This is a genomic window from Stenotrophomonas sp. YJH_SMC_64, assembly GCF_059371375.1.
Map to the genome: position 1 here is coordinate 1 of NZ_JCAFUN010000004.1, position 222,287 is coordinate 222,287.

Sequence of the window (222,287 nt, forward strand, 5' to 3'; positions counted from 1 at the left end):
CGAGTACGCTTCGTCAGAGCAACGTGATGCCGTGCTGCCTGAATGGCTGCATTACTACAACTGGCACCGACCCCACATGGGGATCGGCAGCCAACCGCCTATTTCCAGAATCCCGCTGAACAACGTGGTGGGTTTACACAGCTAGCAGGCGTGCCAGCGCTTCCGCTTCGTCGGGTGAAAGGCTGTCGCGATAGGCCTGGTCGGCGATCTCGCGCTCGTCGCGCCCGTCACCGCCCTGGATGCTCAGGAAATCGGTGACCAGTGCTACCGGAATGCCGGACGTATCCAGCGCCCAGTAGCTCGGATAGACGCCGTCGCCCCAGCCGCTGGTGAATACGACCAGGCCGTGTGGCGAGTCCTCGCCCCAAGGGCGGTACTCGGCGCCTTCATCCAGGCCGTCGTGGTCGATCAGGGCATCCGACCACGCATTGTCTTCGTCGCCATCGGCCTGTTCGATCAGGGCCAGCAGTGCCTGCTGGGTGTCGGTGTCCATGAAACAGCCGATGCCGGCGTCGACCGGATAGCCGATGAAGCTGTCCTCATCCAGGCCGGTCAGGTCCTGCGTGGTCCAGCGCGCCATCTGCCAATGCAGGGCAGACGCAGTGAGGGCTTCGCGGGGCTTGAACCAGACCACGGCCAGTGCCGGGCGGCCGCTGTGCACGATGATCTCGACCGGATGCCGACCCACCGGAGCGGTGTAGTCGGCCAGCGCGGGCGCCTCGGACTGGACCAGCGGATCGCAGACCACCAGATGCCCGCTGCTGACCGGCAGGTGGCCGGCGAAGGTGCGGTGCAGGGCCACTGCGGCCAGCTGGGTGTCGTCCAGCAGGGTGGTGCGCAGGTTGGCCAGATCGAGGTGGGCCATGGGGGATCCGATTGCAGTGGAGGCCCCACCGTGCCGGATGCGAAGGGCGGGAGCAAGGGTGGTCTTGGGCAAATGGCCTTCACGTGCGAGAATACGGCGCTGCCCGGGCGACCGGGACCCGATTGGAGAGATGGCCGAGCGGTTTAAGGCACCGGTCTTGAAAACCGGCGAAGGGTCAAACCTTCCGTGGGTTCGAATCCCACTCTCTCCGCCAAGGTAATTCCTAAGCCCCTGTTTTCAGGGGCTTTTTTCGTTTCTAGGCCGCGCGTCCCATACTTTGACCCACATTCTGTGGATTCGTGATCGAAGCGATGAAACGGTCGATCTCCTCTTTCAACCATACCGCACGTGCGCCGATCTTATACGGCTTCGGGAACGTGCCTTCCTTCACCCGGCGATAGATCGACGAGTGGCCCAAGCTGGTGCGCACTGCGACGACTTCGATTGGTTGCAGGTCGGCATGCAGTTCCGCAACAGTGATCTCGCGCGTCTTGTTCGTAGCCATGTTGTCCTCCTTCAGTTCGTGGCCAGCGCAGCGCGCAGCTGCTCGGTGGCGGTGTTCATGCGATTGCTTCCAGCGGCAGCCCGTGCTGGTGGCCAGAATCCTGGGCTGCGGGGGAAATCCATAGACATTCAGTGCGGGTCGCCCCGCCACGTCCCGCGCAAATGCGCGCCGTTGTCTCGACCCGTTGCCATCCGGCCAATGTGTCGTCGTACAGCTCCGTTCGATATCCACTGACGACAACCATTCCACGCAGTGCGAGCAGCGCAGCCAGCAGCTCCTGGTGATCCTCGAAGGCCATTTCGTGCTTGTAGTAGCCAGCCTTCCCGGCCTGCATCACCCGGGTGCTGTGCACGTAGGGTGGGTCGACGTAATGGAGCGTCTGCGGTGTGTCGTGCTGCCGCATGACCTCGATCGCCGGCCGGTTCTCGATAAGGACGCCGCTGAAGCGCTCCGCGATCGCGGCCAAACCATCGGGGAACTTCAACCAGTGATGCTGCGCGGTGCCATAGGCACGTTGCGAGTCGATGCGGAACCCGGTCTTCCCCTTCGTCGCGCCAGCAGAACCAAAACCCATCTGCGCACGCACTACCAAGCGGCGGGCGCGCTCCACTGGATCTGTAGTCGGCTCCCACGCCTGGTCGAACTCGGCGCGGGCATAGGGCGTCAGCCGGCAGGCTTCTACCAGTGATTCGCGCTGTGCTATGTCCTGCAGGACGCGGAAGAAGTTCACCACATCCCCGTCGAGGTCGTTGTAGACCTCGGCATAGCTGCGAGCCTTCGTGAGTAGCACACCTGCGGCACCTCCGAAGGGCTCCACGTAGGTGCGGTGCGCTGGCAGATGCTGGTGAACCCACCCGGAAATGCGGAACTTCGCACCGTGATATCGGAATGCGGGAGCGGCGATCATCGGAACATCTCCAGTTGCCGAGGCACGGTCGGACGACGAATGGCGTAGGGGCTGGGATCTCGCTCGTTGAGCAGGTCCTGGGCGATATGGAAGTGATAGCCGCGGCCGTTCATGTCGGTGATGCAGACCATCGGGAAGTAGCAGACCGCGATGGCCCCGGAGCAGAACAGGTAGTAGCCGCGACCACACGGCGCGCGGCCGGCCTCGGTGCTGCTCACCAGCATGTCGCGCGTCCAGCCGGCGGCGATCCGGACGGCTACCGCGTTCGATGCGATCTCCCATGCTTCATCTCGGTCCATGATCCGCGAGGACGCCATGCCTATGGTTCGCAGTGCGGCGTCCATGTCGCCGGCAGCGAGCGCCTGAAGCGCGTGGCCGCAGGCCTCCCACAGACGAGCGTCCTGGGGGGCGATCGAGTCGAGCCCGATCCCGGACATGCTGGCCAGCTGCCGGCCGACCTCGCGGTGGTCGATTGCCTCAGCCATGAGCGCACCTCCGCCAGCACCAGCGCAGCCCATTGCGCGCGGCGCGGCATGCGCGGCTGATCGCCAACAGGGTGGCGCTGCCGGCCGCAAACCCGGCGAGGGCGAACACGTGGACCACCGGGGTCGCGAACAGCCGGCTAGTCCGGGCAGGTCTGCATACGCATGCAGCGCGTGGCAGAATCGGCTCCAACAGGGAGGGGTTATGGCTTTCGAGATATGCCCGCAGGCTGCGGACTGGGGAAACTGGGCTGATTGGGCTGCCGTTGCAGTCGGGGCAGTGGCCGCATTGGCCACTCTTCTGTCCGTCGTCGTAGGTGGGTTGGCAGCAGCGGCGACAGTGGCAGCCGTCGTCGTTGCAGTCAGAACCAGCCGTACAGCAATCGACGAGGCCAGGAGGATGCGCGGCGAAGACCGGGCTCATCAAGCAGAGGCCGAGCGTCGTCGTGCGGTTGCGCTCGCGCTCACCTTTGACCACGAGTTCTACTCGCTTGGCGGCTTGCTCAAGGCGATCGTTGATGAGCTCGATCCACAGGAGTTCACGCAGCAGCCGCAAGAGGCACTTAAATGGTTGGTTTCCCAGATGCCCACTGACCCTGTCCCGCTTCTGACTAGGTTTGCGGGCGACCTGGATGCCTTTGGGCCAAAAGATGCAGGCGCGCTGCTCGGGGTGCTGAACGGTTGGCATGCAATGGAGCTGTCCTTGGACGATGAGGAGATTCGCTCGTATGAAAAGCTCCAGCTGCATAGACTCCTCCATGCAATGCGTGACGGACTGCTGACTCTCTTGGACCAACTCCGCGATGCTCGTGAGGTCACCATTCGCTGGATGGCTGAGGTGAGAAGTGATCCGCCCGCCACTGATTGGTAGCGGTGATGGGGTCGTCAGCTCTGCCAAGGCCTGGCCGGTAAGGTCTTCGGGGCAAAATCTGAGGCTCGGGCAGTAGGAGCCGTCAGCCATGTGCTGCCTCCCAGGCGACAAGCGCCTCAGCTGCAAGCGGCCGCACGAACCATGCCGCTGGGCCATCTTCGGTATCACCCAGCCAGACCAAGCGCCAATCTGCGCCGGGGCCAGTGGGCCGCCACGCGCGCATCTCATCCCAGTAGCGCTGGTCCCCGGTCTCCACGGCTTCTTCGGTAAAGTCGCCAAACGTAACCTGCAGGTCGAAACCCTGCGCAAGCAACAACGGTCGCAGCGATACCTCGCGACCGTCGGCCCACGCCGGCACGTCCGGATGGCACGGGATCTCGCCCTCGGCATTGCGCGCCGGGAGTCGACTCGGGTGATACAGGCCGCGCCATGGGTCCGCCGGATCGACGACGGTCCGAGTCTGGTTCCTGACCAGCTCCAGCAGCTCGGTCGCTTGCGCCAGCCTGGCTCGGGTGGTGTCGCAGAGCGGTGTGTCGCCGTCCTGCATGCTGCTGCGCAGAGTCGACAGATAGGCGGTTACGGCGGCTTCGAACACGCGCAGATCCTGCAGGCGCGGTAGGCGGTGGTGCAGATCCCTCAGCGCGGTCTGGGCCTGGCCGAGCGTGATGGCCTTTGCCTGGTTGGGCAGCCACACAGCCTCGACAGCGATCGCGCTGATCGTTTCGAACGCGTCGCGCAGAACGGGGCAGTTCGTGGGGAGAGTGGCAAGTTTCTCGGTCATCGGCGGGCCTGCTCGAATTGGGTGTCGGTGTTGACGAACGCGCCAGCGAGCGGCGCTACCTGAGACGCCTGCTCGGCGCCAGCGGGGCGAAGGGGGAAGGGCGGGGCGTGGCGATAGCGGCGGTTGGGGTCCGATGCGAACTTGCCGCCTTCGATGCGAATTACCTGGTACTCAGGGAACGCCTCATCGGGCAATGCTTCGCGTGCCTCCTCCATCAGAGCGACAAGGCGCGCCTGCCATTCGACCGGCATCGACTGCAGGGTGCGTCGCGGCACCACGTGATAGGCGGCGCGACTGAGGCCGAAGGCATGCCATGCCGGGCCATCGGAATAGGTGCTACCGGGCCTGCCGGGCTCCGTGACGGTAGCTGCGTGCGATTCACTGCTCATGCGGGCCTCAGTCGATGTCATGGGCTGCCATACGCTCTGCATAGCTGCCGTGGTTGGCGGCGTGACGGCTCATCAGTGGGCGAAGTGGGGTGTGCCCCAGCACCTCGATGTGCCCGCCTGCTGCGAGGAAAGCGTCCAGGTCCTCGGCCAGCTGCTGCCGGTCGAGTTCGCGGTATCGGATCGTGGTCGCCGCGTCACTGACCCCTGTAAGCGGACTAGGCGTGCAGGCCGGCTGCACCCGGACAGGAGCAGCGCGCAGCGGGGCGATCGCATGTTGCGTGTGGCTGGAGAGGCGCCAGCTTCCTCGCACGCCGGAACGGTGGCAGATGGCCTGGCCGCTGCGCGCCAGCCCCTTCAGCGTGTAGCCGATGGCCTGGTGGGTGCCGTTGATACGGCCAGCGGTCTTGATCTGCGCGACCGTGGCGCCTTGCGGGAACATGGACAGGACCCTGCGCACTTCGGCAGCGCGGCCGGTTTCCTGTGGACGAGCGCTCATGCGCGGGCCTCCGCAAGCAGTTCGCGCATGGCCCAGCCGTGATGCATTACCCTGGATGAGCTGTCGGCGACAGCATCGGGGTTCTCGGTCAGGACCAGTGTGTTATCCAGCGGATAGGTGCTATGCCCATCCCAGTCCTCGATCACGGCCTGTAGGCCGAAGTGTTCTCGCAGCTCCTGCGCGTTGGCGTTTTTTCCGCACAGGTGCGGCCCATAGATCACAACAGAACGGCTCATGCCTGGATTCCTCGCGTGCGGCGCGTAGCGCGGTTGATGGGGGAGGTCGACCGAACCCGCACACCCTGGCGGTTGAGCCAGCGGTGTGCGGCCTGTGCGGCCAGTCGGTTGAGGGAAAACGTGACGCCGCCGAGGGTGAGCGAGTGGTGCGATACCCCCACGCTCCGGCTGGCGCTGGCGGCGACCTTGAGGAGCGACTCGCGGGGCGCGGCGGTGTAAAGACCTGCCCATAGCCAGCCCTGGCACACCATTAGGACAAGCAACTCGCCTTGATGGTCGGTGGCGAATTGCTGCTCCACAGGCAGAGCGGTCTGCATGCTCATGCCGTGAGTGCCAGGTCGCGTGCCTTGGCTATCTCGGCCTCGGCGGCAGCGATACCAGTGGCGGTCAAGGTGGCCTTGCGCGGCAGCTGCGGGTCGTCGTACCTGATCAGCAGGCGCTCATCCAGCCAGTTCATAACGCGGCGCGTGAACAGCTTCTCGGGGCGGTTGCGGGGCGCGAACCCGTTGGCGGTGCGGTGGAGGGTGAGGTCGGAAGCGCCATGCGCTGCGAGCAACGCGGCTTTTTCCTTCGGCTTCAGTGGAGCGGCCATGGGCAGTTCTCCTGGTCAGGCAGCGATTGGCGTGGAAGGGGACTGGGCGGCGATCTCGGCCAGGACCTCGCCGCGATGGCGGGCAAGTAGGGAGATCGGAATGCGTAGGTGGGTAAGGCTCGCGTCGGTCCAGCGCAGCTCGGCCAATGCGGCTTTTTCCTTCGGTACTGGGCGGGTCGCCAGGCCACAGCGATGGCATTCGATGTGCAGCAGCGGCGGGCAGGGGGCGCCTAGGCGGTGGCCTGTCGGGGCGCCTTCGGTCACGACGATTTGCGGTCGGTGGCCGGGCGCACACAGGGGCACTGAGTCGGGGAGCGGACGAGCGGTCTGTCGCATGGTTAACCCCTCACCGAGGTGGTGAGGGCCCAGCGCGCCTTGGCCGCATTGCGGTCTGAGTGCGCCTGGTGGATTTCAGAGATGCGCAGCGGCACGACAACCGCGGCCACCAGCACAACAGCTGCCCAAGCGAGGCGGAGGCGCCGGCTCATGCTGCACCACCGATGGTCTCTTGCCGCAATGCCCGCAGGCTTTGGACCGGATGCGCTTCATCCAGCAGTTCGGCACAGTCGGCGCACGCGTACTGCGCCCCGCCGCAGCCGTCGATATCGATCCCAAGTACCCAGCCCTCGCGCCCTGCAAGGTCCTCGCAGTCGTCCGTGGTCGCGGCGCCCGGACTGTTGTCATCACAGCTGAAGCACCACAGATAGTGGTTCTTCGCTGCGAGCGCGGTCATGCCCGCACCTCCGCAGACATATCGCGCGAGCAGGCTTCCAGGCGGAGGCTGGCGACGCCCATCCGCCGGGAGCGGCGCAGCTGGTTGCGGTTGTGTTCGCCCTTGCTACGGACCCACAGGGTCCGAGCGGTGCTGTGATCGCGTGCTGCCACTGCCCGGAGGGCCTTCACGGCCAAAAACGGCAGCAGGCAGGGGCTTGGATCGGCGTAGCGATGAGACATGGCGCGCTCCTGTTCGAAGGAGGGCGCCGGCGGGTCACTGGCCGAGGGGGCGGCTACTGTCGGTCAGGGGAAGGGCCGGCAGGTTGGCGACCCGCCGGTCGCCCGCCAGCTGCACAGCTGGCAGGGCGGACTCTACAAACAAACTTGCGTCATCGTCAACAAGCAAACTTGCGTCGGGACGGGATTTCGCCCTGAACCCCCAACTTTCGGGCTCCTTGGGCCGAAGCCGAATGGGGTAACGGGTGCTAACCTCCCGACCTTCTAAGGAGGGAGGGGAGGTGTATGGAAGTGTTCTTCAGCACGCTGGGTGCTCTGGGTGTGTGGCTCGTGGCGCTGGCCGTGCTTGCTTTGGCCGTCATGGGGCTGCTTATGCCCTTGGCCGTGTTCGGCATCAAACCTCTTTTGCGGGTGCTCATTGAGGAGCAGCGCAGGAACAACCGATTGCTCGCGAGGCAGCTTCTGCGAGATCAGGGCATTCAACCGGAGGACGTGGCAGGGGTAGCCACGTCCAGAGATGATGGTGAGCCGCAGACGCTGCAGGACTTCATTCGCGAGCGTGACGGGCTTAAGCCGTAAGAGCAGCAATCAAGGGCGCGGCAAAACTGCGGCCATATTCTTGATGAGCCCGGTTTGTTCGAGTGGGAAGCCCTCCATGATGGCTTCCCTTGCTTCTTCCATTTCGCAGAGCAAGGCGCGCAGCTCTGTCGTTGATAGGTCGCTAAGACGCTGTCTCAGAACCAGGTGCTGATCAACAAGCCAGGCGAGCTGGAATGCGTCGCACAGCATGCGAATCCGTCGAATGTATGCCAGGGCCGTAGCGTCGCTTGGCTCATTTGCGTGGCACTGGCGCAGGCAGCTTGCGTCGGGCGGCCGTGCTTGCTGCCGGACCTTGTTAGCGAGTGCCTGCGCGAGAGCTTCCAGTGCTGCCGCTTCCTTCATGATCAACCCCCTTTGAAATCTGGCGCTTCCGCAGGTGCGCGGTAAAGTCGACCACGTTGTCCGGCGTGACTGTCTTCTCCTGACGGGCGGTCAGATAGCTGTGAGCCAAGATGACAATCGAGGCGTCGCTGGCATCCTCTGGATCGAACGGCGATCCAAGAGCGAGACAGGCCAAGCGGACAAGTTGGTACGACGCAGCAAGCGTAGGGGCGTCGAGTTGCACGGTTTGAGACTGCGCAGCTCGGGGTGTTGAGAGCGCATTCAGAGGCTCATCCTTGTGCCAGCCAAGGAACTGCTCGACCGACATGCCGAACGCGCGTGCCAGCTCCACCATGTACCTGGGGCGGCGTGTCGGAGTGTCTAGCAGCTGCTGGATATGCTGGTACTTCACGTTGGGCGCGCCCGCAGCGCGAACGCGGGCTGCCAGAGCCTCAACGCCAAGCCCGTGGGCCTCCATGAGGCCCCGTGTGATTTCACCGATCAACATGCAAGCAATCTTGCACTGTTGATTCGCAAGAAAGATTGCGCTAATTTATCGCAAGAATTCTTGTGAACGGGCATTTCATGACCCCTCTGCAACGGGCTATCGCGATCTGTGGGACCCAGAGCGACCTGGCGCGGCGTGTGACCGGCAAGCCTGCGACTGGCTACGTCTATCACTGGCGAAAGAACGGTGTGACCGAGGAGGTGGCGATTGCCATCGAGAGGGCGGTCGCTTCGGCGATGGCCGAGAACGAGGACGCCGCGAAGCGAGCCGATGCCCTTGGAGGCAAAGTGACTGCCGACGAGCTGATACCGGACGTGCGCTGGGAGCGTGACGCTCGTGGCGCCATCGTCGGCTATTTCAAGAGCGTCAGCGGCTCGCCGGGGGTGACCAGTGCCAGCCCGTGACCCAGCGCTAGTCCTCTCCATAGCTCGCTATGGCTGGGTGCGCGGCCACCAGCGCTATCGCCTGTTCCGGACCCGGCAGCAGATCCGCAAGAGCGGGGTGATGGTGGTCCTCTTGGCGATGATTGCCGTTCTTGCGCTGGGAGTGCAGCGGCGCCCACAGGATGGCAACAACCCCGCCTGCCCCGGTGCGAACGTCGAAGGATCGGATGGCCTGAAAGCGCATGCGCTGAGGGAACGTGATGATCTCTGGCATGGCAGCAATGTTGATCGCCGCACTGCCCAGCGCGGAACGATGAAATGCGCGGCATTTCAGGGGGAGAGCGCATGACCTGCCTTCGCTCTGATCTTCACTGGCGCGATGCTTTGAACAATGCGGTCTCGGGCGCGCCAGGTGGAGTGCAAGACGCGGCTGCACACATAAGCAAACGCCGTGGAAAGTCCATCAGCACTGAGACGCTTCGGAAGAAGCTGCGAGGAATCGAGGGCGAGTCCGTCTCGATGGAGATGGCCGAGATCCTAACCGAGTACCTGCAGCGATTCGTGGGGACCCAGGCAATGGCTACCGACTGGGTCTGCTCACTGGCCGCTCAGTTCGGCCTGATGGTCGACTATGTGCCCGCACCACCTCTCGCTGGTTGGCCGGACGAGTTGGCCGCAATCCAAGCGAAGCTGCTGGAACTGCACAAGCTGACAGGGCAATTGGCTGGCGCCGGTATTGATGCGCTCGCAGATCGACGCCTGACCGTCCCCGAAGCTGATCGTATCCAAGACCTCTCCCGGGAAGTCCGCACCCTCTGTTTCCGACTGGAGCGGAACGCGTGCCGCGCTGCCGGCCTGCAAGGAACTGAGGACTGACGTGGCAATTCACCACGCCCCCCGATCCAAGTATCGGCGGCGTGGCCGAGCCAGCGCTTCTGCGCGGCAAGCGATGGAGCTGGCCGCGCTTGCGTTGACTGACGCAGTGCCGGGGCTAGTGGGAGATGAAGCATTGGCAGAGCGCGAGCGAATTCGCCAAGAAACCGAACGCAGAGATAGCGCCCAGCGCCAGCTGGATGAAGGAGGTATCCGTTGGGTGTAAACAGATGTCTGCACCAGGCCCTGCTGATCGCACGTCAGCCGCGTACAGAATGGCGCACACAGATCGATCAGATTGCGGAAGCCTGCCAAGCGCCCGGCGTTTGCACTGGTGGCGTCGGATGCCGGCAGCGAATTGCCGAGTACCTGCGATTGCAGTGGTGGATGATCGAGCGCCGCGAATCCAAAGGCGGGGGGCGACGCTGATGGCGAACAGCCAGGTAGACACCGATGCAATCCGCCAATCCGCAGACATCGCAGATGTTATCGGACGCTACGTCAAGCTCAGGCCAGCCGGCCGGGGGGAGTACAGCGGGCTATGTCCCTTCCACGATGAGTCGTCGGCGAGCTTTACCGTCAACGAAGTCAAAGGCTTCTATCACTGCTTCGGCTGCGGTGCGCACGGTGATGTGATCGGTTTCCTGGTGAAGCACCTACAGGTCGGATTTCTTGATGCATGCGCGCAGCTCACCGGTGGTCAGCTGGGAGTTGCGGCTGAGCGAGAGAAGCTGCCAAGCCAAGATTCGTTGCGGGTGAAATGGGTGCCGATCCTGCCGGTGCCAGATGACGCCCCGGCGTTGCTGACCGACAGCGGCTGGACGGTGCCGATCTGGAATGCCAAGCGCGACAAGCTCCGCAGAATGAAGCCGGTCAGGGTGTTTCCCTACCGCAACGCTGAAGCGCAGATACTTGGGTACGTGTTGCGTTGCGAGTTCATTGATCGCGACAGCCGCAAGCTGAAGAAGTGGACGCCTCAGGTGACCTGGTGCGTTGGGCCGGATGGGCAGAAGCAATGGTGCCTGGAGAGCTTCCCCGGCGCGCGGCCGCTGTACGGGCTGGACGCCCTGGCTGCGAAACCCAACGCACCGGTGCTGATTCCGGAGGGCGAAAAATGTCGGGACGTGGGGGCACGTGCGTTCCCTGGCTATGCGGCAATCAGCTGGTCGGGCGGCGGAAAAGCCGTCACAAAAGCTGATTGGTCGCCACTGGCCGGCCGAGACTGCGTCCTCTGGCCCGATGCCGACGCTCCGGGACAGCAGGCAATGCTTGGGTGGAGGAACGATGCCAATCAGTTCAAGCCAGGGGTCGCCCAGCTCTTGAAGCGGGCAGGCGCCAGATCGATCCGATTCGTAGATGTGACGGGCCAGCCTGACGGTTGGGACATTGCAGATGCACTGGAACGCGATGGCTGGTCGCCTCGGCAGCTCGCGGCTTGGGCTGCCAATCGCGTGGTTGAGGTCGACGTGGTGGCTGCCAATGGCGCATGACAGGAGGCTGGAAGAACGTCTGCTGCACTCCAACGCGAAGCTTGCTAGCGCCTACCGAATTGCTGCGCAGGCCGCACTAGATAACCCATATGAGCACTCTCGGCGCTTGCGCCGGGAGCGGGCAAGAGAATACCTGCGCCTGGCGCGGGGCTACGAAAAGGCAATGCGGCAATGAGTGTGGGAACAAGGCGCAAGATGACAGTGATCGATGGTGGTGGTGCGCCGCCGCCAGGCGGTGGCGGGGTAGATCCCAACTCCTGGAAAGAGCACCTCACCAGAAATCGCGATGGCAATGTAGAGGGGACACTGCACAACTTGATTCTGATCATGGAGAACGATGATCGGCTTAAAGGGCTGTGGTGGCTTAACGACTCCAGCAATCAGGTCAAGCTGCACCGAGATCCACCGTGGACCGGCGGCAGCAGGGACGAGTTCATTGACTCGGATGCCTACGAGTTGGCAGCTTGGTTACAGCACCCGGAGCGCTACTGGATGAAGTGCAGCGATGACCTGGTGTTGAAGGCCGTCATCGCTGTGGCGCGCCGCCACCGGCGTCATCCGATCAAGGACTACCTCGGTGCCTTGCAATGGGATGGAGTTCCCCGTGTCGAGCGCATGCTCGTTGAGCTGTTCGGCGCGGCGGACAATGCCTACAGCCTGCGCGCAGCGCAGTGCTTCATGGTAAGTGCCGTGGCTCGCATCCTGTGGGTAGACGCCAAGCAGCCCAGCGTGGGCGCGCAGGTGGACTTCATGCTGGTCTTGGAAGGTGAGCAGGGCAAGCGTAAGTCGAGCGCCCTACGTGCGATCTTCGGCAGCGAATGGTTTGTCGAGACCAGTGAATCCCCCAGTGGTAAGGACTTCTACCAGGTCATCCAAGGGGCTTGGGGCGTCGAGATCGGCGAGATGGACTCGTTCTCGAAGGCTGACGTGACAAGCGTAAAGACGGCTATCACCAGGCGAGTGGACAAGTTCCGCGCTCCCTACGAGCGCGTGCCTCGATCCTACCGCCGCGAATGCGTGTTCGCGGGCACCACGAACGAGCATCAGTATCTACGCGACCCCACCGGTGGGCGGCGCTTCCTCCCTGTGCGAACTGACGGCGACGTGCAGATCGCCCAGATCGCGACGTTGCGCGACCAGCTGTGGGCCGAGGCAGTGACCATGTTCGACGCTGGGTTCGAGTGGTGGGAGCTGCCAGCGGACGCGAAGGAAGAGCAGGCCAGCAGGTACGTGGGCGACAGCTGGGAGGGGCGAGTCGAGCAGTGGCTCGACCTTCGGATGGAGCCGAGCAAGTACCCAACGCGACTGGCGATGGCGTCGCAGATTGACTGGGCGACCACCGACAACCTCCTCACGTACGCCATCGGCTTGGACCCAGGCAAGCACGGCAAGCCCGAGCAGATGCGGGTCGCCTCGATCATGAAGACGCTGGGTTGGGAGCAGCAGCGCAGGCGTTGGCCGGATGACGGCAGCCGGGAGCCCCGGTGGTTCAGGCCTGGCCTCGCAATCGATGACTGGCTGGCAACCGTACAGCGGTCAACGCGGGAGGTGTCCAGTGGACCTGACTTCTGACCAGACCTCTCCAGCTTCGTCCACACCCGTCCGAACCACTGACCAGACCTGCCGCCTACTGCGGCGGCGCTGTCCTGACCGTCCACACCATTTCTCGCGCGCGTACATGTACCAACACACCGCTCCAGTTCTCAATTACTCAAATCAAAAGAATAGGTATGGACGGTATGGACAGTGTGGACAGCCTACTAACGGCGCGGGTTCAGGGCGTCCAGACCTTGCCTTGATGGTTTGGACGGTGCGGACGGGTGGCATGTTCCACGCGAATCATCGAGCGGTTGGTCGGTCGGGAGGGGCAGGGGGGAGAGGGCAGGCCGATGGGTCCTCCCCGGCCTCAGATTCCACGGGTATTCGGTCGCGCAATTTCTCGCTAGTCATGAAGCATTTCCAAGGGGGTTGTAGTGGTTTCTGATCTGAGCAGCCCGATGAAACAGGGCGCGTTTGGGGATCTGGTGGGCATTTCCCAGCAGGCGGTCAGCGACCTGGTGCGTCGTGGCATCCTCGCTGACGGTGCTGCAGGTGATGAGTGGTTGCTTGCCTACTGCGATCACCTGCGCGAGGTTGCTGCTGGCCGGGGCGGGGAGGCAGGCAAGGATCTGACTGCCGAGCGTGCCCGGCTGGCGCGAGAGCAGGCTGACCGCTTGGCAATGCAGAACGCCGTGACCCGGGGCGAGCTGGCGCCGGCACATCTCATGGAACAGGTATTGTCGAAAGTCGGCGCGCGAGCGGGTCGCATCCTTGAGACGATCCCGGGCACGCTGCGGCGCCGGCTTCCACAGCTGAAGGCGGCGGATGTCGAGGTCGTGGCTCAGATTGTCGCCAAGGCACGAAACCTTGCCGCGTCGATGCGCCTGGCCGACGTTGACGCTGACGATGACACCGATGAAGGCGCGTCCACGGCGGTGCCGGTTGATGCCGAGGACCAATGCGAATGACGCTTCTTCGTGGAATCGATGCAAGCCAGCTGCAGGCCGTGGAGCGCCATCTGCAGCGCGGGCTCGCGTCCTGGGCGGTGCAGGAGCCGATCACGCTGGAAGCCTGGGCCCGGGAACACTTCTACCTTTCTGCCGAATCGAGCTACGTCGAGCAGAAGTGGACCCCGTGGCCGTTCCAGCGCGGGATGATGGCAGTGATCAGTAACGACGACGTGGCCGAGGTCTCGGTGAAGAAGTCGGCGCGTGTTGGATACACCAAGATCCTGCTCGCTTTCCTTGGCTACAACGCAGAGCACCGACGTAGGAACCAATGCATCTGGCAGCCGACCGACGACGACTCCGATGACTTCGTCAAGTCGGAGCTAGAGCCCATGCTGCGTGACGTGGAGTGCATGCGGGCCGTGTTCCCGGCCTATCTCGCCCGCCACAAGGACAATACGCTGCAGCAGAAGAAGTTCATCGGATCGCTGCTGCGCGTGCGCGGCGGTAAGGCCGCGAAGAACTATCGTCGCATCTCCGTGGACGTAGCGTTGCTCGATGAGCTTGATGCCTTCGACAACGACATCGAGAAGGAGGGCGCGCCGGACTCACTGGCGGCCAAGCGCCTGGAAGGTGCGACCTTTCCCAAACTTGTGGCTGGCAGCACCCCGAAGCTCAAGGGCTTTAGCCTGGTGGACACTCGCTACTCGCAAGCGGACGAACGATTCACCTACCAGGTGCGTTGCCCCCAGTGTGATGACTTCCATGCGCTGACCTGGGGTGGGAAGGACGAATCGCACGGGTTCAAGTTCGAACGTGACGCCGATGGCGACGTTGTCCACGTCTACCACCTCTGCCCGCACTGCACCTACCCCATGACGCAAGGCGAGTACCTGCAGGCCGCAGAGCTGGGTGAATGGGTGAACTCGCGCGGTGACCTCTGGCTCCGCCCAGATGGTCGCTTCACGACTCCGGATGACCAGGTCGTCCCGGCGCCGCGTCATGTGGCACTTCACATCTGGACCGCATACAGCCCGGCGGTCGCTTGGCAGCAGATTGTCCGCGAGTTCCTGGAGGCGTTCACAAAGCACCAGGAAGGCGACGACAGTAAGTTGAAGGCGTGGACCAACACAACTCTCGGTGAGACTTGGGAAGGTGAGGTCGAGCGGACGGATGCAGATGAGCTGGTCAACAGGGCGGAGCCGTTCCCCCTGAAGATTATGCCTCGCGACTGCTTGTTGCTCCTGTGTGGCATGGACACGCAGGACAACAGACTTGAGGCCGGCATCTGGGGTGTTGGCAGAGGCGGTCAGATGTGGACTATCGATCACCGGGTGTTCTTTGGTAACCCAGCACAAATGGAGGTGTGGTCCGAGGCGGAGGCATTCCTGCGTGAACAGGAGTACACCCACGTCAGTGGCCGGGCCCAGCGAATCTATGCGACCGCCATCGACTCGGGTGGTCACCATGCCGATGCGGTGTATGCCTTCGCGCACAGGCTGAAGGCACTCCGCGTGCATGCCGTCAAGGGCGCCAGCGGGCAGGAGCGGTCTATCGAGAACGGAAACAGCCGCGTGAGCTACCGGTTCAACGGTCGTATCGAGAAGCATGGCCCCGTGCTGTGGCACGTAGGTACCAATCTAGCCAAGGACCGTTTCCAGGCGCGGTTGGATGTTGCTGTGCCGGGGCCTGGCTACGTTCACCTGTCGGACCAGCTCTCGCCCGAATGGTTCAAGCAGCTGGCGGGCGAGATCCGCGCCACGCGGCGGATGAAGGGTGGGTCCGAATCCAGGTGGACCGCGACGCGGAAGCGAATCGAGGTCAAGGACTGCCTGACGTACGAAATATGGCTGGAAGAGCGCCTCGACCTGTGGGGACCCAAGAAAGCGAAGTGGTGGGATCAGTTGGAGGAACAAGTGCAGCCCGAGAACGATCTGTTCAGTCTTCCGGCCGTAACAGCACTGTCGGCGGATGGCGCTGCCGCTACAGCGCCGGCTTCGCACGTGCCTGCGGTCGAGAAGAAGCCCACGCCGAGGACTGTGCAGGTAGCACGCGATTCCCGTGAAACGTCGCGCGATGGTTTCGGGTCGAGCGGTTGGAGCAGCCGCCTATGAGCACTTCTCGTGACATTGACGCTGCGGAACACCTGCGTCGCCTGGTGGTTCGGGGCATTGTCGAGCAGACAGGCTTGAACGAGGAACACGCGATGCCCTACGCCACGGCGGTGATGACAGTTCTGCAGACCGAGTACGGCGGCGAGCGCCTGCACATCCCCAAAGCAGCTGGGCAGGACAAGCTCTGCTCGCGCGTGGAGGTGATCCGCGCCGAGCTGGCTGAAGGGCAGGACTGGCGATTGGTCTGCCGCCGGCACGGCGTATCGAGAGCGGCACTGTATCGAATGTTCCCGGGTGGATTGCCCAAGCCATCCCGAGCTGGATGAAGATGCCAGCGACCGTCTCACCCTCTGGCAAAGATTGAGACGGTCGCTTCGTAAGTGACTGATTTGATATGGGACGAAATTGAGATCGTCTCATGCGGCTGGTAACGGTTGAGACGGCCCAGTCTCCAAACTGTTCCCATGCCAACACCCGCCCAAACCATGCTGGAAATGTACCTGGCCGCAGAGGCTGCGGTGCTGCAGGGGCAATCGTTCCGTATGGGGGAGCGGCAGTTGAACCGCGCCGACCTAGCTGAGATTCGCGCCGGCCGGCGCGAATGGGAAGCCAAGGTGAACATGCAGGCAAGGGGCGGTAGCCGCGTGTCCGTGTCTCTTGCTGATTTCAGGGAGCGCGAGTGAACCGCCTTGACCGCGCTATCGCCGCTGTGGCCCCCGGCTGGGGGGCGAAGCGCGCCATGGCGCGTGCACGCATCGCGGCCTACAGCAGTGCCTACGATGGGGCCACGCCCAGCCGCCTGCGAGAGGCTGCGCGCGAGTTTGGATCAGGCAACACGGCGGTTGCCAGCGGCGCGACCCGAATTCGGACCCAGGCGCGGCACCTCGACCGGAACCACGACATCGTGGTGAACGGCTTCAACCAGATGGTGCAGAACGTGATCGGGCGGGATGGCATCGGCATCGAGCCGCAGCCGCGCGACGTGAACGGCAACATCGTGGAATCCCTGGTTGATCAGATCACCCCCCTGTTGCGGGACTTCTGGAAGCGCCCGGAGGTGACCTGGTGCCATGACTTTGGCGCGGCACAGCGCCTGATGACCCGGACCCTATTCCGCGACGGGGAATGCCTCTACCAAGACCTGATCGGTCCGGTGCCGTATCTCGACCACGGCACCGTTGTCCCCTACAGCATCGAGATGATGGAGCCCGATCTTCTGCCGATGGATTTGAACGATCCCGGCCGGAACATCATGCAGGGCGTCGAGCGGAATGCATGGAACCGCCCCATTGCGTATCACCTGTACAAGCAGCACCCCGGCGACCCCAATGCAGTGATGCCCGAAGTAAAGCGCGTGAGCGCTGACTTCGTTCACCACGCCAAGATGGTTGATCGTATCGGCCAGGTGCGCGGCGTGAGCCTGCTGGCATCGGTCCTTACCCGCCTGGACGACCTCAAGGACTATGAGGAATCCGAACGCGTGGCCGCCAAGATCGCGGCCAGCATGGCTGCCTTCATCATCAAGGGTGATCCCCAGAGCTACGGCGAGAACGAGACGGTTCCGGAACGCAGGAGCATGCGGTTCCAGCCCGGCATGGTGTTCGATGACCTGGTGAAGGGCGAGAGCGTTGGCACCGTCGACACCAACCGCCCCAACCCCAACTTGGAGAGCTACAGAAACGGACAGCTACGTGCTGTGGCCGGTGGTATGCGAGTTTCGTTCTCGTCCCTGTCGAAAAACTACAACGGCACCTATTCGGCTCAGCGGCAGGAGTTGGTCGAGCAGTACGGCGCGTACGGCGTTCTCGCCTATGAGGTGATCTCGCAGATTGTCCGACCGATCTACGAGCGCTTCATCCAGGCTGCGATTGCCTCCGGCGAGCTGATCGTCCCGCGCGGTGTCTCGATGACTACGGTGACCGATGCGATGTACATGCCCCCGGTGATGCCGTGGATCAACCCGGTCCATGAGGCGACCGGCCTTCGCATGATGATCCGCGCTGGCATCCGTTCGCTCACCTCGGTCATCAGCGAACGCGGCGGGCGCATGTACGACACGCTGGAAGAGATCCGCAACGAACGTAAGTGGGCGAGTGACCTCGGAATCACATTGGACAGCGACCCGGGCCAGGTGAGTGACGCAGGCGTGGCTCAGGCGAGCGCCGATGCCAGTTCTATTTCAACCCCATCTGAGGATGTGCAATGAACCACCTCACCCGCAATGGCATTGCAGCCGCGCTTGGCGCTGTGTTGGCCGCGACCTTTGCATTCGACACAAGCGACATCGAGGCGCTGCAGCCAGAGGCCAAGGGAAAATCGGTCCTCGCACTGAACACTACCAGCGGCGGCGAGGCCGAGCTGCTGATTTACGGCCCGATCGGCGACTACTTCTGGGGCGAGGGCGTCACCGCCGCCAGCGTGGTCGAGCAACTGGCCGGCACCACCGCGAGCGTGATCAACGTGCGCATCAACTCCGACGGCGGCGTCGTCACCGACGGGTTGGCCATCTACAACGCGCTGAAGCAGCACCCGGCCACGATCAACATGACCGTGGATGGCGTTGCCGCCAGCATCGCCAGCCTGATTCTGATGGCCGGAAGCACCCGTCGCATGCACGAGAACACCATGCTGATGTTGCATGGCCCTCAAGGCGGTGGCTGGGGCTTTGCGGGCGACCTGCGCGAGCGGGCCGATCAGATCGACGTGTATGGGCGCCAGATGCTGGTGACGTACTCGGGCCGTGCCAAGAACCCGGCCGACATCGAGACGATGCTGACCGATCGCAAGGACCACTGGCTGACCGCGTCCGAAGCGCTGGCGCTGGGCCTGGTTAACGAGGTCATTCCCGACGTGCAGCCCGAGCCTGCGGACTCAGTCGCCGCAGCAGCGCTGCTGTCCTATGTGAGTGCGATCTCCGGCACCGAGGGCGCCGTGCACGCCTTGCTGCGCAAGCACATCCAGGCAACCACTACCGCTTCAGCCTTCGCCTCGCTCCGCGAGGTTCACCAGCGGGCCGTTGTGGCCCACCTTGAGGAAACCAGCATGAAACAGCAGTGCCAACTGATCATGGCGCAGGCGGGCACCGCTCCGGCTGCATCGACCCCCGCAGCCCCGGCATCGCCCGCACCCGCCACTCCGGTACCGCCGGTCGCAGCCGCTCCTGGCGCGGCCGCGCCCTCGGCGCCGGCTGCAACGGTCGAGCAGGTGATGGCGGCAATCTCGGCCCGCAACGCAGCCATTCGTACCGTCTTCGCCGGATTCCGCGAGGTCAGCGGCGTCCAGGCGCTGGAGGCGGAGTGCCTGGCTGATGCTGCGATCACCGAAGACGTGGCGCGCGGCAAGCTGCTGGCGAAGCTGGCTGCGAGCGGACAGCCGCTGGCCGGCGGCTTCAGCATCACGGATGTAGTGCCGGAGGAGGACAATCAGCGTCGCGCCAAGGTCAATGCGCTTCTGGCTCGTGCCGGCGTGCTGACCGGTGCGGACGCCGAATCCGCCCGCAATGGTAATCCCTACGCGCACACCACCCTGCTGGCGCTCGCCGAGCGCTCCCTGATCCAGGCCGGCGTGAACACCCGTGGCATGGACCGTGAGCAGATCGCACGCGGTGTTCTGGCAGTGCAGACCACCAGCGACTTCCCGGTCCTGCTGGAGAACGTGCTGCACCGCGTTCTGGTCGGAGCATACAACCTGCAGCAGTTCACCTGGACCCGATTCTGCGCAACCGGCACGCTGTCCGACTACCGTCCGCACAGCCGCTTCCACCTTTCTTCGTTCTCCGACCTGAAGCCGGTCAATGAAGCGGGCGAGTACGAGAACGGCGTGCTGGGCGATGGCGAGGTAGAGACCATCAAGGGCGCTCGTAAGGGACGCATTCTGCAGATCACCCCGGAAGTGCTGGTGAATGACGACCTGGGTGCGTTCGTGCGCATCACCACGGCGCTGGGCCAGGCCGCAGGCCGCACCATCGAAAAGGACGTCTACGACGTGCTCAAGCAGAACGGCGGTCTGGGGCCGGTCATGAAGGACGGCCACACGCTGTTCCATGCGGAGCACGGCAACATCGCCGCTGGCGCCGCCGTGTCGGTCGATTCCTTCGACGCGATGCGCCAGATGATGGCGCTCCAGATGGACCCGGGCGGCAACGACTACCTCGATATCTCGCTGTCTCGCTTCCTGGGCACGGTCGCCATGCACGGCCGCGCGACTCTGGTGAACAACAGCGAGTACAACCCGGACGTGACCGGTAAGTTCCAGGTGAACAACACCTCGCGCGCCACCTTCAGCGACATCATCACCTCACCGCGCCTGGGTACCGGCAAGGGCTGGTACGGCTTCGCCGACCCGAATGTGGAGCCGGTGATCGAAGTCGCCTTCCTCAATGGCGTGCAGACCCCGGTCCTGGAGCAGGAAACCAACTTCCGCACCGACGGCCTCAGCTGGAAGGTCGTCCACAAGTATGGCGTGGGCGCGGTGGGCTGGCGCGGCGCTGCCTTCAACCCGGGCGAGTAACCAACGATCCGGCTGCGGCATTCCTGCCGCAGCCGTTGTCTCCCCCTCCATTCATGCAAGACGCCAACTGAGGACCATCGTCATGGCGAAGAACTACAAATTCCCGGGAGCGGTGATTGACATCGTCGCGGCATCCGCTCTGGTCAGCGGGCAGGCATCCATTGTCGGCCAGCTGTTGGCCGTAGCGCTGGTGGACATCCCCGCTGGCACCAAGGGCAGCGCCCAGATCGAGGGCGTGTTCGAACTGCCGAAGCTTCCCAGCGCCACCATTTCTGCAGGTGCCGGTCTGACCTGGGATTCCCAGGGCGGGCAGGTGATCGTCACCGGCGCCGATGCAGGCGACCTGGAGCACTGCGCGGTCGCCATCGCAGCCGCTGGCGCTGGTAGTGCGACCGTGCTCGCAAAGCTGACGCCGGGCTCCGGCTCGTTGAAGTCGGCGTAAGTCTTGGCCGGCATCGCTCACATGTGCCTGGGTGGCGTGAGCGGTGCCGGTTCTTCCACAGCGGCAACGGGGAATCGCATGGGCACCACCAGCACGCCGCGCGGCGTACGCAACAACAATCCTGGCAACATCGACCGCACCAGCACGCCGTGGCAGGGTGAGGATCGGTCCGCCGCCGCCATCGCGCGCGAGCAGCGCTTCTGCGTGTTCCTGACGCCGCAGGCCGGGTTCCGAGCCTTGGCAAAGACCCTGCTCACCTACCAGCGCAAGCACGGCTTGCGTACGGTGAAGGAGATCATCGGCCGCTGGGCGCCGCCAGTGGAGAACAACACGTCGGCTTACGTCCAGGAAGTTGCCAAGGCGGCCGGGGTAAGCCCGAGCGAGATCATCAGGCTGGACAACCCCGTGACGTTGGAAAGGCTGGCTACCGCGATCGCCAAACACGAGAACGGCGGACTGTTCTGGCGACGCGAGGTGATCGCGGCCGGCGTCGCTGAGGCGCTCTCGTAATGGTCGGGGGCGAGGTTAATGCGCACGCACCTTGGTGGGCCGCTGGCAGTGTAGTGGCCCTCTGGCTCTTGCGAGAGACCTGGACGGTGCTGCTCTCGCGCCGGAAGGAGCGTACAGAGACTGACGCCAACGTTGAACTTCTGAACGGGCTTGTCCGCCGTGTGGACTCGCTGGAGAGCTCCCTCACCGCAACCACAGAGAAGCTCATGGAAGAGATCAAGCTGCGCATGGCGGCTCAGGAGGAGGCGCACAGGCTGCGTCTGCGCATTATGTCCTTGGAAGCGGCGATGCGAAGCGTGGGTGCGATTATCCCTCCCGAAAGTCCGGTGGTGTCGGCATGATCCGCGCCCTCATCATCGCCGTCCTTCTGCTGCTGGGCGTCGTCGTCTGGCAGCGTGGCTCGGTGTCCATCGCTCACCGGGCGGCCGACAAAGCTGTATCGAGCCGTGACGCCATGAAGAGGGAGCGAGACGCTGCCCGAGCTGAGGCCGATGCCGCCAACGAAACCCTCAAGGTCGAGCGTGGCAGTGCCGTCGCCGCAAGCAACCTGGCGTCCAAGTACGAAAAGGAAAAGAACGATGCACAGAAGGCATCTGATCGCCTCATCGCTGATCTTCGCGCTGGCAACCAGCGCCTGCACCAGCGTTGGCAAGCGTCCGTCGCAACTGCAGAACTGTCCGCGACCGCCGCTGCCGGCAGCCAGCTTGATGGTCGAACCGTCGACCGAATTGAGAGTGCGGGCAGAGCTATTGGCGCCGCAGCCCAGTGCGACGCACAGGTGAGAGCGCTGCAGGCATATGCGCTGCTCTGCTCGGGAGGTTCAAAGTGAGCGAAGCCGAGTTCCTGCGGGATCTGGATGCTTCCCTGCACGCAGCATTCGCCGTCGCTGGTATGGCGTCGGTCGGCACGCATACGGCGAAGAAGGGCGGTGCGGTGACCGCAAACGTGCGCGTGTACATCGACCGTGACGTTGAGACCATCGGAGAGCTTCGTCAGTTCGTTGCCGGTCGGGTCGAGATCGCTTACCTGCGTGCTGACGTTGAACCAGAGCAGGGCGACCGCCTGGAAGTTGGAGTCGCAGGGAGCGGCCTCGGCGTGGAAGTGTTCGTGAACAGTAAGAAGCTCAGCGACGACGGCTCCCGCAGCCGGTGGCTGGTGAACCGTGGTTGACCTGGCCGAGCCTTTGTCCTGGCAGTTGGTGGAGTTCCTGCGCGGTCGCGTGGAGCTGATCCAGAAAAGTGCTGGCTTCCGCACCGACATCGGCACCGGTCAGATCGTCGTTGACGACAGCGAAGTTGATGAAGACTTTGAGGGCCCGGCCACATTGATCTCTGTCAGGCAACTGTCCCGTAGTGGTGGGGGAAGCGCGCAGGTTACCTCGGATGCAGCGATCACCATCGAGTTCGAGGTCCCGCGCACCAGCAACCTCGCGAATCCGCGGCTGCTTGTACACCGTGCCAGGCACGACTTGATTCGGGCGCTCACGTTCAACGTGAAGACGCTGCCCAAGGGCATTACCAGTTTCGATCTGCTTGAAACCCAGATGGCATCCCTGGAAGACGACGCAGGGCATTCCGCTGTCGTCGCTCAGATCACCGCGCGGGCTGGTCTGACCGAGACCTTTGAGCCCGTCCCCAACCCGTAGGAGAAGCACCACCATGGCACAGCCCAAGGTCCGTAAATTCGCAGGCGATCTGCGCTTCTGGGAGCACGGCGCGAACGGCGCCAGGATTCCCGTCATCCCTGAGCCTGCCGACAAGTTCGGCAATCAGCCCCTGGAGCAGTCGTCGCTGACGTTCAGCTACGAAGCCGGTGACTCGGTGGAGATCAAGAGCAAGCGCCGTGACGCGCGCTATCAGCAGATCATCCACAAGGATTCCAACCCCGGCGTCACCAGCGTTTCGATCACAGCGTTGGAAGTGCCGACGGCCATCTTGGCTCGCATGTTGTACGGCACGTTGGTGTCCACCCAGGTTGCCGCCGGCACCGCCACCGACGTTTCCGTGACCGTGGGTAGCGTGGACACGCCGGTGAAGCTGCCGCACAACTTCCTTCTGGCCGACACCGAGCCGACTTTCAAGAAGGGGGCCGTCGACTTGGTCAAGGGCACCGATTACACCCTCGATCCGGCGCACGGCCTGCTGATTCCGAAGTCCGGCGGCCAGTTGCAAGCGGGCGATACCGTTCTGGCGAACTACAAGTACGACGCGTACCTGGAAACCGCCATCAGCGGCGGCACCACGCCGAGCAAATCCTTCCAGATCCTGGGCGACATGCAGGACCGCATCAGCGGTGACGAGGGCCTGCTGACCATCCCGAACGTCGACCTGACCGTGGACGGTGACGTGGACTGGTTCAGTGATGAGCCCATCCAGGTGACCCTGACCGGCCCGGTGATCTTCCAGGCCGGTGAGAGCGACCTGTACACCTTCAAGATCGCGGCGCAGGTAGCCGGCTGATCGCCGGGTTGACTCCAGCATGAGGAGGGCGCCAGCACGGCGCCCTCCCGATTCGAACCAGGAAGGGTGCCATGGCGTCCAATCGCAACAACAACCTGCTCAAGTTTTTCGTCAGCGGGCGCCGTGCGAAGGGCCTCCATGGCTTGACCAATCTTGCTGGCGACGTTCTCAATCGCTACGACCTGTCAGTGCAAAGGGCCTTCATCGGTCTGCAGCGACGGGCAGGCCCTGCGACCACGCAAGAGGTGCGGGGGTCCTACAACATCCGCGCGGCCGCGCTGAGGGGGAAGTACCGCGTGGAGACCGGTGAGCGCGGCTACTCAACGGGCAAGCGCGGCAGGGACGACTTCCTTTCGATCTGGGCGAGCACCCGGCAAATCTCACTTCTCGAATTCGGTGGCCGTTGGGCTGGCAGGCGATCGGTCGGCGCAACGGCCAGCATCGGTCTCGGCGAGACCAGAACTTATGACGGAGCGTTCATCGCCACAATCAAGGGCCGAAGGGCCATTCGAGTGCGAAGTTGGGACCGCGCGACCCAGAAGCGGGCGGGGCGAGGCCCTGTTCGAATTCTTCGGGGCCCAAGCCCCTTCGAGATGCTTTCAGGCGCTGACGGCAACAGCCGGGCTCTCGCAGCGCGCCGCCGCTTGATCGAACGTTTTCACACCACGTACCTGACTGAGTTGCGCCGCCAGTGGCGCGTTAATGGAAAGAGCAATGGCTGACCGGCTGGAAGAAGCAATCAGGGTTGTCATTGAAACCCAGGGGCGCGAAGGTGTGGATGGCCTGCGCTCGGCATTTGGCGAGCTGGGTGATGTCTCGGTCGAGACGGCGGGGAAGACTTCTAAGCTGCTCGATTCCCTGATGGGCTTGACCTCGGCGGCGGCAAAGGCCGACGCATTTGAGGCGATGCTGGACCAGTTGGGCGAGCTGGAGCGGGAGTTCAACGCCAACCAGCGGGCAGCGCTTGAGCTGAGCCTCAGCATCGGTGAGATGGAGAAGCCGTCGCGCGAGGTGTTGGCGTCGCAGCGCGACCTGCGCAAGGAGGGGGAGCGCCTGAAGAGGGCGCTGAACGAGCAGTGGGCCGAAGTTAGCAAGGCAGATTCGGAGTTGGCGGCGCTGGGGGTCAGCACAGCCGACCTGGCCGGCAGCCAGCAGCGCCTGCGGTCTGAGGCAGCGCGGACCACTGCGGCGCTGAGCGCGCAGGCAAAGGCAGTCAGCGATGAGGCGACCGCCAACCGCCGTCGCACGCAGCAACTCGCGGAAGGCGACGCCGCGATGCGCAAGCAAGCGGAGACGACGCGCGCAGCGCAGAGGGCCCTGGCGGAGTACCGTGAGCGTGCTGACGATGCTGCTGCCGGGAGCGCGAACCTGGCCGGGGCAACTGAAGGCGCGGCAGGCTGGCTGGGTAAGCTGAAGGGCCTTGCCGCCGGCGCGATCGCGTTCGTCGGCTTGAACCGAGTGGTTGACGGCATCAAGTCGATCATCAAGGAAGGAAGTGACGCGGAGCAGGAGGTCAACCAGCTCGATGCCGCCATCCAGGCGGCTGGCCGTAGCAGTGAGTTCACTGCTGAGAAGCTGCTGCAGCTGGGTAAGCAACTGCAGACCGGCCTTTTCGATGGAGGGCAGGTTAACAGCGCGATGGTGCGCATGTTGTCCTATACCAACATCGTCGGCGATCAGTTCCCCGCCGCGATGCAGATCACCATTGACCAGGCCCAACGTCTTGGCTTGTCGCTGGAGTCGTCGGCGGAGATCGTAGGCAAGGCACTGCAGACGCCATCGAAGGCGATGGAGAGTCTTAGCAAGCAAGGCTTCACCCTGTCCGACAGCCAGAAGGAGTTGATCAAGAACCTCGAGGCAACCGGTCGCGTTGCAGAGGCGCAATCCATCATCCTCGACCTTCTCACCGAGTCCTACGGTGGCGCAGCGGCGGCAGCCAAGGTCGGAACGATCGCGGGCCTCTGGAAGGAGGCGACCGATCGCTTCAAGGACTGGAAGCAGGAAGTCGCGGATCAGGGGGTGCTGGCCTACTTCAAGGATCAGCTGACGACGCTTCTGGCGACGCTGGATCGATTGGCGCAGGATGGGAGCCTTACCCGCTGGGCCAAGCAGACCTCGCAGGCCATTATCGGGATGGCGGAGGCGGTCAAGGGCGCTACGCGATGGGTGGCTGACCATGCGCGTGTAATTGGCCTCATGGCTGCGGCCTATGCTCAGTTCAAGGTCGTAGGCGCGCTGCTTCAGCTGAACGCGTGGAGGGCGGCGTTGCTTGCGACCACGCGCGCGCAACTGGCAAACAACGCTGCAGTCGCCGCCGGCAGTTCTGGCATCGGACGCTTTGGGCTGTTGCTCAGGGGCCTACCGAAGGCGGTTCCGATCGCGGTATCGGTGCTGGGGCTGGAGGCCGCGATGGGCGGCCTCGGCGTGCTCAAGACGGTTGCCCAGGACATCTGGAAGCAGCACGATCCTGCCCTGAAGCGAGCCGGCGAGGCGCAGCGTGCGTACATCAGCCAGGTTCGGGACTCCGCCTTGGAGCTTCGCCGCCAGGCCGTCTCATTCATTGAGTACCGCGACGTGGTGGTTAAGACCACTGAGGAAGTCGCTCGAATGGGGCAGGCTGAGCGGGAAGCCTATGCACAGCGCCTGGCAGGGCTTGAGCAGTACCTGACAGCCCAGGAGGGATTCCTGCTGATGCAGCAAAAGGCCGGCGTTGCTACGGCCGCTCAGCTGCAGGAGCTTGGCCTTGTGACGCAGCAGCTGCTGGTCGTGTCTACAGGGTACGCAGGACTCTCCAAGGCAGTGAACATCGCTGCGGATGCCATGAAGAGTGGTATCGGGGGCGCGGCACAGCTGGTGGTTGAACAGCTTCAGGGCGTGCAGAGCAATGCGCGCCTGGCCACCGATTCGATCAGCAAGATGATGGCGGGGCTAAATTTTGCTGATACGAGTAGTTTGGCCGCCGTTGGCACGGCGCTGGGCTATGTGGCATCGCAGGGCGCTGCGGCGGAGCGCAATGTTCGGGATGGGCTGCTGGAATCACTGCGAAGGCTCTCCGGTGAGGAGTTGGCGAGATTCCAGGCTGCATCCCAGGCGGCATTTGAGGCGCTGCCTCAAAGTGCTGCCAATGCAGCCGCAGTGCTGCAGACGACGTTGCTTGCCGCGATGGAGAAGCTGGGCGTCTCCGCGTCCAGGTTGGGTGTGCAGTTCACCGGAGCCGGCCGGGACGCGATCGCCGCGTTTGGTGCCGTAACCGAGAGCGCTGTTGCCACCGGCGTTCAGATCGAAGAGGCGTTCAAGGCAGCTCTTGGGAAGGTCGCTACGCTGGACGAGGCGAGGGCCTTGGGCGCCTTGCTCGAAGCAGCGGGAACGCAGGGCAAAATCGGGTTCGACGCGGCGGCGCGTTCTGCAGCGGCACTCAACGTGCGAATTCGTGACATCCAGGCATCGGTGAACCCTCTGGCCGATGAGTTCGCCCGCCTCGGCATCCAGTCGCAAGAATCCCTGAACAATGCCCGTGATTCTGCGAAGGCAGCGTTTGAGGCGATCCAACGGGGCGCTTCGCAGGGCAAGGCCAGCATTGAGGATGTCCGCCGAGCATTCGAGGCCTATGCGAGCACTGCTCGCGCAGCGGTGGCCGATAGTGATAGCTGGCGCCGGGGCCAGGTGGAGTCACAGCTCGAGGTGCAGGGGAAGATCCTTCAGACCGGGCAGCACCTGAAGGAGATGGGCGGAAGCGGAAAATCTGCAATGCAGCAGGTTCAGGCCGGCGCGCAGGAAGGTAAGCAGGCCGTGGGGCAGTTGGCGCAGGAAACGTCCCAAGCCGGCAATCAGATGGAAAACCTCGGCAATCGAGCGGAGAAGTCTGGACAGCAGATGGGCAGCGCTGGAAAAGCGGCCCAGAGCATGGCGTTCAGCATCGGCGAGGTTTCCGATGCAGCGCTCAAGGCGATGCGCAACCTGAGTGGTCCGAATCCGCTTCAACAGTTCGCGAATGCCCTCAATAGGGTCACCGCCCAGCGCAAGCAGCTGGCGGAGTACAAGAAGGAGCTTCAGGGATTGGCGGAGACCGAGGACGAGTTTGCCTCCTCCGCCAAGAGCCGATTGGAGTATCAGTACGACTTTCTCGGCAAGCAGGAGGTTGCCGAGGTCGCGGCGCTGGAAGCCCAGGTGCAAAGAAAGCGCGCCGAGCAGGATCGTGCGGCCGCCGATGCGATGAAGGAGCGGCGCAGGGCCGCTCAGGCCGAGGCAGATGCTCAGGCGAAGCTCGATGCGGGGCGGATACAGGCAGGCGCCGACAAGGAACAAGTGCTGATCATCGACTGGAAAGTGCCCAGCAAAGAAGTGGTGGCCGGAGCGACCGCCCAAGAGCTCCAGCAGGCCCAGAGGATCGCGAACCTGGTGACGCCGCTGGTGCTGACTGCTGTCCAGAAAAGCCGCTCGGTTTCGGTCAGGGGGCGTCGCTGATGACCCGCATTCTGCTCGCTGGGATTGAGCTGCCGGCCGATCTCCAGTGGACCGATGAGTTCACAGCATGGAGGGTGGGGCAGCAGGTTCGAAACAGCCTCAATGGGGCAATGATCGTGCAGGAGTCCGCGCGGCAGGCCGGTCGCCCCATCACGCTGCAGACAACCCGCGACGGCACTGCGTACGTCGGCGTGGTCGCCTTGCCCATCGTCCGCGCTCTTCAGGCCAGTGAGAGCGAGGCGCGCCTGTCGCCTCTGGAGTTGGTCATGCCTGCCCATAACGGCGGCGATCGCACCTTCCAGGTTCGGTGGCGTCGTGTCGATGGCCCAGCTATCGAGGTCGAGCCCACTCGGTTCGCCGTTCCCGCGCTGGATTCTGACCTTTTCTCAATCACTCTTCGCCTCATGACGGTGTAATCAATGCCCATTTCCGCAACCGACATTAAGCTCCGCCAGTCGCAGCGCCTCACAGACAATCCGGATGGTGGTGGCCGGATGATCCAGGCAGAGGTTCAGGACGGCGCCATGAACAATCTTTTCCCGGACATCGGCGATGAAGAGCGGACGACTGGCCGCGCCACGCTGCGCAAGATGTTCGTGCACGTGGACACTTCGAACGTTGATGTGCTGAAGGATGCTATCGGCGTCCTCATTGAACCACCCTCTGACCCGAGGGTGACGGTGAGCATGTTCGCAACGGGGTCCTACAGTGACGTGCGTCTGGACGCCAAGAACAGGGTTGAGAGCTACATCACCCGTGGAACCGAGTCGCGATTCATCCTGATGGGGAACCACTTCATCGGCCAGATGACGCTGCTGGTGTACACAACCGCAGACGCGCCGAGCCCTGACATCAATGACAACCTGTCGCTGCTGACGCCCGCCAGCTCGGGGCACGATGAGGGAGAGCAGTACGTGCGGGTGAAGTCGGTGCTTTCGCGCACGACCCGAACCTTCACAGACGATCAGGGTGCTTTCGAGCGGGATGTTCTTGTCATTGAACTGGTGAATGCCCTGCTGCGGAATTTCTACGGCCAGGAAGTCGTCCGCTACACCGCAAGCAAGCCGGCCACCCGTGTCTACGATACGAACGTGGTGGATGCCAACAGCTATCACAGCGTGAAGCGCCTTACTGCTGCTGGCAAGCCCGGCGATCTCTCCGTGTTGGTGGATACGCCGTACGTGCCAATCGTACCCACGTCTACCGCTGAAACCCCGGTGAGCGACGTGCTTGCCGGTCTGGGCATGATGAGTTTCGTTCCTTCCGGCGCGGCGGGAAGCCTGGCGCTCAACTTTGCGTCCAGCTTCCAGGCAGGCGTACCGGTCACCCGCTACCTGGGCACAGGAATGGCCGTCGGCAGCGTGAAGGTGGTCGCCGGGAGCGTGGAGCTGGCCGACGATGGTTCCGGATCGTTGACCTCGGTGGCGGTCACGCCCTGGGGTGGAACGGTCGACTATCAGGCGGGCGTGATCTCCGTCACCCATGCTTCTGGTGCGAGCGCCACCTCTATCAGTGTCACGGCAACCCCGGCCGGCGCGATCCCCATGCAGGGCTTTACCGATGAGATCGCGGTGACTCAGAACAATCAGGGCATGGTGTGGCTGATCCAAGCGACGCCATTGCCCGCACCTGGAACGGTGATCGTCGACTACCGTGCACTCGGTCGCTGGATACGCCTGACGGACAATGGACGGGGGCAGCTTGTTGGCAAGCCGGGGCAGGGTAGTGGCACGGTCAATTATTCGACTGGGTCCATCGTGCTCACCGCCGGTGCGTTGCCTGATCTGAAAAGCAGCATCATCGCCGCGTGGGGCACGCCTGTGATCGCTGAATCCCGTGTGGGGGATGCGGCCATCCAGCCGCCGGCATTGCACTTCGTTCTGGGCGAGGGCTCGGCTGTCCCGGGCACCGTCAGCATGACCCTGCGGATCGGTGGTGCAGACGTCGCGGTCACCGACAATGGGGTGGGCGGCATGCTGATCGGCGGTCAGGTGCGCGGGTCAATCGCGTACTCGACGGGTGAGGTATCGCTGCGGCCTGGCACCCTGCCGGATGCCGACAGTCGCCTGGCAATTACCTACGATTGGGGGCAGCCGCTACATGCTGCTCCGCAGCCGGTACCGGACGCGTCAGGCATCGTCTCCTTCACCTTGCCGCAGGGGCCGGTGCGCGCCGGCTCCGTTCTTCTCGATTGGTTGGTCAGCGTTACCCGTGATCGGGACGACCTGACCTCTGCTCCTCAGCCGATGCGCGTTGTTGCCAAGGACGATGGGAACGGCAACATCGTGGCCGTATCAGTGGGCGACACCGCATCCACGACGGTGCTCGGGTCCGTGAACTACAGCACCGGCGCGGTGTCGGTGCAGGCCGGAAAGTTCATGGTGCGCCAGGTTTCCTATCCGCAGTACGAGAACAGGTCCGGGAGGCTCAGAGTTGTAGGGTACGGCCGACTGGACGTGCTTTCACAGTTCTCGGCAGGCACGATCATGTCTGCGGCGTGGCTGCTTGCAGGGGAGAGTTCGCAGCAGGCGCAGGAATCGTTGCCGCTGCCCGCCATGCAGCTGCAGCTGACACCTACTATCAGCGACAGTGTTGTGCCCGGCAGCGTGCGCTTTGGCTTCCGTGGCAGGACCTACATCGACCGGAGCGGTGGGCTGTACCACAGCATCGACCCACAGACTGGTGCCGGTGTCTACGCCGGCACTGTGGACTACACGTCGGGTATCGTGAACCTCACTCAGTGGCAGCCCGGTGGCGGCAACACCGTACAGGTGCTTTCGCTGCTGACCCGGATCGCTGACCCGGGCGTGGCGTACTCCTTCTTCCGCGCGCCAGGCTCACCACTTCGTCCGGGTATGTTCACGCTGCGTGCCAACAGACTGGACGGCGAGCTGCTGACGGCGACAGCTGACATCAACGGTGACATCACCAGCGCCCAGATCCGGGGCCACGTGGATTGGGAAAGCGGCGTTGCGAAGGTGAAGTTCGGTCAGCTGGTGCCGGTCGCCGGTAATGAAGGCCAACCGTGGTTCGATCCCGGCCAAGTGGAAGGCGATCAGGTCTGGCGCCCGGCTCTAGTGCTAGCCGGCTCAATCTACATGGGAGCGGTGGTTTACCGGTCCATTCCGCTCTCCGAGGTGGTAATCGGCCTGTCGTCGGTCCGCTTGCCCAGTGATGGACGTGTGCCGGCATTCAAGCCCGGCCAAACGGTGCTGATTCATCACACCGCCAAGCACAGCGTCACGTCGCCGCAGGCGGGCCAGGTCGTGCCTTTCGGCCGCATGCGAATCGCCGGTGTCGAGGTCAGGGACTCCAAGGGGGCTCCGGTCGACAGTGCTTGGTATGCAGTGGATCCCGCGTTGGGTCGGCTGACCTTCAGCGACCCCCTGAATTTGTCCGCCTATACCCTGCCCATCGTGATCAGCGAGCGGGTCGAGGACCGCCGGCTCGTGGTGCAGCCTCAGATCACGGGTGAGATCGAGATCAATAGTGGGCTTACGCATGACTTCCCTGCAGGTGAGGCGATGATCAGTGCTGCGCTACGGCTTGGCGAGGCCAACGGATCACTCGATCTGCAGGCACGCACGGTGAACCTGTTCGATCAAGCGGCCTGGACTGGTGTTTGGAGCGATCTGCTGATCGGCAGCGCCGCACCTGGCACGTTCAACGACACCGACTATCCGCTGGTTGTGACCAATGCGGATGCCATTACCGAACGGTGGGCGATTCGCTTCAACAGCTCCACGACGTTCGAGGTGATGGGGGAGACGGTCGGCACCATCACGGCGGGGGCGGTGACCGCCGATTGCGCACCTGTCAATCCGCGCACGGGGCGTCCCTACTTCACGATCCCTCGGGCTGGCTGGGGCTCCGGGTGGTCTACCAACAATGTGGTTCGCTTCAACACAGTAGGCGGCTTGGCGCCGATCTGGATGGTGCGGACCACGCTCCCAGGTACGCCTGAAAGCGTCGTGGATTCGACTCGCTTCCAGGTCATCGGCAATGTCGCAGGAGTTCAAGCATGAGTCTCGTTCCAACTATTTATCGAAGCACCGATCCAGGTGCTCCGCTGCTTTCAGGTGTGCCGGGCGCACTGATCGCGCTGCTCGATGCCGTCCTGGTCGATGGCTATGGCGTCGGCGCGGGAAGAAAGGACGGCCTCGGGTGGAAGAAGGGATTCGGTGGGGTAAATATTCGTGCCTATCAGAACTCCCAGTCGTTCGGCACTGGTTACTTTCTGAGGGTGGATGACACCGCAGCAAGATCGGCGTTGCTGCGTGGGTACTCGTCCATGAGCGACTTGAACACGGGGGAGGATGCGACCCCCTCGCCTGCCCTCAAAGCGAATGGATCAATGTGGGAGAAGTCCAACGTCGCGAGCGGCGCGCTCCGGCACTGGATCGCGATCGGTACGGAGCGGTTCTTCTACCTGTTCGTTGACACTGGCGGCAACTACGGAACGCAAGGGTACTCAGGCACGCACGGCCACTATGCTGGTGACATCACGTCGATGAAGCCAGGAGATAGGCATCACTTCACTGTTTCCTACAAAGGAAGCGATAGCGAAGCAAGTAGCACGGTTGGCTACGGGTTCAGAGCGCGAGCATGGAGTGATTTTGGAAGCGCGGACACGCAGACATCCGCCTTCATTGGTCGGTCGATGTCCGGAGTTCCTGGGTCTACCCGCGCGTTTGTCTCGGCGTCAGCTGCCACTACCAACGGTGTTGCACTGGGTAGCCAGTCGAATTACCCGACATATCCGTATGCAGGCAACGGTGGGCTACTGTATTCGCCCGTCGATGTTCTTGAGAATGCAATGCAGCCACGCGGCTTTTTGCCTGGTGCTTTTGCTCCCATCCATCGCCGGCCCTTCCCTGAGATGACCGTTGTTACCGATGTGGATGGGTTGCCAGCTGGTACCCAGCTTCTGGCGAAGTGCGTGACGGTCGATAGTTTCGCGGGTGGCTTCAGCGAAACGTACACCGGCCAGATCCTGATCGATATCACTAACGCGTGGGCTTAGTCATGGCTATTGCTTCAGCGCGATACGGCGTGAGGTGGGCGCGGGTTACCTGGAACGTACCCCGTGCTGCGGTACTGCTTGGATGCCGAAGTTCCTCTGGACAAGCGTGGGCAGGGCCCGGCTATCTCGCCGGTGAGGCGCCGAAAACGAGCGATCCAGCTGAGCCAGACGGTAGGCTGCGCATTCTGAACCAGCCCGCTCAGGGCCGGATCATGGTCTTTGAGCGCGGCAGCGGCATTTGCGTGGCGTCCACGATGAGCCGCGCGGACGGCACTTGGAGAGTAGATCGTCTCCATCCGGCATTCCGTTTCACGGTCATCGGCTTCGATGACCTCGGTCGGCAGAATGCCGCAATCCAGGACTGGATTGCGCCGGCGGCGCGCGAGTAGCGAATGGACCAGCTGGGCAACAGGGTAGTGCTGAACCTGGGCCCGCTCGCTGCGGCGGGCGGTGCCCTGGTCGGCCTGAACCTGGGCGTCGACTGGTGGACGGAGGAGCCGCCGGAACCCGAGCGCGCCTACCTTCGGACGAATTCCTCGCTCTCATGGTCGGTGGCTCGCCCGCACGCAGCCATGATTCTGGTTGGTTGGGGAGGCACGGGTAGTGCATCGATTGTGGCCTCTTCCGGTTGGCGGGGCGCGCCGTGCCTGCAGGGGAGAGCCACAGCAATGGGGTGGGGTCTTACTCCATTGTTGAGCCGTGGAGGCACCCTGCGGTGGCGGACTTCGCAGGGCATTCTTCGGAGGTCAAATGCCCAGCCGTGGCGGTCCATGGACTTCGAGAGCGTGTTGCTGCTGTCCCGATGGGGCACGCCAGGCATCCTCGAGGTGGGCGGCGCTTTGCGCTGGTCTTCGCAGGGGCAGGTGACCGCGTCGACAGAGGCGCGTTGGCTTTCAAGCAACTCAGCGCGAAACCAATGGCAGGGGACCTGGGGGTGTGGCGATCGTTTGCCCCGCTCTTGGCGGTTGCGCTGGGGTAGTGCAGCCAAACTTCCGTGGATCGTGCGGCCTCCAGTTCCGCCCGATCCTGATCCCGAGCCTGGTTGGCCGGCCGGAAACGTGGTCGGTCTGAATCTTGGATGCCCTGTGGTTGGTGGGTTCGGGATAGTTCCACTCAATCTCGGCGTTGTCGCGTGCTACGCGGTACGCCCTCAACGAAGGACGTATGTCGTGATCAACACCGTGTCATTCGTACGGCTGCCGGACCGAATGCCGATCGAAGTAACAAGAATCACCCTGGAATCGGGCCGTAGCGCGTGGGGCTGGACGTTTGACTTTGAGCTTGCCGATCCGGCGCAGCTGGATCTCCTGAAACCCACAGCGGCGGGCCCGCGCCAGTTCGAAGTTGTGCTCAACGGCCATGCTTGGACTGGGATCGTGGAGAGCTATCAGAAGCAGCGGGAGTTCGCGGATGGGGCGGTACGCCTCAGTGGCCGGTCGCGCACTGCGCTTCTCGCTGCGCCTTACGCGCCAGCTCGGGTGAAGGTCAACGGCGATGATCGGAGCGTGTCGCAGCTGGTGGCGGAGGAGCTCGCCGATACGGGGTTCACAAGCCAGTACGGAACGGTCGACTGGATTGTTCCTGCGGGTGCGTGGTTCTACGACGCTAACACGCCTCTCGATGCCATCAGTGGCTTGGCCGAGGCAAGTGGCGCAGTGGTGCAGTCCGACCCAGCGCAGCCGGTGTTGCGGGTCAGGGCCAGCTATCCAGTCAGCCCGTGGCATTGGCGGGAATCACCTCCTGACCATGTTGTGCAGGAGGACATCGTCCTTACTGAGAGCCTCCAGATGCGCAGCGCGCCGCTGTACGATGCGGTGGTGGTCACCGGTGAGCTGCCGGGGAAGGGCATCACCTGCAAAGTGCGCAAGGACGGCGAGGCAGGTCAGCTGTTCGCGCAACAGGTCAGCAGCCCGCTGATCAATGTTGCTGCCGCCGGCGCCGAGCGTGGTCGGAACATCCTCAGCGATCGCGGTGAGCAAGCCGCTGTCGACCTCACCATGCCGCTGTTTCCCAAGCCACTTAGACCAGGTGAGGTCGGTCCTATCATGCCGTTGGACTTGGTGGAGGTCGTTGGCGCTGCGGGGAGATGGCATGGGCAGTGCGAGTCGCTGCGCGTTGATGTTGTGATCGATCAGCAGGCAGTGGTGATCGAGCAGACCGTAACCCTTGAGAGGCACTACAGCGATGCGGACTGATCTTTGGGATCAATTCGGCGAACTGGTCAGCAGCAGCCCTCGACTGCTGGCGACCGTCACCGCGCACAACAGTGATGGCACCAGCACGCTGACGACGTATGACGGTGTACAGATGCGGGCGTTTGGCCAGCTGCAGCAGGCCATCCCATACAACGTCTGGGTTCGCGGTGGTCGCTTGGTCGAGGCGGCTCCCAACCTTCCGGTGATGGAAGTCACCATCTAGCAAGACAGGGCGCTGCCCAGATGCCTGCAAGCATCCAGACAGCGCCGCAACACAGGTGGTCTCAGCACCTGGCATTGGCCGTGGCCCCGTCGCCCTCGCGAGAGCGGCGGGATTGTCGGCTTCCTCCATCGCAAATACTGAGAAACCATGCCCAAGCCCATCATTTCCTGGCCGGGCGGCAAGCGCCGCCTGCTGAAGCACCTGTATCCCCACTTCCCGATCCACGATTGCTACGTCGAGGCGTTTGCTGGTGGCGCCGCCTCACTGCTGATGCGGCCGTATCCAGCCCAGATGGAAGTGCTCAACGACATCAATGGTGAGCTGGTCTCCCTGTACCGCTGCGTGCGGCATCACCTGGACGAGTTCGTACGCATGTTCCGCTGGTCTCTGGTATCGCGGCAGATGTTTGAGTGGGCGCAGATGGAGCGGCCGGAGACGTTGACCGACATTCAGCGTGCTGCGCGCTTCTACTATCTGCAGAAGCTGGCCTTTGGAGGGAAGGTGCAGGGTCAATCGTTCGGTGTGGTCACGGCTGGAGGTCCGCGACTGAACCTCCTGCGCATCGAGGAAGAGCTGAGCGCGGTGCACCTGCGTCTGTCGAACACGGTGATCGAGTGCCTCCCGTGGCAGGAGTGCGTGCGGCGCTACGATCGGCAGGGGACGCTGTTTTACCTCGATCCTCCTTACTGGGAAACCGAGGGTTATGGCGTCGAGTTTCCCTTCGCGGAATACGAAGCCATGGCCGAACTGATGCGCACCTCGGCTGGGCGATTTGTGGTCTCTATCAATGATCACCCGCAGATCCGAGAGGTGTTCTCCGGCTTCGACCTGGTGCCGCTGCAGCTGGATTACACGATTGGCGGCGGCCAGGGGAGGGGAAAGAAGTTCGGGGAGCTGATCATCAAGAGCTGGGACGACAGCCAGGCATCCCTGCTGTAGGCATCACGCAACTTGCTGGAGCAGGTCTTCGTGGTTGTTCCGTGGTGTGTTGACCGCGCGGCTGACCCTATACGCCTCCATGAACGGAGGCGAGCTTGCCAGCAGCATCGCCATGGCATCGTCGGGGCTGGCGGCCATCCACTCATCGATCTGGCCGGCCTGCAGCCACACGGGCATGCGGTCGTGAATGTCGGCTGAGACGCCGCTGCTGTCGCCGGTGATGATCGTGAAGGTGCCCAGGTTGCCGTCGGGCAACAGTGGGCTGCTGTCCTCCCACAGGCCAGCGGCCAGCAGCGGCCCGGTGGCGTGGATGAACCAGGGGTCTTTCTTCCCGTCCTCGGGGCTCACCGACCACTCGTAGTAGCCGGCCATGGGGATGACGCATCGGCGCTTCTTGAACGCCGACCGGAAGGCGGGCTTGGTGGCCACGGTCTCGATGCGGGCATTGATGGTCGAGCCTTGCAGGCCCTTGGCCTTGGCCCAGAACGGCAGCAGGCCCCAAGCCAGTCGAGTGACTTGCCTGCCCTCGCCACGGTCCAGGATCACCGATGCTCGCTGGGTCGGCGCCAGGTTGTAGCTGGGCTGGATCTCGGCCAGGCCGGGGGCAAGGTCAGCCAGCCCCGGCTGGCCGAAGTCGATCACGGGGAGCTGGACGAATCGGCCGCACATGCGCGGGTCAGGCTGGTAGCGCGAGGGGTAACGTATACCCCAGCACGTGGTCGCATTCGACTAGGCGGGCGTTGCTGACGGCCTGGCGCTCGCCGCATCCTGCGCACGCGAGTAGGGTGCCGCCTGCCATGGTCTCTAGTTCAGGCGCCTTGGCATGGGTGATGTGCTTGCAGTGGTTGCAGCGGACGCTGATCGCGGTCACGCGTTCAAGGTTGCCAGCGCGGTCACGCACTGCATCAAGATCTAGAACGTAGAAAAGGCCTGTATCGGGCATTGCGGAATACCGAGAATTTTCGGGCATGCTGCCTTGGTCGCTGCCTCCATCTTGTGACGATCGTCCGCATTCAGCATCACGGTTTCCTGAATCGTTGTGCAAGTCGCCGCTACCTCACGTAAACGTTCTCATACCTCTGCTAGGGTCGTGCCTCATCAAGGAGGTGCGCCATGCCCATCAGGGCGGTTGTATACATGAGCAGCGCCGGCGAGGAAATTGCTGGCGACAAGCTGGGCCTGTCCAACGGAAAGCTGGATCAGATTGTGGACGACGCGGCCCGGTTCAACCGTAATGCTGGAGTTACGGGGGTGCTCCTCTTCGATGGCGAACGCTTCCTCCAATACCTGGAGGGGCCGGAAGACGGATTGTCGGTGGCGTACTCGAGAGTGCTGGGCGCGAGCAGCCACAACGGAATCGTGGAACTGCAGCGGGGCCGGGTGGGGCAACGCCGCCTGCCGTTCTGGCCGATGAGGTGGCTGCCGGTTGAGCGGCAAGAGTTGCGGAGATTGGCCCAAGCGGACTGGACCAAGTTCAACCAGCGCGGTGACGCGGAGGACGCAAATCGAACTGCGATGGACCTGTTGGCCGGTCTTGTCGAACCTTACGCGGTGGCTGCCTGACTCCGTGGCAGCGCCGTCGTGGGTGATCGTTAGTAATCGGGTTCTCGCACAGGGAAGCCTTGGGATCGCGCGAAATCAAGCCCGCCATCGCTTAGTCGGAACTCGCGGCCGCTGAGGGTGCCCCATAAATCTGCCGCCCAGCCAGCAGTGACAAGACCGGCCAGGGCTTGCTCCACATCGGAGCGCGGCTGTCGAGGCAATAGACGCCGCGCGACTTCACCCGCTGAGAGCCATTCGTCGTCCTCCCAGCGAAGAGCCTTGATGCACTGTACTTGCAGGGGCGAGGGCGCGAACGGCTCCTGCACTTTAGGGCGGCCGGATGTACCCCCCGGAAGCCGGGGCGCAGGTTCAGCGGGCGGTGTGAGCGCGGGCTTCTGAGGCGCCTTCGTTTTAGTGAGCTCCTGCCATGCCTTCGCTATGCCAAAACCGATGCCTAGGCCCATTGTGAAGATCGTCAGCGCTTCCCATGGGTTCGCTGAGATGAAGGGCCAAACTGCCTGCAAATCGTTGACGGTTGGCAAGGTCAAGCCTGAGTGATTGGGGTGACCGCCGGGAGCATACGCCAAACCTTAACTGGTCAGCGTTGAGCGCCGTTTAATCTCAGCGCATGCGACGTCGGGCCGTATCCTTCCGGCCATGCAGTCTTCCCACGGCTTCCGCACCGCCCCGATCCCCGCTGGCTGGGTCCAGACGGGTGAACGCTGGGCGCTCTGGTACAGCGGCCGGGAGACGGCCGGCGTCGAACTCGATGGCGGCCCTGGGGTGCGCCTATGGCTGGAAGGCCACAAGTTTTGGGAAGTGAAGGAAGTTCGCGCGGCCAACGTCCGACAGGCGAAGCGCTACGCCGAGCGCTGGTGCGCAGCACGTCTGTATCCCGAGCTGCCTCTGCGTGAGGCCGTCGCCCGGCTGACCGATAGCACGCCGATCCAGTTGCCACCGCTGCTGCCCGGTCTACCGCCGACCCGCGAGCAGCAGCAACAGGCTCGACGCCTGGCCGAGGCCGGAGCGAAGGAGGTCGAGCGGATCAAGGCAGCACTCGAACCGCGCAAGCCGCCGGCAGAAACGAAGCCCCGAGCGAGGGACATCCGCAGCAAGGCATGGGTGAGGGCAGGGCTTCGCGATCTACGCGGTTGGTGACGGGGAAGACTCCCGAATACACCACGCCTGCCCCTTGCGGGAGTAGGCGCTTTCCCAATGGCCTCCTGAATTGAACTCAATCTAAGTTGTTGACTACAATGCACAGTCCGCCAGCCTTCTAAGCTGCTATTCATTCAGGCAAACTCTCAGTCTGTATCCCCTGCTGAGAGACAAGGAATGGCGAGCGACATCGTTGACGAAGATTGGAACGAAGATCTGGCGGGTGAGGTTACCGCTGAGGGTGTTGGCTCTTTGGTAGTTTATTCCCGCGATTGGACTGTGGAGACTATTCTTCGCCAAGTCGAGCAGGGAAACATTGATCTAAATCCTAAATTTCAACGCCGGAATGCTTGGAACGACGTTAAGCGAAGTAAGCTTGTCGAATCTTTGATCATCGGTGTTCCTGTTCCGGAAATTGTTCTGGCGGAAGATGTAAATAAAAAGAAATCATTCATCGTCATTGATGGCAAGCAGCGTCTCCTTGCGCTCGCTGGTTTTGCGGAGCCTGCGAAGTATCGAAGCTGGGATCGCCCTTTGCTGCGTGGCCTTCAGGCGCGGCCTGATCTGAATGATGATGACGTCGCTTCGCTGCAGGCGAAGCCGGATGACTATCGCCAGCTGATGAATGCTGATATTCGTTGTACTGTGATTTCTAACTATCAGTCTTCCGACGTTCTGTATGACATCTTCTATCGCTTGAATACGGGGTCAGTTCCTCTAAGTTCGCAGGAGCTTCGCCAGGTCTTGAAGAAGGGGCCGTTCTCTGATTTTCTTATTTCGGTCACTGACAATGTGCTGCCTCTACATGATGTTATGCGGCTTGGTGGGCCCGATAATCGGCTAAGGGATGCTGAAATTGTGCTGAGGTACATTGCGATATCGATGAATGGAATGCAATATCGCGGTAGCCTGACGCCATTCCTCGATGACTCGATGGAGATGATTAATTCGCACTGGGCTCAGCTTAAAGGTCCAGTCGAGGCGCTCTTCCATGAGTTGAATGACGCTACGCTGAAGCTGATAGATAAGTTTGGCAAGAAGGTCGGGCGAAAGGTGGTTGAGGGGAAATACGAGAGTAGGTTCAATAGGGCGTTGTTTGAGGTTCAAACATATTACTTTGGGAAGATTCCGGATCATTTGCTGGCGGGCGTGCCGGCCCCGGATGTAGTAAATGCGTTTGCCGATTTCTGTTCGAATTCGGCGGAGTTTCTGGACTCCATCGAAACGACTACCAAGAATCTTCGCCGCTATCGAGCTAGATTTGACCTTTTCCGGGGCTTCGTGAACCAGCTGTTCGGGACGAATATCACTGATGTTCCCGTGCCTTGAGGGGGCCTCAGAATGACGACCGTCAGCCAGTTCCGGACCGATCTTGGCCTCGAAATTGATTCGCTTCGTGATCGTTTCATCTCGCCGTGGATGCAGGTGGTGGTGCCGGGCCATACGCCGGACCAATTTCAGCACGACGTGAAGGCGTTTTGTGTGCTCGCCCATGCGGCATTTGAAGAGTACGCGGAGCAGCTATCGTTGCTGGCCATGCACTCCGCGCGGGATGCTTGGCTTAATAAGAGATTCAGCTTTAGTACGATAGCCCTGCTATGCAGCTACGGTGTTTCCATCAAATCTGAAGATAACGATGGCAAAGAGCAGAGCAGGTTCTACGACCAGGTGCGAGATGGTTTCGTAGACGTTCTTAAATCGCATAGTAATGTGGTCTCTAATAATCACGGTTTCTCGCGGCCGTACCTTAGATCTCTCTTTACCCCAGTTGGCGTTGACATCCCTGAGGACGATTTGCTGCTGCAGTCGCTTCGTGAGCTGGCGGAGGCGAGGGGATCTTTTGCCCATTCCAGAGCAGCTGCGGCAAACTACGGGCGGCAGCGGTCGGCCATGCGACCGATGACCCCCGAGAAAGCAAACACTGCGGTGCAGGCGTGTTTGTCTATTTGCGATGAGCTCGGCAAGCGAGTCGAGCAGGTCTTGGGTCTGCCAGAGAAGTTGGCGCCGACGCTTCATGTACTGCCCACGCCAAGCGAGGTGCCGTGTGGGGCGGCTTCCGACGCACTCACATGTCAGTCGACGGAGGCCGAGCGAGCCCCCCCTTCTTCGCCTGGCTCAGACATTGCGGGAGACGTTCGCGCTCACTCGGAACGCTCTGAGGGCTAATGTTTGGGTGTCGTCGCAGTTGGCGGGTCACAGTAAGTATTTGAATTTGCGTGGTTTGGGTAGGATTGCAAAGCCGTTTGCGGCGGTTCGATCCTGTTGATGCCGCCAGTGGAATAGCCCTGACTCCGGTCAGGGCTATTCTGTTTGGAAACATTGCGTCGGAGCGGCACGCGATCCCGATCTGCGAGGCGTGGGTGAGGATAGGGCCCCAGCAGCTACGCCACGCGGTCTGAGCTGAGGCCAAGATACGTGGCCCACTCCTCCATGAGGAGGCGTCGCTTGTCCAGAAGCTGCCCACGGCGGTAGGCCGCCTCTGCCTTGTTTTTGATGGCGTGTGCCATCGCCATCTCCACAACCTCGTTTGCATAGTCAGTCGTCTCGGCCGCCCAGTCTCGGAAGCTTGATCGGAAGCCATGGACGGTGAACGGCAGACCCAAGCCTTTCGGTGCGGGCTTCTGCACCAGGTAGAGCATCGCGTTCTCGGACAACGCGAAGGGTGGCTCCTTGCGGGACAGTGGTTCCAGGATCGCCAACGCAGCGTTGGTCAGTGGCACGATGTGTTCCCGGCCGCCCTTCATCCTGCTGGCCGGAATGGTCCACAGTCGGTGTTCTAGGTCAAATTCTGGCCAATCCGCGCCAGTTACCTCGGCCGTCCTGGCTGCGGTCAGGATGACGAACTGCAGCGCCCGTCGGCTGCGCGCCTCTCGCGCGCCAAGAGTGGCCATGAAGGCAGGCACATCCGCGTAAGGCATCGCGTCATGGTGCTTGGGCTTGGTCACCTTGGTGGGCTTGGGAAGCAGGTTCTCCAGGTGGCCGCGCCAACGCGCCGGGTTGTCTCCGTCGCGGTGCCCGTGGACCTTCGCCCAGTCAAGCACGCGCTCGATACGTCCGCGCACGCGCGTGGCTGTCACCGTCTTTTCGGTCCAGATGGGGCGCAGGCATGCCATGACCAGGGGAGTATCTACGTTCCCGACTGGCGTATCTCGCGCCGGTCCGTAGGTCCGTAAAGACTGCTCCCACTGCTCGGCCTGGGCCTCGTTCTTCCAGCCGGCGCGGTGGGAGGCGATATAGGCATCTGCCGCATCACCAAAGGTGGTGCCGGCTGACCGGCTCATTCGGCGGGCCTCAATCGGGTCATCTCCCGCGAGCAGCTGGCGGCGGTGCTGGAGGGCTGATGCACGAGCCTCCTGCAGGCTTACCAGCTGCGTGGGCCCCAGCCCCATCTCCCGGCGCCTGCCGGCGCGCTGGTAGCGCAGCACCCAGGACTTTGAACCGGTTGGTCCGACCAGCAAGTACAGGCCGCCGCCATCTGCGTGATAGCCTGCCTTCGTCGTGGTCTGCACGGCGCGCGCGCTAAGTCGATTGGTCGGTCTTGCCATCAATGGTGCCCCACAGTTCGCCCCATGTTTGGGATCCGGATTCCGCGAGACTCGATGGTATGGGTGTGGAGTCTCAGGCGTTGATACGCCTAGGTTTCTGGACTCCCTGAGAGATTGTGAGAGTGTCAAATCGGCCACTCTCTCCGCCAGTAGAAAACAAGCACTTTGCGTAGTTCAGCGGGCACGCAAAGCGCTTGCAAAAGAGAACGAGAAGCCCTTCAAGTCGGGGCTTTCTTGTTAGTGACGATTTTGCGGCCCATAAGCACGCCGTAACTGACAGCGGGTACCTTCGTTTCTCGTAACCCATTGAAATTTGATCATGTATCCCCGTGTAAACTCGGATTACATGGGAGAAACGCAGACTCAACTGGGGGAAGGAATGCATCAGGCGCTAACAACAATCAAGCAGCACTTGGAGAAGGTCATTGCCCAAGTGCAATCTGTCGTTCCGAACGATGAACCGTTTGGGAATGCGCATAACAACTGGAGCTTTCCCGGTCTCACACGAGCCGAGCTAATTGAAGAGACCCAATCCATTGTTGACCTGATCGAGGATCAAGGCGGCGACGAAGTTGGTGACCACGAAGCACGGCTACAGGACTACGCTCGCCGACTTCAACACCTCCAGCAACATACTGTGGCCCAGCTTTGGGGAAACGCTGGGCAAGCCGTGCCAGCGTATCTTTTCACCCTTCAAGGGCTTCGCAAGGCACTGACGCCTGTACTGACCAATGACGGTCATGCCGACGCTGTGGTCAAGTTGAAGAAGTTGGCCAGCCAGCTTCGCAGCATGGAGGCACGACTCAATGGGCTGGAGCCTCGTACCGCTTCGCTCAATACAATGGTCGAACGTATCGAGCAGGCGTACAACGCGGCGGATCAACTGCCTACAGACCTAGAGTCATTGTCTGAGGCAAGGCAGAAAATCGCTGACCTCGCCAAGGATGCGACGAGGGATCAAGGTGATGTATCCCGTATCCGCGAAGCGGCCAATGAGCTTGATAAACAACTGAAAAAGAGCGCTGACGACGCGAAGGCAGTGCTTGAGCGTTGCGAAACTGCTTACTCCGCTGCAACCAGCGTTGGACTCGCTGCGGCGTTCAGTGAGCGGTCAAACGCGCTATCAAAATCCATGTGGTTCTGGGTTGCCGGACTAGTCGGGGCCTTGGCTGCTGGCAGCTATTTCGGCTCAGGTCAACTGCATACCCTTTCAGAACTCTTCAAGGTTCCGAGTGCATCCACTTCTGTGATCGTTCTCAACCTGCTGCTATCTGTGTTGTCGGTAGCCGCTCCCGTGTGGTTTGCGTGGCTCGCAACTAAGCAGATCGGGCAGCGTTTTCGGCTTGCCGAAGACTACGCATTCAAAGCATCAATCTCGCGCGCCTATGAAGGGTTCCGCCGTGAGGCGGCGCGATTCGACAAGGACATGGAGGCCAAGCTGCTTACGTCCGCACTGACACGGCTTGACGAACTGCCACTCCGTTTGGTGGAGACAGATAGTCACGGAAGCCCTTGGCATGAATTGGCCTCATCGGATGTGGTAAAGCAGGCTATGAAAGCCGTGCCCGGCTTCGCGGAGCAGGTGAAGGACTTGGCAAGCAAGGCAATTGTTGCTGTCACTCCTGCAAAAGCTCAATCGAAGTCCAAGCCAAAGGTAGATCCTGAGCAGGACGAGTAAGCAGCCCAGGATTGCGCTGGGCTTGTACTTTTCGGGTGCTGCCGACCTAACCACAGAAGCGCCAAGTCCTTAGCGAGCAAGCACGAATAACTCTGTGTCTGGAGTTCGGCGCGTAGGCGCTGGTGCTGCGGAAAGTCTGCGCCTCCATGAACTGGAAAATCTTGGAGCGCAGATATCGGATGGGCGCAGAATTGGTATGCCCGAGCTTCACGAACTCCGGGCCTTTGCTCTTCGTACGCCAGATTTCGAGAGTGTTCGGTAAATGGCGTAAAGGTCGGTCACGGGAAATTTGAAAGCCGCCGATTCGCAAGCATCCGCGGGTTCGAATCCCGCCCCTTCCGCCATAAGTCTCGCCGCCTGTGTGACTTTCATTCTGGTGCCCCTTCGTCGTCGGTGAGGCGCAACAACACTTCGATACAAAGTGTGCCAGCAGCAAGTGCCATGTTAGCTCTCTCCATAAGATAGTAGTCGAACGCCATCATTGGGGTGGTTGTGGTGCCTCGCTTGGCGATTATTTCGGCAGCTTGCACAACGCGAAGCAACTCTGAAATATCCAGTAGGTGCGGAATGGCCCCCGTGGCGCCCATGAAATCGCGTATGAACTCGATGCCGTAGGCTGGGTGATCCGCGACTAGTTCCAAATCGGGGATGAGGACGATAGCGTGAGCAGGTTTCTCTCTCTCGATCGTCAGCGTATCGCCTTTCGGGCTTGTCGCCGGGACGCCGGATTTAAGTGCCCGTATGGCGCCACGCAATTGAGCGAATGCCTTGCCGATATGGGCGGAAATATCGCGCTTTAGCTTTGCCCTGTCCGGTAGACGTTCGCGTGCTAAAACGGAAAGCGTCTTGGATTCGATCAAGACTGCGCCAAATTCATGGCTAAACAGTATGTCTGTCAATTCGCGCGTTCCGCTCCCCTTGGGAATTTGTGGGCTATAATGGATGCCCAAAGGGTGAAGATTGTCGGTAAGCCAGATTCCAAGTTGCTCTTGCTGATTTCCTTCGTTTTCGTCGAACAGATCAATTAGGCTGGATGCAGCGTCCGCAGTGATGAAGTGATTATCGAGGGCATTCCAACCGGATTCTCCGCCAATCTCTAACAGCAGCCACTCGCCGTTGCTTAGGTCAGATTGATGAAGTCGGTCTATCAACGGTTCTATCGTAGACTTCATCATCGCATGGTCAACCTGGCCCAGTTCGGCGCTATCTGCCCACATTGAAAGACGATCCAACGCGCCGGGTGTAGGAAGACTTTTCCAAGCAACGTTCACAGCAAGTTCGTTGAACAGAAATGCCACCAATGGCTCGCCGCGTGCCAAGCCACGAATCCCATTCAATTCCTCGGTACGCTCCATAACCGACCAAAGAATGCCTCCACTGTCACCGTCGTCGCATACCCTCAATGCATAAAGAAGACGGTCGCCGTGCATGGCGAAGGCAAGCTGCATAGGTACACCAAGTACTATGTACTTTAGAAGGAGAGTGCTGCCCTTGATGAGAAAGGTGGGCTCGAATTTCTCGTCTCCCTTGGCGTACTCGAAACGAACTAGCTGTGGGCATGCTAGGAATTCGGAGCGATTGTGTGATGAGAGTAGGTGCATAAGTTATTCTGCTGATAGGAAATAATCTATACAGAAGCGACTGGACCGATGTCCCCTCGTCCCGAGTAGTGGGCGGGTTTAGAGTCCGGTGCTGATCTTATCCTTCTTGCCAGCCAACTGGGCGGCGTACTGGGCGGGCGTCAGTCCACCAAGTGCTCGTTTAGGCCTTTCGTCGTTGTAGTCACGCTGCCAGCTTTCGATACTGGTCCTGGCATGGAGCAACGTCGGGAACCAATGCTCGTTCAGACATTCATCGCGCAGCCGTCCGTTGAAGAACTCAACGTAAGCGTTTTGGTTCGGCTTGCCCGGCTCGATCAGGCGCAGGGAAATTCCCTTCTCGTGAGCCCATGCCACCATCGCTTTACCGCAAAACTTCCTGCCGTTGTCGGTCCTGATCACTCGCGGCAAGCCGCGCTGAACGGCCAATCTATCCAGCACTCTGGCAATGCCCTGCCCAGAAATGGCCCGTTCCACCTCGATGGCCACGGCCTTGGGGGGGGCATCGTCAACGATAGTCAGGCACTTGATTGCTCGGCCTTCCGGAGTGCGGTCGAACACAAAATCCATCGACCACACCTGATTGGCGGCGGACGGGCGCGGCAAGGGCTGACGCTGACCGACAGGCACCTTCTTGCGCTTCCTGCGACGCACCTGCCGACCCGCTTCCTGATACGGGCGCTCCACGCGCTTGTAGTTCACAATAAGCCCCTTCTGTCGCAATTTCAGATGGATCATGCCCACGCCGTAACGTCGAGGCCGGTGTGCCAGTGCAGCGATCTGCTCGCGCAGTTCAACGTTGTGGACCGGCCTGGGTTCGTAACACAGCGCGCTGGCGCTCATGCGTGCAACCACCAACGCGCGCCTCTCGCTCAGCCCTTTCTCGACCATGCTCCGCACGAGTAACCTGCGCGCCAGTGCGGTCATCACTTCTTCGTAACGCATCCTTGATGACGTGTTTTTCGAACACTGCTTACACCATATGCGGCGCAAGGCTCGCTTGTGCGAGGTTGCTCGCATTCTGTGAAATTGGTTTGCATTTAACTTTCCCGCGCTGGCCGTAATCTTCGCTGGGTCGTGCCTATATTCTTGGCTCTAGTTTCATAGCGATACTGGGAGACAGTCGGTTGAGTGCGGTCACTTTTCTCCCCATGCGCGAATACCCAGGAAGAGGTGTTCGGGAGAGGTCACGTGCTCACCCACGTCGCCCCCCCTTAGGCTTGTTGTGGCACAGCGGATAACTGGAGCACGATCTGAAAGCCCCGTGCGGCCCATTGCGGTCCACAAACACGCCCACCTTGCATACCGGGCAACGTTCTTCGTTGATGGCCACGCCAGACAGGCTCGTCACTACCACCGTGTCGTCCTTCACCAGCTCATCCAGGAACGGCGAGTGCTTGCCCTGCAGCGTGAACATCGCAACCGACCGTCGCGCACGCGTTAGCGCCACATAGAACAACCGCCGCTCTTCGCTCAGTGGATAGGTATCGCCCTCCGGCATCGCCAGGGAAAGCACAGGATCATCCGATCGCAGGCTAGGGAAGCCGCGATTCACCATTCCGGGCAGAATCACGTAGTCCGCCTCGCGCCCCTTCGAGCGATGAGCCGTAAGAAACTCCACCTCCATCGTGCTGCCGAACGCCGTCTCCCAGTCGGAAGGCACCGTGCTGCGATCCGCGCGGTAGCGGCCCAGGATGAACACCGTCACGCGTCCATTGCGTCCCTGCGGCACCGCTCCGGACATCAGTTGCTGATGCAGCCTGGCGAGGTACTGGCGAACACCATCCTGCATTTCCTCGCGCCGCGTCATCTGGAACGCCTGCAACACCGGACCCAGCGCCGGTGCAGCCGAATGAACCGCCTTGGTAATCTGCGCCGGATTCCTGCTGATGAAGCGGCTGGACGCATCACAGAGCGTCTGCGGGCAGCGGAATGTCTGCTCCAGTTTCAGCACCTGGCCCTGTCCCATCCACTCGCGGAATCCGGTCATCACTGAAACGTCGGCGCCGGCGAAGCGATTGATCGACTGCCAGTCATCGCCTACCGCAAACAGGTAGCGCCCTGGTTTGCTGACCAATGCTCGGCAGAGCCGGGCACGGGCGCGCGAGGCATCCTGGAATTCGTCGGCCATCACCAGTTCGTAGGGCGATTCATAGCGGCCCTGTTCCAGCAGTCCGGCCGCCATGTTGAGCATGTCTTCGAAATCGATGCCGTGCTCGTCAGCCAGTGCGTTGTCCCAAGCCTGGAAAACAGGGCTGGCAATCTCCAGGAAGCGCCGATGCCGTTCCTTGAACTGATCTTCGGGCATCTGCCGCAGGCGCTCGGCCATGTCATCCAGCGTCAGGCAATTGCTCTTTGCGTGGGCAATGAATGTGCGCATCAGCCCGATCAGGTCCGCGTCCGGCATGGGCTTTGCGCCCTGCTCGGGTAGCTCGCGGTCGGGGTTGGGGTCGAGTTCGACACCGGACCCGTCAAGCCTCTCCGCAAGATCCTGCAGGGCATGTCCACTGCGAAGACCGAACGAGGTGGTCTCGACAAGGGCGGTGCCGCGTGCCGCGTGCTGCTGGCGCTTCCTGTGCATACCTTCGGCGTAATGGGCGAAGTGCGCCGGCGGTTGGCCATCGGCATCCAGCGCAAAGTGTTCGTGATACAGCCCGGCATCCGGGTAATAGAATTTGGGGCGATACTGGCGATGGGTGTCGGTGGCCGTATCGAATTCGTAGCGCCGCTCGTAGTCGTACGTCACGCCGTTGTAGAAGAGCCAGTCGGCGATGACGCACTCTTCCAGGCTCTTCACCCGCTCACCCTGCAGGGCGCGGATGTAGGGCGTGCCATCGCGGTCGTAGCCGTCGGCCTCCATTTCCGCACCGAATGGCGGCAGGTCGCGCCCGAACACCAGGCGGAACATGTCCCATTGGGTGCGGAAGTGGGTCGAGCGGTCCTTCAGGTCGTCCACCAGTTCGGCCAGCTTGTTGAAGCCCAGCGTGGCGTCAATGGCCCATTCGGGGATGTCGGGCTTGCGGCCGGTGGCCTTGGCGATGATGGCCAGGCCCAGGGCGTGGAAGGTCCGGGCCTCAACCACGGTGTTGCCCATGCCGAGTCGATCGAAGGTTCGCTGCGCACGCTCCTCCAGTTCCTTGGCAGCATCCTTGTTGAAGGCGAGCATCACGATGCGTTCGGGCTCGACAAAGCCGCGGTCAATGGCATAAGCGGCCTTGGCGACCATCGTGGAGGTCTTGCCGGAGCCGGCCGCGGCCACGACCTGCACCCGATTGTCGAAGCAGATGACGGCGCGGGCCTGTTCCTCGGTCAGCGGCTTGCTCTCGACCCGGCCCAGGAAGTCCCTGGCCAACACCAGCTCGCGCAGGGTCATGGCCTCATTGGCTTCGGCCCAGGCAGCGGGCCAATCCAGGTTCCAGTCGCGCAGGGCGTCCAGCGCTGCGCGATGGCTGTCCGCATGCAGATCTTCATGCACGTCTTCATCGCGGAACAGCTGCTCCAGCTCAGGCGGCTGCAGGGGCAGGTCTGAGCGCTTCGCCAGCAGCGCCTGCTGCTGCTCATGGGTGATCCAGCGGCGGCCGGCACTGCCACGATCAATGAGGGCATCCGCGTCGCTCAACCACGACTGGATCTGCTCCAGAATCGTGTCGAACAGGGCCTTGCGCCCACGCGCAGTGCGCGCAAAGAGCAGGTGCTGCAGGGCCGCAGCAAGCCGGGATGCTTGTCCGTTGGGGAGCCCGTCGACGCACAGCCCGGCGGCATCGCCGGTCTGCAGCTCGACCCGTGACCAGAAGACCCCTGGATGGATCTGCACCTGCTGGTCATCATCCACGCGCAGCCGGTACTGCTGGCCGGAGACACTGAGTTCAACGCACTCGCCATCAAGTCGCAGCGACCAATGGGGCGAACGGGTCACGCGTCGGCCCCAGCCCGAGGGGCACCATTCCATAGACATCCAGATACTGCCTTGCAAGCGTCAATAGGGCTTATTGAGCCCCTAAGCCCACATGATAAGGGGCTTGGAAGCCGCCTGTGGTCATCAGCTCGCGGATTGACCTCGGTAAGGGCTTCGCATACGCAGGAAGTGGTCTGTGGAGTCGCGGGGTGTCGCGCTTATCGCGTGCGTCCCGGATGTGCGCTCCGTACGTGCCACTATGCACCTGTGCAGTGGTGTGCCACCATCCGGCGGCTCACTGCATGTTGAGTGGAAGCGGTGCTTGGAGAGAGGCTTGGGAGGGAATGCCCCCGATGAATGCAGTGGATCCGGAATTGAAGAAGTTGCTGGCAAGGTTCGATGAGTGCCACACCTTCGAAGGCTGCCAGTTGACCAGTCCGGAAAGCCATGGGATCGACGACGATACGCCACTGCATATAGCGGCGTTCAATAACGAAGTGGATCTACTCAAAGAGTTGATGCCGTTCGTCACCAATATCGACGTACTCGGGGATATTGGATTGACCCCGATGGCGAACGCGGTGATTAGTGAAAGCCTCGAGGCCGTTGTCTACCTTCTCTCCTGTGGTGCGGACCCCATGATCCTGGATGAAGTGGGCGATTCGGTGCTGGAGATCATGAAGAGGAGACCCGTCTTCAATCAGTTGGTTGAGCAGATCGAGAGCGAGCTCCCGGGGGCGGTTTGAGGCGGGCGAGGTGTGGGCGTTGGAGCGCGCTCGTGGCTCCGCAACCTGGGGCAGGCCGAGAAGATCACGGTGCTAGGATCGCGTGCCATCACTCGTAGGCGCGATCCTGCTTCGTCGGCGGGACTTCCACCACATCACCGCGCCGGATCAGCTCATCCAGATTCACCGCCGAAGCGGCCAGGGCATCCTGCGCATCGAAATCCCACTTGTCCTTGTACTCGCGTGCCAGCAGGTCGCAGACCGCCTTGGCGCGCGAATAGGCATCATCCTTGCCCTCGTTCTGCTTCAGCGCATCGCGATGGATCTGGCACAGCGTGAGCTGGTGCGCATCCTCGGCGCGCTCGCGCTCCCAGGTGATGTCGGGCAGGCCCGAAAGCGCAGCGGCAAGTGCGAGTGCGGTCATTGGCATGTCAGGTGTCCAGGCGGCGATGGGAACCCGAGCGTATGCGAGCGGCGTTGGCTTGAGGCCACCGCCGCCCGCGTCGTTTCACCGCATGTTCACCATTCGCCACAGCATGGGAGCTGCTTCAGCGGCAGTTGATCCTGATGATCCGCTCACGCATTCACATCCACGACAATGCGTCCACGCACCTTGCCGGGAATGATCTGGTCATAGACCTTCAGCACATCGGCAAGCCCGATCAGCTGCACGGTGCTTTCCAGCTTCTGCGGGTCCAGGTCGGCGGCAAGCCGGTCCCATGCACGCTGGCGGACGGCCTGCGGCGCATTCACCGAATCCACGCCGGCAAGCGTCACGTTGCGGAGAATGAAGGGCAGCACCGAGCCATGCAGCTCATCACTCTGAGCCAGCCCGCAGGCGGCCACGGCGCCGCGGTATTTCGTCTCGGCAATGGCGTTGACGAGGGTGGGACCGCCCGCCACATCGACCACGCCGGCCCAGCGTTCGGCACTCACCGGCCGCTCACGCGGTTCTGAAAGCTGCGCGCGGTCGATGATCTCGGCGGCGCCCAGGCTGTGCAGATACCCGGCGTGTTCAGGTCGCCCGGTGGCGGCCACCACGCGATAGCCAAGCTTGGACAGGATCGCCACCGCAATCGAGCCGACGCCGCCGTTGGCGCCGGTGACCAGTACATCGCCCTTCCCGGGCGTTAGGCCGGCATCTTCCAATGCCAGCACGCACAGCATTGCGGTATAGCCGGCGGTGCCGATGGCCATGGCATCGCGGGTGCTCAGGTTGCCGGGAATCCTGTTGAGCCATTCACCGCGAACACGGGCGCGCTGAGCGAGGCCGCCGTGGTGGCCCATGCTGAGATCCCAGCCATTGAGCACAACGCGGTCGCCGGGCTTGAAGTCGACGCTGCTGGAGTCCAGCACCACGCCAGCCAGGTCGATGCCAGGGATCAACGGGAACTTCCGGATCACCGGGCGCGTGCCGGTGAGGGCCAGCGCGTCCTTGTAGTTCAGCGTGGAGTACTCGACCTGCACCAGCACGTCGCCATCCGTCAGGTTGGCCTCGTCGAAATCGACCAGCTCCGTGGAAACGCCGTCGTTGGTCTTGCGGGTCAGCAGTGCTTTGAAGCTCATGGTGCGGTCTCACGTTCAGTGGATGAGCCCATGCTAGGCTCGCACCGTTATCGCAACAAGAACGATGAATTTCCGTAGGTACTATGGTTTTCCGGAGTATGCATGCGTAGCAGGCGTTGGGACGGCAAGAGCGGTTGTGCGGTGGAAGTCACGCTGTCGGTGATGGGCGGCGTGTGGAAGCCGATCATTCTGTTTCACCTGATGACAGGCAAGCGACGCTTCATGGAGCTGACGCGGCGTGTGCCCAACGCCACCCAGTCCATGCTGACCAGCCAGCTGCGGGAACTGGAGGCTGACGGGGTGGTGATCCGCCATGTCTATCCCGAGGTGCCACCGAAGGTGGAATACGAGCTTTCCGAATTCGGGCGCACGCTGGTGCCGGTGCTGCTTGCCATGCGCGAGTGGGGTGAAACCTATCGCGGCCATAAAGGCACGGACAGCGACGGCTGAGGCGTGAAGCGGCGAACCGAGCGTCGTCGCCATGGCTCTTGAACCCCTGCAGCATTCCGGAGGCCGCGGCAATAGCCGCAGTACTGCAGGCAGCGGATGTGGAGCGCTGCCTCGCTCCGTGAAGGGCGGTGATGCGGTTCCTGTTCCGTTGACGCCCGGTTCCCTATAGTGGCCCCGGAACCCTGCAATGGAATGCCCATGCACGTGATGTCCCCCAGCCGTTGCCTGACGCTTGCACTTGCCGTCGCAGTGAGTGCCAGCGCGTGTGCACGGCCGCCGTCCACCGAACACGAAAGGAATCCCGCCATGTCCGGCGCAACCCAGACCGGCCGCACGATCAACGGCCACACCTATACCGATGCGCCCGTGGACGTGAGGCTCGGGCCGAACACTTTCCGCATTCCGGCCAACTACCTGGACAGCCAGATCGCACCGTGGCCGGGCGAGGGCGTGACGCTGGTCATCGAGTGGCCGGACATGACGCCGACGCCGCCGGGTGCCCGCGCCAATCCGCGCACGAATGATTTCCGGAAGGAGATTCCCATTCGGATCAACTACGTTGATCGCGTTCCCGTCGAAACACTGCTCTCAAGGCTGTCGTCAAATGAAGCCATCACGGAGGAGGGTTCTGTGGAAAGGGAGGATCCCAGGGACCGTCTCGATCAACGCGTTGCAAAGCCGCAGACCTTGGGCCTGACGCCCTATGCAATCGATGAAGCGAAGATGGTGGTGTACGCGAAGAAGTATGAGGCGCGGTACGGGAAGCCGCCTGTCCGCAATCCCGCCTACGAGAGAGACTGGTACATCGCACGCCAGGGCGATGGTCGGATCAGCTCGTTCATCAAATGTGACGGCGAGGAATTCCGACGCGACGGCGTGCGGCTGGAGGGGCGCGAGGTGATCAGTGAGCCAGGGGAAGTGGCAGCGGGCTGCGTTCATTATTTCGTGGACATCGACAACAAGCTGTCCGTCAGTCTGGACTACAAGAGAGCGTTTCTGAAGGACTGGAAGCGCATGGAAGAGGCCGTCAAGGACGTCATCGCGCGCACCCGGTCCAAGTGATCGGTGATTCAAGGAAGAGGAGAGGAAGGGTATGAGTGGATTGACCGAGCACGATCTCAGCATCCTTGGCAGCTATGCCAGAGACGGCAACCGCGAGCTTTACTGGAACTACTTGTCGCAACTGCCGGGAGCCGATGGGTATGGGACACTGGCACTGGGTGTTGTACGCAATGACAGCCTGCCGGGACGCGTCGCGAACACCTATGCACAGGACTACGCGAAGAGCCAGCAGGAAGAGGGATCCCGGTTTCCAAATGCACAGTTGACCGAACGGCAATGGGAGTCCTTTGGGCAGACGCTGCTAGAAAGAGATCTTGAGTTGCGGCAGCAGTGGATGAACGAGCGCCGCCCAGACCTGGCACTGAATCTTCCCGGCAAGGATGTAATGCTGGCTCACGACCGTGCATTTGAACGGCATGAACTCGATCCCAGCTGCTGGACGCCGCGCGTGTTGCTGCAGGCGGCTGAGCAGAAGAGCGGCCCCGAGAAGCTGGAACAGATCTGGACCAACATGCTCAACAATGACTACGCCGGAGGCCCGCGCGTAGGCAACACCAGCGTCGATGCCATCAGCCAGATGGGATGGACGAAAGGCGGCCAGTACCTCACCCGGTTGAGCGTGCTGGAAGCCACCCAGGCCCTGGAAGGGCGCTCGACGGTCGATCCGAACGTCATCGGTGGCAACAGCTACTACGCGATGTACTTCGAGGCGGACAGGAAATGGGCCAGCATCAGTGCGGGCGGCGGTCACATGTCGCTGCGCGAGATCACCGATCCCTCACGTATCGCCGAACTCAACGACGCGCGCGAGGTTCGTCTGGAGCGCCTGGAGAAGCGAACCCAGTTCCACCCGGACGACCCATATCGGACCATTACCCGCAGCCCGCTTACCGCAGCGGTGGACGACGTGCCGGATCCCTCACAGGCGCCGACCCGTCTGGCCGACATTGGTCCTGGCCACCGTGAGTACACATTGCTGCAGCAGGTGCGCGAAGGCGTGGCCGCGATCGATGCCAGCGCGGGACGTACCCACGATGAGAACAGCGAGCGTCTTGTGGCGAGCGTGATGGCCTTGGCCCGCCGCAACCAGCTTGAACGCGCCGATCACGCGCTGCTGAGCGCCCAGACGGCCGACGCTGCCGCAGGGCGGAACGTGTTCGTGGTGCAGGGCGAGATGACCGACCCCGCCCACCTGCGCGTTTCAATGCCCACGGATATAGCAGTACAGACGCCGGTTGCGCAGTCGTTGCAGCAGATGAATGCGATCGACCTGGATCGCCAGCAGACTGCCGGGCAACGCCAGCAGGAAATTGATGTGCAGGCGCGCGAGAACCATGCGATGCGGATGGGATGAAATCACACCGCCAGTCGCGTATGGAACCTTTTCAGTAGTAAGGCGCAGCGCCTGCCAGCCAATGCCAGCCCCCGAAATGGGGGCCGGCACGCATCACGGCAGTGCGTGACTTACGGGATGGTGCAGCCGCTGTTCCGCAGGCAACGTGCAAACGCCGGGTAGCAGACGTTCTCACCATTGCCCGCCGCCAGACAAGCATCGTAGGCGGTGTAGCACGGGGTACAGCGGGACTGCGCGGAGGCACTGCCGATTCCCAGGGTCAGTGCAGCAGCCGCAATAGCAACAGACAGCTTGAATCCAATCTTCATGCTTCACTCCGTTGATAGCCCTCCTTGGGCAACGGCAACGCTACAGGCGGAGGTGATCGTGCACAAGTGACTGGAAGTGCCGATGGTTTCGGACACGCGTGAACCAGTGCCAGGCAACGATCTGCTTGCCGACAGTGGATTCAGCGCTACAAATGCTTCCGGTCAGAAGCTGTAGGCCGCCTGCACATACACCCGTCGTGGCTCGCCGGGGAAATGCCCGTTGCGTTCGATGAAGCCACTGGCCGCATACACCTTGTCGAACAGGTTCTTCACGTTGGCCTGGAACTGCCACTGCTTCCACGTCGTCTTCCAGCTCATGTCGAACACCGTGTAGGCCTTCACCGTCTGCCCATCCAGGCTGACACGCTCGCCAACATGGTCTGCCCCGAAGCCGATGGCGGAGTTGATTGCCGGCAGGTCGTAGCGGGTCCACAGGCCCAGCTTGTTGCGGGGCGCATTCGCGAAGCGGTCGCCGGAGGCGTTGGTGATGCCGTTCGGGCCGGCGTCCTTCACCCGCGCATCGTTGTAGGCGTAGGTCAGGTTCAGCACCCAGCGCTCGGTAAGGTCGGCCAACAGGTCCAGCTCCATCCCGGTACTGCGCACCAGGCCCAGCGCGGCCAGCTGGTTCACGCCACCGATCACTTCGCCGGTGGCCTGCACGATGTTGCTGCGGTCAATCCGGTAGGCCGCCATGTTCAACGTCACGCGCTCGGCCAGCAGGGACTTCATGCCCACTTCCCACTGCTTGCTGCGCTCGGCATCGAACGGTCCGCCAGCGGCCGGATTCTGGTTCGCCGCACTCTGCGGCACGAAACCACTGGCGACGTTGGCGTAGACGTTCAGGCCCTCGCGCACGGTGAACGTGCTGCCCAGCCGCCAGCTGAGATCGCTGCCATCGACACTGCTGCCGGCGATGCGATCCTCATCCTTGAAACCATCCCAGCGCAGCCCGGCCAGCACATGCCAGCGCGGGCCCAGTGCCAGCTCATCCTGCAGGTAACCGCCATAGCGTTTGCTGCGGGTGGACGTGCTGCGCCAGGGCAGGGCGCCCAGGTTGTAGTCATGCCAGGTGCTGGCGCCGTACACCGGATTGAACAGGTCGATGCCGCGCACCGGTCCCGCACCGCGCGCAAGGTCAGCGCTGTTGGCGGTCTGTGCAGTGAAATCCGCATCCAGCTGGTACACGTCCGCACCGAACAGCACCTTGTGCGCCACCGCGCCGGTGGTCACCCGCCAGACTGCATTGCCGTTGGCAGTGAAGGCCTCGTTGTCACGGATCTGGTTGCGCAGCTGGCGGGTCATCCATTCGGCCACGCCATCGCGGTCGCGATCGATCAGGCCCATCGGCTCGTGGTACATCTGGTGTTCGGTGTTGCTGAACCAGCGAGCGGCGAAGTCCACGTCCAGGGTATCGAGCGGCGCGAAGCGATACTGTGCCAGTGCCACCTTGGCGCGCATGTCGAGAAAGTCGCTGGCCTCGTTGTGGTTCCAGCGGCGGTTGGTCAGGAACGTACCTGCATCGTTGACCGGCACGCCACGCAGGCGGTTGCCGCCAAGGTTCTGGGTGATGTCGGTGAACTGCAGCACCAGCTCGCCGGTCTGGCCAACGTCGAAGGCCAGCGAGGCATCGCCGATAACGCTCTCGCTGTTGGTGTTCCAGCGCACGCCCTTTTCATTGTCGGCATAGAGCCCGGCGCGATAGCGCACGCTGCCGGCGGCATTCAACGGCCCGGTACCCTCGATCGATCCGGCACGGAAGTCCTTGTCGCCCAGCTGGACCTCGATGCGGCGCTCGGCAGCGGCTTGGGGCTTGCGGGTCACGTAGTTGATGACACCGCCCGCATCACCCCCGCCATACAGCGCGCCTGCCGGCCCCTTCAGCACTTCCACGCGCTCGATGTTGAACAGCTGCGGCACCGAAAATCCTGCGTACGGGTCGCCGCGCAGGCCGTCATACAGCACGTTCTCCTGGCGGAAGCCGCGCAGGGTCACTCCGGCATAGCTGAAATAGCTGATGCCGCTGATGCTGCGATAGAGGTCGGTCACCTGGCGCGCGGCCTGGTCGTCGATCAGTTCACGCGGGATGACCTGGATCGACTGTGGGACCAGCTCCAGGGGCGTATCGGTGCGGGTGCCGACCGCGGCATCGTCTACCCGATACAGTGTCTGTGCGCGTCCGCGGACTTCGACCTTGTCCAGATCCTTGGGTGCGGCAGCGGAGGACTCAGCTGCATGCGCAAGGGTCGCCACGTGCAGGGTCAGTGCCAGGCACAGGGTGCGTTGCAGGGGCATGGGCAGGGACATTGGGGAGGGTTACGTGTTTGCAAATGAGAAAGATTAGCATTTGCGATACTTCGATGCCTATCCCCGGATGCGCTATGGACGCGCGCCGGGGTCCGTATACGGGGTGCCCGCCAAGGCCACCAGTACCCCGGTGGCACCGCGCACGATCAGCTGCCGCATGGCCTCACGCGGGTCCTCGCCCTGCAGCTGGCTTGCCAGTCCTTTCTCATAGGCCGCCACCATCGACGCCAGCAGCATGGCCGCGCCCAGTCGCGCTTCGGCGTCATGTTCGGGCCGGCCGACAGCGTGGGCCATCAATCGCGCCAGATCGTCAGTCAACTGCGCCTGCAGCCGTCGCGCGTGCGCGACCAGTACCGGGCTCTCCGCCACGGTGCCCCAGAAGGCGACAGCGCCGGCATTGATGCGCAGCAGCGGATGGCCAGCCTCCAGCAGCTCACGAACGAGCGACTGGAAGGCCGCGAGCGGGGTCAGGCCGCTGCGCGCCATCATGCCCTCGCGCAGCAGCGTGCGCGCCTCCTCATCCCGGTCGAACACCAGGTCTTCCTTGCTGGCGAAGTAGTTGAAGACCGTCTTGCGTGAGACGCCCGCGGCTTCGGCGATCTCGGACATGGAGACGGCCTCGAAGCCGCGCCGGATGATCAGCTCGGTGGCGACGTCCGAAATCGTTTGTCGAGTCACGGCCTTGCGTTGTTCGCGGCGGCCAGGAGGCGGGGTCATGGGCGGTTCACTTGTGAAAACGTACACCGAGTGTAACATTTGATCCGCCAGAGCGCCGACCCGGCGCTCACAAGGAATCTCGATGCTGTACGACGTTGTCATTGCCGGTGCTGGCCCGGTTGGCTTGTTCCTGTCCTGCGAACTGGCCCAGGCCGGGTGTTCGGTGCTGGTTCTGGAACAGGCCGGGTCCGCCGGTTCGCCGTTGAAGCGCCTGCCATTCGGGCTGCGCGGCCTCAACGCCCCCACGCTGGAGGCACTGGATCGGCGCGGCCTGTTGGACGCGGTCGCCGCGACGCAGGTGCTCAAGCCCGACAAGGGTGCGCCGCCGCCCGGCACCGCCCATTGGCTGGCGCAGCCGCGTGCGCTGGGTGGGCACTTCGCGGGTATTCCATTTGCACTGGACGATGTGGACCAGGCGCGCTGGAGCTGGCGCCTGCCGACACCGGTGGGCACCCAGATGGCGGTGGAGTTGCAGGCCCTGGAAGCGGTGTTTGCCGAACGTGCGGCTGCGCTGGGCGTGCGCATCGAACGCGGGCGTGCGGTACAGGCGGTGGATGCGCACGAGGCGCAGGTTGCCGTGCACACCGGCTCCGGCAGGGTCCACGGCCGCTGGCTGGTCGGTTGTGATGGGGCCCGCAGCACGGTACGCAAACAATCGGGCTTCCTCTTCGCTGGAACCGGGCCAGAGTTCACCGGTTACACGCTGCTGGTCGAACTGGCAGATGGGTGTGTACTCACACCAGGCCGACAGTTCACCGATCACGGGATGTGCAATTTCAACCCGCCAGGCATGCTGGCGCTGGCCGATTTCGATGGTGGCGCCGGCCATCGCACGCCACTGGACCGGCACACCGCGCAAGCGTTGCTGCGGCGGGTGTCTGGCTGCGAGGCAACGATCACTGCATTGCACCTGGCCACGACATGGACCGATGCTGCGCGCCAGGCGACGGCCTATCGCAGCGGACGTGTGATGTTGGCAGGTGATGCCGCGCACATGCATTCGCCGTTGGGCGGCCAGGGACTGAACCTCGGCATCGGCGATGCGATGAACCTCGGTTGGAAGCTGGCCGCCGTGGCGCGGGGCAAGGCCGATGAGGCGCTGCTGGACAGCTATCAGGCTGAGCGCCATCCGGTGGGCGCCAAGGTGCTGGACTGGTCGCGCGCGCAGGTTGCGCTGATGCGACCCGGGGCCGGTTCGCGCGCACTGGCAGCGATCATGGCCGACCTGGCCGGCACCCGCGATGGGGCCACGTATCTGGCCGAGCGGATCTGGGGTGTTTCGCAGCAGCTGGATCTTGACGGGGACCACCCGCTGGTCGGCAGGAGCGCGCCGGACTTCCGGTTGGTCGATGGCCGCCGCCTGGGCGAACTGCTGAGAGCGGGGCAGGGGGCGCTGCTTGTTTTCGACCCGGCGTCTTCGCCGCCGCAGCATGGCCAACGCTGGCAGCCTTCCATCGCCTGCGCCGCAGATACCGGGGATGTGGCGTCGGGCCTGGGGGCGGTGCTGGTGCGCCCGGATGGCATCGTTGCCTGGGCCTGTGGCACACGGGGGGATATGTCCGGCCTCGATTCAGCGCTTGCTTCCTGGACCGGTCCGACCCGGTGATCTGCCCGCTAATGCGCAGTCACCATCGTCTGCGAGCGACAGCTGGCCTCGGTCATCACCAAGGCCAGCTGCTTCAGTGAGTAGGGCTTGCGCAGCAGCGTGAAACCGTGGCCTGGATCGCGGGCCAGCAGTTCGCTGTAGCCACTGGTGAGGATGATCGGAAGATCGGGCAGGCGGCTGCGGATGGTGCGGGCCAGATCCAGCCCATTGGTCCCGGGCATGACCACGTCGCTGAACACCACGTGGAAACGCGCAGCGTCGCGCTCGAGCTCCGCCAGTGCTTCGTCGGCATTGCGCGCGAGTACGACGTTGTACTCAAGCTCGCGCAGCGCACCGACTGCAAATTCGGCCACATCCACATTGTCTTCCACCACCAGCACGCACAATCCGTGACCATGCAGCAATCCCGGTTGCGCGGTCGGCAGCTCGATGGAGGCGTTTGCCTGCGCCAGGGGCAGATACAGCGTGAAGCGCGTACCGACACCGGCCTGGCTCTGTACGTCCACTTCGCCCTCGGACTGCTTGACGAAGCCGAAAACCTGGCTGAGGCCAAGCCCGGTGCCCGCGCCCACTCCCTTGGTGGTGAAGAATGGCTCGAAGATCCGGTCCACCACGGACGGATCGATACCGGCACCGGTGTCGCTGACGCTGATCGCAGCGAAGTTGCCTTTCATCGGCGCCGCGAACCGTACGGAAGGCACCGATGTCAGCTGTTCCACATCGATCGTCACCTTGCCGTGGCCGTCAATGGCGTCGCGCGCGTTCACCGCGATGTTGATCAGTGCGGTGTCGAGCTGGGTCCGGTCCAGCAGCACCGGCAACGGGGCGTCGGGCAGGTTCACCGACACGGAGATGCGTGCACCCAGCACTGTGGTGATGATGTCTGAAAGCGCGCGTACGCTCTCGCAAAGGTCGAATACCTGCGGCGACAGGCTCTGCCTGCGCGAGAACGCCAGAAGCTGGGCGGTCAGGCGAGTGGCGCGGTCAGCGGCGGTTTCGATCGCCTGTACATAGCGCAGGCGCGCATCTTCGGCCGGCCAGGTATGCAGCAGCATGTCCACGGAACCGGTGATGACCTGCAGCAGATTGTTGAAGTCGTGGGCAACGCCGCCGGTCAGCTGGCCGATGGCCTCCAGCTTCTGCGACTGCCGCAGCTGTTCGCGGGCGCGTACCAGTTCAAGATGGGCCTCGCGTGCCTGCTCGGTGATGGCCGCCACCTGGCGGGTGTGCCGGTCGCGTTCGATCACCCGCTCGGTCTGCTCGCTGACCATGCAGATGATGCCGGCCACGCCTCCGCAACCGGCACGCAGCGGCGAGTAGGAGAACGTCCAGAATGTCTCGCGCAACGTGCCATCACGGTCCATCATCAACGGCATGTTCTTGAAACTGCGGCTTGTACCGCCGAAGGCGTCGTTGACAGCATCGACGACGTCGGCCCAGACGTCCGCCCAGACGTCTTCCAATCGGCTGCCCATGGCGCCGTGCAGCTTGCCGCCCAGCATCGGCAGGTAGGCATCGTTGAAGAAGAACGCCTTGTTGTCGTGGCCCCATGCGATCCACAGAGGCTCCGGAGAATCCAGGATCATCGCCAGCAGAGCGCGAAGTTCGGGAGGAGCGTTGATCGCGTCGGTGGAACGGGCCCAGTCGCTGTCCTGCAGCAGTCGGTAGGCGAGTTGATCGGGTGCCGAGACAGGAAGGGGGAAGGGATGCATGGCCGTGCGCGAAGAAAGGTGCCGCAGCTTAGCCGAGGTGATGTCATTGCGCCCTGCACAGCTCCTTTGCCCTGGCTGTCATCGGCCCTGCGCGGCGCACGAGGTGACTCACGGGGCGCCCTCTGACTGCACCATCATCCCTGCGCCAACAGCCTGCGTCGTGGCACCGTCGTATTGCAGCCTCAGACACCCAGAAGCGAATTCACCTGCCAATCGGCAACCCGCGCATGGCTCACCGCCTGATGACTGCCGCATCCGTCGCAGCGGAACAAGGCGCCGCCCGGCAGCTGGACCAGATTGTCTTCGCTGGCCGAGCGGGTTTCAGAGCAATGCCGGCAGATGACAGTGAGCGCCGTAATGCGCTCCACCCCGCCAGACAGGTCGAACACAGCTTCAAAGGCATGGATGACAGGGTGACCAGTGGCCGGCATCGGGAAAGTCGTCGTGATGGGGAGGCCTTATCCTGCCCCCCCCGATCGTGACGGGCTGGTCATCCGCATGCATTGGAACGATCAAGATGCCCGGCGGATCAGAGATCCTTCTTCTTGCCGCTCAGGTCGATCGGCCTGTCACTGCCCTTGCGCTCGCTCGACCACACTTCCATGCTCTTGTTGCAGCGGCTCTCGCGGGCAGCCACTTCGGGCGGCAGGTCCTTCAGATGCGGCGACTCCTGGCAGGCCTGGTGCATGTTGCTGTCGTCATACGTGGCACAGGCGCTGAGCGTGGCCAGGGCAAAGGCGGTGAGGGAGGCGCGAAGCAGGGGCTGCAGGATCATGGGGAGTCTCGGGTGGTGCCGGGCTGGCCATGGAATTCAAATCCGTGACCCCGGGCACGAGCAATCCGTCCAACCGCACTTGTTATTCTGTAACAGATGCGCGATAGTCCGGCGCCTGCTGCTGTCAGGCGACGCAGATCATCAGGATCATGCTCAGCGCCAGCATCAGCACGAATACGCGCCGGCTCAGCGCAAGGCAGGCCAGGCAGGCGGCCAGTGCCCAGGCAGCCAGCAGCGCGCAGGCCAGCAGCCACAGCCCGATCACGATCAAGGATCCGGTCGCCAGCGCCGACAACGCGATGGCCTTGTACAGAGCCACGCCCAACACGCTGCCGAGCACGCCCGCCTGCAGGGCGATGGCATCGTGATGTGCGGGGGCAGGCGCGTGGAGCATGGTGGCTGGATGGTTCCAAGCGTGAGCGGCGCGCGTACTGTGCCCGAACATACATCCACGCCATGTGTACTTCGCCGACGGCGCGATCAGTGACGGCGGCGCGACAGCAATAGCCCAATGCCCACCACGGGCGCGATCCCAAGGATCGGTGCTTTGTACAACGGCCAGCCATGCAGTACGCCCGTGATCACCAGTGCCGCCGTCGCCAGCAACAGGCCCGCACCCCAAACGCGTGCGGGCCAGGCACCGAAGAAGTGGCGACGTTGCGGAGCCGCGGCAGCGTTGGCGGGCCGATCTGCGAGCGCCTCTGCCAGTGCGTCCCGGAAGGTTGGGAAATCATGCATCGATGCCCGCGTGCGCTGCAGCAGCACGCTCGGTCCATCGATCAGGATCAGATCGACATGATCGTCCAGGTTGTAGGACCGGATCTGCTTGAACGGGAGAGGAGGACGGTGCTGGAATACCAGACGATCCTGTTCCAGTACCACCCGGTCCCGTTGTGGGGAATAGACAACGAAGCCGAGAATCAGCGGCGACAGCGTGAAAATCGCTGCCGCGCCCAGTGCCGGAAGCGGCCCAAGTTCGGGTGCGACGGCAAACAGGAGTATTGCCAGTGGTCCGGCTCCGGCGGCAACGATGGCGTACTGGTGATAGCGCCTGAAGATGCGTACTTCGCTGCCGATTTTCCGCGGCCGGGCGGGGAGACGGGAGCGGGCGGTGGGTGACTTCATGGACTGCGTTCGATCACGGCTTTCCGGCAAGAAAGCGTGGCGTCGCGTTGCAATGAAGTCCATACAACTATTTCGAATCCACCCTTGCTGGACCCCTGTGTGAGTCCTCGTGCGCCTTCGCCCACGCATCTGCTCAGTCGAACTCGCCCTCGGCCGATTCCAACCGCTGCCGGTACGCCGCCCGATGCTGGTACAGGCGCTGGCACTCGGCGGACCGGTGGATCCGGCTGGCCGGTTCGTTGGCCACGGCGTCGCACATCCTTGCGATGTGGTTGTTGGACGCCAGTTCTGTCACGAAGAACACGGCGGTGATGCCGGTACCCAGCAGCACGACATAGAGCAGGCGGCTGAGCCAGCGCGTGCGCTTGCGCTCGAAGTGCTGCTGGAGGGTCAGGTCGAAGCGGATGATGCTGAGCACGATCCAGATGATCGCGACCAGGAAGCAGAGCGTGGGCAGCAGGCCTCGCCAGAGTCCTGCTTCGTACACCGACTCGCTGTAGTGAACTGCTGCCCCGGCACCTGCGATGGCGATCGCCAGCGCCCAGTTACGTCCCAGCGAGAGCAGGTCATCGAGCAGCTTCTCCCGGTTCCTGGTCGATCCTGCTGCCACGTGGGTTCCGTCTCCATGCTGTGACCGGCGGCGGAACTGCCGCCGATCCTGCAGATGGTGGAGCATCGCTGCGGCGATGAGAAGACCGCGCGGCTCAGTGTGCGAGGGCGCGGGCGCCGATCCAGCGCCGGTAGCGGCGGGTCCGACACTTTGCGGCCGCCTGTGCCAGCAGCAGGGCCCATACTGGTGAAACGGTGGGTGCGGTGGGGCGGCGCCGGCTCAACCGGCCCAGCTGATACTTCACTGCGGCCATGTGCGCACTGGCCGCCAGCGGCTTGCTGCGCCAGTTGATGTCGCGCAGTGTCGGCACCGGATCGCGGCCCTGCTGCCAGTGCTGCGGCAGATCCGGCTCGATCGCCAGCGCGGTGGCGATGCCGACCATGGCCACGCCGCTGGCCAGCACCTGCTCTGCCACTTCGCGGCGGCGGATGCCGCCGGTGACCATCAGCGGCATCCTTGCCACCGTGGCGATCTCGCGCGCGAATTCGAGGAAGTACGCCTCGCGGGCCACGCTGCGCTGGTCGCGTGCGGCGCCGGTCATGGCCGGTGCTTCATAGCTGCCGCCGGACAGTTCGACCAGATCCACGCCGAGGGGCGCCAGCATCTCGACCACGTCGCGCGCGTCCTCGGGCGAGAAGCCGCCGCGCTGGAAATCGGCGGAGTTGAGCTTCACCGCCACCACGAACGTGGGCGCCACCGTCGCGCGCACACCCTGCACGATCTCCAGCAGCAGGCGCGCACGGTTCTGCAGGCTGCCACCCCAGCGGTCATCGCGGCGGTTCGACAGCGGCGACAGGAACTGGCTGAGCAGGTAGCCGTGCGCGGCATGGATCTCCACGCCGCTGAAACCGGCGCGCTCGGCCAGCTCGGCACTGCGGATGAAGCGGGCGATCACGTCTTCAATATCCGCCTCGGTCATCGCCCGCGGCGGCGCGAACTGTTTGGACAGTGCGCCCATGTCCAAGGGGACCGCCGAAGGCGCCAATGCCGGCTGGCCGAGCGCGGCCGGCATCTGCCGCCCGGGGTGGTTGATCTGCATCCACATCTGCACCCCGCGCGAGCGCGCGGTGTCGGCCCAGGCGATGAAACGCTCCAGGTGGCGATCGTCCTCCAGCACCACGCCGCCGGGGCCGGTCATGGCGCGGCTATCAACCATCACGTTGCCGGTGATGATCAGTCCGGCGCCGCCGTCGGCCCAGCGCTGGTACAACTGCAGCAGCGCTTCGGAGGGGGCGTGGTCGGCGTCGGCCATGTTCTCCTCCATCGCCGCCTTGGCGATGCGGTTGCGGATGAGGGCGCCGGAAGGCAGCGCCAGGGGCGAGAACAGCGACATGGGACAGCTCCAGGACAGGGGAATGGCGCTACGCTAACCTTCAAGTTTTATTGAAGGTCAATGGGTTCCGATGTCGAGGATTCAGGCAGATGAAGATCGGTGAGCTGGCCCGCCGCACGGGCCTGGCGGCGTCACGCATCCGCTTCTATGAGGAGGCAGGGTTGCTGGTCGTCCAGCGGCAGGCCAACGGCTACCGCGACTACCCGGAGCAGGCGGTGCTGCTGCTGGAGCTGATTACCGGTGCGCAGCGCGCCGGCTTCAGCCTGGAGGAGATACGCGCCTTGCTGCCACCGGACATGGGCCAGTGGCAGCACGACGCATTGATCTCGATGCTGCAGCAGAAGGTGGCCGACATCGAGGCGCTGCAGTTGCGGCTGGCAGAGAGCCGGGCGCACCTGCTGGCCCTGATCGAGGACATCCAGGCGCGGCCGGAGGGCATCGACTGCGCGGCCAACTCGCGGCGGGTGCTGGAGCGCGTCAAGCGCGGTGAGCTGGCGCGCCCGACACTTGCGGCCGGCGATACGGCGTTGCTGCGGCCGGATCGCCGCCGCCGCGCGGGCAGCAGCTGACAATCCGGCGCGAAGGTCAGTGACTGCCCACGCCGGCTGTCTTGCGCTTCCTGTCCAGCATCACCGCCACGCACCACAGCAGCAGGCCGCCGATGGCGGTGGCGGCACCGACATAGCCAGTGCTGGCCGGGCTGAAGCCGGCACTGATCGCCATGCCACCCAGCCACGGGCCGAGTGCATTGGCGGTATTGAAGGCGGCATGGTTGGAGGCGGCGGCCAGGGTCTGTGCTTCGCCGGCCACGTCCATCAGGCGCGTCTGCAATACTGCGGCCAGCGCGCCCATGGTGCCGACGGTAATGATCATCGGGCCGATGGTCCACACCGACTGCGCGGCCAGCGGATACAGCAGCAGCATCACGATCGACCACAGCAGCACCACGGCGGCGGCCTTGAAGTGGAACTTGTCCACCAGCCAGCCACCGGCGATGTTGCCGATGATCGCGCCGATGCCGAACACGCCCACCGCCAGCGGCATCCACGATTCGGCCACGCCGGTGACCTGCACCAGGGTCGGTGCCAGGTAGGTGAACACGCAGAACATGCCGGCGAAGCCAACGGCGCCGATCGCCAGCGCCAGCCACACCTGGGTGGTGTTGAAGGCGCGCAGTTCGCGCATCGGCGAGGTACGGACCTCGTCCGGGTCCGGCAGCAGGAAGCGCGCGATCATCGCCACGGTGGCGATGGCCAGCACGCTGACCAGGGCAAAGGCGGTGCGCCAGCTCAGCTGCTGGCCCAGCCAGGTGGTCAGCGGATTGCCGACCAGGATCGCGATCGACAGGCCCAGCAACACGCGCGACATCGCCTGGCCGCGCTGGCCGGCCGGGCTGATCGCGGCGGCAACCAGCATCGCCACGCCGAAGTAGGCGCCATGCGGCAGGCCGGCGACGAAACGCGCAATGAGCATCGTGCCGTAGTTCGGCGCCAGTGCGCTGGCCAGGTTGCCGACGGCATAGAAGCCCATCAGTGCCAGCAGCAGCTTGCGGCGAGGGAAGCTGGCGCCGACGAAGGCGAGGATCGGGGCGCCGACGACCACGCCGATGGCGTAGGCGCTGATCAGGTGGCCGACCTGGGTTTCGGAAATCGACAGGCCGCGGCTGATCTCCAGCATCAGGCCCATGCTGGCGAATTCACTGGTGCCGATGGCGAAGCCGCCCAGCGACAAGGCAAGGATGATCAGGGTGCGCTGACGGGGCGTCAGCCGCGCAGCCAGGGAAGAGTTGGGGCTCATGCGGGGCGCGATGGGGGCGGGGAGCCGGTCATTGTACTGCTGCACCGCAACAAGGGCAGCAGCACTCAGGGTAAATCAGCGTTTGATCGGTGACACGTTCGCCCACCCGCCATCGCGCGGCGCGATCAGATGCCCAGCGCTGCCCGGGCGTGCGCATACTTGCCGCGCAGGCGCCCGGCCGTCGCCGCGTCGAGCATCGCCAGGCGCTGCGGATCGGCGTTGTCATCCAGATCGGCCTGCTTCACCTTCAGTGCCAGCGGGTGGGCGGCAATGCGCGCGTAGTAGCTGTCCGCGTCGGGGGCCGCGTCGCGGTTGAGCAGGTGGACCGCCTCGCGCAGCGGGGCGGGAAAGACCTCGATCCGTGCGGCAAACGCCGGGCAGTCTTCGGCTACGTCATGCAGCCAGGCCACCACTTCGGCGTCATCGTCGCCGCGCACCGCGGCCGCCACCCGCGCCACATGGCAGATGTAAGGCTGGCCGGCCTTGTCCGTCTGGCCCGTGTGGGCCTCGGTGGCCAGCGTGCGTGCAAGTGCTACCCAGTCCATTGCAATCTCCTTGGATATCCGCAGACAGTTTCGCGCAGAAGCCGTAGCGCTTGTGCATACGCCGATGACACTGCGATGGGCATCATGGCGGGGCAGGGGACGCAGTGTTGCCCCGACAAGGAGGAATGCGATGCAGGAATTCAGGCATGTGCTGGAAACCCGTGGCCGCTATCAGCTGGTAGCAGTGTCCTACGAGCCGGTGTACGCTCCGGGCGATGTGGTCGGCCATGCGGTCGTCGCCGACGATGGGGATCGTCTGACCGACCTGGTATCACTGGCCGAAGCGCGCCAACTGCTGTTGCAGCGGGTGCGTGAAGAGGGCGAAGAGCCCGGGCTGGAGAACGAAAACAACCTGCGGAAGAAGGCGTCGCGCTGGCGCCGCCGCTAGGCCGTCGCGCCCTCGTGCGCATCATGGAGGATTCGGGTGTTGCCCAGTAAGAAGTATCTGCTCATCGCCATCGTCACGCTGGCGACCCTGCTGCTTGGTTTCGTGTTTTCCGGCTACCTGACCCTGTTGTTCCTGGGGTTGGACACCAAGCTGTTCACCTGGAACACGTACTACCAGTACTACCACGCCATCGGCCAGCCGCAGGTTGCGCCGTTCGTGGGCAAGATCAAGTGGGCCGGCTACGTGGGCTTCGGCCTGCCGCTGCTGGTCCTGCTGGTGACCGGTCTGGTGCTGCTGCTGAAGAAGGACAAGCGCTCGCTGCATGGCGACGCGCGCTTCGCCACCGGCGCCGACCTGTCCAGGCATGGCATGTTCAAGAAGACCGGCCAGAGCATCGTGGTCGGCAGCCATGGCGGCAAACTGGTGCGGCTGGATGGCCAGCAGTTCGTGATTCTTGCGGCACCCACCCGTTCAGGCAAGGGCGTGGGCGTGGTCATCCCGAACCTGCTGGAATACGGCGAATCGCTGGTGGTGCTGGACATCAAGCAGGAGAACTTCGACCTGACCAGCGGCTGGCGCGCCAGCCAGGGCCAGGAGATCTACCTGTTCAATCCCTTCGCCGAGGATCGGCGCACGCACCGCTGGAACCCGCTCAGCTATGTCTCCGATGATCCGGCATTCCGGGTGTCGGACCTGATGAGCATCGCCGCGATGCTGTATCCGGACGGCGCCGAGGACCAGAAGTTCTGGGTCAGCCAGGCGCGCAACGCGTTCATGGCCTTCACCCTGTATCTGTTCGAAAACTGGGACGACGAGCGCAGCAGTGGCTTCCCGGGCGGCTCGGGCACGCCGACGCTGGGTTCTGTCTACCGGTTGTCATCCGGCGATGGCACCGATCTGAAGAAGTACCTCAAGGCCTTGTCGGAGCGTTCGTTCCTCAGTGGCAACGCGCGTTCGGCGTTCGCCAACATGCTGTCCCAGGCCGACGAGACGTTCGCCTCGATCCTGGGCACCTTCAAGGAACCGCTCAATCCCTGGATCAACCCGGTGCTGGACAAGGCCACCAGCAGCAACGACTTCCTGCTGACCGACGTGCGCAAGAAGAAGATGACCATCTACATCGGCATCCAGCCGAACAAGCTGGCCGAGAGCCGGCTGATCATCAACCTGTTCTTCAGCCAGCTGATCAACCTCAACACCAAGGAACTGCCCAAGTCCAACCCGGACCTGAAGTACCAGTGCCTGCTGCTGATGGACGAATTCACCTCGATCGGCAAGGTCGAGATCATCGCCTCGGCGGTGTCCTACATGGCCGGTTACAACATCCGCCTGCTGCCGATCATCCAGAGCATGTCCCAGCTCGATGCCACCTACGGCCGGGAAGTCTCGCGCACGATCATCACCAACCACGCGCTGCAGATCCTGTACGCGCCGCGCGAGCAGCAGGACGCCAACGACTATTCGGACATGCTGGGCTACACCACCATCCGCAAGAAGAACGTCACGCACGCCCGCGAGAAGACCCACAGCTTCACCGAGGAGCGGCGGGCACTGATGCTGCCGCAGGAGCTGAAGGCGATGGGGCCGGACAAGGAAGTGTTCCTGTACGAGGGCATACCGCATCCGGTGAAGTGCGACAAGATCCGCTACTACAAGGATCGCTACTTCACCTCGCGGCTGCTGCCGAAAGTCGACGTTCCAATGCTTAACGTCTAATTCACGTCGTTAAATTTGTGACGTAGATTCATATTCACTGACGTGAAAACGTGAGTTGAGTCAAGAATTCGGCATTTGTTCATAGATTTTCAGACTTGTCTGACATGGAATTGACGCGTGGTTGTGCGACCCTGTGCATGCCGTTCAGAAATGTGTGATGGATGGCAGATGTTGTAGAGCAGGGTGGCCAGGAGTTTGTGCCATGAAACATGGATGGTTTCGACGTTGGTGAGGTATGCGGGTGTGTCGCCGGGAGTGTCTGGCGGCCCCGCGACTTGGTTGGCAGCCGTTGGCTGCAGGGGAGCCGGAGTGGGTGTGCTGCCAGTCAGTGCGTCGCTCCGATTCCGGCGTGCGCGACGCAGCGCCGGACGACCAGGGGACCAATGCTCGGGACTGCTTTTTCGTACGTCAAAGTGAAGCCCGTATGAATCAGGCGTTTATCGCGAAAATGTCCATCGCCGCAGTGGCGGCGTTGATGGTGGCCGGTTGCGCCACCAAGTCCGCTCCCGATTTCGGAGGCCGCTGGAAGCCGGTGAACCGCTTTGCTGCGGCAACCACCGAGATCCCGCTGTACTCCAGCTACGTCTACCAAGCCTCGCCGATGGATGGCACGCTCAAAGCCATGCTCGAGCGCTGGGCCAAGGATTCCGGACGCACGCTGGATTACCGCCTGAGCTCGGACTTCACCCTGTACGGCGCGGTTTCCAACATCGACACCACCAACGCTCAGCAGGCCGTGATCGATCTGACGGCGGCCTATGCAGCGCAGGGCATCTCCGTCTCCATCGTTGGCAACCAGATCGTTGTGCAGAGCGCTGGCTCGACGCCGACCGCGTCGGCACAGGGCGCTGATTCCAACAGCGGCACCTGAGTCCACCTCGAAATCATCGAACGTGCCGCTCCCCGCGCCTGTCGCAGGGGTGCCACGCCCATTGATGTTTCAGCAGTACGGAAGAATCCATGTTCCGCAAGAAGGATCCCGGCAATAGTCCCAAGGTCGAGCAGTCGGTCGCCAAGGCGGTCAGCTACGAGATCACCGTGGCCGACATGGCGCGTCGCAGTGAGCGCCGTGCCTGGTGGGTCGCCACCGGCTCATTGCTGATGTCGCTGGCACTGGCTGGCGGCTACTACTACATGCTGCCGCTGAAGGAGAAGGTGCCGTTCCTGGTGATGGCTGATGCCTACACGGGTACCGCCACGGTGGCGCGCCTGAGGGGCACGTTCCAGGGCGAGACGATCACCACCAATGAAGCGGTCAACCGCAGCAATGTCGCCCAGTACGTGCTGGCGCGCGAGTCGTACGACTCCGCGGTGATGGGGTTGCGCGACTGGGAGCTGGTGTTCGTCATGTCCAGTGATGCCGTGGCCGCAAGCATGAAGCAGCGCTATGCCAGCAATAATCCGCAGAATCCGTTCGTGATGTACGGCCGGGGCAAGGCGATCAGGGTCAAGATCCTCAGCATCACCCCGCTGGGCGTGCAGGCGAACGGCAGCTTCCGTGGCGCGTCGGTGCGCATCCAGCGCAGCCTGCTCGACAAGCGCAGCGGTGCATCGACCTATCTGGACAACCAGTTGGTCACCATGCGCTTCCAGTACAACCAGAATCTGGCGCTCTCCGAACAGGACCGCGTGCTCAACCCATTGGCGTTCCAGGTCACGGAGTACCGTGTCGACAACGACTATGCGCGCGGCGTGCCCGTGCCGGATGACGGTGCCATGCAGCAGCAGGCCCAGGATGCCGCGCAACAGGCACAGCTCGCCGCACAGCAGGCGCAGGGCATGTACGTTCCGAACAATCCGGCCGCTGCCACCATGATCGATCCCGCCACCGGTCAGCCCGTCGCAGTGCCGGCCAATGGGCAGATGCAGCCGATGCAGGGTGCGCCCATGCAGGGGCAGCCGGTCCAGGGGCAGCCGATGCCGGGGCAGGGCGCGCCGGGACAGCCGGCAATGATGCCGGCACCGAACCATTCCACCGGAAATGCTGATGGAGCAAGCAACCGATGAGTAGTCGAAAAATCAGGGGAAGCGCGTGGGCGCTGCTGTCGTTGCTGTCGCTGGTGTTTTCCAGCGCGGCGATGGCACAGGCAGTTGACCACTACGAGTATGAGAAGGACCGCATCTACCCGGTTCGCACCGGCCTGGGCCTCACCACCCAGATCGAGCTGAGCCCGAACGAGAAGATCCTCGACTACAGCACCGGCTTCAGCAGCGGCTGGGAACTCACCCGTCGCGAGAACGTGTTCTATCTCAAGCCGAAGAACGTCGACGTCGACACCAACATGATGGTGCGTACCGAGACCCATTCGTACATTTTCGAGCTGAAGGTCGTTGCCACCGACTGGCGCCAGCTTGAGCAGGCCCGTCGCGCCGGCGTGCAGTACAAGATCGCATTCGTCTATCCGAATGACACTGTGTTTGGCCCTGCCCAGTCGGCGGTCGAGGAGGAGGCGCAGCCGCTGCTCAGTACCGAGCTGGCCAAGGATCGCCAATACAACTTCAACTACTCCTATTCGACCAGCAAGGCCAAGAAGATGGGATGGCTGGTCCCGGTCAACGCCTACGACGATGGCCGTTTCACCTATCTGAAACTGCCCAACTCGCCCGAGTACAAGACCGGTATCTTCCCGGCCGTATTCGGTCGCGAGAAGGAGTATGGCGAGGATTTCGTGGTCAACACCACGGTTGAGGGCAATACGCTGATCGTGCACGGGACGTACCCGTACCTGGTCATCCGCCACGGCGACTTCGTCGTCGGCCTGCGAAGGAACGTGAAGAAATGAGCCAGCAGAACACTCCCGAAAACGATCCGAATCCGTCTCCGTACGGACAGGGGCCTGCGGCTCAGGAGCCATCGGCGAACCCTTACTACGGGCACGCGCAGACAGAGGCGGCGCCGGATCTGGATGCCAGTGCCCCACAGCTTCGCTCTGCGGAAGAGCAGCGCTTGAACCGCAAGGCGCTGTTGTTCCTCGGCGGCATCCTGGTGTTGTTGCTGGCCATGGGCTTCCTGCTGCTGCGCAAGGGCAAGGAAGACGCTGAAGAAGCCAAGGCGCCGCCGCAGGTTGCACGTTCGAGCACCCCCGACCTGCCGATCATTGCACCCTCCGCGATTCGCGAGGCTGCCCGGGAAGCCGCCGAGCCCATTCCGATGCTGCCGCCACCGCCGCAGGAAACGATGGGCCCGACGTTCATTCCTCGTGCCGAACCCGAGCGCGAGGTCGAGCGTGGCCCGAGTCTGCTGGATCGCCGCATTGCCGGTAGTGGTGGCGCAGGCGTGGGCACGGGCGACGCTGGCGGCCAGGCCGCAGCAGGGGACAACGACGATCCCTACATGCAGGCCACGTTGGCTGCGCTGCAGGCGCAGAACGGCAATGCTCCGCCGGCCAAGGTGCGCCGCGGGCCTGATGTGGAGGATGTGTCCAATGCTTCCTACATCCGGAGCCCCGACGCGCTGCTGGTGCGTGGCACCTATCTGCGTTGTGTACTCGAGACCCGCATCATCACCGATCTTGCAGGTTATACGTCGTGCCTGTTGACCGAGCCGGTCTACTCGATCAACGGCCGCAGCCTGCTGCTGCCCAAGGGGTCCAAGATCTATGGTGCGTACGGTGGCGGTCCCAAGGGCAAGCGCGTGGAAGTGATCTGGGATCGCATCACCACGCCCAATGGCATCGACGTGGCCATGTCCAGCCCGGGCGTGGATCAGCTGGGTGGTGCCGGTCATCCTGGCCAGTACAGCGCGCACTGGGGTAGTCGCATTGCGTCGGCGTTGATGATCAGCCTGATCGCCGACGCCTTCAAGTACGCCGCAGCCGAACATGGCCCAGAGTCGACGACGGTTTCCAGCAATGGTTTCGCCGTTCGTTCGCCCTATGAAAGCGCCACCGCGCGCACGATGGAGCGTCTCGCCAACGAAGCCCTCACCAGTTCGAATCGCCCGCCGACTGTCACCATCAACCAGGGCACCATCGTGAACGTCTACGTCGCCAAGGACGTTGACTTCACCAACGTGCTCAACCCGCGCCGGTAACCCGAAGAACAACCATGGACGCCGAAGTGTCACCCCTCGCCCTCGTTTCCAGCGATTTCCTGCGCTATCAGTACGAAGTGCTGGGCATCGCCGAGTACATGACATCCCCGGAAGTGACGGAAATCTGCATCAACCGTCCCGGTGAGCTGTACCTGGAAACCCGGGCCGGGTGGCAGCGGGTGGACGTGCCGGGCCTGACCTTCGAGCGGGCCCGGCAGTTCTGCACCGCCGTAGTGAACGAAAGCAACACCGGCCAGCGCATCACCGATGCCGATCCGGTGGTGTCGCTCACGTTCCCCACCGGCCAGCGTGCGCAGTTCGTGATTCCACCTGCCTGTGATGCCGGCAAGGTTTCGATCACGATCCGCCTGCCGTCCAAGCACACCAAGTCGCTCACCCAGTACCACGAGGATGGTTTCTTCAACCAGATCCTGGAACAGGATGGCAGTCTGAGCGAGCAGGACCGCGAGCTGCTGGAACTGCGCCAGCAGCGCGAGTACGCAGAATTCTTCCGTCGTGCGGTGATGTACCGCAAGAACATCGTGGTCTCCGGTGCGACCGGTAGCGGCAAGACCACCTTCATGAAAGCGCTGGTCAATCATATCCCGGACAACGAGCGCCTGGTCACGATCGAGGACGCACGCGAGCTGTTTCTGACCCAACCCAATGTGGTGCACCTGCTGTACTCCAAGGGCGGGCAGAGCACCAGCAATGTCAGCGCAAAGAGTTGCATGGAAGCCTGCCTGCGCATGAAGCCAGAACGCATCATCCTGGCCGAGCTGCGCGGTGACGAGGCGTTCTACTTCATCCGCAACTGCGCATCGGGCCACCCGGGCTCGATCACCAGTTGCCATGCCGGTAGCCCGGAGCAGACCTGGGATCAGCTGGCGCTGATGGTGAAGGCCTCGGCCGAGGGTTCGGGCCTGGAGTTCAACGTGATCAAGCGACTGTTGATGATGACCATCGACATCGTCGTGCATATCAAGGCGCATGCCGGCTCGCGCTACATCACCGGCATCGACTTCAATCCTGGGCGTGCCCAGGGGCAGGAGGGCTGACCAATGCTGCCAGGACTGGAAATGATGGCGTGCCCGGAAATGGCCGTCTCGATGGACGTGATGCAGCACGTCATCAACGTGGAATCGTCGCGCAACCCCTATGCCATCGGCGTGGTCGGCGGCGCCCTGGTGCGCCAGCCCAAGGCCCTCGACGAGGCGCTGGCCACCGTTCGCATGCTGGAGGAGAAGGGCTACAACTTCTCCATTGGCCTGGCCCAGGTCAACCGTTACAACCTGGGCAAGTACGGGCTGGATTCCTACGAGAAGGCCTTCCAGCAGTGCCCGAACCTGCAGGCTGGTTCGCGCATCCTCGCCGATTGCTACAAGCGCTCCGGTGGTGACTGGGGCAAGTCGTTCAGCTGCTACTACTCGGGCAACTTCGAGACCGGCTTCCGTCACGGGTACGTGCAGAAGATCTATGACTCGATCCGCCGCGGTCAGCAGGTCGCAAGCAACGGCGTCGCGCCGATTGACGTGGTCAGCCGCGGCGAGCGTCGGGTGGTCAGGGTCGAACATCATCCGCAGACGGCCTCGCCGGCCCAGGCACGCATCGTCGCCCAGGCCAGTGCGCCGGTGTACGTGCCGTCCAATGACCCGGCCCGGGCCTACACCGTTTACCCATCCACCGGTGCGATGGCCCGCGGCAGCCTGCTGAACATCGCCGACCAGGCGGTATCGCGCGTGGTGCTGGGCTCGGTCGATCGAATGATGCAGCCACAGGCACAGGGTGGAAACGACATGCCGCAGCAGGCTCCACAGCCGTATCAGCAGCCTGGTGCGGCGCAGGGCGGGGCCGCCATGCCGCAACAGCTTCCCGGGATGGCTGCCGGGGCGAACGCGCCGGTGATGCTGCGCCCGTGGAATGAGCGTAACGCGCCGGCAGCGGACACCCAGAATTTCTACAACGCACCGGCGCCCCGTGCGCCGGTGCAGCAGATTCCCGCAGGGGATGCGGCCTTCGTGTTCTGACGAAGTCGTGGTGCGACCGGTCCCCCGGCTGGTCGATTCAGTTGTGTTAGTCCATCAACAAGGAAATCAATCCATGAAGCGATTCAATCTCGACCTCGTCCAGGCCCAGCGCACGCTGAAGACCATGCTGATGGCCGTCGCATTCGCCGGTGCTGTGTTCGCTCCGCAGGCCCTGGCCGGCACTGACTTCGGTGGCACCGATGGCAAGGTCTGCGGCTTCTTCTCCAACATCAACGGTCTGCTGAACATGGCCTCGATCGCCGTGGTCACGATCGCCGTGATCTTCGCCGGTTACCAGATTGCGTTTGCCCACAAGCGCATCGGTGACGTGGCCCCGATCCTCATCGGCGGTGTGCTGATCGGCGCGGCAGGCCAGATCGCGCGCATGCTGCTCGGCAAGGAGGCTGGCAGCTGCGAAAAGGTCGGTGGTGGCGACGGCGCTGGCATGGCGTTTGAAATGATCAAGCACGCCGTCCAGTACTACAGTGCATAAGAACGTCCTGTTCCGGGGATGCACGCGCCCAGCGATGTTCCTGGGCGTTCCCTACCTGCCATTTTTCATGGTGGCGGGTGGGTTGTTGCTGCTGAGCATGTACACGAACTTCTGGTTTCTGCTGACCATCCCGGTGGCCATCTTCATCATGCGGCAGATGGCCAAGCGTGACGAGATGATCTTCCGCCTGCTGGGCCTGCGCCTGATGTTCAAGCTCAAGGTGCGCAACGTGCAGGAGCATGATGGCATGTGGGTGTTCAACCCGAATCACTACCGCAACAAGCCAGCCCCCAGGGATTGAGGGCTGGATCCGGCCAGGCGGGCGTTGAGCGCCCGCCTGGCCAACTCCGCATCTTTGTCGGCAGTACCTTTTGGAAGCAGTCGTATGTTCAACCCAGATACCTCCATCAGCGAATTCATCCCCTTGTCGTCGCACGTGGCTCCGAATGTGGTGAAGACCACGGGCGGCGACTACCTGTTGACGTGGCACCTGGAAGGGCTGCCGTTCGTGGGGCGCGAAGAATGGGAGCTTGAGCATCGGCACAACACCTTCAACCGGTTGCTGCAGACGCTGCGCGCGCCGGATTTCGTCAACGTTGCCTTCTGGGTGCATGACATCCGGCGCCGTCGCACCCTGAAGGGAAAGAGCTACTACAAGCAGCGCTTCAACCAGGATGTGTCCGACCAGTACATGGGCATGCTGTCCTCCCAGCGCATCATGCAGAACGAGCTGTACCTGACGATGATCTATCGTCCGGTGGTGGCGGGAAAGCGCTTCGTGGAGAAGTCCGCGAACGTGGACAAGCTGCGCGCCGAGCAGGAGCAGGCCGTCGAGAAGCTGATGGAGCTCGCCGGCAACGTCGAAGCTGTGATCCGCGACTACGCGCCTTACCGGCTCGGTATGTACGAAGCCAAGAACGGCGTGGTGTTTTCCGAAACGCTTGAGCTGTTCGGCTACCTGATCAACCGCATCGATGAGCCGGTACCGGTGCTGTCGGCGCCTGTGAAAGACTATCTTCCGGTCAGCCGTCATATGTTCTCGGCCAAGACCGGCGATTTCGTGATCAATACGCCCAATGGCGTCAACCATTTCGGCGCGATCCTGAATATCAAGGAATATGCCGAGGGCACCTATCCGGGCATCCTCAATGGTCTGAAGTATCTGGACTACGAGTACGTCATCACCCATTCGTTCAGCCCGATGGGACGCCAGGACGCATTGAAGGTGCTGGACCGGACCAAGGGCATGATGATCTCCTCGGGCGACAAGGCGGTCAGTCAGATCGTCGAACTCGACCAGGCGATGGATCATCTGTCGTCAGGCAACTTCGTGCTGGGCGAATACCACTTCATCATCGCGGTGTATGGCGACAGCCAGGCGAAGCTGTCGCAGAACGTGGCCTCGACCCGTGCCGAGCTGTCCAACGCCGGTTTCGTGTCGACCAAGGAGGATCTGGCAGTCACCTCGTCGTTCTATTCGCAGCTGCCGGCCAACTGGCGCTTCCGCACGCGGCTGGCCAACGTCAGCTCGCTGAATTTCCTCGGCCTGTCGCCGCTGCACAACTTCGCCACCGGCAAGCAGCACAACAACCCGTGGGGCGACTGCGTGACCACGCTGCAGACCACCAACGGTCAGCCGTATTACTTCAATTTCCATGCCACCCATCCATCCGAGAATTCGCTGGGTGAGAAGGCGATCGCCAACACCATGGTGATCGGCAAGTCCGGTACCGGCAAGACCGCGCTGATCAACTTCCTGCTCAGCCAGGTTCAGAAGTACGAGCCGTCACCGACCATCTTCTTCTTCGACAAGGACCGTGGTGCGGAGATCTTCGTGCGTGCCTGCGGTGGCAATTATCTGGCCCTGGAGAACGGTGCGCCGACTGGCTTCAACCCGTTCCAGTGCGAGAACAACGAAGCGAACGTGCAGTTCCTGGCCGACCTGATCAAGGTGCTGGCCGGCAAGCGCGAGTACAGCGCCCGCGAGGAAGAGGACATCTACCGTGCGGTGGAGAGCATGCTCGATACGCCGATGCATCTGCGCAGCATGACCAACTTCCAGAAGAGCCTGCCCAACATGGGCGACGACGGCCTCTATGCGCGCATGCGCCGTTGGACTTCGGGCAATTCGCTGGGTTGGGTCTTCGACAATCCGATCGATACGGTGGATCTGAGCAAGGCCAACATCATCGGCTTCGACTACACCGACATCATCGACAATCCCGAAGTGCGCGTGCCGGTCATCAATTACCTGCTGCACCGCCTGGAATCGCTGATCGACGGTCGACCGCTGATCTATGTGATGGACGAATTCTGGAAGATCCTGGACGGCGAGGGTGGCCTGAAGGAGTTCGCGAAGAACAAGCAGAAGACCATCCGTAAGCAGAACGGCCTGGGCATCTTCGCCACGCAGAGCCCGGAAGACGCGCTGAAGAGTGATATCTCCGCTGCCCTGATCGAGCAGACCGCCACGCTCATCCTGCTGCCGAACCCGAACGCCAGCAAGAGCGACTACATGGATGGCCTGAAGTTGACCGAGGCGGAGTTCAAGGTGGTCACGGCACTGGACGAGCGCTCGCGCTGCTTCCTGGTCAAGCAGGGCCATGCTTCCAGTGTCTGCCAGCTCAACCTGCGTGGCATGGACGACATCCTGTCGGTGATCTCGGCCTCGACCGACAACATCGACATCATGCATCGGGTGCTGCAGACGGCTGCAGTCCGCAATCGGATCACCGTGGACGAACTCACGCCGGAACAGTGGCTGGAGGACTTCTACAAGAACCGAAAGGGCTCTGGTAAAGCCAAGGCCTCTGCCGAAACCGATGCGGCTTGAAAGCCCTGGATCAGACAGCGCCGAATGAAATCCATTCCCCTGGAGAAGAACATGAGCATGACATCCCGAAATCACAAGCGCCACCGCGGTCTGCGTCAGAAGCGCCTGGCAGCCATCCTGCTGGGGAGCATGGTCATGTTCTCCACCACGTCGGTTTCGGCCGGTGGTTACCCTGTCTTCGACCTCAGTAATCTCATGCAGGCACTGAAGGACTTTGCCCAAGGGAAGGCGCAAATGAAGGCTGACGGGCTGGAGTACGCGGCTCAGGTAACTCGGTGGAGAAGGACGTTCCAGGAGTACCAAAATGCGCTTGTCCAGATCCAGGGCATGATCAACAACTTCGGCTTGCCGCCAGGCGCCACATTGGAGCGGGTTCCAGACGACTATATGGTCGCCGACCTCTGCCGTACGTCGGCGGGCTTCAGCGCTGGCAGCCTGCTGAAGAAGTTTGTGCTGGATACCTCCGGTGATCTCTACGCGCAGCAGCAGCAGCTGTGCGTCAACATCCAGATGATGGAAAACCGGAAGCGCAACGAGACGGTGGATTTCATCGAGAAGACCATTCCCAGCATCAACGCGTCGTTGTCTGAGATCATGGGCTGGCGAGGCGGCGCCGATGGCAATCTTGCGGGAACTCTTTCGGCCGTGAACAGTGACTCCCTGCGTACGGCAAACGATATTTCCAAGCTGCAGCAGGAGTGGGAGGCGCGCATGCGGTCCTACGACGCCTATCAGGAGTCAATGATGGCCAATCAGCGCGTGCTGGCGCGCGTGGCATTGAAGGGCAAGCCGGGCGTCATCTCGCAGCTGGTCAAGACGGCCGCATTGGAACGCGCTTTGCACGTCGACTGACGCCGCTTGGGGCAGGTGCATAGGCACCCGCTCCACGAGGTTGTCCGGTAGGGATACATCAAGGGATTGCGGAAATGATCAGGTCGATTGCCAATTTTGATTTCAATGGCGGATTCCAGGATTTGATGGGGCACGTTGCACGTGTCCAATCGATCGGGGATTTCGTGTTCTTCAAGTTCATCTTCGACTTCCTGCGAAGCAAGATAAACAAGTTCGGCATCGACATGATGGGGGAAATGATGCAGTGGGTCGGCGGCATCGCCCTCACGCTCATGACCCTGTGGGTGCTGGTGCAGGGCTTCCGCATCGTGACCGGCCGCAGCCGGGACTCAATGATGGTGCTGGTGACCAATATGGCGCGTGCGGCGTTGATCGTCAGCGCGGCCACCACGATGGGCGCTTTCGGCACCAACCTTCAGAGCTTCCTCACCCACGACGTCAAGGCAGAAATCACGAAGGTCGTGACAGGCTCGAACGAGTCACCCGAAGCTCAGATCGACAAGAGCCTGGCATGGATGCAGGTGGCGCTTTCCAGTATCGACGCCATCCAGATCATGAATGACGGGGAGCTGCTGGAGGACAAGAAGCGGGCACTGTTCTTCATCGGCATGGGCACCGCAGGTCCAGCCATCACCGCTGGTGCGATGCTGATGCTGTATGAAATCGCCATGGCGCTGTTCATCGGCTTTGGCCCCCTGTTCATCCTCTGCCTGTTGTTCGACCAGACCAAGCAGTTGTTCCAACGTTGGCTGTTCTACGGCATTGGCACGATGTTCTCCATGGCCGTACTTGCAGCGATGGTTTCCATCGCACTGGACATGGTGGTACGTGTGGCGGCCACTTTCTGGACCACAGCGCTGGTGCAGGAATTCATCCTCAAGGAAAGCATGTCCGACGGCATGACCAGCCAGGCAATGCAGCAGGGAGGCATGGGCCTGATCCTCACCGCGTTGATCCTGACTACACCCCCAATGGCAGCGATGTTCTTCCAGGGTACCCTGGGCACCTTCATGGCATATTCGCAGATAGGCGGTGGTGCAAGTGCCTCGCCGAGTGCCGATGGTCGTCCGCCGGGCATGTCGGCTCCGCCGCCGGCGGCTCCGGAGTCGTCTTCTGGCTCAAACTCCCATGGTCAGCAGTCGGCGATGGGGAAGATGTTTGATGGAACCGGAGGCCCGGGTTCAGCGGTTCCCGGTCAGCGTGGTGCGGCAAATCCGAGTCATGGAAACTAGAGATTCAGTTGATGAACGTAAGCGCCTCTCTAAAGCATCTGTGCTTGTCCCTGATCCTACTGGGCTCTGTGCACGTCAGTTCGGCGTTCGCTGAAGGGCGCTGCCCTCCGGGTCAGTACCCGATTGGCGACCAAGGCGTTGGTGGCTGCGCACCCATACCCGGCGCGGCTCAGAGCGCCCCGCAGGAGAATCCCGGGTATTGGGTCAAGACATGGGGTGCTGTCGCCAGCTCGCCTGGAGGAGATGCAGGTTCGGCCACTGGGCATCAGGCCAAGGCTTCGGCAGAGCGCCAAGCGGTCGAGCGATGCCGGCAGGGCGGAGCTACCGACTGCACAGTCGTTTTTACCTACTACAACCAGTGCTATGCGGTTGTCCGGGCTGCACGACCGGACAATGGCATGAGATTCAACACCGGGGCGACGAAAGAACAGGCGCAGGAGCGGGCAATCAAGGACTGCAAGGATTTGGGAAGTCAGGCTTGCTCCGTTTTCCATTCTGACTGTACCAAGCCGTTCTTCCAGCAAGACTGATCGGTTGTGACATCACACGGAGATTCAAGGCAATGGCCGACTTCAAATCTCTGCGTGGTGATTCAGCTTTCGTGATTTCTGCTCTGCTGTTCGCTGCATTACTTGTTGCCAGCAACGCCAGTGCCGAGGGCCGATGCCCGTCCGGCCAGTACCCCATCGGCGATCAAGGGGTTGGTGGGTGCGCCCCGATTCCTGGGGCAGGGGTAACTGCCCGCGAACCCGGGCCCGCGGGTCAGTGGCATAAGACGTGGGGGGCAATTGCGTCGTCCGACGCGACCGCAGATGCCGGTGTTGCGACGGGCCGGCCGAGCAAGGAGAACGCGGAGCAGTTTGCTCTGGCAGACTACGGTAGGCGCGGTGCTTCCGATTGCCGAGTCATCTACACGTATAGAAACCAGTGCGTTGCATGGTAGGTTCCCAATAGCCAGGGCGGGGCTTCCCGCGCCGGTTTTGCCAGCGCCAAGGACTCCGCCGAAGCGCGGAAGTTTGCCCAGCAGTCGTGCGTCGACACCGATGGAAAGGCGTGTCAGGTTGCATACGAGGACTGTACGAAGCCGGTCTATGAGTCATTCTGACCCGTTGATCGGATTGTCGGACTGGTAGTCAGCGCAACTCGCGATGGCGGCGGAAAGCTTCATGTGTTTGGGCGCAGCTCCGTTTGTTCTCTTGGCTCCAGCATCGACAGTGGGCAACGATCGTCCGCTCAGGTCATCCCACCCCTCACAATGGGCAGCAAAGGAATGGGTCTCCCCATGAAACGAATCCACCTCGCTTTTCTCCCGTGCCTGCTGATTGCAGGCCTGCTGCCGTTCACCGCGCTTGCCGAAGGCAATTGCCCGCAGGGCATGTATCCCATCGGTGGCCAGGGTGTACAGGGCTGTGCGCCCATTCCGGTGAGCAGCTCAGGCTCCCCGTACAACAATCGCCCCAACTGGGCGCAGACCGTGCGTGGCGTGGCGATGGATGCCCGCGGCGACACCTTCATCAGCAACTCGATGCGCTCGCGGGGCAAGGCCAAGCGTGCATCCATGAAGGAGTGCAAGGAGTTCGGGAAAGGCGAATGTACGTTGGCGACCCTGTTCCAGGCGCAATGCGTGGCGGTCGCCCACGCGGGCCTGGGCACTGAAACCACCAGCGTCGCCACCGCCATGTCCGAACAGGGAGCGGTCATTGTCGCGATGCAGCAATGCAACGCGAAGGCGGCATGGAAGCAGCTGCCGCAGGGACAATGCGGGATCGCCAGAACGGCCTGCACGGCGGATCTGTTCATTAGGTAAGGCGCCATTCACGCTAAGCCCCGTTTTCTGTGATCAATTCCGCTTTTCGATTTCCTCGCACTTCGACGCGGCAGAACGCCTCGCGGTAAGCTCCCCACGCGTCATGAAAATGACGCGCCAGTGCCGCCGAATGCAGGGGTTCTTCCGTCCAATGAGGACGCTGTCAGCCCCTGCGTCGGGTGACGCTCGCCATCATCGCGGTCTTGCCGTACGCAAGGCTATGATTCCTGTCCGCGCAGGCGCGGATAAGCCGGAACGCGTTCCGGCTGGGCAGGGAGGCGGGTATCGGCATGACCACATTGAAGGAGTGGGAGGGGATGGAAGACAGGGTTGGCGCACACATGGACGATGCCCTGGCATTTGTTCCGTCCGGTGCGAACCTGCTGGAAGCCGTAAGGGGCGAACTCAACGGCGATGGCATCGAGTATCAGCTGCTGGTCATCGACCAGCCGACGCCGGAAGGGCTGGTGCCCGGCCAGCACGGGCCAAACCGGGTGCTGCTGTTGCTGCGCGGTGATGGGCGCGGGCGCTGGCAGCTGGCCGCGCGCAACGACAAGCTGGTGCCGTGTTCCACCCGAGGTGGCCTGGCCGGCGACCCTTTTGCGTATGCAATGGTCGAGAAGGGCACCTTCAGCGTGATCACCAACGGCGGTAGCCGCGAGCGCTGGAGCAGCACCTACCGGTTCCGCTATGCGCCCGCGGACAAGGCCTGCTGGGTTGACGGGGTGAGACGCAAGGTCGTGGATATCGAGACCGAAGCGACCAACATCCGGGATTACTCGGCGGCGGAGCTGGGCAGGGTGAGGTTCGAGGACTTCGACCCATCCAGTGTTGCCGAGGTGTCGCTTCCATGAGCCAAGCTCCAACCGGCGGAAGGGAATCCGCGCTGATGAAGATTCAGGAGTTGCACTGTGTCGACCGATAGAGAGTCGCAGCTGCTGCGACAGGCGACCAAAGCCGGCATCGACTCCCCGCTTGAACTGGCCAATTTCATGGCCCAGGCAGGGCACGAGTCGCGCGGCTTGAGCCGGCTCAACGAGAGCTTCAACTTCACCCGGGGAATCTCGCAGATCCCGGTGGAGGCTGCGTGGCGCAATGGCAACGCCGCGTTGGAGAGCGCCCGCCAGGAAGCGCTGCGTGGTCGCCCGGAAAACCTGGCTGAGTTGATGTACGGCGGGCGCATGGGCAACGACGCGCCTGGTGACGCGCTGAAGTACCACGGCCGCGGCTATCTGCCATTGGTCGGCAAGGAGAATTACGAGCGTGCCGGCAAGGCGCTGGATCTGGACCTGGTGAATCACCCGGAGCTGGCAGCGCAGCCCGAGCACGCAGGCCGTATTGCCGTATGGCAGTGGCAGACACGGGTGCCGGAGGGGGCGCGCCACGATGTGCGCGAAGCAACTTATGCGCTCAACGGCGCGCTCAATGGCATCGAGGCGCGCCGGCAACGATTTGAGGTCTGGCAGCAGAAGTTGACGCCGGACGTGATGGCGCGACTGGATCGCGGCGAAGTCGGTGCGCCGGCGCAGACCGTTGCACGCGACATGTCGCATGCCGGTGAGCCCGGCAACGCATTGTTCGAGGATGCGCGCCAGCACCTGCGGCAGATGGGGCCGCAAAGTGGACTGCGCAGTGCACAGGAGCTCGACAATACCGCTGGCGCATTGGCGCTGGGGGCGCAGAAGGCCGGCCTGTCGCGCATCGATCATCTGCTGGCGGGCAACGACGGCCGTACGCTGTTTGCAGTGCAGGGCGCGCTGGGTGATCCGGCCATGCTGCGTGCGTCTGTTGACCGGGAGCAGGCCTCCCAGCAGCCACTGGCGCAGAGCAGCCAGCAGTTGGCGGCCAGCGTTGCGCAGCAGGATCCGACGGCCGCGCTCGCCCGCGAGCAGGAGCAGCGTTCCCGATCCCTGTAGCACTTGGTGCCGGCGGGCAGGGTGCCCGCTGGCGCTTTACGTACGACGCGTGGCGCCCTGTGGCGCCGACATGGAAACCCACCCGTAAGGACACCACATGCGAATCGTTCCCTTGAATGCCCTGCAGGCCGCCGCCCACTGCAATGCATCCGCGCGCCGCCTGCCGCCGCTCTGGCTGCTGTCACTTGGACTTGCCGCAGCCTCGGCACAGGCTCAGGAGACAGCGCCGCCCGTCGCGGAAACGCCCGCCGCGGCACAGGCGATCGCTGATGCGCCCGCAGGAACGGCACCGCCTGCTACCGCCGAGCCAACCGTTCCGGCGGTAGCACCCGCACCGCCCGCATTGGCCATCGTGCCATTGCCGCCCGAACGGGCGGCCGAGCGGGCGCTCGGTGCGCGCTGCCCGGTGGATCTGGCCGGGCGACTGGCGACCCAGGGCGACCTGCTGACCGGCGCCTGCCAGGGCACCATGCCGGCGCATCTGGCCGCTCTGCTGGTTGCGCTGCCCGAGCAGGACATCCACCTGCCGCGCAACTGGCGCGAGCGAGAGGTACAGCAGAAGGCCTGGTTCAAGGCGGTGCCTGGGTACGGCCAGCGCCCGGACTTCATCGTGCGGATGGGCGACGTCTGGGTGCGCTCGCTGGAAGGGCGCGACGCCGACAGCACGTTCTACCTGGTGTCCGCGCCGTTCACCTGCAGCGACCAGGTCGCCAACCGCGATGGCTACAGCGCGGAGCCGGTACGTGTGCCAGCGGGTAGCTGCCGCGAGGCCTATGTGGGCCAGCGTGTGTACCAGGTGCGTGGCGATGCGCCGCCGAGGGATGTTACCGCCGAAGCGATGCCGGCCATGCCACAGGTGACCGAGGCGGATCGCGCACGCCAGCTGGCGCGTGAGGGCAGGATCACGCTGGATCACAGCAAGCTGCAGTTCGGGCCGGCCATGCGTTGGTTCGTGCAGTATCCGGAGACGGTGCCGAAGGGTGGGGCGCGTGCGTTCAGTGACTGGAACCGCGAGCATCTTGCCTTCGTGGTCTGGACCGGCGATCGCTTCGAGTTGCGCGACAAGGTCCCGCGCAGCCAGTGGCCGTGTGATCCGGTCGCGCCGGGCGATCGCGCCTGCGGCGGCTTCCCGGATTCCGGGCCGGATCTGTTCGTGACCGCCAGTGCATCTGCGCCGGTCGCGGCCACCAGCCCCTGAGTCACGGTGCTGAGGCGGGAGCCGGAATGACCGGCTCCCGCGCTGTCCATCAGGCCTGCAGGCTGCGGGTCTGATGCTGCTGCTGTTCCAGCTGTTGGTCGCGCTCCAGCGCAAGGCGCTGGCCTGCAGCCTGCTGGTCGATGCGCTGGCTGCTATGTTCCAGCGGCGTGTTCATCGCCACTGCCGTATCCACCGACACGCGAAGGTGGGCGGGGTCACCGCCCTGGCCCTGCACGGCGAAGCTGCGCGAGGCATCGGCGTTCATCACCACTTCGTCGATGCGCTTGCCGCCTGCAGCGTGCATCTCCGCCGCCAGGCTGCCCGCCAGCTGCGTACTCATCACGTCCGGCACGCGGCCAACGCGCACGTCATGTGCGTGCACGCCGCGGATCGCGTCGTTGAACAGCGGGTTACCCAGGTGGTTGGCATCGTCCATGCGCAGCATGCTGGTGTGATGGCCATTCTTCTCCGCTTCGCGGCGTGCCGGTTCACCGGGCTGCAGCGGGCCGCGGATGTGGTCGTACAGATCGATGGCGCCGCCCGGGATGCCGCGTGCAGCGCGGGTGACGCCGCGACGCAGTGACTCGACGTCGTCGCGATACTCCTCGATCATCTTGGCGTTGTCTTTCGCCAGCTTCTGCGTTTCCGGGTGCTTCAGTACCGAGCCTTCGTTGAGGAAGTTGCCCAGCTTGTGCGCACCGAACGAGCTGGTGGCCGCGATGATCGGGCGGTCCGGAATCAGATCACGCAGGGCGTGATTGCTGAAGCCGTTTGCCGCGAGCGTCTTGATCTCGTCGGGCTTGGCATAGATGCGTACCTGGCCGAAATGCGGTGACGCGGCGCTGACCGGATCGGAGGCCATGACGTGGTTGATCATGGTGTTGCCGCCTTCCGGAATGCGATAGCTGAGGCTGACCGCGCCGTAGGCATTGAATGTCTCGCCCTTGACGTTGAAGTGGTGCGAGGTGATCTGGGCAAGAGCGCCGCCGAGGGAGTGACCGGTGACGGTGACCTGGGGCGCGGGCACACCGTTCAAGCGGGATTGAAGCGCGGCGCCTTCGAGCGTCCTCTGTGTCAAAGCAATCGCGTCAGGCGCCTGCACGTTGGTGCGCGCAACCACCATGCCGCCGTCGGTCAGAATCGCATCGCGAGCGATCTGCTCGGTGCCACGATGCGCAATGACGATCTCTTTGGTGTCTACGCGCTGATAGACGGTGCCCTGATAGCCGTTGAGACGATTGTTGACATGCTCAAGTATCTTGTACTCATGGCCGTTTAACGTGACTTTTTCTTCTTGGCCGGGTTCACGTCGGCCGACGGCCCGATCCTTGTAGGCGTCATTGGATAACGCGGCGTAGTCCTGAGAGGTGATGGTCACGGCGCGACCTCACTTGCGGAGAGGGTGATCGTAAACAGCTTGTCCTGCAGATCAGCGGCGTAGTTGCTGCGATCGGGCTCGCCACTGGCTGGGAAGTTGGGAACGCGATCTGCCTTCGGATAGACCAGATCCGGATAGTAGAGCGTATGGGCGCCACCTTCGGTCAGCGGCTTGGCGTCGACGAAGGTGAGGAAGCGGGTCTCTTCTTCGGCACCCGTCGCCTTCAGCATTGCCCCGGCACCGGTGAACTCCCACTTGCAGACGCCACGACCGTAGTAGTCCTCATCCAGCATGCGGTCCACATATAGCGTGCCGCGGTACTCGCCCTCAGCGACCTTGCGCAGCTCCACCGGTTCCTGGCTGGTGATACGTGCAGCTGTGCCGGTGGCCGGCTCGATGTGGCCGCACTGGTCTTCGTTGGTGACGTCGTACTGCGCTACGCCCTTGACCAGTGCGAAGTCGCCGGGTGCATCCTTGAGGCGCAATACCAGTTCATAGGCCTTGCGCGGGCTGGGGTTGAGCTTGGCGAGGCCGCGCCCACCCTGGGCGACATCGGCTTCAGCAGCGGCACGTTCCTGGTTCATGGCGGTCTCCGGGTTGCAGGCGGTCAATAGAAGCAGAGCAAGGCACGGAATCATCTTGTGGCGCAATGTCGGCCTCCTTGGGGGTAGGGGTTGTTGAACTGGCAGCTCATGGCACGAGCTTCTGCACAGTGGTGGTGGTTGAGAACAGCGCGTCGCGCAGATCTTCGCTGTACCCCGACGGATCTTCCTCGCCACTGGCGCCAAAGTTGGCGACAGTGTCGGCGCGCGGATAGATAAGGTTTGGGTAATAAAGCGTAAGAGGTGAGTCGCTCTCCATGCGCTCCTTGTCGACGAACGTAAGGAATCGCGTATCCGCCTCGCCGGTCGTAGCGCGCAACATCGCACCGACACCCGTCAACGTCCAATGGCAGACGCCACGCCCGTAGTAATCCTCGTCCTGCATGCGGTCGAGGTAGAACGTACCGCGGTATTCGTTCTCGTCGACCTTGTGTAGTTCCACCAACTCCTGGCTGGTGATGCGGCTGGCGGTACCGGTCGCCCACAGGACCCGGCCGCAGTCCCTGTGGTTGCTGACGTCGTACTGGGCAACGCCCTCGACCACCGCGAAGGGACCGGGGGCATCCTTCAGGGTCAGTACCAGCTCGTAGCCCTGCTGCGGTGACGGGTTGAGCTTGGCCAGGCCGCGTCCACCTGCGGCAACGTCACGCTCTGCGTCCGCGTAAGGCGAGCAGGCCGTCAGCGCCAGCAAGAGGCCCATCGGTACCAGATGGCGTCCATCGCGTGTCGGCGTGGCTACATCCATGGCGGCATCCTGCATCGTGCGTCCGTGTCCATATATCCTTCCCTGGTGACAGGTTTATCGATTATGGAGTGTTCTGGAAACCTGGCGCCAGCTACGGCAAGGTGTCGGTGACGGAATTTTGACGCATTCAGCGTTCGGCAGCGTCGCCGAATCGATTGCGGCACAGGCGATTCGGGGTTGGCCAGGCGATTGCGCTTCGCGTTCGACATTTCGCCGCCAATTTGTGACAACGGTCGCCAATTCACGCGACTCTCACGCAAGCGAGCATTACGCCATGAACTACACCATCCGTGCCGAAGCCATTGATGATCACGCCACCCTCCATGCGCTCACCGAGGCCGCATTCCGGAACGCTGCGCACAGCAGCCATACCGAGCAGTTCATCGTCGACGCCCTTCGCGCGCGCGGGGAGCTGAGCGTTTCGCTGGTGGCCGAGATGGACGGGAAGGTGATCGGCCATGTGGCGGTGTCGCCGGTGACGATCAGCGATGGCAGCACGGGCTGGTTTGGCCTGGGGCCGATTTCGGTATTGCCTGCCTGGCAGGGGCAGGGCATCGGTGCGGCCCTGATGCATGCCGCACTTGAAGCACTGCGTCAGCAGGGCGCACATGGCTGTGTATTGCTGGGCGAGCCGGCCTATTACGGTCGCTTCGGCTTCTGTGCCGAGCCGGGCCTGGTGCTGCCGGGTGTGCCGCCGGAGTACTTCCAGGCACTTTGCCTGCAGCCTCCGTTGGCACAGGGCGAAGTGCAGTACTCACCGGCCTTCGAGGCGACGGCCTGATCCGGGCCTGGCACGTTTCTGCTCAGGGCGCGCGCCAGGCGGTCGGTTCGGGTTGCGGCTTCGGAATGCGGTAACCGCCGATGTGTTCAAGCAGTTCATTGGTACGGCGCTGCTCGACCAGTACTTCACGCAGCAGGTTGCGCACGGCGAAGATGGCGAACGGCACCAGGATCCAGACCAGGCTGATGCCCAGCGCAAACAGGGTCAACAGGGCTTTTGCACCATCCATGCGGCATTCCTTGGTCGAAAGCAGCCACGCTAGCACGTGGCTGCTGCCGACGGATGTCAGCCGTTGTGCCGAAGGTGGATCAGCGGATACGGACGGCCTTGCGAATCCAGCGGTGAACGTCCGGTTTCGACGAAGCCCATGCGCAGGTAGAAGCCGACGGCCTGTGCGTTCTGTTCGTTGACGTCAGTACTCAGCTGCGGATGCTGGGTCAGAGCATGCTTCAGCAGTTGCCGGCCGATGCCGGTGCCACGTACGTCCGGATCGATGAACAGCGCTTCCATGTGCGTGCCATCGATCAGCATGAAGCCCAGCGGCCGATCCTGCGCATCGACAGCAACGGTCATCGGCGCCTGCGGCAGGAAACCGGCTACTTCGGCATCGATGGCCTGGCGGTCTTCGGCACTGAGGAAGTCGTGGGTGGCGTCGACGGCGCGGCGCCAGAGGTCGACAAGAGCGGCGCCGTCGTCGGCGCGAGAGGGGCGGAGGGTGGTCATGGGTTCGCCAAGGTGCTTGCAAAGAGTGCGTAGTATGGCGCGTCCCGATCCAGCGCGCAGATGTGGATTCATCCGGCGTTGCGATGGCGGATGAAGGGGCTGTAGGTAGTGGCCTCCGCGCGCAGCACAACGCCGTCCTCGAAATCGCTGCTGTCGTTGAAGGGCACGGTGGGCCACTGCGGCCATTGCGCCAGGCGTTCGCGGTAGTGGTGGGTTGCTGCAGCGAGTGCCTCGTCGTGGGCCTGCACACGCTCCGGTGCCAGCCCGGAACGCACGCCGTGCACCACGTGCGGTTCCATCACGTCGAAGCCGACGTAGCGCAGGCTGTACATCAAGGGCCACAGCAGCAACCGGGTATCTCCCTCGCGGCCGTCGACTGCGCAGGCCCGTGCAGATGAGCCGGTGGTGACGCTCAGCAACGCACGCTTGCCGCGCATCGCTCCGTGCTCGTGACGCAGGCGGCTGTTGTACATCGGCCCGTACACCAGTACGCGGTCCAGCCAGCCCTTCAGGATGGCCGGCGCCGCGAACCACCACAGCGGGAACTGCAGGATCAGCAGGTCTGCGGCCCGCAGCAGTTGCAGGTGACGTTGCACATCGACGGGCAGCTGGCCCTGCTCGGCGCTGTGCCGCTGTTCGCGTTGGGCGTCGAAGTGGCCGGGATGCAGGCGATGCGGATGGTGGTCAGCCGCTTCCAGCGGATCGAAGCCCTCCGCATACAGGTCGACCACGTCCACCTGCAGCGCGTCATGCCGCAGCTGCTCGGCGGCCTGAGCGGCCAGATGTGCATTGAAGGAGCGGGGCTCGGGGTGGGCAAGTAGGATCAGGGCGCGCATGGGGCGAGGTGTTCGAGGAGTGTGCGACCATCCTCGCGGTGCCGGCATGCGCCGGCAATTACGCACCTTGAGGTAACCATGGCCTTTCCCGGGGATGTCTATGCCGCCGACTGTTCGGCACGCGATGCGCTTGCGCTGATTTCAGGCAAGTGGGTGATGCTGCTGCTGCCGGCATTGGCGCAGGGCCCGCTTCGCAACGGCGCGTTGCTGCGGAAGATCGAAGGCATCTCGCAGAAGGTGCTGACCCAGACCCTGCGCCAGCTGGAGCGCAATGGGCTGGTCGAGCGGTGTGACCGGGGCAGCAAACCACTGCATGTGGAGTACCGCCTGACCGAGGTCGCGCGCGGCCTGGTCGAGACGCTGTCCGCCCTGGATCGCTGGGCCGAGCACAACTTCCCGGCGCTCGATGCGGCCCGCGAGCGCTTCGACGCGCGCTAGCGGCGCCTGCACGGCCCCGGGCGTACAATGCGCCCCCGGCGGCCATCCTGGCCCAGTTGAAAAGCGAGAACCGCCATGACCAATGTCCTGGGTGTACCGGTGCACGACGCCGATGAACACTGGATGCGCCATGCACTGGCCCTGGCCGAGCGCGCGCAGCGTGAGTTCGACGAGATTCCGGTCGGGGCGGTGCTGGTGGGCGCCGACGGCCAGCTGCTGGGCGAGGGCTGGAACCTCAACATCGCCTCGCACGACCCCAGCGCGCATGCCGAGATCGTGGCCATGCGGGCCGGTGGAAAGCTGCTCGCCAACCATCGCCTGCTTGGCAGCACGCTGTACGTGACCTTGGAGCCGTGCGCGATGTGCGCGATGGCGATCGTGCATGCGCGCGTTTCGCGCCTGGTCTACGGCGCCAGCGACCCCAAGACCGGTGCGTGCGGCAGCGTGTTCGACCTGCTCGGCGATGCCCGCCACAACCACCGGGTCGAGATCCACGGCGGGGTGCTGGCCAAGGAAGCCAGTACGCGCCTGACCAATTATTTCCGCGCCAAGCGTGGCAAGCCGCCGCTGCTGCTGGAAGACCACGTCGGCGAGGGCTGAGGGGCGAACGGGTATGATGGGCGCCTCTTTCCTTCACCGGTAGGCCGCGCGCCTGCCCAGCAACGAGGCGACACAATGGCGGACACCGGCGCGGCCAACGAACGACTGATCTGGATCGACCTGGAAATGACCGGGTTGGACACCGACAACGATTCGATCATCGAGATCGCCACCGTGGTCACCGACGCCCAGCTGAACGTACTGGCCGAAGGTCCGGAATTCGCCATCCATCATCCGCTGGAAACGCTGGAGGCGATGGACGAGTGGAACCGCAACCAGCATCGTCGTTCGGGCCTGTGGCAGCGCGTGGTGGACAGCACCACCACCCTCGGCCAGGCCGAGGCGCAGACGGTAAACTTCCTGGCGCAGTGGATCCCGGCCGGCCTTTCGCCGATGTGCGGCAACTCGATCTGCCAGGATCGCCGCTTCCTGCACCGCCAGATGCCGCGCCTAGAGAAGTACTTCCATTACCGCAACCTGGACGTGTCCACGGTGAAGGAACTGGCCAAGCGCTGGGCGCCGAGCGTGGCCGCCGGCGTCGGCAAGAACAGCAACCACACCGCGCTGAGCGACGTGCACGACTCGATCGCCGAGCTGCGCCATTACCGCCAGTTCATGGGCGCGCTGTCGGGCTTGCCCACGGCCTGAACAACAACGCCGGGCAAGGCCCGGCGCTACCGGGTGACACGCGAACTGGTAGTGCCGGCCGCTGGCCGGCAAGGCGTCGGGGCCGAACCCCTTCCCGCGGCAAGGGCTCTGACCCCTCTGTCGTGCCTCGCGACGAACCGTTCAACTCCCCGGCGCTAAGATCGGCGCCATGAACGAGCCCATCCTGCTTCCCCGCGACATTGCCCACGACGCCCGCGACTGGTCCGACCTGCAGCGGGCGGTGGCCCTGCTGGAAGCGCCGACCCTCACCGCGCGCATGGCCAATCTGGTCGGCACGCCGCTGGAGTTCGCGGTGAAGGCGCTGCCCAAGGCGGTCTCCGGCCGCATACACGGTGCGGTGCAGGCGGCGCTGTCCAAGTCCGCTCAGGCGGCGCTGTGGAGCATGGACAACTCGCCGGGCAAGGGAGCGTCGACCCGTTGGCACAAGCTGGCGGCAGCCACCTCGGGGGCGGTCGGCGGGGCCTTTGGTTTCGCGGCCTTGTTCATCGAACTGCCGGTGTCGACCACCATCATGATGCGCGCCGTGGCCGACGTGGCCCGCAGCGAGGGCTTCGACCTGTCCGAGTTCAGCACCCGGCAGGCGTGCCTGGAGGTGTTCGCGCTGGGTGGCAACTCGCCGCGCGACGACGCCAGCGAGACCGGCTACTACCTGGCCCGCGGCTTCACCACCGACGTGATGCGGCATCTTTCGGCCGAACTGGCTGGGCGTGTGGTGACCGGCCGCGACCTGACCCTGGGCGTGGCACCGAAGGAAGCTGGAAAGCTGCTGGCGAAGATGGTGGAGAAGGTGGCGGCGCGCTTCGGCGTGGTGGTCACCGAGAAATTCGCCGCACAGGCGGTGCCGATCGTCGGTGCTGCCGCCGGTGCAACGCTGAATACCATGTTCACCGACTACTACCAGGACATGGCGCGCGGCCACTTCATCGTGCGCCGGCTGGAGCGCAAGTACGGTGAGGATGTGGTGCGCGCCTGCTATGACCGCGTGGCGCATGGTGCGGTAAGGATCGAGCCAAGGCTGGAGTAGAGCCACGCCATGCGTGGATGAGCCCTCGTGGCGGGTGATCCTTGCCTCGAGGGAACAATTGTTTTGCCAGTGCATGCCTGTTGCCTGGCAGCCGGCATCCCCATCCTTTGCGGCACTCCCCCCGCAAGAGATTGCCGCCATGATGTTCACCCCCCACCGCCTGGGCGCGTTGACGCTGCCCAACCGCATCGTGATGCCGCCGATGACCCGCTCGCGCGCCGCCGATGGCAACGTCGCCACCGCGGAAATGGCCGCCTACTATGCGCAACGCGCCAGCGCCGGCCTGATCGTCAGCGAAGGTACCCAGATCAGCCAGCAGGGCCAGGGCTATGCCTGGACCCCGGGCATCCACAGTGCCGAGCAGGTGCAGGGCTGGCGGCAGGTGACCGATGCGGTGCACGCCGCCGGTGGCCGCATCTACGCCCAGCTGTGGCACGTCGGCCGTGTCTCGCATGTGGCCCTGCAGCCCGATGGCGCGGCGCCGGTGTCTTCCTCGGCATTGCTCGCCGAAGGCGTGAAAGTGTTCGTCGACCCGACTGGGGCGGGTCCCGAAGCCGGTGTGGGCGAGATGATCCAGCACTCGATGCCGCGCGCGCTGCGCGAGGACGAGATTCCGGGCATCGTCGCCGATTACGCGCAGGCTGCGCGCAATGCGCTGGCCGCGGGATTTGATGGTGTGGAACTGCACGGCGCCAACGGCTACCTGATCAACCAGTTCATCGATTCGCAGGCCAACCAGCGCACCGATGCCTACGGCGGTTCACTGCAGAATCGCCTGCGCTTCCTGCGCGAGGTGGTGCAGGCGGTGGTCGAGGTTGCCGGTGGCGAGCGTGTGGGCGTGCGCCTGGCGCCGCTGACCACGCTGCAGGGGGCGGTGGACGATACGCCGCAGGCGACCTATCTGGCTGCCGCACACCTGCTCGGTGAGATGGGGGTGGGCTACCTGCACATTGCCGAGGCCGACTGGGACGATGCACCGCCGATGCCGGTGGCGTTCAAGCAGGCGCTGCGCATGGTCTACCCGGGCACGCTGATCTACGCCGGCAAGTACACCGCCGAGCGCGCCGAGCAGGCACTGGCCGAAGGCTGGGCTGACCTGATCGGCTTCGGCCGGCCGTTCATCGCCAACCCGGATCTGCCCGAGCGCCTGCGTACGGGTGCGACGCTGAATCCGCCGGATCGCGCCACGTTCTTTGGCGGTGGTGCGGAGGGTTTCACAGATTACCCGGCGCTGGAAGAGAGCGTAGCTGCCTGATCCTGGGCGCTGCCGGCCAGCGGCCGGCACTACCAGTGGGCGAGGGGTAGTGCCGGCCGCTGGCCGGCATTTCAATGTCGTATCGCCGATGGGTGGGTGCCGACCGTTGGTCGGCACTACCGGCATGGATCACGGCTTGTCGCGCACCAGCGCATCAGCCTCCATGACCCCACCATCCTTGCCGTGCAGGTACAGGTGCATGTCCTGCTGCGGGTACGGGATGTTGATGCCGGCCTTGTCATAGCCCAGCTTCAGCTGCTCCAGTAGCGTGACCTTGGTGCCGAACCAGTCGGCCGACTTCACGTAGCAGCGGATGCCGAGGTTGATGGCGTGTGCGCCCAGTTCGTAGACCACCACGTCCGGTGCGGGGGTCTGCAGCACACGCGGATCGGCCTTCATCAGCGCCAGCGCGGTGTCGCGTGCCAGCTGGATGTTGTCTTCGTAGCCGATGCCGATCACCAGTTCGACGCGGCGCGTCGGCTCGGCGGTGAGGTTGATGATCGGCGCGGCGGTGATCAGCGTGTTCGGAATGGTGGTGTGCTGGTTGTCGGCGCCGGTAAGCACGGTCTGGAAGATGCGCACTTCGCGCACCGTGCCGGTCTGGCCGGCCACGGTGACCACATCGCCCACGCGGAACGGACGCAGCGTCACCAGCATCACGCCCGAGGCGATGTTGGACAGCGAATCCTTCAATGCCAGACCGACCGCCAGGCCAGCGGTGCCGAGCACGGCCAGCAGCGGGGTGATCTGCACGCCCAGCGTGCCGATGGCCAGCACCACCACGATCACCAGTGAGGCGGCATACACCACGTTGCGCAGGAAGCTTCCCAGCATCGGGTCCACACCCATGCGCGCAGTGGCGCGCGGCATTGCATTGGACAAGCGACGTGCCACCCACAGGCCCACCAGCAGCACCACGATCGCGGCCAGCAACGGCACGCCGTAGGTTTCCAGCAGGCGTTCCCAGTCGAGCGAGTGGAACCAGGGCGTTGCGGCGGGGGCGGCGGGTGCTGCTGCGGCGATCATGCGGAAGTCCTTTGCTGAGAAACGGTGTCTGCGTGGGGCAGGGCGTGCGTGCACGCCAGAAACACGAAGCCCCGCAGAGGCGGGGCTTGCATGCAGCAGCAGTATCGGCCGACGCCGATGAACACGACGTCAGCCCGTGGCCATCACGGCATCAGCCGTTGGCCTTCAGCTTGGCCAGGCGCAGCCAGGTATCGACCACGGTGTCCGGGTTCAGCGACACCGACTCGATGCCTTCCTGCATCAGCCATTCGGCCAGATCCGGGTGATCGGACGGGCCCTGGCCGCAGATGCCGACGTACTTGCCCTTGGCACGCGCTGCCTTGATCGCCATCGACAGCAGCTTCTTCACTGCCGGGTTCCGCTCGTCGAACAGGTGCGCAACGATCGAAGAGTCGCGGTCCAGGCCCAGGCTCAGCTGGGTCAGGTCGTTGGAGCCGATCGAGAAGCCGTCGAAGATCTCCAGGAACTCATCGGCGAGCAGTGCGTTGGACGGCACTTCGCACATCATGATGATCTTCAGGCCGTTCTCGCCCTGCTTCAGGCCGTTCTGTTCCAGCACCTCGACGACCTTGCGGCCTTCTTCCAGGGTGCGCACGAACGGAATCATGACCCACAGGTTGTCCAGGCCCATTTCGTTGCGCACGCGCAGCACGGCCTTGCACTCCAGCGCGAAGGCGGCCGAGAAGCTCGGGTCGACGTAACGGCTGGCGCCGCGGAAGCCGATCATCGGGTTCTCTTCGTGCGGCTCGTAGTTGCTGCCGCCGATCAGGTTGGCGTACTCGTTGGACTTGAAGTCCGACAGGCGCACGATCACCGGGTTCGGTGCAACCGAGGCGGTGAGGGTGGCGATGCCTTCGGCCAGGCGGTCGACGTAGAAGCTGACCGGATCACCGTAGCCGGCGATCTTCTCATCGATCTTCTTCTTGGTCGCCGCGTCCTGGCGGTCGTATTCCAGCAGTGCGTTCGGGTGGATGCCGATGTGGCTGGCGATGATCATTTCCAGGCGGGCCAGGCCGATGCCGGCGTTCGGCAGCTGGCCGAAGTCGAAGGCACGTTCCGGGTTGGCCACGTTCATCATGATCTTCAGCGGGGCCGGCGGCATGTTGCCCAGATCGGTGGTGGTGCGCTCGAAGCCGAGCTTGCCTTCGTAGATGAAGCCGGTATCGCCTTCAGCGCAGCTGACGGTGACCAGCTGGCCATCTTCAATGACCTTGGTGGCGTTGCCCGAACCGACCACGGCGGGCACGCCCAGCTCGCGCGCGATGATCGCGGCGTGGCAGGTGCGGCCACCACGGTTGGTGACGATGGCCGAAGCGCGCTTCATCACCGGTTCCCAGTCCGGGTCGGTCATGTCGGCGATCAGCACGTCGCCCGGCTGCACGCGATTCATGTCGTCCAGCGTCTTGACCACGCGGGCCACGCCCGAACCGATCTTGGCGCCCACAGCGCGGCCTTCGGCCAGCACGTTGCCGCCCTTTTCGGTCAGCGCGAAGCGCTCGATCTGGGTGGCGTGGCTGCGCGACTTCACCGTTTCCGGGCGCGCCTGCACGATGAACAGCTTGCCGCTGACACCGTCCTTGGCCCACTCGATGTCCATCGGGCGGCCGTAGTGCTTTTCGATGACCAGCGCCTGCTTGGACAGTTCCTGCACGTCCTCGTCGCTGATCGAGAAGGTGTTGCGCAGTTCGACCGGAGTGTCCTCGATCCTGACGCGCTCACCCGGGACATCCGAATACACCATGCGGATCGCCTTGCTGCCGAGCGAGCGGCGCAGGATCGCCGGCTTGCCGGCCTGCAGGGTGGGCTTGTAGACGTAGTACTCGTCCGGATTGACCGCACCCTGCACGACCATTTCGCCCAGGCCGAACGAAGAGGTGACGAACACCACGTCGCGGAAGCCGGACTCGGTGTCCAGGGTGAACAGCACGCCGGAGGAACCGACGCCCGAACGCACCATCAGCTGCACGCCGGCGGACAGGAACACGTCCTCATGCTTGAAGCCGTGGTGGACGCGGTAGGCGATCGCACGGTCGTTGTACAGCGAGGCGAACACTTCCTTGACCTTGTGCACGACATCGTCGGCACCGGTGACGTTGAGGAAGGTCTCCTGCTGGCCGGCGAAGGAGGCATCCGGCAGATCCTCGGCGGTGGCCGACGAACGCACGGCCACGGCCACGTCGCCGCCGCCGTTTTCGGCGCTCAGCTTGGCGTAGGCGGTGCGGATGTCCTGGTCCAGCTGCGGCTGCAGCGGCGCATCGATCACCCAGCTGCGGATTTCCTTGCCGGCGGCGGTCAGCGCGTTGACGTCCTCGACGTCCAGCGTGGCCAGCTTGTCGAAGATGCGCTTGGACAGATCGTTGTGCGCGATGAAGTCCTTGAAGGCTTCAGCGGTGGTGGCATAACCGCCCGGCACCGAAACGCCCAGACCGGCCAGGTTGCCGATCATCTCGCCCAGGGACGAATTCTTGCCGCCTACGCGGGCCAGATCGGCCAGACGCAGTTCGTGCAACCACAGGATGTTCTCGTTCAAGCGCGATGCTCCGTTTGGCCATCGCCCGAGGCGGGCTGAGTGGCCGCGTCCGTAGGAAGAAGCCGATATGATGCCGGGCAGACCACTGTCGGCACAAGCTTGTGCTGGCGGCCTTTTTAAGCTTCGTAGGGGGTAAAAGCGCGCATGTCGACCATCCGCCCGGTGTTCTACGTTTCCGATGGAACCGGTATCACCGCTGAAACCATTGGGCATAGCCTGCTCACCCAGTTCTCCGGGTTCAGCTTCATTACCGACCGCATGTCGTTTGTCGACGACCCCGAAAAAGCGCGTGAAGCCTGTGCCCGGATCCAGGCGGCGGGGGAGCGGTACCAGGTCCGGCCGATCGTGGTGAACTCCTGCGTGGACCAGAGCCTGAGCCTGATCCTGGCCGACAGCGGGGCGCTGATGCTGGATGTGTTCGCGCCGTTCATCGAGCCGCTGGAGCGTGAACTTGCCAGCCCGCGCCTGGCCCGGGTCGGCCAGGCCCACGGCATGGTCGACTTCGACACCTACCACCGCCGCATCAACGCGATGAACTTCGCCCTGACCCACGATGACGGTATCGCGGTGAACTACGACGATGCCGACGTGATCCTGGTGGCGGTGTCGCGCGCCGGCAAGACGCCCACCTGCATCTACCTGGCCCTGCATTACGGCGTGCGTGCGGCCAACTACCCGCTGACCGACGAGGACCTGGAAAGCGACCGCCTGCCGCCGCGCCTGCGCAACTACCGGCGCAAGCTGTTCGGCCTGACCATCGACCCGGACCGCCTGCAGCAGATCCGCCAGGAGCGCCGCCCGAACTCGCGCTACGCCAACCTGGAGACCTGCAAGCGCGAGGTGGCCGCGGCCGAGGTGATGTTCCAGATGGAGCGGATCCCGACGCTGAGCACCACGCATACCTCGATCGAGGAGATTTCCAGCAAGGTGCTGGCCACGCTGGGGCTGCAGCGCGAGTTGTATTGATCCGTGCGCCACGACCAACGGTCGTGGCCTACCTCCCGGGGCAATACCCCTCCTGCGCGGGGGCATCGACCCTCCTGCACGGTGGGTATCGACCCTCCTGCACGGTGGGTATCGACCGTTGGTCGATACCGAGCCCTTTGGTCGGGGTGATCCCGCCCCCACGTTGAAGCACCAACGTGTAGGATCGACCCATGGCCCGAGCCTTGCCCCGTACCGAACGCATTCCCCGCCTGAGCCGGTTGAGCTGGCTCATGGGCCTGTACGCGGAGAACTATCGCCATCTGGTGCGCCTGTTCGAACCGGCCGGACTGGCGGCGGGCAGCTACATTTCCTCGATCGGCGACGGCCTGGATGTCCGCCTGGACGTGATCGAGTGCCACCGCTACACGGTGGAACTTCGCCTGACCTACGACCTGGCCGACCCGGTCACCGGCGAGCCTGATCCGTCGGCCTACGTGCGCCTGTACCGTGACGCGCGCCAGGCCGAGACCACCCATTGCTATGTCGGCCGCCGCTGGCAGGACACCATGGGCCTGTACCCGCCGCCGGCGGAACTGATCAGCCACCGCATGCGCATGAACACCTTCCTCGGCAAGTGGCTGGAATACCTCGCCGAGCGCGGCCACGGCGTGGCCACCCTGCGCCGCGATCCTGATGGCGCCACTGCGGCTGCCGAACGCCGCCTGTCGCTGGTGCGCTGATCGGCCATAATCCACGGCTGACCTGCCGCTGGATGCTGCCCATGCCGTACACCCCGATCGTCGCCACCCTGGGCTACGTGCTGTCGCCCGATCGTCGCCAGGTGCTGATGATCCACCGCAACACCCGGCCCGGTGACCAGCACCTGGGCAAGTACAACGGGCTGGGCGGCAAGATCGAACCGACCGAAGACGTTGCGGCAGGCATGCGCCGCGAAATCGCCGAGGAAGCCGGCATCGACTGCACCGGCATGCGGCTGCGCGGCACCATCAGCTGGCCGGGATTCGGCAAGCATGGCGAGGACTGGCTGGGCTTCGTGTTCGTCATCGACAGTTTCGAAGGCACCCCGCACGGCGGCAACCATGAAGGCACGCTGGAGTGGGTGGACCTGGACAAGCTGGACACGCTGCCGATGTGGGAGGGCGACCGCAACTTCCTGCCACTGGTGTTCGACGCCGACCCGCGCCCCTTCCACGGCGTGATGCCGTACCAGGACGGCCGCATGGTCAGCTGGTCCTACAGCCGGCTGTAAGCCGGCGAATCGGGAGGGGGGCGATCTTTCGAGTGGGGATCAACCTTCCAGGTGGGTGCCAACCTTGGTTGGCACGCTCTTCCGGTTCATTAATGTCCGGGCAATATTGACGAACGCAAATTACCCGGGCAATATTCGCGCATCACCTCCGATGCCATTGCCATGCCTGCGTCCCGACTCCCTCCCTTCAGTTGCTTCGACGGCCACCGGCTGGTCGCCTCCGGTACCCCGGAAGTGGCTGCGCTGGCGCTGAAGCAGCTGCGTGCCGGCAACGCTGCCGGTCCGCTGCTTGTGTTCGACAACGCTACCGGCCGCACCCGTGATTTCGATACGCGCGGCAGTGACGCAGAACTGCTGGCGCGGGTCGTCGAAGCCTTTCCCGCCGCCGTCGAGGCGGATGCCGACGTTACTGCCGAAGAGGCGCCGGCAACTCCGCGTGGCCGCGGCCGCCCCAAGCTGGGCGTGGTCGCACGCGAAGTGACCCTGCTGCCGCGCCACTGGGCGTGGCTGGCCGAGCAGCCCGGCGGGGCCTCGGTAGTGCTGCGCAAGCTGGTGGAGGCGGCCAGCCGTGCTGGTGCCGACAAGGACCGGCAGCGCCGCCACAGCGAGCGTGCCTATCACTTCCTGCAGACCGTCGCCGGAGACCTGCCGGGTTTCGAGGAAGCGATCCGTGTCCTGTTCGCGCACGACCGGGCGGGCCTGGAAATGGCGTTACGCAGCTGGCCCGAGGATGTGCGCAATCACGCCCTGCGCCTGGCCTTCGATGATTCTTCGGACCACGCAGACGGCTGAGCCACCGCGCCGCTACTGAGCGGCGGCGCCACCTGATCGCGGGCCACGGCCCGCTCCCCTGTGCTTGCTTTGCTGGCGGAAACGCCGGGCAGGGCAGCGCCTTGCCCAGAGAACCCCATGGACACCCCCGCACATCCCATCCCCCCGGTCGCGCCGCCCCTCTGGCGCACCTATCTGACCCTGCTCCTGCCGATGCTGCTGACCAACGCATTGCAGCTGGCTGCAGGCACGCTGGACAACGTCTACCTCGGCCATCTGCTGGGTACGCAGGCGGTGGCCGCCGCCGCTGCGTTCTTCCCTGTCTTCTTCCTGCTGCTGGCCCTGGTAATGGGTCTGGCCACCGGTGCGATGGTGCTGATCGGCCAGGCCTGGGGCGCGGGCCGGCCGCAACAGGCTCGCGCGGTCGCCGGCAGTGCGGTGGCACTGATTCTGCTGTTGTCAGTGCTTGTGATGGCGGTGGGCGGCGGTTTCGCGCCACAGCTGCTGGCGGCACTGGGCACGCCAGCGCCGATCCTCGGCGAATCCATCGTCTATGCCCGTGTTCTGCTGCTGGCGGCACCGGCGTTCTTCCTGCTGTGGCTGGCCACTGCGGTGAGCCGTGCGGTGGGCGATGCCAAAACGCCGCTGCATGCGCTGCTGCTGGCCACGGTGGTCGGCCTGCTGTGCACGCCGCTGCTGATCCTGGGCTGGGCCGGCCTGCCGCAGCTGGGCGCGGCCAGTGCGGCAGTCTCGGCGGCGCTCGCCTCGCTGCTGGCCCTGGCCTGGCTGATGTGGCGGTGGCAGCGCATAGGGCACCCGTTGGCCCCGGGGCATGAGTTGCTGCAAGCCATCCGCTTTGATGGAGCGCTGATCCGTTCGATGCTGCACATCGGCATACCGTCTTCGTTGCAGATGCTCAGCCTGGCCATTGCCGAAATCGTGCTGCTGGGCTGGATCAACCGCTATGGCTACACGGCCACGGCCGCCTACGGTGCGGTCAACCAGTTGATGAGCTGGGTGCAGCTGCCGGCGATGTCGCTGGGCATCACTGCCACCATCCTCGCGGCGCATGCGATGGGCGCGGGGCGTACGGCACGGCTGCCGGCCATCGCACGCACAGGCGTGCTGCTTGGACTGGCGATGCTGAGCGGGGTGGTGGTGCTGGTTGTGGCGCTGGCGCCCTGGCTGACCGGCCTGATCCTGGCGGCGACCGACGTGCGCGAACTGGCCGCGTTGCAGTTGCGCACCGTGGTGTGGGGCGTGCTGGCGATGGGAGGCAGTGCGGTGCTGGTCGGAGTGATGCGCGGCAGCGGCACGGTGCTGTTGCCGGCGTTGCTGGGCATGGCTGCCGTGTTGCTGCTGGAGCTGCCGTTGGCGATGTGGCTGCAATCCCGGCACGGTCTGGCCGGGCTGTGGTGGGCATGGCCGCTGGGGTTGCTGGCCATGCTGGTGATGCAGGTGTTCTGTTTCGCGCATTGGCGGCGCCGCGTGCAGGCCGGGTAGTGCCGGCCGCTGGCCGGCAATCCGCAATGGACGGAGCAGCCGGCCAGCGGCCGGCTCTACCACTCGATCGGATCGCATCCGGCGCGGATGCAGGTGTTCTGTTTTGCTCGCTGGCGGCCGGGTGCAGGCTGGGTAGTGCCGGCCGCTGGCCGGCAATCCGCAATGGCCGGAGCAGCCGGCCAGCGGCCGGCTCTACCACTCGGTCGGATCGCATCCGGCGCGGATGCAGGTGTTCTGTTTTGCTCGCTGGCGGCCGGGTGCAGGCTGGGTAGTGCCGGCCGCTGGCCGGCAATCCGCAACGGCCGGAGCAGCCGGCCAGCGGCCGGCTCTACCACTCGGACGGATCGCATCCGGCGCGGATGCGGGTGTTCTGTTTTGCTCGCTGGCGACCGGTGCAGGCCGGGTAGTGCCGGCCGCTGGCCGGCAATCCGCAATGGCCGGAGCAGCCGGCCAGCGGCCGGCGCTACCACTCGGTCGGATCGCATCCGCCGCGGATGCGGGTGTTCTGTTTTGCTCGCTGGCGACCGGTGCAGGCTGGGTAGTGCCGGCCGCTGGCCGGCAATCCGGAATGGCCGGGGCAGCCGGCCAGCGGCCGGCTCTACCACTCGGTCGGATCGCATCCGGCGCGGATGCAGGTGTTCTGCTTTGTTCGCTGGCGGCCGGGTGCAGGCAGGGTAGTGCCGGCCGCTGGCCGGCAATCCGCAATGGACGGAGCAGCCGGCCAGCGGCCGGCTCTACCACTCGGTCGGATCGCATCCGGCGCGGATGCAGGTGTTCTGCTTTGTTCGCTGGCGGCAGGTGCAGGTTGGGTAGTGCCGGCCGCTGGCCGGCAATCCGCAATGGCCGGGGCAGCCGGCCAGCGGCCGGCTCTACCACTTCAGTGCCGCTGTGCCAGCAGCAGGTGGAAGTGCTTTTCTCGGGTCTGGCCGTCATTGCCGGCTGCGGATTCGCGGTGGCTGCGCCAGGCCGAGACGCGGAAGCCCGATACCCGCAGCGCCAGCTCCACCGCGTCCAGCTCATGCAGCTGGAAGTCGGCGGCGAATGGCAGGCTGCGCATGAAGCTGGCATCGCCGAAGGCCAGGCACAGGCGGCCGCCCCGGCGCAGCACCCGCGCCAGTTCGTCCAGCACCGGGGCCAGGTTCGGCCAGAAGTACAGGGTGTTGACCGCCAGCGCGGCATCCATCGCGGCATCGGCGACCGGCAGTGCATGGGCGTCGCCGTGTCGCATCGCCGCACGTTCGGCCACCCCGGCGTCGGCCAGCCGCTGGTTGCCGGCCTCGACCATGGCCGTGGACAGCTCGATGCCCAGATAGTGGCTGTCGGTGGCCTGCAGCATCAGTGGCGCGAAGGCCGCATTGCCCGGGCCGACCTCCAGGACCCGTTCGCCGGCACCGACGGCCAGCAGCCCGATTGCGGCCAGGTTGAGTGCGCCGTTGCTGTGGTTCATCGAGTCGGCCACCGCCAGCGCGGCCTCGCCGTGGGGCTGCCGCAGCTGTGCGGCCAGGGTGGGAGCATCCAGCATCATCATCGTCCGTTGCAGAGTTTCGGACGTGGCGGCGGCGGGTCCGCCGGTGACCATAGCGCCGACCCTGTGGCTTGGGAAGTAGGGAAACCCCGCTTCCGGGTGATGAGGAAATGTCCAGCGTCGCAGTCGGTGAGATCTGGTTGTCCACAGGGGGTGTGGATTACGCGTGGGCAACTTTGTGGATAAGCCGCGACAGGCGCCACCCCCCTAGGCTGTCAAGATGGGTGGCGAAAAATTCACCGCCGGTGAGGGCAGGTGAGGGAGCGGTGAAGGCGGGGCCTGCCAGCGCTGTCGCCAGCGGCGGCGCTCGCGGTAACCTGTGGGCCTTGATGCTCCGTGAGACCCCATGAAACGTCACTTCTCGATGCTGCGCGAATTCCAGCTGGCCGACTGGTTCACCCTGGCCAATGCTTTCTGCGGCACCGGTGCGGTCTTTGCCGCGATGCGCTTCCTGCAGGACGGCGAGCGTGGCTACCTGCTGTTCGGCATGGCGTTGATCCCGCTGGCCTTCATCTTCGACGCGCTCGACGGGCGCATCGCGCGCTGGCGCAAGTCCAGTTCCACCCTGGGCCGCGAGCTGGACTCGCTGTCGGACGTGATCTCCTTCGGCGTGGCGCCGGCGGCGCTGGCCTATGCCTGCGGCATGCAGGGCGGCTGGGACTGGCTGGTGCTGAGCTACTTCGTCTGCTGCGGTGTCAGCCGCCTGGCACGCTACAACGTCACTGCCGAGGCGCTGGCCGGCGACGAGGGCAAGGTCACGTATTTCGAGGGCACCCCGATCCCGACCAGCCTGGTGCTGGTGATCGTACTGGCGATTGCCGCCGGTACCGATGCCATCGGCCAGAACATCTGGTTCGGCCAGTGGCAGATCGGCCCGTGGCAGCTGCACCCGATGGTGCTGTTGTTCGCCTTGTCCGGGTCGCTGATGATCAGCAAGACCCTGCGTATCCCCAAGCCATGAGCCAGCCCTGCGGAGGCCTGCGATGACCAGCTCGGCCCACGACGCCGGCAGCAGCGATTTCGAAACGCTGGCGCGGCAGTACTTCGGTGCCTGGGGCGATGCCCTGCGCCACGCGAGCACGCCCGGTGCACCGGCCGGCGGCGACCCCGGCAGCTGGCAACGGCTGTTCGACTGGTGGGGCCAGCTGTTGCCCGAACAAGGGCAGGGCGCGCCGGAAGATGCCGTGCGCCGTTTCCGCGAACAGGCCGGCAGCTGGTACGGCACCATGCAGGAAGTGGCCGCGCGTTTCGCCGGCCGCGATGCCAGCAGCGCCGAGGTGGCCCAGGCCTGGCGCGAGGCGGTGCAGGGGCAGGGCGATGGCATGCTGCAGTGGATGCTGCAGGGCGCCCGTGGCAGCACCCACGCCGGCGCCACCGTGCCCGACTTCGCCGCATGGCTGCAGCAGTTCCAGCTGCAGGCGGGCCCGTGGCTGCAGAGCCCGGCGTTCGGCCCCGGCCGCGAGCACCAGGCGCGCTGGCAGGCGCTGCTGCGGGCGCAGGAGGAGTACCAGCAGCATTCGCGCGCCTACGTTGATCAGATCAGGCAGGCGTTGGACGAGGCCTTCGCGTTGTTCGAGCAGCGTCTGGCCGAGCACGAACAGCCCGGCAGCCAGTTGACCAGCGCCCGCGCGATGTTCGACCTGTGGATCGAAGTGGCCGAGGAGGCCTACGCCAAGGTCGCCATGTCCGAACCGTTCCAGCAGGTGTACGCCTCGCTGGGCAACGCGCAGATGCGCCTGCGCGCCGGCCTGCAGCGCGAGGTGGAACAGATGAGTGAGCGTATCGGCCTGCCGACCCGCAGCGAGATGGACGCCGCGCATCGCCGTATTGCCGAACTGGAGCGCAGCCTTCGCCGCCTGCAGGCACAGGTGGCGGTGCTGGCGGGGACCGCCGCGGTCGATCCGGTGTCGCAGCCGGCACCGGCGAAGGTGAAGCCGGCCGCGCGCAAAGCCGCGAAGAAGGCGCCTGCAAAGAAGGTGTCTGCGAAGAAGGCTGCGTCTCGCGCTTCCACTCGGGCGCGTGACCGATGAAAGGACCGCTGGGCTTCAACGCCGATGACCTGATGCAGGAAACCCTGGCCATGCAGCGCAAGCTGATGGAAGGTCTGAAGCTGCTGCCGCAGGTGGAAGACGTGGACTATGGCGTGACCGCGCGCGAGGAAGTCTGGCGTGACGGCAAGGTGGTGCTGTACCGCTTCGTCGGCGAAAGGGCACCGACCCGGCGCACGCCGCTGCTGATCGTCTACGCGCTGGTCAACCGGCCGTACATGGTCGACCTGCAGGCCGACCGTTCGCTGGTGCAGAAGCTGCTGGCGCTGGGCCAGGACGTGTACGTGCTGGACTGGGGCTACCCGGATAGGTCCGAACGCTTCCAGACCCTGGAGGACTACCTGCTGCGCTACATCGACGGCGCGGTCGATGCGCTGCGTGCGCGCAGTGGTGGCCCGGTGGACCTGCTGGGTATCTGCCAAGGCGGCGTGTTCGCACTCTGCTACGCCGCGCTGCGCCGGCAGAAGCTGGGCAAGCTGATCACCATGGTCACCCCGGTCGACTTCCAGACGGCTGACAACATGCTCTCGCATTGGGCGCGGCAGGTGGACGTGGACCTGCTGGTCGACACGCTGGGCAACATCCCGGCCGACCTGATGAATGCCAGTTACCTGATGCTCAAGCCATTCCGCCTGAACGTGCAGAAGTACGTCGGCCTGCTCGACATCCTCGATGACAAGGCCGCGCTGGAGGATTTCCTGCGCATGGAGAAGTGGATCTTCGATTCACCGGACCTGGCGGGCGAGGCGTTCCGCGATTTCATCAAGCAGTTCTATCAGGGCAACGGGCTGGTGAACGGCACGGTGCGGATCGGCGAGGAAGCGGTGGATCTGTCGCAGGTGACGCTGCCGGTGCTGAACATCTATGCCGAGCAGGACCATCTGGTGCCACCGGATGCCTCGCGCGCGATGCGCGGGCGTTTGGGCACGGACGACTACACCGAGTCCAGTTTCCGTGGTGGGCATATTGGTATCTACGTTTCCGGCCGCGCGCAGCGCGAAGTACCGGCCACGATCGATGGCTGGTTGAAGGCGCGCGATCTGTAGAGTCGAGCCATGCTCGACTGACTTGGGGGGGATGATGTACCGGATTCTGTTGATTCTTGCGGCACTGCTGACAGCACCACTTGCCCACGCCGCACCCAGTACGGATGCACGCCGGGAGATCGCCCAGCTGATCGCCAGCCTGGACGGCTCCCAGTGCCGTTTCCAGCGCAATGGCAGCTGGTACGACGGCAGCGACGCGCGCGCGCACCTGCAGCGCAAGTACGATTACCTGCTGAAAAAGGGCATGGTGGACAGCGCCGAGCAGTTCATCGAGCGCGCTGCCAGCCAGAGCAGCATGAGTGGCAAACCCTACCGCATCCAGTGTCCGGGGCAGCCTGAACAGACCGCAGCCGCCTGGTTCGGCGCACGCCTGCAGGCCCTGCGCCACCGCACGCCGTAGACATGGGGGCAGTGTAGAGTCGAGCCATGTTCGACTGCCTTGTCCGTTTCCCGGAGCTGCCGCCATGAACACCACGCCCAAAACGCTGTCGCGTTCATTGAACGACCGCATGATTGCCGGCGTGATGGGCGGCATTGCCCATCGCTTCGGCTGGAATGCGACCCTGCTGCGGGTGCTCTACGTGCTGGTTTCGCTGGCCTCCGCCGCCTTCCCTGGCATCCTGGTCTACCTGATCCTGTGGCTCCTGATCCCCAACGAGGCCGATTGAAGACTGGAGCAACGCCCTGGCCGATCTGGCTGCGCGCGCTGCAGGTGCTGGGCGCGGTGTGGACGTCACCCAATTCCCTGCTCGGCGTGATCGGCGGCCTGGCCGGCATGCTCGGCGGCGCGACATTGCGGTGGAGCGGCCGTGACTGCGCGCTGGTGTTCGACCGCTGGCCGTGGGGGCCAGGTGGGGCGATCACTCTGGGGAACGTGATCCTGCATACCGGCCATGACCTGGGCATTTCCTGCCGCACCTATGCGCATCAGGCAGGGTGGGGCGCGGAGCCGCTGATCCGGCTGGATGATCACGAACGGGCGCACGTGTACCAGTACATGGTGCTGGGCCCGCTGTACCTGCCGGTGTACCTGCTGTGCGGCGGGGTGAGTGCGCGCAATCCGTTCGAACGGGCGGCCGATCATTTCGCCCGGTTCGGGCGTGGCTGGTGGCCGTAGTTTCCAGCCAACGGCGCAGCCCCTCGTGGGTGGTCGCGGAATGCGTTTCATGCGATTGGGCCGGGCGGGGTGGGTTCGCGGGACACGCCGTGAACCCGTCCCTGGGGGCTCGATGGCGCCATCCATGGCGCCAACGGTCCCGCGAACCCACCCCGCCCGGCCCCTGACAGTTTCCGTGCGCGTCCAGCCACGGAGAAGAAATAGAACAGCAGAAGCGGGTCGCGCGCTGCGCTTGCTCGCGAGCGGGGCATGGCTTGGCTTGGCTGGTCTCTACAGGAAGCAACAAATCAGCCGGCCAAGCCGTTTTTGCTTTTGATCTTCTTTTTTCTTTTCCGTGGGGGGAGGCAGGCATCAGGAACCTGTCAGCGGCCGGGAGGGTGGGTGGGGCGGGGTGTCCGCGGCATGGATGCCGCGGCCAAGCCCCCAAGGACGGGTTCACGGCGTCCCCGCACTACCCACCCTCCCGGCCAGCCCCCGGGAAACCAGCTTTCCGCGAACAACCAAACCACCCACGAGGGGCTGCGCCGTTGGCGGGAATCCCCCACGGATTCGTTAGCCGGAAGTTAAAGATCCGTAAGCATTCTGCTGCGATCCCGCAGTCATCTGCATGCAACCGATCGTCATTAGCCTTCGTGACGTTCCAGTCAGGTTCGACGCGGTAAGCTCTCCCTTGATGAGCTCGCAGCATCGTTCATCGAGTGCAGTACGCAGTAGCAATTTGGAGGAATACATCACATGGCAATCGTTCTTTATGTCGGTGGTAGCAAGGATGGCGAGAAGGGCGTGGTGCCCTACGGCTTCAGCAAATCCCGCGCCGACACCGCGCTGGGGCCGGAGTTCTACACGGAGCGGTTCATGGAACTGCAGGGTGTCGGCAAGGTCCGCCTGATGGCCCTGGAAGGCATGCGTGACGAGATCGTCATGCAGCGCGCCGCCCGCCACTACCGCTGACTTTCGCAACACGCGGCAGGGCGCGCCCACCATCGCGCGCCCGCGCCGGCATCCCAGCCCAGGGCCAGTCCGAGCCCTCTCTCCGCCAGGATGCCGGCGTCCACTCCGGCCCCGCCGCTGAACCTCGCCCCCTGTCAATGCCTTGTCCGGCTCCGTCGTGGATTGCCAGAATGGGATCTTCCCGTACCGCGGCACAGACCTGAAGCAATGCACGACGCCAAGAACGCCCAGAGCGCGCTCGCCCAGCAGATCGCCCAGACCATCGCCGACGAGATCGGTGCCCAGTCCGCCCAGGTGCGCGCCGCCGTCGGCCTGCTCGACGAGGGCGCCAGCGTTCCGTTCATCGCGCGCTACCGCAAGGAAGTGACCGGGGGCCTGGACGACACCCAGCTGCGCAACCTGGAAACCCGGCTGACCTACCTGCGCGAGCTGGAGGAGCGCCGTGCGGCGGTGCTGGCCAGCATCGGCGAGCAGGGCAAGCTCAGCGACGAGCTGCGCAACGATATCCTGGCCGCCGACACCAAGAGCCGGCTGGAAGATCTGTACCTGCCGTACAAGCCCAAGCGCCGTACCCGCGCCCAGATCGCCCGCGAGGCCGGTCTGGAGCCGCTGGCCGATGGACTGCTGGCCGACCCCACGCAGGATCCGCAGGCCTTCGCCGCCGCCTTCGTCAACACCGACAAGGGCGTGGCCGACACCAAGGCCGCGCTGGAAGGTGCGCGCGCGATCCTGATGGAGCGCTGGGGCGAGGACGCCGCGCTGGTCGGCGAGCTGCGCACCTGGCTGGGAGAGACCGGCGTGATCCGTGCCCGCGTGGCCGAGGGCAAGGAAACCGAAGGCGCCAAGTACCGCGACTATTTCGAACATGCCGAATCTCTGGCGAAGATTCCTTCGCACCGGTTGCTGGCGCTGTTCCGCGCGCGCCGCGAAGAGATCCTGTTCCTGGAACTGGACCCTGGCAGCGATGCCGAGGCCGGCCACCAGTACGCCGAAGGCCGCGTGGCGCGCAGGGCCGGCATCGCCGACCGGGGCCGCGCCGCCGATCGCTGGCTGCTGGACGCCTGCCGCCTGACCTGGCGCGCCAAGCTGCACACCCATCTGCTGCTGGACCTGTTCAACCAGGCCCGCGAGAAGGCCGAGGCTGAGGCCATCGCGGTGTTCGGCGACAACCTGAAGGATCTGCTGCTGGCCGCACCGGCGGGCCCGAAGACCGTGCTTGGGCTGGACCCGGGCATCCGCACCGGCTGCAAGATCGCCGTGGTCGATGCCACAGGCAAGCTGGTGGCCACCGACACCATCTACCCGCATGAGCCACGTCGCCAGTGGGACCAGTCGGTGCAGACGATCAAGCAACTGTGCGCCAAGCACAACGTTGAACTGATCGCGATCGGCAACGGCACCGCCAGCCGCGAAACCGACAAGCTGGCCGGCGAAGCGATCAAGGCTGCCGCCAACCCGAAGCTGCAGAAGGTCGTGGTCAGCGAGGCGGGCGCCTCGGTGTACTCGGCCTCCGAGTTCGCGGCCAAGGAGTTCCCGGGGCTGGACGTGTCGCTGCGTGGCGCGGTGTCGATCGCGCGTCGCCTGCAGGACCCGCTGGCCGAACTGGTCAAGATCGAACCCAAGGCGATCGGTGTCGGCCAGTACCAGCACGATGTGGACCAGTACCGGCTGGCACGGGCGCTGGACGCGCGCGTGGAGGACTGCGTGAACGCCGTGGGCGTGTACGTGAACACCGCATCGGCCGCGCTGCTGTCGCGGGTGTCCGGCCTGTCGGCCACGGTGGCCGAGAACATCGTGCGCCATCGTGACGAGAACGGCCCGTTCAAGCGCCGCAAGGATCTGCTGAAGGTCGCGCGCCTGGGCGAGAAGACCTTCGAACAGTGCGCCGGCTTCCTGCGCATCGCCGACGGCGACCAGCCGCTGGATGCTTCGGCGGTGCACCCCGAAGCCTATCCGGTGGTCGAGCGCATCGTGGCCAGCACCGCACGCCCGATCAAGGCGCTGATCGGTGATGGCAGCTTCCTGCGTGGCCTGAAGGCCGAGCAGTTCACCGATGACACCTTCGGCTTGCCGACCGTGCGCGACATCCTGAAGGAACTGGAGAAGCCGGGCCGCGACCCGCGTCCGGAGTTCAAGGCTGCGCGCTTCGCCGAAGGCGTGGAGGACATCAAGGACCTGCGCGAGGGCATGGTGCTGGAAGGCGTGGTGAGCAACGTGGCGGCCTTCGGTGCCTTCGTCGATATCGGCGTGCACCAGGACGGCCTGATCCACATTTCGGCGCTGTCCGACACCTTCGTGAAGGACCCGCGTGACGTGGTCAAGGCTGGCGATATCGTCAAGGTGAAGGTGCTGGAGGTGGACGTGGCGCGCAAGCGCATCGCCCTGACCCGGCGCCTGGACGATACCCCCGGGCAGGCCACCAGCCGCCCGGGCCAGCGTGATGAGCGCGGCCATGGGCAGGGTCCGCGCCGGGATGCAGGCGGCCAGAACCGCGGGCCGAACCGGGGCCAGGGCAATGGTGGCCGTCCCGCCGCGTCCGCGCCCCCGGCCAACAACGCCCTGGCCGAGGCCTTCGCCCGCGCCAAGCGTAGTTGAGGACCGTGTTCCCCGTCACGCTTGATTCGTGGCGGGGGACTTGTCGATTTTCCCCGTGATTGCGCACACTTGCGCTTGAGGGGAGGCGTCCGGCCACCCCGCTGTCGCTGGGGAGGGCCATGACGCCAGCAGGACCCGTCGTCTTCGTTGAGGTCTGCAGCGTCGCGCTGCGGCCGCTGCCTGCCTGCGCGGGCCGGGGGCAGCGGTGATGGCGGGCCAGGGCACCAACGGCAACGGGTTGCTGGAGCGCCGCCTGCAGGCGCTGGCCGAAGAACGTCGGCGGCTGGCGATGATCATCGATGGCACCGCCGCGGGCACCTGGGAATGGAACGTGCAGAACGGCGAGATGCGGGTCAACGCGCGCTGGGCCGAGATTGTCGGTTACCGCCTGGAAGAGCTGGAGCCGGTCTGCCAGAAGACCTTCCTGAAGCTGGTCCATCCCGATGACATAGCGCTGTCGGACGCGGCACTGGACGAGCATTTCGAGGGGCGCACCGACAACTATGCGTGCCTGCTGCGAATGCGCCACAAGAATGGCCAGTGGATATGGATCCAGGACCGTGGCCGCGTCTTCGAATGGGACGCGCAGGGCAAACCATTGTGGATGGCCGGCGCGCATGCCGACGTGACCGAGCTGCAGCAGGCCCGACAGGATGCGGCCGAAACACGGCAACGCCTGCAGGCCGTGGTCGATGCCTCCGACGAGGTGGCGGTGATCGCCACCGATATCGATGGCACCATCACCCTGTTCAACACGGGCGCGCAACGCCTGCTGGGCTACAGCGCGGCGGATGTGGTCGGCCAGCGCCGGCTGGATGCCTTCCACGATCCGCAGGAACTGAATGCCTGGCTGCGACCGCTGGCCGATGCCGATGGCCAACTGCCAGATGTGTTCGAGGCACTCAGTGCGCGTGCCGATGGCCAGACCTATTCGCGGCAATGGACGCTGCTGCGCAAGGACGGCCAGCCACGCCAGGTACGCCTCTCGATCAGCCGCATGGACGGTGCCGACGGTGTACGCATCGGCTATGTCGGGATGGCCATCGACATCACCGAGATCCTGCAGGCGAGGGCCGAAGCGCGCTTGTCCGCGGAGAAGTTCGCCGGTGCGTTCACCTCGGCTGCGCTGGGCATGGCGCTGGTGTCACTGGAAGGGCGATGGCTGGACGTCAACGATGCGCTGTGCCGGATCCTCGGCTATCCGCGGGAAGAGCTGCTGCAGGTGGATTTCCAGCGTCTCACCCATCCTGATGACCTGCAGACCGACCTGGCCCTGGTGCAGGACCTGCTGGCCGGGCGTCGCAGCCACTACCACCTGGAAAAGCGCTATCTCGATCGCGATGGCAAGGTCATCTGGGCCCGATTGTCGGTCTCGCTGGTGCGCAACGAGCATGGCGAGCCGTTGCATTTCGTGTCGCAGATCCAGGACATCACCGCCCAGCGCAGCAGCGAGCAGCGGCTGTTCGAGAGCGAACAGCGCAGCCGCATCACCCTGGATGCCGTGGCCGACCTGGTGCTGAGCGTCAGCCTCGATGGCCGTATCGATTACGCCAATGCCGCTGCAGTACGCATGTTGGCCGGCGATGGCGCGTTGTCGCTGGCAGGACACAAGGTGCAGGATGTGCTGGCGCTGACCACCGAATACGCGCCGGGTTCGGTGCTGGACGTGTCGGTACTGCTGGATCCGGACAGCAATGCGGTCGACCTGCATGCCGACCTGCTGCTGCGCCTGGGTGCCGCCACGGTGCCGGTGGACCTGACCCGCGCCTGGTTGCGCGATGACGAGGGCCACGTGCGAGGCGCGGTCTGGGTGCTGCGCGACGATACCCAGCAGCGTGCCCGCCAGCGCGAGGCGCGTCATCTGGCCGAGATCGACCCGCTGACCGAACTGAGCAACCGCCGTGGCTTCGAGGTGCATCTGCAGCAGGCGATCACCCGTGTCGAACGTACCGGCCAGGCCGCGTCGCTGATGTACATCGATCTGGACCGGTTCAAGCCTATCAACGATACCTGGGGCCATCTGGCTGGCGATGCGGTGCTCTGGGCAGTGGCCAGTGTTCTGCGTCACGGGGTGCGCGATTCGGATGTGGTGGCGCGGCTGGGCGGCGATGAGTTCGCTGTGATCCTGTCCGGTTGCACGCCGCGTCGTGCAGCGCGCATTGGCGGCGAGCTGCTGCATACCCTGGCGTCGCTGTCGATTCCGTGGGACCAGGACCGGTTGCGGGTAGGGGCCAGCATCGGCATCGCGCCGCTGGCCGGAGGGATGAGCGTGGACCAGGCGGTGGCCGCGGCCGATGCCCAGTGTTACCGGGCCAAGGCGATGGGCCGCAACAACGTGCAGGTGCAGGGCGAGGCCAGTGAGCTGCCGGGCGATGATTCCGAGGTCGTCGAGGGCTGATCTCAGCCTGTGAGAGGGCGGGCGCAAATACTCCGCGCACCTCCTCTCTTACAGGTGATCCCATGAATGTCTGCAACCCGATGGCGGTGCGTGCCTTCGCCCCGGCCCTGGTCGGCTGGTGCCTGGCCCTGGCGGCCGGGCTCCGGCTGGAGGAGGTGCGTGAGGACCGTCTCGCCCAGGCAATGTTGCCGGTGCTGCAGGCGAGCGTGGTGGCGCTGCTGGCCCTCACCCTGGCGTGCACGGTGGCGGCCAGCCTGGTGCTGTGGCGGCACAGGCGCCGGGATCACCGTCGCGTTGATGCCGGCACTACAGAGGCGCAGCATCCATCAGCAGGAACCGGCATGGCGCGCGCTGGAAGGCATTGATCTGCGGCACCAGCCGCTGGAAATGTTCGCTGGCGCAGTGGATGTCCAGGGCGACGCGGTCAGGCCATTGCTCGATGAAGATGAAGTGCCCGGGATCCTTCTGGTCCACGAACAGTTCATAGCCGAGGCAGAGCGGCTCGCGCTGCGTGCAGGCGACCAGTTCCCGGTACAGCGGAAGCACGGTGTCCACGGCATCGGGATGGATGAAGTCTTCGGCGATGACCTTGAGCATGCAGGCACCTCTGGATGGGGCCCTGCAGGATAGTGCCGGCGGGTGGCCGGCACCCATCCCGTCAACGCAATACTGCGTCCGCACTGACCAGCTGCACATCGTGCATCTGGTTGAGGTAGGCCTCGTAGTAGCCCTTGTGCGAGGCACCGACGATGGTCAGCATGCGGGTGCCCGGGTGCTGGCCGAGCACGTCGCGCATGTTGGCGACCATGCGCAGGTTGCGGGTTTCCCAGTAGCCCACGTAGTTGCGGCCGAAGCCTTCCGGCGAGGGTTCGACGAGCGTCGCGCCGAAATCGCTGTTGAAGGCCAGCATCGCGGCCTCGGGTGCGTTGTAGGCGCGATACATCGCGAGCAACCCATCCGGTTGAGCAAGATTGGCTTCCAGTCGTTCATCGGCCGCCCTGCGCGCTTTGGCGAAGGAATTGTCCCAGGCACCGCGTATGGCGGCAGCGTAGGCCTTCTGCTGCGATTCCGGTGTAGGCGAATCCGCAGTGTGGTCGTCGACCGCCAACAGCCGCTCCAGCCCCAGGCGCGCGGCGAGGACGCCGGCCACCAGGCCGGCCTCGTTGCGGCGTGCCATGCGCGTGTCGAGGAACTGCACCAGCTCCGGTGTCAGGCTGTCCGAGGCACGTCGCTCTTCCCTGGGCAGCCGCAGCCATTGGACGACTGCCGAGCTGCTCTCGCCCGCAGCCAGGAACACTGCGGCCAATCGGCGTCGCTGGGCAGCGGTTGGCGCCTTCGGCCAATCCGCAAGCAGGCGTTCCATCTCCACGTTGGCGCTGGGCACGTCCAGGCCGGTGGCGGCCTGCGCCGGTGCCGGATCGACGCAGTAGTCCGCTACGCTCTCGGCGTATCGGGCCGGATTGCGGCGCATGAAGTCACACTGCAGGCCGGACAGGTTCTCTACCGCGATCGCGGTGGGCCGCCAGGCTTCCAGGCGCTGCAGCAGAGGTTCCAGCATCGCCGGCATGAAGGTCTCCGGCAGGCTGGACAGGTGCGGGCTGCCCAGCACCAGCACTTCGTTCGGGCGCCCTGCGGGCGGTCCCTTCAGCTGGTCCGGGTGGAAGGCGGGTCGATAGGCGGTGTCGTTGGCCAGCGCGCTGCTGCTGCACACGGCCAGGAAGAGAAGGCTGGCAAAGCGAGGGAACATGCGATCTCCATGTCGATGAGCATCCTGCGGGACCTTCATGCTGGTCATATTCTCCTGCCGCGGAATCCCGCATTGGTCATGTAAACCTTTTTGCCTTGAGCTGCATCCTTCTGCTGAGCGATGCTGTACCCAGCGCTCAGGCAATGCAGAACATGACGTCCGACGACTGGACCATCGACAGTCCGCGGCTGCACCTCCGGCCGTTCACGCCCCGGTGTATTCCTTGGCCTGGCAGGCCTGCATCGAGCCCGTGACGCAGAACCCGAACTGGGCATCTGGATCGCAGAAATGATGCATGGGCACGGCTATGGTCGCGAAGCCGTGGCGGCGGTGTGGTCGGCCGCCTCAGGGCGCCTGCGTTGTGCTGCGTTCCGCTATCCGGTGGCCGAGCAGAACCGGTCCAGCCGTTCCCTCGCTGAGTCCCTCGGCGGACTGCCTGTAGCACGTGAGCAGGGCGTGAAGTACACGGCAATCGTCTACCGCAATGCACGGAGTTGCGACGGACGTCGCGGAATCCCGCTAAAGCGGCTGACGGCATCGCCGATACTCCCTCTGGATCCCGCTCCAGTCACCCGCCGCAGGACCCCAGGCTGCCCCCGATGGGCGGTCCGCGCAGTGTGCCGCCGCTCCCAGATGCCGATCGCACCCGCAGCAGACGTTCTTGGCAGTCGCTCGAGAGGTGCCGTTGGCACCTGTAGTCCCTGGCAACTGATGTTGCCGCCGGGCATCCCGCCCGTCGGGTCACAACCGCTTACCGGACACCGAGGATCAGACAATGCTCATTCCAGGCTTCACGGCAGGCGCGCAGGCGCCGGCCGAGCTGCACACCCGTTGGTCGCCGTGGCGTGCGCTGCTTGGCGTACTGGCGCCGCAGCAACGCACCGGCACAGAGAAGGCGATGACCGACCGCACCGAGCTGGAAGCGCAGGTGGCCGCGCTGCATCGCGTGCAGGCCGTCATCGAGTTCGCGCTCGACGGCACCATCCTGCAGGCCAATGACAATTTCCTGCAGGCGATGGGCTACCGGCTGGAGGAGATCCAGGGCAAGCATCATTCCCTGTTCGTCGACCCCGAGCTGGCGCGCAGCGCCGAATACCGCGACTTCTGGGCGCGCTTGGGGCGCGGCGAATACGACGCCGGACAGTACCGCCGCTTCGGTAAGGGCCAGCGCGAGATCTGGATCCAGGCCTCGTACAACCCGGTACTGGACCGCCAGGGGCGGCCGTACAAGGTGGTCAAGTTCGCGACCGACATCACCGCGCAGAAGCTGCAGGCGGCCGACTCGGCGGGGCAACTGGCCGCGATCACCAAGTCGCAGGCGGTGATCGAGTTCAGCATGGATGGCCGCATCCTGTCGGCCAATGACAATTTCCTGGCCGCCACCGGCTACAGCCTGGACGAAGTGCGCGGGCAGCACCATTCGTTGTTTGTCGAGCCCGAGCATCGCAGCAGCATCGAATATCGCCAGTTCTGGGAGAAACTGGGGCGCGGCGAATATGACGCCGGCCAGTATCGGCGTCTTGGCAAAGGCGGGCGTGAGATCTGGATCCAGGCGTCCTACAACCCGATCCTGGACCTCAATGGCAAGCCGTTCAAGGTCGTCAAGTACGCCACCGACATCACCGCGCAGGTGCATGAAAACCAGGCCATGCAGCGCGCGGTGGCGCAGACCCGCGAGGTGGTGGCCGCGGCCAAGCAGGGCGATCTGACCCAGCGCGTGGCCACCGCCGACAAGAATGGCTCGATCGCCGAACTGTGCGAAGGCGTGAATTCGCTGGTCGAGGCGATGGCCGCGATCATCGGCCAGATCAAGTTCGCCGCGGACACCATCGCAGTCGGCGCGACTGAAATCGCACAGGGCAACAGCGACCTCTCGCAGCGCACCGAGCAGCAGGCGGCTTCGCTCGAGGAAACTGCGGTGTCGATGAAGGGCCTGGCCGAGACCGTGCAGCGCACCGCCACCAACGCGCGCCAGGCGAGCCAGCTGGCCGGTGGAGCCGCCGATGTCGCTGCGCGCGGCGGCAATGTGGTGCATGAGGTGGTCGAAACGATGGCGGTGATCAATGCCTCGTCGCGGCGCATCGTCGACATCATCGGGGTGATCGACGGCATCGCCTTCCAGACCAACATTCTCGCGCTGAACGCAGCGGTGGAGGCGGCGCGTGCCGGTGAACACGGCCGTGGATTTGCCGTGGTTGCCACCGAGATCCGCGAGCTGTCGCAGCGTTCGGCCAGCGCGGCGAAGGAGATCAAGCACCTGATCGATGAGTCGGTTGCCAATGTGGGTGCCGGTACGGCGCAGGTTGAGAGCGCGGGCCGCACCATGGACGAGATCGTGACCAACGTGCGCCGGGTGAGCGACCTGATGACCGAAATCAGCACTGCCTCGCAGCAGCAGAGCGACGACATCCAGCAGATGAACCATGCCGTCGATCTGATCGACCAGGGCACCCAGCAGAACGCGGCCCTGGTCGAGGAGGCGTCGGCGGCGGCACGCAGCATGGAAGAGCAGTCGGCGCAGCTGCTGCAGACGGTGGCCAGCTTCCGCTTGCAGGGCGGCGCCGGGCACCGGCACGGAGCGGCGGCGCTGCATGCGGTCTAGGCGCGGCGACCGGACTGTTCTTCCTTGGTTTCGGTGTCGCCGCGTACGCAGTTGCGACCGGCATGCTTGGCGCGATACAGGGCCTGGTCGGCGCGTTCGACCAGGCCGCGCGGATCGCCGTCTTCGCCGGGTGCCTGCCAGGCCACGCCGATGCTGATGGTGACGGTGGCCACGGGGGCGGGCAGGGCTGCGGCTTCGACCGAAGCGCGCAGCCGTTCGCCCAGGCCCAGGGCGTGGGTGGCATCGGGCGAGGGCAGGGCGGCGATGAACTCTTCGCCGCCGTAGCGGGCCAGCAGATCGTCGCCCCGTTGCAGGCAGCCATCGAGGATGCCGGCGACGGCACGCAGGCGCCGATCACCTTCCGGATGGCCGTAGGTGTCGTTCAGCCGTTTGAAGTGGTCGATGTCGATCATCAGTACCGCCAGGCCCTGGCCCTGGCGGCGCGCGCGGCGGTGGGCCCGATCCAGCGACTCATCGAAGCTGCGCCGGTTGCCCAGTCCGGTCAGCGGATCGCGCCGCGCCAGCGTTTCCAGTTCATCGCGCTGGCGCTGGATCTCGACCTGGCTCAGCACGCTGCGCAGCGCATAGCCGAGCAGGGAGCCGATGAAGCCGACCGTGGCCAGGGTCGGCTGCAGGCGCGCGACCAGAAGCGCCACCAGCATCAGCAGCAAGGGCAGCATCAGTGGTACGCCGGCATCGATGATGCGCCGCAGGCTGCGGGATACCTCCATTGCCGGGCAGCGACGATGGCTGCCCGCCAGGATGGCCAGCAGCACGAACAGTCCACTGATCAGCAGGTCGCCCCAATTGCCGTCGGGCACCTGCGGCTGATAGGTATTGATGTAGAAGGCCAGCAGGAAGTAGCCCAGCGCGTAGATCGTCAGCGTCCGGAAAAAATCGCGGCGGTCCGGATCGTCCTCGGCCAGGAAACGGATCAGTGCGAAGCAGAACACCAGGCTGTTCTGCACGCCGCTCATGGTGTTCAGGCACTGCGTCCACAAGGCGGTGTTCAGCGGCGCCATGGCCCGCGCATGCAGGTAGTGCAGCAGCCAAAGCAGGGCAATGATCCCGAGGTCCACCGCACGGATGTAGCGGTTCCCGCCGCCCGGGCTTGCAGCGACGTAGGTCAGGGGGATCCCGTAGAACACGTACAGGATCAGTGTTGAGGCGGTCATCTGCGCAGGGGCGAGGCCGGCCACATTGCGGTACAGCAGCGCCAGCAGCGCGAGAGAGAACAGGCCGACGGCCGCGCCGAGCAGTCGCCACTGGCAGGCCGCCTGGCTGACACGTGCACGCCGTACGCAGGCCAGTGCAGCCAGCAGCGGGGCGGTGATCAGCATCAGGTAGGAGCCGACCGGGTCCTGCGGGCCGACAAAGGCAATGACGAGCGCGTGCGTGACGAGAAAAAACAGTGCAGCACGCAACGTCATGCAGTCCCCCACCCCCGGATCCGGCGGGATCACGATAGGCAGATGTACGTGAGGCTGGCAAGAAAAGTGTGCACTACGTCTAGCGACAACCCTGTCAGCGGTCGCAGTTTTGCGTCAACACAGTGACACCGGAGCGGCTATATGGGCCTGCATCGCCTGAAAAGCAAAAGGCCAGGTCATGGACCTGGCCTTTGATGCTGTGGTGCCGGTGAAAGGACTCGAACCTTCATGGGGTCACCCCCGGCTGATTTTGAGTCAGCTGCGTATACCATTCCGCCACACCGGCAGGCAGCGTGTGAGTGTAACCGAGGAGGGCAGGGCTTTCATAGGGGCAAGGCAGATCGAGGCGTTTCCTGTCGGCATCGGCTCTGCGATGGCTATACTGCGCCGGCTTGAATGCCTCCAGGAGCCATAGCCGATGACAGTGTTGCAGGACCTGAGGGTGCTGGTGGTCGAGAACGACGAGATGAGCGCAGCCTTGCTGCAGATGCAGCTGGTGCATGCCGGCGCGACCGTGGTCGGGTTGGCGGCGAGCGTGGCTGAAGCATTGCGCGTGCTGGAAGACTCGGTCCCCGATGTGGCCCTGCTGGACTATCGCCTGGCCCGCAACGAGACCAGCGAGCCGGTGGCGGCAGCATTGTCGGCGCGAGGCGTACCGTTCGTGCTTGCCACCGGAATGCTGGCTGAGCAGCTGCCCGAGTCTATGCTGTCCGGAGTACTGCTGGTCAAGCCGTATCTGTCGGCGGACCTGACCCGGGCGCTGAGCCGTGCGGTGGGCCGTTCCAGCGCAACGGCGTGAGAACGGCGCTTCAGCCGGCCTCCTCGTACAGGTAACGGATGTCCTCGCGGTCGTCGAGGATGCTGTACTGCCCGGCCAGGTTGTCCGGATCGGGGTTGAGCCACGCATCGAGATGCTCCCCGCGGATCGGTATCACGCCGCGATCGTGACCTGCCGCGGCGACATCGCGTGGCGGGGTGTCGGTGATCGTGGCGAATGAGAGCAGGCGTCCTTCCGGTCCCTCCCATTCCGCCCAGAGGCAGGCCAGAAGCAGGTCGCGGGGCGGGTCGGGGCGAAACTCCAGCACCACATCCTGTTCCTTTTCACTGGCGCCAAGCGCGCGCCCTGCGATCGCGTGGCGTGGTACGTGCTCATAGAACGCCTGCACCACGACAACGCCGTGGCGAAGGCCGAACGCGCCGCGCCAATAGCCTTCCAGGCTGTCGCGTCGTGCGTTGTAGGTGCCGGGGTAGAGCACGTCGTTGCGTGCCGGCTTGTCCGGCAGCCGGCATTGGTAGCGCATCGGCTTGATCACCCGTCGGCCGCTCTCGCTGACCATCACCGGCGCGTAGGTGCCGGGAAAAATGCGGTTGTCGCGCGGCAGTAGTTGTACCCGGTGCAGGTCCTCAAGCCGGGCCTGGGCGCGCTCGATGCGGTTGCCGGCCACGCGCAGGTCGTTGCGTGCCTTCTGGGTGGGGCGGGTGGCGAGCGTCGCGTGGGCGATATCGCGGCGCTCGCGTTGGCGGGCCAGCTCCGCCTCGAGATTCTGGCGTTCCTGCGCATGCCACTGCTGGATCTTCGCAACGATGTCGCGACCCTGTTCGGTGCGCGCGCCGGCAAAGCCGTCGTCCATGGCCTTGGGGGTTTTCGGCCGCTTCTTGCCGGGATCGTGCGCGTACAGTTCGGCGAACTCCTCCAGCGACAGGATGGCACCGAACTCGCGGACCAGCTTGGCGTAGTCAGCGCGGATCAGGGCGGAATAGCACATGGGAACTCTGCAGGCCTGGGTCGCAGTCGTTGCGACGTGGATGCGGCAGGATAGCCCGACCTACAGGGAGATACCGCATGAATGATTCCGTCAGCTGCCAGTTCCGCGAGGCTGTCCCCACGGTCGAAGACTATTGCCAGCTGCGTGTGCTGGCGGGCCTCAGTGCCAAGAGCCAGGAGGCGGCGGCACGCGCGCTGCCCAATACCCTGTATGGCGTGTGCGCCTACCAGGGCAATGAGCTGGTAGCGATGGGCCGCATCGTCGGCGATGGTGGGTGCCACCTGCAGGTCTGTGATATCGCCGTGCTGCCGCGCCTGCAGGGGCAGGGCCTGGGCAAGGAAGTGATGCGTCGGCTGGATGGCTGGATGCAGGCGAACCTGCCGCCGTCTGCATACGTCAGCCTTCTGGCCGATGGTGAAGCGCACCGGTTGTACGCGCAGTTTGGTTTCGCACCCACCGCACCTGCATCGATCGGGATGTATCGCCGGTTCTGAGGTGTGTTCAGGCTGAGGCCATCCATGCGTGGCATGGATCTACTGGGCCAACCGGCCGCCGGATCCATCCCGGCCCTGCAGTAGATCCACGCCATGCGTGGACAGGGCTTTCCCGGGAATCTCAGGCAAAGAAAAACCCCGGCCGAAGCCAGGGTTTTCAAGAATTGGCGTCCCCACGGGGATTCGAACCCCGGTCGCCACCGTGAAAGGGTGATGTCCTAGGCCTCTAGACGATGGGGACGCACGAAAACTTCAAGTTGTAGATCCTTCGACGGCCTAATGTCGAAGTGGTGGAGCCAAGCGGGATCGAACCGCTGACCTCCTGCATGCCATGCAGGCGCTCTCCCAGCTGAGCTATGGCCCCATGAAACTCCGGATGATCTGCCGGGAGCAGAGTCCGTTTTGAAACTGGCGTCCCCACGGGGATTCGAACCCCGGTCGCCACCGTGAAAGGGTGATGTCCTAGGCCTCTAGACGATGGGGACGCACGAAAAACTTCAAGTTGTAGAACCTTCGACGGCCTAATGTCGAAAGTGGTGGAGCCAAGCGGGATCGAACCGCTGACCTCCTGCATGCCATGCAGGCGCTCTCCCAGCTGAGCTATGGCCCCGTGTTACCGAGCCGCCTATCATACCTGCGTGTTCACGTTTGTGGAAGTCTTTTTTGAACTTTTTTCGTTCCGGTTCAACCGCAGCCACGAGGGCAGGGGAACCGCAACGCCACACCCTGAATACCGGTAGGCGGTGAACAAAAAAGACCCGGTTATCGGCCGGGTCCTCGTTGTTCGTGATGAGTGGCGTCCCCACGGGGATTCGAACCCCGGTCGCCACCGTGAAAGGGTGATGTCCTAGGCCTCTAGACGATGGGGACGCAATTCTCATCAATGTTCTTTAGCGACCTTTCGACGGCCTAATGCCGAAAGATTGGTGGAGCCAAGCGGGATCGAACCGCTGACCTCCTGCATGCCATGCAGGCGCTCTCCCAGCTGAGCTATGGCCCCACGTCGCTGAGGAGCGAAATAATAGCCTTGCCCCAGGGGGTTGGCAAGCATTTGTTGCACTTTTCTTCACGCGTGTTGCGAAGCCGATGTCAGTCGCCTGCGGCCGTGGTGTCGTCGGTCAGAGCGGCCAGGATCGGGCACTGGTCCAGCGCGCCATGGCCGGGGCAGGCGTCGACCAGCTGCGACAGCGCGATGTGCATGCGCTGCAGTTCGGCCATCCGTTGTGCGATGTCCTGCAGGCGGGCCTGCGCGGTGTCACGCACGCTGCCCATGTCCTGCTGGTGGTGATCACTGAGCGCGAGCAGTTCTCCGATTTCCTCCAGGCTGAAGCCCAGTGCCTTGGCGCGGCGGATGAAGCGCAGCCGGCGCAGATCCGGCTCGCCGAAGATGCGGTAACCCCCGGCCGAGCGCGCCGCCGTCGGCAGCAGCTGCTGCCGTTCGTAATAGCGGACCGTATCGATCGGCACGCCCGCCTGACGGGCCAGTTGTCCAATGTTCATGGCAGCTTTCCTGCGGATCCTGCCGGCCATTGTGAAGCCTGGAGTCTGGTCGAGAGTCAAGGCTTCAGCTCGGTGCGCGCATTCAGCCCACTTTGCAACTTTCTTCATAGCCCCGCAGATGGGCCTGTTCCTACCCTTCGCCTGAACCGGCCGTTCGATGGCCTGCAACGAACCGAGGAGGTGGTCTGTGGAGGGAGTCAGGAACGAAGCATTCGTAGAGGTTGCGGTGGTCGAATATCCGGGAGGGGACCCCTCCGCCGCCTCTGTGCTGGCCGAAATGGCCCACGTCGCCAACCGCCTGGCCCAACAGCAGCGCCGACCCTTCAAGCGTGTGCTTGTCACCCGCTGGATCGTTCCCGCCAGCCAGACCGGTGTACACCGCATCGCGGGTGCTGAAATGCTCGACGCCGCCATTCCCGCGGTGATCGCGGTTCCCGGCCAGATCAGCCCCGGAGCCTGTCTGCGCGCCGAAGAGGTCCTGCTGGACTGGTTGCGGGCCCACTACGACGGGGGCAGCCTGCTGGCTGCTGCCAGCGACGGGGTCGGTGTACTGGCCCGTGCGGGACTGCTGGCCGGAAGAACGGTCAGCGGCCCCGATCTGGGGCGACATCCAGGGTTGCAGGCGCAGGCGGTGAGCTGGGTGCCCAGTGAGCGGGCGCTGGTCGACGATGGCGATCTGCTGACGGTTGGCGGATCGCAGGCTTGGCGTTTCCTCGGGCTGCGTTTGCTGTACCGGCTGCACGGGCAGGGCGTGGCGAGCGCGGTCGCGCAACAGCTCGGGATCGTCGTGCCCGCAGGGATCCAGCAGGATCTTGAGCGTTTCAGTGCCAACTTCGCCCACGGTGACCGCGATGTACTGAAGGCCCAGCGCTGGCTGCATACCACTGCCGCACGAGGAGCCACTCTGGCCGCAATCTGCGAGGTTTCCGGATTGGAACCGCGCACCCTGCAGCGGCGCTTCCTCCGAGCGACCGGTCTGCGGCCGATCGAATACTGCCAACGGCTGCGCATTGCCAAGGCGCAGACCCTGCTGCAGCAGGGCGCAGGCATCGAGGAGGTGGCCTGGGGGGTGGGCTACGCTGATCAGAGCGCATTCCGGCGACTGTTCCTCCGCATCGTGGGCATGACACCGGCCAACTATCGCCGCCACGTCAACTGCAAGCGGCGGGAGCGACCGTTGATGCCGTCGGTGGCCGGAAGTCTGCGCGGCCTGCAGGCGTCCCCCGGAATGCAGTTGGGGCGCAGTGCGGCCTGACCATGGGGCGGGCGAGCGCTTGCAACCTGGGCGTGACGCTTTGACCATGCAGGCAGTGGAACTTGAACAGGTGGGCTGATGTCGAGTGTTGGACCGGTACCGATGCCGGTGGTGTTGATCCTGATGTGCACGTTGCTGGCCATGACCGTTGCCCGTCTTTGGCCGCGCAGGGCAGTGGGAATGCCGCTGCCGTCGGCAGCAGGCATCGTGCTGGACATGCTGCTGATCGGCCTGCTGTGTGGTCGTGTCAGTTTTGTTGTGCTGAATTTCGCGCTCTATCGTTCGGAGCCCTGGAGCATTCTGCAGGTCACCGATGGTGGCTATCACCTGATGGTGGTGCTGGTGGCCGGGCTGTCGTGGGGATTATGGCGTCTGCGGCCGTGGCGTCAGTTGCGTGCACCGGTGCTGACGAGCGCACTGGTAGGCGTGTTGTTCTGGGTCGCTGGTGGCCAGTTGCTGTCGGCATGGCAGGAGCGGCAGATGCCGTTGCCGGCGCTGCAGGTGGCGGACCTTCAAGGCGATCGTATCGATCTGCAGCAGTTCCGCGGCAAGCCGCTGGTGCTGAATCTGTGGGCCACATGGTGCGGGCCCTGCCGGCGTGAGATGCCGGTGCTGGCGACGGCACAACAGGCACATGATGACGTGCAGTTCGTATTCCTCAACCAGGCTGAAACCCTGGATGAGGTCCAGGGTTTCCTGGCCGGCGAACGACTGATGCTGGGCAACGTGCTGCTGGATGATGACGCTGCTGCTTCCACCGTGCTCGGCGTTCAGGCATATCCTTCCACGCTCTTTTTCGACGCCGATGGGCGCCTGCGTGAACTGCACCTGGGCGAACTGACTGCGGCCGGCCTTGAACACAAACTGCGCCGGCTGCGGTAGCCTGCGCGGGCATCTCACTACGGAGTTCCCATGTTGTCGATTTCCCTGCGCACCGCCCCGGCGGTGCTCCTGCTGCCGGTCATGCTGGCATTGGCCGCCTGCAGCCAGGCACAGACGCCGCCGGGCAAGGCCGCTACGGCTTCGGCGACGACTGCTCCGGCATCTGCCGCCAAGGGCGACCGTCCAGCCGTGCTGAAGGGCATCGAGAAGCACGGCTTCGAGGTCGTTGCCGAATTCGATGCGCCGGACGGCCTGCGCGGTTTTGCTGGCGTGGTGGGAGGGCAGCAGCCTGCAGCGGCCTATGTCACGGCCGATGGCAAGCACGTACTGGTGGGCAGCCTGTTCGATGCCGAAGGTAATGATGTGGCTGCCGAAGCGGTCGAGAAGCTGGTTGCCGCACCGATGTCGGCCAAAATGTGGACCAAGCTCGAAGCCAGCGCCTGGGTGCGTGATGGCAAGGCCGACGCGCCCCGCGTGGTCTATACCTTCAGCGATGCCAACTGCCCGTATTGCCACAAGTTCTGGGAGGCGGCCCGTCCGTGGGTCGACGCCGGCAAGGTACAGCTGCGCCACATCATGGTGGGTGTGATCCGCGAGGACAGTCCGGCCAAGGCCGCAGCCATCCTCTCCGCACGTGATCCGAGCGCGGCGCTGCTGGAGAACGAACACCAGTTCGACCGTGGCGGCATCAAAGCGCTGCCGAACATCAGCCGCGAGATCGCCGGCAAGCTTGACGCCAACCAGGTGTTGATGCTGGAGATGGGGTTCCAGGGCACCCCGGGCATCCTGTTCCAGGATGCACAGGGCCAGGTGCAGCGCCGGGCCGGATTGCCGCAGGGCGACGACCTGCAGACGGTGCTTGGTCCGCGCTGATCCACGCCTGCATGATGATGTAGACCACAGGCCCGCATGGTGACATGCGGGCCTGTTGCGTTCCTGCCCCAGGCGAACACAACCGCTTGCGCATTGTCTGTTCGTCGTCACGTCTGAATCGTGACTGAGATCAAGCATCGTGCCTTGATTCCAATCAAGGCCAAAAGCGACAAACGGACTAGCCTTTGACGCATGGAATACAGCGTCAATGCGCGATGGATGCCGCGCTCGCCACGCCCTGATCAGGGTCGGCCGGCACAGCCATTCACGACACTCTCACTCTGTGCTTGTTACCCAGACCGCTGCGGTCGCCACCTCTCTGGCAGCGCGGCCTTGATGGAGTCGACATGGGTGCAGGCGGGGCAGTGTCATCGTCCTGTTGCCTGCCGTGCGCAGGCTGGCCGATGTCGTCGACGCAGTACCCGCATTTCCAGCAACGGCAACGCGAAGCCAGGGCGGCGCATGCATGCGCTCCGGAACCGTGATGCGAGTGTTCGTCAGGGGAGGATGCAATGCGTTTGGCCGTACTGAGTCTGGCATGCCTGGGGGCACTGGCGATCACGCCGGCGTACGCTCAACAGGGTGATGCAGAGGATGCGCAGGCATTGCGGCGCGAGATGGCCGCCATGCGCCAGGCGCTGGAAGGCATGCAGCAACGGCTGGACCGGCTTGAGCAGCGCGATGCTGCGCCTGCGCAGGCAACAGCCGCGCCTGCAATGGCGCCGATGGCCTCTGCCGCCCCTTCCGACGTGATCCATCGCACCCAGGTGCCGGGTGTGGCGCAGCCGGTACTGCCGCAGCGCGATTCGGTCGCTGATCCGTCCACTGCGGCATCGCGACCGGACAGTGCGGCGGGCCCGACCGACCCGGATCTGAAGGGGTTCTTTGCCATACCCGGCACTGATACGGTGATCCGCATCGGCGGTTACGCCAAGCTGGATGCCATCGCCGATTCGCGCGCGGCCGGCGACGAGGATCAGTTCATTCCCTCGTCGATGCCGGTGGGCGGCAGCCACCGCGATGTCTCCAACTTCAACATCCACGCCAAGCAGACCCGCTTCAGCTTCGAGGCGCGGCGTCCAACCACGCACGGCAACCTGCGCTTCTATCTGGAGAACGACTTCTTCGGCAGCAGCGATGGCTACGAGTTCCGCCTGCGGCATGCGTATGGACAGCTCGGCAATACCTATGCCGGCTATGGCTACTCCAGCTTCATGGACCCGGACAGCCTGCCCGACACGCTGGACTTCGCCGGGCCGGGTGGCGCCGGCTATCTGCTGGTGGCCGGCATCCACCACAGCTTCACGATGGGCAAGGGCAGCACGCTGACCGTGGCGGCCGAAGACCCGAAGACTGAACTTGCCGGTGCCAGTGATGAGCGGGCTGCGGTGAACCGTCTGCCGGACGTAACCGTGACCGCGCGCATGGAGCGCGACTGGGGCCACCTTCAGGTGGGCGCGGTGGCGCGCAGCCTGGCCTATGACGGCGATGGCGAGCGCGACCGGCGAATGGCCGGCGGCCTGCAGCTGAGTGGCTCGGCCTCGGTGGGCGAGCGCGACCTGCTGCTGTTCGGTGCGCTGGGAGGACGCGGCCTCAGCCGCTATACCGCCGACCTGACCGGCTCCGGGCTGGACGCGGTGGTCGGTGCCGATGGCCGCCTCGACGCGTTGGACCTGCACGGCGGCTTCGTCGGCTATACCCACTATTGGTCCGAGTTGTGGCGATCGAACCTGATCTTCGGCCAGCTGACCCTGGAGCGGAACGCTGCACTGGCGGCCGATGCCTTCCGACAGAGCCGGTACGGCGTATTCAACCTGATCTGGAGCCCCGCGCCGTCGTGGACGATGGGCATGGAGCTGCTGTACGGCCGCCTGGAACAGCAGGGCGGCGCACGCGGCGACACGGTCCGGGTGCAGGGCAGCCTTCAATACAACTTCATCAAATAGGCGCCAGCGGTCGTACGCCAGCGCAACCGTCCCCACGCCCGGTGCTGCCGGGCTCATGCCAGTACCGGAGATCGTCATGGCAGAAGCAAAGAAAATCGGGGTGGTCGGAGCCACCTTCCTCGTCGCCGGCAACATGATGGGCTCAGGCGTGTTCCTGCTGCCATCGAGCCTGGCCAAGATTGGTACCGCCTCGATCTGGGGCTGGCTGATCACCACCGCCGGTGCGCTGTTGCTGGCCTTCGTGTTCGCCAAGCTGGGCAAGCTGGCACCCAAGGCGGGCGGCCCGTACGCCTATGCGCGCGACTGGTTCGGGCCGTACATGGGCTTCCAGACCAACACCATCTACTGGTTCGCCAACTGGATCGGCAACGTCGCCATTCCGATCGCCGCAGTGGGCTATTTCAGCTACTTCTTCCCGATCCTGTCCGAGCCGCTGGTGCGCTGCATCGCGGTGCTGATCCTGGTGTGGGCGCTGAGTTTCGCCAACGTGATCGGTCCGGCGTTCGTCAGCCGGGTGCAGACCGTCACCACCAGTTTTGCGCTGGTGCCGATCCTGGGCATCGCCATCTTCGGCTGGTTCTTCTTCGATGCCGACATTTTCAAGGGCGCCTACAACGTGTCCGGCGAATCGAACTTCGGCGCGATCTCCAGCGCCGCGGCGCTGACGCTGTGGGCCTTCATTGGCGTCGAGTCGGCCTCGGTCACCGCTGGTGTGGTCGAGAACCCCGAAAAGAACGTGGCCCGTGCCACCCTGGCCGGCGTGTTCCTGGCTGCCATCGCCTATATCGCCAGCTCCTCGGTGATCATGGGCATGGTGCCCAATGGCGAACTGCAGACCTCCGATGCGCCGTTCGCACTGGCTGCGGCCAAGGCCGTCGGTGGCTGGGGCGGTGCGCTGGTCAGCCTGTGTGCCTTCATCGGCGCTGCCGGTTCCCTAGGCGGCTGGATCCTGCTGACCGCACAGAGCGCCAAGGCGGCCTCCGATGACGGCCTGTTCCCGAGCATCTTCAGCAAGACCAACAAGGACGACGTGCCGGTCAAGGGCGTGCTGATCGTGGCCGTGCTGATGACCCTGGCGGTGCTGGTCACCTCCACCTCGGAAACCGCGTCGGCACAGTTCGACGTGATCACATCGGCGGCGGTGGTGCTGACCCTGCTGCCCTACATCTACTCGTGCGTGGCCTGCTACTTCGTGGTCGAGCGCTCGCACACCCTGGTCCACACCGGTGCGTTCTGGACCCTGACCAGCCTGACCGTCGTTTACTGCCTGTGGGCGATCTACGGCTCGTCGGGAACCATCGTGCAGTACGCGTTCCTGTTCGTGCTGTTCATCACCGTGTTCTATCCCTTCTTCAGCGAGGAGCGCCGCCAGCAGCGGCAGCGCGCCCGCGAGGCCTCGGCGATCAGCGCCGGCGCCCAGCGTTCCTGAGTTAGACAAGGAGAATCAACGTGTACTTCAAGTCCCTGGACTACCCGGTCATTGTCATCGACAACGACTACGAGTCGCCACGCATCGGCGGCATCCTGATCCGCGCCCTGGTGGAAGAGCTGCGCAGCAACGACCAGCGCGTGCTGTGCGGCCTGAACCTGGATGATGCCCGTGCCGGTGCCCGCACCTACGTGGCGGCGTCGGCGGTGCTGATCTCGATCGATGGCAGCGAAGAGGTGGATGGCGAGTTCCAGCGCCTGACCGCCTTCCTGCGCGAGCAGAGCGCGCGCCGCGCCAACCTGCCGGTGTTCCTGTACGGCGAGCGCCGCACCATCGAGAAGGTGCCGAGCAAGCTGCTCAAGTACATTCACGGCTTCATCTTCCTGTTCGAAGACACCAAGAGCTTCATCTCGCGGCAGGTGATGCGCGCGGCCGAAGACTACATGAAGAACCTGCTGCCGCCGTTCTTCAAGGCGCTGATCCATCACGCGGCCGAGTCGAACTATTCCTGGCATACGCCTGGCCATGCCGGCGGCGTGGCGTTCACCAAATCGCCGGTCGGCCGCGCGTTCCATCAGTTCTATGGCGAGAACACGCTGCGAAGCGATCTGTCGATCTCGGTGCCGGAACTGGGTTCGCTGCTTGACCATACTGGTCCGATCAAGGACGCCGAGAACGAGGCCGCACGCAACTTCGGTGCCGACCATACCTTCTTCGTCACCAACGGCACCTCCACCGCCAACAAGATCGTCTGGCACGGCACAGTGGCCCGCGGCGACGTGGTATTCGTCGACCGCAACTGCCACAAGTCGCTGCTGCACGCGCTGATCATGACCGGCGCGGTGCCGGTGTACTTCACCCCCAGCCGCAACGCGCATGGCATCATCGGCCCGATCAGCCTGGACCAGTTCACGCCCGAGTCGCTGCAGCAGCGTATCGCCGCCAACCCGCTGGCCAGCAAGGCCTACAAGGCCGGCTCCAAGCCGCGCATCGCAGTGGTTACCAACTCCACCTACGATGGCCTGTGCTACAACGCCGAGAAGATCGCCGACGAGATCGGCAGCGCGGTGGACTTCCTGCATTTCGACGAAGCCTGGTACGCCTACGCTGCGTTCCATCCGTTCTACGAGAACCACTACGGCATGGCCAAGGGCAAGCCGCGCGAGCAGGATGCGATCATCTTCACCACGCATTCCACGCACAAGCTGCTGGCCGCGTTCTCGCAGGCCTCGATGATCCACGTGCGCAACTCGGCGCAGCGCAACCTGGATGCCGAGCGCTTCAACGAGTCGTTCATGATGCACACCTCGACCAGCCCGCATTACGGAGTGATCGCGGCCTGTGATGTGGCGTCGAAGATGATGGAAGGCGACGCCGGCCGTTCGCTGGTGCAGGAAATGCATGACGAGGCGATCGCCTTCCGCCGCGCGATGCTGCATGTCCGCGATGATCTCGGCCGCGACGACTGGTGGTTCAGCGTGTGGCAGCCGACCCAGGTCGAGCGCAGTCTGGACAAGGGCGATACGCCGGCACCGATGGTGGCCAAGCGCGAGGAGTGGTACCTGCAGCCGGATGCGCACTGGCACGGCTTCGAGAACCTGGTGGATGACTATGTTCTGATCGACCCGATCAAGGTGACCCTGCTGACCCCGGGCCTGGCGATGGACGGCAGCATGGGCAAGCTGGGCATTCCGGCGGCAGTGCTGAGCAAGTTCCTGTGGGGCCGCGGCATCACCGTGGAGAAGACCAACCTGTACTCGGTGCTGTTCCTGTTCTCGATGGGCATCACCAAGGGCAAGTGGAGCACCCTGGTCACCGAACTGATGGCGTTCAAGGAACTGTACGACCGCAATGCGCCGCTCAGCCAGGCACTGCCGACGCTGGCCGCCGACTATCCGAATGCCTACGCCGGTTGGGGCCTGCGTGACCTGTGCGACGCGCTGCATGCGTTCAACCAGGAATTCGCGGTGGCCAAGGTGATGCGCGAGATGTACGTGGATCTGCCAACCCCGGTGATGACCCCGGCCGATGCCTACAACCACCTGGTGAAGGGCGAGATCGAGCGGGTCGACATCGAGCAGGTCAGTGGTCGCATCGCCGCGACCATGCTGGTGCCGTACCCGCCGGGCATTCCGACCATCATGCCGGGCGAGCGCTTTGGCGACAGCGATGAGCCGATCATCCAGTCGCTGCGCATCGCCCGTGAGCAGAATGCCCGCTTCCCGGGCTTCGAGTCGGACGTGCACGGGCTCATCATCGAGAACGACGGCGATGTGACCTCGTACAAGGTGGAGGTACTGAAGGCCTGACCGGCGACGGTCGGCCCTTCGGCGAACGATGGATACCGCGCGCGAGCAACGCATCCTGAAGTTCTCGATCGGGTTCACCATCGCGGTCAGCGTGGTCGGCTTCAGCGGTGGCCTGCTGGTGGGATCGCAGGCCATCCTGTTCGACGGAGTGTACAGCCTGGTCGACGTTGCCCTGACCCTGGTGTCGTTGTCGGTGCTGCGGCTGGTGGCGCGGGAACAGAGCCCGCGCTTCCAGTACGGCTACTGGCACCTGGAGCCGATGGTCGAGGCGCTGGGCGGTGTGATCCTGTCGCTGGCCTGCGTGTATGCGCTGGCCAACGCGGTGATCGGTTTGACCACGGGCGGACACGAGGTGAAATTCGGGCCCGCGCTGTGGTGGGCGGCGCTGCTGAGTGCCAGCAACCTGGCGATGGCGGCGTTCGTCGCCCAGCGGGCGCGGCGCCTGCGCTCGGCGCTGTTGTGGCTGGATGTACGGGGCTGGCTGCTGGGTGGCTTGATGAGCCTGGCGGTAGTGCTGGCCTTCGTACTGGCCCTGGTCCTGCATGGCGGTGAGTGGCACCACTGGGTGCCGTACCTGGATTCGATCGTGCTGGCATTGATCAGCCTGGCGGTACTGCCGGTACCGGCGCGCAGTGCGTGGAAGGCCATGCGCGAAGTACTCCAGGTGGCGCCGGATGATCTGGACCGGCGCGTGCAGCAGGTCATGCAGGCATTCGTGGCCGAGCGTGGCTATGCCGGTTTCACCAGCCACGTGGCGAAGATGGGGCGGATGCGCTTCATCGAGATCCATGTGCTGGCCGATCCGGCTACGCCCTTGGGCTCGGTGGGCGAGGTCGATGCGATGCGTGATGAGATCGCGGTCAGGCTGGATGCTCGGGGCAGCACGTTCTGGCTGACCATCGATTTCACCGCAGATCCGGCGTGGACGTGACCACGCTTCTGTAGAGTCGAGATAGCTCGACTGCTTTTCGTCAGCGGAAGTCGAGCAGGCTCGATTCCACGGGATCGCGTGATCGTTGCGCGTGGCAGACCGGTCTGTTGCACCGGATCCGTTTGACCTCAACCGGGGTTGAGGTCACAGACTGCCGGCAACCCCCACGAGGCGCGCGGCATGAACCTGCTGACCACACCGGACTTCAGCCATGGCCTGCTGGAGCTGTTCAATCCACCGGGCCTCTACGATCCTTCGGCCAACGGCTACTCACACGTGGCGGTGGTGCGCCTGCCGGCACGGGTGATCCACGTGGCCGGGCAGGGCGGTGAAGATGCGCAGGGCCGTCTCTCGCCCAGCTTCGAAGACCAGGTCGGGCAGGCGCTGGACAACCTGCAGACCGCGCTGCGCTCGGCGCAGGCAAGCCTGGTTGATGTGGCGCGGTTGCGCATCCTGGTGGTCGGCCACGATGAGGACCGGCTGGGCATCATTGCCCACCAGGTGCGGCGACGCTGGCCGAACCGTGCGGCGCCCACCTGCACGCTGATCCCGGTGCCGCGACTGGCGCTGGACGGCATGCTGTTCGAGATCGAGGCGGAGGCCTACGCCGCCTAGCGCAGGTAGTACTCCACCGGCACCACCAGTTCCTGTGGTGCCTTCAGTTCATCGGGAATGGGCGGTAGCGGCTGCGCGCGACGGAAGGTCTGCAGCGCAGCGTCATCGAGCATCGGCTGGCCACTGGACTGTTCCAGCCGCAGAGCCAGCAGGCGGCCTTCGCGGTCGATGCTGGCCCTGACCCAGGCAGTGCCCTGCTGCCGGCGCGAGCGTGCGGCGGCAGGGTAATAGCGGTAACGCTCCAGCCGCGCCATCAGGCGGGCTTCCCACTGGTCGCTGGCGGCGCCGGCCTGGAAGTCCGCCGGTGGCGCGTCTGGAGCGGGCGGAGCGGCCGTGATCGATGCCGGTGCGGGACTGGCATCGGTCGCGGCCGCCGGCGGGGCGACCGGCAGCGGCGTTCGACCCGTCCCGCCCGTTTCGCTGGCGGCCAACTCGCCCTCGCGCGCGGCGGTGGGTTTCGGTGGCGAGGGCGACTTTGCCGGTTGCGATGCGCGCGCCTGCTGCGCCTGGCTGGGGGTGTCGGCCTGGCGCTCCTCTACGGGCTGCGGCGGCGTGGCCGGCGCCAGCAGGCGCAGGCTGATGCGCACGTCCTGCTCCGGCGGCGGCAGCATCGGCGGCGCTGCCACCCAGTGCACCAACAGCAGCAAGGGCAGCAGGTGCAGGACGGCGGTGATCGCGATCGCCTGCCAGTGTTGGCCGCGCTCACTCATCGTCCAGCACCCACAGCAGATCGGCATCCGCCGCATCCACGGTTTCACCCGGCGAAGCCAATGCGATCACCAGCGCAGGCGTAGCCGGTGACAGGTAGCCCGGTACCCCGGTACCGCGCAGTACATGCCAGCGCCCCGCTACCAGGAGCGCCGGCGCGGGCGCATCGAGCAGCACCTGTGCCATGCGTGTGTCGCGGGCCTGTTGCACGGCCAGCATCCCTTCCAGCATCGGTGCTGCGTCTGCGTGCTGGGCCAGCACCACCGCCGACAGGCGCTGGCGGGCAGCGGCCACCGGGAACCGTACGCCCTTGGTGGACGCGAGCAGCGCGTTGACCTCGGCACGCGACAGGTTGCCGCCGAACAGCGGCGTGCCTGCATCGGCAGCATCCTGTACCAGCCCGCCATACGCGGCCCACGGCCAACGCGTATCCCATTCCAGCAGTTCCTGCAGGCGTGCACCTTCGGCCTGGTTGCCCTTGGCCAGCCAGCGCTGCACCCGCTGCAGGCGTGGCTGGCGCTCGCTGGCGATCATTTCCAGCACCAGCGAACCCTGCGGGCGCCGCCGCTGCAGCGCCTGCAGCAGCCAGCGCTGGGCGGCGTGGTCTCCGGCGAGGTCATGGCGCTCACCCAGCATCAGCCTCCGGGCGTCCGTCGCACGCGCCACGAACGCGGCTTCGTCCAGGTGCCGGCCGTTGGCCAGGTCGATCACTGAGCCAGGCATCGACTGCGCGCTGGCCACGGTCGCCAGCGCGAGCAGGCATACGGGCAGCCAGCGACGGCTAGAACGCCACATTGACGCCCATCGAGACGGTACGGCCACGGCCGTTGCCGCGGTCCAGGATCGGGCTGAAGATGCTGTCGATCGAGGCATTGTTGTCATAGGCCTTGTTCTGCAGGTTTTCGATGTTCAGCCACAGCGTGGTGTTGGCCTGGGGCTTGAAGCTGGCGTAGAAGTCGAGCAGCACGCCGGTGCCGCCGGTCTTGCGGGTCTGGAAGAAGTCGTAGCCTTCCTCGGTCGGCCCGGAGTACTCGGCGCGCAGGCCGGCCTGCACGCGCTGCTGCCACCAGCGGCCGCCCACGTCCAGCGTCCAGTAGCGGTCGGGCAGGGCGGTGATGTCTTCCAGGTTGACGAACTCGATGGCCGGCGCACTGGTGTGCGAGCGGGTCCAGCTCAGCGTGGCGTGGTAGTGCTCGCTGGCGTAATGCGCTTCCAGTTCGATACCGCGCATGCGCACCACGCCGGGGTGGTTCATCCAGCGCGTGGTGGTGCTGAAGTCGTCCACGTCCAGCGCATCGGTCCAGGCAGTGAGTTGCGGATCGCTGTCGATCGGCACCACGAACGGTTCCACTTCCGGCGGATGCACGATCAGCAGATACTGCGGCTTGATGTAGTCGCGGATGCGGTTGTCGAAGCGGGTGATCCGCAGCTGTGCCAGGTCACCGTCGACCAGCAGCGAGTCGGTGCTGAGGTTGGCACCGAACTGCAGGTTGCGCGAGCGCTCGCGGCGCAGGAACGGGTTGGCGCCCACGCCATCGGCATCGCTCATGCCTTCCAGCGGGATCTTCTCGAAGAACATCTCCTGCACCCGCGGCGGGCGGGAAGTACGCGAGGCTTCTGCGAACAGCTGCAGCCAGTCGGTGGGCTGCCACGATACCGCCAGGCTGGGGCTGAGTGCGCGCTGGGTATGGCGCACGTCGATGCCGCCACCGTTGATCTCCGCGCACTGGCCGGGCACATCCGAGCACACCGGGATGTGGCCACGGATGCCGAAGCGGTCCTGGCGCAGGCCGGCGGTCAGCGCGTAGATGTCGTGCTGCAGCTCCAGCGTGCTGAACACGCTGTCCAGCTGGCTGCGACCTTGCGGGTTGGCACCGCGCAGGACGGGGGTGTCGGCCACATAGATGTCCGACTGGTGCTTGATGCCGGTGTTCCATCGTGCCTGCAGTGCCCCGATGTCGAAGCGGCTGGTGTTGTCCACGGTCCAGCTGCTCAGGCTGCTGTGGGTGCGGCGACCGATGTAGCTGGAATCCTCCACTGGCGGATAGAACAGCCGGGTCTTGTTGCCGGCGAAGGTTGCACGCAGGTCGATCCACGGCGAATAGGGCGTGTAGTGGTAGCTGGCGCGCTGGTTGCGCGCTGAAATCTGCCACGGATAGTTGTGGTAGAAGTCGTTTTCGTAACGCATGTGGCTCAGGTTCAGCCGGTGCTGGTCGCTGGGCTGCAGGCGTGCTTTCAACAGCCAGCTGCTGGGCTGCTGGCTACCCGGGTCGGCGTTGTTCTTCTGCCCACGCGCGGTTGCGTATTCGCTGCTGCGGCTGCTGCTGGCAGCCGCCAGCAGGCCGAACTGGCGGTCGCCACCCTCTTCACTGTGGCGCCAGGCACCGGCGAAGGTACGGCCGCTGCCGTAGCCGTTGTTGCCGTGGCGATAGCCTGCACGCAGGCCCCAGTCACGGCCCTCACCAAGCAGATCGTCGATATCCAGCGTGCGGAAGTTGGCACTGCCGGCCAGCGTACCCGCACCATCACCACCGGCGACCGCACCGCGTTGCACGTCCAAGCCGGCCAGCAGGAAAGGATCGACATAGGCGAACGGACCACCCGAGCCATGCCCGGCATTGTTGCGGAAGGTCTGGGTGACACCGTCGATCATGGTGTTGACCCGGCCAGCACCGGTCATGCCGCGGATGTTGACCTGCAGGCCCGGCTGGCTGCGCGAATGGAAGCTGTGGGTGCCAGGCATCGAGCGCAGCAGGCTGTTGCCTTCCTGGCGTTCAGCCATCGCCACGCGCTCGCTGCCGATCGAAGGCGCAAAGCCATCGCGGGTGGCTGGTACATACTGGCTGGCACCTGCACCGGGGGAATGGCCGTGCGCGGTATTGCCCTGCACCCGCAAGGGCCCGGTGCGGCGGCTGCCATCGCCGCGCTCGGCCGGCGCCGGCTCCAGAGTGGCGCGGCGCGCATCGATGAAGCGCGGGCGCAGGCCGCTGCCCGCCAGCAGGCGCGTCAGGGCCTGCGCATCGTCGAAGTCACCGCGAAGGGCGGGCGCGGCATGGCCAGCGGGAAGCGCCGCGCCGATCACCAGATCGACACCGGTCAGCCGGCTGTAGGCGTCCAGCGCGGCCGCCAGTGGCTGGGCGGGCAGATCGTAGCTTCGAGTGGCGGCCTGCGCGTGGGCGCTGTTTGGCAGCAGTGGAACGGTGCTGGCGCAGGCCAGCGACAGGGCGAGGACAAGGGGGCGGGGGCACAGCATCGGGGGCTCCAGGGGCTGACGCAGAGCGTCGTCATCCTGGGTAGACGCAGCCGCAGGCCGGATGTCAGGGCCCATCACGCTGTTCCCTGCGTGGCGGCAGCCACACCTGTATGCCGTCGCCGAGGCGCAGCACGCGCACCTGCAACTGAGTGGCCAACTGGTCGCGGTTGCTGGCTGCACCGTCGGCACTGCCAAGCAGGGTGACCGGCTGCTGGCGCAGCTGCTCGCCGACGACCCACGTGTGCCCGCCGTGCCAGCGGTCCAGGCCCTGCGTGACGTCGGCCAGCGGGGCCGAGACCCAGTGCAGGCGCCGTTCGCGCCAGGCCAGTGTTCCGGGGGCGTTGGTTGTTGCATGGGCTGTTGACTGCCCATCGAAGCGCAGCTGCTCGCCGTCGTTGGCCAGCATGCTGGCGTTGCCGCTGTCCACGCGCACGCGATGCTCGGTAACGGTGACCACGCTGCTGTTGCCCTGCACGGCAAGATCGAATGCGGTCCCCAGTGCAGTGACGGTGCCCTGCGGGGTGTGCACCTGGAAGGGCCGGTCGGCATCGGCGGCGACCTGGAACCAGGCCTGGCCACGCTGCAACTGGAGCTGGCGGCGCTGCCCATCGATGCGCACCTTCACTTCGCTGCCGGGTGACAGCAGGACATGCGAACCATCCGGAAGGGTCTCCTCGCGGATCTCGCCAGCGGCCGTACGCAGTACCTGCGCCACCGGCGGCGAGGCATGGCGGCTGTAGAAACCCAGCGCACACAGCAACAGAACCGCAATGCCGGCTTCGCGCAGGCGACGGCGTTGCCTGCGCTGCTGTTGCCGCTGCAGGCTGGGGAGCGTCGCGCCTGCCTGCCACAGGTGCTGCAGATGCTGGTACTGCGCAACATGGCGCGAATCGGCCTGGCACCACTGGTCGAACGCGTTCTCGTCGCGGGTGCCATCGTGTCCATCCAGCCACCAGCGTGCGGCTTCGCGCGCGATCGCGTCCTGGCTCATGCGCCGGGCACCTGCTGCAGAGCGACGAGGGCGCGCAGCAGATGGCCGTGCGCGGTCTGCCGGCTGATGCCGAGCTGGCGCCCGATCTCAGCCAGCGCCAATTGTTCAACCCGCGCCAGCAGGAACACCTGGCGCGAGCGCGGTGGCAGCGCGGCGACGATCGCGTCGAGGTGGCGCAGCTGTTCGGCGTCGAGCAGTCGCTGCTCGGGCAGTGGTGCAGGATCGGCGATGGCCTGCAACTGCGTGTCATCCAGTACCTCTTCGCGACGGCGCTGGCGCTGCCGGTAGTGATCCGCGATCAGGTTGTGGGCGACGCGGTACAGATAGGCGCGGCCGTTGCTCAGCAGGCCGCTGGCGGCGACTTTGACGACACGCAGCCAGGTTTCCTGGACGACGTCATCGGCGTCGCTGCGTTGCGGGAGTTTGCGGCGGACATGGGCGTGCAGCGGCCGGTAATGGGCCGCGCACAGCTGCGCGACATCCGTCGGTTCGACAGGCGTGGACACGGGGCGGGCGACAACTGGGAAAGGGAACAGCCCGCGGCGGCAAGGGCAGCGGCTGCACCTTACAGCAAAAGAGAATCATTTGCATCCATGGCGCGAGGCACGGCACGCATGGGTCACCGCGGCGTCAGCGCGGACGATAGTCGCAGTGGATCTGCAGGGCTTCGGTGGCGTTGTGATGCAGCTCGAAGCCGCACTGCTGCAGGCTGCGCTTCACCTGCACGACGGCTTCGGAATGACGGGCAACGCGACGATCCTGCCAGCGCAGTGGGGTGAACACGCCCAGGGGCAGCAGCCGCAGCCGCTTGCCGTGCAGTACCAGTGAGACATCGACATGACGGCCATCGATGTCGTGCCCGTTGGCACCGAAGATGGCATCGATCTCATCGCGGCGTTGCGGGTAGCAGGTGCGGAATGCTGCGATGCCGAGCCGTCGTACCGCGCGGCGGAAGCCACCGAGACGGCTGTGGCCGGGTTCGAAGCCACGGGTGAGCAGCAGGCGCAACCCGGCAGGCAGCATCGCCTGCGCGTCGAGCAGGCGTTGCAGTACCTCTTCTTCCAGTTGGATGCGGGTGGAGGGCCAGCGCGGGGCGATGAGCAGTCCGTGGTGGTTGCCGCGATGCAGGGTCAACATGCGTGAAGCTTCGCACGCGGGCGAACAGCCGCGGTAGTGCCGGCCGCTGGCCGGAAGATCCGGATGCCGGCCAGCGGCCGGCACTACCATCGGGTCAGATGTCGCGGTACTGGATCTGCGAAGCCAGTACCCGCAGGCCATCGGCATTGCTGGACAGGATGCGCTCTTCGCCGACACCTTTCTGCCGTTTCAGCTGGAAGCCCTGATCGGCAGGCAGCTGTGCGGCAATGGCGTCCATGCGTTGCAGGGCATCGGGGCCGCTGCAGTCGAAGTGGCCCCAGTGGGCGCCATCGCGGTGGATCTGCAATCGGTAGTTCATTGCGGTGTCTCCGGCAGGTCCTGCAGCCAATGGTCGAACATCGCGGTGGCGGCCGCTGCCAGCGGTGCGCCATAGCGACGCGCCTGTGCGCGCAGGTCGTTGGGATCGATGCCGGCCTGGGCCAGCTCCAGCGTGTGGCCGATCAGCCAGCGCTCGAACTGGCGGGCGTCCAGTTCCGGATGGCATTGCAGGGCCAGTGCGTGGCTGCCGATGGCGAAGGCCTGGTGACGGCAGGCCGGCGTGCTGGCCAGGCGGCGTGCACCGGCCGGAAGTTCGAACGCCTCACCATGCCAATGCAGTACCGGAATGCCCTGCAGGGACTGCAGCGGAGAACGCTGGCCTTCATCGGTCAGCAGCAGTGGCGCAAAGCCGATTTCCTTGCCACCACTGGGAGCGACGCTGGCACCGAGTGCCCGCGCCATCAGCTGTGCACCCAGGCAGATGCCCAGGGTCGGCCGCTGCCGCTGCAGCCGGCGCTGCAGCAGGGCAATGCTGTCGTTGACGGAGGGGTAGGTCCCTGTGTCATTGGCACTGATGGGACCGCCCAGCACGACCAGCAGGTCGGCGGTTTCGGCGTCATCGAGCGCATCGACGCCGGCCTGCAGCAGCTGCAGCTGCCAGCCTTGCGCCAACAGCAGTGGCTGCAGGGTGCCGAGGTCTTCAAAGCCAACGTGCTGCAGGACAACCGCGTGCTTCATGCCGGGGCTCCGCTGTTCGGCCAGTAGAAGCTGTCCGGGGTGGCGCGGGCGCCGAAAATGGCCTGGCCGACGCGGACCACGGTGGCACCTTCCTCGATGGCCACTTCGAAATCACCGGACATGCCCATCGACAGCTGCGACAGGTCCAGGTCGGGCGGGGCGGTGCGTTGCAGCTGGTCGCGCAGTTCGCGCAGGCGCACGAAGCAGGCGCGCACGCGCTCGACGTCGGGGGTGAAGATGGCCAGGGTCATCAGGCCGCGCACGCGCAGGCGATCGAAGGCTGGCAGCTGTTGCACGAAGGCCTCGACCGCGTCGGGTTCCAGTCCGTACTTGCTGGGTTCGGCCGAGGTGTTGACCTGCACGAACACGTCCAGGGTGCGCTCTTCCAGTTGCAGGCGCTGCTGCAGGGCCTCGGCTACGCGCAGGCTGTCCAGCGCCTGGAACTCGCTGGCAAAGCGTGCCACGTAGCGCGCCTTGTTGGTCTGCAGATGGCCGATCACCGACCAGTGCACGCCCAGGTCGGCCATCGCTTCGGCCTTGCGTTGTGCCTCCTGCACCTTGTTCTCGCCAAGTTCGTGGCAGCCTGCGGCCACCGCCATGCGGATGCGGGCTTCATCGACGGTCTTGCTGACCGGCAGCAGGCGCACGCTGGCCGGGTCCCGGCCGACGCGGGCGCAGGCATCGGCGATGCGTTGGCGCACCGTGACCAGGTTGGCGGCGATCTGTTCAACGGACTGGGCGACGGGCCAGTCGGCGGCGGCAAGGGGCATGCGGGCACCTCCAATGCAGGGCGGCCAGGGTGGGATACACTGGCACAGGACAAGAGATATTTTGGCATAGGACAAAATGAAAATCACCGGGCACAGTGCCGAGTCGATCTTCGACAGCATCCGTGAGGGCATCGGCGAGGGCCGCTTGCCGGCCGGCAGCGTGCTGCCGCCGGTGCGTGAACTGGCCGAGCAGCTGGGCGTGAACCGCAACACCGTGGCCGCTGCCTACAAGCGCCTGGATGCGGCGGGCCTGGCCAGCACGGCGGGCCGCCGCGGCACGGTGGTGCGTGGCCTGCCGCCGCCGCTGGCGCGCGAGGGCAGTACGCCCGGGCTGGCGCTGCAGGACCTGGCCGGTGGCAATCCGGATCCGCGCCTGCTGCCGAACCTGCGCCTGGCCCCGGCCGCACCGCGGCTGTATGGCGTGGGCACGGTCGACCCGAGGTTGCAGGCGCTGGCGCGCGCCTCGCTGGATGCGGACTGCCCGGCGGGTTATGCGCTGGAGCTGACCCATGGCGCGGTCGATGGCATTGAACGCCTGCTGGCGGCCTGGCTGCTGCCGGGGGATCGCATCGCGGTGGAGGATCCGTGCTTCCTCGGCAGCCTCAATGTGCTCAATGCCGTGGGCCACGCGCCGTTGCCGGTGGCGGTGGACGCGCATGGCATGCAGGTCGAATCACTTCGGCAGGCGCTGGAGGCCGGTGCACGTGCGGTGCTGCTGACCCCGCGTGCGCACAACCCGACCGGGGCCAGCCTGGATGCGAAGCGGGCACGGGCGTTGCGCCAGCTGCTGGCGGCCTACCCGCAGGTGGCGGTGTTGATCGACGATCACTATGCGCTGCTCTCGCAGCAGGCCTATCACTCGGTGCTGCCGCTGGATGGCCGGCGCTGGGCGCTGTTGCGTTCGTTGTCCAAACCGCTCGGCCCGGATCTGCGCCTGGCCTGGTTGGCCTGCGATGAAGAAACCGCGATGCGGTTGCGGCTGCGATTGGCGTCCGGCACCGGCTGGGTCAGTCATCTGCTGCAGGATGCGGCGACGTCGGTGCTGGCGTCGGCAACGCAGCGGGCGAAGATCGCCTCGGCAGGTGAGCGTTACCAGCAGCGCCTGCAGTCGCTGCAGGAGTTGCTGCGCGCGCGTGGCATGCCGACGCCGCTGCCAATGGAGGGATTGAACCTGTGGCTGCCGTTGTCGGCTGACAGCCATCCTCAGGTGCTGGCACTGGCTTCGCGCGGATGGCATGTGCGGGCGGGCGAAGTGTTCGCGGTGGCGGCGCCGGGACATGGTCTGCGCATCACCTGTGCGGCGCTGGGGACGACGCAGCTGCGGCAGCTGGCCGATGACCTGGCGGCCGTGTGCGGGGTGTAGCGTCGAGCATGGCTCGACGCTACAGAAGCCGATCAGGGCGCGGCGTTGGCGCCAGGGCGCACGTAGTAGGACTGGCCGCTGTCATCGACGAACATCAGCTCCGGCTTGCCCTGCCAGGAGGTGAGCATGGCGCCGGTGTTGTTCTGGTGCTTGACCATCAGGCTGGCGCCGCGATCCGGGTTGGCGACGACCTTGAATACTTCGGTAGTGCCGGTGGCATCGTCGAGGGTGAGCAGGGCTTCGCCGCCGCGGTCGCTGGTGCCATAACCACCACGCTCGGAACCGTCGGGGCCAAGCAGGATCAGGCCAGACAGGGCGGTGGCGCGCGGCCCCTGGGTGCGGCCCTGGCTGAGCGGGTCGGGGACCGGTGCGCCGAGGATCACCCGCGGCTGGCCGCTTGCATCGTGGATGACCAGGCCGCGTGCTTCGATGATGCGCTGTGGCGATTGGCTGCGATGCAGGTTCCAGGCGGTCCAGCCGGAAACAAGCAGGGCGAGGGTGGAGACCACCAGTGTGGTCAGCAGCAGCGCACGGGGCATCGGGTGGTCCTTCCTTGGATGTGCCGACGATAGCGGATGCAAAAGGGGATGGATAGAGTCGACTGTCAGTCGACCGCTGTTCGATCAGATCACGGAGATTCCCGCGCTGGCGCGCGCAAGTCGACTGACAGTCGACTCTACCTCTACCTGCTCGACATCACCCAGTGGCCGTTACGCGGTGATTCCCGGCGTCAGTGGAAATCGCGGCTGTGGCTGCGCAGTCCCTGCAGCAGTTCATCCAGGCAGTGCATGCGTTGCACGATGACGTGCTGGACGCCATCGACGCGTTCCAGGCGGCCATCGACCTGCATCAGCTGGGTATCGACCAGCACCCCGTGCTGGCGATCGGCCAGGTGCCGCCAGACCACGGCGTTGACCATGCCGGTCTCATCCTCGAGCGTGAGGAAGGTGACACCGCTGGCGGTCTGTGGGCGCTGGCGCATGCGTACCAGGCCGGCGATGCGCACGCGACGGCCATGGCCATGGCCCGCCAGTTGCGCGGCATCCAGGCAGCCACGGCTGCGCAGCTGCGCACGCAGGAATGAGATCGGATGGCGGCCGAGGGTGGTGCCGGTGCTGCGGTAATCGGCCTGCATGTCCTCCCAGGCGCTGGGCAGGGGCAACGGCACGCGGGCTTCGGCGGTGGCGCGGGCCTGGTCGAAGAGCGGCAGCCGGTTTTCCACGCCGGAGATATCCCAGCGTGCACGATGGCGATGGCCACTGAGCCCACGCAACGCACCGGCATCGGCCAGCAGGCCCTGCTGGCGGCGGTCCAGGGCGGTGCGCTGGCACAGGTCGCCGACATCGTCGAACGGGCGCCGCGCACGTTCGCGCATGATGGCCTGCACGGCGGGCTCGTTGCAGCCATCGACCAGGCGCAGGCCGAGCCGGATCGCGGCCGCGCCCCTGCTGAAATCCAGGGTGCAGTCCCAGTCGCTGTGGCGCACGTCCACCGGCAGCACGCGGATGCCATGCCGGCGCGCGTCCTGCAGCAGCTGGTCGGGGCTGTAGAAGCCCAGCGGCTGGCTGTTGATCAGGCTGGCGGTGAACGCGGCCGGGTGATGGCACTTCAGCCAGCAGCTGTTATAGGTCAGCAGGGCGAAGCTGGCGGCGTGGCTTTCCGGGAAACCGTAATCACCGAAGCCCTTGATCTGCTCGAACAGATGCTCGCCGTACTCGCGGCTGAAGCCGTTATTGAGCATGCCGGCCAGCAGCTTCTCGCGATGCGGTTCCAGGCCGCCACGGCGCTTCCATGCCGCCATCGAGCGGCGCAGGGCATCGGCCTGGCCCGGCGTGTAGCCGGCCGCTTCCACCGCCAGCTGCATCACCTGTTCCTGGAACAGCGGCACGCCCAGCGTGCGTGCGAATACGCGTTCCAGCTGCGGTGGGTAGAGCGGGTTGTCCGGGTCGTTCAACGCGTCCGGTCCCTGTTCGCGCAGGATCCGGCGCCGCTCCAGATAGGGGTGCACCATGTCGCCCTGGATCGGGCCAGGGCGCACGATCGCCACCTCGATCACCAGGTCATAGAACGTGCGTGGCTGCATGCGCGGCAGCATCGCCATCTGTGCGCGCGATTCGATCTGGAACACGCCGATGGTATCGGCGGCGCAGATCATGTCGAAGGTCTTTGCATCCTTGGGCGGGATCGCATCCATGCGTCCTTCATGCAGGCCGTGCTGCTTCAACATCGCCAGGCATTTGCGGATGGCGGTGAGCATGCCCAGCGCCAGGCAGTCGACCTTCATCAGGCCGGTGGCATCCAGATCGTCCTTGTCCCACTGGATGACGGTGCGGTCGGCCATCGCCGCGTTTTCCACCGGCACCAGGGTCGACAGCGGATGCTCGGAGATGACGAAACCACCCGGATGCTGAGACAGGTGGCGCGGGAAGTCGATCAGTTCATTGGTCAGTGACAGCAGCCGCCGCATCAGCGGCGTGTCCGGGTCGAAGCCGCGCTCGCGGAGGGTTTCCGGCAATGGGATGTTGCCGCCCCAATGATCCATTGCCGCGCCCAGTTCGTTGACCTGGTCCATCGGCAGGCCGAGCGCACGGGCGACGTCGCGGATCGCGCTGCGGCCACGGTAGCTGATTGCTACTGCGGTCAGTGCGGCGCGCTCGCGGCCATAGCGCTTGAACACGTACTGCAGCACTTCCTCGCGGCGCTCGTGCTCGAAGTCGATGTCGATGTCCGGCGGCTCATTGCGCTCGGCGGAGATGAAGCGTTCAAACAACAGATTGCTGCGCGCAGGATCGATCTCGGTCACGCCCAGCACAAAGCACACCGTCGAATTGGCCGCCGAGCCACGCCCTTGGCAGAGGATGTCCTGGCTGCGGGCGAAGCGCACGATGTCATGCACGGTAAGGAAGTAGGAGGCGTAGTTTTTCTCCCGGATCAACGCCAGCTCATGTTCGATCTGCTTGCGCTGTGCGTCCTTGATGCCGTCTGGCCAACGCCAGGGAATCTTTTCTTCGACCAGCTCGCGCAGCCAGCTGTCCGGGTCATGCCCCTCCGGCACCAGCTCGCGTGGATAGGTGTACTGCAGCTGTTCCAGGGTGAAGTGGCAGTGTTCGGCGATGCGCAGGGTCTCGGCCAGCAGTTCGGCGGGATACAGCTGGGCCAGCGCGGTGCGCGGGCGCAGGTGGCGCTCGCCGTTGGGAAACAGGCGCCAGCCGGCTTCGGCCACGCTGCAACGATGGCGGATCGCGGTCAGCGTGTCCTGCAGGGCGCGGCGGCGTCGCACGTGCATGTGCACATCGCCACTGGCGACCAGCGTCAGGCGGTGGCGTTCGCCGAAGGCCTGCAGCTGCTGCAGGCGGCGTGCGTCGTCGTGCTCGTGGTGCAGTTCCACCGCCAGCCACAGCCGATCATTGAAGCCGGCGCGCAGCAGTTCCAGGTCGGTGGCGGCCGGTTGCCGGTCCAGCCACAGGCACAGCAGGCCGTCGGGCAGGCCGAGCAGGTCCTCGCGCAGGCAACGGTACTCGCCCTTGGCCGCGCGCCGCCGGCAGGTAGTGATCAACTGGCACAGCCCGGCATAGGCGGCCTGGTCGGTGCACAGCAGGGCCAGCTTGGGTCCGTCCTCGACCTGGAATTCGGCGCCGACGATCAGCGCCACGCCATGCGCCTTCGCCGCCTGCCAGGCACGCACGATGCCGGCCAGCGAGCATTCGTCGGTGATCGCCAACGCGCGGTAGCCCTGGCCGGCGGCGCGCGCGAACAGCTCTTCGGCGATCGAAGCACCACGCTGGAAACTGAAGGCCGACAGGCAGTGCAGTTCGGCGTAGCCGGGCAGTTCGCTGTGCATGGCGGCTCAGCCGAACCAGCCGTGCAGCATCCACGGCGCATGCGGATCGTTGCGCTCACGGAAAGCCCAGCCGCGCTGGCCGTGTGCGGTTTCCACCACGTAGTAGTCGCGGCGCGCGTCGGCCTGGTCCCACCAGCCCGATTCGATCCGCTCCGGCCCGGTGACGATGCGCAGCCGCGGATCACGCAGCGGTTGCGGAGTGTCCAGCAACCAGCCAGGGCGCAGCGGCCAGTACGACGGAGGCTTGGCCGCAGGCTGGCTGCCACTGGCGCGTTCGGGGCGATGGTCGGCCTGCACCGCCAGCGGCTGCACGGCGTCATCGCCCAACCGCGCGCGCAGGCGCTCGCGCAGCTGGTTCCAGGGCATCGCCTGTGCCGGGCGGGTATCGAACAGGTCGCGCGCGGCGGGCACGAACGGTGGCAGCTGTTCGGCCTGCAGGCGCAGTGCGCGGCTGCCGGCCGGCAGGGCGAACGCTTCCATGCGGTTGCGCGCGATCTCGAACAGCAACGCGGGATCGCGTTCCGGTGCCAGCAGGCCGATGGTCAGCACGCTGGCCGGCAGCAGGTCGTGCTCGAAATGCAGGTCGAAGCGCTGCACGCCGCCATCGCGCGAACACAGGAACGCGGCCAGGTCCAGCAGCAGGCGACGCAGCGGGAACAACAGGGCCTGGCTGGATTCGATCTCGTACTCGAATTCGATGCGTGCATCGAAACGGTCCGGTGGCTGGTAGTAGCGCAGTGGCGCGGTGGGTAGCCCACGCAGTGCATCCAGCTGCTGCAGGACCTCGGGGGCAAAGCGCCGGGCCAGGCTGTCGCGCGGCAGCTCGAGCACTGCGCCCAGCGTGCGCAGGCCGGAGCGGCCGAGCACCGTCACCGCTTCGTTGGGCAGTCCGCAGCGCGGCAGGGGCAACTGCGCCAGCGCCGCCGGCAGTTGCTGTGCATCGATGCCGAGGCCATCGTGGACGTTGGCCAGCACGCGCGCGGCATGTGGGGTAGGTGCGGCCACCAGACGGTGACGGAAGCCGAGTTCGTGCAGTTCGTTGCGCAGCCGCTGCTGGATCGTCAGCCAGTCACCGAACAGGGCGCGGCTGGCGCCGATCTCCAGCACCAGTGCATGCGGGAAATCGAGGCTGACCTGGGAGCTGTAGGCGTAGGCCCAGCTGGCCAGCAGCTGCCGGGTGTGCTGTTCGGCGTTGGGATCGTAATCGTGCAGGTGCATGTCCTGCACCAGCACCTGCGCAGCCGACAGCAGCATGCCCGGGCGCAGCCCCGCTGCGCGTGCCGACGGGCTGACCGCACGCAGTACGCGACGCTGTGCCGGCCCCTGCAGCAGCACCAGTGGGCGCTGCGGATCCGGCTGCAGGCGCAGCACGCTGTCCAGCGCCAGCTGCGGCAACAACAGGCAGGCCCAGTGCATGGCGCGGCCTCAGTGGGCGATGGCCAGCGGCAACGGCTGCGCCGGCGGCAGGCCGCCTCGGCACTTCAGCACCCGCACCTGGCCGTGGTCGAGCTGCAGGCGCAGGCTGGCCGGAGAGGGATTGCGCGCCGCCTGCGCCTCGCGGAACACGAAGCCCAGGCACTGGCCGCTGTCGGCGGCGACCTGCAGCCGGCGCAGGGCGCGATCGTCGGCCTGGTGTGGCCAGCACAGCACCGCCGCGCAGGCGGCAGAGCGCAGGCACTGCTCGGTGGCCCAGAGCGCCTGTTTCGGCGCGGCGTGGATGATCTGCAGCTGGGCCAGGTCCAGCCCGGCTGCCGCCCAGGCCGGGGCATGCGGGCGATAGGGCGGGGCGACCAGCACGATCGGGCGGTCACGCAGGCTCAGCTTGGCCAGCGCCGGCCAGACCAGCGCCAGCTCACCCACCCCGGGCGCCGCCTGCAGTACCTCGCACAGCCCGCTGGTGGGCCAGCCACCGCCGGGCAGGCGTGCGTCCAATGCCGGGTGCCCGCTGGCCAGGTGGTCGCTGGCCGGCCCCTGGCGGGCCGGGCCGCGCCACAGCTGGCGCCCGTCCAGCAGCCGGTCGAGGGCGACGACGGCACCCATCAGCCGGCCCTCCAAGGGAGGCGCCGGGCGGGCTGGAAACGGCAGGAACGGGCGGAAACGGCGGGCATGGCGCGAGTATCGACGGGCCGGTATCAGGGGCTGAGACCAGACATGCTACTCGTCTTGTGAGTAGAATTACTAATGAAATCGGAGGGTCCGGTTTCAGGTTGCTGAAGGGGTAAAGGAGTGCCGACCAAGGTCGGCACCCACAGGCCCTGGTTACGGGCGCACCGGCAGCGCCACCGGGCGCAGCGGCGCGGCATCGCCGCCGCGGATCTTCAGCGGGCCGCCGATGAAGGCGAACTCGTAGACCTTGTCGCGGGCCAGTTCGTCCAGCGCCACCAGCTCGATGATCGGCGCGCCCTGCTGGGCCAGCAGGTAGGTGTGCAGCGGCACGTAGTCGTCGGACACCTCCGAGGGGAAGGTCTCGAAGCTGAGGTTGTCGGCACCGACGATCATCGCGCCGCTGTCCTCGACCAGGAAGCGCGCCGCGTCCAGGCCCATGCCCGGCGGGTTGGCCATGTAGGCCCTGGGCTGCTCGAACAGGCGCATGCGGCCGGTGCGGATCAGCACCACGTCGCCCTGCTGCAGTTCCACCTTCTGGCGTGCCAGCGCATCCTTCAGGTCCTGGCGGGTGACGCGATAGCTGTCCGGCAGCATGTCCACGCCCTTGGCGCCGGCCACGTCGATCAGCACGCCACGCGCGATCAGCGGCGGGAATTTCTCGATGCCGGTGACATTCCAGCCACGGTCGCCGAGGTGCTTGTCGGCCTCGAAGCCGTTCCAGATCTTCCCGTGGATGCCGAAGTGGTTCAGCGCATCGATGTGGGTGCCGGTGTGGCTGTACATCGAGAATGCGGTGCCGGTGTAGCTGCGGGTGAGGTTCATGGTCTCGCCCACGCCCATCGGGTCGTCCATCACCGTGCCGCGCGGGGTGTGGGTCATCCAGAACTGGTAGTGCGGGTCGCCGGCATCCTGCCAGCTGGGCATGCCGACGTAGTATTCGGTGGCCAGGTCATAGGCTTTGCCGCCGCTGACCCGTGACAGGATCGCCGCACGCGAGGCTTCGGTGATCAGGTTGAGGCGACCGATCTCGTCCTTCGGCCCCCAGGGGCTGGTGCCGACCTGCTGGCCGGAGGGAACGCGTTCGTGTGCGGACACGGTGGTGGACGCGGCGGTGCCGGCCAGCAGCAGGGCCAGCGCGGTGGCCAGGGTATGTGGGGTCATGGGGAATCTCCTTGCAGGGTGGGGGAGGGTGCGGCTCAGGCCGCGACCAGGGGCGCCAGGGCCTGGCGCAGGTGTGGCAGCGGCAGGGTCTGCAGGCGCAGGCCGTTGCCGCCGATCACGGTGGGTATGGAACGGATGCCGAGGGCAGCGGCTTCGGCACGATCGGCCTGCACGCGCTGGCGTACTGCGTCGCTGCGCATGTGGTCAGCGAAGGCGCCACGTGGATGGCCCAGCGATTCGGCGATATCCAGCAGTACTTCGGCGTCGCCGATGTTGCGGTGCTGGTGCAGGTGCGCCCATTGCACGGCATCAAACATCGCGCCATGGGCGTCGTTGCCACCGAGCATGCCGGCGGCCTGGCAGGCCAGTGCGCCGAGCCAGCCGGACGGATACTCGAAGTCCTGTGCGCGCATGCCTTCGATATCGATGCGCGCGGTGTCTTCATGCGCGGCGCAGTCGGTCCAGTGGCGCAGGATGATCGCCTTGGCGCGCTCCATCGAGCCGAACACCTCGACCATCTGCGCGCGCGAGTCCTGCAGCACGAAGCTGCGGTGGCGCACCTGGATGCCGAGTTCGGCCGAGACCTGCTGCAGGCGCGGGGCCAGCACGAAGCACCAGCCGCAGACCACGTCGTGGAAGAAATCGACCACCGGCGCGGCGGTGGCGGGGGAAGGAACGGAAGACATCTGCCTGCCATCGGTGAGAGGGGAGGCGGCAGAGTAGGCAGTGCGGCGTGGCCGAAACAGCACGCCGCGGGCAGCTCAGTTTTCGCTGGCGGTTACGAATCCAGGCCGGCGCAGCCGGGCAGCTCGGCGTGCAGGAAATCGATGAAGGCACGCACCTTGGGCTGCAGGTGGCGCGAGGTGGGGTAGACCGCATGCACGAAGCGCGGCGGATAGCGGTGGTCGGGCAGCACCTGCCGCAGTTCGCCACGGGCCAGTGCGGGTGCCGCCAGGAACGAGGGCAGGGCGCCGATGCCCATGCCGGCCACCAGCAGGTCGCGCAGCAGCAGGCTGTTGTTGACGGTGACGCGCGCTGGCAGGGTGATCGTCACCTGGCCATCGGGGCCGAGCAACGGCCAGCTGCCCGGTGAGTCGGACAGGCTGTAGGCCAGCACGCTGTGCGCCTGCAGATCGTTCACCGCCTGCGGTGCCGGATGCTGCCGCAGGTAGGACGGGGCCGCGCACAGCACCTGCTGCAGCGACGCCAGCCGGCGCGCCACCAGGCGTGAATCATCCAGCTCGGCACGCAGCCGCAGCGACACATCGAAACCCTCACCGACTGCATCGAGCAGGCGATCTTCCATCACCAGGTCCAGCGACAGCTGTGGATGCTGCTGCAGGAAGCGCGGCAGCAGCGGCGACAGCGTGCTCAGTGCGAACGACTGCGGCGCATTGACGCGCAGGCGCCCGGCTACGTCGCCGCGCTGTTCGGCGATGCCACGTTCCAATGCGTCCAGCTCGTCGAGCAGGCGGCAGCATTCACGGTAATAGGCGTGGCCGGTCTCGGTCAGGCTCATGCGCCGCGTGGTCCGCTGCAGCAGTACCACGCCCAGATGCGCTTCCAGCGTGCGCAGCTGCTTGCTCAGGCCGGCGGGCGACATGCCCAGGTCTTCGGCAGCGCGGGCCAGCCCGCCGCGTTCGACGATGCGGCGGAAGGCACGCATCAGGTTGAAGGAATCCATGCCGGCCCCGGGCGCGATGAGGGCGCCATTGTAGAGCCGCGCCATGCGTGGATGTGGGAAACGCGGCGCCGACCAAGGTCGGCGTCTACCCGGTGCGCGCGGGTTGCGCTGTTTGTTCAAGCCCGTAACCGGCATGCCACGCCAGCATGCAGGCCCCTCACTTTCCGGGTTGCCCATGAAGCACTGGATGCTCCGCCTGTATGCCCCGCTGTTCCTGCTGGGCTTCGTTGCCACTGCCGTCGTCTGGGTCGGCCATTGCCACGGTGATCCGTTGTGGCTGCTGGCCTTGCTGGCGGCCGCCATCGCGCTCTCGTTCGCCGCCGAGCGTGCCTGGCCGTACGACCCCGCGTTCAACCACGACCACGGCGACAGCCTGCGTGACACCCTGCATGCACTGGTCAACGAAAGCCTGAACCTGCTGTCGATCGCGGCGGTGCCGCTGCTGGCGGCAATCATTCCGTGGCAGTTGTGGCCGGTGCAGTGGCCATTCGCGCTGCAGGTGCTGCTGGCCATCGTCTGCGCTGATCTCGGCATCACCCTGGTGCACTACGCCAGCCATCGCATCGGCTGGTTGTGGCGGCTGCATGCGGTGCATCACAGCGTCACCCGCATGTACGGCTTCAACGGGCTGATGAAACACCCGCTGCATCAGGCGGCCGAAGCGGTGGGCGGCGTGCTGCCGCTGCTGCTGTTGGGCCTGCCGATGCCGGTGGCTGCGGTGCTGGCTTTCGCCATTGCCATCCAGCTGCTGCTGCAGCACTCCAACGTGGACATGCGTCCCGGCGTGCTCGGCCGGGTGATGGCCTGGGCGCCGCTGCACCGCTTCCACCACATGCGTTACGGCACCGCGGGCGACGTCAACTTCGGCCTGTTCCTGACCGCCTGGGACCATCTGCTGGGGACCGCCTTCGATGCGCCGGGTTATCGGCTGCAGCAACGCGACCTTGGCATCGGCAGCCAGCCGGACTATCCGCGCGATTATCCCGGGCAGCTGCTGGCGCCGTTCCGCGAACTGCCGCATGGCGAGGTGCCGGAGTTGCCGGAAGGCCTGCGCAGGCGCGAATGATTGAACATGTCAGGCCGCGTGCAGCTGCAGGCCCTGCAGCTGCGCGGCACCGATGCCGAACATGCGGCGCAGGCTGCGCGAGAGATGGGCCAGATCGGCGAATCCAGCGGCATGCGCACTGTCGGTCAGGTTGTGACCGCTCAGATGATGCATCAGCGCGCGGCGCAACCGTTGCCACAGCACCCAGCCGCGCAGGGTCACCGCCAGCTCGGACTGGAAACGCCGGTGCAGCTGGCTGGTCGAGAGGTGCGCGGCTTCGGCAATGTCGGCAGCCGGCACCGGGCCGGGCAGGTGCTGGGCAATACGGGCCAACGCCGCCTGCACGCGGCGGTCCAGCGGCTGTGGGCGGCTCAACCGTGGCAGCCAGTCGTGCAGTTCCATCGCAGTGCCGGGCAGCGAGTGCAGGTGCTGCTGGATCTGTTCGAGGTCGGCATGCGCCGGCTCAAGGAACACCGTACAGCCCGCTTCCGGCGCCGACAGGATCGCGTGCGGCTGGAAGGACGGCAGCCACAGCCGTTGGCCCTGCTGCCGTACGCCATCGACTTCGACCTGCCAGGGCGTACCGTCGCTCAGCAGCAGTTGATGGGCGTAGTGCGCATGTACGCTGCTGTCACCGGCATGGCCCTGCAGCACCGCCACGTGAGCATCCAGCAGCAGCGTGCCATTCCAGGGCAGGGCGAGGGAGGACATGGAGGGATTGTAGATCCACGCCATGCGTGGATGAATCTCCATCGAAATCGAGTAATTCGACAATGAAACGAAGAGCATCCACGCATGGCGTGGATCTACTGCAGGTCGCGAGAGACTGTCGAAGGCGGGGTGGGTCCGGTTGCGGGGGCGTGAGCGCCATGGATGGCGCGACCGAGCCTCCAGAGACGGATTCACGGCGTCCCCCGCCAACGGACCCACCCCGCCTACCCACAGGAGCCCCGCTGTTGCTTTGGCCGTTGCCTCTGCGGGTGCCGGGCGCAGCCCGGCCGTCCCCTCACCGGCCGTGCGGATCCGGCCGGTGATGCACGTACTCGACCACCGTGCCATCGGGATGCACCGCGTTGAACGCCGCCCCGGTGGGTACCACCTGCAACGGGAAGATGATCTCGGCGCCAGCCGCGACCAGTTTGTCGTGATAGGGCCGAACATCGTCGACCAGCAGCGTTCCCGTGGTCGAAGTGAACGGCGCCAGCGCCGTCTCGCTGCCCTCGATCAACAGGAACGCACCGACCATTGCCAGACGCAGCCCGGCCTCCGGAAACGGAAACCCCGCATCGGCCACCACACCCTGCAGCTGCTCGTAGAACGCCACGCTGCGCTCCAGCTCACCGGGTGCCACGAACACCCGGATCAACACGCGCGGCGCGCGCTGGCTGGAGGTGTCACAGCGGTCGCGCCAGAGATGGTCGAAGTCGCGATGGACGGTCATGGGCTCGGTTCGTGGCCAGGGACCCTCATTATCGGCAGCCTCGCGCGGCGCGCTGATGACCGCCGGTGATGGCCTGATAACCGCTGGCCGGGTTGCCCCTGTGACTTAGGTCCTGTTGACAGGTGTGAACGCCCTCGCACAATCTTCACAGGATTGGGTCGCCCTGCGCGGCCCGGGCAGGCAGGTTGTCACGCCGGGAGGAGGGTCCCGCGCGCAGACCGGCCCGTCCATCGGCCTGCGGGACGTTGCCTGGCAACCCCTGCGCGGCATGAACGCTGCACCCTTCGGCGGCACTTTCCCTGGACCGATTGCCTTGGCAACGGAATTACGCCTGCCGATGAAAACGTTTACAAAGCCGCTTGCACTGTCCCTGGCCCTGTCTGCCGCACTGGCCGCCCCGGCCTGGGCCGACCCCGCCGCGTTCACTGTGCTGACCCTGGAACAGGCCCCGACCGCCGAGGCGATGCCGGCCCTGGCCGCGCAGCTGAAGACCCTGCAGGTGGACGCGGTGAGCGTGCGCCAGGTGCAGCGCGGCATCGGCCAGGTCGATCCGCTGCAGGTGCTGGCCGATGGCCTGGGCTATGAGTACCGCTTCATTGCTGCCGGCAAGGACGATGGCCAGACCCAGCGCGGCCAGGCAGTGCTGACCCGGCTGCCGATCGCTGCTGAATCCGGCCCCGACCAGCCGGGCCTGAACTACCTGCGCCTGGACGACGGCCGCCACACCGTGGCGGTCTATACCGATGCCGGTGCAGGTGCGGCGCAGCTGCCGGCGCTGGTCACCCGTTCGCGGCTGGGTGCACCGGCGGTGCTGCTCGGCGCGGTGGCCGGTGAATCGGCCAAGGCCGCAGGCTTCGATCCGGCGCGTGTCGCGCTGGAAGCCGATGCCAGCTATTTCAGCGATGGCTTCCAGGCCGCCAGCAGTGCGCCGTTCAAGGTGGAAGGCAGTACCCTGCGCGCCACCCTGCTGACCCTGGCCTACGCCGACGACACGCATGGCGACAGGCCGTGGATGGACACCACCCTCAACGCCGACGCGCGCGCTGCGCTGCTGCTGAAGGCGATGACCGAGGATGAGAAGTTCCAGATGCTGCACAGCTACTTCGGGCTGGGCAAGGACGGTGGCCCGCTGCCGGAAGGCGCAGTCGGTTCGGCTGGTTTCGTGCCGGGCGTGGCGCGGTTGGGCATTCCGTCGCAGCAATCGGCCGATGCCGGCGTCGGCGTGACCAATCCGGGTGGCATCCGCCCGGGCGATTTCGCCACGGCGATGCCGTCGGGCCCGTCCACCGCATCGAGCTGGAACCGTGAAGTCGCCTTCGCCGGTGGCGCCACGATGGGCCGCGAGGCATGGCAGCAGCGCTTCAACATCCTGCTGTCGGGCAGCGTCAACCTGCAGCGCGACCCGCGCAACGGCCGCAACTTCGAATATGCCGGTGAAGATCCGCTGCTGGCCGGCTCGATGGTTGGCGCGCTGATCCAGGGCGTGCAGAGCCAGCACGTGATCTCCTCGATGAAGCACTTCGCGCTGAACGACATGGAGACCCGTCGCAACTTCCACGACGTGCGCATCGGCGAACAGGCCATGCACGAGTCGGACCTGCTGGCCTTCGAGATCGCGCTGGAAGCCGGTCGCCCGGGCGTGGCGATGTGCTCGTACAACAAGATCAACGGCACCTACGGCTGCGAGAACGGCTACCTGATGAACCAGGTGCTGAAGCAGGAATGGAAGTTCCCCGGTTTCGTGATGTCCGACTGGGGCGGCGTGCACAGTGGTTCGAAGGCGGCGCTGGCTGGCCTCGATCAGCAGTCGGCCGGTGAAGTGTTCGACGCGGCGGTGTTCTTCGACGAACCGCTGCGCCTGGCCGTGCACGGCGGCGTAGTGCCGCAGGCGCGCCTGAACGACATGGTGGCGCGCATCCTGCGCACGATGTTCCTGCATGGCAACTTCGACAACCCGCCGCAGCACCAGAAGGTGGATGCCGAGGCCGGCTTCGCCGTTGCCCAGCGCACGGTGGAAGAGGGCAGCGTGCTGCTGCGCAATGAGGGCAACCTGCTGCCGCTGGCCGACAGCGTGAAGCGCATCGTCATCATCGGCGGCCATGCCGACAAGGGCGTGATCGGCGGCGGTGGTTCGTCGATGGTGGGCGTGACCGCAAAGGGCACCAATGCGGTGCCGGGCGTGATGCCGACCACCTGGCCGGGCCCGGTGATCTTCCATCCGTCCTCGCCGCTGGAATCGCTGCGTGCGGCGCGCCCGGACGCGACCATCGAGTATGTGGACGGGACCAATGCCGCCGCTGCGGCCAAGGCCGCCGCGCAGGCTGACGTGGCCATCGTGTTCGCCACCCAGTGGGCCGCCGAATCGGTGGACCTGCCGGACATGCAGCTGCCGGACAACCAGGATGCCCTGATCTCGGCAGTGGCCAAGGCCAACCCGAAGACCGTGCTGGTGCTGGAAGCCAATGGCCCGGTGCGCACGCCGTGGCTGGCGCAGGTGCCGGCGATGCTGCAGGCCTGGTACCCGGGCATCCGCGGTGGCGAAGGCATCGCCGCGCTGCTGACCGGCCAGGTCAATCCGTCGGGCCGCCTGCCGGTGACCTGGGTGACGGACGAATCGCAGCTGCCACGCCCGCACATCGACGGCCTCGGCTTCAAGCCGGCCAAGCCGTTTGGTGATGTGTTCGATTTCGATATCGAAGGCGCCAACGTCGGCTACAAGTGGATGGCGGCCAAGGGTCTGACCCCGACCTTCGCCTTCGGCCACGGCCTGTCCTACACCTCGTTCGCCTATGAAAACCTGAAGGTGAGCGTGGAAGGCTCGCGCCTGGTCGCCAGTGTGGACATCCGCAACACCGGCAAGCGCGCCGGTGCCGATGTGGCGCAGCTGTACCTGAAGTTGCCGGCCGGCAACACCACGCCGATCCGCCTGATCGGCTATGACAAGGTGAACCTGCAGCCGGGCGAACAGCGCCGCATCCGCATCGAAGCCGAGCCGAAGACCCTGGCCCACTACGATGCACAGGCGCGCCAGTGGAAGATCGACGGCGGCACCTACCAGGTGCAGCTGTCGCGCAATGCGGCCGAACCGCTGCAGAGCGTGGACGTGCAGCTGGTGGAGCAGGTGCTGCGCTGATGCCTGAAGACACGGCCCGCACAGGGCCGTGTCTGAAAATGGGGACGGAGGGGATTAAGTCGTTTATGCACAAACGACTTAATCCCCTCCGTCCCCATTTTTCATTTGCCAAACCACCCGCGCAGGAAATCGATCAGCTGCCGTACCTTCGGTGAGGGCTGCGTGCTGTGCGGGTAGACCGCGTACACGCTCTGCTGCGGGAAGCGGTGCTGGCGCAGCACCGGGCGCAGCCGGTCCTGGGCCAGGTCGTCCTCGATCAGCCAGCGTGGCAGCACGGTGACCCCGGCGCCGGCCACGGCGAAGGCACGCAGGCTGCTGGCACCATCTACGCGCACCACCGCATTGCCCGGGTTGGTGGCAAACAGGGCGTCGCTGCCATCCGGCGCCACCACCGGCACGTCGGCCAGGCGCGGGTAGCCGAGGCGGGGCAGGGTGCCCAGCTGCACGGGGTCGTCGGCAGCATCGGCAGAGGGCAGGCGTGCCAGTAGGGACGGAGCCGCCACGGGGCACAGTGGATGGCGTTCCAGTTCGCTGGCGTGCAGGCCCGAATCGGGCAGACGGCCAAGACGGATCGCCAGGTCGAAGCGCTCGGGAATCAGGTCCGCCGGCGCGGGAGACGTGGACAGGTGCAGCTGCAGCGCCGGGTGCAGCGCACGGAACGCCTCCAGCGCAGGAATCAAGCGTAGCTGCGCGTACTCCGGGGTGGTGGTCAGGCGCAGCACGCCCTGAAGCTGGTGCTGGTCGCGGCGCGCGGCATCGATCGCTGCCTGTGCGGCATCCAGCGCCTGCACGCAGTGCTGCAGGAACTGCTCGCCAGCGTCCGTCAGGGCCAGGTGGCGGGTACTGCGCAACAGCAGGGTCACGCCCAGCTCCTGCTCCAGCCGCTTCAGGTTGAAGCTGACCACCGCACGGCTGAGGCCGAGCCGATCGGCTGCTGCGGTGAGGCTGCCGGCCTCGACCACGGCGCGGAAGATGTCGAAGCGATCGAGGCTGACCATGGCAATTCATTGTCAAAGTGGATTTGACAGTGTTGCAGTTGCTGTCGTGTTTTTCCAACAAGGCCCGCACGGCATGCTGGCCGCTTCCCTGCTGGAGCGCCGCCGATGCCGTCCCCCCGCCTGCGCCATGAGGCGATCTTCCTGCTGGTGTTCGCCCTGGATCTGGTCAACATGTTCATCGCCACGGTGGCCTATCCGGCACTGGCAGCGGAACTGCACGCTGATGTCGGTACCCTGGCCTGGGTGGGCACCGCCTACATGCTGGGCCTGAGCGTGGTGATTCCGCTGGCGCCCTGGTTGGCCGCGCGCTGTGGTGAGCGTCGCCTGCTGCTGGTGGCGTTGCTGTTGTTCGCGGTTGCCGCTGTGCTGGCCGGCGCCGCACCGGGTATCGGCTGGCTGCTGGGCTGGCGCCTGCTGCAGGGGCTGGCCGGTGGCCTGCTGATTCCGGTGGCACAGGCGGCAGCGTACCGACAATGCACGTCCGACCAGCGTGGCGCGCTGACCCGGCGCATCCTGCTGGTGGCGCTGCTGGTGCCGGCATTGGCGCCCGCGTTGGGCGGGCTGCTGGTGCAGTGGTTGTCCTGGCGCGGCGTGCTCTGGGCCAGCCTGCCACTGGCCGTGGTGGCGATTGGACTGGTGCTGGCGTGGATGCCGGCCGATGGCGGGCGTAGTGCGCCACGCCTGCAGGGCTATGCGCTGTCCACCGCGATGCTGGCGCTGGGCGCGTTGCTACTGGCGCTGACCTGGCTGGGCGAGTCCGGACATCGCGGCGCAGGTGCCGTGTTGCTGTTGATCGCAATGCTGTTGGCGGCGGCCCACCTGCGGCATGCACGGCAGCAGGCGCAGCCCCTGCTGCGCTGGTCGCTGCTGTCCCATCGGGGCCTGCGCCTGGCGATGCTGGTCTATCTGGCAGTGCCCGGTGTGTTCATCGGCAGCCAGCTGGTCAGTACGCTCCAGCTGCACCAGGCCGGTTACAGCGCGGCACGCATCGGCGGGTTGATGCTGCCCTGGGCGCTGGCCTCGGCCATTGCGATCACGGCCAGCAAGCGCCTGCTGGCGCGCTTCGGCCCGGCCACGGTACTGCGTATGGGCATGCTCCTGCAGGCCAGCGGCCTGCTGTTGATGGCGATGCTGCCGCAGCCGGCCTTCGCGTTGGCCGGGCTGCTGTTCGCGCTGATGGGCGCCGGTGGCAGCCTGTGCAGCAGTACCGCGCAGACGCTGGCTTTCCACGGCGTGGAGGGTGAAGCGCTGGGCGATGCCAGTGCCCTTTGGAACCTCAACCGTCAGCTCAGTTTCTGCCTTGGTACTGCCGCCATTGCGCTGTTGCTGGCGCTGGCCATGCAATGGCTGCCGGCCCATTCCACCGGCGTGGCGCTGGGTCTGGCCGCCGTACTTACCCTGCTGCCAATGGCGTTGCTGCGTCGGCCCCAGAGGATCACCCTTTCGCAACCGGAGAACACTTGATGGCTACGACCGCAGAACATGAAATCCACCACCTGCACGACAAACTGCAGGCCTGGTTCCGGGCCGAGGTGGCTGCGGATGCGCTGGATGATCTGATGGCGCATTTCTGCGCGGACTTCAGCATGGTCGGCATCGCGGGTCGCAGGCTGGACCGGAGTGCCGTGCAGGCACTGTTCGCGGGTGGTCATGGCGCGCGCCCAGGGCTGCAGATTTCCATCGGCGCCGTGCAGGTAGTGGATGCGCCGTTGCCGCTGGCGGTGCTGCGCTATCGCGAAGGGCATTCGCTCGATGGCGGCCAGCCCACATGGCGAGAGTCGCTGGCGGTGCTGCGCCAGGAGCAGGGGCGTTGGCGTTGGCTTGCGTTGCACGAAGTGCCGATGGCCTGACCGGCAGTGCCGGCCGCTGGCCGGCAACCGCGTAACGCGCCCCAGGATCATGAAGTTGCCGGCCAGCGGCCGGCACTACCGGTCGTTGGCGAGCGCGGCAGCACCGCGGGCACATGTGCCATCAGTCCTGCCTGCATCCGCCGCAGAATGCAAAGCCCGCCCACACCTCACGGCTCGAGGCAGGAGTAGGCTTGAGGCTTTCCTGCCGGGAGGGGTTGTCCATGCGTGTGCGTGCCGTCGCTGTAGCCATTGCCCTTTGCCTGTCCAGCACCGTGCTGGCCGCCGATACCCCGCCGATGACCCCGGACATCAGCGGCAAGCCCTTCGTTGCCCCCGATGTCGGTCGTGACTACGACAAGCGCGTGGTGATGGTGCCGATGCGTGATGGCACCAAGCTGTATACGGTGATCGTGGTGCCCAAGGGCGCCCGCAATGCCCCGATCCTGCTGACCCGCACGCCCTACGATGCCGCTGGCCGCGCCAGCCGCAGTGATTCGCCGCGCATGCGCGACCTGCTGCCGCAGGGCGACGAGGTGTTCGTCGACGGCGGTTACATCCGCGTGTTCCAGGACATCCGTGGCAAGTACGGCTCCGAAGGCGATTACGTGATGACCCGGCCGTTGCGCGGGCCGTTGAACAACACCAAAGTCGACCACTCCACCGACGCCTGGGACACCATCGACTGGCTGGTGAAGAACGTGCCGGAGAGCAATGGCAAGGTCGGCATGCTCGGCTCGTCGTACGAGGGCTTCACCGTGGTGATGGCGCTGACCGACCCGCATCCGGCGCTGAAGGTGGCCGCACCGCAGAGCCCGATGGTCGATGGCTGGATGGGCGACGACTGGCTCAACTACGGTGCGTTCCGCCAGGTCAACTTCAACTATTTCGCGATGCAGACCGAGAAGCGCGGCAAGGGTACGCCGCTGCCCAGCCTCGGCTATGACGACTACAGCACTTTCCTGCGGATCGGTTCGGCTGGCGACTACGCGCGCTTCACCGGCGTGGACCAGCTGACCTGGTGGAAGAAGCTGGTCGAGCACCCGGCCTATGACGGCTTCTGGCAGGGTCAGGCGCTGGACGCGGTGATGGCGAAAACACCGTTGAAGGTGCCGACCATGTGGCTGCAGGGCCTGTGGGACCAAGAGGACATGTGGGGCGCCAACCACGCCTACCAGGCAATGGAAGGGCGCGACAGCGGCAACAACCGCAATTACCTGGTGATGGGGCCGTGGCGGCACAGCCAGGTGAACTACAGCGGCAGCGAACTGGGCGCGCTGAAGTTCGACGGCGATACCGCGCTGCAGTTCCGCCGTGATGTACTCAAGCCGTTCTTCGACCAGTATCTGGTGGACGGTGCGCCGAAGGCGGACACGCCGCCGGTGCTGATCTACAACACCGGCGAAAACCACTGGGATCGCCTGAAGGGTTGGCCGCGCAGCTGCGACAAGGGCTGTGCCGCCAGCAGCAAGCCGCTGTACCTGCGGGCCGGCGGCAAGCTGGCGTTCCAGGCGCCGGCGGCGGGCGAGGGGGACTTCGAGGAGTACGTGTCCGACCCGGCCAAGCCGGTGCCGTTCGTGCCGCGTCCGGTCCGCTTCGGTGACCGCGATATGTGGACCACCTGGCTGGTCAAGGACCAGCGCTTTGTCGATGGTCGCCCGGACGTGCTGACCTTCATCACCGAACCGCTGACCGCGCCGCTGCGCATCGGCGGCGCGCCGGTGGTGCACCTGCAGGCCTCGACCAGTGGCACCGACAGTGACTGGGTGGTGAAGCTGATCGACGTGTATCCGGACCAGGAAGCGTCGACGCCGGAGATGGGTGGCTACGAGCTGCCTGTGTCGCTGGCGATCTTCCGTGGCCGCTACCGCGAAAGCTTCAGCGATCCGAAGCCGCTGGCGGCGAACCAGGTGCTGCCGTACCGCTTCGACCTGCCCAATGCCAACCACACGTTCCAGAAGGGCCACCGGGTGATGGTGCAGGTGCAGTCCAGCCTGTTCCCGCTGTACGACCGCAACCCGCAGACCTACGTGCCGAACATCTACCTGGCCAAGCCAGGCGATTACCAGAAGGCCACGCAGCGGGTCTGGCACAGCGCGGCGCAGGCGAGCTACATCGATCTGCCGGTGTATTGAGGTTGGTGAGATCCGCCGGGTGTGCGATACCCGGCGGCTGGGGTGGTGCCGGCCGCTGGCCGGCATCCGCGATGGCGCAGGAGCGTGTCGACCAAGGTCGACACCTACCAAGGCTGGGCCATGGCATGTCGATTCAGGCGGGTGTGGTAGTGCCGGCCGCTGGCCGGCATCCGCAATGGCGCAGGAGCGTGTCGACCAAGGTCGACACCTACCAAGGCTGGGCAATGGCATGCTGATCGACCAAGGTCGAGACCCACCAGAGCGGAGCCATCGCAGGTCGATTCAGGCGGGTGTGGTAGTGCCGGCCGCTGGCCGGCATCCGCGATGGCGCGGGAGCGTGTCGACCAAGGTCGGCACCTACCAAGGCACCTCACCCCACCTTCGAGGGGCCCGTGCGCCAGCGGCTGGGGACCAGGCCGAAACGCTTGCGGAATGCCGCGGCGAAGTTGCTGGGATGACGGTAGCCGCTGGCGGCGGCGGCCTGCTCGACCGTCCAGCCGTCCTCGCGCAGGCCCTGTTCGGCGTGGCGCATGCGCTGCTCGTGCAGGTAGTCGAACACCGAGCAGCCGTACTGCTGGGCGAAATGACGGCGCAGCGAGCTGGGGCTCATGCAGGCCAGCTGGGCCAGCTCGACCAGGCTGTGGGCGTGGCTGGGGTCGTCATGCAGGTAGGCACGCACGCGCTCCAGGCGCTCGCGCTGGCCGGCCCGCAGCGTTCGTACAGGGTCGGTCTGCAGATCCTCGGCCTTCAGGCCAACGGCCAGCAGCTGCAGAGCAACGCCCTCGCGCCACAAGGCGTCGATGCCATCTTCCCATGGGCTGTCGAACAACTGGCCGAGTACCGGCAGCAGGGTATGCGGAATGGCCCAGTGGCGGCATTCCAGGTGGCTGTTGAGCGCGGTCTCCAGCTGCGGCAGATGGAACAGATCCGGATCGATCTGGCCGGGCACCATGACGCTGACGCCGCGCATGCGCGTTTCGCCGGGATGCGCACCGGTCATCTCGACCTGCTCGCGGTGGTGCGCGGTCATCGCCGTGCCGGCGCGCAGGGTGAAACCACCGCGTCGCGGAATGCGCACATCGACCTGGCCCTGCAGCATCACGCGGATGGCCAGGCCGGGACTCTGCTGGGCGGTCGCTACATAAGGAAAGCGATTATGGACGTCGGAGGCGATCAGGCTCATGCCGCCGCGCAGGAACTGCTCGTTGACCTCGCCATGGCCGGCCCACTGGTCGTCGCGCAGGTGTTCCGGGTCAGCGCGGTAATCGAAGCCATGACGGTGGCCGAAGCGGCGGTAATCGGCAAAAGTGAAGTATCGGGACATCGCTCGGCACGTACTTTGGAGGTGGACGCTGGCATTACCTCGCCCACGCGCTCTGCAACGCAGATGCGGATCCGGTCGTTACCCGCGCAGGCATGCTGGGAAGCAGTGGCGTGGGCACTCTGGATGGCTGGGGAAACGCCAGGTTGAATGGAGTGTGTCGAAGAAACTGGAAACGTTTCCCATTGTCGCCTCGATTCGCGCGCTTTTGATTCCGATAGGGTCAAAACGATTGACGATTACGGCCAAAGTGAAAATGCCGCCGAGCATACGCCGGCGTTTTGCATGCATATCCGTACGTAATTCCATACATCAACTTGAGTTGAGGTTTCATGGCTGGAACGATCGCCCGTAGACGCGGTGTCAGCCAGGCCATCACAGGCACGCGCGTAGGGTGGGGCGGTTGGCTGCTGCAGGCCACTTCGATACCCCCACTGATGGAGAACGCAGATGATTGACTACCAACTCACCGGCAAGACCGCGATCGTGACCGGCGGCGTGTCCGGCATTGGTCTGGCCGTGGCGCAGACCCTGGCGGCGTCCGGCGCGCGGATCTCGGTCTGGGACCTGAAGCAGGATGCGGTGGATGCTACCGTGGCGCAGTTGCGCGATGCCGGCGCACAGGCGATTGGCATCGCGCTGGACGTCACCGACGATGCAGCGGTGGAGGCGGCGGTGCAGCGCACGATCAAGGAACTCGACGGCCTGCATGTGGCGGTCAACAACGCCGGTATCGGCGGGCCGGCCGCCAGCAGCGGTGACTATCCGATCGATGGCTGGCAGCGGGTCATCGACGTCAACCTCACCAGCGTGTTCCTGTGCCAGCGTGTGCAGATCCGGGCAATGCGAGCCGCTGGAACCGGCGGCAGCATCATCAACATGGCCTCGATCCTGGGCCAGGTGGGGTATGCCGGTTCCACCGCTTATGCGGCGGCCAAGCACGGCGTGGTCGGGCTGACCCAGACAGCCGCGTGGGAACATGCCGCCGACGGCATTCGTGTCAACGCGGTCGGCCCGGGCTTCATCAGCACACCGCTGCTGGAGAAGATGGACCCGAAGGTGCGCGCCACGCTGGAAGGCCGTCACGCCTTGAAGCGGCTGGGTACGGCCGAGGAAGTGGCGGCGCTGGTGGCCTGGCTGGCCAGCGACGATGCGTCGTTCGCGACCGGCGCGTACTACGCCATCGATGGTGGCTACCTGGCGCAGTGAGCGAATGCGGTCAGTAGATCCACGCCATGCGTGGATGAATGCGTGCGGTGAAGAAGGCGTGCCATCGCCTTCACCGCCGTCCCACGATCGCCGCGCGACGCTCCGGGAAAATTCCGGAGCTTTCCCATGGAACTTACCCAGGATGTCTCGATCCTGCTGCGCGTTGCCGCAGCGATGCTGTTCGGCGGCGTGCTCGGCGTCGAGCGCGAGATGGGCAAGCACGCCGCTGGCCTGCGTACGCACATGCTGATCGCAGGGGCCGCCGCGTTGATCGTCGGCCTTGGCGACTCGGTGGCCGAGCATTTCCAGCAGGAGCGCTACCGCGACCTGCTGCAGGTTGATCCGGTACGCCTGATCGAAGCGGTGGTGGCCTGTGTCGGCTTCGTTGCCGCTGGCACCATCCTGCGTGGGTCACGCGAGGACCAGGTCAGCGGCCTGACCACGGCCAGCTCGCTGATCATGGCAGCGGCCATCGGGATTGCGGTGGGGATCAGCAAGTACGTGATCGCCATCGGGGTGAGCGTGCTGTGCGTGCTGGTGCTGGCGGTGATGCGGCGGTTGGAGAAAAGGATCTCGTAGGGAATCTCGAATTGCCGGCCAGCGGCCGGCACTACCATGCGGACTGAATGGTCGGACCAATATGGCATCTAGCCTTATGGTCTAATAGGTTCCTCGCCGGAGTGGCGGTTAAATCCGCTGCAAGTGGTCTGATCGAAACCATTATTGGTACGACCAATAATCGACAGCCACGGCGATCCACCGCCTGCGGTGGGGCACCTTCCGCATCCAGTCGAGAGTCTTCATGCAGCCCTGGCAACACCTGTACGACCCCGCCGGCAACCTGTGGTTGTCCAGCCTGATCGCGCTGCTGCCGATCGCGTTCTTCTTCGTTGCCCTGGCCGTGCTGCGCATGAAGGGCTGGCTGGCCGGCACGATCACCGTGGCCATCGCGCTTGGCGTGGCGCTGCTGTTCTACCGCATGCCGCTGAGCCAGGCGCTGGGTGCGGCCGGCTTCGGCTTCGTCTACGGCCTCTGGCCTATTGCCTGGATCATCATCGGCGCGGTGTTCCTCTACAAGGTCTCGGTCAAGACCGGTCAGTTCGACATCATCCGCGCTTCGATCCTGTCGGTGACCGAAGACCAGCGCCTGCAGATGCTGATGGTCGGCTTCGCCTTCGGTGCCTTCCTGGAAGGCGCGGCTGGTTTCGGTGCGCCAGTGGCGATCACCGCGGCGCTGCTGGTCGGGCTGGGCTTCAAGCCGCTCTATGCCGCCGGCCTGTGCCTGATCGTCAACACCGCGCCGGTGGCGTTCGGTGCAATGGGCATTCCGATCATCGTGGCCGGGCAGGTCACCGGCCTGGATGCCTTCGAGATCGGCCAGATGGCCGGTCGCCAGCTGCCGTTCCTGACCGTGATCGTGCTGTTCTGGATCATGGCGATCATGGATGGCTGGCGTGGCATCAAGGAAACCTGGCCGGCGGTGCTGGTGGCCGGTGGCTCGTTCGCCATCGCGCAGTACCTGACCTCCAACTTCATCGGTCCGGAACTGCCGGACATCACCGCCTCGCTGGCGTCGCTGGTCTGCCTGACCCTGTTCCTGCGCCGCTGGAAGCCGGTACGGATCTTCCGCTTCGATACCGAAACCAGCGCCGAGGCGGCCGCACAGGCACTGGAGGCGCCGCACTACAGCGTCGGCCAGATCGCCAAGGCGTGGTCGCCGTTCCTGATCCTCACCGCGATGGTCACGCTGTGGAGCATCAAGCCGTTCAAGTCGCTGTTCGCGGCAGGCGGCCCGCTGGAAGGCTGGGTGCTGAAGCTCCCGGTGCCGGGCCTCGACCAGATGGTGCAGAAGATGCCACCGATCGTGGGCGCGCCGCTCAGCTATGAGGCGGTCTACAAGTTCGACTGGTTCTCGGCCACCGGCACCTCGATCATCCTCGCGGCGGTGATCGCGATCATCGCGCTGCGCATGCCGGCCCGGTCGGCGCTGCAGACCTTCGGCGAAACCGTGCGTGAGCTGCGCATGCCGATCTACTCGATCGGCATGGTGCTGGCCTTCGCGTTCATCGCCAACTATTCGGGCCTGTCGGCAACGCTGGCGCTGGCACTGGCGCACACCGGCGACGCCTTTCCGTTCTTTTCGCCGTTCCTGGGCTGGCTGGGCGTGTTCCTGACCGGCTCGGACACCTCGTCCAATGCGCTGTTCTCGGCGCTGCAGGCGACCACCGCACAGCAGATCGGCGTGTCCGACGTGCTGCTGGTGGCGGCCAACACCACCGGCGGCGTCACCGGCAAGATGATCTCGCCGCAGTCGATCGCCATTGCATGCGCGGCGGTTGGCCTCGCAGGCAAGGAATCGGACCTGTTCCGCTTCACGGTCAAGCACAGCCTGGTCTTCACCACCATGGTCGGCCTGATCACCCTGGCCCAGGCCTACTGGCTGACATGGATGATTCCCTGAGCCATGCCGCGCGGCCTGACCCCCTGTTACGCGCTTCGGGCCACAATGGCGCCATGAGCACGCAACGTATCTCGGACAAGGTGGCCGCACAGCTGCGCGGCCTGGTGCAGGAACAGCGGCTGCAGCCGGGCGACCGCCTGCCGGCCGAACGCACCCTGGCGGTGCAGCTGGGGGTCTCGCGCACCGCGCTGCGCGAGGCCATCGCGCAGCTGGCCAGCCAGGGCCTGCTGACCGCACGGGTTGGTGGCGGTACCTACGTGGCCGAACCGGCGGCGCGCGCGCGGCAGGCGCTGGATGAACCACTGGCGCCGTACCTGCCGCTGTTCCAGGGCGACCCGGAATACCGCTTCGACGTACTGGAGATCCGCCATGCGCTGGAAGGCGCCACCGCCTGGCATGCGGCGCTGCGTGCCACCGACGAGGACCGCACGCGCATCGCGCAGGCCTTCCAGACCATGATGGACGCGCACGGCAAGAACGACCCCACCGGTGAAGCGGAGGCTGACGCGGCCTTCCACCTGTCCATCGCCGAGGCCTCGCACAACCTGGTGCTGCTGCAGGTGATGCGCGGCCTGTTCGAATTGCTGCAGACCAACATCTCGCAGAGCCGCGAGAAGCTCTATACCTCGGCGAGGACCTTCTCGCCGCTGTCCGACCAGCACCGCGAGATGATGGACGCGGTACTGGCTGGCGACCCGGAACGCGCGCGCGCCGCCGCGCATGCCCACCTCGAGTTCGTGCACACCACGCTGCGCACCCTCGATGACAACGAAGCCCGGCGCGCGCGGGCCTCGCGCCTGCCTTCCCCACACGGTTGACCCCATGATCATCTCCGCCTCCACCGATTACCGTGCCGCAGCGCAACGCCGGCTGCCGCCGTTCCTGTTCCACTACATCGATGGCGGCGCGTATGCCGAGCACACGCTGAAGCGCAACGTTTCCGACCTGTCCGACATCGCGCTGCGCCAGCGCATCCTGCGCAACATGTCCGACCTGAGCCTGGAAACCGAGCTGTTCGGCGAAAAGCTGGCAATGCCGGTGGCGCTGGCCCCGGTCGGCCTGACCGGCATGTATGCCCGGCGCGGTGAAGTACAGGCGGCGCGCGCGGCCGACAGCCGAGGCATCCCGTTTACCCTGTCCACCGTATCGGTGTGCCCGATCGAGGAAGTGGCACCGGCCATCCAGCGGCCGATGTGGTTCCAGCTGTATGTGTTGCGCGACCGTGGCTTCATGCGCAATGCGTTGGAGCGAGCACAGGCCGCCGGCGTGACCACGCTGGTGTTCACCGTGGACATGCCGGTGCCGGGTGCGCGCTACCGCGATGCACACTCCGGCATGAGCGGCCCGAATGCCTCGCTGCGCCGTATCGGCCAGGCCATCACCCATCCGCACTGGGCGTGGGACGTGGGACTGTTCGGCCGTCCGCATGATCTGGGCAACATCTCCACCTACCGTGGCAACCCGACCGGGCTGGAGGATTACATCGGCTGGCTGGGCAGCAACTTCGATCCCTCCATTTCCTGGAAGGACCTGGAGTGGATCCGCGAATTCTGGAAGGGCCCGATGGTGATCAAGGGCATCCTTGACCCGGATGACGCGCGTGATGCGGTCAGGTTCGGTGCCGATGGCATCGTGGTCTCCAACCACGGTGGCCGCCAGCTGGACGGCGTGCTGTCCACCGCGCGCGCACTGCCGGCGATTGCCGACGCGGTACAGGGCGATCTGAAGATTCTCGCCGATTCGGGCATCCTTACCGGCCTGGACGTGGTGCGCATGCTGGCGCTCGGTGCCGATACCGTGCTGCTGGGGCGTGCCTTCGTTTATGCGCTGGCCGCGCAGGGCGAGGCCGGCGTGGCCAACCTGCTGGACCTGATCGCCAAGGAGATGCGCGTGGCGATGACACTGACCGGTGCGCGTCGCATCGCTGACATCGGCCGCGATTCGCTGGTCAGCCTGCCATGAATGGCCACGATGCCGTGCTGGCACAGTTGCGCGACGCGGTCGGCAGCCGCCATGTACTGACCGGCGACAAGGCCACGCGCCGCTTCCGTCGCGGCTACCGCTTCGGCGATGGCCCGGTACTGGCAGTGGTGCGCCCGGGTACCTTGCTGGAACTGTGGCGCGTGCTGCAGGCAGCGGTGCAGGGTGGGGCGGCGGTCATCCTGCAGGCGGCCAATACCGGGCTGACCGGTGGCTCGACCCCGGACGGCGATGACTACGGCCGGCCGATCGTGCTGGTCAGCACGCTGCGCCTGACCGGCATCCAGCTGTTGAACGAAGGCCGCCAGGTGCTGTGCCTGCCCGGTGCCACGCTCGACCGCCTGGAGCAGACGCTGGCACCGCTGGGCCGTGAACCGCATTCGGTGATCGGCTCGTCCTGCATCGGCGCCTCGGTGCTGGGCGGCATCTGCAACAACTCCGGCGGCGCGCTGGTGCGCCGTGGCCCGGCCTACACCGAGCTGGCGCTGTACGCGCGGGTCGATGCGCAGGGCCAACTACAGCTGGTCAACCATCTCGGCATCGCGCTGGGCGATACGCCCGAGCAGATCCTGCAGCGCCTGCAGGCCGGCGACTACAGTGCGTCGGATGTGGGGGACGGCGACGGCCGCGCGGCCTCCGATCCGCGCTACGCCGACGAAGTGCGCAAGGTCGACGCCGATACCCCGGCGCGCTTCAATGCTGATCCCAGCCGCCACTACGAGGCTGCCGGTTCGGCCGGCAAGCTGGCGGTGTTCGCGGTGCGCCTGGATACCTTCGAAAAGGAGGCCGCCGAAGTCTTCTACATCGGCAGCAACCGCACCGACAGCCTCACGGCGATCCGGCGCCAGCTGCTGACCGGCTTCGAGCGCCTGCCGATTGCCGGTGAGTACATCCACCGCGATGCCTATGACATCGGCGAGCGCTACGGCAAGGACAGCTTCCTGCTGATCGATCGCCTCGGCACCGCACGTGTACCTGCCGCGTTCGCATTGAAGAGCCGCGTCGACGGCTGGTTCGAACGGCTGGGCCTGCGTGGGGTGACTGACCGGGTGATGCAGGTTCTGACCGGCCTGCTGCCCTCGCACCTGCCCAAGCGCATGGGCGAGTTCCGCCAGCGCTACGAGCATCACCTGTTGCTGAAGGTCTCTGCCCAGGACGCTGCGGAAACCGAGGCCTGGTTGCGCGCCTTCTTCGCCGGGCACGAAGGCGGCTTTTTCCACTGCACGGCCGAGGAGGGGCGCAAGGCGTTCCTGCATCGCTTCGCCGTGGCCGGTGCCGCGGTGCGCTACCGCGAAGTGCATCGCGGGCAGGTGCAGGACATCGTGGCGCTGGACATTGCCCTGCGCCGAGATGACGGCGACTGGTTCGAGCAGTTGCCGGCCGATATCGACGGCCGCCTGCTGCACAAGCTGTATTACGGGCACTTCCTGTGCCACGTGTTCCACCAGGACTACATCGCCCGCAAGGGTGAAGACCCGATGGCGATCGAGCACGCAATGTGGGCATTGCTGGACCAGCGTGGTGCCGAGTACCCGGCCGAGCACAATGTCGGTCACCTGTACCCGGCCAAGCCGGCGCTGGCCGGGTTCTACAGGCAGCTGGACCCGAGCAACACGTTCAATCCCGGTATCGGCCAGACCTCGAAGGCCAAGGGCTGGGGTGGCTGCGATTGCGGATGATGTAGAGCCGACCCTATGCTCGGCTGCTCCTGCCGACAGACAGCAGACGAGCATGGCTCGACGCCGCCCGGGCAACGCCCGGGCAACGGTTACCATCGGAAGCCCATCCGCAGGAGCCATCCATGCCCACCGCCGCCGTCCGCGCCACCCTGTGCACTGCATTGCTGGCGACCCCGCTGCTGGCGCTGGCCCAGAGCGCGATCCTGCCGCAGCAGCGCGATGCCGCCGGCAACGTGATGGAGCCGCTGGGACAGGTACTGATCGCGAGTGAGACTGGACCGTCGGGGCTTTATGACTGCACGCGGGACGGCAACTGGTGCGTACGCGTGCAGCCGGTTGCCGAGGAGGGTAACCGGCCGACCGTGCTGGAAGTGCTTGAGAAGGCACCGGGCCAGGGCAAGCCGCACACCTACCACGTCAGCATCGACGTGCCGCAGGAAAGCGAGCTGTCGCTGTGGCCATGGATCGTGCGGCTGGCCCCTGGCGTGGGCAGCGATGAACCGGTGACCGACCCGCAGCAGCGCGCCCGCCAGAATGTGCTGGTGGGTGGCATCGTCAAGTTCAGCACCATGTACTCCGGTGGAGGTGCCGACGCGTCCACGCTGCAGCTGGCACGCGTGCGTCACCTGCAGGACGACATCCAGGTGGACGACGACGTGCTGACCGTGCCATGGCTGGGCAATGCGATGATCCGCGCCTGTTTCAGCGAGCAGGACATCAGGCAGCGCGCCGGTGCCTGCCACGACGAATACGGGTTCTCGGCGAAGCTGGCGCTGGATACGGTTGCCGAGGGCATGCCAGTGCTGCGCTACCAGACCGTGGCGACCCGGTACCCGGCCGGTGTTTCGCGCTTCGAGGATTCGCTGGCCAGGGGGCCGCTGAAGAAGCAGGATCTGCGCATCGAACAGGACCCGGCGTGTACCTACACCCGGCTGTTCCGCTTCGGGGCGGGGATGTTCCACCCGGACCAGGCACTGCCGGACTGTGCCGGCTATACCGAACCCTGAATTGTAGCGTCGAGCGATGCTCGACGGGTCTTCGGATGGGCGGCGCGAAAAGCCAGTCGAGCATGGCTCGACCCTACAAAAGCGGTGGCGGCGCTTACTCGCAGCGCGTGGACGTGATGATGTTGTCCTTGTCCACGAACACGCGCAGGCGGTCCTGGCGGATGTCCTTGGTGGTGATGGTGCTGGGGCCGATCGGGTTGACCAGGCCGGCGCCACTCTCGCGGGACAGGCGGCGGATGTTGGGCTCATTGGCCGGCTGGCCGATCGCCCAGCCCAGCTGGCTGGCGTCGCAGCGGCCGCTGCCTTTGACTTCCGGGCCAGGCGTACTGACACAGGCCGACAGCAGCAGGGCAGAGGCCGGCAGCAACAAGGACAGACGGAATGCAGACATGCGAGCGCTCCTGCGCAGGGAAGATGGCGGGAACGATAGCACCGAGCGTGCGAAAGGCGTCAGCGTCCCGGTCATTGCCGGCACAGCGTGGTCATTGCATAGTGGGAGGAATGGCTGGCAGTACGCCAGCGGGCAGGCCGGGCCTTTCCGGCGCAGATGTTGGATACGGTATGACGGCAGGCAGTTTCCGCGGCAAAGACAAGACGATGACGGCGCTGGTGTTGTCGTTGCTGGGCGTGGCGTTTGCCGCCTCCGCTGCCGATCCGGAACCCGCGCCGGTCGAAACCCCGGTATTCGGTGCCTGGCGCAACCTGCAGACCGAAGCGGGCTACGCACCGGCCCAGCGTAACCTGGCCTTCGCCATGCTGCCGCAGGCGGCCACCCGCGGTGACCGTTTCGCCATTCTTGACCGCGAAGGCAAGCGCACAGTGTGCTGCCTGCAGGTTGCCAGCCCCTCGCTGGGCGTGGCCGCGCTGCGCGAGCAGTACCACCTGCCGCAGGCCTGGGTGACCGACCTGAGCAATGGCCGCAGCCCCGCACGTCCCTATGTGCCGCACGTCTATGCGATGCAGCGGGTGGACGAGCTGGCCGACTACAGCTTCGCCGATGTGCCTGGCGCCTACAGTGACCTGGGCGGGCTGCTGATTCCGGAAGGTGCCGCGCTGGAGGCCGACGGCAGCGCCGTGCGCCTGGGGGACACCCGCTACCCGCTGCATTTCCAGCGCCAGCCGCACGCCGATGACGATGGGGCGCTGGACCGCTACAGCCTGCAGGCCGGCGAGGGTGCCGCCCCGATCGTGGTTGAAGTGCCGTTCGGCACCTACTGATTGCAGCTTCGCACTGGCTAGAATGCAGCGCGGTGCTGTCTGCCGTGCCTGCTCCGTGAGTCGTTGCCGTGTCCCTGCGCCCCTTCCTGCTGTCGTCCCTGCTGCTGTTGTCCGCCTGTGCCAGTGCGCCGCCGCCGCCGGCCCATTCCGATGCATTGTGGCGATTGATCGAACGTGACTGCCGGGGCGCCGAAGGTCCACGCGGCGACTGCCTGCACGTGGAGACAGCCGCAGACCGCCGCGATGTGCTGGTCAAGGATGCGCACGGCGACTACCAGTTCCTGCTGATGCCGCTGGACAAGGTCAGCGGTATCGAGAGCCGCAGCCTGTACCAGCGTGGTGCACCGAACTACTTCGCTGCCGCCTGGCAGGCGCGCAGCCACACCGAACAGGCCCTGCGGCAACCACTGCCGCGCAACGTCGCCAGCCTGGCGTTGAACTCGCCGCACGGCCGCTCGCAGCACCAGCTGCATATCCACGTGGATTGCCTGCGCGCCGACGTGCTGCAGGCGCTGGACACGCATGCTGCCGCCCTCGGCAGCCGCTGGGCACCGCTGCCGGTCCTGCTGCGCGGCCATCAATACCAGGCACGCCTGCTGGCGGGCGCGGAACTGACCGCCAATCCGCTCAATCTGCTGGCTTACGATCTCGCAGGCGTGGACGATGTTGGTCAGTGGAGCCTGGTCGTGGCCGGCCGGGACGCCGTGCAGGGCGCCCCGGGCTTCATCCTGCTGGCGACCCGGGTGGACGCCGGCACCGGCAACGAGGCCAGCGCCGAAGAACTGCAGGACCACGCCTGCTCGGTGCTGACCGGCGCAGGCGACGCGTTGGAGCGGGTCCGCTAACCCGGTGGCTGCTGGCGGCTGCGCCAGACCGGTGCAGTCAGCGCCAGCAGCTGGCGGTCCTGCCAGCCATCCAGATCCAGATGATGGTCGCGCAGCAGGCCTTCGTGCTCGAAGCCGAAGGCGTGCAGCGCAGTGGCGAACGGGTCACTGCAGTCCGGTGGCAGCATCACGAACAGGCGGTGCACGCCCACATCCTCGAACAGGAACGGGCACAGCGCGCGCAGCGCTGCATCCACGTGCGGGTGCCAGTGCTGCAGCGACAGAAGCTCGGCGCAGCGCGTATGCAGGGACTGCAGGCGGACATGCAGCTGGTCCAGGACAGTGCCGTGCTCGTCATCGAACACACCCAGCAGCAGCTGGTCGTTGTCCTGCTCCAGCCGCGAGCGATGCATGTGGGCAAGGAAGCGGGCTTCTTCGTCGATACCGGCCGGATGGCGGCGCCCGCGCCGGCGGCGGTCGTCGAACAGGCGCCAGGCCGGCAGATCGGCCCGCTGGAACGGGCGCAGGGTGACCGGTGCCATCTGCAACTGCAGCAGATGGCGGCGCGACACAGGGCGCAGCGGGGGGAGGAGGGATGTGGGGTACGGGGTCATCATCCCCGGAACGATGGCAATGCCCGGTTCGCCAGACCATTCAAAAGATTGCAAAAACGCGACGATCACCGGGCGGAGCCTGATTCGGTTCAGGCATAAGTCCATCAGGGCTGGTCATTTCCGTTGAAACCATCCATTCAGGACACTTTCGTTACGGGATCGTTATGCGCCGCGCAGGCCTCCGGTCCCATACCACCCGTCCAACTCCCCCAGGAAGCCCATGTCTGCCTCCCACAAGGCGCTGCGCCCGCGTCCGCTGGTGCTCGCGCTGTCGTCCCTGATGCTGGTGTCGTCGCCGGCCTTCGCGCAGGAAAGCGCACCCACCTCATTGCAGGAAGTGAAGGTCACCGGCTCGCGCATTCCGCGCGCCAGTGTCGAAGGGCCGTCGCCGGTGACCGTGATCAGCCGCGAGCAGATCGACGCGCAGGGCTACCGCAACGCGTTCGACGCGCTGAGCGCCCTGACTGAAAACACCGGCAACGTGCAGGGCGAGGACTTCGGCAACACCTTCACCCCGGCCGCCAACACCATCAACCTGCGCGGGCTGGGCCCGAACCGCACGCTGGTGCTGGTCAACGGCCGCCGCCAGGCCGACTACCCGCTGGCCTACGAGGGCTCGGTGAACGTGGTCAACCTGGCCAACATTCCCAGTGCGCTGATCGAGCGCATCGAGGTCTTGGCGGCCGGTGCGTCGGCGGTGTATGGCTCCGACGCCATCGCCGGCGTGGTCAACATCATCCTCAAGGACCGCTTTGAGGGTGTGGACGTGAACGTGCGGGCCGGCGGCACCCAGCAGGGCGGTGGCGACAACCAGCGCGCGCAGGTGGTTGGTGGCAGTTCCGGCGAGCGCTGGGATGCGCTGTTCGGCTTCGAGTTCGATGTGCGCAAGGCGATCCATGCGCGCCAGCGCGATTTCATGGACTCGCTGGATGATGACCCCGCCGGCAAGGCGCCGCAGGCGACCGCGATCGCGTATCGCCGCAACGCCGCTACCGGTCGCAACATCGATCCGGGCGCCAATGGCTGCGACGCGGCGTCGGATATCTATGGCGGCAGCGTGTTCCGTGCCTTCAACCCGCGCCAGGGCTGGTATTGCGGCAGCAACGAGGCCGCCGCCAGCTACTGGACGGTGCAGACCGAGAAGCGCAACCTCAACGGCTACGGCCTGCTGACCTTCCACGTCAACGAGACCACCGACCTGTTCGCCGATCTGGCCGTGGGCAGCGCACGCATCACCAACAACACCCGTGCGCCCACCTGGACCTCGGCCCGCAACTACTTCTACAACCAGACCACCGGCAACCTGGAAAGCTGGTACCGCCGCTTTGCGCCCGAGGAAATCGGTGGCCTGCCGCGCAATGCCAATCGTTTCCTGGAAAATTCGTGGTCATTCAACGTCGGCGCGCGCGGCCAGATCGGCGACAGTGGCTGGGACTATGAGGCGGTCTACAGCCGTTCGCGTTACGAGAACCGCACCCGCCGCCCGGTGCTGCTGGCCGGGATCAACGAATACCTGCTTGGCCCGAAGCTGGGCGTGCGCAATGGTGTAGAGGTCTATGCGCCGGATCCGGCGCGCCTGTTCCAGCCGCTGAGCCCGAACGAGTACCAGAGCCTGTCCGGCTACCAGGAGAGCCGCAACGCGGCGTGGCTGCAGACCTTCAGCGCCAGCGTCAACGGCCGGCTGTTCGCACTGCCCGGTGGCGACGCTGCGCTGGCCGCGGTGGTCGAGGCTGGCAGCCAGGGCTATCGCAATCGACCGGACCCCCGACTGGGCACCGGTGAATTCTGGAACACCAGCGCCGGTATTGGTGCCGGTGGCGAGCGCGACCGCTATGCTGCCGGCGTGGAGCTGCAGCTGCCGCTGCTGCAGTCGCTGACCACCACCCTGGCCGGGCGCTATGACCAGTACCGTGCCGGTGGTGAGCACATCGGCAAGGCGACCTGGAGCTTCGGCGTCGAGTTCCGGCCGATCGAGAGCCTGCTGATCCGTGGTACCGCTGCCACCAGCTTCCGGGCGCCGGACATGAACTACGTGTTCGCGACCGAGACGCGTGGTTACAACCCGGGCATGACCGACTACTGGCGCTGCCGCACCGCAGGCCAGTCGTATGACAACTGCGACTACAACGGCCTGTCGATCGATTACAGCAACCGTGCCAACCCGCAGCTGCAGCCGGAGTCGGCCAAGTCGTATGGCTTCGGCGTGGTCTGGTCGCCGCTGGCTGGCCTGGATTTCAGTGCCGATTACTACGACATCCGCATCGACAACGAGGTGACCAGCCTCGATACCAGCCGCATCCTGCGCGACGAGGCCGATTGCCGGTTGGGAAAGACGCTGGGCGGCGAAGCGCGTGACATCGGCTCACCGCTGTGCCAGGACGCGCTGTCGCGTGTGATCCGCAACCCGTCCAATGCAACCGTGCAGCCGGACCAGGTGACCCGTGTGCTGATCAATCCGATCAACGCCGCCTCTGAATCGGTTCGCGGCCTGGACCTGAAGGGCAACTGGCGTTTCGATGCCGGTCGCTATGGCCGCTTCACCACGCGCCTGGCCTACACCGTGGTGCTGGAGCACAAGTACCGGCAGTTCTCCGATGATCCGGAGCGTGACATCCGCAATTCGCTGGATGACTACCAGTGGCGCAGCAAGGCCAACGGCAGCATCACCTGGAACCAGGGAGACTGGACCACCACGCTGTACGGCAACCGCTTCGGCTCGCTGCCGAAGACCGATGGCAGTGGCCGCATCGCGCCGTACATGACCTACAACGCCAGCGTGTTCCGCCAGTTCGGCGAGAACCTGTCGGTGGGCGTGATCGTCAACAACCTGCGTGACAGCCGCCCGCCGGCGGACAAGAACGGTGGCGGCTGGCCGTTCTACCCGGTCGGCAACTACGACCCGTATGGCCGCCAGTACTGGGTGCAGCTGGACTACCGGTTCCGCTGATCCGGCAGGCGAACGAAAGGCCCGGCATTGCCGGGCTTTTCTTTGTGCAGTGCATCCGTGTTGCCGGCGCGCACATGGCATGCTGTGGCGATACACGGAGGAGGATGCGCATGGATGTCAGGGGGTGGAGCGTGATTGCCGTGCTGGCCATTGCAGGTTGCAGTGGCAGGCAGGCGGCCAGCGTGGAGGATGCCGCGGAGGTGGCCAATGCCGCGCCTGCGCCGTCCCTTTCCAACCCCGCGACCGATGCTGTATCAGCGCGCGTGCCAACGGCATCGAGTACCACGACGGCTGCCCCTGGGCTCGCGCAACCGGAGGGTCACTTCCTCGAGGGCGAGCGCATGCTGCTGAACGAGGGTGCGGTGTCCGCACAGAAGAGCGAGGCGGTGCTGGGTTCCGACAAGGCCTTCGCGCAGGCGATCAGCCAGTTCGAGCGCGATGCAGCCGGTCACCTGGAAGTGCAGGACCTGACCCGGCTCTACAGGGCGGCCGCGACCCGGCTCATCGGCAACGACGGCACGCTGGTGTCTTTTGCCTGCGGCTACAGCCTGTGCGTTGGCGAGATCCGCAGCCGTACCGATGAGGATTTCAGTGCCTGGTCCGAGGCGATCGGCATGGACAAGGTGGCCCCGGTCTACAGCCTGGCCACGGCGCCGATGACATGGGGCAGGGACCAGCATGGCGGGCGCTTCGTGTTCTCGGTGGATCCGGCCGCCAACGGCATCACGGGCCCGTAGCGCCGGCGGATGACCGGCGCCACGGCGCGTTACGGAAGCGCCTGTTGCAGGTACGACTCGATGACGTAGCTGAAAGGCTGCTGCTGGCGGTCGCGCAGCAGGGCGCGCACTTCAAGGATCACGCCGCGGTCGCCTTCGCCCCGCGGCGGCCAGAACGTCTGGTCGGCCAAGGTCTGGCGCTGGAAACCGAGCGGGCCGACCACGCGACCGAACGGTTCGTCGGTGCTGTCCAGCACCTGGTTCATGGCCGGGCTGAGATGGCCGGGCAGGTACCAGTTGTCGGCCTCGGACAGCACGCGGCTGCCGCAGACCAGCTGCACGCGGCGATAGCGCAGCTCGGCACCTGGCTTCACACCCAGCGCCTGCAGCACGTCGGCGGGGGCAGGCTTGTCCTGGCCGTGTACGCGCACTGCACGCACCCGCGCCTGTTCGGCCAGGCCGTGCTCGGCGCACCAGTGTTCCAGCGTGGCAGTGGCGCTCTGCCCGGACAGCACGCGCTGGTGCAGGCGCTCGACCAGTGCAGCCGGGGCAATGCGCTGCTGACCCGGCGGCGACTGCAGCGGCGCAGCGGCCGCCGCATCAGTGGCGGACAGGCTGGCGATCGGGGCGGCGGCAAGCAGGGACGCGGCCTGCCAGCGGCGGAGACGATCGTGGCGGTCGGACGGGCCCATGCGGCATCACAGCGGAAACAGGCGCCCATGTTACCCGTTCAGGGGTGTGCACGGCGTGGCTGCGACCGGTTGTCGCAGGGCAGTCATCGTTCTGGTGAATGCGTGCCATCCAGATATTTCGTTGGCCGATGGCTGCGGCGAGGCGCACGATGGCGCCATTCTTGGCATTCCGGGAGTTCCCGATGACCCTCCAGTTCGTCCATGGCGGTGTCGACCGCGACGGTGCGCCACTGCATTTCCATATCCGTGATGGCCGCATCAGCGGGCTCAATGGCGAGGCGGCGCCGGCCGACGCGGCGGAATGCGTCGACCTGCAGGGCTTCGCGGTGCTGCCCGGGCTGGTCGACGGCCACATTCACCTCGACAAGAGCTTCGTCGGCGACCGTTGGCACCCGCACCAGCCGGTGAACAGCCTGCGTGAGCGGCTGGCGGTGGAGAAGGCGGCGGTGGCGGGTGCGGCACCGATGGTGGACCGTGCCGAGGCGCTGATCCGCCAATGCAGTGCTTTCGGTACGGTGGCGATGCGCTGCCATGTCGATATCGACGGCAGCACCGGTCTCGGCCATCTCGAAGCGGTGCGCGAGGCGGCACTGCGCTGCGCCGACATCATGCGGATCCAGCTGGTGGCGTTTCCGCAGGCCGGGGTGATGTCCTGTCCCGGCACCGCCGCCGTACTGGAGCAGGCGCTTGCCGCGGGCGTGGAGGTGCTCGGCGGCATCGACCCGACCACGCTCGATGGTGATGCCGAAGGCCAGCTGGCGCTGCTGTTCGGCCTGGCCGAGCGTTACGGCGTGCAGCTGGACATCCATCTGCACGAGCCCGGCGAAACCGGCCTGGCCCAGCTGCTGCGCATCGCGGCGCGGACGCGGGCCGCCGGCCTGCAGGGGCGGGTTGCGGTCAGCCATGCCTATTCGCTGGGCGACGTGCCGCTGGCGCGCGCGCTGCAGGTGGGCGAAGCACTGGCCACGGCGGGTGTGGCGATCATGAGCAACGCGCCGGGCGATCATCCTTTCCCGCCGCTGCGCGCGCTGCATGATGCCGGTGTGCGCGTGTTCGCAGGCAACGACAACATCCGCGACTGCTGGTGGCCGTACGGTAACGGCGACCTGCTGCAGCGGGCGATGTTGCTGGGCTACCGGTCCGGCTTCTACACCGATGCCGACCTGATGCTGGCGCTGGACATGGTCACCACCCACGCCGCGCAGGCGATCGGCCTGCCGCAGCATGGTATTGCCGAAGGCCGGCCGGCGACGTTCGTGGCCGTGCGTGCCGACCACGGCCCGGCCGCTGTGGCCGGGGTGCCGGTGGAGCGCCGCGTGGTGGTCGACGGCCGCTGGCTGTAGATCCACGTCATGGCGTGGATGCGCCATCGCGTGGTCTCATTCATCCACGCATGGCGTGGATCTACCCCGATGTACCGTCAGGCGTAATCGTCGGCGCGGGTGGCGACGAATTCCTCAAGCCACGCAAGCAGGTGGGCGATGTCGATGATCTCGCCCTGTTCGACGCGCTTGAGCAGCAGTGTGCTGGCGCCGATCTGCAGGCTGCTGTCGGCATAACGCAGCACCGCGTCGATGCCCCATGCATCGGTGACCTGCATCCAGGCCAGGCCCGGCACGCGCTGGGCCAGGGTGTCACCGAATGCCACGCCCAGCGCTTCCCAGCCATCGCAGTCGGCACGGTCGATCAGCTTGGCATCGATCACGCGCTGCAGTGTGCTGGCCGCCAGCGGCCACTGCACCGGCAACGTCGGGAAGCCGGCCGCCACGCGCGCGGCGATCAGCGAGCGCTGGTGCTGCAGATGCGTCTGCAGGGCAGCGGGCAGGGGATCGAAGCGGGTGGGGATTTCGTCGGACATGGCAGGGCGCCGTGGGGCACGGAAACAACAGGCACTCTACGAGGCGATTGTTGCCCGCTATACGGCCGGAGTGACCATGTTTCGATGCGTGATGCGCGAAAGGCATCCACGCATGGCGTGGATCTACCGTGGTCAGTCCGGTTCGCGCTGCACCTGCCGCCACAGCTCGCTGGCCAGCGCACGCACGGCATCGTCGGCGTCGGCACGGTGCAGCAGGCCGATTTCGTAGTTGTCGATCACCGGCAGCTCGCGCTCGCCATCGATGATGCGGTGCTCGCGGCTGACCGCGCGGCGTGGCAGCAGGCTGATGCCGATGCCATCGGCCACCGCGCCCTGGATGCCGCTCAGCGACGAGCTGGTGAAGGCGATGCGCCAGCGCAGGCCCAGCGCTTCCACGGCATGGATCATCTCGTCGCGGTACAGCCCGCGCGGGGGGAAGGTGACCAGCGGCAGCGGGTCCTGCTGCAGGCAGCTGCTGCGCAGGCTGTCGATCCAGTGCATCGGCTCGCGGCGGCAGTGCACGGCCTGGCGGCTGTTGCGGCGCTGCTTGACCAGCACCAGATCCAACTCGCCATGATCGAAGCCCTGCGCCAGGTCGCGGCTGAGGCCGCTGCTGATCTCCAGCTTCACCTGCGGGTGGCGACGGCTGAAGGCGGCCAGCATGCGCGTGGTCTGCGCGTTGACGAAATCCTCGGGCACGCCGATGCGGACTGCGGTCTCCACCATCGCACCGGCCAGCGCCTGCGCCATTTCCTCGTTCAGGTCGAGCATGCGCCGCGCGTAGCCGAGCAGGGTGTGGCCGGCATCAGTGGGGTGCACGTCGCGATGGCCGCGTTCAAGCAGGCGATGCCCGGCCAGTTCCTCCAGCCGGCGCACCTTCTGGCTGACCGTGGACTGGGTCGAATGCAGGCGCGTGGCCGCCGTGGTGAAGCTGCCGCAGTCGGCCACCATCACCAGCGCCCGCAGCAGGTCCAGTTCGAACAGGGTTCTATTCGATTTGGCACTGTCTTGCATTTGAACATTTCACTTCTGGATACCCAGGCCGACTTCTACCATGCAGGGCAGGGGCCGGCAACGCCCGGCTGTTGCTACCGTCGCACGGCGTTCCGTGGCGACGGACATGAGGAGACACTGTCATGCGCGTCCATCATTCCGCTGGTTGGCCTGCGCCGTTCACGCGCGTGCTGCTGTTGTGCCTGCTGGCCATGGTCACCCCTGCCTGCACCGCCACGTCCAGGGCCGACGCAGACGCGCGCCTGCGGGATGCCGCCAGCCGCGGCGACGCCGATGCGGTGCGACAGGCGATCGAGGATGGCGCCACGCTGGAGGCGCGCGATGGCCAGGGCCGCACCGCGCTGCTGCTGGCCACGCATGGCAACAACGTGGATGCCGCGCGTGAGCTGATCGAGGCCGGGGCAGACGTCAACGCCAAGGACGCGTTGCAGGACAGCGCCTACCTGTACGCCGGTGCGCGCGGCCTGGACGAGATCCTGGCGATGACCCTGGCGCATGGCGCCGATCTGCGCAGCACCAACCGCTATGGCGGCACCGCGCTGATTCCGGCCGCCGAGCGCGGTCACGTCGCCACTGTGCGCACGCTGCTGCGGGCCGGTGTGGCGGTGGACCATGTCAACCGGCTGCACTGGACCGCGCTGCTGGAAGCGATCCTGCTCGGCGATGGCGGTGCGCGCCACGTGCAGATCGTGCAGCTGCTGCTGGAGGCCGGTGCCGACCCGGAGCTTGCCGACGGCGACGGCGTGACGCCGCTGGCGCACGCGCGCCAGCGCGGCTATACCGGAATTGAGACCCTGCTGCGCCAGCACGGCGCGGTGCGTTGAATGCAACCCCCTTCCACCCGCACGCTGGGCGTGCCCATCAGGATGCTGTCCATGTTCCGTTCCCGTCCGTTGTCCCTTGCCATCCTCCTTGCGGTAGCACCGCTGTCGGCGTCTGCCGCCGAGCGCGCCGACCTGCTGATCCGCAATGCCACCGTGGTCGATGTCGAGCACGCCAGCACGCTGGCCGGGCAGAGCGTGGTGATCCGTGGCGAGGACATCGTCGCCGTCGGTCCGGACGCGCAGCTGCGCAGCCAATGGAGTGCGGCCCGCCAGATCGATGCCAAGGGCAAGTACCTGATTCCGGGCCTGTGGGACATGCATGTGCACTTCGGTGGTGGTCCGGCGCTGATCGAAGAGAACAAGGCGCTGCTGCCGCTGTACATCGCGCATGGCATCACCACGGTGCGTGACTGCTCCGGCGATCTGCCCGAGCAGGTGCTGCAGTGGCGTGGCGAGATCGCCAAGGGCACCTTGTTCGGCCCGCGCCTGCTCAGTTCCGGCGCGAAGATCGAAGGCATCAAGCCGGTCTGGAAGGGCACGATCGAAGTGGGCAGCGAGGCCGACGCCGACAAGGCGATTACCCGCCTGCAGCATGACAAGGTCGATTTCGTGAAGATCACCGACAGCACGCTGAAGCCGGAACTGTTCCTGTACTCGGCCAGCGCTGCGCGAAAGGCCGGCTTCAAAGCCTCGGGGCATATTCCGATGGCACTGACCGTGGAGCAGGCGGTCGATGCCGGCCTGGCTTCGATCGAGCATCTGGACTACGCATTCAAGGCCGGCAGCAAGGACGAGGCGCAGATCGCCGCTGACTTCGGCGCAGGCCGCATCGACCGTGCCGAAGCCAACCGGCGCCTCGACGCCAGCTTCGACCGTGACACTGCGATGCATGCCTACCGTGATTTCGCAAAGCGCGGCGTATTCGTGACCCCGACCCTCAACGGTGGCCGCATCCTCGACTTCCTTGACCAGGATGACCACGCCAACGATCCGTACCTGGCCTACATCGGCCCTGGCTTGCGCGCGACCTACCAGTGGCGCGTGGACCGCGCAGCCAAGGCCACGCCGGCGCAGATTGAAGCGCGCCACGCGCAGTACCACCAGGTGGCCGCGGTGCTGCCGCTGCTGCAGGAGGCGGGCGTGACGATCATCGCCGGTACCGATGCGGGCTTCCTCAATTCGTTCAACTTCCCGGGCATCGCGCTGCACCAGGAACTGCAGCTGTTCGTGAAGGAAGGCCTGACCGCACCGCAGGCGCTGTCGGCCGCAACCCGTTCCGGTCCGGCCTGGTTCGGCCAGATGGACCGCTACGGTGGTGTCGCACAGGGCAAGGCCGCCGATCTGGTGCTGCTGACCGCCAACCCGCTGCAGGACATCGCCGCCACCGGGAAGATCGACAGCGTGATCCTGCGTGGCAGCGTGTATGACCGCGCTGCGCTGGACAAGATGTTGGCTGATACCAAGGCCAAGGTGGCGGCGTGGAATGCCGAGGCGGCGAAGACGCAGTGATCGACAGGGTCAGAGCCCTTCCCGGTGGGAAGGGATCCGACCCTATGGGGTTGGACGGCATCCACGCCATGCGTGGATGACGCGGCCGCTGGCCTAACGCGGTGCCGGCCGCATGCCATGCAGCTGCGGCAGTGCGGCCTTCATCGCATCGATGAAGGCGCGCAGCCGCGGCGGCTGCTGGCGCGCAGCAGGAAACACGACATGCACCGGCAGTGCCGGCGCCTGCCAGTCCGGCAGCAGCTGCACCAGACGCTCTTGTGCGAGGTCGTCGGCCACCAGCCAGGCCGAGACTACGGCGGCTCCCAACCCGGCGCGAGCAGCCTGCTGCACCACGAACAGGTTGTCGCTGAGCAGGCGCGGGCTGATCGACAGCGTATGCGCGCGGCCCTGTGCGTCATGCAGCAACAGGCGTTCGCGGTAGTAGGTGACCAGTGAGATCCACGGCAGTGCCTGCGCCTGTTCTGGTGTGCTGATCGCGGTGGACTGCACCAGCGACGGCGCTGCCACGACGATGCGCGGCACTTCGGCCAGCGGCAGTGCGACCATGCGCGGTTCGTCGACCGGTCCCACCCGCACCGCGCAGTCGATGCCTTCTGCGATGAAGTCCGGGCGCCTATCTTCCAGGATCCACTCCAGGCTCAGCTGCGGGTGCTGGGCCAGGAATGCCAGCATGGTCGGCAGCAGCTGCGCCTGGCCGAAAGCGTGCGGCACCATCACCCGCAGGCGTCCGCGCAGCGTTTCCGGTTCGCCGTGCAGTTCGGCCTGCAGCGACTCCCATTCGTCGACCACGCGTTGCGCATGGCGCTGGCAGCGCAGGCCATCTTCGGTCAGCTGCAGGCCGTGGGTGGAGCGCTGCAGCAGGCGCAGGCCGAGCTGTCGCTCCAGTGCCTGCAGGCGGCGACTGACCGTCGGCTGGGTGGTGCACAGCTGCACGGCAGCAGCAGACAGGCTGCCGGCATCGACGATGCGCAGGAAGGTGCGCAGCAGATCCAGGCGATCCGCGCCGGTGGCAAGGTCATTCATGCGTTTCACGTATGAAGTGTATGTGCAGGAGCCTACTACAGACGCCGGGCGAATACCGGCAGGATACGCCCACTTCCTCCTCCGGACTCCCCCAATGTCTACCCCTTCGCTATCCGTCGCCGCGCCCGCGACCGCACCCTCCACCCCGCTGGTGCTGGCAATGGCGGCCGGCGCCGGCTTCTCGGTCGCCTCGCTGTACTACAGCCAGCCGATGCTGGGCCTGATCGCCCAGGACCTCGGCGCAGGCGAGCGCGCCGCCGGCCTGGTGCCGACCTTGACCCAGCTTGGGTATGCGCTTGGCATTCTCCTGCTGGCGCCGTTGGGCGACCGCTTCGACCGCCGCACCCTGATCCTGTTGAAGTCCGCGTTGCTGGCACTGGCATTGGGCGCTGCAGCGATGGCCGGGCACCTGCCGGGCCTGCTGATGGCCAGCCTGCTGGTCGGGTTGATGGCCACGCTGGCACAGGACATCGTGCCCGCCGCTGCGGTGCTGGCGCCGGATGCACAACGCGGCCAGATCGTCGGCCGGGTGATGACCGGCCTGCTGCTCGGTATCCTGCTGTCGCGCGTGGTCAGTGGCGTGGTGGCTGAAGCATGGGGTTGGCGCACGCAGTTCGTACTGGCCGCGGTATCGGTGGCGGTGATGGGCGCGGTGATGGCGCGCGCGCTGCCGCGTTTCGCACCGACCAGCACGCTGCGCTATCCGGCGTTGCTGGGTTCGTTGCTGGCGTTGTGGCGCGAGCAGCCGCAGCTGCGCCGTGCGGTGGCCAGCCAGTCGTTGCTGGCAGTGGGCTTCAGCGCGTTCTGGTCGACGCTGGCGCTGATGCTGCATGCCCGCCTGGGGCTGGGCAGTGCGGCGGCGGGTGCGTTCGGTATCGCCGGCGCGGCCGGCGCATTGGCTGCGCCGTTTGCAGGACGTTTCGCCGATCGCCTGGGTTGCCATGCGGTGGCGCGGCTGGCGATCGCAGTGGCGCTGGTGGGTTTCGGGCTGCTGCTGGCCGAAGCCTGGTTGCCGGCCGTTGCGCTGCTGCCGCTGCTGGTGGTAAGTGCGCTGCTGTTCGACTTCGGTTTCCAGTCGGCGCTGGTGGCGCACCAGACGCTGGTCTATGGCCTGGTGCCGCCGGCCCGCAGCCGCCTCAATGCGCTGCTGTTCACGGGCATGTTCATCGGCATGGCCGCCGGTGGTGCGCTGGGCAGCCTGGCGCTGGCGCAGTGGGGGTGGCACGGCGTGGCCTGGCTGGCGGTGGTGTGTGCGGGCGGCAGCCTGCTGCTGCGCTTGAAGTAAGGGGGGTGTTCGGCAGGGCTTGCAGCCCTGCCGAACAACCCCCTAATCGTGACCGCTGTCGTCCAGGCTGATGATGCCGCGCCGCAGCGCCTGGGTCACCGCGTGCGTGCGATCGCCCACGCCCAGCTTGTCCATCAGGCTCTTCATGTGCGCCTTCACCGTCTGCTCTGAAATCTGCATGCGCTCGCCGATGCGCTTGTTCGACAGGCCACCGGCCACGTGCCGCAGCACTTCGGTCTCGCGCGGCGACAACCGGTCTTCCACCACATGCGCGGCGATGCTCGCCGCCACCGCTGGTGGAATCGGCGCGCGCCGGCCGCCCGCAACCATGCGGATCGTGTCGACCAGCTCGTGGCGCAGCATGTCCTTCAGCAGGTAGGCGCTGGCGCCGGCCTGCAACGCCCGCACCGCACGTACGTCACCGCGGTAGGTGGTCAGCACGATGATGCGCGCGCGCGGGTCCATTGCGCGGATCCGCACGATGGCTTCCACACCATCCAGGCGGGGCATCTGCAGGTCCATCAGCACCACGTCCGGCTGCAGCTGCTGGTAGCGTGCGATGGCTTCCTCGCCGTCGGCGGCTTCACCGAGCAGGCGCAGATCGGGTTGTGCGCCCAGCAGGGCGGCCAGGCCGTCACGCAGCAGCGGGTGGTCGTCGACCACCAGTACGCCGATCGGGGCAGGGGTTTCAGTCATGGCTCGTTCTACTCCAGGGCCAGCGCCAACGTGATGGGCGGCGGTGATACAGGCGCCGGGCGGGAACTGCCAGCGCGACTTCGGTCCCCAGCCCGGGGCGGGTCCACAGCTGCAGTTCCGCGCCAAGGCGCTGCGCGCGCTCGCGCATGCCCTGCAGGCCCCAATGGCCATGGCCGGCATTTTCGTCGGCGATGCCCACGCCATCATCGCGCACGTGTAGAAGGAAGCACCGCGTGCCGTAGGACAGCTCCACTTCGATGGCGCTGGCATTGGCATGGCGCAGCGCATTGCGGATCGCCTCGCGTCCGATCAGGAACACTTCCTCGGCGGCATCAGCCTGCAGCGGTGGGTGGGGGCCTTCCACGGTCAGGCGCAGCGGATTGGTGCCGTGCCCGGCATACTCGGCGTGCACATCGGCCAGTGCCGAAGCGAGGTCGCGACCCGCGAACGGCCCCTCGCGCAGCGCATTGACCCGCTCGCGGCCCTCGGCCAGGTTGCGCTCGGCCAGCTGCATCGCCGACTCCAGCTGGCTGCGCACCGGCTCGGGGGTCTGGGGTGACTGGCTGATCGCATGCAGGCGCAGGATAAGGCCCTGGCTGCCCTGCAGCAGGGTGTCGTGCAGGTCGCGCGCGATGCGTTCGCGTTCGCCATTGCGTTCCTGCAGGCGCGCACGGAACAGCGCGGCCAGCTGCCCGCTGCGGATGCGTACTGCCAGCACCAGTAGTGCGAGCACGGCGGCGGTGCACAGCAGTTTGAACCACACGGTCTGGATGAAGGTAGGCGCGATGCGGAAGCTGCGGCTGGCCGGTGCGGTGCTCCAGATGCCGTCCTCATTGGCGGCTTCCACCTCGAACCGGTAGTTGCCTGGCGCGAGGTTGGTGTAATACGCGCGGGTGCTGCTGCCCGCGTCCTGCCAGCCATCGTCAACGCCGGACAGGCGATAGCGATAGCGGTTGCGTTCCGGGCGTGCCAGCGACAGCGCCACGTAGTCGATCTGCAGCTGGCTGGTGCCGGCCGGCAGGCGCAGGCCGTCCCGCAGTGGTTGCCGTTCGCTGCCATGCAGCACGTCGCCGATGCGCACGCTGGGAGCCATCGCATTGACGTGCGACCGGGTGGTGTCCAGCCAGGCCAGGCCCTGGTTGGTGGCCAGCCATAGCAGGCCGTCGTCGGCCAGCACGGCGGTGGGGATCGGTCCGCTCTGCAGGGCGATGCCCGGCATGCCATCCACCGCATCGAACAGGCGTGGCGTCACCGGCTGCCCGGTACGCAGCGCCCGCCGCAACTGATCGCTCCCCAACCGGACCAGGCCACGACTGCCATTGAGCCACAGGTGACCGTGCGCATCGGCAACCATGCCGGTGATGCCCTCCAGCACGTCGGCCATGTCGGTGCTGACCGGCATGAAGCGGCCATTGCCGAGGCGGGCGGCCAGCCCGGCCTCACCGGCCACCAGCAACAGGTCCTGGTGGTGCAGCAGCGCGGTGACCGGCCCGACCAACAGCCCGTGGTTGGCATCGAAGGTTTCGATGCGGGTCGCGCCCATGCTGCGCAGCCGGCCGTCGGCATAGCCGAGCAGCAGCTGGCCATTGGCATCCAGCGCCAGTGATGAGCAGGCCTGTTCGGGCAGGCGCGTTTCGCGCTGCCACTGGCCGTGCAGATAGTGCAGCACGCCACGTTCACCGGTGCAGACCCAGGCCTGGTCGTCATCGGCGAACAGCAGGGCATGCAGCGGTTGCCCGGTGAAGGGCTCGGGCAGCGGAATCAGCGTGGTGTGGCCGGCCACAGTGCGTGCCAGGTTGACCCAGTCGAACTGCCAGATCGGCGTGGGCGCCCGGCGCGCGGCCGCCTGCAGTTGTGCGGCGCTGCCTTCCAGCAGTGGCCGGCGCAGGTCGTACGGCTTGAGGTCCTCGCCGTAGCCGTACACACGCCCATCGCTGGCCCGCACCAGCGAGCGATAGGGATCACTGGGGCCGACCGCCAGCGTGTGCACGCTGCGCACGCGGAAGCGGTTGAGGCCCAGATTGGTGCCGACCCAGAGATTGCCTTCGCGGTCGGCGATGATCGGCACGGCCGAGGTGGCGGTCAGCCCGTGCGGCGAATCGAAACGCTCCATGCGCACGGCGCGGCTGCCGTCGAACGTGACCCGGGCCACACCGCCATGCGGGCTCATCGTGGCCCATAACGCGCCGTCGGCAGTGAACTGCAGGCGCGCGGCGACCAGGTCCGGCAGGCGTCGCGCTTCGCGTTCGCTGTCCGGCAGCAGGCCCTGCGCATTGGCCAGCGGCGAGGTGCCGCGCACACGGTCGGCCAGCCAGACTTCGCCCTGCGGGCTCTCGGTCAGCGTCGCCATCTGGGATACAGCAATGCCGGTGTCCTCGAAACGCGGTTGGCCTGCAGGACGCATCCAGATCCTGAGGTTGGCCAGTACCCAGAAGGTGCCACGGCTGTCGTGCAGCACCCATTGCACGCGGTGTTCCGGAACGCCCGTGTCTGCGGGCAGCGGCTGCCAGCGCTGGCCATCGAACTCGCGCAGCCCTCCATTGATGGCTGCCCACATGCGGCCGTCTCGGTCCTGGCTGAAGTGCGGTACCACGCCAACCGGCACGCCCTGGCCGCGGCCGTAGTTGTACAGCTGGCCGCGCGCGAACTGGCTGATGCCTGCCTGGAAGTAGCCGATCCACAGTGCGCCATCGGCGCTGTGTTCCAACGTGACCATGTTGGTGGACGGGTAGCGGGTGCCAGCCGGTGGCGCCTGCCGTTCGAAGCGACGTCCGTCGAATCGGTACAGGCCCGAACCGGTAGCCAACCACAACAGGCCGTCACGGTCCTGGCTGATGTCCCAGATGTCACCGGGTGCACCCTGGCCGACCCGCCAGGCGGTGTGCTCGTAGCCGGGCAACCCGCTGCTCACGGCCGGCCGCTGCACGGCGAGGGCGGGCAGGGCGGTCCACAGCAGCAGGCACGCCAGCAGCGCCGGCAGGCGACGCAGGAACGGGAAGGGGCGGCCACGCATGGCGCGCATTCTCGCAGGTGCGGGGCAGCCGCGGGTGACCCGAACGGGGTAGGCGCCTGGTGCCGTGGTCGGCTATCACGCCGGCATGTCCTGTGGAGTCCGGCCATGCAGCGCCTGTTCGTGATGTTCCCCGACCGCGGGCCGGGCATCGGCCTGCTGTGGCTGCGGCTGTGCGTGGCCGCTGCATTGTGCACGCCGGGCACGCACGCGGGCTGGCTGTCGGCGCTATGCCTGCTGGCGGTGGCGATGCTTGCACTGGGCGTATTGACGCCGCTGGCGGTAGTGCCGGCAACACTGGGCCTGTATGCACAGGCACTGCCGTGGCCACTGGTGGTGTTGCCGCTGGCCTTGCTGGCGCTGGGCCCTGGCGCTTATTCACTGGATGCGCGGTTGTTCGGGCGCCGCCTGCTCGGCCGTCGGCCTCCCCCATTCGGGTAGGTGCTGGCCTCGACCGACGGGGGTAGGGCATCACGCAGGGGTCACGCACCATGGGGCATCCCTTCGCGGCGTCCCGCATGGCCACCATCCTTCCGCCTGATCCGCCCGCCGCTTCACTGGCGCCGCAGCAGGTCGCCGCATTGCAGCGTGCATTGCGCTATGTCGATGAACACCTGTCACAGCCGCTGCGGGTCACCGAACTGGCGGCCGTCGCCTGCGTCAGTCGCTTCCATCTGGTGCGCCTGTTCCGCAGCGGTACCGGCGCCAGCCCGCTGCGCTATGTACGCCGTCGCCGTATCGAACGTGCGCGCCAGCTGTTGTCGGCCCAGCACCTGCCGATGTCCTGCCTGGCGCAGCAGCTCGGCTTCTTCGACCAGAGCCATTTCGTCCGCAGCTTCCGCGCCGAGACCGGCTGCAGCCCCGGCCAGTACCTGGCCGGCGATGCAGCCCTGTTGCTTCCCCCTGATCGTGTTTCCAACGGAGTTCACCCATGAGCCTTGCCACCGCCACGCCCGCCCCGGCCCTGTTGTCGCCCACCGACCATGCCCTGGTGCTGATCGACTTCCAGTCACAGATGGCATTCGCTACCCATACCATCGACATCTCCGCGCTGCGCAACAACGTGTCGTTGATCAGCAAGGGTGCCAAGGGCTTCAATGTGCCGGTGGTGCTGACCACGGTTGCAGAAGCGTCGTTCTCCGGCCCGATGTTCCCGGAACTGCCGCAGATCTTCCCAGGCCAGCCGGTGTTCGACCGCACCTCGATGAATACCTGGGAAGACCGGGCGGTGATCGACGAGATCAACCGCATCGGCAAGCGCCGCCTGGTGCTTGCGGGCCTCTGGACCAGCGTCTGCATCGTCGGGCCGGCGCTGTCGGCGCTGGCGCAGGGTTTCGAGGTCTACGTGATCACCGATGCCTGCGGCGATGTCAGCGAAGAAGCGCACGAGCGTGCGATCACCCGCATGGTGCAGGCCGGCGCGGTGCCGATGACCAGCGTGCAGTACCTGCTTGAACTGCAGCGCGACTGGGCACGCGGTGAAACCTACGACCTGACCACCGGCATTGCCCGCGACCATGCCGGCGGCTACGGCATCGGCATCCAGTACGCCAAGCGCATGTTCGGCGCGCAGGAAGGCGGGCACTGAGCATGCTGGCTGGCCATGGCCTCGACCTGGCCCTGCTGATGCTGCGCGTGGCGGCAGGAGGCTTCCTGCTGCCGCACGCACTGGGCAAGCTGTTCGGCTGGTTTGGTGGACCGGGGCTGTCCGGCTTCGCTACCGAGCTGCGCGGCTTCGGGCTGCCGGCGATGGCGCCGCTGCCGTTGCTGCTGGCCCTGCTGCAGGTGCTGTCCGGGCTGGCCGTACTGCTGGGATGGCAGACCCGCATCGCCGCGCTTGCAGCGGCTGCTTTCATCGGCTTCACCGTCCTGTTGGCCCTGCCCAGGGGCTGGTTCTGGATGCGCGGTGGCAGTGAGTACCCGTTGATGTGGACCACGGTACTGCTGGCCATCGCGCTGGCCGGGCCCGGCACCTGGGCACTGGACGTCCACCGCCTTCCGGGAGACCTCGCATGAGTCACGATCCCCTCGATCACGGCCGCCGCAACGTGCTGCTGGCCAGCGGCGCCGCTGTTGCGCTCGGTCTGGCCGGCCGTGCCGGTGCCGAACTCGATTCCACTTCCAAGGAGCGTCGCATGAGCACGCTGGTCATCCGCAATGCCCGCATCACCACCCTCGACCCGCAGCAGCCGCATGCGCAGGCGCTGGCCGTGCAGGAAGGCCGCATCGTCGCCGTCGGCAGCGACGAGGAAATCATGCGTGGCTGGGGCAATGAAGCGACCTTGATCGACGCCCAGGGCCGGCGCCTGCTGCCAGGCCTCAACGACAGCCACACCCACCTGATCCGCGGTGGCCTGAACTACAACCTGGAACTGCGCTGGGACGGCCTGCGTTCGCTTGGCGACGCCCTGGACATGCTGAAGGCCCAGGTCGACCGCACGCCCGCACCGCAGTGGGTACGCGTGGTTGGTGGCTTCACTGCCGCGCAGTTCAACGAAAAGCGCCTGCCGACCCTGCAGGAGCTCAACGACATCGCGCCGGATACACCGGTGTTCCTGCTGCACCTGTATGACCGCGCACTCCTCAACCGTGCCGCGCTGCGCGCCTGCGGCTACAGCAAGGACACGCCGGATCCGCCGGGCGGGCAGATCGTGCGCGATTCGCTGGGCAACCCGACCGGGCTGCTGCTGGCCAAGCCGAATGCGTTGATCCTGTACGCGACGCTGGCCAAGGGACCGCGCCTGCCGATCGAGTACCAGGCGAACTCGACGCGCCACTTCATGCGCGAACTGAACCGGCTTGGCATCACCTCGGTGATCGACGCCGGCGGTGGCTTCCAGAACTATCCCGAGGATTACCAGGTCATCGAGCAGCTGCACCGCGATGATCAGCTGACGGTGCGCATTGCCTACAACCTGTTCACCCAGAACAAGGGCAGGGAAGTGGATGACTTCCGTGGCTGGAGCGAGATCCTGCAGCCGCGCCAGGGCGATGACCTGCTGCGCCACAACGGTGCCGGCGAGATGCTGGTGTTCTCCGCCGCCGACTTCGAACTGTTCAACGAGCCCCGCCCGGAACTGTCGCCGGAGCTTGAGCCGGAACTGCACGACGTGGTGAAGCTGCTGGTCGAGAAGCGCTGGCCGTTCCGCATCCACGCCACCTACGACGAGAGCATCACGCGCATCCTGGATGTGTACGAACAGGTCAACCGCGAGGTGCCGTTCGATGGCCTGCACTGGTTCATCGACCACGCCGAGACCATCACCCCGCGCAACATCGAACGCATCCGTGCGCTGGGTGGCGGCATTGCCGTGCAGCACCGCATGGCCTACCAGGGCGAAGCCTTCGTCGAGCGCTATGGCGTGCAGGCCGCGCGGCACACACCGCCGGTCAAGCGCATGCTGGCCGAAGGCGTGCCGGTCGGTGCCGGTACCGACGCCACCCGCGTGGCCAGCTACAACCCGTGGGTGGCGTTGTCCTGGCTGGTGACCGGGCGCACCGTGGGCGGTCTGGCCCTGTATGGCGATGAGAACCTGCTCGAACGCGAGCAGGCGCTGCGCCTGTGGACCCAGGGCAGCGCCTGGTTCTCCGGCGACGAAGCGGTGAAGGGCACGCTGAAAGCCGGTCAGCTGGCTGATTTCATCCTGCTCTCGGCCGACTTCTTCCGCGTGGATGACGCGCAGATCGCCGACATCACCAGCGTGCTGACCGTCGTCGGCGGCCGCATCGTGCACGCCGACGGCGACTACGCCGGCCTTGCGCCGCAGCTGCCGCCGGCGATGCCGGACTGGTCGCCGGTCAACCGGTTCGGTGGCTACCACGTCGGCGGTGCGGCCACCGGGTTGGCCACCACCCATCGCCGCCATCACGGCGTGGCCTGCAGTACCCACGGTGCGCACGGGCATGCCGCGCAGCACGCGGCGCCGACCAATGACCTGACCGCGTTCTGGGGCGCGATGGGATGCTCGTGCTTCGCGTTCTGAGCCTGGCGCTGCTGGCCGTGCCATCGCTGGCGCTGGCCTGCGAGGGTGGCCACTGCACTGATGCCGGTGACGGCCAATTGCAGTGGGATGCCTCACTGCGCGTGCGTGGCCTGTACTACGACCCGACCCGGTTCGGTATCGGTGGCAGCGAAGATGGCCATGGCCTGCTGCGTGCGCTGGCCTCGGCCACCTATGTGGAGGACCGCTGGCAGGCAAAGCTGCAGCTGGGCGTGCATGCTGAGAATGGCAGGGCCGGCGGACCCGGCCGCACCGACCGCAGCGCGTTGGACGTGCAGCAGGCGTATTGGCGCTGGCAGCGCGGCGGCTTCCACCTGCAACTCGGTCGGCAGGAAGCCGGCTACGGAAGCTCACGACTGTTGTCTGTGCGCGATGGGCCGAACATCCGCCTGGCCTTCGATGGTGCGCGCCTGGGCTGGAAAGGCCGCCTCGGCACGCTTGATCTGATGGCACTGCGACCGGTGGAGAACCGGCCGGGTGCCTTTGATGATCGCGGGGAGCACGGTGCCCACCTGTGGGGTGCCTATGCCACCACGGCACGCGGGCAGGGCGCGGGGCAGTGGGATCTGTATCTGCTGGACTACCGCCGCGAAGGCGCACGCTTCGCGGCGGGTTCCGGCATCGAGCGGCGGCAGACCTTGGGTGCGCGCTGGTTCGGCCAGGCCGGTGCACTGGACTGGAACAGCGAGCTGGTGGCGCAGGGCGGTGAACTGCGAACGGCCGTCGGCACGCTCGATATCCGCGCCTGGACGCTGGCCACCGATACAGGGTGGCGCTGGGCGGAGCTGCCGCTGCAGCCGCGTCTGGGGCTGAAGGCCGACATCGCCAGTGGCGATGGCAATCCGCGTGACGGCCGCCTGGGGACCTTCAATGCGCTGTTCCCGAAATCGGCCTACTTCAGCGAGGCCAGCCTGCTGGCCCCGGCCAATCTGATGGACGTGCAGCCGACCCTGACCCTGCGCCTGCACGACACGGTGACGACGGAGCTGGGCGTACAGATGGCCTGGAAGCATCGTCGCGCCGATGCGGTCTACACCACGCCGGCGCCGTTGGTGGCGTTGCCAGGCGGTGCCGGTGCTGCGCGCCGCATCGGTAATCAATACAAATCCGAAACCCGCTGGCAGGCCAGCGAACACTGGCAATGGCAGCTGCAGCTGGCCTGGGTCGATGCCGGTCCTGCGCTGAAGCAGGCCGGTGGCCAGGACACGCTGTTCGCCTCGATCGTTGGAGCATGGCAATGGTGAACGCAAGCGCGTCGCAACCCCCCGTACAGGCCGCAGGTGCCTGGTCCCCGCTGAAGATCCAGATGTTCCGCTCGATCTGGCTGGCGATCCTGGCCAGCAACATCGGCACCTGGGTCAATGACGTGGCGGCCGCCTGGGTCATGGCCGAACGTACCGGTTCGCCGTTGATGGTGGCGCTGGTGCAGTCGGCCACCACGGTGCCGATCGTGCTGCTGGCACTCGCCGCCGGAACGCTGGCCGACATCGTCGATCGCCGCAGGTACCTGTTGGCGACCCAGGGCTGGATGCTGCTGGTCGCGGCCGTGATGGCGGCGCTGACTGCGATGGACATGCTGACTCCGCAGCTGCTGGTACTGCTGACCTTCTGCATGGGTTGCGGTGCAGCGATGGCAATGCCGGCGCAGGCCGCAATCGTGTCCGAGCTGGTGCCGCAGCCGATGCTGGCCTCGGCGGTGGCGCTGAACTCGATCGGCATCAACATCGCCCGCTCGATCGGCCCGGCCATTGGTGGCGTGATCGTGGCGCAGCTGGGTGCGGTGTGGGCGTTCGGCTTCAATGCCATCACCTTTGCCGCGATGCTGTTCGTGGTGTGGGGCTGGAAGCGTGATCCCAAGCAATCCAGCCTGCCACCGGAAGGCTTCGGTGCCGGCTTGAAGGCGGGCCTGCGCTATGCCAGCCGCGCTGGACGCCTTCAGGCCGTGCTGATCAAGTCGGTGGGCTTCTTCTTCTTTGCTGCGGCGATGAATGCACTGCTGCCGGTGGTGGTGCGCGGCCAGATGCAGGGTGGGGCGGGGCAGTACGGCATGCTGCTGGGTTGCATCGGTATCGGTGCAGTGGGCGGGGCCTTGCTGCTGCCGAAGCTGCGCGCGCAGCTGGATCGCGACCTGCTGGTGCTGCTGGCCACGCTGTCGCTGGCGCTCAGCCTGGTCGGGCTGGCGCTGACCCGCAGCTGGTACGTGCTTCCGGCTGTGATGCTGGTCAATGGCTTCGCCTGGATCACCGTGCTGTCGTCGCTGCAGATCGCCGCGCAGACGGCGGTGCCGGCATGGGTACGTGCGCGTGCGCTGGCGCTGTACATCATGGTGTTCTCGGCCGGCATGGCGGCCGGTGGCCTGAGCTGGGGCGCGTTGGCACAGCGCACCTCGCCGGAGCAGGCGTTGCTGGTGGCTGCCGCAGGTGCGGTGATCGGCGGACTGCTGGTGTGGCGCGTGCGGATTGCTGGCACCGAGGATCTGAACCTGCGTCCGGCCGGGCACTGGCCCGCGCCCGAGCTGTCGGTGCCGGTGTCGAACGATCGCGGCCCGGTGCTGGTCACCATCGAGTACCGCATCGACGGTGCTGATCGTGCCGCGTTCCAGTCGCAGATGCGCGCGCTGGGCACGATCCGCCGCCGCGATGGCGCGGTGGTCTGGGGCGTGGTCGAGGACGTGGCCAGTCCAGGCATCCACCTGGAGTATTTCGTGACCCCGTCGTGGCTGGAGCACCTGCGCCAGCACGAACGCATCACCGCTGATGACAAGGCCATCCAGGAAGTGTTGCGGGAGCTGCATCGCGGTGAGCGTGCCCCCGTGGTGCGTCACTTCGTGGGTGGGCATGACCCGCTGCCTGCCGCCGTGCCGCATCACCACACCGACATCTGACCCGTCGGTGGTAGAGCCGGCCGCTGGCCGGCTGCGCGTGATCACGATGGTGATCGGGTTGCCGGCCAGCGGCCGGCACTACCGAAGCAGAGGCCGCTGGCCGGCTGTGCGTGATCACGATGGGTGATGGGGTTGCCGGCCAGCGGCCGGCACTACCGAAGCAGAGGCGTTTGACCCGCCAGTGGTAGAGCCGGCCGCTGGCCGGCTGCGCGTGATCACGATGGATGATCGGGTTGCCGGCCAGCGGCCGGCTCTACCGAAGCAGAGGCGGTTGACGCGCCGGTGGTAGAGCCGGCCGCTGGCCGGCTGTGCGTGATCACGATGGGTGATCGGGTTGCCGGCCAGCGGCCGGCACTACCGAAGCAGAGGCCGCTGGCCGGCTGCGCGTGATCACGATGGTGATCGGGGTTGCCGGCCAGCGGCCGGCACTACCGAAGGGGCGGCGGCACCGGTGCAGCGCCGCCGCGGTACATCAGCTGCGCGCGAACGCGAGCAGGTCGGCGTTGAACTGGTCGGCGTGGGTGACGGTCAGGCCATGCGGCGCACCGGCGTACACCTTCAGCTCGGCATCCCTGATGATCTGCGAGGACAGCTTCGCCGAGGCATCGAACGGGACGATCTGGTCGTCATCGCCGTGCACCACCAGCGCCGGCACGTCGATCTTCTTCAGGTCCTCGGTGTAGTCCACTTCCGAGAATTCGTGCACGCAGTCGTACTGGCCCTTGACGCCGCCGAGCATGCCCTGCAGCCAGAACGAATCACGCATGCCCTGGGTAACGGTATTGCCATCGCGGTTGGCACCGAAGAACGGTGTGGTCAGGTCCTTGAAGAACTGCGAGCGGTCACCGCCCGTGCCCTTGCGGATGCCGTCGAAGACGTCCAGCGGGGTGCCGGCCGGATTGGCGTCGGTTTTCAGCATCAGCGGCGGCACGGCGCCGACCAGCACCACTTTTGACACGCGCTTGCTGCCGTGGCGGCCGATGTAGTGGGCCACTTCGCCGCCGCCGGTGGAATGGCCGACCAGGATCGCGTCCTTCAGGTCCAGCGCCTCGATCACCGCGGCCAGGTCATCGGCGTAGGTGTCCATGTTGTTGCCATCCCAGGTCTGGCTCGAACGGCCGTGGCTGCGACGGTCGTGGGCGATCACGCGGAAGCCGTTCTGGCCCATGAACAGCATCTGCGGGTCCCAGGCATCGGACGACAGCGGCCAGCCGTGGGCGAACACGACCGGCTGGCCGGTGCCCCAGTCCTTGTAGAAAATGCGGGCGCCATCGGCGACGGTGACGTAATTGCTCATTGCGGGTTCCTTGGCGGAAGGGAGGGAAGGCACTGGCAGCGGTGCCGGGGCCTTCGGCAGTACATCGCAGTGCACTTCGGACGGCTTGCACGGCTGTGCTGGATTGCCCGGACTGTGACGCGTATCGCTCTGGCATGAAGCGGCCACCGCGCAGACGATGGCGGCAGCCTGGTCGAGGAGCCCGCGATGCCGAGAATGCGATGCAGCCCACTGTTGTGCCTGATGCTGGTCACGGCGGTTCATGCGCAGACCAACGTCTACAAATGCGTGGACGGGCCACATCCGGTCTATCAGCAGACACCCTGCCAGGGGCATGCGGAATGGCGCTGGGAGGTGCCCGAGGAGCAGTCGCTGTCACGCGGACCGGTGCCAAAGCCGGCCGGCGCGGGCAGCGCGGTGCCGGCGCGACCGCGCACCGTGCGCTCGGGGCGGCCGCAGGCCGCGCTGATACCCATCAGCACGGACCCCAGGGCCTGTGAGCGCGCACGACAGCGCCGCGGGGAGGTGCTGGCCAAGGCCAAGCGCCTGGACTTCGTACAGCGTCGGCAGCTCGATGACGCGGTGTACGACGCCTGCCGCTGAGCGTGGCTCACGAAAGGCCGTAAACGACAACGGCGCCCTGTGGCGCCGTTGTGCGTGGATGCGGATGGCCGGGCCTCAGCGACCGTCGCTGGCGGCAGCCGGTGCCGGCGAAGGCACGCTTTCCGGCTTGGGCAGGCTCAGTTCCGGGTTGCCCTGTTCGGCCTGCAGGATCTGGATGCGGCGCTGCAGGGCGTCCAGCTGGCTGTTGGTGCTCTGCACGTCGGTGCTGAGGCTGACCGCCTGCTGCTGCGCCTGCTGCAGGGCCGCGCTGACCTGGGCCGACTGCGCCTGCTGCTGTTCCATTTCCTGCTGCAGGGTGCGCAGGCGCTCCTCGTTGTAGGCCACCAGGCGCTCGGTGTAGCGCTTGCCGGCTTCCAGGCGGGTCGTATCGATGTAGACCTGCGCCAGCTGTTCCGATTGCTGGGCAAAGGTGCGGTAGACGCGCTCGGCGTTGTCGACCGCATCGGTCTTGATCACCCGCCAGAAGTTCTTCTCCTGGAACAGGGCGACGTAATAGGTCAGGGTGTTGGCGTTGAACAGCAGGCTGGCGCCATAGTTGCCGTTGTAGGTCGTGCGCAGCTCGGTCAGCTGGCGCGAATCCATCAGCTGCTTGAGTTCGTCAACGGTATTGCGCACCACCGGCGCGCTGCGTGCGGCCGGCTCTGCGGCTGCTTCGCGGTCGCCACGGGCAGCCATTGCCGCCGGTGCCACCAGCATCATGGCCACGGCCAGCAGTGCCGCGCCGCGCGCGTGCCGGGCGAAGACCGCGCCCCCTGAAGTTTCTCGCATGTCTAGACCATCCACGGATGAGTGTGGGTTGAGATGAAGGTGGTTCCCCGCCGGGAGTCTAGCATGGGCGCAGGCGCCGCCAAGGGCGCCTGTCACGGGTCAGTAGACCAGCTGCGCCGCGCTGCACTGGATCGACTGCACGTTGACGTCGGTGCGGCCGAGTTCCAGGCCCAGCACGCTCGCCAGCAGGTTGGTCAGCAGGGTGCCGACGCTGTTGAGCACCGGCCGCAGGGCGGTCAGGATCGGCTTGAGCAGCGTGCACAGCAGGCCGCTGCAGCTCACGCTGCCATCCGGATTGGTGACGCCGGTTCCACCGGTACCATCGAGGAAGCCGGCCGGCGCGGTCTGGATGTACGAGGCCAGGTTGTTGCGTACACACCCGTTGTAGTCGATCAGGTTGCCCAGCAGGCTGTCGCAGCGGTTGATCAGCAGGCCGCCCACCAGCGATCCGAGCAGCCCATCGAGCACGCCCAGTCCCTGGCCGGTGACGGTCACCTTGAACGCGTCCCAGACCGGACCGTCCTTGTGGCAGGTGGCCAGGTTCAGCAGGCCGCAGGCGTAGGGCAGGCCTCCAGGTACGGTCCAGCTGTTGAGCGGGGCCAGTTGCCGACTTGCGTCGCCATCGCGCAGCAGTGGAATCAACTTGTCCACCTCATAGCGGGTGTTCGGCGGGAAGGCCGCCTGCAGGTAGCGGTCGGCCAGTGCCTTGGCAGTGTCGTTGGCGCTCATGCCCTGCTTGGGTGAGCTGAGCATGCCTGACAGCACGCGCAGCAGTTCATTGACCAGGTCAGACACCGCGTTCCCTACTGCCAGCGGGTTGATCCGGGTCGAGGCGGTCTCGCCGGCGGCCAGGGTCAGGTTCTGGGAGCTGGTCAGGGCGGGCAGGGTGATCCTGTCATTGATCAAGGGTTGTCCGAGTAGTCTCAGCAACTGCTCGTTCTTCAGGGTGGCGTCGCAGACATTGCTCCTGGAAAAGCGTTGCGCCGGGTCGACATTACCGACGCAGGCGCGCAGCACCGACGAATCGACCTGGATGGTGGCCTTGGGTGGACTGGCGCCGCACTGGATACCGGTCAGCGTGCCCATCGCGTTGGCGACATCGACATGCAGTGGCAGGTGCAGGCGCGTGCCGAGCAGGTTCAGCAACGGGCCCACCGCGAACAGGTTGTTGCTGTCCACGTCCACCATCAGCCGCACCTGCGCGTTGTACGCGCGTGTGCCGACGCCACCGATGGCGATCGAGGGCGGTTCCACCACGCCGGCCTGGATGTTGATGCCCAGCAGGTCCAGTCCCTTCACCGCAACGCCATTGCCGTCGTTGGCGATGGAGATGGCGGTACTGATCAGGTTGAGCACGTTGACCTTCGTTTCCAGCGCGCTGCCGATCGTGCCATCGGGCGAGACCACTTCGGCGAACAGACCGCCGCCACCGGACTGGCTGCCCAGCACGATGTTGAGCTTGTTGATGTCCAGCTGGGTGGCGACCAGATCGGACAGTGCACGCAGCTGTACGCCCACGGTGCTGTCGCGGCCGACCACGGTGGCGGTGGCATCGACCAGCTGTGCCAGCGAGATCTTGTTGACCGACAGCAGCCGGTTGAAGTCAGCCACGCTGAGGTTGGCGCTGACCGGGATGTTCAATGCCTTGAGCAGACCCGACGGCGTGATGTTGGCCTGGGCGAGGCCGTCATAGGACAGCACGGTGGCATTGGTCACATCCAGGCCGACCAGGCGCAGGGTCGACAACAGTACCGAGTCGCCATTGGTGCGCAGCAGCTGCGAACCGACCGCGAATACTGCAGTGGGCTCCGAACGGCGGGCTACGGCCTCCACGCTGACGGTGGGCAGGCCGGTGTTCTGGCCGAAGAACGGCAGCACGCTGCGCTGCGCGACTACCTGCACGGCATTGCGCGGGTTGCTGGCATCGACGGTGGTGACGAAGCGGTTCGACGTGCTGCGTGTGGCGCTCCAGTTGCCGCAGCGGATCTGCACGGTGCCTGCAAACCTGTTCTGGGTGACCGCGCTCTGCCGCGCTGCACTGTTGTCGCTGTTGTCAGACGTGCACAGCTCCAGCCGTTGTGCACCGGCCAGTGCAGCGAGGTCCGCGACTTTCTGTGCGTCACGCTTGGCCCAGAACAGATAGCCGATCTCTACCAGGCCCAGCATGGCGAGCAGCGCCAGCATGACCAGCATCATGGTGACCGACATGCCGCCGCGTGGGCGGCCGAAACTGAACTGGCGTGGGCGTTTCATGGCCTACCTCAGCGTCCCGATGAGGATGATCCCTTGGACTTGGCGACATCGGTTTCAAAGAAGTCCGGGATCTCGTGTTCGAAGCTCTTCATGTAGCGGGCGTAACTCAACGTAGCCTGGTCGCCGAGGATCGGCAGGCGTTGCCCGGCCTGCTGCCCTGATGCCTGCAGGCGGAACAGGTCGCGCGTGGTGTCGCCGATCTGGCTGCGGCCGGGTCGCGCGGCTGCAGCGTTGCCGTCGGTGATGGCGACCGCTGCAGGCGCCGCCTGCGGCACCGGTGCCGGCGGGGTCGCCAGGTCCACGGTGGCCAGTGACTCGGACTGCAGCGGCTGCGAAGGCGGCGCAGCGGGCGTGCTGCCGCCAAGCATCTGCCCGGTCAGGGGTTGCTGCTGCGCCTGCGCGCCGCCGGTCAACAGCAGGCAGGCCAGTGCAGGCAACAGGTGTCGGGTCAGGGGCATGGCGCTCATGGAGTGTTTCCGTTCGGCTGATCGGAGGTGCTGAAGCGTTCCAGCATCGAGGGCGGCAGGCGCTGCGGATCGCGCTCATCGCGGCTGTCGCGGCGTGGTTCCGCCGCCAGTCGCGTGGCGCCGGGCCGGTTGCTGCCGGCATCGCTGGCGGTAGCACGCGCGGGGGCCGGCACGACTGCGGCAGCTGCCGCGGCGGCCTGGCGCTGCTGCAGGCGGGCACGGATCTGCGCGGCCTGTTGCTGGATGCTGCGGCGGGTGTCCTCGTTGAGATTGGCCTGTCCGGCGAGGCGCTCCGCAGTGGTGGTGTCGCCACGCAGCACCGCCCACAGGGCGAGGTTGGCGGTGGCCTTGGGATTGCCTGGAGACAGCTCCAGCGCCTTTGCCAACGGTTCACGCGCCTGTTCGAACTGACCTGCACGCAGACGTGCATAGCCGAGATCGCCCAGGTAATCGGTGTTCAATGGCTGCAGCTGCGTGGCCCGGGCCAGTGCCTCCTCACTGCCGCCATCGTCGTCACGGCGCGCGGCGATCAGGCCCAGGCCGTGTGCGGCTGCAGCGGCCTGCGGGCCACTGGAGAGCTCGCGGTACAGGGCGATGGCAGCGTCGGCCTGGCCGGTCTCGCGCAGGGCGTCGGCCTGCAGCAGGCGCAACGCCGGCGGGTCGCCATAGCGCTGGCGGAAGGCATCGACGTGGGCCAGCGAGGCATACCAGGCACCCTGCTGCTGCATGCGCCCGATCAGTTCCAGGTAGGCATTGCGGCTGTCCTGCGGCGCCGGTTCGGGCGCGGCCAGGCTGGGCGCGCGCAGGTACTTCGGCGTGGTCGACGCACAACCACTGGCGACGGCGGCAAGGGCGAGCAACAGGCAGGAGGTGCGCAGGGCAGGCATCAGGGCGATCCCATCTTGGACATGGTGGTGGCCAGCGCGACCAGCGCCGGTCCGGCAAGAACCAGCATCAGCGCTGGCAGCAGGGTCAGCATCATCACCACGGTCATCTTCACCGAGAGCTTGCCAACCTTTTCCTTCAGGGCGTTGCGGCGCTGTTCGCGCAACCGGATGCTGAACTGCCGCAGTGGTTCCTGCACTGCGCCGCCATGCGCGTGCACCTGCAGGATCAACTGCATCAGGCTGGTCAGGTCATCATCCGCGTAGACCTCGCTCAGCCGGCGCAGGGACTGCGCGCGCGTGCGGCCATGGGTGTACGCGACGTTGGCCTCCTGCAACTCGCCGCCAAGCACCGGCAACGCGTCGCGCAGCTTGTCGCCCAGCGTCTGCAGGCTCTGGTCCATGCTGAAGCCCACGCCCTGCAGCAGGCGCAGCAGGTCGATCAGCAGGGGCAGCTCGTTGTCGACGGCGCGCCGGCGCCGCTTCACCCACGAAGAGAGGATGAACTTCGGCAGCAGCAGGCCTGCCGCGAGCGCACCGATCACAACCATCATCCTGGCCAGCCCCTGGGCGCTGCTGAACGCCAGGGCCAGCACCAGCACCAGCACGCCCAGCAGCAGGCGCAGGCCAAGATAGATGGCGGTGCCACGACGTGTGTTCCAGCCCGCCAGGTCCAGCAGCAGCCGGTCTTCATTGGCCAGCAATGCAGATTCCAGGCGGCCGCCACTGAGCGCGCGCCCGAAGCGTTCCAGCCAACCCAGCGAATCACGGCGCGCGGCCTCCGTGTCGCGCGCCTCATCCCGCGGTTGCAGTGCGGTCTTCAAGGTGGCCGAGGTGCGCTGTTCGCGATGGCTGCGCACCCATCCGGCGATGCCCAGCAGGGCAACACCGGCGGCCAGAACCAGCAGCGACAGGGCAAACCAGGTGCTGGCACTCATCGGGCACCTCCGTGGCGGATCCGGGTGGTCATAGCGACTTGGCCAGGCGGTAGAGCAGGAACGCGCCAAACAGCTCCAGCCCCAGCGCGATCAACAGGATCTTGTGACCCAGCGGATCGTGCAGCACCGGCTGGAAGAATTCGGGGCTCGATATGGCCATCAGCACCGCGCTGGCCGGTGGCAGCAGGCCGAGCACCCAGGCTGACATGCGCGTTTCCGACGTGGTCGCGGCCAGCTCCTGCTGGGCCTGCTCCAGGTCGCGCATGAAATCGCCCATGCGCTGCAGGATCTGATCGGAGCGTCCGCCGATGCGTACGCTGACACCGATCACGACGGACAGCACCTTGAGCACATCCATCCGGTAGGGCTGTGCCGCCAGGCTCAGGGCACGGTCCAGGTCCATGCCGCTGCGCGCGTAGCGCACGGTGGTGTCCAGCAGTCCGCGCAGCGGCGCGCTGGTCTGCATCGACGCCACCTGGAAGGCAGCCTGCAGGCTGTTGCCGAGCGCGGTCAGCCGCACCAGGTTGTCGAGGAAGTCGGGCAGCTGGTGCAGCAGTTGTGCACGCAGTTTCGTGGTGCGGCGCATGACCCACAGCCAGCAGGCCAGCAGGTACAGCAGCAGGGTCAGGGGGAACATCCACGCCGTACCGAGCCTGAGCATGGCCACGACCGAAAGCACCAGTCCCGGCACCAGCATCATGATGGGCAGCTTCCAACCCGTCTGCAGGCCCGCACGTTGCAGCAGGCCGTCCAGCGGCAACACCCGGCGCCCGGCACTTGCCGGTCGCGCCGGGTCGTTGGCGGCGGCTACGGATGCCCCGGCCGGGGCTCCGCCACTGGCGCCTCCGCGAGCCAGCTGCTGCTCGGCGTGCTGCAGCGAAGCCTGGCGTTGCTCCCGGTTGCTGGCGGTGCCCCACAGCCATACCGCAAGCGCCAGCAGCACCGAGATGATGCTCAGTACACCCAGCAGCAGGCCCGTGCCCATGCTCAGAAGTCTCCGTACAACGATTCGCGCAACTGCTGCCGGAACGGCTCCAGCTTGTGCGAATGCGGGTGGAAGCCCAGTCCGATCCAGCGATCGATTTCCTTGCCGTTGCCATCGATCTGCAGTTCGTGACGGAACATTTCCTGGGTCGTGATCAGGTTGTCACTGACACCGGTGATTTCCGTGATCGAGACCAGCACGCGCCGGCCGCTGCCCAGCCGCGAGATCTGCACGATGAAGTCGATGGCGCTGGCGATCTGCCGGCGCAGGCTGTCCTCGCTGCCCTGGAACCCGGCAAACCCGGCCAGCATCTCGATGCGGTACAGGCAGTCGCGCGGAGAGTTGGCATGGATGGTCGCCATCGAGCCGTCATGGCCGGTGTTCATCGCCTGCAGCATTTCCAGTACCTCGGCGCCGCGCACCTCGCCGACCACGATACGGTCCGGGCGCATGCGCAGGCTGTTGCGGACCAGATCGCGGATGCTCACCGCGCCATGGCCTTCGGCGCCACCGATGCGGCTTTCCAGGCGGACCACGTGCGGGTGGTTGAGTGACAGTTCGGCGGTGTCCTCGACGGTGATCACGCGTTCGTTCGGCGGCACGTAGCTGGCCAGTGCGTTCAGCAGTGAAGTCTTGCCGGAACTGGTGCCGCCGGACACCAGGATGTTGCAGCGGCCCAGCACCATGGCCTTCAGCAGCGCCTGCATCGGCGCATCGAAGGTGCCCTTGGCCAGCAGCTCGTCGGGGGTGAACGGATCCTTGCGGAACTTGCGGATGGAGACCATCGGCCCATCCACTGCCAGCGGCGAGATGATCGCGTTGAGGCGGCCACCGTTGGGCAGGCGCGCATCGACCATCGGGTTGGAGTCGTCCAGTCGGCGGCCCAGCGGCGCGAGGATGCGGCGAAGGATGCGCAGCAGGTGCGTGTCGTCGGTGAAACGCTGGGTGGCGCGCTTGAGTTGTCCTCCCTGCGAGACATGCACATCCTTGAACCCGTTGATCAGGATGTCCTCGATCGTCGGGTCGTGCAGCAGGTCGTCGAGCGGGCCGAAGCCGGTCAGCTCCTTGACCAGGCCTTCGGCCACCACCTGCATCTCCTCCTCGTTGATCGGGATGCGCCATTCCTGGATGAAGCCCACCGTCTGCACCTGCACCCAGCGGGCGATGGTGTCAGGGGCCCAGGAATCGATGTCGATGCGCTCGTCCTCGATGCTGTTGAGCAGGTGCTCATGGGCGGCCGACAGCACCTTCTGGTACTGCTCGGTCTGCGCGAACGGCAGGTGGGCCGGGGCGCTGTCGGGCAGCACCGGGCGGGTGGCGGCATGTGGGAACGGGGTTACCTTGTCTTCCATTGCGATCCACCCAGGGCAAGGGAGAGTCTTTCCCGCAGGCCATGGGCCTGGACCGGGCAGGCAGCCGGATCCAGGCGCGACACAAGCGGGGCGAGGGCACGCAGGTAGGGGTCGCGCGGTGCGTCCTGCAGCAGCAGATGTCCCTGGCTGGCCGCCAGGCGCACGCGCGGGCGTTCGGGCAGCGTGGCCAGCAGTGGCACTTCGAATCGGCGTGCGATCTGGTCGGGACTCATGCCGCTGCTGTCGTCGTGGCGATTGATCACCAGCTGCAGGCGCTTCTCCCGTTCGCGCTGGCCGGCCAGGTGCTTCAAGGCCTGGTCGAGCGATACCAGCGTGGCGATCGAGGCGTCCGTGACCAGCCAGATCTCGTCGGCCTGGTCCAGCAACAGCGGCGGTAGCTGCCGCAGCGGGCAGCCACCGGCATCGCACAGCACGCTGGCGAATACGTGGCGCAGGCGCTGCAGCAGCGCAGCCGGATCGGATGGCGGCACCGCATCGCTGCCGCTGGCGCGGTCCAGCAGCACCAGGCCGGTGTCATGGCGAGCCATCGCAGTGCGGGCGAGGGTGGCGTCGATGCGGCTGGCGTTGCGCAGCGCGTCTTCGTAATGGAAGCGGCTGTCCAGGTTGAGGTACAGCGCGAGGTCACCCGAAGGCTGGGCCAGCTCCATCAGCAGGCCATCCTGCTGCAGTGCCTCGCCCTGCGCCAGCGCACGGGTCTGCTGTGCCAGCACCGAAAGATGCGCGGCCAGCGTACTGGTGCCCACTCCGGCGCGCACGCCCAGCAGCACGATCAGGCGCGCCTTGTGCGCGTGCTGCGCGGCGGCAGCCGGTCGCGGCGACAGGGCGCGGCGCAGCGCGGCCTCGATGCCGACGTTGTCGCTGTCCAGGTCCAGCACATCGCGCAGGCCCGCCCGCAATGCGATGACGATGCCTTCCACCTGGCCGGTACTGGTGGCACCGACGGCAACCAATGCAAGATCCGGTTCGGTCTGTTGCAGTTGCTGCGCCAGTACGCTGGAGGCGGCGGCATGTTCAGGGCGGAAATCCAGCAGCACAAGGCTCTGCGGACCGCGTTGCAGGTCCAGAGCGGAGGTCGGCGCGCTGCTGTCCTGCCAGTGCAGGGTAGTGGTCGGCGGCAGTTTGGCCGCCAGCCGGGGCAGCAGTTCGCGATCCATTCCGTACAGGACCAGATTCATCGGCGGTCCTTGCGGATGCAGCGGCTGGGCAGTGGCGTAGGGCATGGGCGTGGTATCGCAGGCATCATGGAATCAGCGTGAGAAGCCGGGTACCGGATCCTGGCTGATGGGACCCAGCAGCCAGGCGCCCCATTCGGGCATGTGCGGCTTGGCCTCGCGTTCGCCAGGCAACGGCAGCTCGGTGTTGCGCGCCAGCGGCTGCACCAGCCGCGGCGTGACGATGATCACCAGCTCCTTGTCCTGGCGCTTGTAGTCGAAGTTGCGGAAGAACGAGCCGATGATCGGCAGGTCGCCCAGCAGCGGGATCTTGCCGACGTTGGAGACGACATTGGAGCTGACCAGGCCGCCGATCACGAAGCTCTCGCCATCGCCCAGTTCGACCGTGGTGTCGGCACGGCGCGTGGTGATCGAGGGAATCTGCACGCCATTGAGGGCAATGGCGTTGCTGTAGTCCAGATCACTGGCTTCCGGTGCGACCTTCAGCGCGATGCGGTTGGGGGCCAGTACCGTTGGTGTCACCGTCAGGCCGATGCCGAACGGTTTATAGGTGATGGTGGTGGTGCCCAGGCCCTGCGGTTCCAGGATCGGCAGTTCGCCGCCAGCCAGGAAGCTGGCGCTCTGGCCGGATAATGCGACCAGGGTAGGTTCGGCCAGCACGCGCGCCATGCCGTTGCTCTGCAACAGGTCGACATCGGCGTTCCACAGGCCCTTGGTCGAGCCGAACACCAGCCGGAACGCCGAAGAAATGGGCGACTCGGCCTCGTTGCCGGAGTTGCCTTCCTTCATGCCCGGCAGGATGCCGGTGTTGCCCGGCAACTGGCCGCCCGGGCGGGCGAAGCCGTAGGCGAAGCTGCCATTGCGGTTCTGGAAGCTGATGCCGATCTGCTTCAACGCGGTCTTGTTGAATTCGACCACCTTGACCTCGACCTGCACCACGCCGCCGCTGCTGACCGTCGACGCGTCGGCAAGCAGCCCGTCCTTGCCCAGCGCCATGGCCGCGGTCTTCTGTTCCTGCATGTGCGAGAGCACGCTATCGGTGCTTCCCTGCAGCAGGCCCTGGTTGTCCTGCTGGGTGAACACCAGCCCGTTGGAGCCTGCGTCTGCCGCGCCCTGCACGGCACTCTGCACCCGCACGTGCAGGCGTTGCGGCTCGGCCTGCTTGCGGTGCCACAGCAGGAGGGTCGTCGTACCCGGCGCTTTTCCGACCAGCAGGGCCTGGCGCTGCCCACGCAGCATCACGATGTCGGCGACGCCTGGGTCGGCGATGGCGACCCGTTCCAGATCGGCCGGAAGCGTCCACGGGCGCTGCTCACGCGCCTGCAACACGAGATCGTCTGCGGCCACGCTTGTTGCCGGAGCCAGCAGCACCAGCAGCAGGGCCAGCCAGCGCTGGCGGGGGGAGGGGCGTGGGCGGCGGCGTTCGGTCATGGATGCGCTCGATGCAGGTCAAAGGGAACCGCGGGGGGCGGAGCTGTCGCCACGGATGATCTCGATGCCCGACGCACGCGGTGCGCTGCGTCGAGCCGCCGGCGCATGCACCGGGGGCTGCGGGTTGCTGCGGGCTGCGCTGTTGCCGCGGCCGGCCAGGGCATCACCATCGATGCCGGCGAAGGCGTGGTTCTCCGGCCGCTGCAGTGCGAGCTGCTGTTCGGCATCGAGGCCACGCACGGGATCGATCACGCCACGCGCCTGTGGGAACAGTGCAAGGTCGGGTTGCCCCGTATCGGCCGGGTTGCGCAGGGCAAGGAACAGCTTTCCCTGCTGCGCACCCAGCAGCAGCCGGTTGGCATCGGCCACCGGCACTGCCAGCACCGCACTGCGTGCCGGCTGGGTGGCCTCGTTGCCCGAGCCATGATTGCTGCCATTGCCGGTGATGTCGGCGGCGCGGGGATCGTTGCGGGTATCGCCTTCGTTGCCGGCGACGGCATCGCCGGTGACCGGAGCGATGTCCTGTTGACCGTAGCTGAGCACGCGCAGCCGCGACAGCAGCAGGCGGGTCTGCGCGGCCTCTGCCGGACCGCTGGCGTTGGGCTGGGCATTGCGCAGGTTGAGGAAGACATCGACGAAATCACCCGGCAGGATGCGGTTTCCGGCGCCGACCAGTTCGTCCACCGGGACGGCCAGCGCGCGTTCGCCGGGGCGCAGCTGCAGCGAGAATCCCTGTGCCAGGGCGCCGCTGCTGATGGCGGTGCCCTCGGCGATGTCCTGCACCGGCACCTTGCCGACCACGGCCGAGATGCTGGTGGCAGCACCGGCTACCGGCGTGGTCCGCTGCGCAAGGCGCACTCCATTGGCAGAGATCGGTTCACCGGCCGGCAGTCGTGCCACCGCCTCTACCACGGTGATCGCCTGGGCTTCGCTCTGCGCAACCGGGGCAACCGTGGCCGGCGCGGCCTGCTTGCGCCCGATCATCAAGGCGATCACCGCCAGCAGCACGGCCAGCCCGATCAGGGCGACGGCAGCGATGCGGGTCAACTTGAGCATGGAACCGTCTCCTGTGCCGATGGTCAGTTGCCGCTGCCGAGGTCGAGCTGGGCGACCGCGACACTACGGATGGGGGCCTGCATCACCCACTTGTAAAGCGTGGCGGTGCCCGGCAGGAAGGGATGGCTGGCGTAGTCGTAGCTGACGGTCACCGTCATGCACTGGGCAGTGGCCAGGCCGGCGCAGGGTGCCTGCGCGGAGACAACGATTGCGTTGCTGCCGCCATTGCTGCAGTCGACACCCTGTCCAGAGAATTTCAACAGCCACTGCATCGAACTGCGGGCTGCTACGCAGGCTGCGGTACGCCGTTCATTGGCGCTGCCATAGCGCAAGGAAGCGCGAGCACCCTCGGCCGAGGCCGTCGCCAATGTCTGTTGCGCGGCCATGATCATCACGCCGGAGAACGTGAACAGCAGCAGTGGCAGCAGGCCCAGCATGAGCATCAGGGCAAATTCGATGCTGGCTGCACCGCGTTGACGCCGTGGATTGCGGATGTTCATGCCACACCTCCATAGACGCTTGCCAGGACCCAGCCGATGCCGGTGATGGCCAGGTACGCTGCGTAGGGAATGCCATGTCGTCCCTGGCGCGCGGCCTGCATGTCGCGCAGGGCGGGGTGCGATTGCCATTGGCTGCTGGCGCGGTTGACCTGCATCTGAAGGCCTGTGGGCAGCATCACGCCCAGGCGGCGGCCAACAATGATCACCGCCGCGTGCAGGCCGGCCGCGAGACTGGCCACCATCCAGATCGGCAGCAGGGCTTTCCAGCCCAGCATCAGCCCCAGTACCGCGAAGAACTTGACGTCACCGGCGCCCATCCAGCGGATGGCATAGAACGGCAGCAGGGCCACCAGGCCGAGCGCCGCGCCCGCCGCGTGGGCAGGCCACGGCTGGCGCGGCGTGCTGAACTGCCCCGCGATGATCAATGCGATGGCAATGATGGACGCAGACAACAGCCAGGCATTGGGCACCCGGCGGGCATACAGATCGCTGATCGCGATCCGCAGGCACACGCCGATGGCCAATAGTCCCAGCAACGTCATCGCACACTCCGTCGTCCGTCATTGGACAGCCTGCAGTTGCCACCGGCACATCCCAGCACCGCTGCAGGGATGTGCGATGCGCGCAGGCTCAGCCGCCACCGCCGGTCGCAGGTGCCGACCCGGAGGCCTTGGTGGCAAGGTCGGAGAGGTTCTTGAACAGCGTCTCGAAGAACCCCTTGATCTCCTTGTTGCCGACCGCGATCAGGATGCCGGCGATGACGGCGGCCAGCAGCCCGTACTCGAGCGCGGTGACGCCATCTTCTTCCTTCAGGAACTTGCGGATGGATGCGTTCATGGCCTTGTCTCCCTCTACTTGTTGTCTGCAGATGCAGGACACCTGTTGGGCGGTGGCCCGGCTCCGCCGGGATCGTCCGTGGGCCCCGCACATCCTGGCGGGGTGGCATGACGGGAATGACCCGCCGTGCTCATTCCTGGTGATCTGCCCCGGGGGAAATGCCGGCCGCAACGTCGCAACCACGCGGCGATGCGCCGGCGGTCGAACTGTTCTGCGATACGGTCGTGGTCATACGCTCCCCCAGGTGTGGTCGTTTTTGAAGCGACCGGATCACCGTGTCGTCGACTTTGCCTGAATGGCGGTTGGCTGCAACTGGAACCTATATGCAAATTCGGCAGAAACGCGGCAGCCCTTAAACTTTCAGGTTGTTTCTGTGACGCGTATCCGTTCGCTGGCAAAACGATTCATCGACGTGCAGATATTGTGATGGAGCAAATGGTGCATGCGAATATCGTGCCACTGGCGACGACATTTTCTTCATCTCTGTATCTATTTTCTTCAGTACGGAGTTCGGGTTTACCTTCGATGATTATCGGGCATACTCGCTCTCACGTTGCTGCTTTCAACCGGGTTGGTCGCGTGGCACCGGCCGAGGCCATCCCGGCAATGGCGAAGGTTCCTGGAGGAATGGTGTGGCCCTGTCAGGCAGTGGGGGCCGCAGCGAGTTGCGGATCAATGGGGGGACGACACTGTCATGGTCGATGGTGGGGTAGAAGACAGCGACGACAGCGGCCTGCGATCGATCGATCTGGCGACGCTGGGCGGCGTACTTCGCGTGTGCGATGTCGAACTGCTGCTGCTCGATGGCAACGGGCCGCGGGCGGCCTTCGCTTCGCGCGTGCATGAGGAAGCCCTGTTCTGCAGCATCAGTTGCGGTTTCCACTGCCGTGGCCGCTTCATGCTGCCACCCGACTGGGCGATGCTGGGGTATCTGCACGCCACCGATGAAACACTGAGCTGGTGCCACGGGGTGCCGCTTGCACCGGGGATGGCGCTGACGGTGATGCCCGAAGGCATCAGCGAGTTTACGCTCAGCCCCGGTACGCACATGACCCTGATGCTGGTGCCGGTCGCACGGGTGCAACGCAAGTTGACCGAACTGAGCCTGCGCAGCACACCGCCCGCGGGCCAGGCACTTTCACTGTTCAATCTGGCGAACGATTCGGCACCACTCGCCCATCATTATCAGCAGCTGCATCTTCAGCTCGGCCAGGGCGCTGGCCTGCAGCCGCAGGAAACCGAACGATTGCTGCATGAGCACGTGCAGGCCCTGCTCGGTGCAGGCGCCGCCGATCGCCCCGGCTGCAGCCGCGCCCGGCGCACGCATTATCTGATCGCGCAGCGGGCGGAGAACTTCATGCGGCTCAACCTGCGCCGCAATATCTACATGAACGAGATATGCGACGCGGCGGGTGTCAGCGAACGCGGCCTGCGCTATGCCTTCGAGGACCTGTTCGGAACTTCGCCCAACCGTTATCTGTCGATGCTGCGCCTGTGCGCTGCCTGCCGCAGCCTGTCCATGGCCGATTCCAGCCGCCGTTCGGTGAAGGCGATCGCCCTCAGCTGTGGCCTATGGGACCTCTCCCGCTTTGCCGACAACTACCGCAAGGTTTTCGGCGAGCTGCCGCGCGATACGCTGATGCGCGCTCCCGCGCAGATCGGCCAGCCGGCCTGAATCAAGCGCCGCAAGGGTTTCGGGGTGGTTTCTGCCGGAATTGCCCATGCGCTTGCCGATATCGTTGCCGCTTCTGCATAGCCCGCTGCCGATTCCGGCCGTGGATTTGCCGGAATGCGCGATTGCCGTGCCGGAATGAAGTGCGCAGCCACCGTTGCAAACGCTGAAATGTCAGTCACCTGCCTAACGGCAAGTCCACTGACATTCAAGTTGTTCGCCTACGGGGGAAGTGCTCATGAATCGCATCTACCGGCGTGTATGGAACCGCCAGCTCAATGCTCTGGTTGTGGCCTCGGAACTGGCCACCGGCGACAGCGGCGGCAGCGCCGCGCGGGATCCGCGCGCCTTCCTGCTGATGCCCACCACGCTCGCCCTGGCACTGCTGTGTGTGCTGGCCAGTGGCCACGCGGGAGCATCCGAATCCAATCAGTCGCTGCGTGATCTGCAGGCTCTTGCAGCCAAGTACACCCAGCCGATGCCAGTCAAGGTCGATGCCGAGGTAGCCCTCGCGGCTGCCGCAAGCCAGGCCCAGAGCAGCCCGGCGATCAGCGCGGATGCGCGCGTCGGCCTGCAGTTGAGCACCGCGTCGCTGCCGGTGGTGCGTCACGTGCTGCCGGCCTCCGTGCAGGTCAAGCTGGCCGCGAACACGGCGCCGAAGCAGGTCGCCGTGCCAAGGCTTGCCGCTGATGTCCGAGCGAATGCCAACATCGCTCTTGGCGGCGCGCAGGTGGCATCAATCGATACCGGTGCAAAGGCGGCCGCCGGCATCAGCGGCGCGCCGGCGGGCGCACTGCGGGGTCTGAAGGCTTCTGTGGATGGGGCGCTGGATTCGAAGCTGAAGGTGGCAGGCCACCAGATCGACGCCCAGGGCCAGGTAAAGGCGACGGCGGCGATCACGCTGCCCGCCAAGGAGGAATTGCCGGGAGAAACCCACGATCGCGCGATCACCGCAGCATTCGATGCTGGTGCTGCCGGCAAGGTGCGCGTGCAGGCGCCGAATGGCCAGGAAGTGGTTGCCGATCGCAATCTGAAACTGGCCGGCCAGGCAACGGTTGCGGCGCAGAACAGCGCGCTGGGTGTCGGTGGGCTGGTGGGTAGTGCGGTCGGCGCCGCAGGCAATGCAGTCGGTGGTGCGCTCAACGGCACCGTCGGTACGGTCGGCAGCGCGGTCGGTGGTGCCCTCAATGGCACGGTGGGCAGCGTGGGCGGCGCCGTAGGCGGCACGCTCAACAACACTGTAGGCGCCGTGGGTGGCGCACTGAATGGCACCGTAGGCAGCGTCGGTGGTGCGGTCGGCGGAGCCCTCAATGGCACGGTCGGCAGCGTCGGCAGTGCCGTGGGCGGCGCGCTCAACAACACCGTGGGCGCCGTTGGCGGCGCACTGAACGGCACCGTAGGCACCGTCGGTGGTGCGGTCGGCGGCGCCCTCAATGGCACGGTCGGCAGCGTGGGCGGCGCCGTAGGCGGCACACTCAACAACACTGTAGGCGCCGTAGGCGGCGCACTGAACGGCGCCGTAGGCACCGTCGGTGGTGCGGTCGGCGGCGCCCTCAATGGCACGGTCGGCAGCGTGGGCGGCGCCGTAGGCGGCACGCTCAACAACACTGTAGGCGCCGTGGGTGGCGCGCTGAATGGCACCGTAGGCAGCGTCGGCGGTGCCGTGGGCGGCACGCTCAACAACACTGTAGGCGCCGTGGGCGGCGCACTGAACGGCGCCGTAGGCAGCGTCGGTGGTGCGGTCGGTGGTGCCCTGAATGGCACGGTTGGCAGCGTGGGCGGCGCCGTAGGCGGCACGCTCAACAACACCGTGGGCGCCGTAGGCGGCGCACTGAACGGAGCCGTGGGCACCGTCGGTGGTGCGGTCGGCGGCGCCCTGAATGGTACGGTCGGCAGCGTCGGCGGTGCCGTGGGCGGCACGCTCAACAACACCGTGGGCGCCGTAGGCGGCGCACTGAACGGCGCCGTAGGCAGCGTCGGTGGTGCGGTCGGCGGCGCCCTCAATGGCACCGTCGGCAGCGTGGGTGGCGCAGTCGGCGGCACGGTTGGCAGCGTCGGCACTGCGGTCGGCGGCACGCTCAACAACACCGTCGGTTCCGTCGGCGGTCTGCTCAATGGCGCCACCGGCTCCGGCACTGGCCTGGGTGGCCTGCTGGGCAACACGCTCGGCAACGTCGGCAGTGCCGTGGGCAACCTGCTCAACGGCAACCTCAATGGCACCCTCGGCAATCTGGGCAGCGCGGTCGGCGGCCTGGTCGGCGGCACGCTCGGTGGCCTCGGCCTGACCAAGCCCTCGGCGATCCCGCCCACCAGCCCGAAGGCGCCGGCTCCGGCCGATCCGAACGCGGGCCTGATCATCGGCACCGGCGGCCTGGTCGGCAATGTGGGGCAGCTGATCGGCCCGACCACCACCAGCCTGTTCGGTGGCAACGGCTACCTGAGCAACGGTAACCTCAAGCTCAGCAACGCCAACGTGATGCAGACCTACTCGACGGTCAATGTGCTGGGCCTGCCGGTGGTCAACCTGTCGCCAGTCGGCAGCACCCTCAACGGGCTGGGCGGTGCCGCTACCGGTGGCAGCTCGCACCTGACCCTGATCGGTGGCGTCACCTCCGACAGCTACATCTACAACATCAACAACGGCAATCCGGGTGGCCTGCTGGGCCTGCTGCTGCCGAAGGACTCGCCGGCGTGGGCCGCCAAGTGCCTGGACGTCGCCCTGGCTGACATCTCGTGCTGGGCCGTGAACGCCGCGCAGGACTACCAGGTGCTGATGGGCGATGGCGCCTTCGCCAACGGTTCGAAGGAAGTGGTGATCGGTGCCAATGCACGGCACGAATTGCCGAAGGTCGATGCCAACGTCGCCTTCCCGGGTGATGGGGTCAACGACCCGAGCAATCCGACCGGTGTGCCGACCGCCGACTACGCTGCGCGCATGGGCCATTCGGTGATCGTCGGCGACAGTGCCGTCGGTACCGCAAACGGGCAGACCCTGCTCGGTGCTGAAGCCACCTCCAACCAGGCCAACTCGGTCGCACTGGGCTACCGCTCGGCCGCACTGCGCGGCGCGCAGGCCAGCTACAGTGCTTACGGCCTGACTGCTCCGCAGGTTTCGGCGGGCGAAGTGTCGGTGGGCACCGCCGGTGGTGGCGAGCGCCAGATCACCAACGTGGCTGCCGGTAGCGTCAACACCGATGCGGTCAACGTAGCCCAGCTGAAGGGCGCGATCAGCCTGATCAACGGCGTGGCCGATGCCGCCGTCACCTACGACCTGGATGCTGGCGGCAATCCGAACTACCGTCGTGTCACGCTTGGCGCGGGCACCGGCACCACCACCATCGGCAACCTGGCCGGCGGTGCGGTCACCACCGGCAGCCTGGAAGCGGTCAATGGCGGCCAGCTGGCGGCGACCAATGCTGCCATCGCCAGCTTCTTCGGCGGCCGCGCGGCCTTCGATCCGGCCAGCGGCGCGTTCACTGCACCGCTGTTCGAGATCAGCACCATCTCCACCGGCGGCGCCATCGCCAAGGGCCTGTATGAGAACGCCACTGATGCTTTCGCCGCGGTCGACGGCTCGCTGGTCAATCTCAACACGCAGATCACCGATATCCGCAACGGTGGCACCAAGTACCTGCGGGTGAACTCGACCGGTACCGAGGCGCTGGCCACCGGCGCCGACTCGATCGCGGTCGGTACCAACGCCCGCGCCACCGCTGCCAACAGTATCGCGGTGGGTGCCGGCAGCCTGGCCGACCGTGCCAACAGCGTGTCCATCGGTGCGGCCGGTGCCGAACGCCAGGTCACCAACATGGCCGCCGGTACCGCCGCGACCGATGCGGTCAACCTGGGCCAGCTGCAGGCGTCGGAGCAGGGCGCCCTGCGCTATGACCTCAACGGCGACGGCAGCGTCAACTACGCCAGTGCCACGCTGGGCCAGAGCGGCACCGCCACCACGCTGCGCAACCTGGGCCCGGGCCAGGTCAGCGCCACCAGCAGCGAGGCCATCAACGGTGCCCAGCTGTTTGCGGCCAACCAGGCCGTTGCCACCCACCTCGGAGGTGGCGCGGCGGTCAACGCCAGCGGCGTGCTGACCGCACCGACCTATTCGATCAACAACGTGGCCGCCAACGGCACGATTACCAAGGGCAACTACAACGACGTCGGTACCGCCTTCGACGCGGTCAGCAATTCGCTGGCCAACGTTGCCGACCAGACCGGCGAGATCGACAAGCTGGCCGTGAAGTACGACGTCGACGCCAGCGGCAACGTGCTCAACAGCGTGACGCTGACGGGCACCGGCACCGGCGCGGTGAAGATCACCAACGTCGCCGCCGGCAGCATCCTGGCCGGCAGCAGCGATGCCATCACCGGCGACCAGCTGTTCAACACGAACAGCACCATCGCCAACTACTTCGGTGGCACCACCGCCTACAACGGCACCACCAACGTGTGGACCGCGCCGAAGTTCAGCATCTCCAGCATCGCCACCGATGGCACCTTCACCAGCGGCGACTACAACAACGTCACCGCCGCCTTCACTGCGGTGGACGGCTCGCTGAAGGTCCTCAACCAGCGCATCACCAACGGCGGCGGTGGCAGTGCCTACCTGGCGGTGAACTCGACGGCAGCGGCCGCAACGGCGGCCGGGGCGGAGGCGGTGGCGGTCGGCCCGCAGGCCAGTGCGGCCGGTGCCAACAGCGTGGCGGTCGGCAACGGCGCCAGCGCCAGTGCCGGCAACAGCGTGGCACTGGGTGCAGGTTCGGTGGCCAGCGTCGGTGCGCAGAGCGGCTACACCGGTGCCTACGGCCAGACCGGTGCCAGCAACTCGGCCGGTGAGGTCTCGGTCGGCAGTACTGGCAGTGAGCGCAAGATCACGCATGTCGCCGACGGTTCCGATACGTACGACGCAACCAATGTCGGCCAGCTGAAGAACGGCGTGAACTACGCCATCGACGAATCGAAGAAGTACACCGACCAGAAGATCCAGAACATCACCAACGTGGCCGGCAGCTTCCGCGCCAACAACACCAACAACCTGGCCGACCCGTCCGCCAGCGGTGCCAACTCGGCCGCCGGTGGTGCAGGCTCAACCGCAGCCGGCGCCAACTCGACCGCGCTGGGCAATGGTTCGCAGGCGCAGGCCGACAACTCGGTGGCGCTGGGTGCGGGTTCGGTGGCGAACCGGGCCAACACGGTCTCGGTGGGTGCCGCTGGTGCCGAACGCCAGGTGGTCAACGTGGCCGACGGCTCGCAGGCCACCGATGCGGTCAACGTACGCCAGCTGCAGGCCTCGCAGCAGGGCACGATCCGCTACGACACCACGGTGAACGGTGCGACCAACTACAACAGCGTCACCCTGGGCAGCACCAGCAGCGGCCCGACCACGGTGCGCAACGTCGCCGCCGGCACCGCCGGTACCGACGCGGTCAACGTGGACCAGCTGAAGTCGGGCATGGCGCAGACCCTGGATTGGTCGAAGGCGTACACCGACGAGCGCATGGGCGGCTTCGAGCGCGACCTGCGCAAGACCGACAACCGCGCCTCGGCCGGTATCGCGTCGGCGATGGCCACCGCAGCGCTGCCGCAGCCCAGCGAAGCGGGCCGCAGCATGGCCTCGGTCGCCGCTGGCAGCTACAACGGCGAGTCGGGCGTGGCGATCGGTATCTCCGGTGTCTCTGAAGGTGGTCGCTGGATCTACAAGTTCAGCGGCTCCACCAACAGCCGTGGCGAGGCCGGTGTGGCCGTCGGTGCCGGCATCCAGTGGTGATCCCCGCGGCCGGGCCGCACGCGCGGCCCGGCATCGCGGAAACGTCCAAAGGGGGGAATGACATGAAACAGCATCGCATCGCCCGCACCGGCCAGATGGCCGCAGTGCTGGGCCTGGTCCTGGGGATGGGCCTGCTGGCCGCCTGCCGCAGCCATGCGCCGGCCGCCGACCGTCCTGCCGACATCACCGCCGTGAAGTTCCCGGAGGCGTCGAAGGCTTCGTTGAAGGAGGGCATCTATCCCGACGTCGCCGACCTGCGCAGATTCGCGCCGGGCATGAGCAAGCGGCAGCTGTATACCTTGCTGGGCACGCCGCACTTCAACGAAGGCATGTGGGGCGTGCGCGAGTGGAACTACCTGTTCAACTTCCGCACCGCGCAGGGCGCGGAGTATTTCACCTGCCAGTTCCAGGTGCGCTTCGACAGCAAGGGCATCGCCCAGGGGGGCTACTGGAAGCCGGAATCGTGCGCGGCGGTGATCGAACCGCCACGGCCACCGGCGCCGCCTGCACCGGCACCGCTGCCGGAGCAACCCCTGCGGCTGTCGGCCGACGCCCTGTTCGGATTCGACAGCGCGGTACTCAGCGCCGAAGGCCTGCAGGCGGTGCAGGGCATCCTGGCGCAGGTGCGCGAGGCTGCGCAGGTGCAGTCGATCCGGGTGACCGGGTACACCGACCGTATCGGCAGTGCCAGCTACAACCAGACCCTGTCGCAGCGACGTGCCGAGGCCGTACGCAGCACGCTGGTGCAGGGCGGGGTGCCTGCGGCCAGCATCAGCGCCGAAGGGCGGGGCGCAGCCGAGCCGATCGTGCAGTGCGAGCAGCGCAATCGGCGCGAGCTGATCGCCTGCCTGGCGCCGAACCGTCGCGTGCAGATCGCTGGGATCGCCCAACCGCGCTGAGAGTCCCGCACCGGGGCCATGCCCCGGTATCCCGAGTCCCCTGACCGTCGGCAGGACGTGGTTACGTCTCCCCCGTTGACCACGCCTGCCGGCGGCTCAGGTTTTCCATGGTGCCCGCGATGAACGCTCAATTCCTGCCTCTTTCCATGAAGACGGAAACCACACTCAGCGTGTACGGCCAGCTCGGCAACCATGCCGTGGTGCGCATTCCCGGGCGGCGCCTGCCGGGGTTGATCCTGCAGGCAGACACCGTGGCCGGGTTCCTGGCCCAGCTGCAGGAAGCCCAGGCCTGCCTGCGCAGTGGCCGCGCACAGCGTACCGACGCCGAGCTGGACATGCTGATCGACGTGCTGCAGCAGTGGTATGCGCTGATCGAATCGCGCCTGGCCGACGCCGGCGAGGCGCTGTAGGGAAAAAGGGGACGGAGGGGATTAAGTCGTTTCCGGCACACTCGGGGCAAGAGCGACTTAATCCCCTCCGTCCCCTTTTCCTAGCCGCGGGCGCGGACCAGCCAGCAGGCGGCATCCACGCGTACGCGGTCGCCCTCGATGAACGGGGTGAATGCCGCTACCGCCTTGTTCCGGAGCGAGGTGGCCAGGTCTTCGGGCAGATTGCGCAGCGCCAGGCCCAATGGACCCAGCTGGCCGACATAGGTCGGCAGGTCTTCGCGGGCGAGCGAGCAGGGCAGGTCGACCGCAACAACCTCCACGTCATTCCAGCCGGCGGCCTGCAGCAGGTGCTGCACGCGCTCGCCATCGGCAAAGGCGAACTGGCCCGGTGCGCCGGGCGCGCGGGGCGGAAGATCCAGTGCGTCGCCGATGGCGCGCTCGGCCGTTGTCATGAACGGGTTCTCCGCTGCGCTGCGCCAGGCGATGAAACGCAGGCCGGCACCCGGCCGCGCGGCACGGTGCAGGTTGGCGAAGGCGGCCTGG

At 65.5% G+C, this 222,287-nt stretch carries 215 protein-coding genes, 8 tRNA genes and 1 pseudogene (1 of these 224 running past the window's edge); 126 read left to right on the forward strand and 98 right to left on the reverse strand.

Annotated features, from left to right (window positions below; all coding sequences use genetic code 11):
- The coding region (locus tag AC5P9L_RS04705) for an integrase core domain-containing protein (protein WP_495216051.1) at positions 1–145 on the forward strand (145 nt) is incomplete at its 5' end.
- On the opposite strand, the gene AC5P9L_RS04710 is transcribed toward AC5P9L_RS04705, so the two are convergent.
- A complete protein-coding gene (locus tag AC5P9L_RS04710) occupies positions 134–865 on the reverse strand; it encodes a DUF4241 domain-containing protein (protein ID WP_495230545.1) in 732 nt (243 codons plus the stop codon). The two genes, AC5P9L_RS04705 and AC5P9L_RS04710, sit on opposite strands and share 12 nt — an antisense overlap.
- Positions 866–989: 124 nt before the next feature.
- Here AC5P9L_RS04710 and AC5P9L_RS04715 point away from each other — a divergent pair.
- Positions 990–1,079 (forward strand) — tRNA-Ser (locus AC5P9L_RS04715).
- A 42-nt stretch (positions 1,080–1,121) separates the two neighbouring features.
- Here AC5P9L_RS04715 and AC5P9L_RS04720 read toward each other — a convergent pair.
- The 3 genes from AC5P9L_RS04720 to AC5P9L_RS04730 are packed head-to-tail and all read right to left on the reverse strand — an operon-like array spanning position 1,122 to position 2,762.
- Positions 1,122–1,370, reverse strand: coding sequence for a helix-turn-helix transcriptional regulator (locus AC5P9L_RS04720; protein WP_495230546.1), 249 nt, complete (start codon positions 1,368–1,370; stop codon positions 1,122–1,124).
- Between the two features lie 55 nt (positions 1,371–1,425).
- A complete protein-coding gene (locus AC5P9L_RS04725; RefSeq protein ID WP_495230547.1) occupies positions 1,426–2,277 on the reverse strand; it encodes a DNA adenine methylase in 852 nt (283 codons plus the stop codon).
- A complete protein-coding gene (locus tag AC5P9L_RS04730) occupies positions 2,274–2,762 on the reverse strand; it encodes a hypothetical protein (protein WP_495230548.1) in 489 nt (162 codons plus the stop codon). The genes AC5P9L_RS04725 and AC5P9L_RS04730 overlap by 4 nt, the downstream gene beginning before the upstream one ends.
- Before the next feature lie 202 nt (positions 2,763–2,964).
- Between AC5P9L_RS04730 and AC5P9L_RS04735 the strand changes: the two genes are divergently transcribed.
- Positions 2,965–3,630, forward strand: a complete 666-nt coding sequence (locus AC5P9L_RS04735; protein WP_495230549.1) for a hypothetical protein — start codon at positions 2,965–2,967, stop codon at positions 3,628–3,630.
- Between the two features lie 82 nt (positions 3,631–3,712).
- Here AC5P9L_RS04735 and AC5P9L_RS04740 read toward each other — a convergent pair whose 3' ends face one another.
- From AC5P9L_RS04740 to AC5P9L_RS04780, 9 genes are all read right to left on the reverse strand, one after another.
- Positions 3,713–4,411, reverse strand: a complete 699-nt coding sequence (locus AC5P9L_RS04740) for a hypothetical protein (RefSeq protein ID WP_495230550.1) — start codon at positions 4,409–4,411, stop codon at positions 3,713–3,715.
- The gene (locus AC5P9L_RS04745; protein WP_495230551.1) at positions 4,408–4,800 is read right to left on the reverse strand and encodes a hypothetical protein; all 393 of its coding nucleotides are present in this window, start codon (positions 4,798–4,800) and stop codon (positions 4,408–4,410) included. The genes AC5P9L_RS04740 and AC5P9L_RS04745 overlap by 4 nt, the downstream gene beginning before the upstream one ends.
- Positions 4,801–4,807: 7 nt before the next feature.
- Positions 4,808–5,296: a hypothetical protein gene (locus tag AC5P9L_RS04750; RefSeq protein ID WP_495230552.1), complete on the reverse strand. Its 489-nt coding sequence runs from the start codon at positions 5,294–5,296 to the stop codon at positions 4,808–4,810.
- Positions 5,293–5,532, reverse strand: a complete 240-nt coding sequence (locus AC5P9L_RS04755) for a hypothetical protein (RefSeq protein WP_033835731.1) — start codon at positions 5,530–5,532, stop codon at positions 5,293–5,295. Before AC5P9L_RS04755 ends, AC5P9L_RS04750 begins: the two co-directional genes overlap by 4 nt.
- Positions 5,529–5,855 carry a hypothetical protein gene (locus AC5P9L_RS04760; protein ID WP_495230553.1) on the reverse strand — a complete coding sequence of 109 codons (327 nt, stop codon included), beginning with the start codon at positions 5,853–5,855 and terminating at the stop codon, positions 5,529–5,531. Before AC5P9L_RS04760 ends, AC5P9L_RS04755 begins: the two co-directional genes overlap by 4 nt.
- Entirely contained in the window at positions 5,852–6,124 is a 273-nt protein-coding gene (locus tag AC5P9L_RS04765; RefSeq protein WP_033835729.1) for a hypothetical protein, read from the reverse strand. Before AC5P9L_RS04765 ends, AC5P9L_RS04760 begins: the two co-directional genes overlap by 4 nt.
- A 15-nt stretch (positions 6,125–6,139) precedes the next feature.
- Positions 6,140–6,271, reverse strand: coding sequence for a hypothetical protein (locus AC5P9L_RS04770; protein ID WP_260289582.1), 132 nt, complete (start codon positions 6,269–6,271; stop codon positions 6,140–6,142).
- 337 nt (positions 6,272–6,608) lie between these two features.
- Complete coding sequence (locus tag AC5P9L_RS04775) at positions 6,609–6,857, reverse strand: hypothetical protein (RefSeq protein WP_495230554.1); 249 nt, start codon at positions 6,855–6,857, stop codon at positions 6,609–6,611.
- Positions 6,854–7,078, reverse strand: a complete 225-nt coding sequence (locus tag AC5P9L_RS04780) for a hypothetical protein (RefSeq protein ID WP_033835727.1) — start codon at positions 7,076–7,078, stop codon at positions 6,854–6,856. Before AC5P9L_RS04780 ends, AC5P9L_RS04775 begins: the two co-directional genes overlap by 4 nt.
- Positions 7,079–7,360: 282 nt before the next feature.
- Here AC5P9L_RS04780 and AC5P9L_RS04785 point away from each other — a divergent pair, with 282 nt between their 5' ends.
- Positions 7,361–7,654, forward strand: coding sequence for a hypothetical protein (locus tag AC5P9L_RS04785; protein WP_184013577.1), 294 nt, complete (start codon positions 7,361–7,363; stop codon positions 7,652–7,654).
- A gap of 9 nt (positions 7,655–7,663) precedes the next feature.
- Here AC5P9L_RS04785 and AC5P9L_RS04790 read toward each other — a convergent pair whose 3' ends face one another.
- Entirely contained in the window at positions 7,664–7,864 is a 201-nt protein-coding gene (locus AC5P9L_RS04790) for a hypothetical protein (RefSeq protein ID WP_033835725.1), read from the reverse strand.
- A 106-nt stretch (positions 7,865–7,970) separates the two neighbouring features.
- Positions 7,971–8,504 (reverse strand): hypothetical protein, encoded by a 534-nt coding sequence (locus AC5P9L_RS04795; RefSeq protein WP_033835724.1) that lies wholly within the window; start codon positions 8,502–8,504, stop codon positions 7,971–7,973.
- 77 nt (positions 8,505–8,581) lie between these two features.
- On the opposite strand from AC5P9L_RS04795, the gene AC5P9L_RS04800 reads away from it, so the two are divergent.
- The 26 genes from AC5P9L_RS04800 to AC5P9L_RS04925 all read left to right on the forward strand — a co-directional run bounded on the left by AC5P9L_RS04800 (position 8,582) and on the right by AC5P9L_RS04925 (position 36,614).
- Positions 8,582–8,908 (forward strand): helix-turn-helix domain-containing protein, encoded by a 327-nt coding sequence (locus AC5P9L_RS04800; RefSeq protein ID WP_154213981.1) that lies wholly within the window; start codon positions 8,582–8,584, stop codon positions 8,906–8,908.
- Between the two features lie 37 nt (positions 8,909–8,945).
- Positions 8,946–9,236: a hypothetical protein gene (locus tag AC5P9L_RS04805; protein ID WP_144081223.1), complete on the forward strand. Its 291-nt coding sequence runs from the start codon at positions 8,946–8,948 to the stop codon at positions 9,234–9,236.
- Complete coding sequence (locus AC5P9L_RS04810; protein WP_495230555.1) at positions 9,233–9,763, forward strand: hypothetical protein; 531 nt, start codon at positions 9,233–9,235, stop codon at positions 9,761–9,763. The genes AC5P9L_RS04805 and AC5P9L_RS04810 overlap by 4 nt, the downstream gene beginning before the upstream one ends.
- A gap of 425 nt (positions 9,764–10,188) precedes the next feature.
- Complete coding sequence (locus AC5P9L_RS04815) at positions 10,189–11,250, forward strand: CHC2 zinc finger domain-containing protein (RefSeq protein WP_495230556.1); 1,062 nt, start codon at positions 10,189–10,191, stop codon at positions 11,248–11,250.
- Between the two features lie 195 nt (positions 11,251–11,445).
- The gene (locus tag AC5P9L_RS04820) at positions 11,446–12,822 is read left to right on the forward strand and encodes a virulence-associated E family protein (RefSeq protein ID WP_495230557.1); all 1,377 of its coding nucleotides are present in this window, start codon (positions 11,446–11,448) and stop codon (positions 12,820–12,822) included.
- A gap of 425 nt (positions 12,823–13,247) precedes the next feature.
- Positions 13,248–13,757 (forward strand): terminase small subunit, encoded by a 510-nt coding sequence (locus AC5P9L_RS04825; protein WP_144081220.1) that lies wholly within the window; start codon positions 13,248–13,250, stop codon positions 13,755–13,757.
- Positions 13,754–15,850, forward strand: a complete 2,097-nt coding sequence (locus AC5P9L_RS04830; RefSeq protein WP_285315398.1) for a phage terminase large subunit family protein — start codon at positions 13,754–13,756, stop codon at positions 15,848–15,850. Before AC5P9L_RS04825 ends, AC5P9L_RS04830 begins: the two co-directional genes overlap by 4 nt.
- Entirely contained in the window at positions 15,847–16,176 is a 330-nt protein-coding gene (locus AC5P9L_RS04835) for a hypothetical protein (RefSeq protein ID WP_242880149.1), read from the forward strand. The genes AC5P9L_RS04830 and AC5P9L_RS04835 overlap by 4 nt, the downstream gene beginning before the upstream one ends.
- 138 nt (positions 16,177–16,314) lie before the next feature.
- The gene (locus AC5P9L_RS04840) at positions 16,315–16,533 is read left to right on the forward strand and encodes a DUF6148 family protein (protein WP_099524829.1); all 219 of its coding nucleotides are present in this window, start codon (positions 16,315–16,317) and stop codon (positions 16,531–16,533) included.
- Positions 16,530–18,056 (forward strand): phage portal protein, encoded by a 1,527-nt coding sequence (locus AC5P9L_RS04845; RefSeq protein ID WP_152904983.1) that lies wholly within the window; start codon positions 16,530–16,532, stop codon positions 18,054–18,056. Before AC5P9L_RS04840 ends, AC5P9L_RS04845 begins: the two co-directional genes overlap by 4 nt.
- The gene (locus tag AC5P9L_RS04850; protein ID WP_495230558.1) at positions 18,053–20,359 is read left to right on the forward strand and encodes a ClpP-like prohead protease/major capsid protein fusion protein; all 2,307 of its coding nucleotides are present in this window, start codon (positions 18,053–18,055) and stop codon (positions 20,357–20,359) included. The genes AC5P9L_RS04845 and AC5P9L_RS04850 overlap by 4 nt, the downstream gene beginning before the upstream one ends.
- A gap of 82 nt (positions 20,360–20,441) precedes the next feature.
- Complete coding sequence (locus AC5P9L_RS04855) at positions 20,442–20,801, forward strand: DUF2190 family protein (RefSeq protein ID WP_033835715.1); 360 nt, start codon at positions 20,442–20,444, stop codon at positions 20,799–20,801.
- Between the two features lie 78 nt (positions 20,802–20,879).
- Positions 20,880–21,311, forward strand: a complete 432-nt coding sequence (locus tag AC5P9L_RS04860; protein ID WP_495230559.1) for a structural protein P5 — start codon at positions 20,880–20,882, stop codon at positions 21,309–21,311.
- A gap of 206 nt (positions 21,312–21,517) precedes the next feature.
- Positions 21,518–21,652, forward strand: coding sequence for a hypothetical protein (locus AC5P9L_RS04865; protein WP_258008217.1), 135 nt, complete (start codon positions 21,518–21,520; stop codon positions 21,650–21,652).
- Positions 21,649–22,140, forward strand: a complete 492-nt coding sequence (locus AC5P9L_RS04870) for a lysis system spanin subunit (RefSeq protein WP_495230560.1) — start codon at positions 21,649–21,651, stop codon at positions 22,138–22,140. Before AC5P9L_RS04865 ends, AC5P9L_RS04870 begins: the two co-directional genes overlap by 4 nt.
- Positions 22,137–22,481, forward strand: coding sequence for a head-tail joining protein (locus tag AC5P9L_RS04875; RefSeq protein ID WP_033835710.1), 345 nt, complete (start codon positions 22,137–22,139; stop codon positions 22,479–22,481). The genes AC5P9L_RS04870 and AC5P9L_RS04875 overlap by 4 nt, the downstream gene beginning before the upstream one ends.
- On the forward strand, positions 22,474–22,956 hold the full coding sequence (locus AC5P9L_RS04880; protein ID WP_033835709.1) for a hypothetical protein: 483 nt from the start codon (positions 22,474–22,476) through the stop codon (positions 22,954–22,956). Before AC5P9L_RS04875 ends, AC5P9L_RS04880 begins: the two co-directional genes overlap by 8 nt.
- Positions 22,957–22,969: 13 nt before the next feature.
- Complete coding sequence (locus AC5P9L_RS04885; RefSeq protein ID WP_495230561.1) at positions 22,970–23,770, forward strand: phage tail tube protein; 801 nt, start codon at positions 22,970–22,972, stop codon at positions 23,768–23,770.
- Between the two features lie 71 nt (positions 23,771–23,841).
- Positions 23,842–24,492, forward strand: a complete 651-nt coding sequence (locus AC5P9L_RS04890) for a hypothetical protein (protein ID WP_049460309.1) — start codon at positions 23,842–23,844, stop codon at positions 24,490–24,492.
- Positions 24,485–28,234 carry a Laminin subunit alpha-2 gene (locus AC5P9L_RS04895; protein WP_495230562.1) on the forward strand — a complete coding sequence of 1,250 codons (3,750 nt, stop codon included), beginning with the start codon at positions 24,485–24,487 and terminating at the stop codon, positions 28,232–28,234. The genes AC5P9L_RS04890 and AC5P9L_RS04895 overlap by 8 nt, the downstream gene beginning before the upstream one ends.
- Positions 28,234–28,650: a hypothetical protein gene (locus AC5P9L_RS04900; protein WP_053451668.1), complete on the forward strand. Its 417-nt coding sequence runs from the start codon at positions 28,234–28,236 to the stop codon at positions 28,648–28,650. The genes AC5P9L_RS04895 and AC5P9L_RS04900 overlap by 1 nt, the downstream gene beginning before the upstream one ends.
- A gap of 3 nt (positions 28,651–28,653) precedes the next feature.
- A complete protein-coding gene (locus tag AC5P9L_RS04905) occupies positions 28,654–32,259 on the forward strand; it encodes a hypothetical protein (protein ID WP_495230563.1) in 3,606 nt (1,201 codons plus the stop codon).
- Positions 32,256–33,257, forward strand: a complete 1,002-nt coding sequence (locus AC5P9L_RS04910; RefSeq protein ID WP_285315408.1) for a hypothetical protein — start codon at positions 32,256–32,258, stop codon at positions 33,255–33,257. Before AC5P9L_RS04905 ends, AC5P9L_RS04910 begins: the two co-directional genes overlap by 4 nt.
- A gap of 1,169 nt (positions 33,258–34,426) precedes the next feature.
- Positions 34,427–35,452, forward strand: coding sequence for a hypothetical protein (locus AC5P9L_RS04915; RefSeq protein WP_407626174.1), 1,026 nt, complete (start codon positions 34,427–34,429; stop codon positions 35,450–35,452).
- Complete coding sequence (locus AC5P9L_RS04920) at positions 35,442–35,675, forward strand: hypothetical protein (protein ID WP_262242831.1); 234 nt, start codon at positions 35,442–35,444, stop codon at positions 35,673–35,675. The genes AC5P9L_RS04915 and AC5P9L_RS04920 overlap by 11 nt, the downstream gene beginning before the upstream one ends.
- 147 nt (positions 35,676–35,822) lie before the next feature.
- A complete protein-coding gene (locus tag AC5P9L_RS04925) occupies positions 35,823–36,614 on the forward strand; it encodes a DNA adenine methylase (RefSeq protein ID WP_495230564.1) in 792 nt (263 codons plus the stop codon).
- A 3-nt stretch (positions 36,615–36,617) separates the two neighbouring features.
- On the opposite strand, the gene AC5P9L_RS04930 is transcribed toward AC5P9L_RS04925, so the two are convergent.
- Entirely contained in the window at positions 36,618–37,283 is a 666-nt protein-coding gene (locus AC5P9L_RS04930) for an SOS response-associated peptidase (RefSeq protein WP_495230565.1), read from the reverse strand.
- A 444-nt stretch (positions 37,284–37,727) separates the two neighbouring features.
- Between AC5P9L_RS04930 and AC5P9L_RS04935 the strand changes: the two genes are divergently transcribed.
- The 4 genes from AC5P9L_RS04935 (at position 37,728) to AC5P9L_RS04950 (ending at position 41,480) form a co-directional block, all read left to right on the forward strand.
- The gene (locus tag AC5P9L_RS04935; protein WP_495230566.1) at positions 37,728–38,177 is read left to right on the forward strand and encodes a BLUF domain-containing protein; all 450 of its coding nucleotides are present in this window, start codon (positions 37,728–37,730) and stop codon (positions 38,175–38,177) included.
- Positions 38,178–38,813: 636 nt separating this feature from the next.
- The gene (locus tag AC5P9L_RS04940; protein WP_495230567.1) at positions 38,814–39,314 is read left to right on the forward strand and encodes a hypothetical protein; all 501 of its coding nucleotides are present in this window, start codon (positions 38,814–38,816) and stop codon (positions 39,312–39,314) included.
- Between the two features lie 177 nt (positions 39,315–39,491).
- Positions 39,492–40,643, forward strand: a complete 1,152-nt coding sequence (locus tag AC5P9L_RS04945; protein ID WP_495230568.1) for a DUF262 domain-containing protein — start codon at positions 39,492–39,494, stop codon at positions 40,641–40,643.
- 12 nt (positions 40,644–40,655) lie between these two features.
- Positions 40,656–41,480: a HEPN domain-containing protein gene (locus AC5P9L_RS04950; protein WP_495230569.1), complete on the forward strand. Its 825-nt coding sequence runs from the start codon at positions 40,656–40,658 to the stop codon at positions 41,478–41,480.
- Between the two features lie 215 nt (positions 41,481–41,695).
- On the opposite strand, the gene AC5P9L_RS04955 is transcribed toward AC5P9L_RS04950, so the two are convergent.
- On the reverse strand, positions 41,696–42,859 hold the full coding sequence (locus AC5P9L_RS04955; RefSeq protein WP_184013561.1) for a tyrosine-type recombinase/integrase: 1,164 nt from the start codon (positions 42,857–42,859) through the stop codon (positions 41,696–41,698).
- A 319-nt stretch (positions 42,860–43,178) separates the two neighbouring features.
- Here AC5P9L_RS04955 and AC5P9L_RS04960 point away from each other — a divergent pair, with 319 nt between their 5' ends.
- Positions 43,179–44,537: a DUF6161 domain-containing protein gene (locus AC5P9L_RS04960; RefSeq protein ID WP_197638199.1), complete on the forward strand. Its 1,359-nt coding sequence runs from the start codon at positions 43,179–43,181 to the stop codon at positions 44,535–44,537.
- A 368-nt stretch (positions 44,538–44,905) separates the two neighbouring features.
- On the opposite strand, the gene AC5P9L_RS04965 is transcribed toward AC5P9L_RS04960, so the two are convergent.
- From AC5P9L_RS04965 to AC5P9L_RS04975, 3 genes are all read right to left on the reverse strand, one after another.
- Positions 44,906–45,985 carry a hypothetical protein gene (locus AC5P9L_RS04965; protein WP_146256526.1) on the reverse strand — a complete coding sequence of 360 codons (1,080 nt, stop codon included), beginning with the start codon at positions 45,983–45,985 and terminating at the stop codon, positions 44,906–44,908.
- Positions 45,986–46,216: 231 nt separating this feature from the next.
- Complete coding sequence (locus AC5P9L_RS04970; RefSeq protein ID WP_239502343.1) at positions 46,217–47,155, reverse strand: IS3 family transposase; 939 nt, start codon at positions 47,153–47,155, stop codon at positions 46,217–46,219.
- 175 nt (positions 47,156–47,330) lie between these two features.
- The gene (locus AC5P9L_RS04975; RefSeq protein WP_164225443.1) at positions 47,331–50,084 is read right to left on the reverse strand and encodes a UvrD-helicase domain-containing protein; all 2,754 of its coding nucleotides are present in this window, start codon (positions 50,082–50,084) and stop codon (positions 47,331–47,333) included.
- A gap of 299 nt (positions 50,085–50,383) precedes the next feature.
- Here AC5P9L_RS04975 and AC5P9L_RS04980 point away from each other — a divergent pair, with 299 nt between their 5' ends.
- The gene (locus tag AC5P9L_RS04980) at positions 50,384–50,776 is read left to right on the forward strand and encodes an ankyrin repeat domain-containing protein (RefSeq protein ID WP_164225441.1); all 393 of its coding nucleotides are present in this window, start codon (positions 50,384–50,386) and stop codon (positions 50,774–50,776) included.
- An 88-nt stretch (positions 50,777–50,864) separates the two neighbouring features.
- Here AC5P9L_RS04980 and AC5P9L_RS04985 read toward each other — a convergent pair whose 3' ends face one another.
- The gene (locus AC5P9L_RS04985; RefSeq protein ID WP_164225440.1) at positions 50,865–51,185 is read right to left on the reverse strand and encodes a hypothetical protein; all 321 of its coding nucleotides are present in this window, start codon (positions 51,183–51,185) and stop codon (positions 50,865–50,867) included.
- A gap of 146 nt (positions 51,186–51,331) precedes the next feature.
- Positions 51,332–52,321, reverse strand: a complete 990-nt coding sequence (acuI, locus tag AC5P9L_RS04990; protein WP_495230570.1) for an acrylyl-CoA reductase (NADPH) — start codon at positions 52,319–52,321, stop codon at positions 51,332–51,334.
- 102 nt (positions 52,322–52,423) lie between these two features.
- Here acuI and AC5P9L_RS04995 point away from each other — a divergent pair, with 102 nt between their 5' ends.
- From AC5P9L_RS04995 to AC5P9L_RS05005, 3 genes are all read left to right on the forward strand, one after another.
- A complete protein-coding gene (locus AC5P9L_RS04995; RefSeq protein WP_049449066.1) occupies positions 52,424–52,771 on the forward strand; it encodes a winged helix-turn-helix transcriptional regulator in 348 nt (115 codons plus the stop codon).
- Between the two features lie 198 nt (positions 52,772–52,969).
- Positions 52,970–53,833, forward strand: coding sequence for a Smlt3025 familytype IV secretion system inhibitor (locus tag AC5P9L_RS05000; RefSeq protein ID WP_164225438.1), 864 nt, complete (start codon positions 52,970–52,972; stop codon positions 53,831–53,833).
- A gap of 31 nt (positions 53,834–53,864) precedes the next feature.
- Positions 53,865–55,187, forward strand: coding sequence for a Smlt3024 family type IV secretion system effector (locus tag AC5P9L_RS05005; protein ID WP_164225437.1), 1,323 nt, complete (start codon positions 53,865–53,867; stop codon positions 55,185–55,187).
- 110 nt (positions 55,188–55,297) lie between these two features.
- On the opposite strand, the gene AC5P9L_RS05010 is transcribed toward AC5P9L_RS05005, so the two are convergent.
- From AC5P9L_RS05010 to AC5P9L_RS05020, 3 genes are all read right to left on the reverse strand, one after another.
- Entirely contained in the window at positions 55,298–55,495 is a 198-nt protein-coding gene (locus AC5P9L_RS05010) for a hypothetical protein (protein WP_080355030.1), read from the reverse strand.
- 162 nt (positions 55,496–55,657) lie between these two features.
- Positions 55,658–57,799, reverse strand: a complete 2,142-nt coding sequence (locus AC5P9L_RS05015; protein ID WP_164225436.1) for a TonB-dependent siderophore receptor — start codon at positions 57,797–57,799, stop codon at positions 55,658–55,660.
- 72 nt (positions 57,800–57,871) lie between these two features.
- A complete protein-coding gene (locus AC5P9L_RS05020) occupies positions 57,872–58,516 on the reverse strand; it encodes a TetR/AcrR family transcriptional regulator (RefSeq protein WP_005413851.1) in 645 nt (214 codons plus the stop codon).
- Positions 58,517–58,598: 82 nt separating this feature from the next.
- On the opposite strand from AC5P9L_RS05020, the gene AC5P9L_RS05025 reads away from it, so the two are divergent.
- Complete coding sequence (locus AC5P9L_RS05025) at positions 58,599–60,122, forward strand: FAD-dependent monooxygenase (protein ID WP_279915583.1); 1,524 nt, start codon at positions 58,599–58,601, stop codon at positions 60,120–60,122.
- A gap of 8 nt (positions 60,123–60,130) precedes the next feature.
- Here the strand turns inward: AC5P9L_RS05025 and AC5P9L_RS05030 are convergent, their stop codons facing one another.
- The 7 genes from AC5P9L_RS05030 to AC5P9L_RS05060 all read right to left on the reverse strand — a co-directional run bounded on the left by AC5P9L_RS05030 (position 60,131) and on the right by AC5P9L_RS05060 (position 65,677).
- On the reverse strand, positions 60,131–61,834 hold the full coding sequence (locus tag AC5P9L_RS05030; RefSeq protein ID WP_049396605.1) for an ATP-binding protein: 1,704 nt from the start codon (positions 61,832–61,834) through the stop codon (positions 60,131–60,133).
- 182 nt (positions 61,835–62,016) lie between these two features.
- Positions 62,017–62,265: a hypothetical protein gene (locus AC5P9L_RS05035; protein WP_005410137.1), complete on the reverse strand. Its 249-nt coding sequence runs from the start codon at positions 62,263–62,265 to the stop codon at positions 62,017–62,019.
- Positions 62,266–62,363: 98 nt separating this feature from the next.
- Positions 62,364–62,609: a hypothetical protein gene (locus tag AC5P9L_RS05040; RefSeq protein WP_024958240.1), complete on the reverse strand. Its 246-nt coding sequence runs from the start codon at positions 62,607–62,609 to the stop codon at positions 62,364–62,366.
- 124 nt (positions 62,610–62,733) lie between these two features.
- Positions 62,734–63,003 carry a hypothetical protein gene (locus AC5P9L_RS05045; RefSeq protein WP_005410135.1) on the reverse strand — a complete coding sequence of 90 codons (270 nt, stop codon included), beginning with the start codon at positions 63,001–63,003 and terminating at the stop codon, positions 62,734–62,736.
- Positions 63,004–63,089: 86 nt separating this feature from the next.
- Entirely contained in the window at positions 63,090–63,734 is a 645-nt protein-coding gene (locus tag AC5P9L_RS05050; RefSeq protein ID WP_049396608.1) for a hypothetical protein, read from the reverse strand.
- 133 nt (positions 63,735–63,867) lie between these two features.
- Positions 63,868–64,344 (reverse strand): membrane protein, encoded by a 477-nt coding sequence (locus tag AC5P9L_RS05055; RefSeq protein ID WP_005410133.1) that lies wholly within the window; start codon positions 64,342–64,344, stop codon positions 63,868–63,870.
- Between the two features lie 94 nt (positions 64,345–64,438).
- Positions 64,439–65,677, reverse strand: a complete 1,239-nt coding sequence (locus tag AC5P9L_RS05060) for an NADH:flavin oxidoreductase/NADH oxidase family protein (RefSeq protein ID WP_060380630.1) — start codon at positions 65,675–65,677, stop codon at positions 64,439–64,441.
- 89 nt (positions 65,678–65,766) lie between these two features.
- On the opposite strand from AC5P9L_RS05060, the gene AC5P9L_RS05065 reads away from it, so the two are divergent.
- Positions 65,767–66,246 carry a MerR family transcriptional regulator gene (locus tag AC5P9L_RS05065; RefSeq protein ID WP_005410131.1) on the forward strand — a complete coding sequence of 160 codons (480 nt, stop codon included), beginning with the start codon at positions 65,767–65,769 and terminating at the stop codon, positions 66,244–66,246.
- 16 nt (positions 66,247–66,262) lie between these two features.
- Here AC5P9L_RS05065 and AC5P9L_RS05070 read toward each other — a convergent pair whose 3' ends face one another.
- Positions 66,263–67,474, reverse strand: coding sequence for an MFS transporter (locus AC5P9L_RS05070; protein ID WP_005410130.1), 1,212 nt, complete (start codon positions 67,472–67,474; stop codon positions 66,263–66,265).
- Between the two features lie 125 nt (positions 67,475–67,599).
- The gene (locus AC5P9L_RS05075) at positions 67,600–68,019 is read right to left on the reverse strand and encodes an HD domain-containing protein (RefSeq protein ID WP_043034643.1); all 420 of its coding nucleotides are present in this window, start codon (positions 68,017–68,019) and stop codon (positions 67,600–67,602) included.
- A 130-nt stretch (positions 68,020–68,149) separates the two neighbouring features.
- On the opposite strand from AC5P9L_RS05075, the gene AC5P9L_RS05080 reads away from it, so the two are divergent.
- The 19 genes from AC5P9L_RS05080 (at position 68,150) to AC5P9L_RS05170 (ending at position 86,514) form a co-directional block, all read left to right on the forward strand.
- On the forward strand, positions 68,150–68,407 hold the full coding sequence (locus AC5P9L_RS05080) for a hypothetical protein (RefSeq protein ID WP_005410128.1): 258 nt from the start codon (positions 68,150–68,152) through the stop codon (positions 68,405–68,407).
- A gap of 36 nt (positions 68,408–68,443) precedes the next feature.
- A complete protein-coding gene (locus AC5P9L_RS05085) occupies positions 68,444–70,123 on the forward strand; it encodes a type IV secretory system conjugative DNA transfer family protein (protein ID WP_005410127.1) in 1,680 nt (559 codons plus the stop codon).
- 424 nt (positions 70,124–70,547) lie between these two features.
- Positions 70,548–70,994: a hypothetical protein gene (locus AC5P9L_RS05090; protein WP_012480646.1), complete on the forward strand. Its 447-nt coding sequence runs from the start codon at positions 70,548–70,550 to the stop codon at positions 70,992–70,994.
- Between the two features lie 89 nt (positions 70,995–71,083).
- Complete coding sequence (locus tag AC5P9L_RS05095) at positions 71,084–72,130, forward strand: VirB8 family type IV secretion system protein (protein WP_043034645.1); 1,047 nt, start codon at positions 71,084–71,086, stop codon at positions 72,128–72,130.
- Positions 72,127–72,906 (forward strand): TrbG/VirB9 family P-type conjugative transfer protein, encoded by a 780-nt coding sequence (locus AC5P9L_RS05100; protein WP_012480644.1) that lies wholly within the window; start codon positions 72,127–72,129, stop codon positions 72,904–72,906. Before AC5P9L_RS05095 ends, AC5P9L_RS05100 begins: the two co-directional genes overlap by 4 nt.
- On the forward strand, positions 72,903–74,156 hold the full coding sequence (locus AC5P9L_RS05105; RefSeq protein WP_099473713.1) for a TrbI/VirB10 family protein: 1,254 nt from the start codon (positions 72,903–72,905) through the stop codon (positions 74,154–74,156). Before AC5P9L_RS05100 ends, AC5P9L_RS05105 begins: the two co-directional genes overlap by 4 nt.
- A gap of 14 nt (positions 74,157–74,170) precedes the next feature.
- Positions 74,171–75,214 carry a P-type DNA transfer ATPase VirB11 gene (gene virB11 / locus AC5P9L_RS05110; protein WP_012480642.1) on the forward strand — a complete coding sequence of 348 codons (1,044 nt, stop codon included), beginning with the start codon at positions 74,171–74,173 and terminating at the stop codon, positions 75,212–75,214.
- 3 nt (positions 75,215–75,217) lie between these two features.
- A complete protein-coding gene (locus AC5P9L_RS05115; protein ID WP_024958422.1) occupies positions 75,218–76,183 on the forward strand; it encodes a lytic transglycosylase domain-containing protein in 966 nt (321 codons plus the stop codon).
- 73 nt (positions 76,184–76,256) lie between these two features.
- Positions 76,257–76,676 carry a TrbC/VirB2 family protein gene (locus AC5P9L_RS05120; RefSeq protein WP_012480640.1) on the forward strand — a complete coding sequence of 140 codons (420 nt, stop codon included), beginning with the start codon at positions 76,257–76,259 and terminating at the stop codon, positions 76,674–76,676.
- A complete protein-coding gene (locus AC5P9L_RS05125; RefSeq protein WP_012480639.1) occupies positions 76,669–76,977 on the forward strand; it encodes a VirB3 family type IV secretion system protein in 309 nt (102 codons plus the stop codon). The genes AC5P9L_RS05120 and AC5P9L_RS05125 overlap by 8 nt, the downstream gene beginning before the upstream one ends.
- Positions 76,978–77,061: 84 nt before the next feature.
- Positions 77,062–79,509, forward strand: a complete 2,448-nt coding sequence (locus AC5P9L_RS05130; RefSeq protein WP_024958424.1) for a VirB4 family type IV secretion/conjugal transfer ATPase — start codon at positions 77,062–77,064, stop codon at positions 79,507–79,509.
- A 24-nt stretch (positions 79,510–79,533) separates the two neighbouring features.
- Complete coding sequence (locus AC5P9L_RS05135; RefSeq protein ID WP_024958425.1) at positions 79,534–80,361, forward strand: hypothetical protein; 828 nt, start codon at positions 79,534–79,536, stop codon at positions 80,359–80,361.
- A 74-nt stretch (positions 80,362–80,435) separates the two neighbouring features.
- Positions 80,436–81,593, forward strand: a complete 1,158-nt coding sequence (locus tag AC5P9L_RS05140) for a TrbL/VirB6 family protein (protein ID WP_012480636.1) — start codon at positions 80,436–80,438, stop codon at positions 81,591–81,593.
- Positions 81,594–81,604: 11 nt separating this feature from the next.
- Positions 81,605–82,123 carry a DUF4189 domain-containing protein gene (locus AC5P9L_RS05145; protein ID WP_043034651.1) on the forward strand — a complete coding sequence of 173 codons (519 nt, stop codon included), beginning with the start codon at positions 81,605–81,607 and terminating at the stop codon, positions 82,121–82,123.
- 32 nt (positions 82,124–82,155) lie between these two features.
- Positions 82,156–82,536: a DUF4189 domain-containing protein gene (locus tag AC5P9L_RS05150; RefSeq protein ID WP_077684470.1), complete on the forward strand. Its 381-nt coding sequence runs from the start codon at positions 82,156–82,158 to the stop codon at positions 82,534–82,536.
- A gap of 312 nt (positions 82,537–82,848) precedes the next feature.
- Positions 82,849–83,400: a DUF4189 domain-containing protein gene (locus tag AC5P9L_RS05155; RefSeq protein ID WP_012480633.1), complete on the forward strand. Its 552-nt coding sequence runs from the start codon at positions 82,849–82,851 to the stop codon at positions 83,398–83,400.
- Between the two features lie 317 nt (positions 83,401–83,717).
- Positions 83,718–84,254: a hypothetical protein gene (locus tag AC5P9L_RS05160; RefSeq protein ID WP_005410114.1), complete on the forward strand. Its 537-nt coding sequence runs from the start codon at positions 83,718–83,720 to the stop codon at positions 84,252–84,254.
- A gap of 57 nt (positions 84,255–84,311) precedes the next feature.
- On the forward strand, positions 84,312–85,316 hold the full coding sequence (locus tag AC5P9L_RS05165) for an XVIPCD domain-containing protein (protein WP_099473709.1): 1,005 nt from the start codon (positions 84,312–84,314) through the stop codon (positions 85,314–85,316).
- Positions 85,317–85,413: 97 nt separating this feature from the next.
- Positions 85,414–86,514: a hypothetical protein gene (locus tag AC5P9L_RS05170; RefSeq protein WP_099473707.1), complete on the forward strand. Its 1,101-nt coding sequence runs from the start codon at positions 85,414–85,416 to the stop codon at positions 86,512–86,514.
- A 49-nt stretch (positions 86,515–86,563) separates the two neighbouring features.
- Here the strand turns inward: AC5P9L_RS05170 and AC5P9L_RS05175 are convergent, their stop codons facing one another.
- The 3 genes from AC5P9L_RS05175 to AC5P9L_RS05185 are packed head-to-tail and all read right to left on the reverse strand — an operon-like array spanning position 86,564 to position 89,239.
- Positions 86,564–87,892: an XVIPCD domain-containing protein gene (locus AC5P9L_RS05175; protein WP_099473705.1), complete on the reverse strand. Its 1,329-nt coding sequence runs from the start codon at positions 87,890–87,892 to the stop codon at positions 86,564–86,566.
- Positions 87,889–88,542, reverse strand: coding sequence for a hypothetical protein (locus AC5P9L_RS05180; protein WP_005413833.1), 654 nt, complete (start codon positions 88,540–88,542; stop codon positions 87,889–87,891). Before AC5P9L_RS05180 ends, AC5P9L_RS05175 begins: the two co-directional genes overlap by 4 nt.
- Positions 88,543–88,582: 40 nt before the next feature.
- A complete protein-coding gene (locus tag AC5P9L_RS05185) occupies positions 88,583–89,239 on the reverse strand; it encodes a hypothetical protein (RefSeq protein WP_258014877.1) in 657 nt (218 codons plus the stop codon).
- Between the two features lie 274 nt (positions 89,240–89,513).
- Here AC5P9L_RS05185 and AC5P9L_RS05190 point away from each other — a divergent pair, with 274 nt between their 5' ends.
- Positions 89,514–90,020 carry a GNAT family N-acetyltransferase gene (locus AC5P9L_RS05190; protein WP_024958431.1) on the forward strand — a complete coding sequence of 169 codons (507 nt, stop codon included), beginning with the start codon at positions 89,514–89,516 and terminating at the stop codon, positions 90,018–90,020.
- A gap of 22 nt (positions 90,021–90,042) precedes the next feature.
- Here the strand turns inward: AC5P9L_RS05190 and AC5P9L_RS05195 are convergent, their stop codons facing one another.
- The 3 genes from AC5P9L_RS05195 to AC5P9L_RS05205 all read right to left on the reverse strand — a co-directional run bounded on the left by AC5P9L_RS05195 (position 90,043) and on the right by AC5P9L_RS05205 (position 91,579).
- Positions 90,043–90,249, reverse strand: coding sequence for a hypothetical protein (locus AC5P9L_RS05195; RefSeq protein ID WP_088429380.1), 207 nt, complete (start codon positions 90,247–90,249; stop codon positions 90,043–90,045).
- A gap of 56 nt (positions 90,250–90,305) precedes the next feature.
- Positions 90,306–90,743, reverse strand: a complete 438-nt coding sequence (locus tag AC5P9L_RS05200) for an acetyltransferase (protein WP_099473701.1) — start codon at positions 90,741–90,743, stop codon at positions 90,306–90,308.
- Positions 90,744–90,811: 68 nt separating this feature from the next.
- A complete protein-coding gene (locus tag AC5P9L_RS05205; RefSeq protein WP_099473699.1) occupies positions 90,812–91,579 on the reverse strand; it encodes an NAD(P)H-dependent oxidoreductase in 768 nt (255 codons plus the stop codon).
- A gap of 78 nt (positions 91,580–91,657) precedes the next feature.
- On the opposite strand from AC5P9L_RS05205, the gene AC5P9L_RS05210 reads away from it, so the two are divergent.
- The 5 genes from AC5P9L_RS05210 (at position 91,658) to AC5P9L_RS05230 (ending at position 95,565) form a co-directional block, all read left to right on the forward strand.
- A complete protein-coding gene (locus AC5P9L_RS05210; protein WP_005410104.1) occupies positions 91,658–92,017 on the forward strand; it encodes a winged helix-turn-helix transcriptional regulator in 360 nt (119 codons plus the stop codon).
- Positions 92,018–92,092: 75 nt separating this feature from the next.
- Entirely contained in the window at positions 92,093–92,617 is a 525-nt protein-coding gene (gene tadA, locus AC5P9L_RS05215) for a tRNA adenosine(34) deaminase TadA (protein WP_099473697.1), read from the forward strand.
- 75 nt (positions 92,618–92,692) lie between these two features.
- Positions 92,693–93,265 (forward strand): oligoribonuclease, encoded by a 573-nt coding sequence (gene orn, locus AC5P9L_RS05220; RefSeq protein ID WP_005413827.1) that lies wholly within the window; start codon positions 92,693–92,695, stop codon positions 93,263–93,265.
- A 169-nt stretch (positions 93,266–93,434) separates the two neighbouring features.
- Positions 93,435–94,310 (forward strand): EcsC family protein, encoded by an 876-nt coding sequence (locus AC5P9L_RS05225; RefSeq protein WP_005413826.1) that lies wholly within the window; start codon positions 93,435–93,437, stop codon positions 94,308–94,310.
- A 139-nt stretch (positions 94,311–94,449) separates the two neighbouring features.
- Positions 94,450–95,565: an alkene reductase gene (locus AC5P9L_RS05230; protein WP_012480623.1), complete on the forward strand. Its 1,116-nt coding sequence runs from the start codon at positions 94,450–94,452 to the stop codon at positions 95,563–95,565.
- Positions 95,566–95,694: 129 nt separating this feature from the next.
- Here the strand turns inward: AC5P9L_RS05230 and AC5P9L_RS05235 are convergent, their stop codons facing one another.
- Positions 95,695–96,591 carry a mechanosensitive ion channel family protein gene (locus AC5P9L_RS05235; protein WP_005413824.1) on the reverse strand — a complete coding sequence of 299 codons (897 nt, stop codon included), beginning with the start codon at positions 96,589–96,591 and terminating at the stop codon, positions 95,695–95,697.
- A gap of 151 nt (positions 96,592–96,742) precedes the next feature.
- Complete coding sequence (ppsA, locus tag AC5P9L_RS05240) at positions 96,743–99,121, reverse strand: phosphoenolpyruvate synthase (RefSeq protein WP_005410098.1); 2,379 nt, start codon at positions 99,119–99,121, stop codon at positions 96,743–96,745.
- 144 nt (positions 99,122–99,265) lie between these two features.
- Between ppsA and ppsR the strand changes: the two genes are divergently transcribed.
- The 5 genes from ppsR (at position 99,266) to AC5P9L_RS05265 (ending at position 103,592) form a co-directional block, all read left to right on the forward strand.
- On the forward strand, positions 99,266–100,087 hold the full coding sequence (ppsR, locus tag AC5P9L_RS05245) for a posphoenolpyruvate synthetase regulatory kinase/phosphorylase PpsR (protein WP_005410097.1): 822 nt from the start codon (positions 99,266–99,268) through the stop codon (positions 100,085–100,087).
- 191 nt (positions 100,088–100,278) lie between these two features.
- Positions 100,279–100,788 carry a DUF1249 domain-containing protein gene (locus AC5P9L_RS05250; RefSeq protein ID WP_005410096.1) on the forward strand — a complete coding sequence of 170 codons (510 nt, stop codon included), beginning with the start codon at positions 100,279–100,281 and terminating at the stop codon, positions 100,786–100,788.
- Positions 100,789–100,829: 41 nt separating this feature from the next.
- Positions 100,830–101,318 (forward strand): NUDIX hydrolase, encoded by a 489-nt coding sequence (locus tag AC5P9L_RS05255; protein WP_197596895.1) that lies wholly within the window; start codon positions 100,830–100,832, stop codon positions 101,316–101,318.
- A 162-nt stretch (positions 101,319–101,480) separates the two neighbouring features.
- A complete protein-coding gene (locus AC5P9L_RS05260; protein WP_033833148.1) occupies positions 101,481–102,110 on the forward strand; it encodes a DUF2239 family protein in 630 nt (209 codons plus the stop codon).
- A gap of 117 nt (positions 102,111–102,227) precedes the next feature.
- The gene (locus tag AC5P9L_RS05265; RefSeq protein ID WP_197596896.1) at positions 102,228–103,592 is read left to right on the forward strand and encodes an MATE family efflux transporter; all 1,365 of its coding nucleotides are present in this window, start codon (positions 102,228–102,230) and stop codon (positions 103,590–103,592) included.
- 877 nt (positions 103,593–104,469) lie between these two features.
- Here AC5P9L_RS05265 and AC5P9L_RS05270 read toward each other — a convergent pair.
- Positions 104,470–105,120 carry a class I SAM-dependent methyltransferase gene (locus AC5P9L_RS05270; protein WP_308678795.1) on the reverse strand — a complete coding sequence of 217 codons (651 nt, stop codon included), beginning with the start codon at positions 105,118–105,120 and terminating at the stop codon, positions 104,470–104,472.
- 343 nt (positions 105,121–105,463) lie between these two features.
- On the opposite strand from AC5P9L_RS05270, the gene AC5P9L_RS05275 reads away from it, so the two are divergent.
- From AC5P9L_RS05275 to AC5P9L_RS05320, 10 genes are all read left to right on the forward strand, one after another.
- Positions 105,464–106,078, forward strand: a complete 615-nt coding sequence (locus tag AC5P9L_RS05275) for a CDP-alcohol phosphatidyltransferase family protein (RefSeq protein ID WP_014647547.1) — start codon at positions 105,464–105,466, stop codon at positions 106,076–106,078.
- A 22-nt stretch (positions 106,079–106,100) separates the two neighbouring features.
- The gene (gene phaE / locus AC5P9L_RS05280; RefSeq protein ID WP_279915974.1) at positions 106,101–107,147 is read left to right on the forward strand and encodes a class III poly(R)-hydroxyalkanoic acid synthase subunit PhaE; all 1,047 of its coding nucleotides are present in this window, start codon (positions 106,101–106,103) and stop codon (positions 107,145–107,147) included.
- Positions 107,144–108,211 (forward strand): class III poly(R)-hydroxyalkanoic acid synthase subunit PhaC, encoded by a 1,068-nt coding sequence (locus tag AC5P9L_RS05285; protein WP_060380858.1) that lies wholly within the window; start codon positions 107,144–107,146, stop codon positions 108,209–108,211. Before phaE ends, AC5P9L_RS05285 begins: the two co-directional genes overlap by 4 nt.
- Positions 108,212–108,242: 31 nt before the next feature.
- Complete coding sequence (locus AC5P9L_RS05290) at positions 108,243–108,611, forward strand: YfeK family protein (protein WP_005413813.1); 369 nt, start codon at positions 108,243–108,245, stop codon at positions 108,609–108,611.
- Between the two features lie 64 nt (positions 108,612–108,675).
- Complete coding sequence (locus AC5P9L_RS05295) at positions 108,676–108,879, forward strand: PspC domain-containing protein (RefSeq protein WP_099480093.1); 204 nt, start codon at positions 108,676–108,678, stop codon at positions 108,877–108,879.
- Positions 108,876–109,328 carry a hypothetical protein gene (locus tag AC5P9L_RS05300; protein WP_043034666.1) on the forward strand — a complete coding sequence of 151 codons (453 nt, stop codon included), beginning with the start codon at positions 108,876–108,878 and terminating at the stop codon, positions 109,326–109,328. Before AC5P9L_RS05295 ends, AC5P9L_RS05300 begins: the two co-directional genes overlap by 4 nt.
- 735 nt (positions 109,329–110,063) lie before the next feature.
- Entirely contained in the window at positions 110,064–110,279 is a 216-nt protein-coding gene (locus AC5P9L_RS05305; RefSeq protein ID WP_005410085.1) for a hypothetical protein, read from the forward strand.
- A 207-nt stretch (positions 110,280–110,486) separates the two neighbouring features.
- The gene (locus AC5P9L_RS05310) at positions 110,487–112,874 is read left to right on the forward strand and encodes a Tex family protein (protein WP_180872643.1); all 2,388 of its coding nucleotides are present in this window, start codon (positions 110,487–110,489) and stop codon (positions 112,872–112,874) included.
- Between the two features lie 208 nt (positions 112,875–113,082).
- Positions 113,083–115,272: a PAS domain S-box protein gene (locus AC5P9L_RS05315; RefSeq protein WP_005410083.1), complete on the forward strand. Its 2,190-nt coding sequence runs from the start codon at positions 113,083–113,085 to the stop codon at positions 115,270–115,272.
- 62 nt (positions 115,273–115,334) lie between these two features.
- Entirely contained in the window at positions 115,335–115,637 is a 303-nt protein-coding gene (locus AC5P9L_RS05320; protein WP_012480609.1) for a hypothetical protein, read from the forward strand.
- Here AC5P9L_RS05320 and AC5P9L_RS05325 read toward each other — a convergent pair.
- Both AC5P9L_RS05325 and AC5P9L_RS05330 read right to left on the reverse strand, forming a co-directional pair.
- On the reverse strand, positions 115,579–115,869 hold the full coding sequence (locus tag AC5P9L_RS05325; protein ID WP_012480608.1) for a putative quinol monooxygenase: 291 nt from the start codon (positions 115,867–115,869) through the stop codon (positions 115,579–115,581). The genes AC5P9L_RS05320 and AC5P9L_RS05325 overlap by 59 nt on opposite strands.
- A gap of 61 nt (positions 115,870–115,930) precedes the next feature.
- Entirely contained in the window at positions 115,931–117,019 is a 1,089-nt protein-coding gene (locus AC5P9L_RS05330) for a DUF5694 domain-containing protein (protein ID WP_262101602.1), read from the reverse strand.
- Positions 117,020–117,292: 273 nt separating this feature from the next.
- Between AC5P9L_RS05330 and AC5P9L_RS05335 the strand changes: the two are divergent.
- Both AC5P9L_RS05335 and AC5P9L_RS05340 read left to right on the forward strand, forming a co-directional pair.
- Positions 117,293–117,388, forward strand: a pseudogene (locus AC5P9L_RS05335) (GNAT family N-acetyltransferase); the annotation flags it as partial.
- Positions 117,389–117,794: 406 nt separating this feature from the next.
- Positions 117,795–119,621 (forward strand): methyl-accepting chemotaxis protein, encoded by a 1,827-nt coding sequence (locus AC5P9L_RS05340; RefSeq protein ID WP_099527693.1) that lies wholly within the window; start codon positions 117,795–117,797, stop codon positions 119,619–119,621.
- Here the strand turns inward: AC5P9L_RS05340 and AC5P9L_RS05345 are convergent.
- Both AC5P9L_RS05345 and AC5P9L_RS05350 read right to left on the reverse strand, forming a co-directional pair.
- Positions 119,618–121,051 (reverse strand): GGDEF domain-containing protein, encoded by a 1,434-nt coding sequence (locus AC5P9L_RS05345; RefSeq protein ID WP_262101603.1) that lies wholly within the window; start codon positions 121,049–121,051, stop codon positions 119,618–119,620. The genes AC5P9L_RS05340 and AC5P9L_RS05345 overlap by 4 nt on opposite strands.
- A 200-nt stretch (positions 121,052–121,251) precedes the next feature.
- Positions 121,252–121,337, reverse strand: a tRNA-Leu gene (locus AC5P9L_RS05350).
- A gap of 132 nt (positions 121,338–121,469) precedes the next feature.
- Between AC5P9L_RS05350 and AC5P9L_RS05355 the strand changes: the two genes are divergently transcribed.
- Entirely contained in the window at positions 121,470–121,850 is a 381-nt protein-coding gene (locus AC5P9L_RS05355) for a response regulator (RefSeq protein ID WP_005410076.1), read from the forward strand.
- Between the two features lie 10 nt (positions 121,851–121,860).
- On the opposite strand, the gene AC5P9L_RS05360 is transcribed toward AC5P9L_RS05355, so the two are convergent.
- On the reverse strand, positions 121,861–122,817 hold the full coding sequence (locus tag AC5P9L_RS05360) for an SOS response-associated peptidase (RefSeq protein ID WP_262101604.1): 957 nt from the start codon (positions 122,815–122,817) through the stop codon (positions 121,861–121,863).
- Between the two features lie 77 nt (positions 122,818–122,894).
- Here AC5P9L_RS05360 and AC5P9L_RS05365 point away from each other — a divergent pair, with 77 nt between their 5' ends.
- The gene (locus AC5P9L_RS05365) at positions 122,895–123,311 is read left to right on the forward strand and encodes a GNAT family N-acetyltransferase (protein WP_005410074.1); all 417 of its coding nucleotides are present in this window, start codon (positions 122,895–122,897) and stop codon (positions 123,309–123,311) included.
- Between the two features lie 165 nt (positions 123,312–123,476).
- On the opposite strand, the gene AC5P9L_RS05370 is transcribed toward AC5P9L_RS05365, so the two are convergent.
- The 7 genes from AC5P9L_RS05370 to AC5P9L_RS05400 form a co-directional block, all read right to left on the reverse strand.
- A tRNA-Glu gene (locus tag AC5P9L_RS05370) sits at positions 123,477–123,552 on the reverse strand.
- A gap of 47 nt (positions 123,553–123,599) precedes the next feature.
- Positions 123,600–123,675: transfer RNA gene (locus tag AC5P9L_RS05375), tRNA-Ala, on the reverse strand.
- Between the two features lie 45 nt (positions 123,676–123,720).
- A tRNA-Glu gene (locus AC5P9L_RS05380) sits at positions 123,721–123,796 on the reverse strand.
- 49 nt (positions 123,797–123,845) lie between these two features.
- Positions 123,846–123,921, reverse strand: a tRNA-Ala gene (locus tag AC5P9L_RS05385).
- A 184-nt stretch (positions 123,922–124,105) separates the two neighbouring features.
- A tRNA-Glu gene (locus tag AC5P9L_RS05390) sits at positions 124,106–124,181 on the reverse strand.
- 54 nt (positions 124,182–124,235) lie between these two features.
- Positions 124,236–124,311: transfer RNA gene (locus tag AC5P9L_RS05395), tRNA-Ala, on the reverse strand.
- Between the two features lie 89 nt (positions 124,312–124,400).
- On the reverse strand, positions 124,401–124,811 hold the full coding sequence (locus AC5P9L_RS05400; protein ID WP_005410073.1) for a heavy metal-responsive transcriptional regulator: 411 nt from the start codon (positions 124,809–124,811) through the stop codon (positions 124,401–124,403).
- A gap of 187 nt (positions 124,812–124,998) precedes the next feature.
- Between AC5P9L_RS05400 and AC5P9L_RS05405 the strand changes: the two genes are divergently transcribed.
- From AC5P9L_RS05405 to AC5P9L_RS05440, 8 genes are all read left to right on the forward strand, one after another.
- Complete coding sequence (locus AC5P9L_RS05405) at positions 124,999–126,066, forward strand: GlxA family transcriptional regulator (protein WP_005410072.1); 1,068 nt, start codon at positions 124,999–125,001, stop codon at positions 126,064–126,066.
- A 78-nt stretch (positions 126,067–126,144) separates the two neighbouring features.
- Positions 126,145–126,948: a TlpA disulfide reductase family protein gene (locus AC5P9L_RS05410; RefSeq protein WP_043034672.1), complete on the forward strand. Its 804-nt coding sequence runs from the start codon at positions 126,145–126,147 to the stop codon at positions 126,946–126,948.
- 30 nt (positions 126,949–126,978) lie between these two features.
- On the forward strand, positions 126,979–127,821 hold the full coding sequence (dsbG, locus tag AC5P9L_RS05415) for a thiol:disulfide interchange protein DsbG (RefSeq protein ID WP_005410070.1): 843 nt from the start codon (positions 126,979–126,981) through the stop codon (positions 127,819–127,821).
- Positions 127,822–128,333: 512 nt separating this feature from the next.
- A complete protein-coding gene (locus AC5P9L_RS05420; RefSeq protein ID WP_043034673.1) occupies positions 128,334–129,767 on the forward strand; it encodes a DcaP family trimeric outer membrane transporter in 1,434 nt (477 codons plus the stop codon).
- Between the two features lie 76 nt (positions 129,768–129,843).
- Complete coding sequence (gene adiC / locus AC5P9L_RS05425; RefSeq protein ID WP_005410068.1) at positions 129,844–131,196, forward strand: arginine/agmatine antiporter; 1,353 nt, start codon at positions 129,844–129,846, stop codon at positions 131,194–131,196.
- Between the two features lie 20 nt (positions 131,197–131,216).
- Entirely contained in the window at positions 131,217–133,505 is a 2,289-nt protein-coding gene (locus AC5P9L_RS05430; RefSeq protein WP_005410067.1) for an Orn/Lys/Arg family decarboxylase, read from the forward strand.
- Positions 133,506–133,533: 28 nt separating this feature from the next.
- Positions 133,534–134,436 (forward strand): cation diffusion facilitator family transporter, encoded by a 903-nt coding sequence (locus AC5P9L_RS05435; protein ID WP_005410066.1) that lies wholly within the window; start codon positions 133,534–133,536, stop codon positions 134,434–134,436.
- Positions 134,437–134,616: 180 nt separating this feature from the next.
- Positions 134,617–135,051, forward strand: a complete 435-nt coding sequence (locus tag AC5P9L_RS05440) for a RidA family protein (RefSeq protein ID WP_005410065.1) — start codon at positions 134,617–134,619, stop codon at positions 135,049–135,051.
- On the opposite strand, the gene AC5P9L_RS05445 is transcribed toward AC5P9L_RS05440, so the two are convergent.
- From AC5P9L_RS05445 to AC5P9L_RS05485, 9 genes are all read right to left on the reverse strand, one after another.
- Positions 135,048–135,761 carry an energy transducer TonB family protein gene (locus tag AC5P9L_RS05445; RefSeq protein WP_049395905.1) on the reverse strand — a complete coding sequence of 238 codons (714 nt, stop codon included), beginning with the start codon at positions 135,759–135,761 and terminating at the stop codon, positions 135,048–135,050. The two genes, AC5P9L_RS05440 and AC5P9L_RS05445, sit on opposite strands and share 4 nt — an antisense overlap.
- Positions 135,754–136,554 carry a ChaN family lipoprotein gene (locus tag AC5P9L_RS05450; protein ID WP_262101605.1) on the reverse strand — a complete coding sequence of 267 codons (801 nt, stop codon included), beginning with the start codon at positions 136,552–136,554 and terminating at the stop codon, positions 135,754–135,756. The genes AC5P9L_RS05445 and AC5P9L_RS05450 overlap by 8 nt, the downstream gene beginning before the upstream one ends.
- Positions 136,541–139,012 (reverse strand): TonB-dependent receptor, encoded by a 2,472-nt coding sequence (locus AC5P9L_RS05455; RefSeq protein ID WP_262101606.1) that lies wholly within the window; start codon positions 139,010–139,012, stop codon positions 136,541–136,543. The genes AC5P9L_RS05450 and AC5P9L_RS05455 overlap by 14 nt, the downstream gene beginning before the upstream one ends.
- A 64-nt stretch (positions 139,013–139,076) precedes the next feature.
- Positions 139,077–140,003 carry a FecR family protein gene (locus AC5P9L_RS05460; RefSeq protein ID WP_059034702.1) on the reverse strand — a complete coding sequence of 309 codons (927 nt, stop codon included), beginning with the start codon at positions 140,001–140,003 and terminating at the stop codon, positions 139,077–139,079.
- A complete protein-coding gene (locus tag AC5P9L_RS05465; RefSeq protein WP_012480592.1) occupies positions 140,000–140,509 on the reverse strand; it encodes an RNA polymerase sigma factor in 510 nt (169 codons plus the stop codon). The genes AC5P9L_RS05460 and AC5P9L_RS05465 overlap by 4 nt, the downstream gene beginning before the upstream one ends.
- A gap of 124 nt (positions 140,510–140,633) precedes the next feature.
- A complete protein-coding gene (locus tag AC5P9L_RS05470; RefSeq protein ID WP_059034713.1) occupies positions 140,634–141,140 on the reverse strand; it encodes a hypothetical protein in 507 nt (168 codons plus the stop codon).
- 94 nt (positions 141,141–141,234) lie between these two features.
- Positions 141,235–141,459, reverse strand: a complete 225-nt coding sequence (locus AC5P9L_RS05475) for a hypothetical protein (RefSeq protein WP_005410058.1) — start codon at positions 141,457–141,459, stop codon at positions 141,235–141,237.
- Entirely contained in the window at positions 141,456–142,157 is a 702-nt protein-coding gene (locus AC5P9L_RS05480) for a glutamine amidotransferase (protein WP_043034682.1), read from the reverse strand. The genes AC5P9L_RS05475 and AC5P9L_RS05480 overlap by 4 nt, the downstream gene beginning before the upstream one ends.
- Positions 142,154–142,927 (reverse strand): YggS family pyridoxal phosphate-dependent enzyme, encoded by a 774-nt coding sequence (locus AC5P9L_RS05485; protein ID WP_005413791.1) that lies wholly within the window; start codon positions 142,925–142,927, stop codon positions 142,154–142,156. Before AC5P9L_RS05485 ends, AC5P9L_RS05480 begins: the two co-directional genes overlap by 4 nt.
- A 76-nt stretch (positions 142,928–143,003) precedes the next feature.
- Here AC5P9L_RS05485 and ptsJ point away from each other — a divergent pair, with 76 nt between their 5' ends.
- Entirely contained in the window at positions 143,004–144,290 is a 1,287-nt protein-coding gene (ptsJ, locus tag AC5P9L_RS05490) for a MocR-like B6 salvage transcription factor PtsJ (RefSeq protein WP_059034701.1), read from the forward strand.
- Positions 144,291–144,322: 32 nt separating this feature from the next.
- Here ptsJ and AC5P9L_RS05495 read toward each other — a convergent pair whose 3' ends face one another.
- The 7 genes from AC5P9L_RS05495 to AC5P9L_RS05525 all read right to left on the reverse strand — a co-directional run bounded on the left by AC5P9L_RS05495 (position 144,323) and on the right by AC5P9L_RS05525 (position 153,127).
- On the reverse strand, positions 144,323–144,829 hold the full coding sequence (locus tag AC5P9L_RS05495; protein ID WP_005410054.1) for a hypothetical protein: 507 nt from the start codon (positions 144,827–144,829) through the stop codon (positions 144,323–144,325).
- A gap of 191 nt (positions 144,830–145,020) precedes the next feature.
- Positions 145,021–148,131 carry an error-prone DNA polymerase gene (locus AC5P9L_RS05500; protein WP_262101607.1) on the reverse strand — a complete coding sequence of 1,037 codons (3,111 nt, stop codon included), beginning with the start codon at positions 148,129–148,131 and terminating at the stop codon, positions 145,021–145,023.
- Between the two features lie 6 nt (positions 148,132–148,137).
- Positions 148,138–149,547, reverse strand: coding sequence for a Y-family DNA polymerase (locus tag AC5P9L_RS05505; RefSeq protein ID WP_005413788.1), 1,410 nt, complete (start codon positions 149,545–149,547; stop codon positions 148,138–148,140).
- Positions 149,548–149,556: 9 nt separating this feature from the next.
- The gene (imuA, locus tag AC5P9L_RS05510) at positions 149,557–150,171 is read right to left on the reverse strand and encodes a translesion DNA synthesis-associated protein ImuA (protein WP_005413787.1); all 615 of its coding nucleotides are present in this window, start codon (positions 150,169–150,171) and stop codon (positions 149,557–149,559) included.
- A 219-nt stretch (positions 150,172–150,390) separates the two neighbouring features.
- A complete protein-coding gene (locus AC5P9L_RS05515) occupies positions 150,391–151,398 on the reverse strand; it encodes a cyclase family protein (protein WP_088428866.1) in 1,008 nt (335 codons plus the stop codon).
- 35 nt (positions 151,399–151,433) lie between these two features.
- A complete protein-coding gene (locus AC5P9L_RS05520; RefSeq protein WP_012480588.1) occupies positions 151,434–152,084 on the reverse strand; it encodes a DsbA family oxidoreductase in 651 nt (216 codons plus the stop codon).
- A gap of 92 nt (positions 152,085–152,176) precedes the next feature.
- Positions 152,177–153,127: a LysR family transcriptional regulator gene (locus tag AC5P9L_RS05525; RefSeq protein WP_315974372.1), complete on the reverse strand. Its 951-nt coding sequence runs from the start codon at positions 153,125–153,127 to the stop codon at positions 152,177–152,179.
- Positions 153,128–153,269: 142 nt separating this feature from the next.
- On the opposite strand from AC5P9L_RS05525, the gene AC5P9L_RS05530 reads away from it, so the two are divergent.
- A complete protein-coding gene (locus AC5P9L_RS05530) occupies positions 153,270–154,148 on the forward strand; it encodes a sterol desaturase family protein (RefSeq protein WP_223846425.1) in 879 nt (292 codons plus the stop codon).
- A 9-nt stretch (positions 154,149–154,157) separates the two neighbouring features.
- Here the strand turns inward: AC5P9L_RS05530 and AC5P9L_RS05535 are convergent, their stop codons facing one another.
- Both AC5P9L_RS05535 and AC5P9L_RS05540 read right to left on the reverse strand, forming a co-directional pair.
- Positions 154,158–154,862 carry an AraC family transcriptional regulator gene (locus tag AC5P9L_RS05535; RefSeq protein ID WP_262101609.1) on the reverse strand — a complete coding sequence of 235 codons (705 nt, stop codon included), beginning with the start codon at positions 154,860–154,862 and terminating at the stop codon, positions 154,158–154,160.
- Positions 154,863–155,133: 271 nt separating this feature from the next.
- Positions 155,134–155,568: a VOC family protein gene (locus tag AC5P9L_RS05540; protein WP_005410044.1), complete on the reverse strand. Its 435-nt coding sequence runs from the start codon at positions 155,566–155,568 to the stop codon at positions 155,134–155,136.
- Between the two features lie 337 nt (positions 155,569–155,905).
- Between AC5P9L_RS05540 and AC5P9L_RS05545 the strand changes: the two genes are divergently transcribed.
- Positions 155,906–158,701: a beta-glucosidase family protein gene (locus AC5P9L_RS05545; RefSeq protein WP_262101610.1), complete on the forward strand. Its 2,796-nt coding sequence runs from the start codon at positions 155,906–155,908 to the stop codon at positions 158,699–158,701.
- Between the two features lie 101 nt (positions 158,702–158,802).
- On the opposite strand, the gene AC5P9L_RS05550 is transcribed toward AC5P9L_RS05545, so the two are convergent.
- Positions 158,803–159,699 (reverse strand): LysR family transcriptional regulator, encoded by an 897-nt coding sequence (locus AC5P9L_RS05550; protein WP_262101611.1) that lies wholly within the window; start codon positions 159,697–159,699, stop codon positions 158,803–158,805.
- A gap of 105 nt (positions 159,700–159,804) precedes the next feature.
- Here AC5P9L_RS05550 and AC5P9L_RS05555 point away from each other — a divergent pair, with 105 nt between their 5' ends.
- The 3 genes from AC5P9L_RS05555 to AC5P9L_RS05565 all read left to right on the forward strand — a co-directional run bounded on the left by AC5P9L_RS05555 (position 159,805) and on the right by AC5P9L_RS05565 (position 163,681).
- A complete protein-coding gene (locus AC5P9L_RS05555; RefSeq protein ID WP_099484868.1) occupies positions 159,805–161,163 on the forward strand; it encodes an MFS transporter in 1,359 nt (452 codons plus the stop codon).
- Positions 161,163–161,549 carry a DUF4440 domain-containing protein gene (locus tag AC5P9L_RS05560; protein ID WP_279915563.1) on the forward strand — a complete coding sequence of 129 codons (387 nt, stop codon included), beginning with the start codon at positions 161,163–161,165 and terminating at the stop codon, positions 161,547–161,549. The genes AC5P9L_RS05555 and AC5P9L_RS05560 overlap by 1 nt, the downstream gene beginning before the upstream one ends.
- 221 nt (positions 161,550–161,770) lie before the next feature.
- Positions 161,771–163,681, forward strand: a complete 1,911-nt coding sequence (locus tag AC5P9L_RS05565) for a CocE/NonD family hydrolase (protein WP_043035207.1) — start codon at positions 161,771–161,773, stop codon at positions 163,679–163,681.
- Positions 163,682–164,051: 370 nt separating this feature from the next.
- Here AC5P9L_RS05565 and AC5P9L_RS05570 read toward each other — a convergent pair whose 3' ends face one another.
- On the reverse strand, positions 164,052–165,005 hold the full coding sequence (locus AC5P9L_RS05570) for a helix-turn-helix transcriptional regulator (RefSeq protein WP_005413776.1): 954 nt from the start codon (positions 165,003–165,005) through the stop codon (positions 164,052–164,054).
- Positions 165,006–165,452: 447 nt separating this feature from the next.
- Here AC5P9L_RS05570 and AC5P9L_RS05575 point away from each other — a divergent pair, with 447 nt between their 5' ends.
- From AC5P9L_RS05575 to AC5P9L_RS05605, 7 genes are all read left to right on the forward strand, one after another.
- A complete protein-coding gene (locus tag AC5P9L_RS05575) occupies positions 165,453–166,211 on the forward strand; it encodes an SDR family NAD(P)-dependent oxidoreductase (RefSeq protein WP_164173416.1) in 759 nt (252 codons plus the stop codon).
- 126 nt (positions 166,212–166,337) lie between these two features.
- Positions 166,338–166,790 carry an MgtC/SapB family protein gene (locus AC5P9L_RS05580; RefSeq protein WP_005413774.1) on the forward strand — a complete coding sequence of 151 codons (453 nt, stop codon included), beginning with the start codon at positions 166,338–166,340 and terminating at the stop codon, positions 166,788–166,790.
- Between the two features lie 223 nt (positions 166,791–167,013).
- Positions 167,014–168,672 carry an L-lactate permease gene (gene lldP / locus AC5P9L_RS05585; RefSeq protein WP_262101612.1) on the forward strand — a complete coding sequence of 553 codons (1,659 nt, stop codon included), beginning with the start codon at positions 167,014–167,016 and terminating at the stop codon, positions 168,670–168,672.
- A 53-nt stretch (positions 168,673–168,725) separates the two neighbouring features.
- Positions 168,726–169,490, forward strand: coding sequence for a transcriptional regulator LldR (gene lldR / locus AC5P9L_RS05590; RefSeq protein ID WP_005410034.1), 765 nt, complete (start codon positions 168,726–168,728; stop codon positions 169,488–169,490).
- 4 nt (positions 169,491–169,494) lie between these two features.
- Positions 169,495–170,634, forward strand: a complete 1,140-nt coding sequence (gene lldD / locus AC5P9L_RS05595; RefSeq protein ID WP_279915562.1) for an FMN-dependent L-lactate dehydrogenase LldD — start codon at positions 169,495–169,497, stop codon at positions 170,632–170,634.
- Positions 170,631–172,331, forward strand: a complete 1,701-nt coding sequence (dld, locus tag AC5P9L_RS05600) for a D-lactate dehydrogenase (RefSeq protein WP_165710544.1) — start codon at positions 170,631–170,633, stop codon at positions 172,329–172,331. The genes lldD and dld overlap by 4 nt, the downstream gene beginning before the upstream one ends.
- 122 nt (positions 172,332–172,453) lie before the next feature.
- The gene (locus AC5P9L_RS05605) at positions 172,454–173,338 is read left to right on the forward strand and encodes a hypothetical protein (protein ID WP_149501188.1); all 885 of its coding nucleotides are present in this window, start codon (positions 172,454–172,456) and stop codon (positions 173,336–173,338) included.
- Between the two features lie 94 nt (positions 173,339–173,432).
- Here AC5P9L_RS05605 and AC5P9L_RS05610 read toward each other — a convergent pair whose 3' ends face one another.
- Positions 173,433–173,729, reverse strand: a complete 297-nt coding sequence (locus tag AC5P9L_RS05610; RefSeq protein WP_005413768.1) for a hypothetical protein — start codon at positions 173,727–173,729, stop codon at positions 173,433–173,435.
- A 170-nt stretch (positions 173,730–173,899) separates the two neighbouring features.
- On the opposite strand from AC5P9L_RS05610, the gene AC5P9L_RS05615 reads away from it, so the two are divergent.
- Entirely contained in the window at positions 173,900–174,556 is a 657-nt protein-coding gene (locus AC5P9L_RS05615; RefSeq protein ID WP_060380805.1) for a hypothetical protein, read from the forward strand.
- A gap of 68 nt (positions 174,557–174,624) precedes the next feature.
- A complete protein-coding gene (locus AC5P9L_RS05620) occupies positions 174,625–175,401 on the forward strand; it encodes a CDP-diacylglycerol diphosphatase (protein ID WP_060380804.1) in 777 nt (258 codons plus the stop codon).
- Here AC5P9L_RS05620 and AC5P9L_RS05625 read toward each other — a convergent pair.
- Positions 175,398–175,997 carry a GNAT family N-acetyltransferase gene (locus AC5P9L_RS05625; RefSeq protein ID WP_060380803.1) on the reverse strand — a complete coding sequence of 200 codons (600 nt, stop codon included), beginning with the start codon at positions 175,995–175,997 and terminating at the stop codon, positions 175,398–175,400. The two genes, AC5P9L_RS05620 and AC5P9L_RS05625, sit on opposite strands and share 4 nt — an antisense overlap.
- Before the next feature lie 217 nt (positions 175,998–176,214).
- Between AC5P9L_RS05625 and AC5P9L_RS05630 the strand changes: the two genes are divergently transcribed.
- Entirely contained in the window at positions 176,215–178,941 is a 2,727-nt protein-coding gene (locus tag AC5P9L_RS05630; RefSeq protein ID WP_043035212.1) for a TonB-dependent receptor plug domain-containing protein, read from the forward strand.
- 110 nt (positions 178,942–179,051) lie between these two features.
- Entirely contained in the window at positions 179,052–179,678 is a 627-nt protein-coding gene (locus AC5P9L_RS05635; protein WP_043035213.1) for a hypothetical protein, read from the forward strand.
- A gap of 29 nt (positions 179,679–179,707) precedes the next feature.
- Here AC5P9L_RS05635 and AC5P9L_RS05640 read toward each other — a convergent pair whose 3' ends face one another.
- Positions 179,708–180,349: a hypothetical protein gene (locus AC5P9L_RS05640; RefSeq protein ID WP_012480569.1), complete on the reverse strand. Its 642-nt coding sequence runs from the start codon at positions 180,347–180,349 to the stop codon at positions 179,708–179,710.
- A gap of 182 nt (positions 180,350–180,531) precedes the next feature.
- On the opposite strand from AC5P9L_RS05640, the gene AC5P9L_RS05645 reads away from it, so the two are divergent.
- On the forward strand, positions 180,532–181,692 hold the full coding sequence (locus tag AC5P9L_RS05645) for an amidohydrolase family protein (RefSeq protein ID WP_043035214.1): 1,161 nt from the start codon (positions 180,532–180,534) through the stop codon (positions 181,690–181,692).
- Positions 181,693–181,769: 77 nt separating this feature from the next.
- Here the strand turns inward: AC5P9L_RS05645 and AC5P9L_RS05650 are convergent, their stop codons facing one another.
- Complete coding sequence (locus AC5P9L_RS05650) at positions 181,770–182,207, reverse strand: DUF3806 domain-containing protein (RefSeq protein ID WP_012480567.1); 438 nt, start codon at positions 182,205–182,207, stop codon at positions 181,770–181,772.
- A 132-nt stretch (positions 182,208–182,339) separates the two neighbouring features.
- On the reverse strand, positions 182,340–183,221 hold the full coding sequence (locus AC5P9L_RS05655) for a LysR substrate-binding domain-containing protein (protein ID WP_012480566.1): 882 nt from the start codon (positions 183,219–183,221) through the stop codon (positions 182,340–182,342).
- Positions 183,222–183,343: 122 nt separating this feature from the next.
- Between AC5P9L_RS05655 and AC5P9L_RS05660 the strand changes: the two genes are divergently transcribed.
- Complete coding sequence (locus AC5P9L_RS05660; protein WP_012480565.1) at positions 183,344–184,045, forward strand: ankyrin repeat domain-containing protein; 702 nt, start codon at positions 183,344–183,346, stop codon at positions 184,043–184,045.
- A 51-nt stretch (positions 184,046–184,096) separates the two neighbouring features.
- On the forward strand, positions 184,097–185,554 hold the full coding sequence (locus AC5P9L_RS05665; protein ID WP_043035216.1) for an amidohydrolase family protein: 1,458 nt from the start codon (positions 184,097–184,099) through the stop codon (positions 185,552–185,554).
- 93 nt (positions 185,555–185,647) lie between these two features.
- Here the strand turns inward: AC5P9L_RS05665 and AC5P9L_RS05670 are convergent, their stop codons facing one another.
- Positions 185,648–186,577 carry a LysR family transcriptional regulator gene (locus tag AC5P9L_RS05670; protein ID WP_262101616.1) on the reverse strand — a complete coding sequence of 310 codons (930 nt, stop codon included), beginning with the start codon at positions 186,575–186,577 and terminating at the stop codon, positions 185,648–185,650.
- Positions 186,578–186,671: 94 nt separating this feature from the next.
- Here AC5P9L_RS05670 and AC5P9L_RS05675 point away from each other — a divergent pair, with 94 nt between their 5' ends.
- Positions 186,672–187,862 (forward strand): MFS transporter, encoded by a 1,191-nt coding sequence (locus AC5P9L_RS05675; RefSeq protein ID WP_012480562.1) that lies wholly within the window; start codon positions 186,672–186,674, stop codon positions 187,860–187,862.
- Between the two features lie 42 nt (positions 187,863–187,904).
- Here AC5P9L_RS05675 and AC5P9L_RS05680 read toward each other — a convergent pair whose 3' ends face one another.
- Both AC5P9L_RS05680 and AC5P9L_RS05685 read right to left on the reverse strand, forming a co-directional pair.
- Positions 187,905–188,558, reverse strand: a complete 654-nt coding sequence (locus AC5P9L_RS05680; RefSeq protein WP_005413756.1) for a response regulator — start codon at positions 188,556–188,558, stop codon at positions 187,905–187,907.
- The gene (locus AC5P9L_RS05685; RefSeq protein ID WP_279915561.1) at positions 188,551–191,580 is read right to left on the reverse strand and encodes a sensor histidine kinase; all 3,030 of its coding nucleotides are present in this window, start codon (positions 191,578–191,580) and stop codon (positions 188,551–188,553) included. The genes AC5P9L_RS05680 and AC5P9L_RS05685 overlap by 8 nt, the downstream gene beginning before the upstream one ends.
- 96 nt (positions 191,581–191,676) lie before the next feature.
- Between AC5P9L_RS05685 and AC5P9L_RS05690 the strand changes: the two genes are divergently transcribed.
- The 7 genes from AC5P9L_RS05690 (at position 191,677) to AC5P9L_RS05720 (ending at position 198,453) form a co-directional block, all read left to right on the forward strand.
- Entirely contained in the window at positions 191,677–192,009 is a 333-nt protein-coding gene (locus tag AC5P9L_RS05690; RefSeq protein WP_005413754.1) for a hypothetical protein, read from the forward strand.
- Between the two features lie 50 nt (positions 192,010–192,059).
- Positions 192,060–192,503, forward strand: a complete 444-nt coding sequence (locus AC5P9L_RS05695; RefSeq protein ID WP_012480559.1) for a helix-turn-helix transcriptional regulator — start codon at positions 192,060–192,062, stop codon at positions 192,501–192,503.
- Entirely contained in the window at positions 192,500–193,156 is a 657-nt protein-coding gene (locus AC5P9L_RS05700) for a hydrolase (RefSeq protein ID WP_012480558.1), read from the forward strand. Before AC5P9L_RS05695 ends, AC5P9L_RS05700 begins: the two co-directional genes overlap by 4 nt.
- A 2-nt stretch (positions 193,157–193,158) precedes the next feature.
- On the forward strand, positions 193,159–193,584 hold the full coding sequence (locus AC5P9L_RS05705) for a DoxX family protein (protein ID WP_279915560.1): 426 nt from the start codon (positions 193,159–193,161) through the stop codon (positions 193,582–193,584).
- 119 nt (positions 193,585–193,703) lie between these two features.
- The gene (locus AC5P9L_RS05710) at positions 193,704–195,551 is read left to right on the forward strand and encodes an amidohydrolase (protein WP_279915566.1); all 1,848 of its coding nucleotides are present in this window, start codon (positions 193,704–193,706) and stop codon (positions 195,549–195,551) included.
- The gene (locus AC5P9L_RS05715) at positions 195,530–196,813 is read left to right on the forward strand and encodes an alginate export family protein (protein ID WP_262101619.1); all 1,284 of its coding nucleotides are present in this window, start codon (positions 195,530–195,532) and stop codon (positions 196,811–196,813) included. The genes AC5P9L_RS05710 and AC5P9L_RS05715 overlap by 22 nt, the downstream gene beginning before the upstream one ends.
- The gene (locus AC5P9L_RS05720; RefSeq protein ID WP_262101620.1) at positions 196,807–198,453 is read left to right on the forward strand and encodes an MFS transporter; all 1,647 of its coding nucleotides are present in this window, start codon (positions 196,807–196,809) and stop codon (positions 198,451–198,453) included. Before AC5P9L_RS05715 ends, AC5P9L_RS05720 begins: the two co-directional genes overlap by 7 nt.
- Before the next feature lie 472 nt (positions 198,454–198,925).
- On the opposite strand, the gene AC5P9L_RS05725 is transcribed toward AC5P9L_RS05720, so the two are convergent.
- On the reverse strand, positions 198,926–199,750 hold the full coding sequence (locus AC5P9L_RS05725; protein WP_049397699.1) for an alpha/beta fold hydrolase: 825 nt from the start codon (positions 199,748–199,750) through the stop codon (positions 198,926–198,928).
- Positions 199,751–199,936: 186 nt separating this feature from the next.
- Between AC5P9L_RS05725 and AC5P9L_RS05730 the strand changes: the two genes are divergently transcribed.
- Positions 199,937–200,332: a hypothetical protein gene (locus AC5P9L_RS05730; RefSeq protein WP_024958102.1), complete on the forward strand. Its 396-nt coding sequence runs from the start codon at positions 199,937–199,939 to the stop codon at positions 200,330–200,332.
- Between the two features lie 75 nt (positions 200,333–200,407).
- Here AC5P9L_RS05730 and AC5P9L_RS05735 read toward each other — a convergent pair whose 3' ends face one another.
- The 13 genes from AC5P9L_RS05735 to AC5P9L_RS05795 all read right to left on the reverse strand — a co-directional run bounded on the left by AC5P9L_RS05735 (position 200,408) and on the right by AC5P9L_RS05795 (position 213,017).
- Positions 200,408–201,121 carry a DUF2968 domain-containing protein gene (locus tag AC5P9L_RS05735; protein WP_012480553.1) on the reverse strand — a complete coding sequence of 238 codons (714 nt, stop codon included), beginning with the start codon at positions 201,119–201,121 and terminating at the stop codon, positions 200,408–200,410.
- 99 nt (positions 201,122–201,220) lie between these two features.
- Positions 201,221–203,374: a TadG family pilus assembly protein gene (locus tag AC5P9L_RS05740; RefSeq protein ID WP_111150212.1), complete on the reverse strand. Its 2,154-nt coding sequence runs from the start codon at positions 203,372–203,374 to the stop codon at positions 201,221–201,223.
- 8 nt (positions 203,375–203,382) lie between these two features.
- Positions 203,383–203,841 carry a DUF3613 domain-containing protein gene (locus tag AC5P9L_RS05745; RefSeq protein ID WP_088430445.1) on the reverse strand — a complete coding sequence of 153 codons (459 nt, stop codon included), beginning with the start codon at positions 203,839–203,841 and terminating at the stop codon, positions 203,383–203,385.
- Complete coding sequence (locus AC5P9L_RS05750) at positions 203,838–204,728, reverse strand: tetratricopeptide repeat protein (RefSeq protein WP_049469787.1); 891 nt, start codon at positions 204,726–204,728, stop codon at positions 203,838–203,840. The genes AC5P9L_RS05745 and AC5P9L_RS05750 overlap by 4 nt, the downstream gene beginning before the upstream one ends.
- Entirely contained in the window at positions 204,728–205,663 is a 936-nt protein-coding gene (locus AC5P9L_RS05755) for a type II secretion system F family protein (protein ID WP_005409999.1), read from the reverse strand. The genes AC5P9L_RS05750 and AC5P9L_RS05755 overlap by 1 nt, the downstream gene beginning before the upstream one ends.
- Before the next feature lie 28 nt (positions 205,664–205,691).
- Positions 205,692–206,648 (reverse strand): type II secretion system F family protein, encoded by a 957-nt coding sequence (locus tag AC5P9L_RS05760; RefSeq protein ID WP_043035231.1) that lies wholly within the window; start codon positions 206,646–206,648, stop codon positions 205,692–205,694.
- Between the two features lie 2 nt (positions 206,649–206,650).
- Positions 206,651–208,000 carry a TadA family conjugal transfer-associated ATPase gene (locus tag AC5P9L_RS05765; RefSeq protein ID WP_005413742.1) on the reverse strand — a complete coding sequence of 450 codons (1,350 nt, stop codon included), beginning with the start codon at positions 207,998–208,000 and terminating at the stop codon, positions 206,651–206,653.
- Positions 207,985–209,241, reverse strand: a complete 1,257-nt coding sequence (locus tag AC5P9L_RS05770) for a CpaE/TadZ family protein (protein WP_032965901.1) — start codon at positions 209,239–209,241, stop codon at positions 207,985–207,987. Before AC5P9L_RS05770 ends, AC5P9L_RS05765 begins: the two co-directional genes overlap by 16 nt.
- A 27-nt stretch (positions 209,242–209,268) precedes the next feature.
- Entirely contained in the window at positions 209,269–210,624 is a 1,356-nt protein-coding gene (locus AC5P9L_RS05775; protein ID WP_279915786.1) for a secretin GspD/PilQ domain-containing protein, read from the reverse strand.
- A gap of 18 nt (positions 210,625–210,642) precedes the next feature.
- Positions 210,643–211,680, reverse strand: a complete 1,038-nt coding sequence (cpaB, locus tag AC5P9L_RS05780) for a Flp pilus assembly protein CpaB (protein WP_049475426.1) — start codon at positions 211,678–211,680, stop codon at positions 210,643–210,645.
- A 23-nt stretch (positions 211,681–211,703) separates the two neighbouring features.
- Positions 211,704–212,180, reverse strand: a complete 477-nt coding sequence (locus tag AC5P9L_RS05785) for a TadE/TadG family type IV pilus assembly protein (protein ID WP_043035235.1) — start codon at positions 212,178–212,180, stop codon at positions 211,704–211,706.
- Positions 212,177–212,722: an A24 family peptidase gene (locus AC5P9L_RS05790; RefSeq protein ID WP_005409992.1), complete on the reverse strand. Its 546-nt coding sequence runs from the start codon at positions 212,720–212,722 to the stop codon at positions 212,177–212,179. The genes AC5P9L_RS05785 and AC5P9L_RS05790 overlap by 4 nt, the downstream gene beginning before the upstream one ends.
- Before the next feature lie 88 nt (positions 212,723–212,810).
- Positions 212,811–213,017, reverse strand: coding sequence for a Flp family type IVb pilin (locus AC5P9L_RS05795; RefSeq protein ID WP_043035237.1), 207 nt, complete (start codon positions 213,015–213,017; stop codon positions 212,811–212,813).
- A gap of 694 nt (positions 213,018–213,711) precedes the next feature.
- Between AC5P9L_RS05795 and AC5P9L_RS05800 the strand changes: the two genes are divergently transcribed.
- The 4 genes from AC5P9L_RS05800 to AC5P9L_RS05815 all read left to right on the forward strand — a co-directional run bounded on the left by AC5P9L_RS05800 (position 213,712) and on the right by AC5P9L_RS05815 (position 221,765).
- Positions 213,712–214,692, forward strand: a complete 981-nt coding sequence (locus AC5P9L_RS05800; RefSeq protein WP_005409990.1) for an AraC family transcriptional regulator — start codon at positions 213,712–213,714, stop codon at positions 214,690–214,692.
- A 235-nt stretch (positions 214,693–214,927) separates the two neighbouring features.
- Entirely contained in the window at positions 214,928–220,456 is a 5,529-nt protein-coding gene (locus tag AC5P9L_RS05805) for an ESPR-type extended signal peptide-containing protein (protein WP_262101622.1), read from the forward strand.
- A 62-nt stretch (positions 220,457–220,518) separates the two neighbouring features.
- Positions 220,519–221,355, forward strand: a complete 837-nt coding sequence (locus tag AC5P9L_RS05810) for an OmpA family protein (RefSeq protein ID WP_227416090.1) — start codon at positions 220,519–220,521, stop codon at positions 221,353–221,355.
- A 119-nt stretch (positions 221,356–221,474) separates the two neighbouring features.
- Complete coding sequence (locus tag AC5P9L_RS05815) at positions 221,475–221,765, forward strand: DUF6959 family protein (protein ID WP_019659952.1); 291 nt, start codon at positions 221,475–221,477, stop codon at positions 221,763–221,765.
- Between the two features lie 80 nt (positions 221,766–221,845).
- On the opposite strand, the gene AC5P9L_RS05820 is transcribed toward AC5P9L_RS05815, so the two are convergent.
- Positions 221,846–222,287 carry the 3' portion of a class I SAM-dependent methyltransferase gene (locus tag AC5P9L_RS05820; RefSeq protein ID WP_227416089.1) on the reverse strand. 386 nt of this gene lie beyond the right edge of the window, so 442 of the gene's 828 nt are visible here — the last part of the coding sequence; its start codon lies off the right edge, out of view — the gene reads right to left on this strand; its stop codon occupies positions 221,846–221,848.

What these genes read in the sequence shown, in the direction of transcription:
- AC5P9L_RS05030 (WP_049396605.1), bottom strand. Translation starts at nt 61,834, where the DNA reads ATGCATCCCTTCCCCCTTCCTGTCTCGGCACCCGATCAACTCGCCTAC.
- AC5P9L_RS05650 (WP_012480567.1), bottom strand. Translation starts at nt 182,207, where the DNA reads ATGTCCGACGAAATCCCCACCCGCTTCGATCCCCTGCCCGCTGCCCTG.
- AC5P9L_RS05015 (WP_164225436.1), bottom strand. Translation starts at nt 57,799, where the DNA reads ATGTCCCTGCCCATGCCCCTGCAACGCACCCTGTGCCTGGCACTGACC.
- AC5P9L_RS05045 (WP_005410135.1), bottom strand. Translation starts at nt 63,003, where the DNA reads ATGCTCCACGCGCCTGCCCCCGCACATCACGATGCCATCGCCCTGCAG.
- AC5P9L_RS05580 (WP_005413774.1), top strand. Translation starts at nt 166,338, where the DNA reads ATGGAACTTACCCAGGATGTCTCGATCCTGCTGCGCGTTGCCGCAGCG.
- AC5P9L_RS05160 (WP_005410114.1), top strand. Translation starts at nt 83,718, where the DNA reads ATGGAAGACAGGGTTGGCGCACACATGGACGATGCCCTGGCATTTGTT.
- AC5P9L_RS05315 (WP_005410083.1), top strand. Translation starts at nt 113,083, where the DNA reads ATGGCGGGCCAGGGCACCAACGGCAACGGGTTGCTGGAGCGCCGCCTG.
- AC5P9L_RS05700 (WP_012480558.1), top strand. Translation starts at nt 192,500, where the DNA reads ATGAGCCTTGCCACCGCCACGCCCGCCCCGGCCCTGTTGTCGCCCACC.
- AC5P9L_RS05805 (WP_262101622.1), top strand. Translation starts at nt 214,928, where the DNA reads ATGAATCGCATCTACCGGCGTGTATGGAACCGCCAGCTCAATGCTCTG.
- AC5P9L_RS05235 (WP_005413824.1), bottom strand. Translation starts at nt 96,591, where the DNA reads ATGATCGCCGCAGCAGCACCCGCCGCCCCCGCCGCAACGCCCTGGTTC.
- AC5P9L_RS05410 (WP_043034672.1), top strand. Translation starts at nt 126,145, where the DNA reads ATGTCGAGTGTTGGACCGGTACCGATGCCGGTGGTGTTGATCCTGATG.
- acuI (WP_495230570.1), bottom strand. Translation starts at nt 52,321, where the DNA reads ATGAGCTTCAAAGCACTGCTGACCCGCAAGACCAACGACGGCGTTTCC.
- AC5P9L_RS05450 (WP_262101605.1), bottom strand. Translation starts at nt 136,554, where the DNA reads ATGTGGCGTTCTAGCCGTCGCTGGCTGCCCGTATGCCTGCTCGCGCTG.
- AC5P9L_RS05065 (WP_005410131.1), top strand. Translation starts at nt 65,767, where the DNA reads ATGAAGATCGGTGAGCTGGCCCGCCGCACGGGCCTGGCGGCGTCACGC.
- AC5P9L_RS05230 (WP_012480623.1), top strand. Translation starts at nt 94,450, where the DNA reads ATGATGTTCACCCCCCACCGCCTGGGCGCGTTGACGCTGCCCAACCGC.
- AC5P9L_RS05155 (WP_012480633.1), top strand. Translation starts at nt 82,849, where the DNA reads ATGGGCAGCAAAGGAATGGGTCTCCCCATGAAACGAATCCACCTCGCT.
- AC5P9L_RS05730 (WP_024958102.1), top strand. Translation starts at nt 199,937, where the DNA reads ATGCCGAGAATGCGATGCAGCCCACTGTTGTGCCTGATGCTGGTCACG.
- AC5P9L_RS05150 (WP_077684470.1), top strand. Translation starts at nt 82,156, where the DNA reads ATGGCCGACTTCAAATCTCTGCGTGGTGATTCAGCTTTCGTGATTTCT.
- AC5P9L_RS05560 (WP_279915563.1), top strand. Translation starts at nt 161,163, where the DNA reads ATGGCTACGACCGCAGAACATGAAATCCACCACCTGCACGACAAACTG.
- AC5P9L_RS05725 (WP_049397699.1), bottom strand. Translation starts at nt 199,750, where the DNA reads ATGAGCAATTACGTCACCGTCGCCGATGGCGCCCGCATTTTCTACAAG.
- AC5P9L_RS05275 (WP_014647547.1), top strand. Translation starts at nt 105,464, where the DNA reads ATGAAACGTCACTTCTCGATGCTGCGCGAATTCCAGCTGGCCGACTGG.
- AC5P9L_RS05610 (WP_005413768.1), bottom strand. Translation starts at nt 173,729, where the DNA reads ATGTCTGCATTCCGTCTGTCCTTGTTGCTGCCGGCCTCTGCCCTGCTG.
- AC5P9L_RS05400 (WP_005410073.1), bottom strand. Translation starts at nt 124,811, where the DNA reads ATGAACATTGGACAACTGGCCCGTCAGGCGGGCGTGCCGATCGATACG.
- AC5P9L_RS05305 (WP_005410085.1), top strand. Translation starts at nt 110,064, where the DNA reads ATGGCAATCGTTCTTTATGTCGGTGGTAGCAAGGATGGCGAGAAGGGC.
- AC5P9L_RS04985 (WP_164225440.1), bottom strand. Translation starts at nt 51,185, where the DNA reads ATGCCAATGACCGCACTCGCACTTGCCGCTGCGCTTTCGGGCCTGCCC.
- AC5P9L_RS05495 (WP_005410054.1), bottom strand. Translation starts at nt 144,829, where the DNA reads ATGCCCCGTGCGCTGCTGCTGACCACACTGGTGGTCTCCACCCTCGCC.
- AC5P9L_RS05765 (WP_005413742.1), bottom strand. Translation starts at nt 208,000, where the DNA reads ATGGAAGACAAGGTAACCCCGTTCCCACATGCCGCCACCCGCCCGGTG.
- AC5P9L_RS05050 (WP_049396608.1), bottom strand. Translation starts at nt 63,734, where the DNA reads ATGAAGTCACCCACCGCCCGCTCCCGTCTCCCCGCCCGGCCGCGGAAA.
- AC5P9L_RS04840 (WP_099524829.1), top strand. Translation starts at nt 16,315, where the DNA reads ATGCCAACACCCGCCCAAACCATGCTGGAAATGTACCTGGCCGCAGAG.
- AC5P9L_RS05040 (WP_024958240.1), bottom strand. Translation starts at nt 62,609, where the DNA reads ATGATCCTGCAGCCCCTGCTTCGCGCCTCCCTCACCGCCTTTGCCCTG.
- AC5P9L_RS05455 (WP_262101606.1), bottom strand. Translation starts at nt 139,012, where the DNA reads ATGCTGTGCCCCCGCCCCCTTGTCCTCGCCCTGTCGCTGGCCTGCGCC.
- AC5P9L_RS05755 (WP_005409999.1), bottom strand. Translation starts at nt 205,663, where the DNA reads ATGAGTGCCAGCACCTGGTTTGCCCTGTCGCTGCTGGTTCTGGCCGCC.
- AC5P9L_RS05565 (WP_043035207.1), top strand. Translation starts at nt 161,771, where the DNA reads ATGCGTGTGCGTGCCGTCGCTGTAGCCATTGCCCTTTGCCTGTCCAGC.
- AC5P9L_RS04900 (WP_053451668.1), top strand. Translation starts at nt 28,234, where the DNA reads ATGACCCGCATTCTGCTCGCTGGGATTGAGCTGCCGGCCGATCTCCAG.
- AC5P9L_RS05365 (WP_005410074.1), top strand. Translation starts at nt 122,895, where the DNA reads ATGAATGATTCCGTCAGCTGCCAGTTCCGCGAGGCTGTCCCCACGGTC.
- AC5P9L_RS05770 (WP_032965901.1), bottom strand. Translation starts at nt 209,241, where the DNA reads ATGCCCTACGCCACTGCCCAGCCGCTGCATCCGCAAGGACCGCCGATG.
- AC5P9L_RS05435 (WP_005410066.1), top strand. Translation starts at nt 133,534, where the DNA reads ATGGATACCGCGCGCGAGCAACGCATCCTGAAGTTCTCGATCGGGTTC.
- AC5P9L_RS04855 (WP_033835715.1), top strand. Translation starts at nt 20,442, where the DNA reads ATGGCGAAGAACTACAAATTCCCGGGAGCGGTGATTGACATCGTCGCG.
- AC5P9L_RS05790 (WP_005409992.1), bottom strand. Translation starts at nt 212,722, where the DNA reads ATGACGTTGCTGGGACTATTGGCCATCGGCGTGTGCCTGCGGATCGCG.
- AC5P9L_RS05170 (WP_099473707.1), top strand. Translation starts at nt 85,414, where the DNA reads ATGCGAATCGTTCCCTTGAATGCCCTGCAGGCCGCCGCCCACTGCAAT.
- AC5P9L_RS05660 (WP_012480565.1), top strand. Translation starts at nt 183,344, where the DNA reads ATGCGCGTCCATCATTCCGCTGGTTGGCCTGCGCCGTTCACGCGCGTG.
- ptsJ (WP_059034701.1), top strand. Translation starts at nt 143,004, where the DNA reads ATGAAAATCACCGGGCACAGTGCCGAGTCGATCTTCGACAGCATCCGT.
- tadA (WP_099473697.1), top strand. Translation starts at nt 92,093, where the DNA reads ATGACCAATGTCCTGGGTGTACCGGTGCACGACGCCGATGAACACTGG.
- AC5P9L_RS05520 (WP_012480588.1), bottom strand. Translation starts at nt 152,084, where the DNA reads ATGTCTTCCGTTCCTTCCCCCGCCACCGCCGCGCCGGTGGTCGATTTC.
- AC5P9L_RS05685 (WP_279915561.1), bottom strand. Translation starts at nt 191,580, where the DNA reads ATGCGCGCCATGCGTGGCCGCCCCTTCCCGTTCCTGCGTCGCCTGCCG.
- AC5P9L_RS05800 (WP_005409990.1), top strand. Translation starts at nt 213,712, where the DNA reads ATGGTCGATGGTGGGGTAGAAGACAGCGACGACAGCGGCCTGCGATCG.
- AC5P9L_RS04730 (WP_495230548.1), bottom strand. Translation starts at nt 2,762, where the DNA reads ATGGCTGAGGCAATCGACCACCGCGAGGTCGGCCGGCAGCTGGCCAGC.
- AC5P9L_RS04775 (WP_495230554.1), bottom strand. Translation starts at nt 6,857, where the DNA reads ATGACCGCGCTCGCAGCGAAGAACCACTATCTGTGGTGCTTCAGCTGT.
- AC5P9L_RS05530 (WP_223846425.1), top strand. Translation starts at nt 153,270, where the DNA reads ATGCTCCGCCTGTATGCCCCGCTGTTCCTGCTGGGCTTCGTTGCCACT.
- AC5P9L_RS05690 (WP_005413754.1), top strand. Translation starts at nt 191,677, where the DNA reads ATGCAGCGCCTGTTCGTGATGTTCCCCGACCGCGGGCCGGGCATCGGC.
- AC5P9L_RS05210 (WP_005410104.1), top strand. Translation starts at nt 91,658, where the DNA reads ATGGCCTTTCCCGGGGATGTCTATGCCGCCGACTGTTCGGCACGCGAT.
- AC5P9L_RS04800 (WP_154213981.1), top strand. Translation starts at nt 8,582, where the DNA reads ATGACCCCTCTGCAACGGGCTATCGCGATCTGTGGGACCCAGAGCGAC.
- AC5P9L_RS04795 (WP_033835724.1), bottom strand. Translation starts at nt 8,504, where the DNA reads ATGTTGATCGGTGAAATCACACGGGGCCTCATGGAGGCCCACGGGCTT.
- AC5P9L_RS05480 (WP_043034682.1), bottom strand. Translation starts at nt 142,157, where the DNA reads ATGAAGCACGCGGTTGTCCTGCAGCACGTTGGCTTTGAAGACCTCGGC.
- AC5P9L_RS05575 (WP_164173416.1), top strand. Translation starts at nt 165,453, where the DNA reads ATGATTGACTACCAACTCACCGGCAAGACCGCGATCGTGACCGGCGGC.
- AC5P9L_RS05320 (WP_012480609.1), top strand. Translation starts at nt 115,335, where the DNA reads ATGAATGTCTGCAACCCGATGGCGGTGCGTGCCTTCGCCCCGGCCCTG.
- AC5P9L_RS05795 (WP_043035237.1), bottom strand. Translation starts at nt 213,017, where the DNA reads ATGAACGCATCCATCCGCAAGTTCCTGAAGGAAGAAGATGGCGTCACC.
- AC5P9L_RS05440 (WP_005410065.1), top strand. Translation starts at nt 134,617, where the DNA reads ATGAACCTGCTGACCACACCGGACTTCAGCCATGGCCTGCTGGAGCTG.
- AC5P9L_RS04750 (WP_495230552.1), bottom strand. Translation starts at nt 5,296, where the DNA reads ATGAGCGCTCGTCCACAGGAAACCGGCCGCGCTGCCGAAGTGCGCAGG.
- AC5P9L_RS04850 (WP_495230558.1), top strand. Translation starts at nt 18,053, where the DNA reads ATGAACCACCTCACCCGCAATGGCATTGCAGCCGCGCTTGGCGCTGTG.
- AC5P9L_RS04885 (WP_495230561.1), top strand. Translation starts at nt 22,970, where the DNA reads ATGGCACAGCCCAAGGTCCGTAAATTCGCAGGCGATCTGCGCTTCTGG.
- AC5P9L_RS05695 (WP_012480559.1), top strand. Translation starts at nt 192,060, where the DNA reads ATGGGGCATCCCTTCGCGGCGTCCCGCATGGCCACCATCCTTCCGCCT.
- AC5P9L_RS05120 (WP_012480640.1), top strand. Translation starts at nt 76,257, where the DNA reads ATGAAGCGATTCAATCTCGACCTCGTCCAGGCCCAGCGCACGCTGAAG.
- AC5P9L_RS04965 (WP_146256526.1), bottom strand. Translation starts at nt 45,985, where the DNA reads ATGCAGCTTGCCTTCGCCATGCACGGCGACCGTCTTCTTTATGCATTG.
- AC5P9L_RS04725 (WP_495230547.1), bottom strand. Translation starts at nt 2,277, where the DNA reads ATGATCGCCGCTCCCGCATTCCGATATCACGGTGCGAAGTTCCGCATT.
- AC5P9L_RS05775 (WP_279915786.1), bottom strand. Translation starts at nt 210,624, where the DNA reads ATGACCGAACGCCGCCGCCCACGCCCCTCCCCCCGCCAGCGCTGGCTG.
- AC5P9L_RS05570 (WP_005413776.1), bottom strand. Translation starts at nt 165,005, where the DNA reads ATGTCCCGATACTTCACTTTTGCCGATTACCGCCGCTTCGGCCACCGT.
- AC5P9L_RS04925 (WP_495230564.1), top strand. Translation starts at nt 35,823, where the DNA reads ATGCCCAAGCCCATCATTTCCTGGCCGGGCGGCAAGCGCCGCCTGCTG.
- AC5P9L_RS05445 (WP_049395905.1), bottom strand. Translation starts at nt 135,761, where the DNA reads ATGAGTGAGCGCGGCCAACACTGGCAGGCGATCGCGATCACCGCCGTC.
- AC5P9L_RS05420 (WP_043034673.1), top strand. Translation starts at nt 128,334, where the DNA reads ATGCGTTTGGCCGTACTGAGTCTGGCATGCCTGGGGGCACTGGCGATC.
- AC5P9L_RS04785 (WP_184013577.1), top strand. Translation starts at nt 7,361, where the DNA reads ATGGAAGTGTTCTTCAGCACGCTGGGTGCTCTGGGTGTGTGGCTCGTG.
- AC5P9L_RS05665 (WP_043035216.1), top strand. Translation starts at nt 184,097, where the DNA reads ATGTTCCGTTCCCGTCCGTTGTCCCTTGCCATCCTCCTTGCGGTAGCA.
- AC5P9L_RS04960 (WP_197638199.1), top strand. Translation starts at nt 43,179, where the DNA reads ATGTATCCCCGTGTAAACTCGGATTACATGGGAGAAACGCAGACTCAA.
- AC5P9L_RS04905 (WP_495230563.1), top strand. Translation starts at nt 28,654, where the DNA reads ATGCCCATTTCCGCAACCGACATTAAGCTCCGCCAGTCGCAGCGCCTC.
- AC5P9L_RS04810 (WP_495230555.1), top strand. Translation starts at nt 9,233, where the DNA reads ATGACCTGCCTTCGCTCTGATCTTCACTGGCGCGATGCTTTGAACAAT.
- AC5P9L_RS05290 (WP_005413813.1), top strand. Translation starts at nt 108,243, where the DNA reads ATGATGTACCGGATTCTGTTGATTCTTGCGGCACTGCTGACAGCACCA.
- AC5P9L_RS05295 (WP_099480093.1), top strand. Translation starts at nt 108,676, where the DNA reads ATGAACACCACGCCCAAAACGCTGTCGCGTTCATTGAACGACCGCATG.
- cpaB (WP_049475426.1), bottom strand. Translation starts at nt 211,680, where the DNA reads ATGCTCAAGTTGACCCGCATCGCTGCCGTCGCCCTGATCGGGCTGGCC.
- AC5P9L_RS05200 (WP_099473701.1), bottom strand. Translation starts at nt 90,743, where the DNA reads ATGACCACCCTCCGCCCCTCTCGCGCCGACGACGGCGCCGCTCTTGTC.
- AC5P9L_RS05080 (WP_005410128.1), top strand. Translation starts at nt 68,150, where the DNA reads ATGCAGGAATTCAGGCATGTGCTGGAAACCCGTGGCCGCTATCAGCTG.
- AC5P9L_RS05260 (WP_033833148.1), top strand. Translation starts at nt 101,481, where the DNA reads ATGCCTGCGTCCCGACTCCCTCCCTTCAGTTGCTTCGACGGCCACCGG.
- AC5P9L_RS05115 (WP_024958422.1), top strand. Translation starts at nt 75,218, where the DNA reads ATGCTGCCAGGACTGGAAATGATGGCGTGCCCGGAAATGGCCGTCTCG.
- AC5P9L_RS05060 (WP_060380630.1), bottom strand. Translation starts at nt 65,677, where the DNA reads ATGTCGCTGTTCTCGCCCCTGGCGCTGCCTTCCGGCGCCCTCATCCGC.
- AC5P9L_RS05545 (WP_262101610.1), top strand. Translation starts at nt 155,906, where the DNA reads ATGAAAACGTTTACAAAGCCGCTTGCACTGTCCCTGGCCCTGTCTGCC.
- ppsR (WP_005410097.1), top strand. Translation starts at nt 99,266, where the DNA reads ATGTCGACCATCCGCCCGGTGTTCTACGTTTCCGATGGAACCGGTATC.
- AC5P9L_RS04980 (WP_164225441.1), top strand. Translation starts at nt 50,384, where the DNA reads ATGAATGCAGTGGATCCGGAATTGAAGAAGTTGCTGGCAAGGTTCGAT.
- AC5P9L_RS04930 (WP_495230565.1), bottom strand. Translation starts at nt 37,283, where the DNA reads ATGTGCGGCCGATTCGTCCAGCTCCCCGTGATCGACTTCGGCCAGCCG.
- AC5P9L_RS04895 (WP_495230562.1), top strand. Translation starts at nt 24,485, where the DNA reads ATGGCTGACCGGCTGGAAGAAGCAATCAGGGTTGTCATTGAAACCCAG.
- AC5P9L_RS04995 (WP_049449066.1), top strand. Translation starts at nt 52,424, where the DNA reads ATGCGTAGCAGGCGTTGGGACGGCAAGAGCGGTTGTGCGGTGGAAGTC.
- AC5P9L_RS05000 (WP_164225438.1), top strand. Translation starts at nt 52,970, where the DNA reads ATGCACGTGATGTCCCCCAGCCGTTGCCTGACGCTTGCACTTGCCGTC.
- AC5P9L_RS05255 (WP_197596895.1), top strand. Translation starts at nt 100,830, where the DNA reads ATGCCGTACACCCCGATCGTCGCCACCCTGGGCTACGTGCTGTCGCCC.
- AC5P9L_RS05360 (WP_262101604.1), bottom strand. Translation starts at nt 122,817, where the DNA reads ATGTGCTATTCCGCCCTGATCCGCGCTGACTACGCCAAGCTGGTCCGC.
- AC5P9L_RS04780 (WP_033835727.1), bottom strand. Translation starts at nt 7,078, where the DNA reads ATGTCTCATCGCTACGCCGATCCAAGCCCCTGCCTGCTGCCGTTTTTG.
- imuA (WP_005413787.1), bottom strand. Translation starts at nt 150,171, where the DNA reads ATGGGTGCCGTCGTCGCCCTCGACCGGCTGCTGGACGGGCGCCAGCTG.
- AC5P9L_RS05655 (WP_012480566.1), bottom strand. Translation starts at nt 183,221, where the DNA reads ATGCAAGACAGTGCCAAATCGAATAGAACCCTGTTCGAACTGGACCTG.
- AC5P9L_RS05285 (WP_060380858.1), top strand. Translation starts at nt 107,144, where the DNA reads ATGAAAGGACCGCTGGGCTTCAACGCCGATGACCTGATGCAGGAAACC.
- AC5P9L_RS05095 (WP_043034645.1), top strand. Translation starts at nt 71,084, where the DNA reads ATGTTCCGCAAGAAGGATCCCGGCAATAGTCCCAAGGTCGAGCAGTCG.
- phaE (WP_279915974.1), top strand. Translation starts at nt 106,101, where the DNA reads ATGACCAGCTCGGCCCACGACGCCGGCAGCAGCGATTTCGAAACGCTG.
- AC5P9L_RS05130 (WP_024958424.1), top strand. Translation starts at nt 77,062, where the DNA reads ATGTTCAACCCAGATACCTCCATCAGCGAATTCATCCCCTTGTCGTCG.
- dsbG (WP_005410070.1), top strand. Translation starts at nt 126,979, where the DNA reads ATGTTGTCGATTTCCCTGCGCACCGCCCCGGCGGTGCTCCTGCTGCCG.
- AC5P9L_RS04720 (WP_495230546.1), bottom strand. Translation starts at nt 1,370, where the DNA reads ATGGCTACGAACAAGACGCGCGAGATCACTGTTGCGGAACTGCATGCC.
- AC5P9L_RS05330 (WP_262101602.1), bottom strand. Translation starts at nt 117,019, where the DNA reads ATGTTCCCTCGCTTTGCCAGCCTTCTCTTCCTGGCCGTGTGCAGCAGC.
- AC5P9L_RS05515 (WP_088428866.1), bottom strand. Translation starts at nt 151,398, where the DNA reads ATGACCCCACATACCCTGGCCACCGCGCTGGCCCTGCTGCTGGCCGGC.
- AC5P9L_RS05460 (WP_059034702.1), bottom strand. Translation starts at nt 140,003, where the DNA reads ATGAGCCAGGACGCGATCGCGCGCGAAGCCGCACGCTGGTGGCTGGAT.
- AC5P9L_RS05740 (WP_111150212.1), bottom strand. Translation starts at nt 203,374, where the DNA reads ATGAAACGCCCACGCCAGTTCAGTTTCGGCCGCCCACGCGGCGGCATG.
- AC5P9L_RS05505 (WP_005413788.1), bottom strand. Translation starts at nt 149,547, where the DNA reads ATGCACTGGGCCTGCCTGTTGTTGCCGCAGCTGGCGCTGGACAGCGTG.
- AC5P9L_RS05535 (WP_262101609.1), bottom strand. Translation starts at nt 154,862, where the DNA reads ATGGCGTGGATCTACAATCCCTCCATGTCCTCCCTCGCCCTGCCCTGG.
- AC5P9L_RS04940 (WP_495230567.1), top strand. Translation starts at nt 38,814, where the DNA reads ATGCAGTCTTCCCACGGCTTCCGCACCGCCCCGATCCCCGCTGGCTGG.
- AC5P9L_RS05525 (WP_315974372.1), bottom strand. Translation starts at nt 153,127, where the DNA reads ATGGCGCGGCTCTACAATGGCGCCCTCATCGCGCCCGGGGCCGGCATG.
- AC5P9L_RS04740 (WP_495230550.1), bottom strand. Translation starts at nt 4,411, where the DNA reads ATGACCGAGAAACTTGCCACTCTCCCCACGAACTGCCCCGTTCTGCGC.
- AC5P9L_RS05310 (WP_180872643.1), top strand. Translation starts at nt 110,487, where the DNA reads ATGCACGACGCCAAGAACGCCCAGAGCGCGCTCGCCCAGCAGATCGCC.
- AC5P9L_RS05265 (WP_197596896.1), top strand. Translation starts at nt 102,228, where the DNA reads ATGGACACCCCCGCACATCCCATCCCCCCGGTCGCGCCGCCCCTCTGG.
- orn (WP_005413827.1), top strand. Translation starts at nt 92,693, where the DNA reads ATGGCGGACACCGGCGCGGCCAACGAACGACTGATCTGGATCGACCTG.
- AC5P9L_RS04815 (WP_495230556.1), top strand. Translation starts at nt 10,189, where the DNA reads ATGGCGAACAGCCAGGTAGACACCGATGCAATCCGCCAATCCGCAGAC.
- AC5P9L_RS05205 (WP_099473699.1), bottom strand. Translation starts at nt 91,579, where the DNA reads ATGCGCGCCCTGATCCTACTTGCCCACCCCGAGCCCCGCTCCTTCAAT.
- AC5P9L_RS05745 (WP_088430445.1), bottom strand. Translation starts at nt 203,841, where the DNA reads ATGAGCGCCATGCCCCTGACCCGACACCTGTTGCCTGCACTGGCCTGC.
- AC5P9L_RS05250 (WP_005410096.1), top strand. Translation starts at nt 100,279, where the DNA reads ATGGCCCGAGCCTTGCCCCGTACCGAACGCATTCCCCGCCTGAGCCGG.
- AC5P9L_RS05635 (WP_043035213.1), top strand. Translation starts at nt 179,052, where the DNA reads ATGGATGTCAGGGGGTGGAGCGTGATTGCCGTGCTGGCCATTGCAGGT.
- AC5P9L_RS04830 (WP_285315398.1), top strand. Translation starts at nt 13,754, where the DNA reads ATGACGCTTCTTCGTGGAATCGATGCAAGCCAGCTGCAGGCCGTGGAG.
- AC5P9L_RS05485 (WP_005413791.1), bottom strand. Translation starts at nt 142,927, where the DNA reads ATGCCCCTTGCCGCCGCCGACTGGCCCGTCGCCCAGTCCGTTGAACAG.
- AC5P9L_RS05345 (WP_262101603.1), bottom strand. Translation starts at nt 121,051, where the DNA reads ATGACGTTGCGTGCTGCACTGTTTTTTCTCGTCACGCACGCGCTCGTC.
- lldR (WP_005410034.1), top strand. Translation starts at nt 168,726, where the DNA reads ATGAGCACGCAACGTATCTCGGACAAGGTGGCCGCACAGCTGCGCGGC.
- AC5P9L_RS04735 (WP_495230549.1), top strand. Translation starts at nt 2,965, where the DNA reads ATGGCTTTCGAGATATGCCCGCAGGCTGCGGACTGGGGAAACTGGGCT.
- AC5P9L_RS05630 (WP_043035212.1), top strand. Translation starts at nt 176,215, where the DNA reads ATGTCTGCCTCCCACAAGGCGCTGCGCCCGCGTCCGCTGGTGCTCGCG.
- AC5P9L_RS05020 (WP_005413851.1), bottom strand. Translation starts at nt 58,516, where the DNA reads ATGACCCCGCCTCCTGGCCGCCGCGAACAACGCAAGGCCGTGACTCGA.
- AC5P9L_RS04970 (WP_239502343.1), bottom strand. Translation starts at nt 47,155, where the DNA reads ATGCGAGCAACCTCGCACAAGCGAGCCTTGCGCCGCATATGGTGTAAG.
- AC5P9L_RS04755 (WP_033835731.1), bottom strand. Translation starts at nt 5,532, where the DNA reads ATGAGCCGTTCTGTTGTGATCTATGGGCCGCACCTGTGCGGAAAAAAC.
- AC5P9L_RS05190 (WP_024958431.1), top strand. Translation starts at nt 89,514, where the DNA reads ATGAACTACACCATCCGTGCCGAAGCCATTGATGATCACGCCACCCTC.
- AC5P9L_RS04790 (WP_033835725.1), bottom strand. Translation starts at nt 7,864, where the DNA reads ATGCTGTGCGACGCATTCCAGCTCGCCTGGCTTGTTGATCAGCACCTG.
- AC5P9L_RS05355 (WP_005410076.1), top strand. Translation starts at nt 121,470, where the DNA reads ATGACAGTGTTGCAGGACCTGAGGGTGCTGGTGGTCGAGAACGACGAG.
- virB11 (WP_012480642.1), top strand. Translation starts at nt 74,171, where the DNA reads ATGGACGCCGAAGTGTCACCCCTCGCCCTCGTTTCCAGCGATTTCCTG.
- AC5P9L_RS05710 (WP_279915566.1), top strand. Translation starts at nt 193,704, where the DNA reads ATGAGCACGCTGGTCATCCGCAATGCCCGCATCACCACCCTCGACCCG.
- AC5P9L_RS05540 (WP_005410044.1), bottom strand. Translation starts at nt 155,568, where the DNA reads ATGACCGTCCATCGCGACTTCGACCATCTCTGGCGCGACCGCTGTGAC.
- AC5P9L_RS04890 (WP_049460309.1), top strand. Translation starts at nt 23,842, where the DNA reads ATGGCGTCCAATCGCAACAACAACCTGCTCAAGTTTTTCGTCAGCGGG.
- AC5P9L_RS05135 (WP_024958425.1), top strand. Translation starts at nt 79,534, where the DNA reads ATGAAATCCATTCCCCTGGAGAAGAACATGAGCATGACATCCCGAAAT.
- AC5P9L_RS05680 (WP_005413756.1), bottom strand. Translation starts at nt 188,558, where the DNA reads ATGACTGAAACCCCTGCCCCGATCGGCGTACTGGTGGTCGACGACCAC.
- lldP (WP_262101612.1), top strand. Translation starts at nt 167,014, where the DNA reads ATGCAGCCCTGGCAACACCTGTACGACCCCGCCGGCAACCTGTGGTTG.
- AC5P9L_RS05340 (WP_099527693.1), top strand. Translation starts at nt 117,795, where the DNA reads ATGCTCATTCCAGGCTTCACGGCAGGCGCGCAGGCGCCGGCCGAGCTG.
- AC5P9L_RS04820 (WP_495230557.1), top strand. Translation starts at nt 11,446, where the DNA reads ATGACAGTGATCGATGGTGGTGGTGCGCCGCCGCCAGGCGGTGGCGGG.
- AC5P9L_RS05140 (WP_012480636.1), top strand. Translation starts at nt 80,436, where the DNA reads ATGATCAGGTCGATTGCCAATTTTGATTTCAATGGCGGATTCCAGGAT.
- AC5P9L_RS05720 (WP_262101620.1), top strand. Translation starts at nt 196,807, where the DNA reads ATGGTGAACGCAAGCGCGTCGCAACCCCCCGTACAGGCCGCAGGTGCC.
- AC5P9L_RS05605 (WP_149501188.1), top strand. Translation starts at nt 172,454, where the DNA reads ATGCCCACCGCCGCCGTCCGCGCCACCCTGTGCACTGCATTGCTGGCG.
- AC5P9L_RS05270 (WP_308678795.1), bottom strand. Translation starts at nt 105,120, where the DNA reads ATGATGATGCTGGATGCTCCCACCCTGGCCGCACAGCTGCGGCAGCCC.
- AC5P9L_RS05785 (WP_043035235.1), bottom strand. Translation starts at nt 212,180, where the DNA reads ATGAACATCCGCAATCCACGGCGTCAACGCGGTGCAGCCAGCATCGAA.
- AC5P9L_RS04950 (WP_495230569.1), top strand. Translation starts at nt 40,656, where the DNA reads ATGACGACCGTCAGCCAGTTCCGGACCGATCTTGGCCTCGAAATTGAT.
- AC5P9L_RS04870 (WP_495230560.1), top strand. Translation starts at nt 21,649, where the DNA reads ATGATCCGCGCCCTCATCATCGCCGTCCTTCTGCTGCTGGGCGTCGTC.
- AC5P9L_RS05815 (WP_019659952.1), top strand. Translation starts at nt 221,475, where the DNA reads ATGAACGCTCAATTCCTGCCTCTTTCCATGAAGACGGAAACCACACTC.
- AC5P9L_RS05550 (WP_262101611.1), bottom strand. Translation starts at nt 159,699, where the DNA reads ATGGTCAGCCTCGATCGCTTCGACATCTTCCGCGCCGTGGTCGAGGCC.
- AC5P9L_RS04945 (WP_495230568.1), top strand. Translation starts at nt 39,492, where the DNA reads ATGGCGAGCGACATCGTTGACGAAGATTGGAACGAAGATCTGGCGGGT.
- AC5P9L_RS05075 (WP_043034643.1), bottom strand. Translation starts at nt 68,019, where the DNA reads ATGGACTGGGTAGCACTTGCACGCACGCTGGCCACCGAGGCCCACACG.
- AC5P9L_RS04910 (WP_285315408.1), top strand. Translation starts at nt 32,256, where the DNA reads ATGAGTCTCGTTCCAACTATTTATCGAAGCACCGATCCAGGTGCTCCG.
- AC5P9L_RS05625 (WP_060380803.1), bottom strand. Translation starts at nt 175,997, where the DNA reads ATGATGACCCCGTACCCCACATCCCTCCTCCCCCCGCTGCGCCCTGTG.
- AC5P9L_RS05645 (WP_043035214.1), top strand. Translation starts at nt 180,532, where the DNA reads ATGACCCTCCAGTTCGTCCATGGCGGTGTCGACCGCGACGGTGCGCCA.
- AC5P9L_RS05735 (WP_012480553.1), bottom strand. Translation starts at nt 201,121, where the DNA reads ATGCGAGAAACTTCAGGGGGCGCGGTCTTCGCCCGGCACGCGCGCGGC.
- AC5P9L_RS05500 (WP_262101607.1), bottom strand. Translation starts at nt 148,131, where the DNA reads ATGCACAGCGAACTGCCCGGCTACGCCGAACTGCACTGCCTGTCGGCC.
- AC5P9L_RS04975 (WP_164225443.1), bottom strand. Translation starts at nt 50,084, where the DNA reads ATGGAATGGTGCCCCTCGGGCTGGGGCCGACGCGTGACCCGTTCGCCC.
- AC5P9L_RS04745 (WP_495230551.1), bottom strand. Translation starts at nt 4,800, where the DNA reads ATGAGCAGTGAATCGCACGCAGCTACCGTCACGGAGCCCGGCAGGCCC.
- AC5P9L_RS04835 (WP_242880149.1), top strand. Translation starts at nt 15,847, where the DNA reads ATGAGCACTTCTCGTGACATTGACGCTGCGGAACACCTGCGTCGCCTG.
- AC5P9L_RS04710 (WP_495230545.1), bottom strand. Translation starts at nt 865, where the DNA reads ATGGCCCACCTCGATCTGGCCAACCTGCGCACCACCCTGCTGGACGAC.
- AC5P9L_RS05670 (WP_262101616.1), bottom strand. Translation starts at nt 186,577, where the DNA reads ATGAATGACCTTGCCACCGGCGCGGATCGCCTGGATCTGCTGCGCACC.
- dld (WP_165710544.1), top strand. Translation starts at nt 170,631, where the DNA reads ATGAATGGCCACGATGCCGTGCTGGCACAGTTGCGCGACGCGGTCGGC.
- AC5P9L_RS05010 (WP_080355030.1), bottom strand. Translation starts at nt 55,495, where the DNA reads ATGAAGATTGGATTCAAGCTGTCTGTTGCTATTGCGGCTGCTGCACTG.
- AC5P9L_RS05640 (WP_012480569.1), bottom strand. Translation starts at nt 180,349, where the DNA reads ATGGGCCCGTCCGACCGCCACGATCGTCTCCGCCGCTGGCAGGCCGCG.
- AC5P9L_RS04825 (WP_144081220.1), top strand. Translation starts at nt 13,248, where the DNA reads ATGAAACAGGGCGCGTTTGGGGATCTGGTGGGCATTTCCCAGCAGGCG.
- AC5P9L_RS05750 (WP_049469787.1), bottom strand. Translation starts at nt 204,728, where the DNA reads ATGCCTGCCCTGCGCACCTCCTGCCTGTTGCTCGCCCTTGCCGCCGTC.
- AC5P9L_RS05760 (WP_043035231.1), bottom strand. Translation starts at nt 206,648, where the DNA reads ATGGGCACGGGCCTGCTGCTGGGTGTACTGAGCATCATCTCGGTGCTG.
- AC5P9L_RS04955 (WP_184013561.1), bottom strand. Translation starts at nt 42,859, where the DNA reads ATGGCAAGACCGACCAATCGACTTAGCGCGCGCGCCGTGCAGACCACG.
- AC5P9L_RS05100 (WP_012480644.1), top strand. Translation starts at nt 72,127, where the DNA reads ATGAGTAGTCGAAAAATCAGGGGAAGCGCGTGGGCGCTGCTGTCGTTG.
- AC5P9L_RS05470 (WP_059034713.1), bottom strand. Translation starts at nt 141,140, where the DNA reads ATGTTGACCCTGCATCGCGGCAACCACCACGGACTGCTCATCGCCCCG.
- AC5P9L_RS05715 (WP_262101619.1), top strand. Translation starts at nt 195,530, where the DNA reads ATGCTCGTGCTTCGCGTTCTGAGCCTGGCGCTGCTGGCCGTGCCATCG.
- AC5P9L_RS05555 (WP_099484868.1), top strand. Translation starts at nt 159,805, where the DNA reads ATGCCGTCCCCCCGCCTGCGCCATGAGGCGATCTTCCTGCTGGTGTTC.
- AC5P9L_RS05475 (WP_005410058.1), bottom strand. Translation starts at nt 141,459, where the DNA reads ATGAACTACCGATTGCAGATCCACCGCGATGGCGCCCACTGGGGCCAC.
- AC5P9L_RS05195 (WP_088429380.1), bottom strand. Translation starts at nt 90,249, where the DNA reads ATGGATGGTGCAAAAGCCCTGTTGACCCTGTTTGCGCTGGGCATCAGC.
- AC5P9L_RS04860 (WP_495230559.1), top strand. Translation starts at nt 20,880, where the DNA reads ATGGGCACCACCAGCACGCCGCGCGGCGTACGCAACAACAATCCTGGC.
- AC5P9L_RS05615 (WP_060380805.1), top strand. Translation starts at nt 173,900, where the DNA reads ATGACGGCAGGCAGTTTCCGCGGCAAAGACAAGACGATGACGGCGCTG.
- AC5P9L_RS04920 (WP_262242831.1), top strand. Translation starts at nt 35,442, where the DNA reads ATGCGGACTGATCTTTGGGATCAATTCGGCGAACTGGTCAGCAGCAGC.
- AC5P9L_RS05225 (WP_005413826.1), top strand. Translation starts at nt 93,435, where the DNA reads ATGAACGAGCCCATCCTGCTTCCCCGCGACATTGCCCACGACGCCCGC.
- AC5P9L_RS05705 (WP_279915560.1), top strand. Translation starts at nt 193,159, where the DNA reads ATGCTGGCTGGCCATGGCCTCGACCTGGCCCTGCTGATGCTGCGCGTG.
- AC5P9L_RS04865 (WP_258008217.1), top strand. Translation starts at nt 21,518, where the DNA reads ATGGAAGAGATCAAGCTGCGCATGGCGGCTCAGGAGGAGGCGCACAGG.
- AC5P9L_RS05325 (WP_012480608.1), bottom strand. Translation starts at nt 115,869, where the DNA reads ATGCTCAAGGTCATCGCCGAAGACTTCATCCATCCCGATGCCGTGGAC.
- AC5P9L_RS04760 (WP_495230553.1), bottom strand. Translation starts at nt 5,855, where the DNA reads ATGAGCATGCAGACCGCTCTGCCTGTGGAGCAGCAATTCGCCACCGAC.
- adiC (WP_005410068.1), top strand. Translation starts at nt 129,844, where the DNA reads ATGGCAGAAGCAAAGAAAATCGGGGTGGTCGGAGCCACCTTCCTCGTC.
- AC5P9L_RS05105 (WP_099473713.1), top strand. Translation starts at nt 72,903, where the DNA reads ATGAGCCAGCAGAACACTCCCGAAAACGATCCGAATCCGTCTCCGTAC.
- AC5P9L_RS05145 (WP_043034651.1), top strand. Translation starts at nt 81,605, where the DNA reads ATGAACGTAAGCGCCTCTCTAAAGCATCTGTGCTTGTCCCTGATCCTA.
- AC5P9L_RS05675 (WP_012480562.1), top strand. Translation starts at nt 186,672, where the DNA reads ATGTCTACCCCTTCGCTATCCGTCGCCGCGCCCGCGACCGCACCCTCC.
- AC5P9L_RS05810 (WP_227416090.1), top strand. Translation starts at nt 220,519, where the DNA reads ATGAAACAGCATCGCATCGCCCGCACCGGCCAGATGGCCGCAGTGCTG.
- AC5P9L_RS04935 (WP_495230566.1), top strand. Translation starts at nt 37,728, where the DNA reads ATGCCCATCAGGGCGGTTGTATACATGAGCAGCGCCGGCGAGGAAATT.
- AC5P9L_RS05090 (WP_012480646.1), top strand. Translation starts at nt 70,548, where the DNA reads ATGAATCAGGCGTTTATCGCGAAAATGTCCATCGCCGCAGTGGCGGCG.
- AC5P9L_RS04765 (WP_033835729.1), bottom strand. Translation starts at nt 6,124, where the DNA reads ATGGCCGCTCCACTGAAGCCGAAGGAAAAAGCCGCGTTGCTCGCAGCG.
- AC5P9L_RS05185 (WP_258014877.1), bottom strand. Translation starts at nt 89,239, where the DNA reads ATGGATGTAGCCACGCCGACACGCGATGGACGCCATCTGGTACCGATG.
- lldD (WP_279915562.1), top strand. Translation starts at nt 169,495, where the DNA reads ATGATCATCTCCGCCTCCACCGATTACCGTGCCGCAGCGCAACGCCGG.
- AC5P9L_RS05025 (WP_279915583.1), top strand. Translation starts at nt 58,599, where the DNA reads ATGCTGTACGACGTTGTCATTGCCGGTGCTGGCCCGGTTGGCTTGTTC.
- AC5P9L_RS05035 (WP_005410137.1), bottom strand. Translation starts at nt 62,265, where the DNA reads ATGCCGGCCACTGGTCACCCTGTCATCCATGCCTTTGAAGCTGTGTTC.
- AC5P9L_RS05070 (WP_005410130.1), bottom strand. Translation starts at nt 67,474, where the DNA reads ATGAGCCCCAACTCTTCCCTGGCTGCGCGGCTGACGCCCCGTCAGCGC.
- AC5P9L_RS05005 (WP_164225437.1), top strand. Translation starts at nt 53,865, where the DNA reads ATGAGTGGATTGACCGAGCACGATCTCAGCATCCTTGGCAGCTATGCC.